Source organism: Micromonospora sp. NBC_01392 (genome assembly GCF_045040125.1).
Lineage (GTDB): Bacteria > Actinomycetota > Actinomycetes > Mycobacteriales > Micromonosporaceae > Micromonospora.
Map to the genome: position 1 here is coordinate 6,276,186 of NZ_CP109549.1, position 229,051 is coordinate 6,505,236.

At 73.6% G+C, this 229,051-nt stretch carries 203 protein-coding genes, 2 tRNA genes, 3 pseudogenes and 1 riboswitch (1 of these 209 running past the window's edge); of the genes and pseudogenes, 88 read left to right on the plus strand and 120 right to left on the minus strand.

Translation table 11 applies throughout. The features are described 5' to 3' along the window. Nucleotides 1-95: 95 nt before the first annotated feature. Nucleotides 96-1,433 (plus strand): ABC transporter substrate-binding protein, encoded by a 1,338-nt coding sequence (locus OG767_RS27285; RefSeq protein ID WP_405091084.1) that lies wholly within the window; start codon nt 96-98, stop codon nt 1,431-1,433. A 61-nt stretch (nt 1,434-1,494) separates the two neighbouring features. On the opposite strand, the gene OG767_RS27290 is transcribed toward OG767_RS27285, so the two are convergent. From OG767_RS27290 to OG767_RS27310, 5 genes are all read right to left on the minus strand, one after another. After that, nucleotides 1,495-1,746 (minus strand): hypothetical protein, encoded by a 252-nt coding sequence (locus OG767_RS27290; protein ID WP_107161041.1) that lies wholly within the window; start codon nt 1,744-1,746, stop codon nt 1,495-1,497. Between the two features lie 105 nt (nt 1,747-1,851). Beyond that, a tRNA-Met gene (locus tag OG767_RS27295) sits at nt 1,852-1,925 on the minus strand. A gap of 164 nt (nt 1,926-2,089) precedes the next feature. After that, nucleotides 2,090-2,163: transfer RNA gene (locus OG767_RS27300), tRNA-Met, on the minus strand. A 126-nt stretch (nt 2,164-2,289) separates the two neighbouring features. Then, entirely contained in the window at nt 2,290-5,271 is a 2,982-nt protein-coding gene (locus OG767_RS27305) for a UPF0182 family protein (protein ID WP_405091085.1), read from the minus strand. Nucleotides 5,272-5,398: 127 nt separating this feature from the next. Next, nucleotides 5,399-6,412, minus strand: a complete 1,014-nt coding sequence (locus tag OG767_RS27310) for a PDZ domain-containing protein (protein WP_405091086.1) — start codon at nt 6,410-6,412, stop codon at nt 5,399-5,401. Nucleotides 6,413-6,596: 184 nt separating this feature from the next. Here OG767_RS27310 and OG767_RS27315 point away from each other — a divergent pair, with 184 nt between their 5' ends. Next, complete coding sequence (locus OG767_RS27315) at nt 6,597-7,799, plus strand: zinc-dependent metalloprotease (protein ID WP_405094327.1); 1,203 nt, start codon at nt 6,597-6,599, stop codon at nt 7,797-7,799. Between the two features lie 659 nt (nt 7,800-8,458). On the opposite strand, the gene OG767_RS27320 is transcribed toward OG767_RS27315, so the two are convergent. Next, nucleotides 8,459-9,061 carry a hypothetical protein gene (locus OG767_RS27320; RefSeq protein WP_405091087.1) on the minus strand — a complete coding sequence of 201 codons (603 nt, stop codon included), beginning with the start codon at nt 9,059-9,061 and terminating at the stop codon, nt 8,459-8,461. A 408-nt stretch (nt 9,062-9,469) separates the two neighbouring features. After that, the gene (locus OG767_RS27325; protein WP_405091088.1) at nt 9,470-9,991 is read right to left on the minus strand and encodes a M48 family metallopeptidase; all 522 of its coding nucleotides are present in this window, start codon (nt 9,989-9,991) and stop codon (nt 9,470-9,472) included. 475 nt (nt 9,992-10,466) lie between these two features. Between OG767_RS27325 and OG767_RS27330 the strand changes: the two genes are divergently transcribed. The 3 genes from OG767_RS27330 to OG767_RS27340 all read left to right on the plus strand — a co-directional run bounded on the left by OG767_RS27330 (nt 10,467) and on the right by OG767_RS27340 (nt 13,281). Then, nucleotides 10,467-10,634 carry a DUF5679 domain-containing protein gene (locus tag OG767_RS27330; RefSeq protein ID WP_396856698.1) on the plus strand — a complete coding sequence of 56 codons (168 nt, stop codon included), beginning with the start codon at nt 10,467-10,469 and terminating at the stop codon, nt 10,632-10,634. A gap of 177 nt (nt 10,635-10,811) precedes the next feature. Beyond that, complete coding sequence (locus OG767_RS27335) at nt 10,812-11,924, plus strand: TOMM precursor leader peptide-binding protein (RefSeq protein WP_405091089.1); 1,113 nt, start codon at nt 10,812-10,814, stop codon at nt 11,922-11,924. A gap of 10 nt (nt 11,925-11,934) precedes the next feature. Then, on the plus strand, nt 11,935-13,281 hold the full coding sequence (locus OG767_RS27340) for an AarF/ABC1/UbiB kinase family protein (protein WP_107162028.1): 1,347 nt from the start codon (nt 11,935-11,937) through the stop codon (nt 13,279-13,281). Nucleotides 13,282-13,588: 307 nt separating this feature from the next. Here the strand turns inward: OG767_RS27340 and OG767_RS27345 are convergent, their stop codons facing one another. From OG767_RS27345 to OG767_RS27355, 3 genes and pseudogenes are all read right to left on the minus strand, one after another. Next, nucleotides 13,589-13,954, minus strand: a complete 366-nt coding sequence (locus OG767_RS27345; protein ID WP_107162030.1) for a WhiB family transcriptional regulator — start codon at nt 13,952-13,954, stop codon at nt 13,589-13,591. A gap of 128 nt (nt 13,955-14,082) precedes the next feature. Beyond that, a complete protein-coding gene (locus OG767_RS27350) occupies nt 14,083-14,337 on the minus strand; it encodes a hypothetical protein (protein ID WP_107162032.1) in 255 nt (84 codons plus the stop codon). A gap of 124 nt (nt 14,338-14,461) precedes the next feature. Then, nucleotides 14,462-16,625 (minus strand): annotated as a pseudogene (locus OG767_RS27355) (ATP-dependent DNA helicase UvrD2). A gap of 91 nt (nt 16,626-16,716) precedes the next feature. Between OG767_RS27355 and OG767_RS27360 the strand changes: the two are divergent. After that, nucleotides 16,717-16,959, plus strand: a complete 243-nt coding sequence (locus tag OG767_RS27360) for a mycoredoxin (protein ID WP_281937819.1) — start codon at nt 16,717-16,719, stop codon at nt 16,957-16,959. 62 nt (nt 16,960-17,021) lie between these two features. Here OG767_RS27360 and OG767_RS27365 read toward each other — a convergent pair whose 3' ends face one another. Continuing rightward, nucleotides 17,022-18,290 (minus strand): MFS transporter, encoded by a 1,269-nt coding sequence (locus OG767_RS27365; protein ID WP_405091090.1) that lies wholly within the window; start codon nt 18,288-18,290, stop codon nt 17,022-17,024. 201 nt (nt 18,291-18,491) lie between these two features. Between OG767_RS27365 and OG767_RS27370 the strand changes: the two genes are divergently transcribed. The 3 genes from OG767_RS27370 (at nt 18,492) to OG767_RS27380 (ending at nt 20,219) form a co-directional block, all read left to right on the plus strand. After that, nucleotides 18,492-19,463 carry a helix-turn-helix domain-containing protein gene (locus tag OG767_RS27370; RefSeq protein WP_405091091.1) on the plus strand — a complete coding sequence of 324 codons (972 nt, stop codon included), beginning with the start codon at nt 18,492-18,494 and terminating at the stop codon, nt 19,461-19,463. A 62-nt stretch (nt 19,464-19,525) separates the two neighbouring features. Beyond that, nucleotides 19,526-19,753, plus strand: a complete 228-nt coding sequence (locus tag OG767_RS27375) for a DUF397 domain-containing protein (RefSeq protein WP_107162043.1) — start codon at nt 19,526-19,528, stop codon at nt 19,751-19,753. A 196-nt stretch (nt 19,754-19,949) separates the two neighbouring features. Continuing rightward, complete coding sequence (locus tag OG767_RS27380; protein WP_405091092.1) at nt 19,950-20,219, plus strand: hypothetical protein; 270 nt, start codon at nt 19,950-19,952, stop codon at nt 20,217-20,219. Between the two features lie 242 nt (nt 20,220-20,461). On the opposite strand, the gene nudC is transcribed toward OG767_RS27380, so the two are convergent. From nudC to OG767_RS27395, 3 genes are read right to left on the minus strand one after another with little or no spacing between them, the layout of a single operon-like run. Continuing rightward, complete coding sequence (gene nudC, locus OG767_RS27385; protein ID WP_405091093.1) at nt 20,462-21,424, minus strand: NAD(+) diphosphatase; 963 nt, start codon at nt 21,422-21,424, stop codon at nt 20,462-20,464. A 13-nt stretch (nt 21,425-21,437) separates the two neighbouring features. Next, nucleotides 21,438-22,763, minus strand: coding sequence for a M16 family metallopeptidase (locus tag OG767_RS27390; RefSeq protein ID WP_405091094.1), 1,326 nt, complete (start codon nt 22,761-22,763; stop codon nt 21,438-21,440). Further along, nucleotides 22,760-24,070: a M16 family metallopeptidase gene (locus OG767_RS27395; RefSeq protein WP_405091095.1), complete on the minus strand. Its 1,311-nt coding sequence runs from the start codon at nt 24,068-24,070 to the stop codon at nt 22,760-22,762. Before OG767_RS27395 ends, OG767_RS27390 begins: the two co-directional genes overlap by 4 nt. A gap of 149 nt (nt 24,071-24,219) precedes the next feature. On the opposite strand from OG767_RS27395, the gene OG767_RS27400 reads away from it, so the two are divergent. From OG767_RS27400 to OG767_RS27415, 4 genes are read left to right on the plus strand one after another with little or no spacing between them, the layout of a single operon-like run. Further along, the gene (locus tag OG767_RS27400) at nt 24,220-25,281 is read left to right on the plus strand and encodes an ABC transporter substrate-binding protein (protein ID WP_405091096.1); all 1,062 of its coding nucleotides are present in this window, start codon (nt 24,220-24,222) and stop codon (nt 25,279-25,281) included. Then, complete coding sequence (locus OG767_RS27405) at nt 25,278-26,057, plus strand: ABC transporter ATP-binding protein (protein ID WP_107162056.1); 780 nt, start codon at nt 25,278-25,280, stop codon at nt 26,055-26,057. The genes OG767_RS27400 and OG767_RS27405 overlap by 4 nt, the downstream gene beginning before the upstream one ends. Next, nucleotides 26,047-26,931 carry an ABC transporter permease gene (locus OG767_RS27410; protein ID WP_281937836.1) on the plus strand — a complete coding sequence of 295 codons (885 nt, stop codon included), beginning with the start codon at nt 26,047-26,049 and terminating at the stop codon, nt 26,929-26,931. Before OG767_RS27405 ends, OG767_RS27410 begins: the two co-directional genes overlap by 11 nt. A gap of 4 nt (nt 26,932-26,935) precedes the next feature. Beyond that, a complete protein-coding gene (locus OG767_RS27415; RefSeq protein ID WP_405091097.1) occupies nt 26,936-27,373 on the plus strand; it encodes an RrF2 family transcriptional regulator in 438 nt (145 codons plus the stop codon). 292 nt (nt 27,374-27,665) lie between these two features. On the opposite strand, the gene OG767_RS27420 is transcribed toward OG767_RS27415, so the two are convergent. The 7 genes from OG767_RS27420 to OG767_RS27450 form a co-directional block, all read right to left on the minus strand. Continuing rightward, nucleotides 27,666-27,833 carry a hypothetical protein gene (locus OG767_RS27420; RefSeq protein ID WP_405091098.1) on the minus strand — a complete coding sequence of 56 codons (168 nt, stop codon included), beginning with the start codon at nt 27,831-27,833 and terminating at the stop codon, nt 27,666-27,668. 165 nt (nt 27,834-27,998) lie between these two features. After that, nucleotides 27,999-29,258, minus strand: a complete 1,260-nt coding sequence (locus OG767_RS27425; RefSeq protein WP_405091099.1) for a DEAD/DEAH box helicase — start codon at nt 29,256-29,258, stop codon at nt 27,999-28,001. 211 nt (nt 29,259-29,469) lie between these two features. Next, on the minus strand, nt 29,470-29,673 hold the full coding sequence (locus OG767_RS27430) for a cold-shock protein (RefSeq protein ID WP_013288421.1): 204 nt from the start codon (nt 29,671-29,673) through the stop codon (nt 29,470-29,472). A 229-nt stretch (nt 29,674-29,902) separates the two neighbouring features. Beyond that, on the minus strand, nt 29,903-33,322 hold the full coding sequence (locus tag OG767_RS27435; protein ID WP_405091100.1) for an ATP-dependent helicase: 3,420 nt from the start codon (nt 33,320-33,322) through the stop codon (nt 29,903-29,905). Between the two features lie 28 nt (nt 33,323-33,350). Beyond that, a complete protein-coding gene (locus tag OG767_RS27440; protein WP_405094328.1) occupies nt 33,351-36,905 on the minus strand; it encodes an ATP-dependent helicase in 3,555 nt (1,184 codons plus the stop codon). A gap of 91 nt (nt 36,906-36,996) precedes the next feature. Beyond that, the gene (locus OG767_RS27445; RefSeq protein WP_405091101.1) at nt 36,997-37,542 is read right to left on the minus strand and encodes a TIGR00730 family Rossman fold protein; all 546 of its coding nucleotides are present in this window, start codon (nt 37,540-37,542) and stop codon (nt 36,997-36,999) included. Between the two features lies 1 nt (nt 37,543). Beyond that, complete coding sequence (locus tag OG767_RS27450) at nt 37,544-38,410, minus strand: TIGR00730 family Rossman fold protein (protein ID WP_405091102.1); 867 nt, start codon at nt 38,408-38,410, stop codon at nt 37,544-37,546. A 156-nt stretch (nt 38,411-38,566) separates the two neighbouring features. Here OG767_RS27450 and OG767_RS27455 point away from each other — a divergent pair, with 156 nt between their 5' ends. After that, on the plus strand, nt 38,567-38,728 hold the full coding sequence (locus tag OG767_RS27455) for a hypothetical protein (RefSeq protein ID WP_405091103.1): 162 nt from the start codon (nt 38,567-38,569) through the stop codon (nt 38,726-38,728). A gap of 50 nt (nt 38,729-38,778) precedes the next feature. On the opposite strand, the gene dapE is transcribed toward OG767_RS27455, so the two are convergent. Then, complete coding sequence (gene dapE / locus OG767_RS27460) at nt 38,779-39,849, minus strand: succinyl-diaminopimelate desuccinylase (protein WP_405091104.1); 1,071 nt, start codon at nt 39,847-39,849, stop codon at nt 38,779-38,781. A gap of 103 nt (nt 39,850-39,952) precedes the next feature. Here dapE and dapD point away from each other — a divergent pair, with 103 nt between their 5' ends. Beyond that, nucleotides 39,953-40,909, plus strand: coding sequence for a 2,3,4,5-tetrahydropyridine-2,6-dicarboxylate N-succinyltransferase (gene dapD / locus OG767_RS27465; RefSeq protein ID WP_405091105.1), 957 nt, complete (start codon nt 39,953-39,955; stop codon nt 40,907-40,909). A gap of 114 nt (nt 40,910-41,023) precedes the next feature. On the opposite strand, the gene OG767_RS27470 is transcribed toward dapD, so the two are convergent. After that, a complete protein-coding gene (locus OG767_RS27470; RefSeq protein WP_405091106.1) occupies nt 41,024-44,389 on the minus strand; it encodes a S8 family serine peptidase in 3,366 nt (1,121 codons plus the stop codon). A gap of 116 nt (nt 44,390-44,505) precedes the next feature. On the opposite strand from OG767_RS27470, the gene OG767_RS27475 reads away from it, so the two are divergent. Together OG767_RS27475 and OG767_RS27480 are read left to right on the plus strand one after the other, a co-directional pair. Beyond that, nucleotides 44,506-45,063 carry a sugar O-acetyltransferase gene (locus OG767_RS27475; protein WP_405091107.1) on the plus strand — a complete coding sequence of 186 codons (558 nt, stop codon included), beginning with the start codon at nt 44,506-44,508 and terminating at the stop codon, nt 45,061-45,063. A 94-nt stretch (nt 45,064-45,157) separates the two neighbouring features. Continuing rightward, nucleotides 45,158-47,716 (plus strand): hypothetical protein, encoded by a 2,559-nt coding sequence (locus OG767_RS27480; RefSeq protein ID WP_405091108.1) that lies wholly within the window; start codon nt 45,158-45,160, stop codon nt 47,714-47,716. Between the two features lie 106 nt (nt 47,717-47,822). Here the strand turns inward: OG767_RS27480 and OG767_RS27485 are convergent, their stop codons facing one another. From OG767_RS27485 to fdxA, 5 genes are all read right to left on the minus strand, one after another. Continuing rightward, nucleotides 47,823-48,470 carry a nucleoside/nucleotide kinase family protein gene (locus tag OG767_RS27485; RefSeq protein ID WP_405091109.1) on the minus strand — a complete coding sequence of 216 codons (648 nt, stop codon included), beginning with the start codon at nt 48,468-48,470 and terminating at the stop codon, nt 47,823-47,825. Next, nucleotides 48,470-49,111: an SIMPL domain-containing protein gene (locus tag OG767_RS27490; protein ID WP_405091110.1), complete on the minus strand. Its 642-nt coding sequence runs from the start codon at nt 49,109-49,111 to the stop codon at nt 48,470-48,472. Before OG767_RS27490 ends, OG767_RS27485 begins: the two co-directional genes overlap by 1 nt. A 5-nt stretch (nt 49,112-49,116) precedes the next feature. Further along, nucleotides 49,117-50,142, minus strand: coding sequence for a prephenate dehydrogenase (locus tag OG767_RS27495; protein ID WP_405091111.1), 1,026 nt, complete (start codon nt 50,140-50,142; stop codon nt 49,117-49,119). A 128-nt stretch (nt 50,143-50,270) separates the two neighbouring features. Further along, nucleotides 50,271-51,389, minus strand: a complete 1,119-nt coding sequence (dapC, locus tag OG767_RS27500; RefSeq protein WP_405094329.1) for a succinyldiaminopimelate transaminase — start codon at nt 51,387-51,389, stop codon at nt 50,271-50,273. Then, entirely contained in the window at nt 51,386-51,712 is a 327-nt protein-coding gene (gene fdxA / locus OG767_RS27505; RefSeq protein WP_107077162.1) for a ferredoxin, read from the minus strand. Before fdxA ends, dapC begins: the two co-directional genes overlap by 4 nt. A 79-nt stretch (nt 51,713-51,791) precedes the next feature. On the opposite strand from fdxA, the gene OG767_RS27510 reads away from it, so the two are divergent. Then, the gene (locus tag OG767_RS27510; RefSeq protein ID WP_405091112.1) at nt 51,792-52,793 is read left to right on the plus strand and encodes a GNAT family N-acetyltransferase; all 1,002 of its coding nucleotides are present in this window, start codon (nt 51,792-51,794) and stop codon (nt 52,791-52,793) included. A gap of 2 nt (nt 52,794-52,795) precedes the next feature. On the opposite strand, the gene OG767_RS27515 is transcribed toward OG767_RS27510, so the two are convergent. From OG767_RS27515 to mshB, 3 genes are all read right to left on the minus strand, one after another. Next, a complete protein-coding gene (locus OG767_RS27515) occupies nt 52,796-53,260 on the minus strand; it encodes a hypothetical protein (protein ID WP_405091113.1) in 465 nt (154 codons plus the stop codon). A gap of 86 nt (nt 53,261-53,346) precedes the next feature. Next, the gene (locus OG767_RS27520) at nt 53,347-53,820 is read right to left on the minus strand and encodes a hypothetical protein (RefSeq protein WP_405091114.1); all 474 of its coding nucleotides are present in this window, start codon (nt 53,818-53,820) and stop codon (nt 53,347-53,349) included. A gap of 17 nt (nt 53,821-53,837) precedes the next feature. After that, nucleotides 53,838-54,758 (minus strand): N-acetyl-1-D-myo-inositol-2-amino-2-deoxy-alpha-D-glucopyranoside deacetylase, encoded by a 921-nt coding sequence (gene mshB, locus OG767_RS27525; RefSeq protein ID WP_405091115.1) that lies wholly within the window; start codon nt 54,756-54,758, stop codon nt 53,838-53,840. A gap of 87 nt (nt 54,759-54,845) precedes the next feature. Here mshB and OG767_RS27530 point away from each other — a divergent pair, with 87 nt between their 5' ends. Beyond that, a complete protein-coding gene (locus OG767_RS27530; RefSeq protein ID WP_405091116.1) occupies nt 54,846-56,993 on the plus strand; it encodes a prolyl oligopeptidase family serine peptidase in 2,148 nt (715 codons plus the stop codon). Nucleotides 56,994-57,087: 94 nt separating this feature from the next. On the opposite strand, the gene OG767_RS27535 is transcribed toward OG767_RS27530, so the two are convergent. Genes OG767_RS27535 through OG767_RS27555 form a run of 5 tightly spaced genes read right to left on the minus strand, consistent with a single transcriptional unit; the run spans nt 57,088 to nt 63,015 of the window. Further along, the gene (locus OG767_RS27535; protein WP_405091117.1) at nt 57,088-58,830 is read right to left on the minus strand and encodes an ABC transporter substrate-binding protein; all 1,743 of its coding nucleotides are present in this window, start codon (nt 58,828-58,830) and stop codon (nt 57,088-57,090) included. A 48-nt stretch (nt 58,831-58,878) separates the two neighbouring features. Then, nucleotides 58,879-59,865 (minus strand): ABC transporter permease, encoded by a 987-nt coding sequence (locus tag OG767_RS27540; protein WP_405091118.1) that lies wholly within the window; start codon nt 59,863-59,865, stop codon nt 58,879-58,881. An 11-nt stretch (nt 59,866-59,876) separates the two neighbouring features. Continuing rightward, nucleotides 59,877-60,884 carry an ABC transporter permease gene (locus OG767_RS27545; RefSeq protein WP_405091119.1) on the minus strand — a complete coding sequence of 336 codons (1,008 nt, stop codon included), beginning with the start codon at nt 60,882-60,884 and terminating at the stop codon, nt 59,877-59,879. After that, nucleotides 60,881-61,912: an ABC transporter ATP-binding protein gene (locus tag OG767_RS27550; RefSeq protein ID WP_405091120.1), complete on the minus strand. Its 1,032-nt coding sequence runs from the start codon at nt 61,910-61,912 to the stop codon at nt 60,881-60,883. The genes OG767_RS27545 and OG767_RS27550 overlap by 4 nt, the downstream gene beginning before the upstream one ends. After that, nucleotides 61,909-63,015, minus strand: coding sequence for an ABC transporter ATP-binding protein (locus OG767_RS27555; RefSeq protein WP_405091121.1), 1,107 nt, complete (start codon nt 63,013-63,015; stop codon nt 61,909-61,911). Before OG767_RS27555 ends, OG767_RS27550 begins: the two co-directional genes overlap by 4 nt. Before the next feature lie 240 nt (nt 63,016-63,255). On the opposite strand from OG767_RS27555, the gene OG767_RS27560 reads away from it, so the two are divergent. The 6 genes from OG767_RS27560 to OG767_RS27585 all read left to right on the plus strand — a co-directional run bounded on the left by OG767_RS27560 (nt 63,256) and on the right by OG767_RS27585 (nt 70,769). Further along, nucleotides 63,256-63,804: a Uma2 family endonuclease gene (locus OG767_RS27560; RefSeq protein WP_405094330.1), complete on the plus strand. Its 549-nt coding sequence runs from the start codon at nt 63,256-63,258 to the stop codon at nt 63,802-63,804. A 32-nt stretch (nt 63,805-63,836) separates the two neighbouring features. Beyond that, the gene (locus OG767_RS27565; protein ID WP_405091122.1) at nt 63,837-65,273 is read left to right on the plus strand and encodes a TldD/PmbA family protein; all 1,437 of its coding nucleotides are present in this window, start codon (nt 63,837-63,839) and stop codon (nt 65,271-65,273) included. Nucleotides 65,274-65,365: 92 nt separating this feature from the next. Then, the gene (locus OG767_RS27570; protein WP_405094331.1) at nt 65,366-66,793 is read left to right on the plus strand and encodes a metallopeptidase TldD-related protein; all 1,428 of its coding nucleotides are present in this window, start codon (nt 65,366-65,368) and stop codon (nt 66,791-66,793) included. A gap of 177 nt (nt 66,794-66,970) precedes the next feature. Further along, nucleotides 66,971-67,777 carry a hypothetical protein gene (locus OG767_RS27575; RefSeq protein WP_405091123.1) on the plus strand — a complete coding sequence of 269 codons (807 nt, stop codon included), beginning with the start codon at nt 66,971-66,973 and terminating at the stop codon, nt 67,775-67,777. Nucleotides 67,778-67,788: 11 nt separating this feature from the next. After that, nucleotides 67,789-69,699, plus strand: a complete 1,911-nt coding sequence (locus OG767_RS27580; RefSeq protein ID WP_281937885.1) for a fumarate reductase/succinate dehydrogenase flavoprotein subunit — start codon at nt 67,789-67,791, stop codon at nt 69,697-69,699. After that, complete coding sequence (locus OG767_RS27585; RefSeq protein ID WP_281937886.1) at nt 69,699-70,769, plus strand: succinate dehydrogenase/fumarate reductase iron-sulfur subunit; 1,071 nt, start codon at nt 69,699-69,701, stop codon at nt 70,767-70,769. Before OG767_RS27580 ends, OG767_RS27585 begins: the two co-directional genes overlap by 1 nt. A 110-nt stretch (nt 70,770-70,879) precedes the next feature. On the opposite strand, the gene OG767_RS27590 is transcribed toward OG767_RS27585, so the two are convergent. Next, complete coding sequence (locus OG767_RS27590) at nt 70,880-71,266, minus strand: (deoxy)nucleoside triphosphate pyrophosphohydrolase (protein ID WP_405091124.1); 387 nt, start codon at nt 71,264-71,266, stop codon at nt 70,880-70,882. 238 nt (nt 71,267-71,504) lie between these two features. Between OG767_RS27590 and OG767_RS27595 the strand changes: the two genes are divergently transcribed. The 5 genes from OG767_RS27595 to OG767_RS27615 are packed head-to-tail and all read left to right on the plus strand — an operon-like array spanning nt 71,505 to nt 74,235. Beyond that, nucleotides 71,505-71,813: a 4a-hydroxytetrahydrobiopterin dehydratase gene (locus OG767_RS27595; protein ID WP_405091125.1), complete on the plus strand. Its 309-nt coding sequence runs from the start codon at nt 71,505-71,507 to the stop codon at nt 71,811-71,813. 31 nt (nt 71,814-71,844) lie between these two features. Then, a complete protein-coding gene (locus OG767_RS27600; protein ID WP_405091126.1) occupies nt 71,845-72,207 on the plus strand; it encodes a PH domain-containing protein in 363 nt (120 codons plus the stop codon). A 22-nt stretch (nt 72,208-72,229) separates the two neighbouring features. Then, nucleotides 72,230-72,946 carry a vancomycin high temperature exclusion protein gene (locus tag OG767_RS27605; protein WP_405091127.1) on the plus strand — a complete coding sequence of 239 codons (717 nt, stop codon included), beginning with the start codon at nt 72,230-72,232 and terminating at the stop codon, nt 72,944-72,946. A gap of 51 nt (nt 72,947-72,997) precedes the next feature. After that, a complete protein-coding gene (locus OG767_RS27610) occupies nt 72,998-73,729 on the plus strand; it encodes a class I SAM-dependent DNA methyltransferase (protein ID WP_405091128.1) in 732 nt (243 codons plus the stop codon). A gap of 11 nt (nt 73,730-73,740) precedes the next feature. Then, nucleotides 73,741-74,235 carry a GNAT family N-acetyltransferase gene (locus OG767_RS27615; RefSeq protein ID WP_107159035.1) on the plus strand — a complete coding sequence of 165 codons (495 nt, stop codon included), beginning with the start codon at nt 73,741-73,743 and terminating at the stop codon, nt 74,233-74,235. A 27-nt stretch (nt 74,236-74,262) separates the two neighbouring features. On the opposite strand, the gene OG767_RS27620 is transcribed toward OG767_RS27615, so the two are convergent. From OG767_RS27620 to OG767_RS27635, 4 genes are all read right to left on the minus strand, one after another. Continuing rightward, the gene (locus OG767_RS27620) at nt 74,263-75,105 is read right to left on the minus strand and encodes an ABC transporter permease (RefSeq protein WP_405091129.1); all 843 of its coding nucleotides are present in this window, start codon (nt 75,103-75,105) and stop codon (nt 74,263-74,265) included. Then, the gene (locus tag OG767_RS27625; protein WP_405091130.1) at nt 75,102-76,097 is read right to left on the minus strand and encodes an ATP-binding cassette domain-containing protein; all 996 of its coding nucleotides are present in this window, start codon (nt 76,095-76,097) and stop codon (nt 75,102-75,104) included. The genes OG767_RS27620 and OG767_RS27625 overlap by 4 nt, the downstream gene beginning before the upstream one ends. Before the next feature lie 12 nt (nt 76,098-76,109). Then, a complete protein-coding gene (locus OG767_RS27630; protein WP_405091131.1) occupies nt 76,110-76,949 on the minus strand; it encodes a DUF4097 family beta strand repeat-containing protein in 840 nt (279 codons plus the stop codon). An 82-nt stretch (nt 76,950-77,031) separates the two neighbouring features. Next, nucleotides 77,032-77,550 carry an Arc family DNA-binding protein gene (locus OG767_RS27635; protein WP_405091132.1) on the minus strand — a complete coding sequence of 173 codons (519 nt, stop codon included), beginning with the start codon at nt 77,548-77,550 and terminating at the stop codon, nt 77,032-77,034. Nucleotides 77,551-77,802: 252 nt separating this feature from the next. Here OG767_RS27635 and OG767_RS27640 point away from each other — a divergent pair, with 252 nt between their 5' ends. Beyond that, nucleotides 77,803-78,384: a Uma2 family endonuclease gene (locus OG767_RS27640; protein ID WP_405091133.1), complete on the plus strand. Its 582-nt coding sequence runs from the start codon at nt 77,803-77,805 to the stop codon at nt 78,382-78,384. Nucleotides 78,385-78,405: 21 nt separating this feature from the next. Here OG767_RS27640 and OG767_RS27645 read toward each other — a convergent pair whose 3' ends face one another. The 6 genes from OG767_RS27645 to OG767_RS27670 all read right to left on the minus strand — a co-directional run bounded on the left by OG767_RS27645 (nt 78,406) and on the right by OG767_RS27670 (nt 82,546). Continuing rightward, nucleotides 78,406-78,891, minus strand: coding sequence for an SRPBCC family protein (locus tag OG767_RS27645; protein ID WP_405091134.1), 486 nt, complete (start codon nt 78,889-78,891; stop codon nt 78,406-78,408). Between the two features lie 101 nt (nt 78,892-78,992). Beyond that, nucleotides 78,993-79,727 (minus strand): cation transporter, encoded by a 735-nt coding sequence (locus OG767_RS27650; protein ID WP_405094332.1) that lies wholly within the window; start codon nt 79,725-79,727, stop codon nt 78,993-78,995. After that, nucleotides 79,727-80,056 (minus strand): helix-turn-helix transcriptional regulator, encoded by a 330-nt coding sequence (locus OG767_RS27655; protein ID WP_281937909.1) that lies wholly within the window; start codon nt 80,054-80,056, stop codon nt 79,727-79,729. Before OG767_RS27655 ends, OG767_RS27650 begins: the two co-directional genes overlap by 1 nt. Nucleotides 80,057-80,126: 70 nt before the next feature. Continuing rightward, nucleotides 80,127-81,212 carry a redox-regulated ATPase YchF gene (gene ychF, locus OG767_RS27660; RefSeq protein ID WP_281937919.1) on the minus strand — a complete coding sequence of 362 codons (1,086 nt, stop codon included), beginning with the start codon at nt 81,210-81,212 and terminating at the stop codon, nt 80,127-80,129. A gap of 20 nt (nt 81,213-81,232) precedes the next feature. After that, nucleotides 81,233-81,985 (minus strand): Type 1 glutamine amidotransferase-like domain-containing protein, encoded by a 753-nt coding sequence (locus tag OG767_RS27665; protein ID WP_405091135.1) that lies wholly within the window; start codon nt 81,983-81,985, stop codon nt 81,233-81,235. A gap of 30 nt (nt 81,986-82,015) precedes the next feature. Then, the gene (locus OG767_RS27670; RefSeq protein ID WP_405091136.1) at nt 82,016-82,546 is read right to left on the minus strand and encodes a MarR family winged helix-turn-helix transcriptional regulator; all 531 of its coding nucleotides are present in this window, start codon (nt 82,544-82,546) and stop codon (nt 82,016-82,018) included. Nucleotides 82,547-82,639: 93 nt separating this feature from the next. Here OG767_RS27670 and OG767_RS27675 point away from each other — a divergent pair. Continuing rightward, nucleotides 82,640-83,410: pseudogene (locus tag OG767_RS27675) on the plus strand (EamA family transporter); the annotation flags it as partial. 101 nt (nt 83,411-83,511) lie between these two features. On the opposite strand, the gene OG767_RS27680 reads toward OG767_RS27675, so the two are convergent. Continuing rightward, on the minus strand, nt 83,512-83,988 hold the full coding sequence (locus OG767_RS27680) for a hypothetical protein (protein ID WP_405091137.1): 477 nt from the start codon (nt 83,986-83,988) through the stop codon (nt 83,512-83,514). Between the two features lie 209 nt (nt 83,989-84,197). Here OG767_RS27680 and OG767_RS27685 point away from each other — a divergent pair, with 209 nt between their 5' ends. From OG767_RS27685 to valS, 5 genes are all read left to right on the plus strand, one after another. Then, the gene (locus tag OG767_RS27685; RefSeq protein ID WP_405091138.1) at nt 84,198-85,634 is read left to right on the plus strand and encodes an AlkA N-terminal domain-containing protein; all 1,437 of its coding nucleotides are present in this window, start codon (nt 84,198-84,200) and stop codon (nt 85,632-85,634) included. Next, nucleotides 85,631-86,143 carry a methylated-DNA--[protein]-cysteine S-methyltransferase gene (locus OG767_RS27690; RefSeq protein ID WP_405091139.1) on the plus strand — a complete coding sequence of 171 codons (513 nt, stop codon included), beginning with the start codon at nt 85,631-85,633 and terminating at the stop codon, nt 86,141-86,143. Before OG767_RS27685 ends, OG767_RS27690 begins: the two co-directional genes overlap by 4 nt. Before the next feature lie 35 nt (nt 86,144-86,178). Beyond that, complete coding sequence (locus tag OG767_RS27695; RefSeq protein WP_405091140.1) at nt 86,179-87,993, plus strand: ABC transporter ATP-binding protein; 1,815 nt, start codon at nt 86,179-86,181, stop codon at nt 87,991-87,993. Beyond that, nucleotides 87,990-89,843, plus strand: coding sequence for an ABC transporter ATP-binding protein (locus OG767_RS27700; RefSeq protein WP_405091141.1), 1,854 nt, complete (start codon nt 87,990-87,992; stop codon nt 89,841-89,843). Before OG767_RS27695 ends, OG767_RS27700 begins: the two co-directional genes overlap by 4 nt. Before the next feature lie 160 nt (nt 89,844-90,003). Next, a complete protein-coding gene (valS, locus tag OG767_RS27705; RefSeq protein WP_405091142.1) occupies nt 90,004-92,568 on the plus strand; it encodes a valine--tRNA ligase in 2,565 nt (854 codons plus the stop codon). Nucleotides 92,569-92,668: 100 nt separating this feature from the next. Here valS and OG767_RS27710 read toward each other — a convergent pair whose 3' ends face one another. From OG767_RS27710 to OG767_RS27725, 4 genes are read right to left on the minus strand one after another with little or no spacing between them, the layout of a single operon-like run. Further along, nucleotides 92,669-93,379 carry an ABC transporter permease gene (locus OG767_RS27710; protein ID WP_405091143.1) on the minus strand — a complete coding sequence of 237 codons (711 nt, stop codon included), beginning with the start codon at nt 93,377-93,379 and terminating at the stop codon, nt 92,669-92,671. Then, on the minus strand, nt 93,379-94,338 hold the full coding sequence (locus tag OG767_RS27715; protein ID WP_405091144.1) for an ABC transporter ATP-binding protein: 960 nt from the start codon (nt 94,336-94,338) through the stop codon (nt 93,379-93,381). The genes OG767_RS27710 and OG767_RS27715 overlap by 1 nt, the downstream gene beginning before the upstream one ends. Then, on the minus strand, nt 94,335-95,216 hold the full coding sequence (locus OG767_RS27720; RefSeq protein WP_107158989.1) for an ABC transporter permease: 882 nt from the start codon (nt 95,214-95,216) through the stop codon (nt 94,335-94,337). The genes OG767_RS27715 and OG767_RS27720 overlap by 4 nt, the downstream gene beginning before the upstream one ends. Next, nucleotides 95,209-96,123, minus strand: coding sequence for an ABC transporter ATP-binding protein (locus tag OG767_RS27725; RefSeq protein ID WP_405091145.1), 915 nt, complete (start codon nt 96,121-96,123; stop codon nt 95,209-95,211). The genes OG767_RS27720 and OG767_RS27725 overlap by 8 nt, the downstream gene beginning before the upstream one ends. 143 nt (nt 96,124-96,266) lie before the next feature. Here OG767_RS27725 and OG767_RS27730 point away from each other — a divergent pair, with 143 nt between their 5' ends. The 4 genes from OG767_RS27730 (at nt 96,267) to galT (ending at nt 100,494) form a co-directional block, all read left to right on the plus strand. Further along, nucleotides 96,267-96,848: a DM13 domain-containing protein gene (locus OG767_RS27730; protein ID WP_405091146.1), complete on the plus strand. Its 582-nt coding sequence runs from the start codon at nt 96,267-96,269 to the stop codon at nt 96,846-96,848. A 113-nt stretch (nt 96,849-96,961) separates the two neighbouring features. Then, entirely contained in the window at nt 96,962-98,491 is a 1,530-nt protein-coding gene (gene cysC, locus OG767_RS27735; protein ID WP_405091147.1) for an adenylyl-sulfate kinase, read from the plus strand. Between the two features lie 144 nt (nt 98,492-98,635). Next, on the plus strand, nt 98,636-99,424 hold the full coding sequence (locus OG767_RS27740) for a DeoR/GlpR family DNA-binding transcription regulator (RefSeq protein ID WP_405091148.1): 789 nt from the start codon (nt 98,636-98,638) through the stop codon (nt 99,422-99,424). Beyond that, nucleotides 99,421-100,494: a galactose-1-phosphate uridylyltransferase gene (galT, locus tag OG767_RS27745; protein ID WP_405091149.1), complete on the plus strand. Its 1,074-nt coding sequence runs from the start codon at nt 99,421-99,423 to the stop codon at nt 100,492-100,494. The genes OG767_RS27740 and galT overlap by 4 nt, the downstream gene beginning before the upstream one ends. Before the next feature lie 332 nt (nt 100,495-100,826). On the opposite strand, the gene OG767_RS27750 is transcribed toward galT, so the two are convergent. Further along, the gene (locus tag OG767_RS27750; RefSeq protein ID WP_405091150.1) at nt 100,827-102,044 is read right to left on the minus strand and encodes an NADP-dependent isocitrate dehydrogenase; all 1,218 of its coding nucleotides are present in this window, start codon (nt 102,042-102,044) and stop codon (nt 100,827-100,829) included. Nucleotides 102,045-102,144: 100 nt separating this feature from the next. Between OG767_RS27750 and OG767_RS27755 the strand changes: the two genes are divergently transcribed. After that, a complete protein-coding gene (locus tag OG767_RS27755) occupies nt 102,145-102,927 on the plus strand; it encodes an MBL fold metallo-hydrolase (protein ID WP_405091151.1) in 783 nt (260 codons plus the stop codon). 187 nt (nt 102,928-103,114) lie between these two features. On the opposite strand, the gene OG767_RS27760 is transcribed toward OG767_RS27755, so the two are convergent. Then, entirely contained in the window at nt 103,115-104,065 is a 951-nt protein-coding gene (locus OG767_RS27760; RefSeq protein ID WP_405091152.1) for a malate dehydrogenase, read from the minus strand. A 99-nt stretch (nt 104,066-104,164) separates the two neighbouring features. Next, on the minus strand, nt 104,165-105,028 hold the full coding sequence (locus OG767_RS27765) for a bifunctional methylenetetrahydrofolate dehydrogenase/methenyltetrahydrofolate cyclohydrolase (protein ID WP_405091153.1): 864 nt from the start codon (nt 105,026-105,028) through the stop codon (nt 104,165-104,167). A gap of 64 nt (nt 105,029-105,092) precedes the next feature. Here OG767_RS27765 and OG767_RS27770 point away from each other — a divergent pair, with 64 nt between their 5' ends. The 6 genes from OG767_RS27770 to OG767_RS27795 all read left to right on the plus strand — a co-directional run bounded on the left by OG767_RS27770 (nt 105,093) and on the right by OG767_RS27795 (nt 110,908). After that, the gene (locus tag OG767_RS27770) at nt 105,093-105,257 is read left to right on the plus strand and encodes a hypothetical protein (protein WP_405091154.1); all 165 of its coding nucleotides are present in this window, start codon (nt 105,093-105,095) and stop codon (nt 105,255-105,257) included. Nucleotides 105,258-105,274: 17 nt separating this feature from the next. Then, nucleotides 105,275-106,873 carry an ABC transporter substrate-binding protein gene (locus OG767_RS27775; RefSeq protein WP_405091155.1) on the plus strand — a complete coding sequence of 533 codons (1,599 nt, stop codon included), beginning with the start codon at nt 105,275-105,277 and terminating at the stop codon, nt 106,871-106,873. A 90-nt stretch (nt 106,874-106,963) separates the two neighbouring features. Continuing rightward, nucleotides 106,964-107,902 (plus strand): ABC transporter permease, encoded by a 939-nt coding sequence (locus OG767_RS27780; RefSeq protein ID WP_405091156.1) that lies wholly within the window; start codon nt 106,964-106,966, stop codon nt 107,900-107,902. Further along, the gene (locus tag OG767_RS27785) at nt 107,895-108,851 is read left to right on the plus strand and encodes an ABC transporter permease (protein ID WP_107158965.1); all 957 of its coding nucleotides are present in this window, start codon (nt 107,895-107,897) and stop codon (nt 108,849-108,851) included. The genes OG767_RS27780 and OG767_RS27785 overlap by 8 nt, the downstream gene beginning before the upstream one ends. Nucleotides 108,852-108,858: 7 nt before the next feature. Continuing rightward, a complete protein-coding gene (locus tag OG767_RS27790) occupies nt 108,859-109,896 on the plus strand; it encodes an ABC transporter ATP-binding protein (RefSeq protein WP_405091157.1) in 1,038 nt (345 codons plus the stop codon). Next, complete coding sequence (locus OG767_RS27795) at nt 109,880-110,908, plus strand: ABC transporter ATP-binding protein (protein WP_281937953.1); 1,029 nt, start codon at nt 109,880-109,882, stop codon at nt 110,906-110,908. Before OG767_RS27790 ends, OG767_RS27795 begins: the two co-directional genes overlap by 17 nt. Nucleotides 110,909-111,054: 146 nt before the next feature. Here the strand turns inward: OG767_RS27795 and OG767_RS27800 are convergent, their stop codons facing one another. The 3 genes from OG767_RS27800 to purN all read right to left on the minus strand — a co-directional run bounded on the left by OG767_RS27800 (nt 111,055) and on the right by purN (nt 113,938). Next, nucleotides 111,055-111,459: a hypothetical protein gene (locus OG767_RS27800; protein ID WP_405091158.1), complete on the minus strand. Its 405-nt coding sequence runs from the start codon at nt 111,457-111,459 to the stop codon at nt 111,055-111,057. 290 nt (nt 111,460-111,749) lie between these two features. Then, nucleotides 111,750-113,321, minus strand: a complete 1,572-nt coding sequence (gene purH / locus OG767_RS27805) for a bifunctional phosphoribosylaminoimidazolecarboxamide formyltransferase/IMP cyclohydrolase (protein WP_405091159.1) — start codon at nt 113,319-113,321, stop codon at nt 111,750-111,752. Beyond that, nucleotides 113,318-113,938: a phosphoribosylglycinamide formyltransferase gene (gene purN, locus OG767_RS27810; protein ID WP_281937957.1), complete on the minus strand. Its 621-nt coding sequence runs from the start codon at nt 113,936-113,938 to the stop codon at nt 113,318-113,320. Before purN ends, purH begins: the two co-directional genes overlap by 4 nt. 179 nt (nt 113,939-114,117) lie before the next feature. On the opposite strand from purN, the gene OG767_RS27815 reads away from it, so the two are divergent. Further along, nucleotides 114,118-114,414, plus strand: a complete 297-nt coding sequence (locus OG767_RS27815) for a CD225/dispanin family protein (protein WP_107158938.1) — start codon at nt 114,118-114,120, stop codon at nt 114,412-114,414. Between the two features lie 32 nt (nt 114,415-114,446). After that, entirely contained in the window at nt 114,447-115,061 is a 615-nt protein-coding gene (locus OG767_RS27820; protein WP_405091161.1) for a DUF4190 domain-containing protein, read from the plus strand. A gap of 87 nt (nt 115,062-115,148) precedes the next feature. Here OG767_RS27820 and OG767_RS27825 read toward each other — a convergent pair whose 3' ends face one another. Beyond that, nucleotides 115,149-116,471: a DUF6350 family protein gene (locus OG767_RS27825; protein WP_405091162.1), complete on the minus strand. Its 1,323-nt coding sequence runs from the start codon at nt 116,469-116,471 to the stop codon at nt 115,149-115,151. Between the two features lie 160 nt (nt 116,472-116,631). Here OG767_RS27825 and OG767_RS27830 point away from each other — a divergent pair, with 160 nt between their 5' ends. Next, nucleotides 116,632-116,901: a DUF4190 domain-containing protein gene (locus tag OG767_RS27830; RefSeq protein ID WP_281937964.1), complete on the plus strand. Its 270-nt coding sequence runs from the start codon at nt 116,632-116,634 to the stop codon at nt 116,899-116,901. Nucleotides 116,902-116,955: 54 nt separating this feature from the next. On the opposite strand, the gene sucD is transcribed toward OG767_RS27830, so the two are convergent. The 3 genes from sucD to OG767_RS27845 all read right to left on the minus strand — a co-directional run bounded on the left by sucD (nt 116,956) and on the right by OG767_RS27845 (nt 119,824). Next, nucleotides 116,956-117,843: a succinate--CoA ligase subunit alpha gene (gene sucD, locus OG767_RS27835; RefSeq protein ID WP_405091163.1), complete on the minus strand. Its 888-nt coding sequence runs from the start codon at nt 117,841-117,843 to the stop codon at nt 116,956-116,958. Between the two features lie 2 nt (nt 117,844-117,845). Continuing rightward, entirely contained in the window at nt 117,846-119,024 is a 1,179-nt protein-coding gene (gene sucC, locus OG767_RS27840; protein WP_405091164.1) for an ADP-forming succinate--CoA ligase subunit beta, read from the minus strand. Between the two features lie 395 nt (nt 119,025-119,419). Further along, nucleotides 119,420-119,824 carry a cobalamin B12-binding domain-containing protein gene (locus OG767_RS27845; protein WP_107158910.1) on the minus strand — a complete coding sequence of 135 codons (405 nt, stop codon included), beginning with the start codon at nt 119,822-119,824 and terminating at the stop codon, nt 119,420-119,422. A gap of 386 nt (nt 119,825-120,210) precedes the next feature. On the opposite strand from OG767_RS27845, the gene OG767_RS27850 reads away from it, so the two are divergent. Continuing rightward, nucleotides 120,211-120,927 (plus strand): M23 family metallopeptidase, encoded by a 717-nt coding sequence (locus tag OG767_RS27850; RefSeq protein ID WP_107158908.1) that lies wholly within the window; start codon nt 120,211-120,213, stop codon nt 120,925-120,927. 262 nt (nt 120,928-121,189) lie between these two features. After that, nucleotides 121,190-121,972 (plus strand): M23 family metallopeptidase, encoded by a 783-nt coding sequence (locus tag OG767_RS27855; RefSeq protein ID WP_405091165.1) that lies wholly within the window; start codon nt 121,190-121,192, stop codon nt 121,970-121,972. Nucleotides 121,973-122,031: 59 nt separating this feature from the next. On the opposite strand, the gene pcrA is transcribed toward OG767_RS27855, so the two are convergent. Beyond that, nucleotides 122,032-124,434, minus strand: coding sequence for a DNA helicase PcrA (pcrA, locus tag OG767_RS27860; RefSeq protein ID WP_405091166.1), 2,403 nt, complete (start codon nt 124,432-124,434; stop codon nt 122,032-122,034). Nucleotides 124,435-124,723: 289 nt separating this feature from the next. Between pcrA and OG767_RS27865 the strand changes: the two genes are divergently transcribed. After that, nucleotides 124,724-125,077 carry a chorismate mutase gene (locus OG767_RS27865; RefSeq protein WP_281937976.1) on the plus strand — a complete coding sequence of 118 codons (354 nt, stop codon included), beginning with the start codon at nt 124,724-124,726 and terminating at the stop codon, nt 125,075-125,077. A gap of 71 nt (nt 125,078-125,148) precedes the next feature. On the opposite strand, the gene OG767_RS27870 is transcribed toward OG767_RS27865, so the two are convergent. The 7 genes from OG767_RS27870 to OG767_RS27900 form a co-directional block, all read right to left on the minus strand. Next, nucleotides 125,149-126,165, minus strand: a complete 1,017-nt coding sequence (locus tag OG767_RS27870; protein WP_405091167.1) for an ABC transporter ATP-binding protein — start codon at nt 126,163-126,165, stop codon at nt 125,149-125,151. Next, nucleotides 126,158-127,186, minus strand: a complete 1,029-nt coding sequence (locus OG767_RS27875) for an ABC transporter ATP-binding protein (RefSeq protein ID WP_405094333.1) — start codon at nt 127,184-127,186, stop codon at nt 126,158-126,160. The genes OG767_RS27870 and OG767_RS27875 overlap by 8 nt, the downstream gene beginning before the upstream one ends. Nucleotides 127,187-127,211: 25 nt before the next feature. After that, a complete protein-coding gene (locus OG767_RS27880) occupies nt 127,212-128,195 on the minus strand; it encodes an ABC transporter permease (RefSeq protein ID WP_405091168.1) in 984 nt (327 codons plus the stop codon). Nucleotides 128,196-128,273: 78 nt separating this feature from the next. Beyond that, nucleotides 128,274-129,200 carry an ABC transporter permease gene (locus OG767_RS27885; RefSeq protein ID WP_396769395.1) on the minus strand — a complete coding sequence of 309 codons (927 nt, stop codon included), beginning with the start codon at nt 129,198-129,200 and terminating at the stop codon, nt 128,274-128,276. Nucleotides 129,201-129,343: 143 nt separating this feature from the next. After that, nucleotides 129,344-130,987 (minus strand): ABC transporter substrate-binding protein, encoded by a 1,644-nt coding sequence (locus OG767_RS27890; RefSeq protein WP_405091169.1) that lies wholly within the window; start codon nt 130,985-130,987, stop codon nt 129,344-129,346. A 558-nt stretch (nt 130,988-131,545) separates the two neighbouring features. Further along, the gene (locus OG767_RS27895) at nt 131,546-132,223 is read right to left on the minus strand and encodes a response regulator transcription factor (protein WP_107158888.1); all 678 of its coding nucleotides are present in this window, start codon (nt 132,221-132,223) and stop codon (nt 131,546-131,548) included. A 2-nt stretch (nt 132,224-132,225) separates the two neighbouring features. Beyond that, nucleotides 132,226-133,488, minus strand: coding sequence for an ATP-binding protein (locus tag OG767_RS27900; protein WP_281938603.1), 1,263 nt, complete (start codon nt 133,486-133,488; stop codon nt 132,226-132,228). A 177-nt stretch (nt 133,489-133,665) separates the two neighbouring features. Between OG767_RS27900 and OG767_RS27905 the strand changes: the two genes are divergently transcribed. From OG767_RS27905 to OG767_RS27915, 3 genes are all read left to right on the plus strand, one after another. Next, entirely contained in the window at nt 133,666-135,633 is a 1,968-nt protein-coding gene (locus tag OG767_RS27905) for a PspC domain-containing protein (protein WP_405091170.1), read from the plus strand. Beyond that, nucleotides 135,630-136,178: a hypothetical protein gene (locus OG767_RS27910; RefSeq protein ID WP_405091171.1), complete on the plus strand. Its 549-nt coding sequence runs from the start codon at nt 135,630-135,632 to the stop codon at nt 136,176-136,178. The genes OG767_RS27905 and OG767_RS27910 overlap by 4 nt, the downstream gene beginning before the upstream one ends. 178 nt (nt 136,179-136,356) lie before the next feature. After that, nucleotides 136,357-137,604, plus strand: a complete 1,248-nt coding sequence (locus OG767_RS27915; RefSeq protein WP_405091172.1) for a phosphatidylserine decarboxylase — start codon at nt 136,357-136,359, stop codon at nt 137,602-137,604. A gap of 71 nt (nt 137,605-137,675) precedes the next feature. Here the strand turns inward: OG767_RS27915 and OG767_RS27920 are convergent, their stop codons facing one another. The 3 genes from OG767_RS27920 to OG767_RS27930 all read right to left on the minus strand — a co-directional run bounded on the left by OG767_RS27920 (nt 137,676) and on the right by OG767_RS27930 (nt 140,905). After that, entirely contained in the window at nt 137,676-138,587 is a 912-nt protein-coding gene (locus OG767_RS27920) for a CDP-alcohol phosphatidyltransferase family protein (RefSeq protein WP_405091173.1), read from the minus strand. 345 nt (nt 138,588-138,932) lie between these two features. Beyond that, entirely contained in the window at nt 138,933-139,835 is a 903-nt protein-coding gene (locus tag OG767_RS27925) for an NUDIX hydrolase (protein WP_405091174.1), read from the minus strand. 122 nt (nt 139,836-139,957) lie between these two features. After that, nucleotides 139,958-140,905, minus strand: a complete 948-nt coding sequence (locus tag OG767_RS27930) for an NUDIX domain-containing protein (RefSeq protein ID WP_405091175.1) — start codon at nt 140,903-140,905, stop codon at nt 139,958-139,960. Nucleotides 140,906-141,049: 144 nt separating this feature from the next. On the opposite strand from OG767_RS27930, the gene OG767_RS27935 reads away from it, so the two are divergent. Beyond that, on the plus strand, nt 141,050-141,379 hold the full coding sequence (locus OG767_RS27935) for a PspC domain-containing protein (RefSeq protein WP_405091176.1): 330 nt from the start codon (nt 141,050-141,052) through the stop codon (nt 141,377-141,379). A gap of 7 nt (nt 141,380-141,386) precedes the next feature. Here OG767_RS27935 and guaA read toward each other — a convergent pair whose 3' ends face one another. Next, entirely contained in the window at nt 141,387-142,943 is a 1,557-nt protein-coding gene (guaA, locus tag OG767_RS27940; protein WP_107158871.1) for a glutamine-hydrolyzing GMP synthase, read from the minus strand. Nucleotides 142,944-143,062: 119 nt separating this feature from the next. Then, nucleotides 143,063-144,745, minus strand: a complete 1,683-nt coding sequence (locus tag OG767_RS27945; RefSeq protein ID WP_405091177.1) for an FAD-dependent oxidoreductase — start codon at nt 144,743-144,745, stop codon at nt 143,063-143,065. 132 nt (nt 144,746-144,877) lie between these two features. Here OG767_RS27945 and OG767_RS27950 point away from each other — a divergent pair, with 132 nt between their 5' ends. Beyond that, nucleotides 144,878-145,978, plus strand: a complete 1,101-nt coding sequence (locus OG767_RS27950; protein ID WP_405091178.1) for an LCP family protein — start codon at nt 144,878-144,880, stop codon at nt 145,976-145,978. A 6-nt stretch (nt 145,979-145,984) separates the two neighbouring features. Here the strand turns inward: OG767_RS27950 and OG767_RS27955 are convergent, their stop codons facing one another. The 3 genes from OG767_RS27955 to guaB are packed head-to-tail and all read right to left on the minus strand — an operon-like array spanning nt 145,985 to nt 150,183. Beyond that, complete coding sequence (locus tag OG767_RS27955; RefSeq protein WP_405091179.1) at nt 145,985-147,439, minus strand: M1 family metallopeptidase; 1,455 nt, start codon at nt 147,437-147,439, stop codon at nt 145,985-145,987. 26 nt (nt 147,440-147,465) lie between these two features. Beyond that, the gene (locus tag OG767_RS27960) at nt 147,466-148,584 is read right to left on the minus strand and encodes a GuaB3 family IMP dehydrogenase-related protein (RefSeq protein WP_281938001.1); all 1,119 of its coding nucleotides are present in this window, start codon (nt 148,582-148,584) and stop codon (nt 147,466-147,468) included. Between the two features lie 36 nt (nt 148,585-148,620). Further along, on the minus strand, nt 148,621-150,183 hold the full coding sequence (gene guaB / locus OG767_RS27965) for an IMP dehydrogenase (RefSeq protein ID WP_405091180.1): 1,563 nt from the start codon (nt 150,181-150,183) through the stop codon (nt 148,621-148,623). A gap of 197 nt (nt 150,184-150,380) precedes the next feature. Between guaB and OG767_RS27970 the strand changes: the two genes are divergently transcribed. Then, nucleotides 150,381-150,785, plus strand: coding sequence for a DUF5319 domain-containing protein (locus OG767_RS27970; RefSeq protein WP_281938005.1), 405 nt, complete (start codon nt 150,381-150,383; stop codon nt 150,783-150,785). Between the two features lie 12 nt (nt 150,786-150,797). Here the strand turns inward: OG767_RS27970 and OG767_RS27975 are convergent, their stop codons facing one another. Continuing rightward, entirely contained in the window at nt 150,798-151,604 is an 807-nt protein-coding gene (locus tag OG767_RS27975; RefSeq protein WP_405091181.1) for a response regulator transcription factor, read from the minus strand. Nucleotides 151,605-151,856: 252 nt separating this feature from the next. On the opposite strand from OG767_RS27975, the gene OG767_RS27980 reads away from it, so the two are divergent. Then, nucleotides 151,857-152,240 carry a WhiB family transcriptional regulator gene (locus OG767_RS27980; RefSeq protein ID WP_107159053.1) on the plus strand — a complete coding sequence of 128 codons (384 nt, stop codon included), beginning with the start codon at nt 151,857-151,859 and terminating at the stop codon, nt 152,238-152,240. Nucleotides 152,241-152,786: 546 nt separating this feature from the next. Here the strand turns inward: OG767_RS27980 and OG767_RS27985 are convergent. From OG767_RS27985 to groES, 3 genes are all read right to left on the minus strand, one after another. Further along, nucleotides 152,787-154,391, minus strand: a complete 1,605-nt coding sequence (locus OG767_RS27985; RefSeq protein WP_405091182.1) for a molybdopterin-dependent oxidoreductase — start codon at nt 154,389-154,391, stop codon at nt 152,787-152,789. A 148-nt stretch (nt 154,392-154,539) separates the two neighbouring features. Next, complete coding sequence (gene groL, locus OG767_RS27990) at nt 154,540-156,183, minus strand: chaperonin GroEL (protein ID WP_405091183.1); 1,644 nt, start codon at nt 156,181-156,183, stop codon at nt 154,540-154,542. A gap of 70 nt (nt 156,184-156,253) precedes the next feature. Continuing rightward, complete coding sequence (gene groES, locus OG767_RS27995) at nt 156,254-156,568, minus strand: co-chaperone GroES (protein ID WP_088998427.1); 315 nt, start codon at nt 156,566-156,568, stop codon at nt 156,254-156,256. A gap of 255 nt (nt 156,569-156,823) precedes the next feature. Here groES and OG767_RS28000 point away from each other — a divergent pair, with 255 nt between their 5' ends. The 7 genes from OG767_RS28000 (at nt 156,824) to OG767_RS28030 (ending at nt 164,094) form a co-directional block, all read left to right on the plus strand. After that, nucleotides 156,824-158,050 (plus strand): THUMP-like domain-containing protein, encoded by a 1,227-nt coding sequence (locus OG767_RS28000; RefSeq protein WP_405091184.1) that lies wholly within the window; start codon nt 156,824-156,826, stop codon nt 158,048-158,050. A 51-nt stretch (nt 158,051-158,101) separates the two neighbouring features. Further along, nucleotides 158,102-158,581 (plus strand): Cys-tRNA(Pro) deacylase, encoded by a 480-nt coding sequence (gene ybaK / locus OG767_RS28005; protein WP_405091185.1) that lies wholly within the window; start codon nt 158,102-158,104, stop codon nt 158,579-158,581. A 185-nt stretch (nt 158,582-158,766) separates the two neighbouring features. Then, nucleotides 158,767-159,870, plus strand: coding sequence for a sugar ABC transporter substrate-binding protein (locus OG767_RS28010; RefSeq protein WP_405091186.1), 1,104 nt, complete (start codon nt 158,767-158,769; stop codon nt 159,868-159,870). A 106-nt stretch (nt 159,871-159,976) separates the two neighbouring features. After that, nucleotides 159,977-160,795, plus strand: a complete 819-nt coding sequence (locus OG767_RS28015) for an ATP-binding cassette domain-containing protein (protein ID WP_405091187.1) — start codon at nt 159,977-159,979, stop codon at nt 160,793-160,795. After that, a complete protein-coding gene (locus OG767_RS28020) occupies nt 160,792-162,051 on the plus strand; it encodes a sugar ABC transporter permease (protein WP_281938019.1) in 1,260 nt (419 codons plus the stop codon). The genes OG767_RS28015 and OG767_RS28020 overlap by 4 nt, the downstream gene beginning before the upstream one ends. A gap of 30 nt (nt 162,052-162,081) precedes the next feature. Continuing rightward, nucleotides 162,082-163,257, plus strand: coding sequence for an ROK family protein (locus tag OG767_RS28025; protein ID WP_405094334.1), 1,176 nt, complete (start codon nt 162,082-162,084; stop codon nt 163,255-163,257). Nucleotides 163,258-163,356: 99 nt separating this feature from the next. Then, nucleotides 163,357-164,094, plus strand: a complete 738-nt coding sequence (locus OG767_RS28030) for a DUF4142 domain-containing protein (protein ID WP_107158835.1) — start codon at nt 163,357-163,359, stop codon at nt 164,092-164,094. 62 nt (nt 164,095-164,156) lie between these two features. Here OG767_RS28030 and OG767_RS28035 read toward each other — a convergent pair whose 3' ends face one another. From OG767_RS28035 to tsaB, 6 genes and pseudogenes are all read right to left on the minus strand, one after another. Next, nucleotides 164,157-165,905, minus strand: coding sequence for an ABC transporter ATP-binding protein (locus tag OG767_RS28035; protein ID WP_405091188.1), 1,749 nt, complete (start codon nt 165,903-165,905; stop codon nt 164,157-164,159). Continuing rightward, nucleotides 165,902-167,608, minus strand: coding sequence for an ABC transporter ATP-binding protein (locus tag OG767_RS28040; protein ID WP_405091189.1), 1,707 nt, complete (start codon nt 167,606-167,608; stop codon nt 165,902-165,904). Before OG767_RS28040 ends, OG767_RS28035 begins: the two co-directional genes overlap by 4 nt. A gap of 70 nt (nt 167,609-167,678) precedes the next feature. Next, entirely contained in the window at nt 167,679-167,933 is a 255-nt protein-coding gene (locus OG767_RS28045; protein WP_405094335.1) for a hypothetical protein, read from the minus strand. Beyond that, nucleotides 167,934-168,997 (minus strand): annotated as a pseudogene (gene tsaD, locus OG767_RS28050) (tRNA (adenosine(37)-N6)-threonylcarbamoyltransferase complex transferase subunit TsaD); the annotation flags it as partial. Between the two features lie 6 nt (nt 168,998-169,003). Beyond that, nucleotides 169,004-169,447 (minus strand): ribosomal protein S18-alanine N-acetyltransferase, encoded by a 444-nt coding sequence (gene rimI / locus OG767_RS28055; RefSeq protein ID WP_405091190.1) that lies wholly within the window; start codon nt 169,445-169,447, stop codon nt 169,004-169,006. Continuing rightward, nucleotides 169,444-170,175 (minus strand): tRNA (adenosine(37)-N6)-threonylcarbamoyltransferase complex dimerization subunit type 1 TsaB, encoded by a 732-nt coding sequence (gene tsaB, locus OG767_RS28060; protein ID WP_405091191.1) that lies wholly within the window; start codon nt 170,173-170,175, stop codon nt 169,444-169,446. Before tsaB ends, rimI begins: the two co-directional genes overlap by 4 nt. Nucleotides 170,176-170,336: 161 nt before the next feature. Between tsaB and OG767_RS28065 the strand changes: the two genes are divergently transcribed. Then, the gene (locus tag OG767_RS28065; RefSeq protein ID WP_405091192.1) at nt 170,337-171,101 is read left to right on the plus strand and encodes a helix-turn-helix domain-containing protein; all 765 of its coding nucleotides are present in this window, start codon (nt 170,337-170,339) and stop codon (nt 171,099-171,101) included. On the opposite strand, the gene ung is transcribed toward OG767_RS28065, so the two are convergent. From ung to OG767_RS28090, 5 genes are all read right to left on the minus strand, one after another. Continuing rightward, nucleotides 171,090-171,791, minus strand: coding sequence for a uracil-DNA glycosylase (gene ung / locus OG767_RS28070; RefSeq protein WP_405091193.1), 702 nt, complete (start codon nt 171,789-171,791; stop codon nt 171,090-171,092). The genes OG767_RS28065 and ung overlap by 12 nt on opposite strands. A 53-nt stretch (nt 171,792-171,844) precedes the next feature. After that, nucleotides 171,845-172,327: a tRNA (adenosine(37)-N6)-threonylcarbamoyltransferase complex ATPase subunit type 1 TsaE gene (tsaE, locus tag OG767_RS28075; protein ID WP_405091194.1), complete on the minus strand. Its 483-nt coding sequence runs from the start codon at nt 172,325-172,327 to the stop codon at nt 171,845-171,847. Beyond that, on the minus strand, nt 172,324-173,415 hold the full coding sequence (locus OG767_RS28080) for an alpha/beta fold hydrolase (RefSeq protein WP_405091195.1): 1,092 nt from the start codon (nt 173,413-173,415) through the stop codon (nt 172,324-172,326). The genes tsaE and OG767_RS28080 overlap by 4 nt, the downstream gene beginning before the upstream one ends. After that, nucleotides 173,412-174,530 carry an alanine racemase gene (gene alr / locus OG767_RS28085; protein WP_405091196.1) on the minus strand — a complete coding sequence of 373 codons (1,119 nt, stop codon included), beginning with the start codon at nt 174,528-174,530 and terminating at the stop codon, nt 173,412-173,414. Before alr ends, OG767_RS28080 begins: the two co-directional genes overlap by 4 nt. A gap of 83 nt (nt 174,531-174,613) precedes the next feature. Continuing rightward, entirely contained in the window at nt 174,614-176,083 is a 1,470-nt protein-coding gene (locus tag OG767_RS28090; RefSeq protein WP_405091197.1) for an NAD(P)H-hydrate dehydratase, read from the minus strand. Nucleotides 176,084-176,283: 200 nt separating this feature from the next. Here OG767_RS28090 and OG767_RS28095 point away from each other — a divergent pair, with 200 nt between their 5' ends. After that, nucleotides 176,284-176,634 carry a hypothetical protein gene (locus OG767_RS28095; RefSeq protein ID WP_405091198.1) on the plus strand — a complete coding sequence of 117 codons (351 nt, stop codon included), beginning with the start codon at nt 176,284-176,286 and terminating at the stop codon, nt 176,632-176,634. Between the two features lie 296 nt (nt 176,635-176,930). Then, nucleotides 176,931-178,436: an alpha/beta hydrolase gene (locus tag OG767_RS28100; RefSeq protein WP_405091199.1), complete on the plus strand. Its 1,506-nt coding sequence runs from the start codon at nt 176,931-176,933 to the stop codon at nt 178,434-178,436. Nucleotides 178,437-178,561: 125 nt separating this feature from the next. Here OG767_RS28100 and glmS read toward each other — a convergent pair whose 3' ends face one another. Continuing rightward, a complete protein-coding gene (glmS, locus tag OG767_RS28105) occupies nt 178,562-180,475 on the minus strand; it encodes a glutamine--fructose-6-phosphate transaminase (isomerizing) (protein ID WP_281938037.1) in 1,914 nt (637 codons plus the stop codon). A gap of 269 nt (nt 180,476-180,744) precedes the next feature. On the opposite strand from glmS, the gene OG767_RS28110 reads away from it, so the two are divergent. The 3 genes from OG767_RS28110 to OG767_RS28120 are packed head-to-tail and all read left to right on the plus strand — an operon-like array spanning nt 180,745 to nt 184,080. Next, the gene (locus tag OG767_RS28110; protein ID WP_405091200.1) at nt 180,745-181,758 is read left to right on the plus strand and encodes an MmpS family transport accessory protein; all 1,014 of its coding nucleotides are present in this window, start codon (nt 180,745-180,747) and stop codon (nt 181,756-181,758) included. 31 nt (nt 181,759-181,789) lie between these two features. After that, on the plus strand, nt 181,790-182,977 hold the full coding sequence (locus OG767_RS28115; RefSeq protein ID WP_405091201.1) for a pyridoxal phosphate-dependent aminotransferase: 1,188 nt from the start codon (nt 181,790-181,792) through the stop codon (nt 182,975-182,977). After that, complete coding sequence (locus OG767_RS28120; protein WP_405091202.1) at nt 182,974-184,080, plus strand: threonine aldolase family protein; 1,107 nt, start codon at nt 182,974-182,976, stop codon at nt 184,078-184,080. Before OG767_RS28115 ends, OG767_RS28120 begins: the two co-directional genes overlap by 4 nt. A gap of 22 nt (nt 184,081-184,102) precedes the next feature. Here OG767_RS28120 and OG767_RS28125 read toward each other — a convergent pair whose 3' ends face one another. Continuing rightward, nucleotides 184,103-184,738 (minus strand): helix-turn-helix transcriptional regulator, encoded by a 636-nt coding sequence (locus OG767_RS28125; RefSeq protein ID WP_405091203.1) that lies wholly within the window; start codon nt 184,736-184,738, stop codon nt 184,103-184,105. 97 nt (nt 184,739-184,835) lie between these two features. On the opposite strand from OG767_RS28125, the gene OG767_RS28130 reads away from it, so the two are divergent. Next, nucleotides 184,836-187,658: an FtsX-like permease family protein gene (locus OG767_RS28130; RefSeq protein ID WP_405091204.1), complete on the plus strand. Its 2,823-nt coding sequence runs from the start codon at nt 184,836-184,838 to the stop codon at nt 187,656-187,658. Between the two features lie 2 nt (nt 187,659-187,660). Continuing rightward, nucleotides 187,661-188,410, plus strand: a complete 750-nt coding sequence (locus OG767_RS28135; RefSeq protein WP_405091205.1) for an ABC transporter ATP-binding protein — start codon at nt 187,661-187,663, stop codon at nt 188,408-188,410. A 66-nt stretch (nt 188,411-188,476) separates the two neighbouring features. Here OG767_RS28135 and glmM read toward each other — a convergent pair whose 3' ends face one another. The 7 genes from glmM to OG767_RS28170 form a co-directional block, all read right to left on the minus strand. Further along, entirely contained in the window at nt 188,477-189,832 is a 1,356-nt protein-coding gene (gene glmM, locus OG767_RS28140; RefSeq protein WP_405091206.1) for a phosphoglucosamine mutase, read from the minus strand. 113 nt (nt 189,833-189,945) lie between these two features. After that, nucleotides 189,946-190,410, minus strand: coding sequence for a 30S ribosomal protein S9 (gene rpsI / locus OG767_RS28145; RefSeq protein ID WP_088998399.1), 465 nt, complete (start codon nt 190,408-190,410; stop codon nt 189,946-189,948). 20 nt (nt 190,411-190,430) lie between these two features. Then, complete coding sequence (rplM, locus tag OG767_RS28150; RefSeq protein ID WP_174528511.1) at nt 190,431-190,874, minus strand: 50S ribosomal protein L13; 444 nt, start codon at nt 190,872-190,874, stop codon at nt 190,431-190,433. Between the two features lie 208 nt (nt 190,875-191,082). After that, entirely contained in the window at nt 191,083-192,468 is a 1,386-nt protein-coding gene (locus OG767_RS28155) for an MFS transporter (RefSeq protein WP_405091207.1), read from the minus strand. 122 nt (nt 192,469-192,590) lie between these two features. Continuing rightward, nucleotides 192,591-192,884 carry a type II toxin-antitoxin system PemK/MazF family toxin gene (locus OG767_RS28160; RefSeq protein ID WP_281938046.1) on the minus strand — a complete coding sequence of 98 codons (294 nt, stop codon included), beginning with the start codon at nt 192,882-192,884 and terminating at the stop codon, nt 192,591-192,593. Then, a complete protein-coding gene (locus OG767_RS28165) occupies nt 192,874-193,134 on the minus strand; it encodes a DUF6364 family protein (protein ID WP_405091208.1) in 261 nt (86 codons plus the stop codon). The genes OG767_RS28160 and OG767_RS28165 overlap by 11 nt, the downstream gene beginning before the upstream one ends. A gap of 73 nt (nt 193,135-193,207) precedes the next feature. Next, the gene (locus tag OG767_RS28170; RefSeq protein ID WP_405091209.1) at nt 193,208-193,900 is read right to left on the minus strand and encodes a class I SAM-dependent methyltransferase; all 693 of its coding nucleotides are present in this window, start codon (nt 193,898-193,900) and stop codon (nt 193,208-193,210) included. Between the two features lie 153 nt (nt 193,901-194,053). Here OG767_RS28170 and OG767_RS28175 point away from each other — a divergent pair, with 153 nt between their 5' ends. Genes OG767_RS28175 through OG767_RS28195 form a run of 5 tightly spaced genes read left to right on the plus strand, consistent with a single transcriptional unit; the run spans nt 194,054 to nt 201,610 of the window. Beyond that, on the plus strand, nt 194,054-196,162 hold the full coding sequence (locus OG767_RS28175) for a molybdopterin oxidoreductase family protein (protein WP_405091210.1): 2,109 nt from the start codon (nt 194,054-194,056) through the stop codon (nt 196,160-196,162). Next, entirely contained in the window at nt 196,159-197,649 is a 1,491-nt protein-coding gene (locus OG767_RS28180) for an FAD-dependent oxidoreductase (RefSeq protein WP_405091211.1), read from the plus strand. The genes OG767_RS28175 and OG767_RS28180 overlap by 4 nt, the downstream gene beginning before the upstream one ends. Further along, a complete protein-coding gene (nirB, locus tag OG767_RS28185) occupies nt 197,646-200,177 on the plus strand; it encodes a nitrite reductase large subunit NirB (RefSeq protein ID WP_405091212.1) in 2,532 nt (843 codons plus the stop codon). Before OG767_RS28180 ends, nirB begins: the two co-directional genes overlap by 4 nt. After that, the gene (gene nirD, locus OG767_RS28190) at nt 200,174-200,521 is read left to right on the plus strand and encodes a nitrite reductase small subunit NirD (RefSeq protein WP_405091213.1); all 348 of its coding nucleotides are present in this window, start codon (nt 200,174-200,176) and stop codon (nt 200,519-200,521) included. The genes nirB and nirD overlap by 4 nt, the downstream gene beginning before the upstream one ends. Next, nucleotides 200,522-201,610, plus strand: coding sequence for a uroporphyrinogen-III synthase (locus OG767_RS28195; protein ID WP_107157472.1), 1,089 nt, complete (start codon nt 200,522-200,524; stop codon nt 201,608-201,610). 6 nt (nt 201,611-201,616) lie between these two features. On the opposite strand, the gene OG767_RS28200 is transcribed toward OG767_RS28195, so the two are convergent. The 5 genes from OG767_RS28200 to OG767_RS28220 all read right to left on the minus strand — a co-directional run bounded on the left by OG767_RS28200 (nt 201,617) and on the right by OG767_RS28220 (nt 207,202). Further along, the gene (locus OG767_RS28200) at nt 201,617-202,582 is read right to left on the minus strand and encodes a ferritin family protein (protein ID WP_405091214.1); all 966 of its coding nucleotides are present in this window, start codon (nt 202,580-202,582) and stop codon (nt 201,617-201,619) included. Between the two features lie 118 nt (nt 202,583-202,700). Beyond that, nucleotides 202,701-203,318 (minus strand): ATP/GTP-binding protein, encoded by a 618-nt coding sequence (locus OG767_RS28205; protein ID WP_281938056.1) that lies wholly within the window; start codon nt 203,316-203,318, stop codon nt 202,701-202,703. Then, nucleotides 203,299-203,661 carry a DUF742 domain-containing protein gene (locus tag OG767_RS28210; protein ID WP_091065900.1) on the minus strand — a complete coding sequence of 121 codons (363 nt, stop codon included), beginning with the start codon at nt 203,659-203,661 and terminating at the stop codon, nt 203,299-203,301. Before OG767_RS28210 ends, OG767_RS28205 begins: the two co-directional genes overlap by 20 nt. A 62-nt stretch (nt 203,662-203,723) precedes the next feature. Further along, the gene (locus OG767_RS28215) at nt 203,724-204,131 is read right to left on the minus strand and encodes a roadblock/LC7 domain-containing protein (protein ID WP_089155226.1); all 408 of its coding nucleotides are present in this window, start codon (nt 204,129-204,131) and stop codon (nt 203,724-203,726) included. Beyond that, on the minus strand, nt 204,128-207,202 hold the full coding sequence (locus OG767_RS28220) for a nitrate- and nitrite sensing domain-containing protein (protein WP_405091215.1): 3,075 nt from the start codon (nt 207,200-207,202) through the stop codon (nt 204,128-204,130). The genes OG767_RS28215 and OG767_RS28220 overlap by 4 nt, the downstream gene beginning before the upstream one ends. Before the next feature lie 448 nt (nt 207,203-207,650). On the opposite strand from OG767_RS28220, the gene OG767_RS28225 reads away from it, so the two are divergent. After that, a complete protein-coding gene (locus OG767_RS28225; protein ID WP_405091216.1) occupies nt 207,651-208,832 on the plus strand; it encodes an ABC transporter substrate-binding protein in 1,182 nt (393 codons plus the stop codon). Nucleotides 208,833-208,997: 165 nt separating this feature from the next. Here the strand turns inward: OG767_RS28225 and OG767_RS28230 are convergent, their stop codons facing one another. Continuing rightward, nucleotides 208,998-209,831 (minus strand): ABC transporter permease, encoded by an 834-nt coding sequence (locus OG767_RS28230; RefSeq protein WP_396769503.1) that lies wholly within the window; start codon nt 209,829-209,831, stop codon nt 208,998-209,000. 101 nt (nt 209,832-209,932) lie between these two features. Continuing rightward, nucleotides 209,933-210,961, minus strand: coding sequence for an ABC transporter substrate-binding protein (locus OG767_RS28235; RefSeq protein ID WP_405091217.1), 1,029 nt, complete (start codon nt 210,959-210,961; stop codon nt 209,933-209,935). Between the two features lie 282 nt (nt 210,962-211,243). Here OG767_RS28235 and OG767_RS28240 point away from each other — a divergent pair, with 282 nt between their 5' ends. From OG767_RS28240 to OG767_RS28255, 4 genes are all read left to right on the plus strand, one after another. After that, on the plus strand, nt 211,244-212,089 hold the full coding sequence (locus OG767_RS28240; protein WP_405091218.1) for an ABC transporter ATP-binding protein: 846 nt from the start codon (nt 211,244-211,246) through the stop codon (nt 212,087-212,089). 2 nt (nt 212,090-212,091) lie between these two features. After that, on the plus strand, nt 212,092-213,042 hold the full coding sequence (locus OG767_RS28245) for an LLM class F420-dependent oxidoreductase (protein ID WP_405091219.1): 951 nt from the start codon (nt 212,092-212,094) through the stop codon (nt 213,040-213,042). Next, complete coding sequence (locus tag OG767_RS28250; RefSeq protein WP_405091220.1) at nt 213,039-213,347, plus strand: cupin; 309 nt, start codon at nt 213,039-213,041, stop codon at nt 213,345-213,347. Before OG767_RS28245 ends, OG767_RS28250 begins: the two co-directional genes overlap by 4 nt. A gap of 76 nt (nt 213,348-213,423) precedes the next feature. Further along, the gene (locus OG767_RS28255) at nt 213,424-216,354 is read left to right on the plus strand and encodes a hypothetical protein (RefSeq protein ID WP_405091221.1); all 2,931 of its coding nucleotides are present in this window, start codon (nt 213,424-213,426) and stop codon (nt 216,352-216,354) included. 45 nt (nt 216,355-216,399) lie between these two features. Here OG767_RS28255 and thiC read toward each other — a convergent pair whose 3' ends face one another. From thiC to thiE, 7 genes are all read right to left on the minus strand, one after another. Next, nucleotides 216,400-217,983, minus strand: a complete 1,584-nt coding sequence (gene thiC, locus OG767_RS28260) for a phosphomethylpyrimidine synthase ThiC (RefSeq protein WP_405091222.1) — start codon at nt 217,981-217,983, stop codon at nt 216,400-216,402. 17 nt (nt 217,984-218,000) lie between these two features. Next, nucleotides 218,001-218,789 carry a bifunctional hydroxymethylpyrimidine kinase/phosphomethylpyrimidine kinase gene (gene thiD, locus OG767_RS28265; RefSeq protein ID WP_405091223.1) on the minus strand — a complete coding sequence of 263 codons (789 nt, stop codon included), beginning with the start codon at nt 218,787-218,789 and terminating at the stop codon, nt 218,001-218,003. Continuing rightward, complete coding sequence (locus OG767_RS28270) at nt 218,786-219,529, minus strand: thiamine phosphate synthase (RefSeq protein ID WP_405094336.1); 744 nt, start codon at nt 219,527-219,529, stop codon at nt 218,786-218,788. Before OG767_RS28270 ends, thiD begins: the two co-directional genes overlap by 4 nt. 65 nt (nt 219,530-219,594) lie before the next feature. After that, nucleotides 219,595-220,365, minus strand: a complete 771-nt coding sequence (locus OG767_RS28275; protein ID WP_405091224.1) for a thiazole synthase — start codon at nt 220,363-220,365, stop codon at nt 219,595-219,597. Nucleotides 220,366-220,370: 5 nt separating this feature from the next. Further along, the gene (thiS, locus tag OG767_RS28280; RefSeq protein ID WP_405091225.1) at nt 220,371-220,571 is read right to left on the minus strand and encodes a sulfur carrier protein ThiS; all 201 of its coding nucleotides are present in this window, start codon (nt 220,569-220,571) and stop codon (nt 220,371-220,373) included. Beyond that, nucleotides 220,562-221,692: a glycine oxidase ThiO gene (gene thiO, locus OG767_RS28285; RefSeq protein WP_405091226.1), complete on the minus strand. Its 1,131-nt coding sequence runs from the start codon at nt 221,690-221,692 to the stop codon at nt 220,562-220,564. Before thiO ends, thiS begins: the two co-directional genes overlap by 10 nt. Further along, entirely contained in the window at nt 221,686-222,312 is a 627-nt protein-coding gene (thiE, locus tag OG767_RS28290; protein ID WP_405091227.1) for a thiamine phosphate synthase, read from the minus strand. The genes thiO and thiE overlap by 7 nt, the downstream gene beginning before the upstream one ends. After that, nucleotides 222,307-222,418: riboswitch (TPP riboswitch) on the minus strand. It overlaps the preceding gene by 6 nt. Before the next feature lie 118 nt (nt 222,419-222,536). Between thiE and OG767_RS28295 the strand changes: the two genes are divergently transcribed. After that, nucleotides 222,537-223,457 carry a DUF559 domain-containing protein gene (locus OG767_RS28295; RefSeq protein WP_405091228.1) on the plus strand — a complete coding sequence of 307 codons (921 nt, stop codon included), beginning with the start codon at nt 222,537-222,539 and terminating at the stop codon, nt 223,455-223,457. 189 nt (nt 223,458-223,646) lie between these two features. Here the strand turns inward: OG767_RS28295 and OG767_RS28300 are convergent, their stop codons facing one another. From OG767_RS28300 to OG767_RS28315, 4 genes are all read right to left on the minus strand, one after another. Continuing rightward, nucleotides 223,647-224,609, minus strand: coding sequence for an aldo/keto reductase (locus tag OG767_RS28300; RefSeq protein WP_405091229.1), 963 nt, complete (start codon nt 224,607-224,609; stop codon nt 223,647-223,649). A 100-nt stretch (nt 224,610-224,709) separates the two neighbouring features. After that, complete coding sequence (locus OG767_RS28305; protein ID WP_405091230.1) at nt 224,710-225,507, minus strand: nucleotidyltransferase domain-containing protein; 798 nt, start codon at nt 225,505-225,507, stop codon at nt 224,710-224,712. Next, a complete protein-coding gene (locus tag OG767_RS28310) occupies nt 225,504-227,183 on the minus strand; it encodes an ABC-F family ATP-binding cassette domain-containing protein (protein ID WP_281938080.1) in 1,680 nt (559 codons plus the stop codon). The genes OG767_RS28305 and OG767_RS28310 overlap by 4 nt, the downstream gene beginning before the upstream one ends. A gap of 41 nt (nt 227,184-227,224) precedes the next feature. Beyond that, nucleotides 227,225-227,830 (minus strand): class I SAM-dependent methyltransferase, encoded by a 606-nt coding sequence (locus OG767_RS28315; protein WP_405091231.1) that lies wholly within the window; start codon nt 227,828-227,830, stop codon nt 227,225-227,227. A gap of 125 nt (nt 227,831-227,955) precedes the next feature. On the opposite strand from OG767_RS28315, the gene OG767_RS28320 reads away from it, so the two are divergent. Then, nucleotides 227,956-229,051: the 5' portion of a hypothetical protein gene (locus OG767_RS28320; RefSeq protein ID WP_405091232.1), read on the plus strand. Its footprint extends 62 nt past the window's final position; the window shows 1,096 of its 1,158 coding nt (coding positions 1-1,096); the start codon lies at nt 227,956-227,958; its stop codon lies beyond the right edge, outside the window.

Here is a 229,051-nt window from a genome sequence, read left to right on the forward strand (position 1 = left end):
GCGTCGACAGGCGCGCCCACCGGCCGTCCCGCCCCACGTTGACACCCCCGGCCGGGGCCGGTGGAATGATCCGTCCACCCACCTTCGGAGAGACCGTGCGCGCTCAGTGGTCCGTACCCCGTCCCGGCCTCGACCGGCGGCGGTTCCTCGGCGCGCTCGCCGGGCTGCCGCTGCTCGCCGGCGGGCTGAGCGGCGGGCTGGCCGGTTGCAGCCCGGCGGAGGACGAGGCGGTGGCCGACGACGGCCCGATCGAGCTGTCGGTGTTCTGGTGGGGCGGCAACCGCCGGGCCCAGGTCACCGAGGAGGCGTTACGCCTCTACACGCAGCAGAATCCCCGGGTCAGCTTCCGGATCACCTGGCAGGGACTGAACGGCTACTACGACCGGCTCGCCACCCAGGCCACCGGCGGCAACGTGCCGGACCTGTTCCAGATCGACGACACGCTGCTCACCGAGTACGACCGCCGCGACATCCTGCTCGACCTCACCCGCCACACCACCGACGATCGACTCGACCTGCGCGGCCTGCCGGAGCAGTTGGCCCGGTACGGCCAGGTCGACGAGCGCACCGTGGCGGTGCCCGCCGCGCAGACCAACGCGGCGCTGGTGTTCAACCGGGACCTGCTGCGCCGGCTGGACGAGCCCGAGCCGCGCACCGGCATGTCCTGGCAGGAGTACGCCCGCTGGGCCGCCCGCGTCACCCGGGCCTCCGGCAACCGGGTCGCCGGCACCATGGATCCCTCCGGCGACTACCGGGCGCTCTGGCTCTGGCTGCGCGGGCAGGGCAGCGAGCTGTACCAGGGCCGGCAGCTCGGCTTCAGCTCGGCCGAACTGCTCGACTGGTTCGAGTTCTGGGAGGTCGCCCGCTTCGACCGGGCCACCCCGAGCGCCGCCCTGGTCGAGCAGGCGGACAGCGGCGAGCTGGCCCGGCAGCTCGTGGTCACCGGCCACGCCGCGGCGTCCTTCGCCTGGTCGCACCAGTTTCCGGAGCTGCAACGGCTGACCGAGGACGAGTTGGGCGCGGTCGCCTTTCCCGGCACGCCGGCCGCGCAGTGGCCCCGCGCGTCGATGTACTGGGCCGGCTTCCGCGGGACCCGCCACCCGGGCGTGGTGGTGGACGTGCTCAACTTCCTGACCACGAACGTGGCGGCCGGCCGGGTCCTCGGCTTCGAACGCGGCCTCAGCCCCGGCACGCAGGTCCGCGCGTACGTCGCCGCCGACCTGACCGACCGGGCCGAGAAGCGGGTGGCCGCCCTGGGCGTGGAGCTGGACGGGCTGGCCGGCCCGGCGCCCGCGCCGCCGCCGAAGGGGCACGCCACGGTGCGGACCCTGCTGATCGACGCGGCGGAGAGCATCCGGGGCAAGCGGGCCGGGGCCCGCACCGCGACCTCACGCTTCATGGCCCGGGCGAACGCCGCCCTCGCCGGAGGGTAAGGCGGGGCCCCCGCTTAACGCATTCGGTAGAGGAGGGGCCCCCGCTTAACACCGAGCGGCGTCAGCGCGGCGGACGGTTCCGCCGGTTCCGCATCAACATCAGCACCAGCAGCACGATCCCGCCGACCACCACCAGGCAGCAGAGCAGGCCGAGGATGCCGAAGCCGCCGCCTCGGGAACGCCGTCGTGCGGCCTCCACCACGACCTCACCGGTCCCGGTCGACGCCCAGGCCGCGACCGGTACGAAGACCGAGAGCACGACCGTGCCGATGACCGCGCTCAGGCGGCCCCACCATCTGTTCCATCCAGCCATGCCCCCATCCTCGCTGAGGTGTGCAACCGGGGCACGCCGGACGGGACGGAAAGATCCGGATACGGCGAAGGCCCCGGAGCGAACTCCGGGGCCTTCACGATCTCGTAGCGGGGACAGGATTTGAACCTGCGACCTCTGGGTTATGAGCCCAGCGAGCTACCGAGCTGCTCCACCCCGCGTCGGTATGTGTACAGCCTATCGCATCCGGATCGTGGAGATCAGCCGGGTCCCCGATCCCGCCGGAGCCCGCGCCGGACCACCGAACCCGGGCGCCGGCACCGGCACCGGCACCGGGGAAACGGCGAAGGGCCCCGGAGCGAACTCCGGGGCCCTTCGTTGCGAGTAGCGGGGACAGGATTTGAACCTGCGACCTCTGGGTTATGAGCCCAGCGAGCTACCGAGCTGCTCCACCCCGCGTCGGCTCGTTAACCCTAGCGCACCGCCCCGACGAGGCGCAAAACGGGTGCCCGACACGACCCGGGCCCGGGTTCCGGTGACCGTCGGGGCCACCGGACCACGGGCCCGGAGTGTCGTCGCGCGACGTCAGCCGCTCGGCGAGGGCGAGGCCGAGGCCGGTGCCGACGGCGAGGCGCTGCCCGAGGGCGCCGGGTTGCCGGACCCGTTCGCCGCCGCCTGGGCCTGCTGGAACGCGGTCATCGCCTCGTCCAGCGCCTTCAACGCCCGCCCGTACCGCTCGAAGTCACCTGACGTCTGCGCGGCCTTGACCTCGGCGATGGCGGTCTGCACCTTGCCGGCCGCGTCGGCCAGCTCGCCGGTGAGCGGCGGCGGGGTGTTGGTGCCGCCGGCCGGTGGCGGGGTGTTGCCGTCGTCGCTCGGCGGCGGGGTGCCCGAGCCGGCCCGCTTACCCTGCTCGACCAACTGTTTGATGCCGTCGCTCAGGTTGTTGGCGAGCACCACGTACGAACCGCCGTCACCGTACGAGAGCAGCACCTTCTGCAACAGCGGGTACGCGTCCTGGCTGCTGCTCTTCACGTAGACCGGCTCGACGTAGAGCATTCCGTCGGCGAACGGCAACGACAGCAGGTTGCCGTACTGCACCTGGGCCTGGTTGGAGGAGAGCAGGTTGAGCTGCTGACGGATGTCGCCGTTGTTGGTCATCTGTTGGTGGACCTGGGTCGGCCCGGAGATCCGGGTCTGGTCCGGCAACTCCAGCACCTCCAGCCGCGGCTGCCCGTCCACGTACGAGCCGGAGACCAGCGCGGCCAGGTTCTGCCGCCCGTTCGGGGTGACCGCGGAGGTCAACTGGAACCGTGGCCTGTCCTGCCCGGGGAACTGCGTGAACAGGTAGTAGGGCGGCTGCTTCTGCCCGCTGTCCGGCGCGTCCGGCACGTTCGGCACCTGCCAGAAGTCCTGGCCGGAGTAGAAGTCGCCCGGGTCGGTCACGTGGAACTTGGTGAGCAGGTTGCGCTGCACTTTGAACAGGTCGGCCGGGTAGCGGAAGTGCTCGGCCAGCTCCGGCGGGATGTCGCCCTTGGGCAGCACGACGTCGCCGCCGAACGCCTTGTTCCACGCCTTCAGCACCGGGTCGGTGTCGTCGTACGAGTAGAGCTTGACCGTGCCGTCGTACGCGTCGACGGTCGCCTTCACCGAGTTGCGGATGTAGTTGACGTTCTCCCGGGCGAGCTGGAACGTGCCCCGGCCGGTCAGCTCGTCGGCGGTCTCCGACTGGAGGTTGACCCGCTCGGCGTACGGGTAGGTCGCCGCCGTGGTGTAGCCGTCGATGATCCACAGCACGCGGCCGTTGACCACGGCCGGGTACGGGTCACCGTCGAGCGTGAGGAACGGCGCGACCTTCTCCACCCGGTCGCGCGGGTTACGCACGTAGAGCAGCTTCGAGTTCTCGTTGACCGCCTCGGAGAGCAGGAAGTTCGACTCCTGCTCCTTGATCGCGTAGAGCAGCCGCCGGGGGAACGAGCCGATCTTGACGCCGCCCTCGCCGCTGTAGGTGTAGTACTGCTCGCCGCCGGTCTGGGTGGGCCGGTCGAACTCGACGTTGCGGTCGCCGTTCTGCCCGACGATCGCGTAGTCGTCGGGCTCCATCCGCTCGCCGTAGTAGATCCGCGGCTGCTGGGCCGGGATCTCCTCGGTCGGCGAGGAACACGCCTCCTGCGCCTTCTCGCCGAGGAAGCCGGAGACGAAGTACGGCTGCCCGCCGCAGACCACCTGGTTCGCCGGCGCGGCCACCAGGCCGTACCCGTGGGTGTAGACGGTGTGCCGGTTGATCCAGTTGCTCTGCTGGTCGGTCAGCTCGCCGTAGTTGATCTCCCGGACGCCGACCACGTAGTCGGAGGTCTTGTCCTTGACCGCGTACCTGTCGATGTCCAGCTTCGAGCCGAAGTCGTAGAAGCCACGCACCTGCTGGAGCTGCGTATAGGTCTCGGAGACGAGCTGCGGGTCGAGCAACCGGATGTTCGACACCACCGAGGTGTCCGTGGACAGGCTGGCGGGTGGCACGAGGTTGCTGGCCGCGTACGGTGTGGCCTTCGTGCCGTCGAGGCTGAACGCGGACCGGGTCGCCTTGATGCTGCGTTCGATGTACGGCGCCTCCTTGTCCCGGGCGCTCGGCTTCACCTCGAACGTCTGCACCGCCCACGGGTAGATGCCGCCGATCGCCACCGCGGAGACGCCGAGCAGGGCCAGCGAGATGCCGGGCCAGACCAGGTTCCGCATCACCGCGTTGGAGAACACGATGATCGCGACGGCCACCAGGACGGAGATCCAGGCGAGGATCTCCTTCGCCGGGAGCAGTGCGTTCACGTCGGCGTAGCCGGCGCCGTAGAGCTTCGCGCCCTCGTTGTACTCCAGCAGCATGGCGCGCCGGTCCAGCACGTACGCGACGGCCTTGAGCAGGACGAAGACGGCGACCAGCGTGCTCAGGTGGGCGCGGGCGGAGTTGGTCATCCGGTCCCCGACGCCCTGGAGGCGGACCCCGCCGAAGACGTAGTGCACGGCCAGCGCGCCGAGCAGGGCCAGCACCACCGCGGTGAAGCCGACGCCGAGCACGTAACGCCAGAACGGGAGCTGGAACACGTAGAAGCCGACGTCGACGCCGAACTCCGGGTCCTTGACACCGAAGTTGCCGCCGTTGCGGAACAGCAGCCACTGGGCCCACCGGGTCTGCGCGGAAAGCCCGGCGAAGAGCCCGACGACGGCGGAGACCAGCGCGATCCAGGTGCCGAGCCGGGGGCTCAGCAGCATCCGGTAGCGCTCCAGCGTGGCCTGCTCGGCCGAGTGCGGACGCATCCGGGGCCGCAGCCGGTACGCCAACCAGAGGTTACCGGCGATGATCACCGCCATCCCCACGCCGACCACCAGGAACAGCAGCAGCCGGGTGGCGAGCACGCCGGTGAAGACCTGGGTGTACCGGACCTCGTCGAACCAGAGCCAGTCGGTCCAGGCGTTGACCCCCCACCCGAGCAGGGTGAACAGCACGAACACCCCGACCAGGACCCCGATGGTGACGCGTCCGCGTCGGCTCATCCTCGGCAGGGGACTGCTACGCATGACCACTATTGGCTCCGCACGTTTGATGTGATCGGCTCCGACCAGGCACCCAAGAGTACGGGGTGTTCCTGAACACGTCGGGTCAAGGTCACGTCACGATCGCCCCGGGGCCGGTGACCGGTCCTGCTCAGCAGCGTGTCGGCTGCCCCCCGGCACGCAGCGTCTCCAGCGCCTTGAGCGCGTCGTCGAGCGTCGCCACCCTGAGCAACGGCAGATCCGGTTGCGGGTTACGGACCGCCTCGGCGCAGTTGTCCGCCGGGACCAGGAAGACCTTCGCGCCGGCGTCCTTGGCGCCGACCAGCTTCTGCGCGATGCCACCGATCGGGCCGACCCGGCCCTCGTCGTCGATCGTCCCGGTGCCGGCGACGATCTTCCCACCGGTCAGGTCGGCCGGCTCCAGCTTGTCGATGATGCCCAGCGTGAACATCAGGCCGGCGCTCGGCCCGCCGATGTCCCCGAGGTCGATCTTCAGGGTGAACGGGTGCGGCTGCTGCTGGTCGATCTCGACTCCGATGCGCGGCCGGCCGTCCTGCTCGCGGCTGGTCACCGTGGCGGTGCCCGGCGTACCGCCCCGGGTGTAGCCGATCTTCAGCGCGGTGCCGGCCGGCTTGGCCCGGATCAGCTCGGTGAGCTTGGCCGCGCTGGTCACCGGCGCGCCGTCGACCGAGGTGAGCACGTCGTCCGCGCGGAGCACGTCCGTCGACGGCCCACCCGGCGTGACGGTCTTGACCAGCACCTTGATCGGGTAGCCCAGCTCGCGCAGGGCCGCCGTCTCGGCGCTGGTCTGCGAGTTCTGGAAGTCCTCCGCGTTGCGCTTCTCGACCTCCTCCTGCGACTCCCCCGGCGGATAGACCAGCTCGCGGGGCACCACCGCCTCGTCGGAGGAGAACCAGCCGGCCAGCGCCGACCGCAGCCGGACCGTGGGCTGCACACCGACCGTGGTGAGCCGGAGCTGCCCGGCGGAGGTGGACGTCGCGCGGCCGGAAACCTGGATGATCTCCTTGCCGTTCTCACTGCCGAGCGTGTTGACGGTCGGGCCGGGGCCGAGCACCACGTACGGCAGGGGCACGCTCAGCACGCCGACGCTGAGCAGGGCGGTGAGCAGGGCACCGAGCAGGACGGTCACGCCGCGACGTCTCATGCGCCAGAGCGTACCGATCCGTCCCCCACCGTCCGGCGCGGTGACCGGCGGACTTCGCCCTCAGCGCAACGCCGACGAGCCCGACCTGCGGCGGGGCCCGCGTACCGTAGACGTCGTGCCTGATATTCCGTTCGGCTTCGCGCTCCCGGGTGGGCAACCACCAGACCCCAACGATCCCGCGCAGATGCAGCAGTTCATGTCGCAGTTGCAGCACCTGCTGTCCGCGCCGGGCAGCGGGCCGGTCAACTGGGACCTCGCCCGACAGGTCGCCGCGAGCCAGCTCGCCGCCACCGGCGACCCGGCGGTCTCGCCGTTCGAACGCAACGCGGTGGAGGATGCGCTCCGCATCGCCGACCTCTGGCTGGAGCCGGCCACCTCGTGGCCCTCCGGCATCCGTTCGTCGGTCGCCTGGAACCGCAACGAGTGGATCTTCAAGACGCTCGACGTGTGGCGCAAGCTCTGCGACCCGGTGGCCAGCCGGATGGTCGGCGCGATGGGCGACCTGGTGCCGCCGGAGGCCCGCGCCCAGCTCGGCCCGATGCAGTCGATGGTCGCCACGCTGGGCGGCGCGCTCTTCGGCGGCCAGCTCGGCCAGGCCCTCGGCTCGCTCGCCGCCGAGGTGCTCTCCGCCGGCGACATCGGCCTGCCGCTGGGCCCCGCCGGCGCCGCCGCGCTCATCCCCGCCAACATCAAGGCGTACGGCGAGGGCCTGGAGCTGCCGGAGGACGAGGTACGCCTCTACGTGGCCCTGCGCGAGGCCGCCCACCAGCGCCTCTTCCAGCACGTGCCGTGGTTGCGCGGGCACGTGCTGACGGCGGTGGAGAACTACGCCGCCGGCATCCGGGTCAACCGGGAGGCGATCGAGGAGGCGATGGGTCGGGTCGACCCGACCGACCCGGAGTCGATGCAGGCGATCGCCCTGGAAGGCATCTTCACCCCCGAGGACACCCCGGCGCAGAAGGCCTCCCTGGCCCGACTGGAGACCGTCCTCGCCCTGGTCGAGGGCTGGGTGTGCCACGTGGTGGACAGCGCGGCCGGTGACCGCCTGCCCAACGTCGTACGCCTCGGCGAGGCGTTCCGCCGCCGGCGCGCCGCCGGTGGCCCCGCCGAGCAGACGTTCGCCGCCCTGGTCGGCCTCGAACTGCGACCGCGCCGGCTGCGCGAGGCGACCGTGCTCTGGGCAGCGCTGACCGAGCAGCGCGGCATCGCCGGCCGGGACGCGATCTGGGGCCACCCCGACCTGCTGCCCTCGGACGACGACTTCGCCGCCCCGGAGGCGTTCGCGGCGACCGGCAGCGACCTCGACGAGGAACTGGCCAACTTCGACTTCTCCGCGCCGGGCGCGCCCGAGGAGCCGACCCCGGGCGAGGACGACGGCAGGTCCTGACGCCACACGTCGACAGGGGTCCGCACGGACATCCGTGCGGACCCCTGCCCGTCCTGTGGGTCACCGCCGCCCGACGCGCCTCACCGCGCACCGCCCGACGCGGCCCACCGTGCGCCGTCCGCCGCGCCTCACCGCGCACGGCCCACCGCCCACCGCGCACCGTCGGAGTGCGCGGCGCAGCCGTCGCGGACGGGTGACCGGGCTCGTCCCGTCAACGACCTCGACCGCTGCCGGTCGAGGAAGGTACCGGGTGCCTACGGACCTGATGGCATAACCGACTCACCGCGGCAGCGGTCGCGGAGGTCGCTGCCGATCCGCGAGCCGGCCGGACTGCGACGCACCCTAGCCACCACGCATGACCCGTCCACGCCCTCAAGGCGGTAGGCGCGGAGAAGGGATGCTCCGGCCGCTCAGGCACGTGCGGACGACGCCGAAGGCCCCGACCCGGCCCAGTCACCAAGCGAGGCCGGCTGGCGAGGTCCAGAGCAGGGCGGGCCGGAACAGACGGGCGAGCGGACGAACCGGAGCAGGCGGGCGAGCCGGAGCAGGCGGGCGAGCCGGAGCAGCCGAGCCGAGCAGGCAGGCGAGCCGAGCAGGCAGGCGAGCCGAGCAGGCGGGCGAGCCGAGGGGCAAGCGGGCAGGCGGGCCGGAGCGGGCGGTCAGCTCGGGTGGCCGGAGAGCAACGCCCGGGTCGCGTCCCATCCCTCGAACGCCGGATCCAGGGCGCCGAGGTCGGCCGGGCCGCGCAGGCGTCGCCAACCGGTGGTCACCGCCACGTCGCCGGGCCGGGGCGCGGCGGCCCGCACCTCGCCCGGCACGGCCGTGTCGAGGTCCAGCACGGGCACCCACTTCGGTACGGGCAGTCGCGCGGCCACCCCGAGCAGGCCCGGCCCGTTCCCCTCCGCCGGGGCGACGGCCACCGGCCGGCTGGACAGCGGCCGGAGCAGCTTGCCGAGGGTGAGACCGGGCACGTCGGGCGCGTCGGCGGCGACCACGGCAGCCTGGTCGTAGCCGGTGAGCGCCGCGAAGACGGCGTTCGGGGTGGGCTCGGGCACCTCGTGCACGGAGGTGCCGGGCCAGACCACCGCGTCGGCCAGCCAGCGGTCCGCCGGAGTGACCGCCACCGCGGTCTCCACCTCGTTCAGCGTGGCCAGCAGGTCCACCACGTCCTCGGCGAGGGCGGTCCGCCACCGGGCCGGCTCGATTCCCGGCGGCACCCAGGTCACCGGGCCGAGCAACGCCACCACCACACGTCGGACCATTCGCCGACCCTAACCCCCACGCCCACCATCCCGCCCCTCGCCACCTCCGCAGGACGGCACATCCCCACCACGCCCCCACACCGCCGCGCGGCGCGCCTGGGGCGCTGGGCGCTGGGCGCTGGGTGTGCTGGGGCGCACTGATTCACGGAAAGTGGGGCTATCCCGGCCTGGATAGCCCCACTTTCCGTGAATCAGTGCGCTGGGCGGGGCCGGCGGGGCGAGGGACGGACGGCGGGCAGGGCGGCGGGGCAGGGCGAGGGGGCAGGGCGGCTGGCGGCGTGCGGCGGGCGACGGGCGGAGCGACGGGCGGCGGGGCGGGGCAGGGCCGGGCGACGGGTCAGGGCGGAGGGGCAGGTTAGGACGGAGGGGCAGGTCAGGGCGGCGGGGCAGGTCAGGGCGGCGGGCGGGTCAGGGGAGGCCGGCGGTGGCGGCGACGCCCTCCAGGTAGCCGCGGGCCCGTTCGGCGCGGGGATAGCGGGCGACCAGGGCCCAGAACTGGGCGTTGTGGCTGGGCACGATCAGGTGCGTCAGCTCGTGCAGCAGGACGTAGTCGATCACCCAGTCGGGCATGTCCTGGATCCGGTGGGAGATCCGGATGGTGCGGTCGGCCGGGGTGCAGGAACCCCAGCGGCCGTTCTGGTTGGTCACCCAGCGGACGCTCGCCGGCTCCGCGGTCGACCCGTGTTCCGGCAGGTAGAGGCCGATCAGGCGGGTGGCCCGGGCGAGCAGTTCGGCGTCCGAGCGGGCGAACCGGCCCTCCCGGGCGGCCAGCCGGGCCAGCATCCGGTCGACCCACTCGCTCTCCTCGGCCCGGGAGAACTGGTCGGGGATGAGCACGACGACGCGCTCCCCGTCCCGGTACGCGGACACCGTGCGTCGCCGGCGCTGGCTGCGCCGCACCTCGACGACGGGCTTCCGCGTCCCGGCCATTACCGGGCCGCGCAGCCTCGGTTGACTGTCACGAGGGAAAGCTAATGCGTACTGACCAGGGCTCCGCAAGAGTAAACAAGACGACACGCGCCCGGAAAATGGCGATTGGTTGTCAGGAGTCCTGAAAAATTTCTTTGCGACGGTAGGTAACCATCACCCGCCCGCCGTCGCTCACGTTAGGTGATCTACGACGGGCCGGTGGCGGCGGGGCCGCCCGAAGGGGATCTGAGCGCATTTACCCGGCGTGTCCCCCCGAAACTCACTTATCAGACGTTACTCGACGTGCACACTCTCGTCGTCGACTTGCTCACAGAGTCGGCGTACAGCTGACATGGAACCACCCAGACCTGGGTAGGGTCCGCCAACCAGTGATCAGGAGACTGATCACGGAGAACCCCCGGCGCCGGTCCACGCGTGGCCCGTCGCAGGGATAACCCGCCGGGACACCTCCGGCGGACGAGACGAGGAGGCTACCGTGGCCGAGCAGGCCCAGACCTACAACGGTTACTGCGTCAAGTGCAAGGAGAAGCGGGACTTCGAGGGGCACGTGGAGGTCTCGAAGACCGGCATGAACATGGCCAAGGGCAAGTGCCCGGTGTGCGGCACAACAGTGAACCGCATCCTGGGCAAGGCGAAGGTCTGACCCGTCCGGGTCGTCCGGGGAGGGGTGGCCACGGCCGCCCCTCCCCGTCGCGTATCCGACATCACTACCGGCGAGTTGTGGAAAACCGGCGCACTCCTGTGGACAACGCTGGCTGCGGCACGGCGAGCCTGTGGACAACGATCGACTGAGCGCACGGACACGGTCACCATTCGTGGCGTGACGCATCCAACTCCACTCCCCCGCCCCACGCTGCTGCCCGGCCTGACCAGGCTGTGGCGCGACCGGCGCACGCTCCAGCTGGGCATGGAGCCCGGCCCGGCGGTGCTGGTCGAGGTGGCCACCCCCGGCACCACCCACCTGCTCGACCTGCTCGACGGCACCCGTAGCGAACGTGCCGTCCTGGCCGCCGCCACCGCCGCCCGGGTGCCGGCGGGCGAGGCGCGAGCCCTGCTCGACGCGCTCCGGGACGCCGGCCTGGTCGTACCCGCGCAGACGCTGCTCCCCCGCGACCTCACCGGGCCGGTCCGGGCCCGGTTGACCGCGGAGGCGGACGCCCTGGCCCTGGCCGCGCGCGACCTGCCCGGCACGCCGGCGCGGCTGCTGCGCCGCCGCCGGGCCGCCCGGGTGCTGGTGACCGGTGCGGGCCGGCTCGGCGCCGCGGTCGCCGTGGCGCTGGCCCAGGCCGGGGTGGGGCACGTCGTACCCGAGCTGTCCGGCCCGGTCCGCGCCGGTGACCTGGTCGGGACCGGCCTGACCGGCGCGGAGCTGGGTCGACCGCTGGCCGCGGCGGTGTGCGCGGCGCTGGGCCGCTGTGCGCCGGGCACGGCCACCGGGCCGCTGCGGTCCGGCCGCCCCGACCTGGTGGTGCAGCTCGGCGTCGGCCGGCCGGCCGAGGCGCTCGCCATCGGGTACGCCCACCGACGACAACCCCACCTCCTGCTCGACCTGCGCGGCGGCGTACCCGTGGTCGGGCCGCTGGTCCGCCCGCCCGCCGGTCCCTGCCTGCGCTGCCTCGACCTGCACCGCGCCGACCGCGATCCGGACTGGCCGGCGCTCGCCGCCCAGCTCGCGACCGACCGGGGTGAGCCGGGCTGCGCGGCCACCACCCGGCTCGCCGCGGTGGCGTTCGCGGCGGCCGAGGCGCTGGCCCAGCTCGACGGCGGCACCCCGGAGACGCTCGGCGCGGCGGTGGAGGTGCACCGGGCCGGCCGTCTCCGGCACCGCCGGTGGCCCCCGCACCCCTCCTGCGGCTGCTGCGGGCGTCGCCCGATCCGGTCGGCCCTACCCGCTCCCGGGCGCACGGCAGCAGCGAGCCCCTCCCGTCGGTAACAATGGCCGGGTGACCGACATCCCGCGCCGCGCCGTGTCCCGCACCGCCAAACTCGCCGCCCTGCCGCTCGGATTCGCCGGTCGAACCGTCCTCGGGATGGGCAAGCGGGTGACCGGCCTCGCGTCCGACGTCATCTCCGCCGAGATCCAGCAGCGCACCGCCGAGCAGTTGTTCAGCGTCCTCGGGCAGCTCAAGGGCGGTGCGATGAAGTTCGGTCAGGCCCTGTCGGTCTTCGAGGCGGCGCTGCCCGAGGAGGTCGCCGCGCCCTACCGGCAGGCGCTCACCAAGCTCCAGGAGGCCGCCCCGCCGCTGCCCGCGGCGACCGTGCACAAGGTGCTGGCCGAGCAGCTCGGGCCGGACTGGCGGGACCGGTTCGTCTCCTTCGACGACACCCCGGCCGCCGCGGCCAGCATCGGCCAGGTGCACCGGGCGGTCTGGCGCGACCCGGGTTACGGGCCGGACGGCGGCCCGCTGCACCGGGACGTGGCCGTGAAGATCCAGTACCCGGGCGCCGGCGAGGCCCTGCTCGCCGACCTCAAGCAGCTCTCCCGGCTGGGCGGCATGTTCCGGGCCATCCAGCCGGGCCTGGACGTCAAACCGCTCCTGGCCGAGCTGCGCGAGCGGATCACCGAGGAGCTGGACTACGAGCTGGAGGCCGAGTCGCAGCGGGCCTTCGCCGCCGCGTACGCGGACGACCCGGACATCTTCATCCCGGAGGTGCTCGACGCCGCGCCCCGGGTGCTGATCACCGAGTGGGTGGAGGGCATCCCGCTGTCCACGATCATCCGGGAGGGCACCGAGGAGCAGCGGAACGAGGCCGGGCGGCTGATGGCCGAGCTGCACCTCTCCGCGCCGGAGCGGGCCGGGCTGCTGCACGCCGACCCGCACCCGGGCAACTTCCGGTTGCTGCCCGACGGCCGGCTCGGTGTGATCGACTTCGGCGCGGTGGCCCGGATGCCGGAGGGCACGCCCGAGCCGATCGGCCGGATCGCCGCGCTGGCGCTGCGCGGGGACGCCGCCGGGGTGGTGGACGGGCTGCGCGACGAGGGCTTCGTCAGCCGGACCGAGCCGATCGACGCCCAGGGGGTGCTCGACTTCCTCCGCCCGATGCTGGAGCCGATCGCCGCCGACGAGTTCCGCTTCACCCGGGCCTGGCTACGGGGAGAGGCGGGCCGGCTGGCCAGCCCTCGCTCCCCCGCGTACCAGCTCAGCCGGCAGCTCAACCTGCCGCCGTCGTACCTGATGATCCATCGGGTGACGCTGGGGTCGATCGGGGTGCTCTGCCAGTTGGAGGCGAAGGCGTCCTACCGGGCCATCCTGGAACGCTGGCTGCCCGGCTTCGCGGCGGTGGCCTGACGACACGGGTACGTCGAAGGGGCGGTGACCATCGGGTCACCGCCCCTTCCTCAGTTGTTCGCTCTAGAGAACGCCCAGGTCGCGAGCCGACTGGCTGCGACTCCGCATGGCGACGGTACGGGCGGAACGGGTTGCCTCAGTGCTCGTGGTGGTGCGACCGGCCTGAGGCCGGCGCATTCGAGCCCTGGACAACGCTTCGTGGAGTAGTTGCATCTCGGTTCCGTTCGGCAGGTGCAGCACTGGTTTCTCTCTCTCGTTCGGCCGGTGGAGGGACACCGGCGTCGGTCGGCTTCGGAACGTAGGTGTGTCAGGCTGCCAGCCGGACGGCGCTACGCGACTCGGACAGCCCGCTGGCCGCCAGTCGCGCCTCCGCCTCGACCCGGAGCTGGGCGTCGCGGGCGAGGTCCTCCTTACGCGGACGGCCACGGGGCCGCTTGCGCGGGACGACCGCGCCACGCTCGAAGATCTCGCCGCCCCAGACGCCCCAGGGCTCGGCCCGCTCCACCGCCCCGGCCAGGCACTCGACACGCAGCGGGCAGTCCCCGCAGAGCGACTTGGCCAGTTCGAGTTCGGCGGGCTGGTCGGAGAACCACAGGTCGGGGTCGAACTTCCGGCAGGGCAGGTTCGCCTCCACCTCGACGCTCACGTCGAGTGGGGCCAACGCCAGACTCATCCTCCGGTCACCTCTCTCTCACTTCGATCTCGTGGATCGCATTCGGTACTTCGGCGGGGCAAAAAACTGAGGCCGCGGATCCCGGTAGCGGGTTCCGCGGCCTCGAGGTGAGCCGGTGGTCTGATGGATCAGACCGGTCTACCTCGAGGTGGAACGCCGCGGACATCGGTGCGCTTCTTGCCGCCATCGATGCCCATGCCCGTGAAGCCACTGGTCCCCTCGACTCCGCGCAGCGGTGCGACGGTCAGGTTCAGCTCGGCCTGAACCTGGGCCTGGTGCACCTGCGGAGCCGACGGTCGAGCGGCAAGGGCCACCCGGACAGCCGACAGCGGAGCGCAGGCAGCTGGCATCGCCGCCGGACGCTCGTAGGTGTAAATCTCCATTGGTGCCACCTCCCTGACTTTCCTCGTGCCGACCATGGACTCATCCCCCGTGAGCAGCCAGAACGGCGCCGCTCGCGTGGTGTGTCCTGAGGCTATTCCTCGCCCTCGGGGGAGGGCAAACGATTTACGGACTGATTTCCAAAGTTTTCTGCGGGCAGAACGTCGTCCACCGTGGCGCCGGCCACCAGGGCCAGCACCGGGTCGCCGTACAGCCCCACCTTCCGGGGCCCGATGCCGGCGATCGCGACCAGGTCCTCGGTGCGTCCCGGCTTCCGCTCCGCCAGCGCGGTGAGCGTGGCGTCGGTGAAGACCACGTAGGCCGGCACCCGCTGCGCGCCGGCCACCCGCTGCCGCCAGTCGCGCAGCCGCTCGTACAGCTTCTCGTCCAGGTCCGACGGGCAGGTGGGGCAGCGGCCCAGCTTGCGGTCCGCGCCGGCGAGCAGCGTGGCGCCGCAGATCCGGCAGGAGACCACCTGCGGTCGTCGCCGCTCGGCCCGTCGGGCCGGGCTGCCGGCGCCGGCCCGCTCACCGCCGCCCGAGCGGTCGAGCTGCGGCAGGAAGCGGGACGGCCGCCGGGCCCGGCCGCCGGGCGAGCGCGCCGCCGCGTACGACAGCCAGAGCCACTCCCGGGCCCGGGTGATGCCCACGTAGAGCAGCCGCCGCTCCTCCTCGACCTGCTCGGGCGTCTTCGCGTACGTGGTGGGCAGCGTGCCCTCGGCCAGCCCGACCAGGAACACGGCGTCCCACTCCAGGCCCTTCGCCGAGTGCAGTGAGGCCAGCGTCACGCCGTCCACGGTGGGCACGTGCTGCTGGGCGGCCCGCCGGGCCAACTCCTCGGTGAAGCCGGCCAGCGTCACCTGACGTTCGACCGTGGCGGCCTCCCCGATCGGCAGCACCTCGGGCGTGGCCGCGTACTCCTCGGCGAGCTGGAGCAGCGCGGCGAGCGCCTCCCAGCGCTCGCGGGCGGCGCCGCCGGCCGGCGGCGCGTCGGGCGCCCAGCCGACCGCGGCGAGCCCTTCCACCACGGCGGCCGGCAGCGGCGTCTCCCCGGGGATGGACCGGGTGGCGGCGCGCAGCGCGATCATCGCCTGGCGCACCTCGGGCCGTTCGAAGAACCGCTCCGCGCCCTGGAGCACGTACGGCACCTCGGCCTCGGAGAGCGCCTTCTCGTACGCCTCGGACTGCGCGTTGGTGCGGAACAGCACCGCGATCTCGCGGGCCGGGGTGCCGCCGGCCACCAGCGCCCGGCAGCGGGCCGCGACGGCGGTGGCCTCGGCCGGCTCGTCGGTGAAGATCCGCAGCTCCGGCTCGGGGCCGGGCCGGCGCTGGCCGTGCAGTTCCAGCCGCAGCCGCGCCTCGGCGCCCCGGGCCTGCGAGATCACCGCGTTGGCCAGGCCCACCACCTGCGGGGTGGAGCGGTAGTCGCGGACCAGCCGCACCACCGTCGCGCCACGGTGGTGGCGGGGGAAGTCGACGAGGTACGACGAGGTCGCGCCGGTGAACGAGTAGATCGTCTGGCTGGCGTCGCCGACCACGGTGAGGTCGTCGCGCCCGCCGAGCCAGACGTCCAGCAGCCGCTGCTGGAGCGGGTTGACGTCCTGGTACTCGTCGACCACGAAGTGGCGGTACTGGCTGCGCACCTGCTCGGCCACGTCCGGGTGCTCCTCGATCCCCCAGACCGCGGCGCGCAGCATGTCCTCGAAGTCGATCACCCCGTTGCCGCGCTTGAGCCGCTCGTACGCGACGAACACCTCCGCCACCCGCGCCGGCTCGTACGGCGTCTCGCGTCGCGCCTTGGCCGCCGCGACCACGTATTCGTCCGGCTCGACCAGGGAGGACTTGGCCCACTCGATCTCGGCGGCGAGGTCCCGCGCGGCGGCCCGGTCGGTGCGCAGGCCCAGCTTGGCGGCGGCCAGCGTGACCACCCGCACCTTGCTGTCCAGCAGCTCCGGCATGGCCCGCCCGGCCAGCAGCCGGGGGGCGAAGTAGCGGACCTGGCGCAGCGCCGCGGCGTGGAACGTGCGCGCCTGGACACCGCCCACCCCGATCACCGTGAGACGGCTGCGCATCTCGGCCGCCGCGCGGGCGGTGAACGTGACCGCCAGCACGTGCCGGGCGGCGATGTCGCCGGACAGCGCGCGGTAGGCGATCCGCGACGTCACCGCCCGGGTCTTGCCGGTGCCGGCGCCGGCCAGGATGCAGACCGGGCCGGCCGGGGCGGTCACCGCCGACCGTTGCTCCGGATCGAGCCCGGCCAGCACCCGTTCCGCCGCTGTGTGAACCCCCACGACAGGGAATCATCCCAGCCCCGTCCGACGTTGCAGCGGTTAGCCTGGCCTGATCGGACCGGGCGCGGGCCCACTCTTGGAGGACCAGACCATGTTGACGATGTATTCCACCACGTGGTGCGGCTACTGCCACCGGCTGAAGTCGCAGCTCGACCGGGAGGGCATCGCGTACGAGGTGGTCGACATCGAGCAGAACCCGACGGCCGCGGAGTTCGTGATGGGCGTCAACGGCGGCAACCAGACCGTGCCGACGCTGCGCTTCGCCGACGGCAGCGCCCTGACCAACCCCTCGATCAACCAGGTCAAGCAGCACCTCGCCGCGCTGCCCGGCTGACCTGCCCGCACCCGCCCCGGTCGGCCGCACCCGGATTCCGGGTGCGGCCGAGCGGCGCCGGGTCACGGTGTCCGGCGCCGACGGGTGGCGGCGAGCAGCTCGTCGTCGAGCGGCCGGCGGGGCGTCGGGACGCGGGCCGGGCCGGTCGTCCCCGGCGGGGTGAGGCGACGACCCCGCCAGAGGTAGAGTCCGCCGCCCGTGGTGACGGTTCCGACCAGCACGAACAGCAGCCGGTAGTCGAAGACGCCGACGAGCAGCGCGCCGGTGCCGATGGAGACCGCCTGCGGCCCGCTGACCAGCGCCCGGGACGCGGCGGTGACCCGGCCTAGCAGCGCCGGCGGGGTCCGTCGTTGGACCAGCGTGTACAACCCCACCATGGTCAGCGGCAGCGAGACGCCGGCCAGCAGCAGCGCTGCCACCCCGAGCCAGAGCCGGGGGTACGCCAGCGCCAGCGCGGCCGGGCCGAAGAACGTCACGCCGGTGGCCAGCGCGCCCAGCTCACCGAGCCGGCGGACCACGGCGGCGGAGAGCAGCCCGCCGACCAGACCACCCACCCCCTGCACCATGAACAGCACACCGACGAACGCGGCGTCGCGGTGCAGGCCCAGGTCGACGTACGCGAAGATCAGCGACTCGGTGAAGCCCATCACCAGCGAGGCGACGCCGTAGCCGACCAGGGCCCGGCGCAGCGCCGCCTCCCCGGCCAGGTGACGCAGCCCGGCGCCCAGTCCGGCCGGCCAACGGCTCCCGGGCCCGGTCGGTGTGCTCTCCTCCGCCCGGAGCAGCCCGACCACGGCGGCGGCGACCAGGAACCCGGCCATGGCCAGGAGCACCAGCAGCCAGCCCCCGACGGCGGCGTAGACGCCGGCCCCGGCGAGCGGCCCGACCAGCCGCAGCCCCTGCCGGACGGTCTGCAGGGCCCCGTTCGCGTCGGCCAGCAGGTCGGCCGGCACCAGGTGCCGGATCAGCCCGTTGAGCACGGCGGTCAGCGTGATCGAGGAGAGGCCGTAGAGCGCCGCGACCAGGTAGATCACCCAGACGTCCCCGCGGTCGCGCACGGTGAGCAGCGGGCTGAGGAGCACGACGGCGAGCAGGTTGGCGGCGATGAAGAAGGGCCGGCGGCGATAGCGGTCGACCACCCAGCCGACCAGCGGGGCGAGCGCCATCGGCGCGATCACGGCGAAGATGGTGGCTCCGGCCATGCTGTCCGAGCCGGTCAGGTCCTTCACCCAGACGGCGAGCGCGAGCAGCAGGATCGACTCCGCCGCCAGGCTCGCCACCATCGCGGCGAAGAGCAGGCGGAAGTCGGGGCGGCGCAGGACGGTGCGCATCGGTTTCCCTCCGGCAGGTGCGCCCGTGGGCGCGTCGGGGCGGGCGCCGGTGAGGCGCTCTCCACAGTCCTCTTTTTGTCTCTCGTGACACGCCCTCGCCGGACCTGCCGACACCGGTCGCGCCGTCCATACTGACCGTGGGGGGCGAATTCCATACAGTTACCGTCGCGTCTCGCGACGGTCGACGGAAAAGAGGACGCCGTGCCTCCTGCCGTACCAGGCCCGTTTCTGCGCCGTCGCCGCCTCGGCATCGAGCTGCGCCGGCTCCGCGAACAGGCCGGTCTCACCGGTGACCAGGTCATCGAGGGGATCGGCTGGGCCTCCGCCTCCAAACTGTCCCGCCTGGAGAACGGCCGCAGCCGGCCCGACCCGGACGACGTGGACGCGCTGCTCACGCTCTACGGCGTCGCCGCCGGGCTGCGCGCGGAGCTGACCGGGATCGCCCACGAGGCCGGCGACATGCGCGGCTGGCTGCGCAACTTCCCGGTGATGACCCAGCAGCAACGCGCCTTCGCCGAGCTGGAGGCGGGCTGCGCGGAGATCTCCGAGTACAACCCGGTGCTGGTGCCGGGGCTGTTGCAGACCCCTGGCTACGCCCGGCACCGGATCCGGTCCGCGGCCCGGGTGGCCGAGGGGGCGGGCGATCCGGAGTCGGAGAATCCGGAGGCCGAGGTGGGCGCCCGGCAGGCCCGCCAGTCGCTGCTGGTCCACGTGCCCCGGTACACCGCCGTGCTGGAGGAGGCCGCGCTGGACCGGCGCGCCGGCCCGCCGGACGTGCTGCGGGACCAGCTCGTCCACCTGTGCGAGCTGGCCGACATGCCGAACGTGGAGCTGCGCCTGCTGCTTCGGGACACCCGGGTCGGCGACTGGTACGTCCCGCCGACCGCGTTCTCGCTCTACCGGTTCGCCGACCCGCTCGATCCGGAGACGCTGGCCATCGAAAGTGGGTTCACCGACGTCATGTCGACCGAGGTGAACACCCTAAATCGCTATAAAGTGGTGTTCGAGTGGCTATGCAAGTCGGCACTCTCCGCATCGGACACCCTCTCCTGGCTGACCGAGGCGACCGGACGGCCGACCGGCACGGCAGTCGAGTCCACGGCGGCGTACGGGCCGGCAACGGCGCCGACCCAGCGCCGCCGTGACTCGGGGCGCCTCACGTCGGAACGGTGATCCCCGCGCCGACGTCGGCGTCGCTCGTCCCCATCGGAGCACCTCACCAGGAGCAGGACACCATGAACCAGATCCACACCAGCACGACCTCCCTCGCCGGCGCCGCCTGGCGCAAGAGCACCCGCAGCCAGACCTCGAACTGCGTGGAGGTCGCGCCGCTCGGCACCGGGCCGGCGACCATGGCGTTGCGGGACAGCAAGGACCCGAGCGGGCCGGTGCTGCTGTTCAACCGGGCTGGCTGGCTCGGCTTCATCGCCGGCGCGAAGAACGGCCAGTTCGACCTGAACTGATCCGGCGAGGGCCCGGGGGCCGTCGGCGTCACGCCGGCGGCCCCTCGCACGTCCACCCCGGACAACCGTCCTGACCTGCCATCCCCCGAACGGTCGAGCCGCCTCGTTTCACTTGCTGGGACGACCTGCCGGCGTACGATGTCGCTTGAGTGACGTGGAAGTTCCACCGCGTATCCGTCCACTTCCGGGGGACACCATGCGGTTCCTGATCGTCCGCACCGAGATCCGCAGCGCCGGCGACGCCGACATCGCCGCCGCCTGGGCCGGCGGGGGACGGCTGCGGGACGAGACCCGTGCGCCGGAACCACGTCGTCAGGTCGTGCACGCCGAGAACCGGGACGCCGCCCTCCTGCTCGCCCGCGCCCTGTCCGCCGTCGGGGCGGTCCGCGCCGGCCGGCACCGGGTCAAGGTGCTGCCCATCGAGGAGCGCACCCCCGGCCGCCCCTACCGGTGGGACGGCGCATGATCCGCCGCTGACGTCCGTCGTGGCCGGACCGGCTCCCCCGCCGTGCTCCACGCCTCACCCGGCCACGACGGCCCGTGTTCCCGGCCCCGGACCGCCGCGGCAACGACGGTCCCGGGCCGGGACCGCGTAAGGAGGGGCCCCCGCTTAACGCCTACGGCATAGGCGGGGCCCCTTCTCCACGCACCGGCTCGGGGTTGGCGGCTCGCCGCGGCGGGGACCGCGGCCGCGGCCGGCCGCCCCGGTCAGCAGTGGCCGTCGAGCCAGCGGTGCACCAGGAACAACGCGATCGACGACGGTGGAGGCAGCAGCAGGCGGTCCCCGCCGTCCACCCGGACCGGCTCGCCGGCAAGCGCGGCGCCGATCTCCCGGCGGCTGAACCACCGCGCGTGCGCGATCTCGGTCGGGTCGACCCGGATCGGCTCGTCGGCGTCGGCCCGGGCCAGGAAGCCGAGCATCAGTGAGCCGGGGAACGGCCAGGCCTGGCTGGACACGTACGCGATCTCCCCGACCGCGACGCCGACCTCCTCGCGGACCTCGCGCAGCACGGCGGCCTCGGCCGACTCGCCGGGCTCGACGTAACCGGCCAGGCAGGAGTAGCGGCGCCGGCCCGGGGTGCTCGGCCACGCCGCGTTGTTGCCCAGCAGACAGCGGCCCTCCGGGCCGTCCACCCCGTCGTGCACCAGCACGATCATGGCCGGGTCGGTACGCGGCCAGGTCCGGTGGCCACCCGGGTCGACCCGGGACCAGCCGGCCTCGTCGACCTGCGTCGGCTGCCCGGTGGACGCCGAGTAGCCGTGCCGCAGGTGCCAGTTGAGCAGCGCCAACGCGGTGGTGAACAGGCCCGCGTCCCGATCGGTCATCAGGTGGCCGACCTCACGCAGGTGCGCCCGGCGGGTGCCGGGCAGCGCGGGCAGCGGGCTGTCCACCGCGAACACCGGCACCCCGTCCGGCTCCACGCCGAGGAACATCGGCACCGAGCGGGGCACCTCGGGCAGCTCACCGGCGCCGACCAGGACCAGCTCCGGCGGGGCCGCCTCGCCCCGGACCAGGGCGCGGCCCTCGTCGGTCGAGTCCAGCACCAGCACCCGGGCCTGCTCCCACGCCTCGGCCAGCCAGGCCGGGTCGGTACGCCGGTGCGCGGCGCGGTCCACCGTGGACCGGGCCAGCGGCGGCGCCGGCTCGCCGCGGGCCGGGCCACCGCTCATCGGGGTCCCGCCATCACGCGGACTCCGTCCGCACCGGGGTGAGCGCGGCGAGCGAGTCGGCCACCCGGGCCGCGTCGCCGAGCACCACGGTGACCGCCTTCGCCGGGGCGAGGTACCGGGCCGCCACCTCGGCGACGTCGTCCACGGTCGCGGCGGCCAGCCGGGCGGCGTGCTCGGCGAGGAAGTCCAACCGCAGCCCGTTGCCGGCGTACGCGCTGGTCAGCGACGCGAGGCCGGCCTGGGTGGACATGCCGAGCTGAAGCGTGCCGAGCGCGTACTGGCGGGCCTGCTCCAGCTCGTCCGGCTTCGGCGGCACGGTGGCCAGCCGGCCCAGCTCGTAGCTGGTCTCCAGCAGCGCGGGCGCGGTCACCTCGGTGGCCACCTCGGCGCCGGCGACCAGCACCGACCCGGCCACCGAGTGCTCGACCACGGAGTGCGGCCCGTACGTGTAGCCCTTGTCCTCCCGGATGTTCTCCACCCAGCGGGACGAGAAGTAGCCGCCGAAGAGCAGGTTGGCCAACTGCAACGCGGCGTGGTCGGGGTGGGTGCGGGGCACCGCCGGCAGCGCGAGGCGCAGCGACGACTGCACCGAGCCGGGCCGGTCGACGAGCAGCAGCGGGCCGGGCTCCAGCGGCGGCGCGGGCGGCAGCTCGGCGACGTGACCGTCGCCCCGCCAGCCGGCGAGCGCCGCCTCGGCCGCGTCCAGCGCCCGCGCCGGCTGCACGTCGCCGACCAGCACCAGCACCGCCCCGGCCGGGTGCACCCGCTCGGCGTGCAGCCGACGCAGCGCGGCCGGGCGGACCGCCCGGACCTGGTCGGGCTCGGGCGTCTGCGTCGCGTACGGGTGGCGGCCGTAGACGCGGGTGAGCAGCGCGGTCCGGGCCAGGTGGGACGGCTGGCTCTGGGCGACCTGGATCCGGTCGACGAGACGGTCCCGCTCGGTGGCCACCCAGTCGGCCGGGTAGCTGGCGCCGGTGAGCACCTCGGCGAGCAGCTCCAGCATCCGGTCCAGCCCGGTCACCAGGCCGGCGCCGGAGAGCATCAGCCGGTCCGGGTCGACGCCGGCGGAGAGGCCGCCGCCGACCTTCTGGAGCTCGGCGGCGATCTCGGTGGCACTGTGCGCCTCGGTGCCGGCCAGCATGGTCTGCGCCAGCATCGCGCCACGGGCCAGGTGGGCCCGCCCGAACGGCATCCAGAGCCGCAGCTCGACCAGGGGTACGGCGGGCCGGCGTACCGCGATCACGGTGAGGCCGTTGCCGAGCGTGCGTTCCGCCTGCTTCGGCACGGTGAGCCGCCGGTTCGGGCCGAGCGCCGGCAGCTGACGGACGGTGGTGGTCATTTGGCACCTCCGGCCACGACCTCGACGGATGCGCGACGCTCGGGCCGCAGCGTGGCGGCGGCGGCGCGGACCTGCTCCTCGGTGACCGCGCCGACCAGTCGGGGCAGTTCGTTGAGCAGCCCCGGTTCGCCGCGTTGCTGCTCCAGCACGGCCATCCGCAGCGCGCGGCCGAGCACCGCGTCGGTTTCGCGCAGCAGGTGGGTGGCCATCCGGGCCTGGGTACGCGCCAGCTCCCCGTCGGTCAGCCCGTCGGTGGCCAGCCGGTCCAGCTCCTCGTCGATCGTGCGCAGCACCTTGTCCACGTCGCCACCGGGCGGCAGGTGGGCCTCGAGCAGCAGCGCGGTGGGGTCGCGCACGTCGAACGGGTCGCCCATGAAGCTGAGGTAGCCGCCCAGGCCGGTGACCGTGCGGTCGCGCTGCACCAGCCGCTCGACCAGCCGGGACGCGTCGCCGTCGGTGAGCACCTCGGCGAGCACCACGAAGGGCAGGTAGCCGGCGAAGTCGGTGATCGGGTCGGGCACCCGCCAGGCGCTCGCCACCGCCGGCAGCGGGGCCAGCGCGTCGGTGTACGTGCTGCGCCGCTCGGTGGTCAGGTCCGGCTCGGCGAAGTCGGGCCGCTCCGGCGCGGGGCGGGCCGGCACGTCGCCGAAGTGCCGCTCGATCAGCGCGGTCGCCTCGGCCACGTCGATGTCGCCGCTGACCGCCAGCACCGCGTTGCCGCTGGCGTAGTAGTGCCGGAAGAAGTCGGCGGCGTCGGCCACCGTCGCGGACTCCAGGTCGTCGAAGGAGCCGTAGCCGTCGTGCGCGTTCGGGAACGTGTCGAACATCACCGGCGGCAGCGTCAGCCAGGGGAACCCGCCGTACGGCCGGTTGAGCACGTTGACCCGGATCTCCTCCTTGACCACGTCGACCTGGTTGCGCAGGTTCTCCTCGGTGAGCCGGGGGCCGCGCATGCGGTCCGCCTCCAGGAAGAGCGCCCGCTCCAGCGCGTTGCTCGGCAGCGTCTCGAAGTAGTCGGTGTAGTCGAAGTGGGTGGAGCCGTTGAAGGTGCCGCCGGCGCCCTGCACGTGCCGGAAGTGCGCGAGTTTCTCCAGGTTCTCCGAGCCTTGGAACATGAGGTGCTCGAAGAGGTGGGCGAAGCCGGTGCGCCCCTGCGGCTCGGAGCGGATGCCGACGTCGTAGACCACCGCCACCCCGATCACCGGGGCGCTGCGGTCCGGGGTGAGCACCACCCGTAGGCCGTTGTCGAGGGCGAACCGCTCGACCGGGTATTTCGTCGCTGGGATCTTCGCTCTCCTGGTCGGCACGAGATCGACACTAGCGCCTCCGTACCGGCCACACCGGCGGTGTGCCGTGGCCGAACGGTGGACAGATGCGGGACGGGTCTTGACGCCGCCCGGCACCCTGCCCCACTCTTCCTACCAACTAAATAGGAATACTGCGGATTGGACTTTCGATGAGACGGCTCCCCCTGCGCCGCCTGGTCACGCTGGCCACCCTGGCCGTGGTCGGCGCGGCCACGCTCGGCACCACCGCCGCCTGCGGCGGCGACAGCGACGCCGCCGGTGACTCCGGCCCGGTCACGCTGCGCCTGGGCTACTTCCCCAACCTCACCCACGCGCCCGCCGTGGTGGGCGTGGAAAAGGGGATCTTCAAGGAGAAGCTCGGCAGCGACGTGACGCTGGAGACGAAGACGTTCAACGCCGGCCCGGCGGCCATCGAGGCGGTCTTCTCCGGCGCGCTGGACGCCACGTACATCGGTCCGAACCCGACCGTGAACGCCTTCTCCAAGTCGAAGGGCGAGGCGGTCCGGGTGGTCTCCGGCGCCGCGTCCGGTGGCGTCGCGCTGGTGGTCAAGCCCGGCATCACCTCGGTGGAGCAGCTCCGCGGCAAGAAGATCGCCACGCCGCAGCTCGGCAACACCCAGGACGTCGCGCTGCGCTACTGGCTCAAGGAGAAGGGCCTGGCGACCACCAAGGAGGGCGGCGGCGACGTCAAGGTCGTCCCCCAGGAGAACGCGCAGACCGTCGAGACGTTCGGCAGCGGTGCCATCGACGGGGCCTGGGTGCCGGAGCCGTTCGTGTCCCGGCTGGTCAACGCCGGCGGCAAGGTGCTCGTCGACGAGCGCGACCTCTGGCCGGACAAGAAGTTCGTCATCACCAACCTGCTGGTCAGCACCAAGTTCCTCAAGGCACACCCGGACGTGGTGAAGAAGCTGGTCGAGGGTCAGGTCGCGGCGAACGAGTTCGTCAACGCCAAGCCGGACGAGGCGCAGCAGGCCGTCTCCGAGCACATCGGCAAGATCACCGGCAAGCCGCTGGACGTCAAGCTGATCAAGCAGGCCTGGTCGACGTTGGAGTTCACCAACGACCCGATCGCGTCCTCGCTGAAGGCCGGCCTGGACCACGCCGTCGCGGTCGGGCTGACCCAGCCGGTCGACCTGAACGGCCTCTACGACCTGAAGTACCTCAACGAGGTGCTGAAGGCCGAGGGCAAGCCCGAGGTCACCCAGCCGTGACGTCGACCACGACGACCCCGCGCAGCGCGACCGGCTCGGTCGCGCTGCGCGGCGTGACCAAGGTGTACGGCCAGGGCGAGCAGGCCGTCCTGGCGCTGGACGGGGTGTCGCTGGACGTCGCCCCGGGCGAGTTCGTCTGCCTGGTCGGCGCGTCCGGTTGCGGCAAGAGCACGCTGCTGAACCTGGTCGCCGGCCTGGACCGGGTCAGCGGCGGCGCGATCGAGCTGGGCGAGGGCGTCAACCCGGGCCTGATGTTCCAGGAGCCGGCGCTGTTCCCGTGGTCGACCGTCGAGGGCAACGTCGAGGTGCCGCTGAAGCTGCGCGGGCTCCCCCGCGACCAGCGTCGGGAGCGGGTGGCCGAGCTGCTGCGCACGGTCCACCTGTCCGACTTCGGCCGTAAGCGCCCGCACCAGCTCTCCGGCGGCATGCGGCAGCGGGTCGCGTTGGCCCGCACGCTCGCGCTGGACACCCCGGTGCTGCTGATGGACGAGCCGTTCGGCGCGCTCGACGCGATGACGCGGGACATCCTGCACGACGAGCTGGAGCGGATCTGGGGCGAGCGCAAGCTCACCGTCCTGTTCGTCACGCACAACGTGCGCGAGGCGGCCCGGCTCGCCGACCGGATCGTGCTGCTCTCCAGCCGGCCCGGCCGGATCATCTACTCCACCCGGGTCGACGTGCCGCGACCCCGGCGGATCGACTCGCCGGAGGTCTCGGCCATCGCCGCCGAGGTCACCGACCGGCTGCGCAAGGAGGTGGGCCGGCATGGCCAGTGACACCCTCACCGGGTCGGCGCGTACCGACGCGGAGATCTCCGGTCTCGACGCGCTGGAGATCGCCGGCCAGGAGAAGGGCCCGTCCCGGCTGCGCCGGCTCTGGTCCGCCACCTGGCCCAAGTTCGCCGCGCTCGCGATGGCCATCGCCCTCTGGCAGGCCGTGGTCTGGAGCGGGTGGAAGGAGCCCTGGGCGCTGCCCGGCCCGATGGTGGTCTTCGGCGATCTCGGCCACTACCTGGTCAGCTCCGCGCTCTGGGAGGGCCTGGCCACCACCGCCCGCCGGGCGGCGGTCGGGTTCGCCGCCGCGGTCGCGGTGGGTCTGCTGCTCGGCCTGGGCGTGGCCCGGGTCAAGGTGCTCCGCGCCGCGCTCGGCTCGATGATCACCGCGTTGCAGACCATGCCGTCGATCGCCTGGTTCCCGCTGGCCATCCTGCTGTTCCAGCTCAGCGAGCAGGCCATCTTCTTCGTGGTGGTGCTCGGCGCCGCGCCGTCGGTCGCGAACGGCGTCATCCACGGCGTGGACTACGTGCCGCCGCTGCTGGTCCGCGCCGGCCGCAACCTCGGCGCCCGCGGGCTCAACCTCTACCGGTACGTGATCGCGCCGGCCGCGCTGCCCGCCATCGTGGCCGGGCTCAAGCAGGGCTGGGCGTTCGCCTGGCGCAGTCTGATGGCCGGTGAGCTGCTGGTGGTCATCGCCACCCGCACCTCGATCGGCGCGCAGCTCACCTACGCCCGCGAGCTGAGCGAGGCGCCCCGGCTGATGGCCATCATGATCGTGATCCTGGTGGTCGGCCTGCTGGTGGACACCGCGTTCGGCGCGGCCGACAAGGCGATCCGCCGCCGCTGGGGCGTGCTGGACCAGGCCGGCAACTGACCTCGTGTACATCTCCGCGCGCGCCGACTACGCGCTCCGGGCCATGCTCGCCGTCGCCGACGCCGGATCCACCGGCGACGGGGACCCCGGCGGCGAGCTGGTCAAGGCCGCGAGCCTGGCCGAACGCCAGGACATCCCGCTCAGCTTCCTCCAGGGCATCCTGCTCGACCTGCGGCGGGCCGGACTGCTGCACAGCCACCGCGGCACCGAGGGCGGGTACGCGCTGAGCAGGCCCCCGGCCGAGATCAGCGTCGGGGACGTGCTGCGTGCGGTCGGCGGCGCGCTCACCAGCGTCCGGGGCATGCCCGCGGACCGGACCGGCTACCACGGGGTGGCCACCGGGCTGCGGGACGTCTGGCTGGCGGTGGACGGCGCGATCGCGCTGGTGGTGGACCGCACCACGCTGGCCGACCTGCTGGCGGACCGCGCCCCGGCGCCCTGAGTCCGCCGGTCGGTGGCCCGTACCCCGGCGCACGAAGGCCGGGGCGGGCGCCCGAGGCCGGGCGGGGCCCGGTGCCGGGGCCCCGCCCGGCTGCTCGCGCCCCGGGCGGTGACGGCGGCTGGTGCTGAGGGCCGACAGAACCGATCGGTGAGGGCCCGGCCAAGAAGGCATCCCCCTGGAGCAATATGACCGAGCGGCATATTTATGCCGCTGAGGTATATCCGTTTCTGCCGCACATCCACCACCGGACGTCACCCTGCGTGACCCCGTCAGGCCCGGCTGACCGTACGGATCAGCCGGGGTTGAAGGTGCGGGCCGCGCCACGGTCCGGCGGACCGCCCGCCGCCGGATGCCAGGGGCCGAACGCGGCCACCACGGCGAGCGCCAGGCCGGCGCCCGCCACCGCGAGCACCAGCAGCACCTCCCGGGTCCCGTCACCCGGGCCGGTGTCACCCGCCATGGTCGCCCCTCCCGTGTCCGGCCGGTCCCCCGACCGGCCCACGGGACCCAGCATCGTCGCCCCGACGACAGCGGACAGTCGGCCACCCGACTGAACATTCGCTGATCCCCGACTCAGCGAGGCGCCGCATGACGGCCGGTCAGCGGCCTCGCACGGAACGTCCGGTCAGCGGCGGCGCGGGCGACGGCGGGGACGGGTCCCCGGGGCGGGGTGCGCGGCGACCGGCGGCGGGACGGCGATGGTCACCGGCGTGCCGGAGGGCTCGCGCGCCCCGGTCAGCCGGCCCAGCTCCGCGTCGCCGGCGCGTACCCGGGTGGTCTGCGCCTTGATCCCGGCGGTGGTCATCAGCCGGGCGACGTCCCGACGCTGCTCCGGCAGGACGAGCGTGACCACGGTGCCGGACTCCCCGGCCCGGGCGGTCCGGCCGCCCCGGTGCAGGTAGTCCTTCGCCTCCGTGGGCGGATCGGCGTTGACCACCAGGTCCAGCCCGTCGACGTGGATGCCGCGGGCCGCCACGTCGGTGGCCACCAGCGCGGTGACCTGGCCGGTGCGGAACTGCTCCAGGATCCGGGTGCGCTGCGGCTGCGACTTGCCGCCGTGCAGCGCGGCGGCGCGAACGCCCTTGGCGAGCAGTTGACGGGCCACCCGGTCGGCGCGGTGCTTGGTGGCGATGAAGACGATGGTGCGGCCCTCCCGCGCGGCGATGTGGGCCAGCGCGGCCGGCTTGTCCTCCGCCTCCAGGTGCAGCACGTGGTGCGTCATCGCGGTGACCGTGGCGGTGCCCGGGTCCACGGAGTGCGTGACCGGCTCGGAGAGGAACCGGCGGACCAGCCGGTCCACGCCGCGGTCCAGGGTGGCCGAGAAGAGCATCCGCTGCCCGCCCGGGGCGACCTGCTCCAGCAGCTTCGTCACCTGCGGCAGGAAGCCCATGTCGGCCATCTGGTCCGCCTCGTCGAGCACGGTGATCTCGACCTGGTCCAGCCGGGCGGACCCGCGGTCGATCAGGTCGTGCAGCCGGCCCGGCGTGGCCACCAGCACCTCGGCCCCGGCCCGCAGCGCGTCCGCCTGGCGGGTGAGGGAGAGCCCACCGACCACGGTGGCGCAACGCAGCCCGAGCACGCCGGCGTACGGGGTGAGCGCGGCGGTCACCTGCGCGGCCAGTTCCCGGGTGGGCACCAGCACCAGCGCGAGCGGGCGGCCGGGACGCGCCCGGCGGCCGGCCGTCCGGTGCAGCAGCGGCAACCCGAACGCGAGCGTCTTACCGGAGCCGGTACGCCCGCGGCCGAGCACGTCCCGGCCGGCGAGCGAGTCGGGCAGGGTCGCCGACTGGATCGGGAACGGCGCGGTGATGCCCTGCGCGGTCAGCTCGGCGACGAGCGCCGGCGCCAGACCGGTGGCGGCGAAAGTGGGCATGGTCGTGATCATGCGGAAAGCCTTCCTCGAGGCGGCACGTGTCGAGGAAGGGCGCCGAGCGACGGCGCGTCACCGGCATGGCCGGTGATCACAAGCACGAACCGAAAGGGACGGGCCGGCCCGCCTCGGCGCGCCAGCTCCCGCGTACGGGAGGGCGGCGCGGCGGGCCGGCCCGTGCACCACGCCCGGCGGGGCGCGGTGGTGGTGCCGGTTGATCCGAAGATCAGAGCGGGCGGATGTTCTCCGCCTGCGGGCCCTTCTGGCCCTGGGTCACCTCGAACTCGACCCGCTGGTTCTCGTCCAGGCTCCGGTAGCCGGAGGTCTGGATCGCCGAGAAGTGGGCGAAGACGTCGGCGCCGCCGTCGTCCGGGGTGATGAAGCCGAAGCCCTTGTCAGCGTTGAACCACTTGACGGTGCCAATTGCCATGTGTTTCGTCTCCTTGACGGAACGGTCGGCCCGCACGTGTTGCGGGCCGGAGAGGAGCCCACCACGCATGGGCTGCGTGGCGTGCCTGTCGCTGCTGGTCGCCCCGCCCGGAGAACTCCGGACACAACAAAGAGCGCCTGGGGCCACAATCCGCCAGGCGCACACAGAGTCTCTGGAAACCAAAACTGCAACGAGACCAACGTACCACGGATCTCGCCCGGCGGGGAGATCACGTCGAAATTTCCGGCACGGCGGCCACCAACGCGGTCAGCCCCTCGACGTCGAGCAGGTCCGCCGGGCGGACGGTCACCGCGTCCCGCACGTAGTGGAACGCCGCGCCGACCCGTTCCACCGGCACGCCGGCCAACTCCGCCCAGGCCAGCCGATAGACCGCGAGCTGCACCGCCGCCGCCTCGGCCTCCGGGCCGGTGGGCTGACGGCCGGTCTTCCAGTCCACCACGTCGTAACGCCCGCCCGGACGGGCGAACACGGCGTCCATCCGGCCCCGGACCACCACGCCGGCGATCACTGTGGCGAACGGCACCTCGACCTCCACCGGCACCCGGTCGGCCCACTCGCTGGCCAGGAACCGCTCCTGCAACTCGGCCAACGCCCCGTCCGGGGCGGCGCCCTCGTCGGCGGCACCGGGCAGCTCGTCGACGTCCAGCAGCCGGTCGGCGCCGAAGCGCTGCTCCAGCCAGGCGTGGAAGGCGGTGCCCCGCCGCGCGTACGGGCTGGGTGCGCTCGGCATCGGACGACGCAGCGCACGGGCCAGTGCCTCCGGGTCCCGGCGCAACGCCACGAGCTGGGTCACCGAGAGCTGGCCGGGCAGCTCGACCTCCACCGCCTCGGCCCGGCGGGCCAGCTCCGCCCGCTCGGCGAGCAGCAGGTCGGCCTCCCGCCGCCAGCGCTCCACCTCCGCGTCGGCGTCCTCCGGCGGGGTCGCGGGTGCCCCGACGGCGGTCGACCCGACGGCGGCCAGCAGCGCGGCCTCGCGACGGGCCGCCTCCGGGTCGGCCAGGTGACGACGGACCAGCGCCGCCGCCTCGGTCAGCGCCGGCCGACGCCCGCCCAGCGGGTCGGCCGGCCACTCCGCCCGCAGCACCGTCTCGGTGGTCGGGTTCACCGCATCCCCGGCCGGCTCCGGCGCCCACGCGTCGACCACGTGCCCGTCCGTCCCGGCCAGGGCGACGTCGTACACCTCGCGCAGGAACAGCGACGGGCCGCGGAACCGCTTCGTCCCCTCCCCCCACCAGTAGCCGGAGCAGAGCAGCAACCGGCGCGGCCGGGTCACCGCCACGTACGCCAGCCGGCGCTCCTCCCGCTCGTCGTGCGCCCGCCAGTCGTCGGTGAACTTGGCCACCGCACGGGCCACCTCACGCTGGTCCGCCGCCTCCGGCAGGGCCAGCTCGGGCAGCCCGTCCGCGTCGCCGCGCAGCGGGAACGGCAGCACGCCGAGCCCGCCCAGCCAGTGGTCGGAGTTGCGCACCGGCCCCGGCCACCCGCCCCGGGTCAGCCCGGCCACCGCCACCACGTCCCACTCCAGGCCCTTCGCGGCGTGCGCGGTGAGCACCTGCACGGCGCCGGCCACCACCTCGACCTCGCCCGGGGCCAGCCCGCGCTCCTCGTCCTCGGCGGCGGCCAGGTAGGCGAGGAAACCGGCAAGCGTGGCGCCGGGCGTCTCGCCGCTGAACCGCGCCGCGACGTCGCCGAGCGCGTCCAGGTGGGCGCGGGCCAGCCCGGCGTCGCCGGCGCCGTCCCGGCCGGCCCGGACCGCCACCTCCACGTCCAGCCCGATGGTCCGTTCGATGTCCGCGATCAGCTCCGGCAGCGACTGGTCCAGCCGGTACCGCAACAGCGCCAGCTCCATCCCGTACGACCGCAGCCGCGCGAACCCCTCCGCCGAGTACGCCTGCGCCGGCCCGAGGTCGGCCAGCGCCTCCACCAGCGTCGCCTCGTCCAGCACGTCCACGGTGATCTCCGGCCCGTCGTCGCCGGTCAGCTCGCGGCGGCTGCGGGCAATGGCCCGGGCGCGCCGGTGCAGGGCGACCAGGTCGCGCGGGCCGATCCGCCAGCGCGCGCCGGTGAGCAGCCGCAGCAGCGCCGCCCCGTCGGTCGGGTCGGCCAGCACGCGCAGCGTGCAGACCACGTCCCGGACCTCCGGGGTGTCCAGCAGCCCGCCCAGCCCGACCACGTCGACCGGCAGGCCCCGGGCCCGCAGCGCGGCCTCGATCGCCGGGATCTGGCTGCGCAGCCGCACCAGCACCGCGGTCGTCGGCCGACGGTCCGCCGGAATGTGCTCGGGCAACGCGCCCGGCATCCCGGCCGCGCCCCGCCACGCCGCCAGCACGCTGTCCGCGATCCAGTCGGCCTCGTCGGCGTACGTCGGCAGCAGCGCGCAGTGCACCGTGCCGGCGGCCCGACCGCCCGGCGTCCGATGCGGGATCGGCTCGCGGACACTGAGCGCGGCGTGCAGCTCGGGCACCCGGGCGCCGGCCGCCCGCAGCGGCACCGAGAGCGCGTTCGCGACGCCGAGGATCTCCGGCCGGTTACGCCAGCTCGTGGTGAGACCGAGCACCTCGGCGGGGGTGCCGTCGGCGCGGGCGAACTCACCGGGGAACCGGTCCAGCGTGCCGGCGCTCGCCCCGCGCCAGCCGTAGATCGACTGGCACGGGTCACCGACCGCGGTGACCGGATGCCCGCCGCCGAACAGCGCGTTGAGCAGCACCACCTGCGCGTGGCTGGTGTCCTGGTACTCGTCGAGCAGCACCACCCGGAACCGGTCCCGCTCGATCACGCCGACGCCCGGGTGGTCCCGGGCCACCCGCGCCGCGCGCGCGAGCTGGTCGGCGAAGTCCATCGCCTCGAAGTCCTCCTTGCGCCGGGCGTACGCCCGGACCAGCGGCAGCAGCTTCAGCCGGGTCCGCTGGAGCTGGAGCGCCTTGCGCACGTCGGCGTAGACCCGGCCGGGGCGGGACTGCACCTCGGCGAAGAACCGGCCGGTCCAGCCGGCCAGCTCGTCCGGGTCGACCAGGTGCTCGTCCAACTCGCCGGCCAGCGCCAGCACCGCGTCGGTGATGGTGGACGGCATCCGGTCCACCTCGGACATGTCGCCGTCGTAGTTGCGCACCAGCAGGTCGACGAGCTGCCAGCGGGACGCCTCGGTGAGCAGCCGGGTGGTCGGCTCGTACCCGGCGCGCAGCCCGTGCTCGGTGACGATGCGCCCGGCGTACGAGTGGTACGTGGAGACGGTCGGCTCGCCCGCGAACGGGTCCTCACGCGGGTCCCGCCGGGGCCGCCCCAGCCGACGGACGAGCTGGTCGAGGCGGGTCCGCACCCGGTGCGCCAGCTCGCCGGCCGCCTTCCGGGTGAAGGTGAGCCCGAGGATGTGCTCGGGGCGCACGTACGCGTTGGCGACCAGCCAGACCACCCGGGCGGCCATCGTCTCGGTCTTGCCCGAGCCGGCGCCGGCGACCACCAGCAGCGGCTCCACCGGCGCCGCGATGATCGCGGCCTGCTCCCGGGTGGGTGCCGGCAGCCGGAGCAGCCGGGCCAGCTCGACGGGCGTGTAGCGGGGCCCGGCGTCGGCGGACCGGGGCGTGGGCGGCGGCGTGCCGGTGGCGCCGAACAGCGCCGGCTGGATCGTCATCGTCCGGTCCTCGTCCGGCTCCGCGCGGTCACGTCTGATCCTCCGGGGGCGGCTCGACCACCTGGCGGCCCTGGCCGGAGACCGGGCAGCTGGTGCGTACCGGGCAGACCCGGCACTTGGAGTTGGCGACGGCGGCGAACGTGGCGGCGGCCATCGTGTCGGCGGTCCGGCGGACCAGCGCGGTGGCCCAGCCGGCCTCCGGGCCCTCCCCGGCCGCGGCCTGGGCCTGCTCCTTGGCGTCCCGGGCGCCGGTGCCGAGCTGCACCAGCGCGGCCCCGCCGGACTCCGCGCCGAACTCCGCGAACCCACCCGCCTCCACGGCCGCCTGGTACGCCCCGAGCTGCGGGTGCTCGGCGACCTCCCGCTCGGTGACCGCGGTGGACTTGCCGGTCTTCAGGTCGATCACCACGAGCCGGCCCTCGGCGTCGACCTCCAGCCGGTCGACGCGGCCGGTCAGCTCGACCGGCCGGGCCGGATCGTCGAGGCGCACCGCGAACTCGTGTTCGATGGCGAGCAGCCGGCGCGGGTTGCCGGCCAGCCAGCGCAGCAGCTTGTCGACCATCGCCTCGGCGCGCTGCCGCTCCGGGCCGACCATCCACCGGGCGGCCAGCTCGATCGCGTCGAACCGGGCGGCAACGTACTCCAGCAGCGTCTCCCGGTCGACGCTCGCGTCCTCGGCCAGCATCGCGGCGGCGTGCACCAGGTTGCCGACGCCCTGCGCGGCGCTGGCCGGCCCGCTGCCGCCGTGCCGTTCCAGCAGCCAGCGCAGGCTGCACCGCAACGCGCTCTCCATGGCCGACGGGGTGACCCGCACCGGCTCGCCGTCGTCGACGAGCGGCCGGTCGTCGGAGAGACCGCGCAGCCCCCACCAGTCGTCCGGGTGCGCGCCGGGCACCCCGGCGGCGGCCAGCCGGGCCAGCTCGCCCGCCGCCGCGCGCCGCCGGCTCACCGGCGCCGCCGGGTCGGTGATCGCGGTACGCAGCTCCGCCACCAACGCGGACAGGGTGAGCCCGCGTGGCGGCAGCGTCACCGGGAGCGCGCCGGACGGCGCGTCCGACGGGTGGTCGTCGCCGTGCGGCACCGGCCCGTCCGGCGCCGGGCCCCCGCCCGACGGTCCGTCCGGTGCCGGTCCCCCATCCGGCGCCGGTCCCCCGCCCGACGGTCCGTCATCGGTCGGCTCGCCGTCGGGCGGGGCGGTGCCGCCGGCGCCGGTGGCGGGCGGATCGTTGGCAGCCAGCTCGTGCAGGAAGCGGCTGGGCTGCTCCTCGTGGTCGTCGCCACCGACCGCCGCCGAGGCGACCGCGGTGACCAGCAGCCGACGCCGGGCCCGGCTGACCGCGACGTGGAACAGTCGCCGCTCCTCGTCCAGCAACGCGGATGTCTGACCGACCAGGCTGGCCCGCAGCCCCGCCCCGTCGGCCCGGCCGGCGAGCACGTCGACCAGCCGCTCGGAGCCGAGCAGGCTGCCGCGCAGCCGCAGGTCGGGCCAGACGCCCTCCTGGACCCCGGCGACGGCGACGAGATCCCACTCCAGCCCTTTGGCGGCGTGCGCGGTGAGCAGGCGGACCGCCTCGCCCCGGTCGGCGGCGGCGGCGAGCGTGTCCGCCGGCAACTCCTGCCCGAGCACGTGGTCGAGGAAGACCTCGGTACGCGCCCCCGGCAGCCGGTCGGTGAACCGGGCGGCGGCGTCGAAGAGCACCAGTACGGCGTCCAGGTCACGGTCGGCGGCCTCGGCGCGCCACCGCCGGGCGGTCTCGTGCTCGCCGGTGGCCTCCCGCCCCTGGGTGATCGCCCCGGCCCAGCGCTCGGCCAGCCCGCACTCCCGCCACACCGCCCAGAGCACGTCCTCGGCGGTGGCGCCCGGGGTGGCGGCGGCCTCCCGGGCGGTCGCCAGCAGATGCGCGACGGCCTGCGCAGGCGCCGCCCAACGACGCTCGACGGCGGCCAGCTCGGCCGGGTCGCGCAACGCCTCCACCAGCAGCTCACCGGAGGGACGGCGGTCGCCGCCGGCCAACGCGAGCGCCCGCATCCCCTGCCGCAGTCGTCGCTCGGCCAGCGGGTCGGCACCGCCCAGCGGCGAGTGCAGCAGCGCCACCGCCGCCTCCTCGTCCAGCCGGTCGGGTTCGAGCGCGCAGCGGAGCAGGAGCAGCAGCGGGGCCACCGCCGGTTGGAGGTGCAGCGGCAGGTCCTCGCCGTGCACGACGGTGGGCACCCCGGCGGTGTGCAGGGCGCGCCGCAGCGACGGGAGCTGCCGCCCGGTGGACCGGACCAGCACCGCCATCCGGGACCAGGGCACGCCGTCGAGCAGGTGTGCCTCGCGCAGCGCGTGGGCCAGCCAGGCCGACTCGCTGGTCGCCGAGCGGAACGTGCGCACCTCGACCGCCCCGGCCGGCGCGTCCGGAAGCGGACGCAGCCGCCGGTGCGCCGCCGGGCCGCGCAGCCGCCGGGCCAGCCGGGCGGTCGCCGCCAGCAGCTCCGGCCCGGCCCGGTAGGAGGTCGTCAGCGTGACCTGGGCGGCCGGCGCGCCGGACGCGGTCCGGAACCGGTGAGCGAACGTGCTGACCACGGCCGGGTCGGCGCCGCGGAACGAGTACGTGGAGGAGTCCGGGTCGGCGAAGGCGACCAGGGACCGGCCGCCACCGGCCACCACCGCGAGCAGGTCCACCTGGGCCGGGTCCGTGTCGGCCAGCTCGTCGACGTAGATGTGGGCCACGCGGCGGCGTTCGGCGGCGAGCAGCTCGGGATCGTCGAGCAGCATGCCGGTGGCGGCCCGCACCAGCTCCGCCGGGTCGTACGCGACCGAGCCCCGGTTGCTCACGTCGCGCAGCGCGAGGACGGCGACGTACTCCCGGAGGAAGCGGGCGGCGGCCGGCCAGTCGGCGCGGCCCAGCTTCTCGCCCAGCCGGGCCAGCTCGACCGGGCCGACGCCCCGCTCCGCGGCCCGCATCAGCAGGTCGCGGAGCTGCTGGGCGAACGCCCGGGTCCGCAGCGCGGGACGCAGGTCCTCCGGCCAGCCGGCCGGGTCGTCCGCCGGCTCCTCGCCGACCACGTCGAGCAGCTCCCGGATGATCAGATCCTGCTCCGGGCCGGTGAGCAGCCGGGGCGACGGCTCGCCACGCTCGGCCGCGGCGCGGCGGAGCAGCCCGAACGCGTACGCCGGGAACGTGCGGACCAGCGGCTCACGCACCGCCCGGTGGCCGTCGCCGGCGATCCGCGCCTCGATGCGCCGACGCAGCTCGGTGGCGCCGCGCCGACTGAACGTGAGCACCAGCACGCGTTCCGGGTCGACGCCTTCGGCCACCCGGGCGGCGACCGCCTCGACCAGGGTGGCGGTCTTCCCGGTGCCGGGACCGCCGACGACGAGCATCGGCCCGTCGGTGTGCGCGACCACCTCGGCCTGCACCGGGTCGGGATGCCTGGCTGCCGTCCGGCGCGGGTGCGTGGCATCGACCGCCGACCCCCCGGATCGCGGCTCCGACACGGCCGGCCCGTCGGACCGGCCCACCCCCTGCCCCGCCCCGGCGTCGTGGGTGACCCCCGCCCCCGCGTCGCCGGGCCGGCGCACCAACCGGTACGCCTGCATCACCGACATCCCACCACGCCGGTACGACACCCGGAAATCGACGCCGCCCCACTGCGTGCACGCATCGGTGCGGGTGTGTGGGCGCGGACGGTCAGGTGAGCCGGGCGTCGATGAGGTCGAGGGCGGCGGGCACGCTGTCGGCGACCATCAGCAGGTCGAGGCCGGCGGGCTTGAGGAAGTTGCGGTCGGCCAGCGTGCCCAGCCAGTCGAGCAGCGGCCGGTAGAACCCGTCCGCGTCGACCAGCACCATCGGCTTGGCGTGCAGGGCGAGCGTGGCGGTGGTCCAGACCTCGAACAGCTCGTCGAGCGTGCCCAGCCCGCCGGGCAGCGTGACGAACGCGTCGGACCGGTCGACCATCAGCGTCTTGCGGCTGGCCATCCCGTCGGTGACCAGCAGCTCGTCGGCGGCCAGGTCGGCGACCTCCAGGTCGACCAGGGTCTGCGGGATGACGCCGAGCGTGCGACCACCGGCCGCCCGCGCGCCGTCCGCCACCGCGCCCATCATGCCGACACAGCCGCCGCCGCTGACCAGCGTGTGCCCGCGCCGGGCCAGCTCCGCGCCGGTCTCGGTGGCCAGCGCCAGCCAGCGGTCGTCGAGGGTACGCGAGGACGCGCAGAACACGCAGACGTCGGCCATCTCAGCGTGACCCGGTCGGGCCCTCGGGTGCGGCCTCGGCGGCGGCCTGCTGGTCGGCGGCCGCCCGGGCGACCGCCTCCTCGCGTACCGCCTCCTGCTCGGCGGAGAGCACCGCCTCGGCCTCCACGATGTGCCGGACCGCCTCGTTGACGTCGTCGGTGACGCGGATCAGGTCGAGGTCGCTCGGGCCGATCTTGCCGTCCGCCGCCATGGTGGCGCGCAGCCAGTCGAGCAGGCCGCCCCAGTAGTCGGCGCCCATCAGCACGACCGGGAACCGGGTCACCTTGCCGGTCTGCACCAGGGTGAGCGCCTCGAACAGCTCGTCCATGGTGCCGAAGCCGCCGGGCAGCACCACGAACGCCTGGGCGTACTTGACGAACATGGTCTTGCGGGCGAAGAAGTAGCGGAAGTCGATGGCCAGGTCGACCCAGTCGTTGAGGCCCTGCTCGAACGGCAGCTCGATGCCGAGCCCGACGGAGAGGCCGCCCGCCTCGCCGGCCCCCCGGTTGGCGGCCTCCATCACGCCCGGACCACCGCCGGTGATCACCGCGTAGCCGGCCCGGGCCAGCGCGCCGCCCAGTTCCTCGGCCAGCCGGCACTCCGGGCTGTCCGGCTTGCTGCGGGCCGAGCCGAAGACGCTGACCGCGGGCGGCAGGTCGGCGAGCGTGTCGAACCCCTCGACGAACTCGGACAGGATCCGCAACGCCCGCCACGCGTCTTTGGTCTTCCAGTCGCTGCGCCCCCGGGAGTCGAGCAGCCGCTGGTCCGCGGTGCTGCTCGGGATCGCCCGGTTGCGCAGCGTGACCGCTCCCCGGTGGCGTTCGACCCGCGGCCCCTGCTCAGCCGGCCTCCCGGTGCTCTCGCTCATGGGGCCACCGTAGTGGAGCGACGGCGACGCGGCGCGCAGGCCGGCGAGCCGGAGAAAATCTTTGCGATCAAGGCAACTAATTCGCTCGCTCGTACGTCTTACTATTCACATACCCGGTATGCCCGGGGGACGCGCCTTCGGGGGAGGAGCCAGCGTTTGATCAGCAACAGCGAGATGATCCGGATCCGCCGGCAGATGCAGCGGCGGATCCACGACGTGGTGGCCGAGCGCCGCCGCGCCCGGATGATGGAGGCCCACCACTCCGAGCCGGCCGCCGACAGCGACGAGGCGGACGCGCCGCTGACCACAAGCGTCTGACCATCCGCAGGCCCGCGACGCCGGGCGCGGGCCTGCGGATCTTCGGTACGTCAGGCCGCGAGCCAGCGGTGCAGGGTGGCCGCGCCGTCCCGGATCTTGGTCAGCTCGACGTGCTCGTCCTTGTGGTGCGCCAGGTTGGGGTCGCCGGGGCCGAAGTTGAGCGCCGGAATGCCCATGGCCGCGAACCGGGCCACGTCGGTCCAGCCCAGCTTGCCGATCGGGGCGGCGCCGACCGCGGCCAGGAACTCCTGCGCGGCCGGGTTGTCCAGCCCCGGGGCCGCGCCGGCCGCCGCGTCGGTGACCGTCAGCTCGAAGCCGTCGAAGACCTCGCGCAGGTGGGCCTCGGCCTGCGCCGGGTCCCGGTCCGGGGCGTACCGGTAGTTGATCTCGATGTCGCAGCGGTCCGGGATGACGTTGCCGGCCACCCCGCCGTGGATGCCGGTGGCGTTGAGCCCCTCGCGGTAGTCGCAGCCCTCGATGGTCACCCGACGCGCCTCGTACGCGCCCAGCCGGCGCAACACCTCACCGGCGCCGTGGATGGCGTTCACCCCGTGCCAGGAGCGGGCGGCGTGGGCCCGCTCGCCGTGCGTGGTGACGACCGCCCGCATCGTGCCCTGGCAGCCCGCCTCGACGATCCCGTACGTGGGCTCCAGCAGCACCGCGAAGTCGGCCGTCAGCCACTCGGGGTGGCTCTGCGACACCAGCGTGAGGCCGTTGTAGCGGGACTCGATCTCCTCGGCCTCGTAGAAGAAGTACGTGACGTCGTAGCGGGGGTCGGGCAGCGTCACGGCCAGGTGCAGCGCGAAGGCCACCCCGGACTTCATGTCGGAGGTGCCGCAGCCGTACATCAGGTCGCCGCGCATGCTCGACGGGAAGTTGCCGTTGAGCGGCACGGTGTCCAGGTGGCCGGCGAGCACCACCCGCTGCGGGCGGCCCAGGTCGGTGCGGGCCATCAGCGTGTTCGAGTGCCGTTGGGTGCTCAGGTGGGGTACGCCGCGCAGCACCTCCTCGACGCAGTCGGTGATCGCCTTCTCGTTGAGGGAGACCGACTCGATGTCGACCAGGGCACGGGTCAGTGCCACCGGATCGGCCAGGACCTCGGGGGTCAACGGGTTCTGCATGTCTCGCACGGTACCGTCATCCTCGGTGGGTGCGAGGGACACGTTCCGCGCCCGCGGCCGCGAGCAGCGGCGGACGCCGCCGCCGGAGGAGAGAGGTGTCACCGTGACGTCCGCACCATCCGCCTGGGGCATCGGCCTGGCCACCGTCACCGCCGACGACCAGGTGCTCGACACCTGGTACCCGACCGGCAAGCTGGGCCTCGGCGAGCTGCCCCTGGTGCCCGGGGAGGACCAGGCCGACGTGCTCGACCTGCCGCCGGGCGCGGTCGGCGAGCGCGCCCTGCCGGGCCTGCGTACCGTCGAGGTGACCACGGTGATCGGCTCGCTCGACGATCCGATCAAGGACGCGGCCGACGCGTACCTCCGGCTGCACCTGCTCTCCCACCGCCTGGTGCGGCCCAACGAGCTGAACCTCGACGGCGTCTTCGGCAAGCTGGCCAACGTGGCCTGGACCTCGGCCGGGCCGTGCCCGCCGGAGCGGGTGGACGAGCTGCGGGTGATCGAGCGGGCCGCCGGCCGCCACCTGGTCGTGCACGGGGTGGACAAGTTCCCCCGGATGACCGACTACGTGGTGCCGGGCGGGGTGCGGATCGCCGACGCGGACCGGGTCCGGCTCGGCGCGCACCTGGCCGCCGGCACCACGGTCATGCACGAGGGCTTCGTCAACTTCAACGCCGGCACGCTGGGCACCTCGATGGTCGAGGGGCGGATCGTGCAGGGTGTGGTGGTCGGTGACGGCTCCGACATCGGCGGCGGCGCCTCGATCATGGGCACGCTGTCCGGCGGCGGCAAGGACCGGGTCCGGATCGGCGAGCGGAGCCTGGTCGGCGCGAACGCGGGCGTCGGCATCTCGCTCGGCGACGACTGCGTGGTGGAGGCCGGCTGCTACATCACCGCGGCCTCCAAGATCACCCTCCCGGACGGCCGGGTGGTCAAGGCCCGCGAGCTGTCCGGCGTGGACGGGCTGCTGTTCTGGCGCAACTCGGTGACCGGCGCGCTGGAGGCGAGGCCGCGCACCGGCCGGGGCATCGAGCTGAACGCCGCCCTGCACGCCAACTGACGTTCGCCGCGAGGAGTGAGCCGGGTCTGCGAGCCCCGCAGTCGCGAAAAGAGTCGGCACTGAGCCACCCCGTCCGGGTCCGTGGCGCGACAGCCACGGACCCGGACGGTCGGCTCACCGCAGGCGGTACGCCTGGATGATCCGCTGGGTGACCGTGTTGCCGGCGTCGTCGCGGGCCGTGGCCCGCAGCGACGCGTAGCCGGGACCGGCCGGGTGCACGACGGTGGCCGTCCACCCGGTGCCCTGCTTCTTCAGGGGCGCCTTCCGCCACGTCTTCCCGCCGTCGTAGGAGACGTCGACGGTGAGCGCCGCGACCGTGCCGGCCGGTGCGCCGGGCTGGCGCTGCACCGCCACCGGGACGGTGAAGGTGCGGCCGGCCGGCGCGGTGCCGTCCGCCGTGAGCGACGGGGTGAACCGGACCGCCATCGCCGGCAACCGGGCCGGCTGCTCGCCCGGCACCCGCTTCGAGCGGAACGTCCAGCTCGCCGAGACCTCGGTGCCGAGGTCGGTGAAGGAACGCTTCGCGACGGTGTCCAGCCGGTAGTTCGCGAGCCCCGGAGGCACCTCGAACACGCCGTAGCCGGGTGCGGCGACCTCGCCGACCAGCTTGCCGTTGCGGTAGAGCGCGGTGCGTTCGGTGTCGTTGAGCGAACCGCCTCCGTGCCCGGCCGCGTCGCTGTGCATCGGCAGGGAGACCACCACGGTGTCACCGGTGCGGGTGATGCCCTGTTCGGGCCAGCGCGGCGGCGGGAAGGACGGCCCGTACGGCGCGGCGTTCCACGTCTCGGCGTAGCTGTGGCCGGCCCGGAAGCGGGTCGGCCCGGACTCCAGCACCGACTGCGTGTTCAGCCAGCCTTGCTCGTCGCGCTTGCCGAAGTCCAGCTCGAAGTTCCAGCGGGTCCGGGCGGTGCTCAGGTGCTCGATCCGCCTGCCGGGCGCCTGGACCGGCACGACGATCGCCGAGCCGCCCATGTTGTAGTCGGGCTCCGGGTACACGATCCGCTCGTTCTCCAGCCCCGCGTACCCGTTCGCGAAGCGGCTGGTGACGTGCGCCAGGTCGGCCGGCTGGTAGTGCCGGACGAAGCCGGTCGGGAACCGGCCGGGGAACACGTCACTCAGCCCGTAGAAGTACGGGCTGCGCTCCGGCGCGGTCGGTTCGGTCCACTGGCTGGCCAGCGAGCCGACGAAGACCTGGTCCGAGACGCCGCGACCGAGCTGGGCCGAGTAGAGGCCGTCGAAGGTGTCCGTCCAGAGCCCGAAGCTGGCGTAGTAGTCGCCGAAGTTCCAGGCGGCGGTGACGTCGATCAACAGCGGGGCCGCGCCGCGCTGCGGCACGGTGGTGCGGACCGGCTTCGCCCGCCGGGCGTCCAGGGTGAGCCGCTGGTTCCCGGTCACCACCAGCTCCGGCTGGGTGAGCATGGAGATCTCCGTCCAGCGCTCCTCGTCGGCCACGAAGAGCAGGCTCTGCACGCCGTACCGGCCCTTGGGCACCCGGATCGTGGCCTCGCCGTCGGCGTCGAACACGTCCCGGGTCGCGCCGTCGTCGAGCCCGATCAGCGTGGTGTAGAAGTCACCGGTGAGCGAGCCGGCCCGGTTGCGGTGGGTGAGCGTCAGGTCGTAGCTCTCCACCTCCCGGTTGACCGCCAGCGGGGTGACCGCGACGGTGTCGCCGGACCGGGCGGTCAGCCGGCCGGTCCAGTACCCGTCGGCGCCGCCGAGCCGGGTGTCCACCACGACGGTGACCTGGGCGGTGCCGCCGGCCGGGACGGTGAGCCGGGAGGCGCTGAGGGTGAGCATCCCGGCCGGCGCGGACCGCCCGCCCGGGCCGGTGAACCCGGCGCTCAGCTCCAGCGTGAGCGGGGTCGTGCCGCCGTTGCGGTAGGTGACGGTCCGGCTGATCGGCTTGTCGTCGGCGTGCGGCCAGACCGCGACGCCGAACGAGACCGAGGACGGTTCGCTCGTCACCTGCTCGGTGATCGCGTGCGCCACGTCGACCCGACCGGCGCCCTGCTGGAACGCGGTCTGCTCGGGGTGCGGCCGGGCCGAGGCCATCAGCGTGGCCTTGTAGCGACCGGCGTTCCAGCCCGGGTGCTGCTGGGCGATCAGCGCCACCGCGCCGGCCACGTGCGGGGTCGCCATCGAGGTGCCGGAGAGGGAGACGTACCGGTCCCCCACCGGGTCGCCGATCTGGCCGTGGGCGGCGCGGGCGGCCACGATGTCCACACCGGGCGCGGTGATGTCCGGCTTGATCGCCCCGTCGCCGACCCGCGGCCCGCGGCTGGAGAAGTCGGCCAGGTCGTCGTTGCGGTCGACGGCGCCGACCGACAGCGCGGCGTCGGCGGTGGACGGCGAGCCGACCGAACCGTCGGCGCCGTCGTTTCCGGCGGCGACCACGAAGAGCGAGCCGGTCTGCGCGGTCAGCGTCTCGACCGCCTGCTCCAGCGGGTCGACCTCCGGGGTGTCGAAGCCACCGAGGCTCATGTTGATCACGGTGGCGTGCTGCTCGGCCGCGGCCCACTGCATGCCGGCCAGGATCGCCGACTCGGTGCAGCCGTACTGCTCGCAGACCTTTCCGGACAGCAGCGTGGCGTCCGGGGCGACGCCCCGGTACTTCCCGCCGGAGGCGGCGGCGCTACCGGCGATGATCGAGGCGACGTGGGTGCCGTGCCCGACGATGTCGTCCGGGTCCGCCTCCTCGCTGAAGTTGCGCGACTCGGCGACCTTGCCGGCCAGGTCCGGGTGGGTGAGGTCGACGCCGGTGTCGAGCACCGCGACCTTCACGCCCTTGCCGGTGTATCCGGCGGCCCACGCGGCCGGCGCACCGATCTGCGGCACGCTGTGGTCCAGCGTCAGCCGCCGCCGCCCGTCCAGCCAGATCCGGTCGACACCCCCCGCCGCGTCGAGCCGGGCGCCGGAGCGGTCCGCGGCGACCGCCCGCCAGAGCGAGCCGGTGTCGGCCTTGGTCGCGGCGAGCGCCGCGCCGCCGATCGCCGGCAGGTCGCGGATCACCCGGGTGCCGGCGAGCGGGGCCGCCGCCCGCCGGGCCACCCCCGGCCGGTACGACACCAGCAGCGGCACGGTGTCGCGGTGCGCGTCGTCGTAGCCGGCCGCGATCAGGCCGGTGACGTCGAACAGTCGCCGGTCGAGCCGGCCGGAGCGGATCAGCGCCAACGCGTCCTGGGGGACCACGCTGAGGCCGGTGCGCTCGCGGCGGACCACGAACTGGAGCTTGGCGCGACCGGCGCCGGGGCGGACCGCGGCGCGACCGCCGGCGGCGACGGTGACCTGGTCACCGGTGATCAGGGTGACGGTGGCCGGCCGGGTCGACGACCCGGTCGGGGCGGGCGTACCGGTCGGGGCCGCCGACGTGGTGGCCTGGGCGGGCACGGGCAGGCCGAGCGCCAGGCCCAGGGTGAGGCCGAGCGCGGCCAGTCTTCTGCGGTTCTGGGGCAACCTTTCCTCCTCGGTGAGGCGTCTCATCGACAGAAGGCACATCGATGCGGGTTATCAGAATTGCATACCGCGTATGCAATCGGAAGTCGCTTATCCGACCGAACCGGTTCCCCCGGGGTGGCCGAACCGGGGATGATCCACCGATGAGCGCCATGAGGGACCGCATGCTGGCCGGCGAGCTGTACCTCGCCGACGACCCCGCGGTCGTCGCCGACCTGGACCGCGCCGCCCGACTCACCGAACGCTTCAACCGCAGCGACGCCGACGACCCGCAGGGCCGCCTCGCCGCGCTACGCGAACTGCTCGGCACGCTCGGCGAGGACGCCTGGATCCGCCCCCCGTTCCACTGCGACTACGGCTTCCAGACCCACCTGGGGCCGCGCACCTTCGTCAACTTCAACGCGGTCTTCCTCGACGTCGCCCGGATCACCATCGGCGCCGACGTCCAGATCGGACCGAACGTGCAGCTCCTCACCGCCACCCACCCGGTGGAGCCGGAGGCGCGCCGGGCCAAGTGGGAGGCGGCGAAGCCGATCACGATCGGCGACAACGTCTGGCTCGGCGGCGGCGTGATCGTGCTCGCCGGCGTGACCATCGGCGAGAACACGGTGGTCGGCGCCGGCGCGGTGGTGACCCGGGACCTGCCGGCGAACGTGGTGGCGGTGGGTAACCCGGCCCGGCCGACCAAGACCCTGATCTGACGCCTGAGCTGCCGAAACAACCCTCCGGGGGGATGCGAATTCCGGAATGTGCGCGCACTCTGGGTAGTGAGATGCTCACTCTGGGGAGGCCCCGATGGAGCGCGTACTCGAACTACGGGTGCACGGGGTGTCGAACACCCCACCGGATCAGCTACTCGGCCTCGACCCCGGACCGGGCGGTGACGGCCCCCAACCGGAGCTGGTCGCCGGCGGACAGGTGACCGGTTTCTACCGTTCCACCCAGGCCGCCCGGGACGACCCGATCAGCGTCGAGGCGTACAGCTGGGGGAAGTTGACCTCCGGCGCGCGGACCCGGCGGGACATCGAACGCGCGCTCTGGACGCTGCTGCTGCCCTTCGCGCTGGCGAACGTCGCGCTGCACGCCCGGGACGGCATCCCGGCGGACCCGGACCGGGAGCGTTGGGCCAGCCGCTCCGGCATCACCGCCTGGCTCATCCGGCTGTTCTGCCTCAGCCTGACCTGCACCCTGGTCATCGCCGTGACCGGGATCGGCGTCGACCTCATCGGCTGGCAGTGCGTGGGCCGCGAGTGCCTGGGCCAGCTCCCCGGCCCGTGGGAGTTCCTCGGCAACGCCTGGTGGGGCCGGGACACCCGGGCGCTGGCCCTCGGGCTGCTGCTGCCGCTGCTCGTGCTGGGCGCGATCGGGCTGGTCGCCTGGCGCACCTACCAGTACGAGGCGGAGATGCCGGCCGAGCCCCGCGCCCGCCCGGACCGGGCCGAACCGCCGGAACCGCTGGAGAACCCCTTGCAGGACCCGACGTTCTGGAACGGGGAGGGGCAACTGCGCCGCGCCGCGGTGCTGCACCTGTGCACCGGGGCGGTGACCGCCGCCGCCGTGCCGGTCGCCGCGGTGCTGCTGATGGACCCGCCGCGCGGACTGCGGGCCGCGGTCGCCTGGCCGACCGTGGTGCTGTTCGTCGCCGTGGTGACGATCGCCGTGGTCGCGGTCGGTCGCCCCTGGCTGACCCGTCGCCAGGGCGCCACCCCACTCGGCCGGTGGAGCATCGCGGTGGCGGTGCTCACCGCGCTCGGGCTGCTCGGCACGTTCGTCCTCCTGCTGCTCCCGGACGGCCCGGCCGGCCGTCCACTGGCGACGTACCGGCCACCTGTCGGCTGCCCGGCGGTCCCGGACCTCGCCGGCTGCCGCGCCGCCCGCCCGTTGCCCGGCTACGAGACCGCGCTCGCCTGGCTCGTCACCTACCAGGTGCTGCTGCTGGTGGCCATCGGCGCGGCGAACCGCTCCGGCCGGCGGGCCCTGGCCGGGCCGGCCGCCGCCGGCGTGCTGCTGCCGCTCGGGGTGGCCTGGATCGAACGCGGCCTGCCCGGCCTGCCGGCCGCGCCGGCCGGGCTGCACACCTGGATGCTCGTCGGCCCGGCCATCGCGCTGGCCATCGCCGGGCTGCTCATGCCGCGCCTGCGGCCCGCCGTGCCGACCCAGCCGCTCGGCGCGTACACCGGGCTCGCCTGGCACGGCTGCGCGCCGGCGGTCATCGCCGGGTTCGGCTGGATGATGGCGGTCGCGTACTGCGCCGGGCTGCTCTACTGGGTCAGTGAGCGGCTCGACGGGCCGGTCGACCCCGCCGGCCCGGGACGCGTGGTGCCGCCGCTCGGCGTCTTCTGGGCCGGGCTGGCCTGCGTCATCGGACTGCTCCTCCTGCTCGGGCTGCTGGTCCGCGCCGCCCACCTGCTGCACCGGCTGCGCCGCGCCGAGTACGCGCGGCTGACCTCCGCCGACGGCCTCTCCGCGCACGACCTGCGCCGCTGCCGCGACGTCAGCACCTACCGGGCGTTGCACCGCCTGGTGGGCGAGCACGCGGTCCGTCTGATCGGCTGGTTCGCGGCCGGGGTCGCGCTCCTGATCATCCTGTGCTGCACCGCCGCGCTCTCCGGCCACCGGCCCAGCCCGCTCTCCCCGGCCGGGTGGCAGACCGCGATCCACTGGGCCGCCGAACTCGGCGACGCGGTGCTCGGCTGGCTGCCGGTGGTGACGAGCGCGCTCGGGCTGATGGTCTACCGCACCGACTCGGTCCGCCGCTCGGTCGGCGTGGTCTGGGACGTGTGCACGTTCTGGCCGCGGGCCGCGCACCCGCTCGCCCCGCCCAGCTACGCCGAACGCGCCGTACCGGAACTCCAGACCCGGGTCGCCGGGCTGCTGGCGCTGCCGCCCCACCACCCGGACCGGATGGACGGCGTGATCCTCTCCGGGCACAGCCAGGGCACCGTCATCTGCGCCGCGGTACTGCTGCACCTGCCCCGCCGGTGGCGGCGGCGGACCTGGTTCTTCTCCTACGGCTGCCAGCTCACCCGGCTCTACGGCCGGGTCTTCCCGTCCTACTTCGGGCCGGAGCGGCTGCGCACGCTGGCCCGGGCGGTCACCTGGCCCGGCGGCCACGTCGCCTGGACGAACTTCTGGCGGGACACCGACCCGCTCGGCTGGCAGGTCAGCGCCGGGCAGCGGGACGTGGCGGTGGCCGACCCGGAGGCGCTGCACCCGACCGGCGGCGAGGTGGCCGACCCGCCGATCCGCAGCCACAGCGGCTACCCGGAGGCGGTCGAGTTCGCCCGTGAACGAGCCGTGGTGGCCCGCCTGCTGCGCCGGAGCGTGCCGTCACCCCGGCCCGGCGTCGGCTGACACCACGGCCCGCCGTCGTCACCCCGGCCGTCGTCGCCGAACCGGCGTCGTCCCGGCCGGCGTCACCGGTCGGTGGCGCCGCGCCGGTCCGCGCCGGGTGGGGCCGTCACGCCGGCGGCGGCTCGGCCAGCCGGACCACCAGGTCGGCGTGCCCGGCCGTGCCGGCGACCAGCCGGGCGTTCTCCTCGTCGCTGCCGAGCGCCCAGGCGCGGGCCTGCTCCGCGGACTTCCCGTACGCCTGGTGCCGGGCGGTCAGGCGGCGCAGCCGCAGCTCGGCGTCCAGGTCGAGGAACCAGGCCTGGTGCAGCAGCGACCGCACCTCCTCCCACGGGTCGTCCCGCAGCAGCAGGTAGTTGCCCTCGGTGACCACCAGCCGCACCTCGGGCGGCACCTCGATCGCCCCGGCGACCGGCTCCTCCAGGTCACGGCGGAACTCCGGTGCCCACACCGAGGTCGGCTCCAGCCGCCGCAACCGGCGCAGCGTGGCGACGAAGCCGTTGACGTCGAACGTGTCCGGCGCGCCCTTGCGTGCCGCCCGGCCCAGCCGGTGCAACGCCGACCCGGCCAGGTGGAAGCCGTCCATCGGCACCAGCCGGGCGGTCGGGCCCACCTCGGCGACGATCCGCTCCGCCAGCGTGGACTTGCCCGCGCCGGGCGCGCCGGCGATGCCGAGCAGTTGCCGCGGGCCGTCCCCGGCGAGTGCCCGCGCCCGGGCGACCAGCTCGGCCAGCGGCAACACCTGGGCCGGCGGCATCAGCCGAGCACCGGGTCGCTGATGGTGAACCGCGCCTCGACCGCCGCGTGCACCGGCTGCGGCGCGGGATCCAGCTCCAGCTCCGGCACGGACTCGCCGGACCGGGCGTACGCCGCCTTGGCCAGCATCGGCGGGGCCGCGGTCAGGCCGGTGTCGGCCAGCTCCCGCAGCGCGGTGACCCGGGCGCCGAGGGCCTCCGCGTACTCTCGGGCCCGGGCCAGCGCGTCCGCGATCGCGGCGTGCCGCACCTCCCGGTACGCCGGGCTGTCCGGCCGCAGCGACCACACCGGACCGGCCACCTCGACCTGCTCGTGGTCGGCCAGGCGGAGCATCAGCTCACCGAGCGCGCTGAAGTCGGTGACGGTGACCGTGGTGCTCACGCTGCCCTGGTAGGCCACCACCCGGTCGCCCGAGCGCCTGGTCACCGGCCAGACGTTGACCTGACCGGTCTCCCGCCGCGCCACCGTCGGCTCGGCGGCGTCGAGCAGCGCCCGCACGGCGGCGGCCCGCTCGGCCAGCCGGGTCAGCGTGGTCTCCCGGTCGCGGTCCCGCACCGCCGCCGTCACCGTGAACCGGGCCAGCTCGGGAGCGACCTCCCGGTACGCCTCGCCGCGTACCGCCACGACCGGTGCGTCCGCCATGCCGCTCAGCCTAACGGCGGGGTGGCCGGCAGGTGCGCGGTGTACCCGACCGCGCCGGCCGTCACCCGGCACCCGGTCAGGTGACCGCCCGCCGCGCCCAACTCCCGCAGGTAGGCCAGCTCGCCGGCGTGGTCCGCGTCGGCCGGGAACTCCCGGCGGTGCGTGCCGAGATCCCGGCCGCGCAGCGCGGCACGCGCCGCCCGCCCCTCGGCCAGCCGGCCGGCCAGCGCCTCGGCGTCCCCGGCCCGCAGCGCGGCGGTCAGCTCGGTCAGGAAGTCACCGACGCCGGCCAGCTCGGCGAGCACCCGGTCCCGGTTGCCGAGCAGCATGTTCGCGGTCCGCTCGGGCGGCCCCCCGGCGACCCGGGTGCCGTCGGAGAAGCTGCCGGCGGCCAGCGCCAGCACCGCGTCCCGCAGCGCCGAGCGTTGCACCGTGCCGGCCAGCGCGCCGGCGAGCACGTGCGGCACGTGTGACGCGAGCGCGGCGGCGGCGTCGTGCTCCGGCGCGGACATCGGCACCACCCGGGCGTGGAAGACGTCGACGAGCAGCGCGGCCAGCCGCCGGAACGCGGTCAGCCCGGTGGGCCCCGGGCAGAGCACCCAGGCCGCGCCGTCGAGCAGTTCCGGGCCGGCCGCGCCGAGCCCGGCCCGGTCCGCGCCGGCCATCGGGTGACCCGGCACGAAGCGGTGCCCGAGCCCCTGCGCGGTCGCGGCGGTGGCCACCTCCGCCTTGACGCTGCCCACGTCCGTGAGCACGCACCGGTCGTCGGTGGCGGCGGCCACCCGGGCCAGCGTGGTGGGCAGCGTGGGCAGCGGGCCGCAGACGAACACCACGTCCCGGCCGGCCACCGCCTCCTCGACGGTCCCGGCGACCGCGACGCCCCGCTCGCGTAGCTGCCCCCGGACGGCCGGATCCGGGTCCCAGCCGGCGACGCCGAGCCCGGCGTCGCGGAGCCGGAGCAGGATCGAGCCGCCGATCAGCCCGGTGCCGACCACCGCCGCGCGTGCCAGCCCGCCCGCCTCGCCCACCATCGGTGCACCTCGGGTCCGCGTCGTCGGCGGAGCCCGGGTGGCCCCGCGGGAAGTCCCGCCGAGGATATCGCCCGGCACGCCAGCGGGGCGCACGGTGTCAAGCGGGGGCCCCGCCTCTACCGGAGACGTTAAGCGGGGGCCCCGCCTTGCAGGCGGGCGGTTACGGCGTTGATGTTCGCGTCGGACTCCGTCAGGGCCACCCGGACGTGTCGGGCGCCGGCCGGGCCGTAGAAGACGCCGGCGGCCACCAGGATGCCCCGCCGGGCCAACCAGTCGACCGTGTCCCAGCAGTCCTCGTCGCGGGTCAGCCAGAGGTAGAGCCCGGCCTCGGAGTGCTCGACCGTGAAGCCGGCGCCGGTGAACGCGGCCCGCAGCTTCTCCCGCCGCACCCGGTAGCGCTCCCGCTGGGCGTCGGCGTGCGCCTGGTCGCCGAGCGCGGCCACCATGGCGGCCTGCACCGGTGCCGGCACGATCATCCCGGCGTGCTTACGCACCTTGAGCAGCTCGGCCACCAGCGCCGGGTCACCGGCCACGAACCCGGCCCGGTAGCCGGCCAGGTTGGAGCGCTTGGAGAGCGAGTGCACCGCCAGCAGGCCCGCGTAGTCCCCGCCGCACACCTGCGGGGACAGCACCGAAGCGGGCTCGGCGTCCCAACCCAGCGGCAGGTAGCACTCGTCGCTGGCGACCACCGCGCCGCGCTCCCGGGCCCACTCGACCACCTTGCGCAGGTGGGCGGCGGGCAGCACCCGCCCGGTCGGGTTGCCCGGCGAGTTCACCCAGACCAGGCGGACCCGGGGGTCCGGGCCGAGCGCGGTCAACGAGTCGCTGCGCACCGTCGTGGCGCCCGCCAGCCGGGCCCCGTCCTCGTACGTCGGGTACGCGACGGTCGGCACCACGACCACGTCACCGGGGCCGAGCCCGAGCAGCGTCGGCAGCCAGGCCACCAGCTCCTTGGAGCCGATGGTCGGCAGCACACCCAACCCGTCGACGCCCGCGCCGCAGGCCCGGGCCACCCAGGCCGCGATCGCGTCCCGCAGGGCGGGCGTGCCCGCGGTCAGCGGGTAGCCGGGCGCGTCCGACGCGTCGGCAAGCGCCTGCCGGATCAGCGGTGGCACCGGGTCGACAGGCGTACCCATGGAGAGGTTGATGAGACCGTCCGGGTGCGCCGCGGCCGTGGCGGCCGCGGCGTCCAGCGTGTCCCAGGTGAACTCGGGCAGCCGTGCCGAAACCGGCGCGGTCCGGCTCAGTGGTCCTCGCCGCGCGGCGGCTGCGCGGCGACGAAGGTGGCGTCCTTCTCCACCTTGCCGATCTTGGAGGCGCCCCCGGGCGAACCCAGGTCCTCGAAGAACTCGTAGTTCGCGCCGGTGTAGTCCTTCCACTGCTCCGGCACGTCGTCCTCATAGAAGATCGCTTCCACCGGGCAGACCGGCTCGCAGGCCCCACAGTCGACGCACTCGTCGGGGTGGATGTAGAGCATCCGATTGCCCTCGTAGATGCAGTCGACCGGGCACTCCTCGATGCATGCCTTGTCGAGCACATCCACGCACGGCTCGGCGATGATGTAGGTCACCGGTCTTCTCCTCCGCAAGACTCGTCGCGATCATCCGCAACGGTAAGAGCCTAGTATCTCGCCGGGGAGGAGGTCGATCGTGCTCCGACAGCAGGATGTGGGACACCGGATCGTGGTCCGCCGAATCGTGGGGATCCGGGAGGGCCGGCCGCTGTTCTCCGACGCGCTCGGCGATCTGGTCGAGCTGAGTGAGACGCACATTACGCTGGTCACGGACGGTGGCCCGCTCCGCGTGCCGGTCGGTGAGGTGCACCGGGCGAAGCGGGTGCCACCGGCTCGCCGGCCGACCGCCGTCGCCGTGGTCGACCTGGAAAGCGCAAGCGATGAGGCGTGGCCGGCCCCGATTCGCGGCCGGCTCGGCGACTGGCGGCTGCGTTCCGCGGCCGGTTGGACCGGCCGGGCGAACAGCGCGCTCCCGATCGGCGACCCCGACCGGCCGCTGCCGGCGGCGCTGGACGCGGTGCAGCGCTGGTACGCCGACCTCGGCCAGCCGGCCCTGGTGAACACGCCGCTGCCGCTGGCCGCCCCGGTCGGCGCGGAACTCGACGCGCGCGGCTGGACGGCCCGCCCGCCGGTGCTGGTCCAGACCGTGCCGCTCACCACCCTGACCGCCCCGCCGCCCAGGTCGACGCCGGACGCGACCGCGCCGGAGCGGACCGATCCGCTGGCCGTCGCCGACCTGCCGCCGGTGGCGCTGGCCGTCGCGCCCACCGACGACTGGCTGGCGATCGCCGCCGACCGCAAGGGCGGGCTCCCGGAGGCCGCGCGGCACGTGCTCACCGCCGTGGACCGGATCCGCTTCGCCGAGCTACGGGTCGACGGCCGACTGCTCGCGGTGGGGCGCGGCACCGTCACCGGCGGGGGGCGGTGGCTCGGCGTGAGCCTGCTCGAAGTGCTGCCGGAGGCCCGCCGGCGCGGGTACGCCGCCGCGGTCGTCCGCGCACTGGCCGGCTGGGCCGCGGCCGAGGGGGCCACCCGGGCGTTCCTCCAGGTCGAGCAGCGCAACGTCGGCGCGGTGGCGCTCTACCACCGGCTCGGCTTCACCACCCACCACACCTACCTGACCCGGGTGGCGCCCTGACGTCAGCGGCGGACGATCCGGCGGGGCCGGGACGTCTTCAGCTCGGCGTACCGCTTGAGCTGGCGGGAGCGGAAGTCACGGCCCAGCGCGGTGAGCGTCAGGTAGCCGACCAGCACCCCGGCCGCGGTGGCCGCGAGGTAGAGCCAGATCTGGGCGAAGAACAGGCCGGCGCCCCCGCCGAACGGGTTCTCGCCGACCAGCAGCGGGCCGACGAAGACGGTCAGCGCCAGCGCCGCCACCACCGCGACGGCCAGGTCACCGGCCCAGTGCCCGACCGGCCGGTCGGCGCCCCAGCGGAACGACACCCCGGCCAGGACCAGACCGATCGCCAGGAACATCACCAGCGAGACCCGGCTGGCGGCGGTGTCGTCGTCCGGGAAGGCGAACTTGATGACCAGCCGCGCCACCACGTTGACCGCGAACAACGCGGCCGTCAGCACCCCGACCGCACGCCACCGCTGACCCATCGCACGCCTCCCGCACGTACCGCCCGCCCCGGCGGCGAGCCTCTGGCAGGAATGTCTACCACCGCCGCCGGTGCGGCGTCAGCACCTCAGCGGTCGACCGCCGGTGGCGTCACCACGTGCCGGAAGCCGAGCACCGCGAAGGTGACCGCGCCGGAGACGATCAACGCCAGGCCGAGCACGTTGTCGCCGGCGAGCGCCAGATCGCCCTCGGTGGTCCGGAACCCGCCCACGACGATCACCAGGAACCACGGCAGCGCGGCCAGCGCCACCCCCCACCGGCTGCCCGTCGACAGGTGCGCGAACCAGCCCAGCAGCACCGTCGACGCCGCCACCGCGGCGATCCCGGCGACCGCCAGGCCGATGCCGACGAGCGCCTGCGCGCCCCCGGACCGGCCCTGCACCGCCGCCCAGGCCCAGGTGGCGAAGATCAGATCGAGCAGCGCGAACAGCGCGCCGGCCCAGACCGACACCACGCCGCCGGCCACCCGCAGCACGCGGTCCAGCACCCGCTCCACCGCGCTGGGCGGTGCGGGCGGCTGCTGCTCCGGAAGGACCGACACGGGCGCGGCGGGCGACGTCACCGGAGACCGGCCGCGACCGGGGCACGGTCCGACCCGGCCAGCGCCAGCCCGGCGAAGAGGTCGTGCTCCCAGCCGTACCGGCCGCCGCCGGGCCCCTTCTCGCCGACCGCGAGCGTGAAGTACTCCACCCCCATGAACTCGGCGCCGAAGTTGCCGGCGATCGCGTAGAGCCAGGAGTCGGCCGGGATCTGCGTGGCGTGGGCGCGCATCGCCGCCTCCTTGGCGGCGTGCTGCTCGGTGGCGTCCACCCGCGCCGCGATCTGCGCGTCCGGCGTGCCGAACGGCAGCTCGTCGGCGCTGGAGATGCCGGCGAAGGGATTGTCCGACGACTCGGTGAACGTCTCCAGGCCGGCGTCGAGCACGCTGCGCGGCATGGCCGTCCAGTAGACCTTCGCCGGGGCGGTCCCCTCGGCCGCCGCCAGCTCCACCGCCCGCATCGTCACCCGGTGCGCCTGGATGTGGTCGGGATGGCCGTAGAAGCCGTTCGGGTCGTACGTGACCACGACCTGGGGGCGGACCTCGCGGATCACCTCCAGCAGGTGCCCGGCGGCGGCGTCCAGGTCGGCCCTCCAGAACGCCCGCGGGTGCTCGTTGGTGGCCATCCCCATCATCCCGGAGTCGCGGTAGCGGCCCGCGCCGCCGAGGAACCGGTGGTCGGTGACGCCGAGCGCGGCACAGGCTGCGGTCAGCTCGCCGATGCGGTAGCCGCCGAGCTGGTCGGCCTCGGCCGCGGCGAGCCCGGCCAGCGCCGGCACGTGGATCTCGCCCTCCTCACCCAGCGTGCAGGTCACCAGCGTGACGTGGGCGCCGGCGGCGGCATAGTGCGCCATCGTCGCGCCGGTGCCGATCGACTCGTCGTCGGGATGCGCGTGGACCAGCAGCAGGCGTCGGTCGGGCAGCGTCGTCACGCCCGTCACTCTAACCGGCGGTCCTGCCCGTCCGACGGTCATGCGTCCGCCCAGGTCGGCCACATCACGCCCGGTGCCCGCCTACGATCTGCAGGCGTGGACTTTCCCGAGCTGGCCGCCCGTACCCGTCGGTTCAGCCTGGGGGCGCCGCGCGCCGTGACCGTCGCCGGTGACGGCTCCCGGGTGCTCTTCCTGCGTTCCGCGGGCCCGGAGGACCCGGCCGACGCGCTCTGGCTGCTCGACGTCGACACCGGCGAGGAACGCCTGGTCGCCGACCCGGCGGTGCTGCTCGGCGCGGACGCGGAACCGGCCCGACCGGCCCCCGGCGAGCGGGCGCTGCGCGAGCGGCTGCGGCTCAGCGCCGGCGGCATCGGCGGGTACGCGCTGGACGCGACCGGCCGGGTGGCCGCGTTCGCGCTGGCCGGGCGGCTGTTCCGGGCCGACCTGCGGCACGGTGACGTGGTCGAGGTGGCCACCGTCGGGCCGGTGATCGATCCGCGTCCGGACCCGACCGGCGAGCGGCTGGCCTACGTCACCGACGCCGCCGACGGCGTCCGCCGGGGTCAGCTCCGGGTGGTCGAGCCGGACGGCACGGACAACCTGCTCGCCGGCGAGGACAGCGGCGTGACCTGGGGGCTGGCCGAGCACATCGCGGCCGAGGAGTTCCACCGGTACCGGGGTTACTGGTGGGCCCCGGACGGGCGCGCGGTGCTGGCCGCCCGGGTCGACGAGTCCCGGCTGCCCCGGTGGTACCTGCACGACCCGGCCGAGCCGGCGACCCCGCCGACGTCGCTGGCGTACCCGGTGGCGGGTGGCCCGAACGCGGAGGTCAGCCTGCACCTGCTCGACCTCGACGGCGGCTGGGTCGACGTGCACTGGGACCGGGAGACCTACCCCTACCTGAGCGCGGTCGAGTGGGCGGACGGCGGGCCGCTGATCACGGTGCTGCGCCGCTCCCAGCAGCACGGGCTGGTGCTCGCGGTGGACCCGCGTACCGGGGAGACGCAGGTGCACGCCGAGCTGGCCGACCCGCGCTGGGTGGAACCGGTCCCGGGCACCCCGGCGCACCTGCCCGACGGGCGGGTGCTGGTCGGCGGCGAGCTGGCCCACGACGGGTACGACGCCCGCTGCCTGTTCGCCGACGGCACGCTGCTCACCCCGCCCTCGCTGTACGTGCGGCGGGTGGTCGGGCGGCTGCCGGCCGGCCCCGACACGGCCGCCGACCTGCTGGTCGAGGCGAGTGAGGGCGAACCGAGCCAACGCCACCTCTACCGGGTGCGGACCACCATCGGCGGCGGGATGGACGCCCGCCGGATGGGCAGCGACCCGGGTTGGCACACCGCCGCCATCGGTGGGGCCACGCTGGCGGTCGGGACCGCCTCGCTGGAGTACGCCGGGGTCCGCTGGCGGGTGTGGCACGGCGACCGCGAGGTGGGCGAGCTGCGCTCGCTGGCCGCCACCTGCTCGTACGCGCCGCGCCCGACGCTGGTGCGGGTGACCGACCGGCGGCTGCCCAGCGCGGTGCTCTACCCGGCCGAGCACGTCAAGGGCACCCGGCTGCCGGTGCTGGTGGACGTCTACGGCGGGCCGGGCCACCAGGAGGTGGTCGCGGCGCGCGACGCCTGGCTGGAGCGGCAGTGGTGGGCCGAGCAGGGCTTCGCGGTGGTGACCGTGGACAACCGGGGCACGCCCGGCATCGCGCCGTCGTTCGAGAAGGCGATCCACCGCCGGGTGGCGGACGTGATCCTGACCGACCAGGTGGACGCGCTGACCGCGCTCGCCGGCAAACACCCGGACCTGGACCTGGACCGGGTGGCGGTGCGGGGCTGGTCGTTCGGCGGCTGGCTCGCCGGTCTGGCGGTGCTGCGCCACCCGGAGCTGTTCAAGTGCGCGATCGTGGGCGCGCCGGTCACCGACTGGGCGCTGTACGACACCGCGTACAGCGAGCGGTACCTGGGCATGCCGGAGGACGGCATGGACGTCTACGCGCATCACTCGCTGGTGGAGCTGGCCGCCGAGCCGCTCGGCGCCCCGGCCGACGCCCGACCCATGCTGCTGGTGCACGGCCTGCTCGACGACAACGTGCTGGCCGCGCACACGCTGCGGCTCTCCGCCGCGCTGCTGGCCACCGGCCGCCCGCACGCGGTGCTCCCGCTCACCGGCGCGACTCACCTGGCCGCCGGCGGCGCATCCGAGCGCCTGCTCCGCCTGGAGCTGGACTTCCTCCGCCGCTACTTGGTGTAAGGAGGGGCCCCCTGTTAACGCCTCAGGTAGAGAAGGGGCCCCCTCTCACACACACGTGTTAAGAGGGGGCCCCTCCTTACCTCAGGGCCGGGGGCTACTGCTTGACGTACGCGTTGACGAAGTTCGGGTAGCCGAAGACGGAGGAGATGAAGACGCCGCCGGCCTTCGAGCCGTGCACGTTGTACGCCACGTCGACGAAGAGCGGCACCACCGGCGCGAACTCCTTCATGATCCGCTCGTCGAGCTTGCCCCACTCCGGGCCCTGCTCGGACGGGGGCATGGCCAGGATCCGGTCCATCTCGGCGTTGATCGCGTCGTCGTTGAAGTACGACGAGTTGCTGTTGCCCTCGGCCTTGATGGTGCGGCCGTCGTAGAGCACCGGCAGGATCGACGCGCCGCTGGGCCAGTCCGCGGCCCAGTTGCCGATGTAGAGGTCCCACGGGTTGTTCTTCTTCTTGACCTCGTCCAGCTTCGCGTCGTCCGGGATGTTCCGGACGGTGATCTTGAAGCCGGCACGCTCCAGGTTGCCCTTGAGCTGGACCGCGATCTGCTGCTCGTTGGTGTTGTCCGCGACGCCGAGGACCAGCTCGGGCGTCTGGCCGCCGAGCAGCTCCTTCGCCTTCTCCGGGTTGCCGTTGGCACCCGCCGGGTACGCGTCGTACGCCTTGTAGCCGATGGTCGACGACGGCATCAGGGTGGTCATCGGCTGGGCGACGGTCTGGCCGCCGAGCGCCTTGACCAGGCCCTCACGGTCGATCGCGTAGTTGAGCGCCTGGCGGATCTTCAGATCCTTGACCCGCTGGGTGTTGATCACGAGCTGGTTGGCGCTCGGGGTCGGGGAGAGCAGCGTCCGGGCCTTCAGCGCCGGGTCACCGGCCACCTTCGCGACCAGCGAGGGCGGCACCGAGTTGAAGGCCAGCGCGCTCTGGTCGGCCCCGTTGTCGGCGATCACCCGGTTGTTCGCGGCGTCCTGCGTCGGGCCGAAGGTCCACACGAACTGGTCCGGGTACTGGTGGCGGACCGGGTCGGTCTTCGCGTCCCAGTTCGGGTTGCGGTCCAGCGTGAGCTGGACGCCCACCTGGTTCTTGGCCACCTTGTAGGGGCCGGACGAGAACGGCTTCTGGTCCAGGTTGACGCCGGTGTCCTGCTCCGGCTTGAGCGGCGCGGTGGTCGGCAGCGAGACCGCGAACGGCAGGTCGCAGCGGGGCTTGGCGAACTCGAAGCGCAGCGTCTTGTCGTCCGGCGTGGTCAGACCCGGCGGCAGCGACGTCTTGTTCTTCTTGAAGTCCCACTTGGTGTCGAACTGCGGGGTGTCGGCCAGCCACTCCTGGAGGTAGGTCGGGCCGCCGGTGAGGTCCGGGTCGAACGAGCGGGCGATGCCGTACGCGATCTCCTTGGCGGTGATCGGGCTGCCGTCCTCGAACTTCACCCCGTCCTTGATGGTGAATTCCCAGACCTTGCAGTCGTTGTTGACGTTCTTGCCCGGGGTCTCGGCCAGGTCGCCGACCAGCACCAGGCCGCCCTTGCCGTCGTCCTTCCAGGTGGTCAGGTAGCGGGCGAAGAGCGGGTTGGCCATCAGGCCGGCGAACGAGTACGTCCGCTGCGGGTCCAGGTGGGAGATGGGGGTCTCCCGGATGATGGTGAACGTGCCGCCCTTGGCCGCGCCGTCCACCTCCGCCGCGGGCCCCTGGGAGTCCTTCGGGTCGGTCGCGATGACGCCGGTCTGCTGCCGGTTGCCGTCCACCTTGGTGCCTTCGCCCGTGTTCTCCGAGCAGGCGCCCAGCCCCACCACCAGTGCGATGGCGCCGCCGACGGCGGCCGCTGCACGTGGTCGCATCTTCTACCTCCAGGAAATAGTTTCGATAAATTTCGTCGGGCCGGACGCTCAGCCCAGCCGCACCCGGGGATCGATCACCGCGTAGAGCAGGTCCACCACCACGTTGGCCAGCACCACGAAGACCGCCGCGATCAGCACGGTCGCCATGATGGTCGGCAGGTCACCGGCGCGGACCGCGTCCACCGCCGTCCGGCCCATCCCGTTGAGCCCGAACGTCGTCTCGGTGATCACGGTGCCGCCCAACGCCCCGCCCACGTCCAGTCCGGCGATGGTCACCACCGGCGTGATCGCGGCGCGCAGCGCGTGCCGCCCGTAGACGGTCCGTTTGGCCAGGCCCTTGGCCCGCGCCGTGCGGACGAAGTCCTCGGACAGCGTCTCCAGCATCTGGGCCCGGGACAGCCGGGCGTAGATGGCGGAGAAGAGGAAGGCCAGCGCCAACCAGGCCAGCACCAGCCCACTGCTCCACTTGAGCGGATCGTCGAACAACGAGGTGTAGCTCGGCACCGGCAGCAGCCGCAGGTTGTAGACGAACACGATGAGCAGCACCGCGCCGACGAAGTAGAGCTGCAACGAGGCGCCGGTCAGCGAGAAGCCGATCGCCGCCCGGTCCAGCCAGCTGCCCCGGCGCAGCGCCGAGAGCATGCCGAGGCCGACGCCGAGCAGCAGCCACAGGACCGCCGCCGGGATGACGATGCTCAGCGTCACCGGCAGCACCCGGGCGATGGTGTCCGAGACCGCCTCGTTGGAGACGTACGACCAGCCGAGACAGGGCGCGTCGCACCGGCCACCCTGGGCGCTGCCCAGGTCCCGCCCGGTGACGATGCCCTTCATGTAGCCGGCGTACTGGCTGATCAGCGGGTCGCGCAGGCCCAACTCCTGGCGGACCCGCTCCAGCCGCTCCGGGTTGCAGTTCTTCGGGCACATGCCGGTCACCGGGTCACGTGGCAGGGCGAAGAACATCAGGAAGCTGAGCACGCTGACCGCGAAGAGCGTGAGCGCGGCGGACAACAGCCGGCGTATGAGGAAACGCGTCATGGGCCGGCCTCCTACCGGGACGACTTCGGGTCGAGCGCATCGCGCAGCGCGTCACCGAAGAGGTTGAAGGCGAACACGAGCGCGAAGATCGTGATGCCGGGAAAGAAGACGTACGCCGGGTCGGTCTGGAGGTAGTCGAGGCTGCGGTAGATCATCCGCCCGAAGCTCGGCGTCTCGTCCGTCAGCCCGACGCCGATGAACGACAGCGCCGCCTCGCTGGTGATGTACTGCGGGACCGCCAGCGAGAAGGCGACCAGGATCGGCGCCCAGACGTTCGGCAGCAACTGGCGGAACAGCATGTGCCCCAACCCGGCGCCGCTGGCGCGCGCCGCCTCCACGAACTCCCGCTCGCGCAGCGCGATGATCTGGCCCCGGACCAGCCGGGCCGTGCTGGTCCAGCCGAACAGCGCGAAGATCGCGATGAGCACCCCGATCTGGAAGTACGCCGGCACGGCCTCCCGCTGGCCGTAGAAGCGCAACGCCACGGTCGGCATCAGCGCCAGCGCGATGATCAGGAACGGCATGGCCAGCGTCAGGTCGGTGATCCAGTTGATCACCGAGTCGAGCCAGCCGCCCAGGTAGCCGGCGAGGGTGCCCAGGGTCACGCCGATCGCGGCGGTCAGCACGGCCGCGGCGAACGCGATGAACAGCGACGTGCGCAGTCCGTGCACCATCCGGATGAAGATGTCGCGGCCGAGGCCGGGCTCCAGCCCGAACCAGTGCTCGCCGGTGACGCCGCCGGCATAGCCCAGCGGCATGCCGTAACCGTCGAGGCGGCTCTGGAACTGTTCCTTCGGCCCCACCCCGTACAGCGCCTCGATCAGCGGCACGGCCAGCGCGACAAGCACGAAGAAGACGAGCAGACCGCCGCTGACCAGGGCGGTGCGGTCGCGGCGCAGCCGCGCCAGGGCGAGCTGGCCCGGCGAGCGGCCGACGAACTCCCCGTCCCGCCGCTCACTGCCGTCGGCGGGCGTCTCGATCTCGGCGAGGGCCACACCCTCGACCGGGGACAGACTCATTCCGTCACCTCCTGCGCGTCTGCGGCGTCGGCGACGCCGACCGCCACCGGACCCGCCTCCGGGTGGTGGCAGGCGGTGAGTTGGGTGCCGCCGTCGCGGGTGGTCAGTGCGGGTGTCTCGGTGGCGCAGCGGTCGGTGGCTTTCCAGCAGCGGGTGCGGAAGCGGCAGCCCGATGGTGGGTTGAGGGGGGTGGGGACATCGCCGGTGAGACGGATCCGGCCGGCGGGGCCGAGCGTGGTGACGTCCGGGATGGCCGACAGCAACGCCCGGGTGTAGGGGTGCTGCGGTCGGGTGTAGATAGCGTTCCGGTCGCCGATCTCGACGATTCTGCCGAGGTACATGACCGCGACGCGGTGGCAGAAGTGACGGATCACGGCGAGGTCGTGGGCGATGAACACGAACGCCAGGTCCAGGTCGCGTTGCAGGCCGCGTAGCAGGTTGATGACCTGCGCCTGGATGGAGACGTCGAGGGCGGAGACCGGCTCGTCGGCGACGATCAGCTTCGGTTTCAGCGCGAGGGCGCGGGCGATGCCGACGCGTTGACGTTGCCCGCCGGAGAACTCGTGCGGATACCTGTTGTAGTGCTCGGGGTTGAGCCCGACCAGCTCCAGCAACTCCTGCACCCGCCGCTTGACCCCGCCGGGTGGGGTGATGTTGTTGACCTGCAACGGCATCGCCACGATCCGCCCGACGGTGTGCCGCGGGTTCAACGACGCGTACGGGTCCTGGAAGATGATCTGCAAGTCCTGCCGCAGGTCACGCAGATCCCGACGACCGGCGTGGGTGATGTCCCGGCCGGCGAACGTGATCGACCCGCTGGTGGGTTCCAGCAGGCGCACCAACATCCGCCCGGTCGTGGTCTTCCCACAGCCGGACTCCCCCACCAGACCGAGCGTCTCGCCCGGCCGCACGTCGAAGTCCAGGCCGTCGACCGCCCGCACCGCCCCCCTGCCACGCAGCCCGTCCCGCACCGGGAAATGCTTGGTCAGCCCCCGCACCGACAACAGCGGCTCGGTCTCGACGCTCATCGGGCCACTCCCACCTGGGCGATGTCCTGCTGATAGAGCCGGGTGCGCTCCTCGGCCGGCAGGTGGCAGGCCACCAGATGCCCCGCCTCCCCGGCCGCCCGGAGCACGGGCACCTCCGTGCGAGAGCGGTCGCCGTTGACGTCGGCGTAGCGGCAGCGGGGATGGAACGCACACCCCGACGGCAGATTGATCAACGACGGCGGATTGCCCGGGATCGGCACCAGGTCCGCGTCCGCGTCGCCGTGCAACGACGGCACGCTCGACAACAACCCCCAGGTGTACGGATGCTGCGGCGTCCGCAACACCTGCGCCACGCTGCCGTGCTCCACGGCCCGGCCGCCGTACATGACGAGGACGTCGTCCGCCACCTGGCTGACCACGCCCAGATCGTGCGTGATCAGGATGATGGCCGACCGGAACTCCTCCTGCAGATCGGCGAGGAGGTCCAGGATCTGCGCCTGCACGGTCACGTCCAACGCCGTGGTCGGCTCGTCGGCGATCAGCAGGTCGGGGTCGTTGACCAGCGCCATCGCGATCATCGCGCGTTGCCGCATCCCACCGGAGAACTCGTGCGGGTACTGCTCGAACCGCTTTGCCGGCTGCGGGATGCCGACCCGGTCCAACATGTCCACGGCTCGGGTGCGGGCCTCCCGCCGGCCGGCCCGGGGATGGTGCACCCGGTACGCCTCCGCGATCTGCTTGCCCACCGAGTAGTACGGGTGCAGCGCCGACAGCGGATCCTGGAAGATCATCGCCATGTCCCGGCCGCGCAGCCGCCGCACCTCCTCATCGGGCAGGCCGACGAGCTGACGCCCGCCGACGGAGATCTCCCCGGTGACGGTCGCCCGCTTGGACGTGCTGTGCAGGCCCAGGATCGCCAACGACGTGACGCTCTTGCCGGAACCGGACTCCCCCACGATCCCGAGCGTGCGACCCCGCTCCACCGCGAAGGACACGCCGTCCACGGCCTTGACCACGCCGTCCTCGGTGTCGAACCGCACCCGCAGGTCTCTGACCTGGAGATAGGGCGCGTCGCCGGCGCGTTGCTCCGGCACCTCCGGGCGGTCCGGCTCCCCGGACGGCACCGCCTCCGACCTGCCCATTGACCGCCTCCCCTTCGGTGATGAAGAGAACCTACAGGAAACCTCTGGAGGCGAAAGTAAGCTACATCGAGCGGTCTGTCAGCGGTCAGAGCGTAACGACTGGGTTTCCGACCTGAACAGCCCTCACCTGGGACATTCACCGACGCGACTGGGCATCATCGTCCCGGCGTCGCACCCGAGGTGCGACCATGGTCGCGGCGACCACGGGAGGATTCCCGCCAAAACGAGGTGGAGGTGACCATGACCGCGGCGGTGTTCGGCCACGACGGCCCATGGACCGAAGAGGAGTACCTCGCCCTCGGCGAGACGCGGCAGCGCGTCGAACTCTTCGACGGGAGCCTCCACGTGACGCCCGCACCCACCCCGCGACACCAGCGGATCCAGCGAAACCTCGGCAACCTGCTCGAAGCTGCGGCTCGGCGCGTGGGCCTGGAACTGCTGGAGACGGTCAACGTCCGCCTTCGGCCGGGCCGGATCCCCATCCCTGACCTGGTTGTCACCGAGCCGATCGACTTCGACGAGCCGATGATCGAGGCGCGGGACGTGCGGCTCGTCTGCGAGGTCATCTCGCCGAGCAACGCGTCGACCGACAAGGTGCTCAAGATGCACTACTACGCCGCCGGCGGCATCGAGTGGTACCTGCTGGTCGAGCAGGAGAACGGCACGCTGCACCTCTACCGGCGGCAGGGCGGGCACTACCGGGAGCAGTCGGTGACCAAACCCGGTGACGTGCTGGAGCTGACCGAGCCCGTCCGGGCCACGATCCGGCCCGAGGATCTCGTCCCCTGACGGATGTCGGTGCGCTCGCCTAAGGTCGGCCCATGAGCGAGTTCGACGCGGCGACCGCCGCCGTGCAGGCCGCCCTCGACGCGGGAGCCCGCTACGCCGACGCCCGGGTGATGCACCGCCGGTACGAGTCGATGTCGGCGCGCAACGGCGACATCGAGGAGCTGGCCCAGCACGAGAGCATCGGCCTGGGGGTGCGCGCGCTCGTCGGCTCCGGCTGGGGCTTCCACGCCGTACCCGAGCTGTCCGACGCCGCGGCCCGCGACGCCGGCCGGCGCGCCGCGGCGATCGCCGCCGCGAGCGCGCGGGTTCCCGGCCCGCCGGTGGACCTGGTGCCGGTGGAGGCAGCGGTGGCGAGCTGGGCCTCGGAGTGCGCGGTCGACCCGCTCGGGGTGCCGCAGTCCGACAAGGGCGACCTGCTGGTCGGCGCCACCGCCACGATGCGCGAGCACGGGGCCGACCTGGCCGAGGGGCTCTACCAGATCTGGGACACCACGAAGTGGTTCGTCTCCAGCGAGGGCCACCGGATCGACCAGCACATCCGCGAGTGCGGCGGCGGCATCTCCGCCACCTCGATCGGCGACGGCGAGACGCAGCGCCGGTCCTACCCGAGCTACCGCGGGCAGTACGGCACGACCGGCTGGGAGCTGGTCACCGCGCTCGACCTGGCCGCGCACGCCGCACGGGTCGCCGAGGAGTCCCGCGAGCTGCTCACCGCGCCGGAGTGCCCATCCGGCGAGACCGACCTGATCCTCGGCGGGGAGCAGCTCGCGTTGCAGATCCACGAGTCGGTCGGGCACGCCATCGAGCTGGACCGCATCCTCGGCTGGGAGGCGGCGTTCGCCGGCACGTCCTGGCTCGACCTGGCCCGGCTCGGCTCGCTGCGCTACGGCTCGGAGCTGATGAACGTGACGATCGACCCGACCATCCCGGGCGCGCTCGGCAGCTTCGGCTTCGACGACGAGGGGTCGCCGGCGGTCCGACGGGACGCGGTGCGCGAGGGGCGGTGGGTCGGGGTGCTCGCCGGCCGGGACTCGGCCGCCGTCGCCGGCCTGGACCACGGCGGCAGCGTACGCGCCGACGGCTGGGCCCGGCTGCCGATGGTGCGGATGACGAACGTGGGCCTGGAGCCAGGCCCGCACACGCTCGACGAGATCATCGCGGCCACCGACGACGGGGTGCTGATGGACATCAACAGGTCCTGGTCGATCGACGACAAGCGGCTCAACTTCCAGTTCGGCTGCGAGGTCGGCTGGGAGGTGAAGAAGGGGCGCCGGGGCCGGATGCTGCGCAACCCGACCTACACCGGCATCGGGCCGGTCTTCTGGCGCTCGATGGACATGCTCTCCTCGGAGACGGTCGCCTGGGGCACGCCCAACTGCGGCAAGGGGCAGCCCGGCCAGATCGGGCACACCGGGCACCCGGCCGCGCCGGCCCGGTTCCGCGGCGTGCGGGTGGGGGTACGCGCATGAGCGAACGCACCGAGCGGAGCGAGGGCCGTGAGCGCATGCCCGGTCGGCACGGCATGATCGAACGCACCGAGCGGAGCGAGGGCCGTGAGCGCATGCCCGGTCGGCACGCCATGAGTGACGAGCGGGACCTCGCCGCCCGGGTGGTGGAGCTGGTCCGGCGCGCGGCCGGGCCGGGCGCCGAGGCCGAGGTGGTGGTGACCCGGTCCGATCTGGCGCTGACCCGGTTCGCCAACTCGTTCATCCACCAGAACGTGGCCGAGACCGGCACCGCCGTGCGGCTGCGGCTGCACGTCGACGGCCGGACCGCCGCGGGCGGCGGCAACCGGGTGGACGCCGACGGGTTGACCGCGCTTGTCGAACGCACCCGGGCGGCGGCCCGCCTCGCGCCGCCCGACCCGGCCTGGCCGGGCCTCACCGCGCCGACGTCGACGCCGACCGGCCCCGCCGTCGACGAGGCCACCGCATTCGCGTCGCCCGACGAGCGGGCCGCCCGGGTCCGCGCGTTCGTGGACGCGGTCGACGGGCTGGAGGCGGCCGGTTACTGCCGCACCCTGTACCTGTCCGCCGCGTTCGCCAACTCGGCCGGGCACTCGGCGGTGGGCCGGGCCGCCGAGGCGGCGATGGACGGCATCGCCCGGGCCGGCGGCGCGGACGGGGTGGCCCGCCACTGCGCGGACCGCTTGGCCGACCTGGACGGCGGTGCGCTCGGCGCCCGCGCGGCGGCCAAGGCGCGGGCCGCGGCCGACCCGGTCGAGCTGCCGCCGGGGCACTACGAGGTGGTGCTCGAACCGGCCGCCGTGGCCGACCTGCTCCAGAATCTCGCCTGGTACGGCTTCAACGGCAAGCGGCACGCCGAACGCCAGTCCTTCGCCGAGCCGGGCACGGCCCAGTTCGACCCGGCGGTGACGCTGGTGGACGACCCGCTGCACGCCTCCACGCTGCCGTTCGACCTGGAGGGCACCCCCCGGCGGGCGCTCACCCTGGTGCGGGCGGGCACCACCGAGGCGGTGGCGCACGACCGGCGCAGCGGCGCCGGGGCGGGCACCGGGTCCACCGGGCACGGCATGGCCGGCGGGTCGACGTTCGGCCCGATCCCCAGCAATCTCCGCCTGCTGCCGGCGGACGCCGCCCCGGTGGCGACCGTCGACGGCCCGGCCGGTTCGGTGGGCGCGGGCGTGACCGGTGCGGTGGGCGACCCGGACACGGCGGCCCTGGTGGCCGGCGTCCGGCGCGGGCTGCTGGTCAGCGACTTCTGGTACACGCGGGTGCTGGATCCGAAGCAGCTCGTGGTCACCGGCCTGACCCGCAACGGCGTCTGGCTGGTCGAGGACGGCGTACCGGTGCGGGCGGTGCGCGACTTCCGGTTCACCGAGTCCTATCCGCGTGCCGTGGGGCCGGGCCGGGTGCTCGGCCTGGGCCGGCGGCCGGTCCGGCAGCCGGCCCGGTCCGACGGGTCGTGGTGGGAGGGTCCGGCGCTGCGACTGTCGTCGTGGCACTTCACCGGCGGCGCGTCCGGCTGAGCGTCGCCGCGCATATTGATCATGAGCCGGGTCTTTCCAACCAGCGGGACACACGGGACACTGCGTTGCGCGGCCGGGCCGTGAAGATCGGCGTAACGTGTGTCACTTAGCCGCGCCGGTTCACCGGCGTGGTTCCACGCGTGCGCAGGACGTGACAGTGACGTCAGGGAGACTCGAATGACATCAACGGCAACGAGGCCGCGGGGAGCGCGGGCACGTGCCGCCATCGCGGCGAAGACGTTGCGGACCGACCGATGGTGGCTCGCCCCACTGATCACCGTGGTCGGGCTCAGCGCCTGGGTCATCTACGCGACCGCCCGGGTCTTCATGCACAAGTGGTACTGGGTGGAGCAGTACCACTACCTGACCCCGTTCTACTCCCCCTGCGTGACCGAGCGGTGCGTCGAGGGCTCCTCGCACTTCGGAAGCTTCCTGCCCGGCTGGTGGATCATCCCGGACGCGGCGCTGACCCTGCCGTTCCTGCTGCTGTTCCGGCTGACCTGCTACTACTACCGCAAGGCGTACTACCGGTCGTTCTGGCTGTCGCCGCCGGCCTGCGCCGTGCCGGACGGGCACCAGACGTACAGCGGCGAGACGCGGTTCCCGCTGCTCGGGCAGAACCTGCACCGCTACTTCTTCTACGCCGCCGCGATCATCTCGCTGATCAACACCTGGGACGCCGTCCTCGCCTTCCACTCCCCCGAGGGCTTCGGCTTCGGTCTGGGCAACATCGTCCTGCTGGTCAACGTGGTGATGCTCTGGGCGTACACGATCTCCTGCCACTCCTGCCGGCACATCATCGGTGGCCGGCTCAAGCACTTCTCCAAGCACCCGGTGCGGTACAAGGCGTGGACCGGCGTGTCCTGGTTGAACGTCCGGCACATGCAGCTCGCCTGGATCACGCTCGGCACCCTGGCGTTCACCGACTTCTACGTGATGGCGATCGCCGCCGGCTGGTTCAACGACCTGCGGTTCATCAACTGAGGGCCCCTGACATGACTGAAACGCGAATCGAACGACACCACTACGACGTCGTCGTGATCGGGGCCGGTGGCGCCGGCCTGCGCGCGGCGATCGAGGCCCGGTTGGCCGGCAAGAAGACCGCGATCATCTCGAAGTCGCTGTTCGGCAAGGCGCACACGGTGATGGCCGAGGGCGGTGCCGCGGCGGCCATGGGCAACGTGAACTCGCGGGACAACTGGCAGGTGCACTTCCGGGACACCATGCGCGGCGGCAAGTTCCTGAACAACTTCCGGATGGCCGAGCTGCACGCCAAGGAGTCGCCGCAGCGGATCTGGGAGCTGGAGACGTACGGCGCGCTCTTCGACCGCACCAAGGACGGCAAGATCTCGCAGCGCAACTTCGGTGGCCACGAGTACCCGCGCCTGGCGCACGTCGGCGACCGGACCGGCCTGGAGCTGATCCGCACGCTCCAGCAGAAGATCGTCTCCCTCCAGCAGGAGGACAAGCGCGAGTTCGGCAGCTACGACGCCCGGATCCGGGTGTTCTCCGAGACCACGATCACCGAGCTGCTGCTGGACGGCGACCGGGTGGCCGGCGCGTTCGGCTACTACCGGGAGTCCGGCGAGTTCATCCTCTTCGAGGCGCCGGCCGTGGTGCTGGCCACCGGCGGCGTCGGCCGGTCCTACAAGGTCACCTCGAACTCCTGGGAGTACACCGGGGACGGCCACGCGCTGGCGCTGCGCGCCGGGGCCACGCTGATCAACATGGAGTTCCTCCAGTTCCACCCGACCGGCATGGTCTGGCCGCCCTCGGTGAAGGGCATCCTGGTCACCGAGTCGGTGCGCGGTGACGGCGGCGTGCTGAAGAACTCCGAGGGCAAGCGGTTCATGTTCGACTACGTCCCGGACGTCTTCCGCAAGCAGTACGCGGAGACGGAGGACGAGGCGGACCGCTGGTACACCGACCCGGACAACAACCGGCGTCCGCCGGAGCTGCTGCCCCGCGACGAGGTCGCCCGCGCGATCAACAGCGAGGTCAAGGCCGGTCGGGGTACGCCGGCCGGCGGCGTCTACCTGGACATCGCCTCCCGCAAGTCGGCGGAGGAGATCCAGCGCCGGCTGCCGTCGATGTACCACCAGTTCAAGGAGCTGGCCGACGTCGACATCACGAAGGAGCCGATGGAGGTCGGCCCGACCTGTCACTACGTGATGGGTGGCGTGGAGGTGGACCCGGATTCCGGCGCGGCGGCCGGCACGGTGCGTGGACTCTTCGCCGCCGGTGAGGTCTCCGGCGGCATGCACGGCTCCAACCGGCTCGGCGGCAACTCCCTGTCCGACCTGCTGGTCTTCGGCAAGCGGGCGGGCGGGCACGCCGCGACGTACGCCGACCAGCTCACCGCCCGCCCGGCGGTGTCGGTGGCGGCGGTGGAGGCCGCGGTGGAGACGGCGCTGGCGCCGTTGCAGCGTGACACCGGGGAGAGCCCCTACCAGCTCCAGCAGGATCTCCAGGTGGTGATGGGCGACCTGGTCGGCATCATCCGGCGGGAGGGTGAGCTGGCCGACGCGCTCGGCCGGCTGGCCGAGCTGCGGGAGCGGGTGGCGAAGGTGAGCGCGGTCGGTGGCCGGCGCTACAACCCGGGCTGGCACCTGGCGCTCGACCTGCGCAACATGCTCGTGGTCTCGGAGTGCACCGCGAAGGCGGCGCTGGAGCGGCAGGAGTCGCGCGGCGGGCACACCCGGGAGGACTATCCGGCGATGGACCCGAAGTGGCGGCGGGTCAACCTGGTCTGCTCGCTCGACGGCGACGCGGTCCGGCTGACCCACAAGCCGCTGCCGACGATGCGGCCGGAGCTGATCGGGCTGTTCGACCGGGCCGAGCTGTCGAAATACCTGACCGACGAGGAGCTCGCCGAGTTCGACGCCCGCACCGAGGAGGAGCGCTGATGGGAAGCAAGCGACAGTTCCGCATCTGGCGGGGTGACGAGACCGGCGGCGACCTCCAGGACTACGCGGTCGAGGTGAACGAGGGCGAGGTCGTCCTCGACGTCATCCACCGGCTCCAGGCCACCGAGGCGCCGGACCTGGCGTGCCGCTGGAACTGCAAGGCCGGCAAGTGCGGCTCCTGCTCGATGGAGATCAACGGCAAGCCGCGGCTGGGCTGCATGACGCGGATGTCGACGTTCGAGGAGACGGAGACCGTCACGGTCACGCCGCTGCGGACCTTCCCGGTGATCCGGGACCTGGTCACCGACGTGTCCTTCAACTACGAGAAGGCGCGGGAGACCCCGGCGTTCGCGCCGCCGGCCGACGTGGCGCCCGGTGACTACCGGATGCAGCAGGTCGACGTCGAGCGCTCGCAGGAGTTCCGCAAGTGCATCGAGTGCTTCCTGTGCCAGAACGTCTGTCACGTGATCCGCGACCACGACGAGAACAAGCCGGCGTTCTCCGGTCCCCGGTTCTTCATCCGGGCCTCCGAGCTGGACATGCACCCGCTCGACACGCGTACCGACCGCAAGGAGTACGCGCAGTCCGAGATGGGGCTCGGGTTCTGCAACATCACGAAGTGCTGCACCGAGGTCTGCCCCGAGCACATCAAGATCACCGACAACGGGATCATCCCCATGAAGGAACGGGTCGTGGACCGCAGGTACGATCCCCTTGTGTGGCTCGGTAACAAGATCTTCCGGAGGGGTCAAGTGCCTCAGACCAGCGCGACCAGCGGGCATTCCAGTGGTGCGGTGACCACCGGCGCGGCTCACCGTGGGGTGCACTCGCACGCCGGCGGTTCGCACGACAGCGGTGCCGAGCGCCAGGCCCAGCAGGGCGTCAACTGGCAGCGCGAGGTGCCGCACCCGACCGCTCCGGCGGTGGACGCCAACGGCAAGCTGCCGCTGACCGAGCTGACCTTCGACCGGGCCGCCGCGCCGTCGCCGTTCGGCGACGACGTGGAGTTCCCGCTGCCGGCGGAGCACCTCAACTTCGCCCACCCGCAGCAGGACGAGCCGAAGCACTGACCAGCGGCGCGACGATGACGGGGGCCAGCGGCACACGCCGCCGGCCCCCGTCCCGTTTCCGCCCGGCTGTCCGGTTCGGCGGGTCTGATCCTGCCGGCGGCGGGCGCGGCTCAGGGCTTGGCGAGCAGCGGACGCAGCGCGGGCACGATCGGCACGTCGGCCGGCAGCCATTCGACGGTGTCCAGCTCGGTCGCGGAGAGCCAGCGCAGCTCGGCGTGTTCCAGCGCGGTCGGCTGGTCGCCGTGCAGCAGGCGGGCCGCGTAGACCCGCAGGACGGACCGGCCGTGCGCCATCCGGACGTCCCGCCCGACCCGGGTGCCGACCGCGACCCGGACGCCCAGCTCCTCGGCGCACTCCCGGGTCAGCGCGTCGACCTCGGTCTCCCCGGGCTCGACCTTGCCGCCGGGGAACTCCCACCGCCCCGCCACCTCGGGCGGCGCGGCGCGCTCGCAGGCGAGGACCCGGCCGGCCACGATGATCGCCGCTCCGACGACCACCCTCGGCTCCCGCCGGTCGGCCTGCCCATTTCCGCTAACCCGTTCGGTCCGCACGGGCCACCAGCGTGCCAGATCAATCGGCGGTTTGGGTAGCTGAGTCGGCCATCAGGCCAGCAGAACACGGAAGTGTGGGCGTGGACACACCATCTGTGCGACGACAGACTAGAGGGCGTCGACTGGGACACGGGATGGCGACGATTTGGCCACAAGCCGGCAACGACGCCTGGGAGGTGCGGTGATGCGCGTGCTGTTCAGCAGCCGGGCGAAGCACGACTACCTCAGCGACGCGCTCGCCCTGCTGCCCGGGTGGACGCGCGAGGGCGAGCAGCTCAGTCGCATGCTCGCCCTGGACGACACCCAGCACGCCGCGCTCACCGAGCGGGTGGCGGTGGTCGCCGACGCGCTGCGACTGCGCCCCGAGATCAGTCGCCAGGCCGGGCGGACCCGGATCAGGCTGGGGCACGACGACGGCGAGCCGCTCACCGAGGGTGAGGTGCTGCTCGCGGCGCGCATCGAGGACGCGGTCCGGGCGGTCACCGCGCCCTGAACACTGGCGCGCCTGCCCTACCGTCGAGGACATGTCTGGTCCGACGTACGACCGCAAGGAACAGTTCCAGCAGATCCAGAGCGGGCTGCTGCCCGGGGAGCAGATCATCGCCGTCTACGACGCGATCGGCACCGGCACCGGCTTCATCGGCCTGACCGACCGGCGCGTGATCGTCCAGGACCGCTCGTTCGTCGGCAAGCGGTACGCCATCACGAGCATCCCGTACTCGAAGATCACCAGCGTGAGCGTGGTGAGCAACAAGTCCTGGGGTGGCTCGTTCTTCTCCACCGGTGCGATCGCCGTGCACGTCGGCACGCACACCTACGAGGTGGAGTTCCGGGGCGCGGACAAGAGCCACCACGTGCACAACGTCATCCTGCACCACATCTCCTGAGCGGCCTGGCACAATCGCCGCCATGCGGGGGCTGACGGCACGCTGGCGCACCTGGCACGACGGGCACCGGCGGGCCGTACGCCTGATCCGCCGGCTGCTGCTGACCGGCGTCGCCGGCGCGGTGCTGCTGGCGGTGGCGACGGCGGCCAGCGTGGCCTGGGTCCGCGGCGACGCCGAGGGGCACGTGTTCACCGTCGCCGACGTGCCGGACGCGCCGGTGGCGCTGGTGCTCGGCGCCAAGGTCGAGCCGGACGGCGCGCCGTCGCCGTTCCTGGCCGCCCGGCTGGAGATCGCCCGGCAGTTGTACGCGGCCGGCAGGGTCAAGGTGGTGCTGGTCTCCGGCGACCACATGGACTGGGACTACGACGAGCCGGACGCGATGCGACGCTGGCTCGTCGACCGGGGGGTGCCGGCGGAGAAGGTGGTGCTCGACCACGCCGGCTTCGACACCTACGACTCGTGCGTCCGGGCCCGGCGGATCTTCGGCGTGCGGCGGGCCATCGTGGTCACCCAGTCGTTCCACCTGCCCCGCGCGGTGGCGCTCTGCCGGCACGTCGGGGTGACGGCCGACGGCGTGGGCGACGACACCGCCCGCCGGTACGCCCGGCAGTGGCGGATCAGCAGCGCCCGGGAGTACGGCGCCAGCGTGAAGGCCGCGGTGGACGTGCTCTCCGGCCGGGACCCGGTGCACCTCGGCCGGCACGAGACCGGCGTGGACGACGCCCTGCGGGCGGGCTGACCGCCGGTAATCCGGTTGTGGTGCCGGGACGACCACTGGTCTGCTGACGCAATGTCCGTCTTCGATGATCCCGGCCTGTTCGGCCGACTCTGGGCCGCGAACTACGACGGCCCCGGCAATCCCGACCCGACGCCGGCCGTCGACTTCCTCGCGCCCGTCGCCGAGGGCGGACCGGTGCTCGAACTCGCCATCGGCACCGGCCGGGTGGCCCTGCCGCTGGCCGCGCGCGGCCTCGCCGTGGAGGGCGTCGAGGCGTCCCCGGAGATGGTCGCGCAACTGCGCGCCAAGCCGGGCGGCGAGCACCTGCCGGTCACCATCGGCGACATGGCGGACGTCCCGGTGTCCGGGCCGTACCGTCTGGTCTTCCTGGTCTTCAACACGCTGTTCAACCTGGTCGACGCGGAGCGTCAGGCGGCGTGCTTCGGCAACGTCGCGCGGGTGCTGGCGCCCGGCGGCGCGTTCGTCATCGAGACGTTCGTGCCCGACCCGGCCGACTTCGACCGCAACGAGCAGGTCCAGGTCCGGGAGGTGACCGAGGACTCGGCCACCATCCGGATGCACCGGTACGACCGGGCGGCGCAGACGTTCGTGCGGCAGACCATCACGTTCGACGCCGACGGCGTCCACCTCAAGCCGTTCGCCATGCGCTACGCCTGGCCGGAGCAGATCGACGAGATGGCGGAGCGGGCCGGGCTCCACCTCGCCGAGCGGTACGCCGACTGGGACCGGACGCCGTTCGACGCGGACAGCCGCACGCACATCTCGGTCTACCGCCTCCGGTAACGTCTTCGCCGATGACCGTCACCGTTGCCGCGATGGACGACACGCACGCCGATGCCGTGCTGGAGATCTACCGCCTCGGCATCGCCGAGGGCGACGCCACGTTCGAGACCGAGCCGCCGGAGTGGCCCCGGTTCACCGCCGGCCGGTTGCCCGGCCACCGGTGGGTGGCGCTCGACGCGGGCGGACGGCTGCTCGGCTGGGTGGCCTGCTCGGCGGTCTCCGACCGCTGCGTCTACGCCGGGGTGGTCGAGCACTCCGTCTACGTGCATCCCGAGGCGCGGGGCCGCGGCGTCGGCCGGCTGCTGCTGGACGCGCTGATCGACTCCACCGAGGCGGCCGGCGTCTGGACCATCCAGTCCGGCGTGTTCCCGGAGAACACCGCCAGCCTGGCGCTGCACGCGGCCCGCGGCTTCCGGGTGGTCGGCACCCGGGAGCGGATCGGCCGGCACCACGGTGTCTGGCGGGACGTCACGCTCATCGAACGCCGCAGCCCCCGGATCCGCTGACTCGCGGACCGGGGGCGGGCGCCGCAGCTAGCGGGACTCGCGGTTGAACAGCCGCCTGGACCAGAGGTACCCGCCGAGCGCGACGACGGCGCACCAGCCGAGCGCGAGCCAGCCGTCGTTGCCGAGCGGCGTGCCCATCAGCAGGCCGCGCAGGCTCTCGATGATCGGGGTGAACGGCTGGTACTCGGCGAACCAGCGCAGGCCGGCCGGCATCGAGTCGGTGGGGACGAACCCGCTGCCGAGGAACGGCAGCAGGATCAGCGGCATCGGCAGGTTGCTCGCGGTCTCCACGCTCTCGCTGACCTGGCCGAGCGCGACCGCCAGCCAGACCAGCGCGAACGTCACCGCCGCGAGCAGGCCGACCGCGCCCAGCCAGCCGACCGGCCCGGCGGTGGGACGGAAGCCGACAAGCAGCGCCACGCCGATCACCACGGCCAGGCTGAACGCCGCCTGGATCATGCTGCCGAGGACGTGTCCGGTCAGCACCGAGACGCGGGCGATGTGCATGGTGCGGAACCGGGCGATGATGCCCTCGGTCAGGTCCATCGCGATCGAGATGGCGGTCCCCTGGACCGTGGCCGCCACCGTCATCAGGATGATCGCCGGCGCCACGTAGTTGGCGTACGCGGCCCGGGTCCCCGCACCGGCCGCGCCGCCACCGGCCGTCGACCCCCCGGCGCCGCTCCCGAGCCCGGCGCCCAGCGTGCCGCCGAACACGTAGACGAAGAGCAGCAGGAAGACCACGGGCATCCCGATGAGCATCACGGTCATCGACGGGTAGCGCAGCATGCGCCGGAGGTTGCGGCGCAGCATCGTCACCGAGTCGCGCAGCGGGTGGAACCGGAGGTCGGCGTGGGTGGAGACGCTCATCGCGTGGTCACCTTCCCGTCGGTGGGCTGGGCGGTGCGGGTGTCGGTGGGTCCGCCGGCCAGGGTGTCGGTGGGTCCGCCGGTCAGGGTGAGGAAGACGTCGTCGAGGTCGGGGGTGTGCACGGACAGCTCGTCGACCTCGACGCCACCGTCGTCGAGCCGGCCGATCAGCGACCGCAGCGACCGCAGGCTGCCGTCGCCGGGCACCCGCAGGGTGAGCGCGTCGGTGTCGCGGGTGGCCCGGTCGAGCACGCGTACCGCCGCGTCGAGGCCCGCCGGGTCGGCGAACCGCAGCCGGACGTGCCCGCCCGGAATGCGGCGCTTCAACTCCTCGGGGGTGCCCTCGGCGACCACCCGGCCGTGGTCGAGCACCGCGATCCGGTCGGCCAACTCGTCCGCCTCCGCCAGGTACTGGGTGGTCAGGAAGATGGTCACACCGCCGGCCACCAGCTCGCGGACGATCTGCCACACGTCCCGGCGGCTGCGCGGGTCGAGCCCGGTGGTCGGCTCGTCCAGGAAGATCACCCGAGGGTCGCCGACCAGCGTCATCGCCAGGTCGAGTCGCCGCAGCATGCCCCCGGAGTAGGTCGACGCCGGCTTCCCGGCCGCCCCGGTCAGGTCGAACCGTTCGAGCAGCCGGGTGGCCCGCCGCCGGCCCTCGGGGCGGGCGAGGTGGTGCAGGTCCGCCATCAACCGCAGGTTCTCCTCGCCGGTGAGCAGCTTGTCCACCGCGGAGAACTGACCGGTGACACCGATCGCGGCGCGTACCGCGTCCGGCTCGCGGGCCAGGTCGTGCCCGGCGACCCGGACCTCACCGCCGTCGGCGGCGAGCAGTGTGGACAGGATCCGCACGGTGGTGGTCTTCCCGGCGCCGTTCGCGCCGAGCAGCGAGAAGACCGTGCCTTCGGGTACGCGCAGGTCGACGCCGTCGAGCACGACGTGCTCGCCGAACGACTTCCGGAGCCCGGTCACGGCGATCTGATGTGTGGTCACGGTGTCCTCCCGTCAGGACCGGTGGATGGTGATGTCGCCGTAGGAGGTCCGGCCGCGTACCTCGACGGTTTCCTCGGTGCCGCCGGGCCGCGCGGTGCTCTCCAGGTGGTTGTGCACCTGGCCGAAGCCGGTGTTGACCTCCAGCCAGGCGGCGGTGCCCGCCGCGACGCCGATGTCCAGGTCGCCCATGGCGGTGCCGAGCACCACCGAGCCGCGCGTCACCTCGGCGACCCGGATGCCGCCGTTGGAGGTCTTCGCGTCGACGCCGGCACCGGCGTGCGCCACCTCGATGGCGCCGTTGGCATTACGTATCCGTACGTCACCGGTGGCCGCGTCGATCGTGGTGTCGCCGTTGGAGTTCTTCACCGCCACGGCGCCCCCGACGTTGCCGACCCGCACCGTGCCGGAGCCGGTGGAGATCTCCGCGTCGCCGGTGACGTCGCCGACGGTGACGTGACCGACGCCGGTGTGCAGGCGCAACGGCCCGGTCCGCTCCAGCCGGACGTTGCCGGTGGTCTTCACCCGGGTCTCGCCGAGCCGGCCGGTGGCGTGCACGTCGCCCAGCAGCAGGTGCGCGGCGAGCCGGGAGTCGCTGGGCAACTCGATGGAGACATCCACCGACCTGCTCTTCTTCGAGAAGTCGAAGGTGCGCTTCGGGCCGGTCACGTGGAGCGTGCCGTTGGCGAACTCGACGCGTACCTGGGCGGCGGCCTGGACGTCGGACTCGTCGTCACCGTTGCTCGGGCGGACCTCCACCACGGTGTCGGCGCGGTCGCCGGCGGCCACCCGCACGGCGGCGACGCCGAGTTCCATCGTGACGGAGATCGATTCGGGTGTGTCGAAAACAGGCATGGTTGTCCCCACATCCTGGGTCGGTGAGTCGTCCCCGCAGGTCAGGGGGACGTGAGGAGAAAAGCCGGGTGGCGCGGTGCGGTCAGTGCACCCAGCCGGTGAAGCGCTGCTGGGACCGTTGCCCGCTGGCGCGGGGCTCGGGACGCGGCTCCCGGTCGCCTCGGGACAGGCCGGCGGCGGCGGCCCGGACCAGCCAGGCGTTGACCGAGCGCCCCTCGGCGGAGGCGGCCTCCTCGACCGCGGCCTTGAGCTGCTCCGGCATGCGTACGTTGATCCGGGCGACCGGGCCGTCCTCGCTGATCGGCAGGTCGATGTCCGGTGCCGCGCCCTGGTCGGACGCCGCCGGGAGCGGCTCGGCCGGCGGTGGGGTCACCACGAAGTCCGGGTCCCGGCCGCGCAGCCGCACCTCCACCGAGCCGGGGGCGAGTTCCCGGGTGATCTCGTCTGCGGCGGCCGACAGCGCGTCCAGCAGCGTCATCCGGATCGCCGACTCCAGCGGCCCGGTCAGGCGCTCGACCAGCGCACGCGACTCTTCACCGCCGGCTTCGGCGAGCGTGGCGAACTCCCGCCCGAGGTTGCTCACATACGAGGTCAAGTCCATGGCACTACTGTGGCACAGTCATGGCATCACCGCAAGCCGCAATGATGCCACGATGGCACCCCTTCCGGGTTGGCTCATGCATCGCCCCTGCTTAAGATCTGCTCTGAGCTTGGCGCCACGGTGATGCCACACCATCCCTTCCCTGTCTCGCCAGCGCCCAAGGCATGCCTTTGATCTCTCGCAGAGCACCGCCGGCAGGGTCGCCCGAAGGATGCGCCGACCAGACCTGTTACTCGGTACTACCGTGAGGCCATGACTGCGGTGCCCGAGTGGATGCGGCCACCTCGCCCCGAGGGCTGGCACGCCGAGGAGCTGGACCAGCTCGCCGACGCCCCGCGTCACACCGAACTCATCGACGGAGCACTCGCCCTGAGGACTTCTCCCCAGCGGGTCTGGCACGCCCGTATGGTCACCGCACTGGTGAACGCCCTCACCGAGCAGGCACCGACAGGCGTCGAGGTCGATCGGGAAATCACGATTCGACTCGACCGATGGAACCGCCCCGAGCCCGATCTTCTTGCCACAACGGCGCCCTACGACCCGTCCCGCACCTTCTACACGCCGGAAGAGACGCTGCTGGTGGTCGAGGTGGTCTCGCCCGAGTCGGCGCACCGGGACCGCAACGTCAAGCTACGCAAGTACGCGGAAGCGGGGATCGCGAACTACTGGCGCATCGAGGACGAGGACGGCTCCCCAGTGGTCTACACGTACGAGATCGACGGCCCCACCCGGTCGTACGCGCCGACCGGAATCCATCGGCGTGAGCTGCGCACCTCGTTGCCGTTCCCGATCAAGATCGACCTGACCGGGTTGGTGCCCGGCCGCAAGAGCTGACCCGATCCCTGCCAGGTGGTTTCACTCCGCCCCCTCAGCTTGGCGTTGAGGCCGGGACAAGGTGTCCGCGAGATAGGCGTTGCGGCGGGCGATGAGGCGTCGCAGGTACGGCCGCAGGATCAAGCGGGCCACCAGGCGACCGAGGGGGCCCATCGGCGCCGTGAAGTCGATGACGTCGCGCATGACGGTCGCCGCGCGGTCAGCCGGGTTCCGGGTGAACCTGTGTTCGTGGCGCCATCGACGGAACGGGCCGCTGACCTGCTCGTCCGTGAATCCGTACGGTCGTCGGTAGTCGGTGATCCGGACCGTCATCCGCCACGGCAAGCCGAAGTGCCGAGCTTCCCATGTCACGGTGTCGCCGGGCGCCAGCCGGCCGGTCGTCACGCCACCGACCGCCCGTTCGGCGCTGTTCCCCATGGAATCGGTGTGCGTGTCAACGTCGAGGCAGGCGTCGAAGACGGCTTCCGGGGCTGCGTGAACATCCGTGGTCAGCTCGATGCGCGGCACACCGCCAACGGTAGGCCCAGCGTCTTGACGCATCGACAGCGCGTTGCTTCTCGCCCCGTCGCACAGTCAGCCGTCGAAGCGGCGCCCGCAGCGCCGGAAGATCACTTCGTCTCGCCTGAACAGCAGGAACAGCCGGGTTCGCACTCGCAGGTGTCGGCGCTGTCACGCTGACCGGCAGGTGAAGCTGAGCCGTTGACCGGCATTGCACAGCAGGCGTCCCCGCGCCACGCCGCTCGCCCCTCCTTGACCGCCACCACGGCGATGACGAGCGCGGCAAGCGGATCGGCCCAGGACCAGCCGAAGAGGCTGTTGAGACCCAAGCCGACGAGCAGCACGGCGGACAGATAGGTGCAGAGCAGGGTCTGCTTGGAGTCGGCCACCGCTGATCGGGAGCCCAACTCGCGCCCGGCCCGCCGCTGCGCGTAGGACAGCACCGGCATGATCAGCAAGGACAGGGCAGCCAGGACCAGGCCGACGGTGGAGTGTTCGGCCTCTCCGCCGCCGGCCAGCGCCCGCACCGACTCCACGGTCACGTACGCGGCCAGCGCGAAGAACGACACCGCGATGATCCGCAGTGCGGCCTTCTCCCGCGCCTCAGGGTCACGGCCGGCGAACTGCCACGCCACCGCCGCTGCCGAGGAAACCTCGATCACCGAGTCCAGACCGAAGCCGATCAGGGCGGTGGAGGAGGCCGCAGCACCGGCCGTGATCGCCACCACCGCCTCGATCACGTTGTAGGTGATCGTTGCCGCCACCAGCAAACGCACCCGTCGCGCGAGCACCGCACGACGGGCCGCGCCGCCACCGGATCGGACCTGCAGCAGAGGGGCGGACATCAACAGCAGCCCTTCTCGTCGGCGTCCGCGCACATCGTCGGATCGACCGTCAGCACCAGGTTCAGCAGGTCACCGAGAGCATGCGCCAGCCGCGCGTCGGTCAGCTCGTAGCGCGTGCGCCGCCCCTCGGGCACCGCCACGACCAGACCACAGCCGCGCAGGCAGGCAAGGTGGTTGGACAGGTTCTGGCGAGTCGTCCCGAGCAGGTCGGCCAGCTCCGCCGGATAGCCCGGAGCGTCCCGCAGCGCCAGGAGCAACCGCGCTCGGATGGGATCGGACAACGCATGGCCGAACCGGGCCAGCACATGCCCGTGCGTCAGGATCTCCACCCGACGACAGTACAGCGATTGCTGAATTCAGTGCCAACCGTACCGATCCTGCCGTCCCGACGGGCCGGAGTCAGACGTTGAAGCGGAACTCCACCACGTCGCCGTCCTGCATGACGTACTCCTTGCCCTCGATCCGGACCTTGCCGGCGGCCTTCGCCGCCGCCATCGATCCGGCCGCGACCAGATCGGCGTAGGAAACCACCTCGGCCTTGATGAAGCCGCGCTGGAAATCGCTGTGGATCACCCCGGCGGCCTCCGGCGCGGTCGCCCCGATCGGGACGGTCCAGGCCCGCGCCTCCTTGGGGCCGGCCGTGAGGTACGTCTGGAGCCCGAGCGTCCGGAAGCCCACCCGGACCAACTGGTCCAGGCCCGGCTCGGACTGCCCGATCGACTCCAGCAGCTCGCGGGCCTCGTCCTCGGGCAGGTCCACCAGCTCGGACTCGATCTTGGCGTCCATGAAGACCGCCTCGGCGGGCGCGACCAGCGCGCGCAGCTCGTCGAGGAACGCGGCGTTGCCCAACTCGGCCTCGTCGACGTTGAAGACGTAGATGAACGGCTTGGTGGTGAGCAGGTGCAGCTCACGCAGGTGCTCCAGCTCGACCTTCGCGGCGGCGGCGCCCGCGTACAGCGTGACGCCGTTGTCGAGGACCTCGACGGCCTTCTTGGCGGCCTCGACGGCGGCGGCCCGGTCCTTGCGGAGCTTGGCCTCCTTCTCCAGCCGCGGCAGCGCCTTCTCCAGCGTCTGGATGTCGGCCAGGATCAGCTCGGTGTTGATCGTCTCGATGTCGTCGGCGGGCGAGACCTTGCCGTCGACGTGCACCACGTTCGGGTCGGAGAACGCGCGCACCACCTGGCAGATCGCCGAGGCGTCGCGGATGTTGGCCAGGAACGCGTTGCCCCGGCCCTGTCCCTTCGAGGCGCCCCGGACCAGGCCGGCGATGTCGACGAACGAGACCGGCGCGGGCAGCACCTTCTGCGAGGAGAAGATCTCGGCCAGCCTGCCCAGGCGCTCGTCGGGCAGCCCGACCACGCCGACGTTCGGCTCGATGGTGGCGAACGGGTAGTTCGCGGCGAGCACGTCGTTCTTGGTCAGCGCGTTGAACAGGGTGCTCTTGCCCACGTTGGGCAGGCCGACGATGCCGATGGTGAGACTCACGACGAGCCAGCTTACGCGGTCTACCGGCCGTCCGGCCCGGCGGGCAGCAGCCGGGGCTCGATCCGGGTCTCCCGCACCGTCCCGTCGTCGGCGCGCACCAGCTCGTACGCGGCCACGTCCGGCCGGTCCGCCACCGCCTCGACCAGCCGGGTCCCCCGGTAGATCAGCCCGACGCCGTCGTCGGTGCAGTGGCTGGTCGGCAGCGTCCCGTCGGCGACCAGCCGGTGCATCAGCGGCCGGCGCTGCTCCTCGCTGTCGTAGTGCACGCCGTTGCCGTACGGGAGCCAGCCCAGCCCGTCGGTGAACGGACGCAGCTCCGGGCCGTAGCTGTCGGTGGCGCCACCGGTGTGCCAGCAGATCGAGCCGGCGGAGACGCCGCCGAGCACCACGCCGGCCTGCCAGCACTCGTGCAGGATCTCCGGCAGGCCGTGCACCCGCCACACCGCGCACAGGTTGGCGACGCTGCCGCCGCCGACCCAGATGACGTCCTGCGCCAGCAGGTGGGCGCGGATGTCGTCGACGTTGGGCATGGGGTACAGCGCCAGGTGGGACGCGCGGAACCGGGTGTCGGCGAACGCGCCGTAGAACACGGTGAGGCCGGTCGGCTGGTCGCCGACGGCCTGGCCGAGGTAGCAGACCCGGGGCGCGTCACCGGCACCGGCCAGCTCGGCCATGTGGTCGAAGAGCTGACTGGGCCGGGCGTCCCAGGGGCCGCGCCGGCGACTGAAGTAGCCCATGCTGGTGGCGACGATGGTCGGTTCGGTGGCGGGCATGGGTGTCCTTCCGGCCGGCGACGGTGGAGATCATTGTGCCTCGTCCGCCGGCCCGCCGGACGGGCCGTCCGCCGTCTGGGCGGCGGTGAGCAGCGCGCGCAGCAGGTCGGCCAGTCGGTCCCGGTCGGCGGGGGGCAGCGCGTCGAGGATCCGCCGCTGCACCTCCAGCCCGGCCTCCGCCGACTCCTCGACGATCTGCCGGCCGGCGTCGGTGAGGCTGACCCGCAGCGCCCGCCGGTCCCCCGGGTCCGGCGCGCGGCGGACCAGCCCGGCGCGTTCCAGCCGGTCGAGCCGGCCGGTCATCCCGCCGGAGGTGAGCATCAGCGCGGCGGTGAGCGCCTTCGGCGCCAGCGTGTACGGCGGGCCGGACCGGCGCAGCGCGGCGAGCACGTCGAACTCGCCGCGTCCGATGCCCCAGCGGGCGTACACCTGTTCCTGCCGGTCGCCGACCAGCCGGGACAGCCGGTAGATGCGGCCGAAGACGGCCATCGGCTCGGGCCGCATGCCGGGCCGTTCCCGACGCCACTGCTCGACGATCAGGTCCACCTCGTCCGCTGCCACGGCTGTCGATTGTGCCGCACGTCGCCCTTCCGCTTTCACTCGACGCCAAGTAGCTTAGCTCTAAGATACTTACCACTGTGAGAAGAGGCAGGGATGACCCGCCGGACCGACGTCGCGCTCACCGCGATCGCGCCCGTCACCTGGGGCAGCACCTACCTGGTGACCGCCGAGCTGCTGCCCGCTGACCGGCCGCTCTGGGCCGGGGCGATCCGCGCCCTCCCCGCCGGCCTGCTGCTGCTCGCCCTGACCCGCCGCCGACCGCACGGCATCTGGTGGGGCCGGGCCGCCCTGCTCGGCACGCTCAACATCGGGGCGTTCTTCCCGCTGCTCTTCGTCGCCGCCTACCGGTTGCCCGGCGGCACCGCGGCCGTGCTCGGCGCGGCCCAGCCCCTGCTGGTCGCGGTGCTCACGGTCGCCCTGCTCCGGGACCGGCCCGGCCGCACGGCGCTGCTCGCCGCCGTCGCCGCCCCGGCCGGCGTCGCCCTGGTGGTGCTGCGGCCGGGCGCCGGCCTCGACGCGCTCGGCGTCGCCGCCGGCCTGGCCGGCACCGCCGCGATGGCCGCCGGCCTGGTGCTCACCCGCCGCTGGGGGCGCCCGCCCGGGGTCGGCACGCTCGCGGCCACGAGCTGGCAGCTCGTCGCCGGCGGCCTGCTGATCACCCCGGTCGCCGCCGTCGTCGAAGGAGCGCCGCCCGCGCCGGACGGGCCGGCCCTGCTCGGGTACGCGTGGCTCGGGCTGGTCGGCACCGCGCTGGCGTACGCGCTCTGGTTCCGGGGCGCGGCCCGGCTGCCGGTGGCCCGGGTGTCAATGCTCGGCGCGCTCAGCCCGCTGACCGCCGCGGCGCTCGGCTGGCTGGCGCTCGGCCAGGCGCTCGGCCCGATCCAGCTCGCCGGCTTCGCGGTGGCGGTCGCCGCCATGGTGCTCGGGCAGCTCCCGGACCGACACGCTCGGGGCGCGACCGCCGCTCAGCCGGCTCGCAACCGGCGCCAGTCGGCGGGCACCGTGTCGACCGGAACGCCCTCGGGCAGCGCGCCGGACGGCAGCTCCGCCGCGGCGGCGAGCGGCAGGGTGAACCGGTGGCCGGCGGCGGGCCCGGCCTCGTGTGACCGGTCGAGCAGCCAGCGCACCTCGTCGGCGGTCCAGCCGAGACCGCGCCGGCCGGCGATCTCCCCGACCAACCGCACGCCGACCCGGGTGTCGTCGTCGTAGAAGCGCATGCACCAGTGGTGCGCCCACATGCCGAGCGCGCGCAGGCCGGCCGCGTCGAGCGAGCCGACCAGCCGGCCGCAGGCGGTCTCGGCGAACGGCCGTGTCGGGTCGTCGGCGCGGTCCCGTTCGATCGCGCCGTAGGCGGCCGGCGCCACCGCCCGCATCCGGTCGTAGAAGCCCTGCACCACCGCGGTGTCGAGTGGTGCTCGCCCCCGCCCGGCCACGCTCGCCATGCCCCGCACCTTTTCTGGAGTTGGTGGCGGGACGGTACCGACCACTTACGACACTTTCCCCGCCGCACCGGCAAGATCCACGCCACTACGCCGGGGTGGCGGTATCCGAGGGCCGGGGATACCGCCACCTCGCCGAGCTGGCGCGACTGCCGCACGTCAGGTCCGAATCCCGCCAGCCGAGCGGCCGGTCCGGGAGGCAGGATCGGGGCATGGAGCTGGACTTCGAGCGGTGCTACCGGGCCGTCGACAGCCGCGACCCGCGGTTCGACGGCTGGTTCTACACCGGCGTCACGTCGACCGGGATCTACTGCCGGCCGTCCTGCCCGGCGACGACACCGAAGCGGCAGAATGTCCGGTTCTTCCCGTCCGCCGCCGCCGCGCAGGGCGCCGGGCTGCGGGCCTGCCGCCGGTGCCGGCCCGACGCCGCGCCGGGCTCCCCGCAGTGGGACGTCCGGGCCGATCTGGTCGGCCGCGCGATGCGGCTGATCGCCGACGGCGTGGTCGACCGGGACGGCGTCCCCGGGCTGGCCACCCGGCTGGGCTACACCGAGCGGCACCTGCACCGCATGCTCCAGGCCGAGCTGGGCGCCGGCCCGCTGGCGCTGGCCCGGGCGCAGCGTGCGCAGACCGCCCGGATTCTGGTCGAGACCACCGGGCTGGGCCTGGCCGAGGTGGCCTTCGCCGCCGGGTTCGGCAGCGTGCGACAGTTCAACGACACGGTCCGCGAGGTGTTCGGCGTCACCCCGTCCGAGCTGCGGGGCGGCCGGAGCGGCTGGCCGACGGCCGGCGGGGCGGGCACCATCACGCTGCGACTGGCCTACCGGCCGCCCCTGCACGCGGACGCGCTGCTGGACTTCCTCGCCCTGCGCGCGCTGCCCGGCATCGAGGAGGTCCGCGACCGGACGTACCATCGCGGGCTGCGCCTGCCGCACGGCCCCGGCACGGTGGCGCTGACCCCGGCCGGCGGGCACGTGGCCGCCACGCTGCGGCTGGCCGACATGCGCGACGTGGCACCCGCGGTGGCCCGCTGCCGCCGCCTGCTCGACCTGGACGCGGACCCGGTCGCGGTGGACGCCGTCCTGGCCGACGATCCGGCGCTGGCCCCGGCGGTCGCGGCGGAGCCCGGCGTCCGGCTCCCGCACGCGGTGGACGGCTTCGAGACCGCGGTCCGCGCCGTCACCACCCAGCAGATCTCGCTCCGCTCGGCCCGGACCACGCTCACCCACCTGATCGCCGCCACCCGGTCCGACGACGGGGCACCGGTTGGCCTGCGGGCGTTCCCGAGCGCGGCGGAGGTGCTCGCCGCGCCGGACCCGGCGTTCCGCATGCCCGGGGCCCGGCGGGAGACGATCCGGGCGTTGGCCCGCGCCGTCGTCGACGGGGAGCTGGACCTGGACGCGGGCGGCGACCGGGAAGAGGCCGCCCGGCGGCTGGTCGCGCTGCCCGGCGTCGGGCCGTGGACCGCCGGTTACCTGGCCATGCGCGCGCTCGGCGATCCCGACGTCATCCTCGCCACCGACCTGGGCGTCCGCCGCGGCGCAGCCGCGCTCGGCCTGCCCGACGACCCGAAGACCCTGACCGCGTACGCGGACCGCTGGCGCCCCTGGCGGTCGTACGCGACGATCCGACTCTGGAGAGCAGCATGACCACTCTGGACAGCACCGTCATCGACACTCCCGCCGGGCCGCTGAGCGTGCTCGCCGGGCCCGGCGGGGCGGTGCGTGCGGCCGGCTTCACCGCCGACCCGACGACCCTGGTGCCGTTGACGCACCCGAGCCTGCGCGGTGACCTGCGGGAGCGGGCCGACCTCGGGCCGGTGACCGCGGCCGTCCGGGCCTACCTCGACGGTGACCTGACCGCGATCGACGCGGTCGAGGTGGAGCAGCACACCAACGGCGTCTTCCTGGCGCACGCCTGGCGGGTGCTGCGCGACGTGAAGCCGGGTGATCCGGTGACGTACACCGGGTTCGCCGCGCTGGCCGGCCGGCCGGCCGCGGTCCGCGCCGCGGCGGCGGCCTGTGCCCGCAATGCCGCCGCGCTCTTCGTGCCCTGCCACCGGGTGTTGCGCACCGACGGCGCGCTCGGTGGCTACCGCTGGGGGCTGGACGTGAAAAAGTGGCTTCTCGGGCATGAGGGACGGGTGACGGCTAGCTGACCCCGCACGGTCCCACCGGCCGTTACCGTCGGTTGGTGCCCGCGCCCAGCGACGGCAATCCCGCGGCGCATCCGGTCGCCCGGTCCCAGCCGCTGCGCAACCTCTGGCGGCTGCGGCCCTACCTGCGCCCGTACGCGACGGAGTTCGCCTGGCTGCTGGTCGCCGCGCTGGCCGCGACCGCGGCGAGCCTGGCCGTCCCGCTGGTGGTGCAGCGGGTGGTGGACGGGCCGGTGGCCCGGCACGACGGCTCCGGCCTGCTCCGGCTCGGCGCGCTCGCGCTGCTGCTCGGGCTCGCCGAAGCCGTGCTGATCTTCATCCGGCGGTGGACGCAGTCGTCCTCGTCGGTGGGCATGGAGGCGGCCATCCGGGCCGACATCTACGCGCACCTGCAACGGCTCCCGGTCGGCTGCCACGACCGTTGGCAGTCCGGTCAACTGCTCTCCCGGATCACCAGCGACCTTTCGGTGATCCGCCGGTTCCTCTCCTTCGGTCTGCTCTTCCTGGCGCTCAACCTGATCACCTACGCCGCCGTGGTGGTGCTGCTGATCCGGCTGCACCCCTGGCTGGGGCTGCTGGTCGCGGCCAGCGCCGTCCCGCTGTTCCTGATCAGCCGGCGGTTCGCCCGGCACTACCACGCGGCTTCCCGTCGCATGCAGGACCAGCAGGGCGACGTGGCCACGCTGGTCGAGGAGACCGCGCAGGGGCTGCGCACCATGCGGGCGTACGGGCGGGGCCCGGAACTGGCCGCCCGGTTCGCCGCCGGCGCCCGCCGGCTGCACGACACCGGGATCGGCAAGGCCCGCCTGCTGGCCCGCACCTCCGCGCTGTTCGACCTGGTGCCCAACCTGACGCTCGGCGCGGTCCTGGTGGCCGGCGCCGCCGCCGTGGCCGGGGGCGCGCTCACCATCGGGCAACTGGTCGCGTTCGTCAGCCTCCAACTGATGCTGATCTGGCCGGTGCAGTCACTCGGCTGGATCATCGCGAACGGGCAGGAGGCCGCCACCGCCGCCGACCGGATCCAGGAGGTGCTCGACACGCCGCCGACCATCGTGGACGCCCCGCACGCCCGGTCGCTGGGTCGGGGTGAGGTCCACGGCCGGCTCCGCTTCGAGCGGGTGAGCTTCCGCTATCCCGGCGCGCCCGCCCCGGTGCTGCACGACCTGGACCTGACCGTCGAGCCGGGCGAGACGCTCGCCCTGGTCGGCGCCACCGGGTGCGGCAAGAGCACGTTGCTCTCGCTGGTCCCCCGGCTGCACGAGGTGACCGGCGGCCGGCTCACGCTCGACGGGCACGACGTACGCGACCTGCGCCTCAGCTCGCTGCGCCGGCTGGTCGGGGTGGCCTTCGAGGAGCCGACGCTGTTCTCCATGTCGGTCCGGGAAAATCTCACCCTGGGCCGGCCCGAGGCCGGCGAGGAGGAGATCCGGGCCGCGCTGACGCTGGCGCAGGCGGACTTCGCGTACGAGCTGCCGTGGGGCTTGGCCACCCGGGTCGGTGAGCAGGGGCTGTCGCTCTCCGGCGGGCAGCGGCAGCGGCTCGCGCTGGCCCGGGCGGTGCTCGGCCGGCCCGCCCTGCTGGTCCTCGACGACCCGCTCTCCGCGCTGGACGTGCACACCGAGGCGCTTGTCGAGGCCGCGCTGCGCCGGGTACTGCGGAACACCACGGCGCTGCTGGTGGTGCACCGGCCCTCGACCGTGGCGCTGGCCGACCGGGTGGCGCTGCTGGAGGCCGGTCGGGTGGTGGCCGTCGGCACCCACTCCGAGATGCTGGCCGGGGTGCCGGCGTACCGGGCGGTGCTCTCCGCCGAGCCGGAGGGTCGGCCGGGCGGCGTCGGCCTGGTGCGGTCGTGACCGCGCCGGACGCCGACCTGACCCGGTGGCGGGGCCGGGCCACCGACCCGGACGCCGACCGCAGCCGCGCGGAGGGCTCGTCACCGGCGGCGGTGACCCGGCTCCGCGTCCGCAGCCGGCTCCTGCTGCGGACGCTGCTCCACCCGCACCGGGCGCCGCTCGGGCTGGCCGTGGCGCTGCTGCTGGCCCAGAACGCGGCGGCGATGACCGGCCCGTACCTGGTCATGCTCGGCATCGACCGGGGCATCGGGCCGCTGCGGGCCGGTGACGCCGGGCCACTGGTCGCGGTCGCCGCCGCGTTCGTCGTGGCGACCGCCGTCGAGTACGCGGCCCGGCGCGCGTTCCTCGCCCTCGCCGCCCGGATCGGCCAGGCCGTCCTGCTCGACCTCCGCCAGCGGGTGTACGCGCACTTCCTCCGCCTCGACGTCGGCTTCCACGAGCGGTACACGTCCGGCCGGATGGTGTCCCGGCTGACCAGCGACCTGGAATCGATCGGTGAGCTGGTCGACGGCGGGATCGACCGGCTGGTCATGGCCGTGCTGTCGGTGCTGTCGGTGGCGGGCATCCTGCTCTGGCTGGACCAGCCGCTGGCCGCGGTCACGCTGTTCGCGTTCCCGTTCCTGTTCGGGCTGTCCCGCTGGTTCGCGCGGGCCTCCGCCGGGGCGTACCGGCGCACCCGGGAGGCGGTGGCGCTGGTCATCGTGCACTTCGTCGAGTCGCTGCGCGGAATCCGGGCCGTGCAGGCGTTCCGCCGCGAGCCCCGCAACCAGCGCATCTTCGCCGCGGTCAACGACGACTACCGGCGGGCCAGCCTGCGCGCGTTCCGGCTGATCGCGATCTACTCGCCGGGCATCCGGCTGATCGGCAACCTGACCGCCGCCACGGTGCTCGCGTACGGCGGCTGGCGGGTGCTCGGCGGCCACACCGAGGTCGGCGTGCTCGCCGCGTTCCTGCTCTACCTGCGGCGGTTCTTCGAGCCGATGGAGGAGCTGAGCCAGTTCTACAACTCGCTCCAGTCGGCGACCGCGGCGTTGGAGAAGCTGGCCGGGGTGCTGGACGAGCGCCCGGCGGTGGCCGAGCCGGCGCGGCCGGTGCCGCTGCCCGCCGGGCCGCCGCGCGGCGCCGTGGTCTTCCGCTCGGTCTCCTTCGGCTACCGGCCGGAGACGCCGATCCTGTCCGGGCTGGAGCTGACCGTCCCGGCCGGACAGACCGTGGCGTTGATCGGCCCGACCGGGGCCGGCAAGTCCACGCTGGCGAAGCTGCTGGCCCGCTTCCACGACCCGGACGCCGGCTCGGTCCACCTGGACGGGGTGGACCTGCGCGACCTGGCCGACGCCGAACTGCGCCAGGCGGTGGTGCTGGTCACCCAGGAGACCCACCTGTTCAGCGGTTCCGTCGCGGAGAACATCAGGTTCGGCCGCCCGGACGCGGACGACGCCGCCGTGGTGGCCGCCGCCCGGGCCATCGGCGCGCACGAGTTCATCGCCGCGCTGCCCGACGGGTACGCCACCGACGTGCACCGACGTGGCGGCCGGCTCTCCGCCGGGCAGCGGCAACTTGTCGCGTTCGCCCGGGCGTTCCTGGCCGACCCCCGGGTGCTGATCCTCGACGAGGCCACCTCGTCGCTGGACGTGCCGACCGAGCGGCTGGTGCAGCGCGCGTTGCGGAACGTGCTGTGCGACCGCACCGCGCTGGTGATCGCCCACCGGCTCTCCACCGTGGAGATCGCCGACCGGGTGCTGGTGCTCGACGCCGGCGGGATCGTCGAGGACGGCCCACCAGCCGAGCTGGCCACGGCAGGTGGCCGGTACGCCGCCCTGCACCGCCAGTGGCGCGACTCGCTGCTCTAGCTGTCCCTTCCTATCCCTTCCCATCCCGTCGATCTTGCGCTTCGGGCCCGGCGAATGTCCCGTTCGCGGCTTATGCCGGGGCAGAGAGTGCAAGATCGACGGGCGGTGGGGCCGGGGGAAAGACGTGGAGCGGGCCGCCGGGGGTGCCTACCATCGGCGGATGACCGACACGACGAGGACGGGGCGCTCCGGCGTCCCCGAGCGTCCGAGCCTGGACGGGCTCGAGGAGACCTGGGCCCGTCGCTGGCAGGCGGACGGCACGTACGCGTTCGACCGCACGAAGGAACGCGCGGACGTGTACTCCATCGACACCCCGCCGCCGACCGTGTCGGGCGAGCTGCACATGGGGCACGTCTTCTCGTACACGCACACCGACGTCGTGGCCCGGTTCCAGCGGATGCGCGGGCGGACCGTCTTCTACCCGATGGGCTGGGACGACAACGGGCTGCCCACCGAGCGGCGGGTGCAGAACGTCTACGGCGTGCGCCCCGACCCGGCGCTGCCGTACGACCGGGACTGGCGACCGCCGGCCACGCCGGTGAGCGCCGACGCCCGGAAGAACCCGACGGCGATCTCCCGACGCAACTTCATCGAGCTGTGCGAGACGTTGACCGTGACCGACGAGCAGGCGTTCGAGGCGCTGTGGCGGCGGCTCGGCCTCTCCGTGGACTGGTCGTTGACGTACACCACGATCGGGTCGGCGGCACGCGCGGCCAGCCAGCGCGCGTTCCTGCGCAACCTGGCCCGCGGTGAGGCGTACCAGGCCGAGGCGCCGACGCTCTGGGACGTCGGGTTCGGCACCGCGGTCGCGCAGGCGGAGCTGGAGGACCGGGTCCGGCCCGGCGCGTACCACCGGCTGCGGTTCACCGGGCCGTACGGGCGTGAGGTGCTGATCGACACCACCCGGCCGGAGTTGCTGCCGGCCTGCGTGGCGCTGGTCTGCCACCCCGACGACGAGCGGTACGCCGACCTGGTCGGCACCGCTGTGCGTACCCCCGTCTTCGGGGTGGCGGTGCCGGTGCGCGCGCACGCGCTGGCGGACCCGGCCAAGGGCACGGGCATCGCGATGGTCTGCACGTTCGGTGACCTGACGGACGTGACCTGGTGGCGTGACCTGCGGCTGGACACCCGGGTGGTGGTCGGCCGGGACGGGCGGCTGCTGCCGGAGCCGCCGGCGGACGTGCCGGCGGGGCCCTACGCGGTGCTGGCCGGGCAGAGCGTCAACGGCGCCCGGCGCGCGGTGGTGGAGCTGCTGGGCGAGGCCGGCGACCTGGTCGGCGAGCCGCGCCCGATCACCCACCCGGTGAAGTTCTACGAGCGCGGCGACCGGCCGCTGGAGATCGTCTCGACCCGGCAGTGGTACCTGCGCAACGGCGGCCGGGACGCCGACCTGCGCGACGAGCTGCTGGCCCGCGGGCGCGAGCTGCGCTGGGTGCCGGCGCACATGCGGCACCGCTACGAGCACTGGGTGGGCGGTCTCACCGGCGACTGGCTGGTCAGCCGGCAGCGGTTCTTCGGCGTGCCGGTGCCGGTGTGGTACCGGCTCGACGACACTGGCGAGCCGGACTGGACCCACCCTCTCACACCGGACGAGGCGACGTTGCCGATCGATCCGACAAGCGAGCCGCCGCCCGGTTTCGCCGAGTCGCAGCGCGATCGGCCCGGTGGCTTCACCGGCGATCCGGACGTGCTGGACACCTGGGCCACCTCGTCGCTGACCCCGCAGCTCGTCGGCGGGTGGGAGACCGACCCGGACCTGTTCGCCCGGGTCTTCCCGATGGACCTGCGCCCGCAGGGACACGACATCATCCGCACCTGGCTGTTCGCCACCGTGGCCCGCTCGCACCTGGAACATGGTGTGCTGCCCTGGCGGACGACGGTGCTCTCCGGCTGGATCCTCGACCCGGACCGGAAGAAGATGTCCAAGTCCAAGGGGAACGTGGTCACCCCGATGGGGTTGCTGGCCGAGCACGGCTCCGACGCGGTCCGCTACTGGGCCGCCAACGGCAAGCCGGGCATGGACCTCGCCTTCGACCCGGCCCAGGTCAAGGTGGGCCGCCGGCTGGCCACCAAGCTGCTCAACGCGTCCCGCTTCGCGTTGGGGCTGGGCGCCGCCGACGCGCTGCGGGCCCCCGCCAGTGAACCGCTCGACACCGCGATGCTCGCCGAACTGTCCGGCGTGGTCGCGGTGGCGACGTCGGCCCTCGACGGGTACGACCACACCGCCGCCCTGATGGCCACCGAGGCGTTCTTCTGGCGGTTCTGCGACGACTACATCGAGTTGGTGAAGGAACGCGCCTACGGCGAGGGGCCGGCGGCCGACTCGGCGCGGGCGGCGCTCGCCACCGCGCTGTCGGTGCAGTTGCGGCTCCTCGCGCCGGTGCTGCCGTTCGTCACCGAGGAGGTCTGGTCCTGGTGGCGGTACGGCTCGGTGCACCGGGCGACGTGGCCGACCACGTACGAGGTGGACCGCGCGCTGGCCGCGCCCGGCAACCCGGAGCTGCTGCGGCTGGCCGCCGACGCGCTGGGGCAGGTGCGCCGCGCCAAGTCGGAGCGGAAGCTGTCGATGAAGGCGGACGTGCCGCTGGCCGAGGCGCTCGGGCCGGCGGCCCTGCTCGACCAGCTCACCACCGTGGCCGACGACGTGCGCGCGGCGGGGCGGATCGCCAAGCTCGATCTGCTGCCCGACCGCACCCCCGAGCTGGTCATCGCCTGCGCGTTCTGACGCCGCTCGGGCCGGGATGCAAGGAGGGGCCCCCTCTTAACACGCGCGTGTTAGAGGGGGCCCCATCTATACCGGAGGCGTTAACAGGGGGCCCGGCCTTTCAGCTCGTCTCGCCGGCGACGCTGAAGGAGCGGAGGCGGTCTACGGCCAGCGCGGTGAAGCCGACCGTCACCAACACGGTCAGCACGGCCGCCACCGGCACCGAGACGGTGGTGCCGAGCAGCGCGGTCGGTGCGATGCGGTCGGCCATCGCGATCACCCACTGCTGGACCGAGAGCACCTTGGTGCCGTCGACGAACCGGCCGAGCAGCCCCTCCCAGATCAGCACGTAGACCAGGCCGAGCAGCACCGGCCGCCGGCTCACCAGGCTGAGCGCCAGGAACAGCGCCGAGTAGGCCAACGCGCCGGCCACCGACGCGGCGACCAGGGCCAGGCCGAGGCGGACCGAGTCGGCCAGCACGCCGGCCACGTAGAGCGGGACGGCGACCGTGACCGCGCTGACGCCGGCCGCCACCGCGAGCTTCGGCAGCACGATCTGCCAGCGGGGCAGCGGCTTGGTGAGGATGTGCACCACGGTGCCGTCGTCGATCTCGGCGCCGAGCACGCCGGTGCCGACGATCAACGCGACCACCGGCAGCACCACGGCCAGGCCGAGGCCGACCAGCACCGGCGGCCCCCACTGGCCCGGGTCCACCCCGAGCGACCGGCAGAGCACCGCCAGGCCGATCAGGACCAGTGGCAACGGCAACAGCATGAGGAACCGGCTCCGGCCGAACAGGCCGCGGGCGGTGATCCAGGTAACGGTCGACATCAGGCCTCCACCAGATACGAGAAGACGCTCTCCAGCGACTCGTCCTCCGGCAGGAGCTGCCGGACCCGGATGCCGTGGCGGAGGGCGATCCGGGGCAGGGCCCGGGTGAACGCGCCGTAGTCGCCGGCCTTGACGGTCAGGCCGGTGCGGCCCAGCTCGACGCCGGAGACCGAGGACTCGGCCATCAGCGCCACCGCCAGCGCCCGGTCGTCGGTGGAGCGCACCGCGAAGACGTGCGGCCGGTTGGTCATCAGACGGCGGATGGTGCGGTAGTCGCCGGAGGCGGCCAGCCGACCGGCCACCATCACCTGGACCGTGCCGGAGACCTGCTCGACCTCCTCCAGGATGTGCGAGCTGAACAGGATGGTCCGGCCGGCGTCGCCGAGGGAGTGCAGCAGCGCCATCATGTGCAGCCGCTGTCGCGGGTCCATCCCGTTGAACGGCTCGTCGAGCAGCAGCACCTGCGGGTCGTGCACCAGCGCGGCGGCCACCCGGGTGCGCTGCCGCATGCCCTTGGAGTAGGTGCCGATCCGGCGGCCCTGCGCGCCCTCCAGCTCGACCAGCTCGATCGCCCGCCGGGCCGCCGCCTCCGGGTCCGGCAGCCGGTGCAGCTTCGCGCTGGCCAGCACGAACTCGTACGCGCTGAGGAACGTGTGCACCGCCTCCCGCTCGCTGACCAGGCCGAGCCGCCGGTAGACGCCCGGGTTGCGCCAGGTCGGCTCCCCGTCCAGCGTCACCGCGCCCCGGGACGGGGCGAGGAACCCGGCCATCATGTGCAGCAGCGTGGTCTTCCCGGCGCCGTTCGGGCCGAGCAGGCCGGTCACCCCGGGGCCGAGCCGCATGGTGACGTCGTTGACCGCCACCACGTTGCCGTACCAGCGGGAGACGCCGGCCAGGTCGAGGGTGCTTGTGGTGACGGCGGGCGCGTCGGCCGCCGGTTGCGTGTGCAGCGCCGTCATCGGGCGGCCACCTTCCGGTATCGCAGGAGCAGCAGGCTGACGCAGGCGGCGACCAGCAGGACGGCGACCACCGCGTAGACCGGCCCGAAGCCGCCGATCGGGATGCCCCCCTCCTGTCCCTGGGTCAGCAGGTCGCCCAGCGCCCAGGTGCCCACGCCACTGACGAGCGACGACGGGGAGGCGAGGAACGCCAGCTCGTTGACCGTCCGGGAGGGCATGATGGACAGCACGCCGACCACCGGCGTGGTCATCAGGAACACCGCGACGATGCCGCCGGCGGCGAAGGCACGCTTGCCGGTCAGCGACGCGACCAGCAGGCCGATCGAGGCGAAGACCACCGCCCACAGCCCGGCGTAGAGCAGGCCGGGCAGCAGGTCGAGCAGCTCGTCCCACACCCCGCGCATGCCCCGCGAGGTGGTGAACGCGGCGCCGAGGAACATCACCAGCTGCGGACCGCCGAGCAGCAGCCAGAGCGCGGTCATCAGGGCCGCCAGCTTGGCCAGCGCGTAGTCGCCGCGGGGCAGCGGACGGGAGAAGTAGAGCGGGAGCACGCCGCTGCGCAGGTCGCGGGAGACCAGCTCGGGCGCGGCCACCGCGACGAAGAAGATGACCAGCCAGCTCATCGCGTCGGCGAACTGGGCGTACGTCAGCACCACCTGGCCGAGCTGGCTGCGGACCGCGGTCAGCCCGGCGGCCACCACGGTGACCACGGCCACCACCAGCCAGGGGAAGATCTTCGCCTTGGCGCTGCGGCCCAACCCGAAGACGGTACGCAGACCGTGGCCGTAGAGCGCGCCGAAGACCTGCCGTCGGCCCAGCCGTGGGCCGGTGTATCGCTGGTATCCGATGTCGTGGATGACGCCTGTCGCGTCAGACATGGCTGGGCTCCCTCGGGGCGAAGAGCTCGGCCACCCGGTGCCGTCGCTGGTCCAGCCGGTGCAGCGGCAGGTCCAGCTCGGCGACCGCGCCGAGGATCAGGTCGTAGGTGTGGTCGTCGGCGAGCGGGACGAGCAGCAGCCGCCCGTCCCGGGACACCGGCAGGTCGAGCGCGGTGAGCCGGGCCGCCAGCTCCTCCGTACCCTCGCTCACCTCGACGGCGAGCACGTCGGTGGCGGTGGTCATGGCGGCGACCCGGTCGGCGCGCAGCAGCCGGCCGCCGTCGATGGCGACAAGCGTGTCGCAGATCCGCTCCACCTCGCCGAGCAGGTGGGAGCAGACCACCACGGAGATGCCGAACTCGGTGCCGATCCGGTGGATGAGCGCCAGCATGGCGTCCCGGCCGGCCGGGTCGAGGCCGTTGGTGGGCTCGTCGAGCAGCAGCAGGTCGGGGTCGTGCACCAGGGCCTGGGCGAGCTTGACCCGCTGCTTCATGCCGGTGGAGTAGCCGCCGACGGCCCGGTGCCGCTCCTCGTGCAGGCCGACGTGGCGCAGCGCCTCGGAGGCGCGTTCCCGGGCCACCGTGCGCGGCAGCCCGCTCATCCGGCCCAGGTGGGTGACCAGCTCGGCGGCGGAGAGATCCGGCGGGAGGGCGTCGTGCTCGGGCATGTAGCCGACCCGGGCGCGGACCTGCGCCGGATCGGTGGTGGGGTCGAGGCCGAGCACCTGCACCCGGCCGCTGGTCGGCGGGAGCAGACCCAGCAGGATCTTGATCAGGGTGGACTTGCCGGCGCCGTTGGCGCCGACCAGCCCGATGATCCCCGGCTCGACCGACACGGTGAGGTCGGCCAACGCGGTGACCCGGCCTCCGTACGTCTTGGTCAGCGACTCGGTCGCGAGCAGTGTCACGCTGCCAGCCTAGGAAGCGCGGGCCCGCCTTTGCACCGGGAAACGCTCGGGGTTGTCCCTGATTCGGCCCGGACACCGCCGGTAAGGCTTCCGTAAGCGGCCGGACCGGTGCCCGCCGCGCCCGGCACCGGGACACTCGACGCATGCCGATGCGTCTGCTGCGTGCGCCGCTGACCTGGATCGCCGTCGCCGTCCTCGTGGTCGGGGCGGCGACCGCGCTGTACTGGTTCCAGCCCTGGAAGCTGGTCACCGACACGGAGGTGCACGAGGAACTGGTGGCGGTGCCGTCCGGGGTGCCCTCCGTGGTGCCGTCCACGGGGTCGGCCGGGCCGTCGCGCCCGGCCACGCAGTCGCCGACGCCCGCCGGCCCGGTGCTGCTCGGCGGCGGCGAGTTCGTCAGCCACGAGCACGACACCCGGGGCGCCGCCCGGATCGTCCGCACCGCCGACGGGCGGCACCGGCTGGAACTGGTCGGGCTGGACACCTCGAACGGTCCGGATCTTCAGGTCTGGCTGACCGACCAGCCGGTTCGGACCGGGCCGTCCGGGTGGCGGGTCTTCGACGACGGGCGGCACGTGGCGCTCGGTCCGCTCAAGGGAAACCGGGGCGACCAGGCGTACGAGATCCCCGCCGGAACCGATCTCACCGGGCTGACCAGCGTCTCCATCTGGTGCGAGCGGTTCGCCGTCTCGTTCGGCGCGGCGGCGCTGACGACCGCCGACTGAACCCGCCCGGCGACACCCGGTCGACCTGCGGGTGACCGGGAGGTGGAGTGGCGCTCTCGACCGATCGCCGGTGGGCTGCGAAACTGTGTGCCGGCCGGCGAGTTGGGGGTTCGATGAGCAACGGGTGGATCCTGCCCGAGGATGTGCTGCGGGATGCGCCGTCGTACGCGCCAAGACCCGCTGAGCTGGCCGATCTGGAGTTGTTGCTGACCGGGGCGTACGCGCCGCTGAGCGGTTTCATGACCCGGGCGGACCTGGCCTCGCTGGGCCGGCGTGGCCGGCTCGCCGACGGCACGTCGTGGCCGGTGCCGGTGACGCTCCAGGTGCCGGCGGCGCTCGCCGACGGGCTGGAGCTGGCCGACCCGGCGCGTCGGGCGCTGGTGCTCACCGACGGCGAGGGCGCCCCGGTGGCGGCCATGGACGTGATCGACGTCTGGCCGACCCGCGACGGCACGGTCGGCGTGGGCGGCGTGGTCCGCCGGCTCGGCGACGGCGGCCACGGGCCGTTCCAGCGGTTGCGACGCGGCCCGGACGAGGTGCGCGGGCTGCTGCCGCCGGGCCGGGTGCTCGGCGTCTTCGCCGACCGTGCGCTGCACCGCCCGCAGCTGGCCCAGATCGCGCACGCGGCCCGGACGCTCGGCGCGCACCTGCTGGTGCTGATCCCGGTGGGCGAGGAGTCCAGCGGTGGCCTGCCGGCCGAGGCGCTGGTGCGCAGCGTGTTCGCGGCCCGCGACCGGATGCCGCCGGCGACGCTGGTGGCGGTGCCGCTGGCGCGGCGCAGCGACGAGATCAGCGACGCGTTGCTGCGGGCGCGGGTCGCCGCCGCGTACGGCGTGACCCATCTGCTCTCCACCGAGGGCATGCTCTCCGGCGCCGGCCTGCGGGTGCTGGTGCCGCGCGAGCTGGCGTACGACAACCGGGACGGGCAGTGGCGCTGGCGGGAGGACATCCCACCGCGCAACCGCCGGTTGGCGCTCAGCCAGCACGAGATCGACGACCTGCTGGACCGGGGTTTCCCGCTGCCCGAGTGGCACACCCCGCCCGCGGTGGCGCGGGAGCTGGCCCGGGCCCGCCCGCCCCGGCGGCACCGCGGTCTGGTGATCTTCCTGACCGGCCTCTCCGGCTCGGGCAAGTCGACGATCGCCCGGAGTCTCGCCGACGTGCTCCGGGAGCAGGGCGACCGGACGATCACGCTGCTCGACGGCGACGTGGTGCGGCGGGAGCTCTCCGCCGGGCTGGGCTTCAGCAAGGCCGACCGGGACCTGAACGTGCGCCGGATCGGCTGGGTGGCGGCCGAGATCGCCCGGCACCGGGGGGTGGGCATCTGCTGCCCGATCGCGCCGTACGCGGCGGCCCGGTCGACCGCCCGGGAGATGGCCCAGGCGGCCGGCGCGGGTTTCCTGCTGGTGCACGTGGCGACGCCGCTGGCGGTCTGTGAGCAGCGCGACCGCAAGGGTCTCTACGCCCGGGCCCGGGCCGGCCTGCTCACCGGCATGACCGGCATCGACGACCCGTACGAGGAGCCCACCGACGCCGACCTGGTGGTGGACACCTCGGACCTGACCGTCGAGGAGGCGGTCCAGCGGGTGCTGGAGCACCTCACCGAGACCGGCTGGGTGGAGCCACGCATGCAGCCGGCCTGACCGGCACGGATCCGCCGACCGCCGCCGTTCCGTCCCGGGACGGCGGCGGTGTCGCGTCCGCCCCCGCCGACCGGTAGTGTTCGTCTTTGTTGGAACACGTTCGACCGCGTTCGCGGTGGGGGAAGGCTCGGGAGGTGACCGGCGATGCTCGCGCGACAGCGGCAGACCGCCATCATGGAGCGGGTCCGCGCCGCCGGCGGCGTCCGGGTCACCGAGCTGGCCGCCGAGTTCGGCGTGTCGGACATGACCATCCGGCGGGACCTGGAAACACTGCACGACCAGGGTCTGCTCGCCAAGGTGCACGGCGGGGCGACGCTGGCCGGGCCCGGCTCGACCGACGAGCCCGGCTTCCGGGCCAAATCGGTCCGCCAGGCCGCGGAGAAGGCCGCCATCGCCGACCACGCCACGCGGCTGGTCCGCCCCGGCGCCGCGATCGCGCTCTCCGCCGGCACCACCACCGCCGCGCTGGCCCGCCGGCTGGTGGACGTGCCCGGCCTGACGGTGGTCACCAACTCGCTGCCGGTGGCCGAGATCCTGCACGTCGGCGGCCGGCCGGACCAGACCGTGGTGCTCACCGGCGGGGTCCGCACCCCGTCGGACGCGCTGGTCGGTCCGCTGGCCGTGGCCGCGATCGCCGCGCTCCACCTGGACCTGCTCTTCCTCGGTGTGCACGGGATCAGCGAGCGGGCCGGGTTCACCACGCCCAACCTGATGGAGGCGGACACGAACCGCGCGCTGGTGGCCGCCGCCGACGGGCTGGTGGTGCTCGCCGACCACACCAAGTGGGGCACGGTCGGCATCTCGTCGATCGTCGGCCTCGACGCGGCGGACGTGCTGGTCACCGACGACCGGTTGACACCCGACGCGCGAGGGGTACTCGAGGACCGGGTGGGTGAGCTGGTGACCGTGCCCGCGACGGAGGGAGCGGAGTGAAGCGTACGCAGATCGAGCTGGCCGACGGCCGGGAGCTGATCTACTTCGACGAGCGGGACGACGCGGTGCGGGACCAACCGGACCGGCGGGACCTGCCCCCGCCGCCGCCCGCCTCGCAACTGCGGTACGACCCGCTGACCGACGAGTGGGTGGCGGTGGCGGTGCACCGGCAGACCCGCACGTTCCTGCCCCCGGCCGACCAGTGCCCGCTGTGCCCGTCGCGCGGCGACCGGCACAGCGAGATCCCGGCGCCGGACTACGACGTGGTGGTCTTCGAGAACCGGTTCCCGTCGCTGAGCCAGCGGGTGGCCGAGGAGCCGGCCGAGATCACGCCGTTCACCCCGGTGCGTCCCGGGCTCGGCCGGTGCGAGGTGGTCTGCTTCACCGACGACCACAACGCCTCGTTCGCCCGCCTCTCCCCCGGCCGGGTGCGGACCGTGCTGGACGCGCTCGCCGACCGCACCACCGCGCTGAGCGCGCTGCCCGGCGTCGAGCAGGTGTTCCCGTTCGAGAACCGGGGCGTGGAGATCGGGGTGACGCTGCACCACCCGCACGGTCAGATCTACGCGTACCCGTTCGTCACGCCGCGGACCCGGAGCCTGCTGGCCGCCGCCCGCCGGCACGCCGAGCGCACCGGCGGCAACCTCTACGCCGACGTGCTGGCCACCGAGCGCGCCGCCGGCGACCGGGTGGTGACCAGCAACGAGCACTGGACCGCGTACGTGCCGGCGGCGGCCCGCTGGCCGTTCGAGGTGCACGTGGCCCCGCACCGGCCGGTGCCGGACATCCCGGCGCTCGACGACGCCGAGCGGGACGCCTTCGGCCCGCTCTACCTGGACCTGCTGCGCCGCTTCGACGGGCTGTTCGACCTGCCGATGCCGTACATCGCGGCGTGGCACCAGGCGCCGGTGCGCGTCGACCGGGAGCTGGGCCACCTGCACCTGCAGCTGTTCACCGTCCGCCGGGCGAAGGACAAGCTGAAGTACCTGGCCGGGTCGGAGTCCGGCATGGGCGTCTTCATCAACGACATCGCCCCAGAGCGGGCCGCCGAACTCCTCCGCGTCGCGTGAAAGGCGGGGCCCCTTCTTAACGCCTCCGGTAGAGGTCGGCTCCCCTGTTGGCACCCCTCCGGGCGTCCGCGCCCCGGAACAGGGCGCGGGGGCCCGGTGACCGGGCCCCCGCTGGGAAGGGACGGGTGGACGGGACTGGCATCGCGTCCACCCGGTGCAACGAGTCCGGCCGGGCCCGGGTGACGCCCCCACCGCGTGCGCACCGCACGGCAACGACGACGCCCGGACGCGACGCCACACGGCAACGACGACGCACGGACATGACGACGCACGGACATGACGGAGCCCGCCGGTGCGTACCGGCGGGCTCCGTCGTGATCGGCGAGAGGGGCTCAGGCCGCGAGCTTGCGGGCCAGGTTCTCGTCGAGCGCGTTCATGAACTCGTCGGTGGTCAGCCACGGGGCGTCCCGCGAGATGAGCAGCGCGAGGTCCTTGGTCATCTGGCCGCCCTCGACGGTCTCCACGATGACCTGCTCCAGCGTGTTGGCGAACTCGGTGACCGCCGGGGTGCCGTCCAGCTTGCCCCGGTGGGCCAGGCCCCGGGTCCAGGCGTAGATCGAGGCGATCGGGTTGGTCGAGGTCTTCTCGCCCTTCTGGTACTGCCGGTAGTGCCGGGTGACCGTGCCGTGGGCGGCCTCGGCCTCGACGGTACGGCCGTCCGGGGAGAGCAGCACCGAGGTCATCAGGCCGAGCGAGCCGAAGCCCTGCGCCACGGTGTCGGACTGCACGTCACCGTCGTAGTTCTTGCAGGCCCAGACGTACCCGCCTTCCCACTTGAGCGCGGCGGCGACCATGTCGTCGATCAGCCGGTGCTCGTAGGTCAGGCCGGCGGCGTCGAAATCGGCCTTGAACTCGGCCTCGAACACCTCGGCGAAGATGTCCTTGAACCGGCCGTCGTACGCCTTGAGGATGGTGTTCTTGGTCGACATGTAGACCGGGTAGTTGCGGTCCAGGCCGTACCGGAACGAGGCGCGGGCGAAGTCCCGGATCGACTCGTCGAAGTTGTACATGCCCATGGCGATGCCGCCGCCGGGGAAGTTGGCGACCTCCATCTCCATCGGCGCGCCGCCGTCGGCCGGGGCGTACGTGATGGTGACCTTGCCGGGGCCGGGGACGACGAAGTCGGTGGCCTTGTACTGGTCGCCGTGCGCGTGCCGGCCGATGATGATCGGCTTGGTCCAGCCCGGGACGAGCCGCGGCACGTTCGACATGATGATCGGCTCGCGGAACACCACGCCGCCGAGGATGTTGCGGATGGTGCCGTTCGGCGACCGCCACATCTTCTTCAGGCCGAACTCCTCCACCCGGGCCTCGTCCGGGGTGATGGTGGCGCACTTGACGCCGACGCCGTGCTCCTTGATGGCGTTGGCGGCGTCGACGGTGACCTGGTCGTCGGTCTCGTCGCGGTACTGGATCGACAGGTCGTAGTAGTGCAGGTCGACGTCGAGGTACGGCAGGATCAGCTGCTCCCGGATCTGCTTCCAGATGATCCGGGTCATCTCGTCGCCGTCGATCTCCACGACCGGGTTGTTTACCTTGATCTTCGCCATCGGCCGGCGCTCCTCTCGGGGGACACGTGCTCAAGCAGTACGAGCGTACTGGAAACCGTCGGAGGTGACCCAGCCGGCCTCGCGGTGACATCCTTCCCGCATGCCGCTGACGCACACGCTCGGGTCCATCACGATCACCTCGCTGCTCGACGGAGCGGGCCCCTTCTTCATGCCGCGCGAGGAGGCGTTCCCCGACGCCACCGAGGCGAACTGGCACGAGGCGGACCGGCGGGACCCGGACGCGATCGGGCCGGACGGCGGCTGGTGGCTGCCGTTCCGCGCGTTCGCGCTGCGTACCGGTGACGGGCCGGTCACCCTGGTCGACGCCGGCATCGGCCCGGCGGACGCCCCGGCGGCGAGCTGGGCGCCGGTGCCCGGCCGGCTGCCGGCCGAGCTGGCCGACGCCGGCATCGACCCGGCGGACGTCCGCACCGTCGTCCTCACCCACCTGCACAGCGACCACGTGGGCTGGGCGGGGTCGTTGTTCCCGAACGCCGACCACCTGGTGCAGCGCGCCGAGCTGGACGCGCTGGAGCTGTTCCACCCGGAACTGCCGGCCCGGCTGCTCGGGCCGTTGCGCGCCGACGGCCGGCTGCGGGTGCTCGACGGCGACACCGACCTCACCCCGGGGGTACGCGTGCTGAGCACACCCGGCCACACCCCCGGGCACCAGTCCGTGCTGGTGGAGTCCGGCGACGAGCGTCTCCTGGTCACCGGCGACCTGCTGGTGCACGCGATCCAGTTGATCGACCCGGCACTGTGCTACGTCCACGAGGAGGACCGGGCCGGGGCCGGCCGGACCCGCGAGCGCGTCCTGTCGACCCTCTCCCCGCTGCTCCTGGCCACCCCCCACCTGGGCGCCCCCTTCACCCCCCACCCCTGACCCCCACCCCTGACCCCCACCCCCACCGCCCACAGATTCACGGAAAGAGTGGCCATTCTCCCCGGGAGAGCCACTCTTTCCGTGAATCTGCGCGCGTGGGGTGGGGTGGGGTGGGGGTGGGGGGTGGGGGGGGACGCGCGAGGGGCGGCCGGCGGAAGCCGGCCGCCCCTCGGCGGTGGTGCTCAGGTCAGAGGGAGGAGATGTCGCTCTGCTTGGCGCGGACGGCCTCGGCGGCCTCCTTCAGCGCGGCCAGCTCGTCGGCGTCCAGCTCGGTCTCCACGACCCGCTTGACGCCCTCGGCGCCGATCTCGGCCTCGACGCCCAGGTAGACGCCGGAGATGCCGTACTCGCCGTCGACCCAGGCGCAGACCGGCATCACGTCGCCGGAGTCCTCGGCCACGGCCTTCGCCATCCGGGCCGCGGCGGCGGACGGCGCGTAGTACGCGGAACCGGTCTTGAGCAGCGCGACCACCTCGGCGCCACCGTTGCGGGTCTTGACGACCAGCTCCTCGATCTGCTCGGCCGGCATGACGTCGCGCAGCGGCTTGCCGTTCACGGTGCTCTTCGACGGCACCGGAACCATGGTGTCGCCGTGCGAGCCGAGCGTCAGGGTCCGGACCGACTTCACCGGCACGCTCAGCGCCTCGGCGACGAAGTTGGTGAACCGGGCGGTGTCGAGCATGCCGGCCTGGCCGAGCACCCGGTTCTTGGGGAACTGGGTGGCGATCTGGGCCAGCGCGGTCATCTCGTCGAGCGGGTTCGACACCACGATGACGACGGCGTTCGGGGCGTACTTGGCGACGTTCTCGGCGACCTGCCGGACGATCTTGGCGTTCGTCTCCAGCAGGTCCATCCGGCTCATGCCCGGCTTACGCGGCAGGCCGGCGGTGATGACGACGACGTCCGAGCCCTCGATGGCCTCGTAGCCCTCGCCGTTCGGGCCGGTGGTGACGCCGACGACAGTGGTCTCGAAGCCTTCGACCGCCCGCGACTGGTTGAGGTCGAGGGCGAGGCCCGCCGGCTTGCCCTCCACGATGTCGGTGATCACGACGGTCTCGAAGATGTCGTACTCGGCCAGGCGCTGTGCGGTGGTGGAGCCGTAGAAGCCGGCCCCGACGACAGTGACCTTCTTACCCATGGTCGTCCCACTCCCTGATACCAGTCGGTTTTCCGGACCGTATCAGCCATCCTGGCACCGATCGGGCGAGGGGCGGACGGTTATGACCTGTCTGGGTGGTCAGGCATCCCGCTCGGCGCGTTCGACCACGTTGGTGAGCAGCATCGCCCGGGTCATCGGGCCGACGCCACCGGGCATCGGCACCATCTTGCCGGCCACCTCGGCCACCTCGGGGTCGATGTCGCCGGTGTAGCGGCCCTTGCCGTCGTCGCCGATCACCCGGGTGATGCCGACGTCCACCACCGTCGCGCCGGGGGTGATCATGTCGGCGGTGAGCAGCCCCGGCACGCCGGCGGCGACGATCACGATGTCGGCGGCACGGGTGTGGCCGGCGAGGTCCAGGGTGCCGGTGTGGCAGAGCGTGACGGTGGCGTTCTCGCTGCGCCGGGTGAGCAGCAGGCCGAGCGGGCGGCCGACCGTGTTGCCCCGACCGACCACCGCGACGTTCGCGCCGCGCAGCGGCACGTCGTGCCGGCGCAGCAGCTCGACGATGCCGCGCGGGGTGCAGGGCAGCGGGGCGTCGTAGCCGAGCACGAGCCGGCCCAGGTTGACCGGGTGCAGGCCGTCGGCGTCCTTGTCCGGGTCGATCGACTCCAGCGCCCGCTGGGTGTCCAGGTGGGCCGGGAGCGGGAGCTGGACGATGTAGCCGTGGCAGGCCGGGTCCGCGTTCAGCTCGGCCAGTGCCGCGTCGAGCTGTTCCTGGGTGGCGTCGGCCGGCAGCGTGACGCGCAGTGAGGCGATGCCGACCTCGGCGCAGTCGCGGTGCTTGCCGTTGACGTACGCCTGGGAACCGGGGTCCTCCCCGACCAGGACCGTGCCGAGCCCGGGGGTGATGCCGCGCTCGGCGAGCGCCTTCACCCGCGCTCGCAGCTCGTCCTTGATCTCCGCCGCGGTGGCCTTGCCGTCCAGGATCGTCGCCGTCACGTCGTGATCGTCTCACGTTCCCCGGCGAGCCGGACGACGACGGGCACCGATCACGCTCCGCAACGTGGTTTCCGTCACCGAGAGTGATCATCGGGGCGACGAAACGGGACTCGGCGGCACGTTCCGTTACCAGCTCGCAACGCATCCGTTGTCGATCCGCCGGAGCGCGACCTACCGTTACGACTCGTTGCGCAGCGTCACCCAGCGTCGGGCCGACCGCGCAGCGTGAGGAGATGAGGAGACTCCATGCGTGTTCGTAGGCTCGCGGCCTGGGCCGCTCTGCCGCTCGCGGTGACCCTGGGTCTGACGGCCTGCGGCTCCGGCGGCGGGAGCGGCGGCGCAAGCGACCCCGACGCGGCCGTGCGGATCGAGATCGCCGAGCCGCAGCACCTGGTGCCGACCAACACCAACGAGACGAGTGGCTCGCAGGTGCTGTCGGCGCTGTTCAGCCCGCTCGTCGACTACGACGAGGCGAACAAGCCGCACGAGGTGGCGGCCGAGTCGGTGACGTCGTCGGACAACAAGGTCTGGACGATCAAGCTGAAGCCCGGCTACACGTTCCACAACGGCGAGAAGGTCACCGCCGACAACTACCTCGACGCCTGGAACTACGGCGCGTACGCGCCGAACGGCCAGAACTCCAGCTACTTCTTCGAGAAGATCGCCGGCTACCAGGACCTCCAGGGCGAGAAGCCGAAGGCGGAGACGCTCAGCGGCCTGACGAAGGTCGACGACCTGACGTTCACCGTGACGCTCACCGAGCCGTACGTGGACTTCAAGACCATGCTCGGCTACACCGCGTTCTACCCGCTGCCGAAGGCCGCGTTCTCCGCGCCGGGCGTGCTGGCCGAGGGGTACGAGCAGACGCCGATCGGTCAGGGCCCGTTCAAGATGAAGGGCTCCTGGCAGCACGACGCCAAGGTCGAGGTGGAGCGCTACGACGCGTTCCCGGGCCAGCAGCCCAAGGTCGGCGGCGTCGAGTTCCGGATCTACCAGCAGCCGACCGCCGCGTACGCGGACGTGCTGTCGGACAACCTCGACGTGATCAAGACGATCCCGACCGAGAACCTGTCGACCGCCGCCACCGACCTCGGCGACCGGTTCCAGCAGAGCCCGGCCTCGTCGCTCCAGGTGCTGGCGTTCCCGACGTTCCAGAAGGAGTTCAGCAAGCCCGAGGTGCGCAAGGCCATCTCGATGGCGATCGACCGGGACGAGATCACCAAGTCGATCTTCAAGGACTCGCAGCAGCCGGCGCGCTCGTTCGTCTCGCCGGTGGTCGCCGGCTACCGGGAGAACACCATCGGCACCGCCGGCGCGTTCGACCCGGCCAAGGCCAAGGCGATGTACGAGGCCGCGGGCGGCCCGAAGAAGATCGAGCTGTCCTACAACGGCGACGGCGGCCACAAGGACTGGATCGACGCCACCTGCAACCAGCTCAAGGCCAACCTGGGCGTGGAGTGCGTGGGCAACGCCGAGCCGAAGTTCGCCGACCTGCTGACCAAGCTCAAGCAGAAGCAGTCGGTGGGCCTGTTCCGGATGGGCTGGGTGATGGACTACCCGTCCATGGAGAACTACCTGGGCCCGCTGTACAGCACCAACGGCTCGTCGAACTACTACGGCTACTCGAACCCGGAGTTCGACAAGCTGCTCGCCGAGGGCGCCCGCGCGGCGAGCGCGGACGAGGCGGTCAAGAAGTACCAGGCGGCGGAGGACCTGCTCGCGCAGGACCTGCCGGTGATCCCGCTGCGGTACGGGCAGAACAACTTCGGCCACTCCACCAAGGTCAAGAACGTCCACGTGGACCTCTTCGACCGGGTGGACCTGCTGAAGATCGAACGCGCCTGACCCACCCCCGACAAGGCCGGGCCACCCCCACCGGGTGGCCCGGCCTTGGCATTGGCCCGCATTTGCCCCATCTTCGGCAGACTCGCAGGCATGTTCCGGTTCATCCTGCGGCGACTGCTCCAGATGGTCCTCGCGTTCTTCGGGACCACGCTGATCGTCTACGCGTTGATGTTCGCCGGGCAGGGCGACCCGATCCAGGCGCTCGCCGGGGAACGGCCGGTCACCGCCGCCCAACGCGCCTACCTGACCGAGAAGTACCACCTGGACGCGACCGGGGTCGGCGGCTTCTTCTACCGCTACCTGAACTATCTCGGCGGCCTGCTCCGCGGTGACCTCGGCCAGTCGCTCACCGGCCGGCAGATCGGCGACATCCTGGCCGCCGCCTGGCCGGTGACCGTGAAACTGGCGCTTATCGCGCTGGCCGTGACCGTGCTCTTCGGGGTCACCGCCGGCGTCATCGCGGCCATCCGCCGCTCCGGCGTGTTCGACCACGCCACGCTGGTGCTCACGCTGCTGGTGCTCGGCATCCCCACCATCGTGCTGGCCCCGCTGGCGCAGTACTTCCTCGGCGTACGCTGGCCGATCTTCCCGCCCACCGCGGGCGCCCAGCCCTCGTTCCGGGCGCTGCTGCTGCCCGGCATCGTGCTCGGCTCGCTGTCGCTGGCCACCGCGCTGCGGCTGACCCGCACCTCGGTGACCGAGAACCTGCGCGCCGACTACGTCCGCACGGCCCGGTCGAAGGGCCTGGTACGCCGCCGGATCGTCGGCGTGCACGTGCTGCGCAACTCGCTCATCCCGGTGGTCACGTTCCTCGGCGTCGAGCTGGGCAACCTGATGAGCGGCGCGATCATCACCGAGGGCGTGTTCAACATCCCCGGCGTCGGCTTCAACCTGTTCCGCGGCATCCGCACCGAGGACGGCCCGCTGGTGGTGGGCATCGTCAGCGTGCTCGTCGTGGTCTACCTGCTGTCCAACCTGGTGGTGGACGTGCTCTACGCCGTACTCGACCCGAGGATCAGATATGAGTGACTTCGAGACGGTGGCGGCGACGGAGGACCAGTCGGCGCGGCGCGGCGTCTCCGGCGAGCCCGGCACCCCGGACCGGGCCGGCCGGCCCGGACGGTCCCGCAGCCTGGCCGGTGACGCCTGGCGGGACCTGCGCCGCAACCCGGTGTTCTGGCTCAGCCTGCTGCTGGTCCTGCTGGTCGCCGCGATGGCCGTCGCCCCCGGGCTGTTCACCGCCAACGACCCGCGCGACTGCGTGCTCTCCCGGCAGCACGCCGGACCGTCCGGCGGGGCCATCTTCGGGTACGACTTCCAGGGCTGCGACACGTTCGCCCGGGCGGTCTACGGGGCCCGGGCCTCACTGCTGGTGGGCGCGTTCTCCGCGGTGATCACCGGGGTGATCGCGCTGGTCGTCGGCATGCTCGCCGGCTTCTTCGGCGGGTGGGTCGACGCGGTGCTCTCCCGGGTGATCGACATCGTGCTCGGCATCCCGCTGCTGTTGGCCGCGATCGTGCTGCTCAAGCGCGTGAGCACCAGCGGCGAGACGGTACGCCTGTTCGCGGTCATCCTGGTGCTGGCGCTGCTCGGCTGGACCACCGCGGCCCGCGTGGTGCGCTCCTCGGTGATCACCGCCCGCGAGCAGGACTACGTGGCCGCGGCCCGGATGCTCGGTGCCGGCGACGGCCGGATCATGTGGCGGCACATCCTGCCGAACGCGCTCGCGCCGGCCATCGTGGTGCTCACCATCGCGCTCGGGTCGTTCATCGCGGCCGAGGCGACGCTGAGCTTCCTCGGCATCGGGCTGAAGGCGCCGACCATCTCCTGGGGCATCGACATCGACGCCGGCCGGGTGCACATGCGCGAGTCGGCCACGCCGCTGATCGTGCCGTCGGTCTTCCTCGCGTTGACCGTGCTCGCGTTCATCATGCTCGGCGACGCGGTCCGCGACGCCTTCGACCCGAAACTGCGGTGAGTTCCCCATGACCGAGTCCGCGGTCCGGCCCACGCCGGCCTCCCCCACCCCGCCCGAGGGGCACCTGCTGGAGGTGCGGGACCTGCACGTCGAGTTCCGCACCCGGGAGGGCGTGGCCCGGGTGATCAACGGGGTGACGTACCACCTGGACGCCGGCGAGACGCTTGCCGTGCTCGGCGAGTCGGGCTCCGGCAAGTCGGTCACCGCCCAGGCGATCATGGGCATCCTGGACACCCCGCCCGCGTACGTGCGGGGCGGTCAGATCCGCTACCGGGGGCGGGACCTGCTCACCCGGTCGGAGGAGGAACGCCGGCAGGTCCGGGGCACGGAGATCGCGATGATCTTCCAGGACGCCCTGTCGGCGCTGAACCCGGTCTTCCCGGTCGGCTGGCAGATCGGCGAGTCGCTGCGGCAGCGGGCCGGACTGTCCCGCGCCGACGCGCGCCGCCGCACGGTCGAGCTGATGGACCTGGTCCGCATCCCGGCCGCGGCGAAGCGCCTCGGCGACTACCCGCACCAGTTCTCCGGCGGGATGCGGCAACGCGTCATGATCGCCATGGCGCTGGCGCTGGACCCGAAGGTGCTGATCGCCGACGAGCCCACCACCGCGCTCGACGTCACCGTGCAGGCGCAGATCATGGACCTCCTGGCCGACCTGCGCCGGGACCTCGGCATGGCGCTCATCCTGATCACCCACGACCTCGGCGTGGTCGCCGGCGTGGCGGACCGGATCGCGGTCATGTACGCCGGCCGGATCGTCGAGCACGCCGACGTCCGTTCGCTGTACCGGGCGCCGGCCCACCCGTACACCAAGGGGTTGCTGGAGTCGATCCCCCGGCTCGACGTGCGCGGGCAGGCGCTGTCGACCATTCCGGGGCTGCCGCCGAACCTGATGCGGATCCCGCCCGGCTGCCCGTTCCACCCCCGCTGCCCGTACGCGCAGCAGGTCTGTGTCGACGAGGTGCCGCACGACCTGGTGCTCGGCGACGGCCGGACCAGCGCGTGCCACTTCGCGCAGGAGGTCCACGATGACCGCGCCCGCTAGCCCGGCCAAGGTCCGCGGCGAGACCGTCCTCGCCGTCGACGAGCTGGTCAAGCACTTCCCGATCACCCAGGGCGTGCTGTTCAAACGGCAGATCGGCGCGGTGCGGGCGGTCGACGGGGTGAGCTTCGAGCTGCGCCGGGGCGAGACGCTCGGCGTGGTCGGCGAGTCCGGCTGCGGCAAGTCCACGCTGGCCCGGCTGCTGATGCGGCTGGAGACGCCGACCGCCGGCCGGGCCACGCTGGAGGGGCGGGACCTGTTCCGGGCGTCCGGCGGGGAGCTGCGGCGGCTGCGGCGGAACATGCAGATGGTGATGCAGGATCCGTACACCTCGTTGAACCCGCGGATGACGGTCGGCGACATCGTCGGCGAGCCGTTCGCGATCCATCCGGACGCCGCGCCGAAGGGCAGCCGGCGGCAGCGGGTGCAGGAGTTGCTGGATGTGGTCGGGCTCAACCCGGAGCACGTGAACCGCTACCCGCACCAGTTCTCCGGCGGCCAGCGGCAGCGCATCGGCATCGCCCGCGCGCTCGCGCTGCGCCCGGAGATCATCGTCTGTGACGAGCCGGTGTCGGCGCTGGACGTCTCCATCCAGGCCCAGGTGATCAACCTGTTGGCGCAGCTCCAGGACGAGTTCGGGTTGTCGTACATCTTCATCGCGCACGACCTGTCCGTGGTCCGGCACATCTGCGACCGGGTGGCGGTGATGTACCTGGGCCGGATCGTGGAGATCGGCACCGAGGAGCAGATCTACCAGCGCGCCACCCACCCGTACACCCAGGCGTTGCTCTCGGCGGTGCCGGTGCCCGACCCGGAGGCCCGCGACCGCCGGACGATCATCCGGCTCAGCGGCGACGTGCCCAGCCCGGCCGACCCGCCGTCGGGCTGCCGGTTCCGCACCCGGTGCTGGAAGGCGGAGGAGGTCTGCGCCGTCCAGGACCCGCAGACCGTGCCCCGCGCCGCCGACCCGCACCCCAGCGCCTGCCACTTCGCCGAGGTGCGCCCGGACGTCTGAGGCCCCGTCCCCCGGAGGAAGGAGGGGCGGGGCCGCAGCGGGACGTGGACGGGGTGCGTGAGGGGCGCCCCCGTGGGCGACGGCAGCGCGCGGTGGAACCGCCGGGTCGACGCGGCAGGCTCCGGCGCGGCAGGCTCCGGCGCGACTCAGGCGGTGGGCGGCGCCCGCGCGGCCAGCGCGCCACGCGGCGGCAGCGGCCGGACCGGTGACCGGTGACCCGGCGCGAGCCGCGCCGACACCACCGGGCCGGCGACGCTCGGGGGCGCGGTCGGGAGCGGTTCGTCCGGCCCGTCGCCGTAGGCGAGGCCGCCGCGCCGGTCACCCCACCACCCGCCGGACAGCTCCGCGCACCGCCGTTGCGGGTACGCGCCGAGCGACGCGACCGGCCCGGCCCGGCACCCCGAGGCGGGTACGACGGCAGCCGGCCCGACGGCGACGGACGGGCCGACGGCGGGCAGGGCGGCGGCGTGCGGGCCGGCGGCGGAGCCGAGCGCGGCCAGGACGAACGCCAGCGTGACGACGACGGCGGTCAACCGGTCGCGCACGCGCATGGCACACCTGCCGGGGCTCACGGACAGTGGAGACGGTCGATCGATCGTCGCCGGCACACGCTAGCAACCGCCCGCGGCGGCCGGCAACGACGCGCGGCGGCGGGCCACCCGGGTCCGGCGCGTCCGCCACCGGCTTCCGGCGTGTCGTGCCAGCGGCACCAATGGTGTGTGAAGCGGTATACCTCAGAGTCATGAATATGCCTCTGAGGTATACCGCGCAGATCCGATTGTCCCTCCACCGCGGCTACACACGGTAACCGGCGGCGAGGTGCAACCCGTGCGGAACAGACCTAGTGGAAGAAGTGGCGGGTGCCGGTGAGGTACATCGTCACGCCGGCCACCTTGCAGGCCGCGATGGTCTCCTCGTCGCGGATCGAGCCCCCGGGCTGCACGATCGCCCGGATGCCGGCGTCGATCAGGATCTGCGGGCCGTCGGCGAACGGGAAGAACGCGTCCGAGGCGCAGACCGAGCCGCGGGCCCGCTCGTCGCCGGCCCGGCTGACCGCCAGCCGCGCCGAGTCGACGCGGTTGACCTGGCCCATCCCGACGCCGACGGTGGCGCCGTCGCGGGCCAGCAGGATCGCGTTGCTCTTCACCGCGCGTACCGCCCGCCAGGCGAACGCGAGGTCGCGCAGCGTCGCCTCGTCGGCCGGGTCGCCGGTGGCCAGCGTCCAGCCGGACGGGTCGTCGCCGGGCGCGTCGACCGCGTCCCGCATCTGCACCAGCACGCCGCCGCTGACCTGCCGCCACTCCGCCGGCCGGCTGGCGAACGCGGGCGCCCGCAGCAGCCGGATGTTCTTCTTGGCCCGCAGCAACTCCAGCGCGCCCTCGTCGAAGCCGGGCGCCACCAGCACCTCGGTGAAGATCTCCGCGACCTGGCCGGCCAACTCCACGCTCACCGGCCGATTGACCGCGATCACGCCGCCGAACGCGGAGACCGGGTCGCAGGCGTGCGCCTTGCGGTGCGCCTCGGCCACGTCCGCGCCGACCGCGATGCCGCACGGATTGGCGTGCTTGATGATCGCCACCGCCGGCTGGTCCGCGAAGTCGTACGCGGCCCGCCACGCGGCATCCGCGTCGACGTAGTTGTTGTAGGACATCTCCTTGCCGTGCAACTGCTCGGCCTGGGCCAGCCCGGCCGGCGCGCCCGGGTCGGTGTAGAGCGCCGCCGCCTGGTGCGGGTTCTCGCCGTACCGCAGCACGGCCTGGCGACGCAGCGCCAGCCCGGCGAACTCCGGCCAGCCGTCCTCGGCCGGAGCCACCGTGGAGGCGAACCAGTCGGCCACCGCCACGTCGTAGTCGGCGATGTCGGCGAACGCCCGGGCCGCCAGCGCGCGCCGCCGGGCCAGGGTGAACCCGCCGTCGGCGAGCGCGGCCACCACCGCCGGGTACGCGGCCGGGTCGGTCACCACCGCGACCGAGGCGTGGTTCTTCGCGGCGGCCCGCACCATCGCCGGACCGCCAATGTCGATCTGCTCCACGCACTCGTCGGCGTCGGCGCCGGAGGCGACCGTGGCCTGGAACGGGTAGAGATTGGAGACCAGCAGGTCGATCCCGGCGATGCCGTGCTCGTCGAGCTGAGTGGCGTGCGAGTCCTTGCGCAGGTCGGCGAGGAGGCCGCCGTGGATCTTCGGGTGCAGCGTCTTCACCCGGCCGTCGAGGATCTCCGGGAAGCCGGTGACCTGCTCGACCGGGGTGACCGGAACCCCGGCGCCGGAGATCGTCGACGCGGTGCTGCCGGTCGACACGATCTCCACGCCGGCCTCGTGCAGGGCGCGGGCCAGCTCGACCAGGCCGGTCTTGTCGTAGACGCTGACCAACGCGCGCCGGATCGGGCGGCGGGCGTCGTCATGGGTGCTCACGGAACGGTGACCTTTCTGCCGGTGATCGTCCAACCTTCACGGACCAGGCGGCCGACCTGCTCGACGAGCTGGCGCCGCTCGGCGGACTTGATGCGCTCGGTGAGCGTCTCCTCGTCGTCGTCGTCGAGCACCGGTACGGCGACCTGGGCGACGATCGGGCCGGTGTCCATCCCGGCGTCGACGAAGAACAGCGTGGCCCCGGTGACCTTCACGCCGTACGCCAGCGCGTCCCGGGGGCCGTGGATGCCGGGGAACGCCGGCAACAACGTGTTGTGCGTGTTCAGGTAACGGTCACCGAACGCGGTGAGGAACTCCGGGCCGACCAGCTTGAGGAAGCCGGCGCTGATCACCAGGTCGGGCCGGTGCTCGGCGACCCGGGCCGTGAGCGCCTTGTCCCAGTCGGCCCGGGTGGGGTGGTCCTTGACCCGCTCGACGAAGGACGGCACGCCGGCCGCGGCGGCCCGGTCCAGGCCGGCTATCCCGTCCCGGTCGGCGCCCACGGCCACCACCCGGGCCCCGTAGCCGGGGTCGGTGGCGGCGTCCAGCAACGCCTGGAGGTTGCTGCCGGAGCCGGAGACGAGGACGACGAGGCGGGCGACGGACGCGGGCTCGGTCACGCGGCAACCCTATCGGGCAGGCCGGGCGGTCCGGCTGTCGGGCGGCGGCTTGTCGGATGATCTCCCCGGTCGTGGGCTCGCGGTACGCTGCCGGTCGCCCGGTGTCCGGCGTACGCCCGACCCGCACCCCCGAACGAGTAACCGGCACGCGCCGTGCCGCCGGCCCGAGGAGCCACCCCATGCAGCCCGGATATCCCCAGCAGCAGCCGTCGCAGATCGACAACAACATGACGATGTCCATCGTCGCGATCTTCCTGTTCTGGCCACTCGCGATCCCGGCGATCATCAACGCTTCCAAGGTCAACCCGCTGATCCAGCAGGGCGACTACGCCGGCGCGCAGGCCGCCGCCGCCGAGTCCAGGAAGTGGTCCAAGTGGGCCCTGATCGTCGGCCTGGTCTGGATCGGCATCATTGTGGTGTGTTGCCTGTTCGGTGGCCTGGCGGGTCTCGTCGGCGGCAGCACCGGCACGAACTGACCGACAGCCGACCAACTGAGGAGTTTCCTGACATGCAGCCCGGATACCCCGGACAGGACCCGTACGGCCAGCAGCCGAACCAGGACCCGACCGCCCAGCCGCACGACCCGTACGGTCAGCCACCGCAGCCCCCGCAGTACGGCCAGCCGCCGCAGTACGGCCAGCAGCCGGACTACGGGCAGCAGCCGCAGTACGGGCAGCAGCCGGACTACGGCCAGCCGACCTCCGGCCAGCCCTACGGCCAGCCCACCTCGGGTCAGCCCTACGGCCAGCCGACCTCCGGCCAGCCCTACGGCCAGGACCCGTACGCGCAGCAGCCGTACGGCGCCGCGCCGCAGTACCCGGCCGCCGGCTACCCGGCCGGTCCCGGCAAGGGCCAGGGCCAGAACAACACCATGGGCCTGATCGGCATGATCGTCGGCATCGCCTCGATCGTGCTCGGCCTCTGCTGCCCGCTGCTCGGCGTCCCCGCCGGCATCGCCGGCGTGGTGCTCGGCGTGCTGGGCCAGAAGAAGGTCCAGGCCGGCGAGGCCAGCAACCCGGGCCAGGCCAAGGTCGCCCTGATCTGCGGTGGCATCGGAGTGGTCCTCGGGATCATCAGCGCCATCGCCGGCGCCGCGATCAACATGAACAACTTCGGTTCCTGACCGGCTCCGAGGAAGGGGCGTCCGGCTGCGGCCGGGCGCCCCTTCCTCACGTCCACCCGTCGATCCGGATGGCGAGGACCCGAGCCGTCAGCGCGGGGTCGGGGCGGGCCGGGGCGTGGGCGGGGCGGACCGGGTGGTGAGGGTGCGGGTGGCGGCGGCGCCGAGCACCGCGCCCACGGCGATCACCAGCGTGGCCACGGCGGTCACCGGCCAGGGCGCCGGGCCGATCTCGGCCAGCCGGCCACCGCCGAGCGGCCCGCCCGAGGCCGCCGCGAGCAGGCCCAGCAACACCCCGGCGACCGGCCCGGCGAGCACGGCCGGGACCAGCAGCTCCGGCCAGCGGACCTCGGCCCGGTCCTCGGCCGCCGCGCGCAGCAGCCGCCGGGCCAGCAGCCAGCCGGCCGCCATCGCGGCCAGCACCGGCACCGCGAGCAGGCCGGTGCCCAGCCCGTCCACCGGGCCACGCGGCAGGCCGGCCAGCAACGGCACGGCCGGCAACGCGCCCACCGACACCTCACTGGTGCGGACCGCGGTGTCCGTGCCGACGGCGAACCCGGGACCGAGCAGGTAGCTGGCCGACCAGGCGGTGGCGTTCGGCGCGTACGCGAGGCTGACCAGCGTGATGCCCGCCTGACCGGCCACCCCGGTCCGGTACGCGCCGATCATGTCGGCCGCGTCGCCACCACCGGTGGCCACCGCCAGCCCGGCCGCGCCGGCGCTCGCGCCGAGCAGCAGCAGCACCGCGACCAGCCCGGCCCGCAACCCGTCGCGCACCACCGGCGGGCACCGTCGGGCCAGCAGCGCCCAGACGCCGGTGGTGCGCAGCGCGCCGACGAGTGCGGCCGGGGCGGCGAACACGGCGAACGTCACGGCGGTCGTGACCGGGGAGACGCGTACGCCACCCGCGCCGACCGCCACCGCGGCGATCGTGCCGAGCAGCGCGTACCCCACGGCGACCGCGACCGCGACGGCGAGCGCCTGCCGGGGCGAGCCGGCGCCGCGCGCGCCCACGGCCCGGCTGACGTGCACCCCGGCCCGGGTGAGCCGCCAGACGACCAGCACGCTCAACGCGAGCGGCGCCAGACCGAGCGACCCGGCGGCGGTCTGCAACGGCACCCCGTGCCCGAGCAGCCAGCCGGCCAGGCCGGCGCGCAGCGCGCCGCCGAGCGACCCGGCGTCCTCGGTGAGCTGGGCGAGGCCGAGCACGACGACGACCGGCAGCAGGGAGGTCAGCGCCGCCCAGAGCGCGGCCACCCCGGCGGCCACGGGCAGCGGGGCCCGGCTGCGCGACGGCTCACCCGCCCGGGGCGGGGGCACGCGCGCGGCGGGGCGGGCACGGGCGCGCGGCCGGGCGCCGGTGGTGGGGCCGGCGGCCGGACGGCGGGGCTGGTCAGGGGTGACACGTGACATCGCGTCTACTCTGGCACGCCACGGGAGAGGACGGCAGTCCGATACCGGGCCGGGACCGTGGCGAGTTCGTCGAACCCGCGGCTCGGCGGCGGTGATCCGGTCTAGCCTCGGCTTGAGACGCGACCGTTCCCGTCGCGGCACCGACCGCTCGGAGGAAGCCGTGAACGCTCCGTATCCGCCGCCCCCGCCGCCACCGGCCGCCGGTCGGGACCGGACCACGCTCTGGGGCGTCCTCGGCATCGTCTTCGGCCTGTTCTGCTGCGGCATCCTGGGAATCGTCTTCGGCTGGCTGTCGATCCGCGACGCGCGCCGCAACGGCAAGTCACAGCTGCTCGGCTGGCTGGCCATCGCGTTCGGTGTGATCAACATCGTGGCCAGCGCCATCGTGCGGGCCCGGGGCAGCTACTACTACCCGTACTGGTACCGCTGAGCGTGAGGGGGCCGACCGGAACCGGTCGACCCCCTCGCCGTGTCAGCTGACCGCTCAGCGGCCGGACATGAGCTCCCGCATCAGCTCGGCGGTCTCGGTCGGGGTCTTGCCGACCTTGACGCCGACCGCCTCCAGCGCCGCCTTCTTCGCGTCGGCGGTGCCGGCCGAGCCGGAGATGATCGCGCCGGCGTGACCCATGGTCTTGCCGGGCGGGGCGGTGAAGCCGGCGATGTAGCCGACCACCGGCTTGGTGACGTTGGCCTTGATGAACTCGGCCGCCCGCTCCTCGGCGTCGCCGCCGATCTCACCGATCATGACGATCGCGTCGGTCTCCGGGTCCGCCTCGAAGGCGGCCAGCGCGTCGATGTGGGTGGTCCCGATGATCGGGTCGCCGCCGATGCCGACGCAGGTGGAGAAGCCGATGTCGCGCAGCTCGTACATCATCTGGTAGGTCAGCGTGCCGCTCTTGCTGACCAGGCCGATCCGGCCGACGCCGGTGATGTCGGCCGGGATGATGCCGGCGTTGGAGGCGCCCGGCGAGGCGATGCCGGGGCAGTTCGGGCCGATGATCCGGGTGCGCTCGCCCTTGGCCACGTTGTACGCCCAGAACGCGGCGGTGTCGTGCACCGGCACGCCCTCGGTGATCACCACGGCCAGGTCGATGCCGGCGTCGATCGCCTCGACCACGGCGGCCTTGGTGAACTGCGGCGGCACGAAGATGACCGTGACGTCGGCCCCGGTCTCCTTCATCGCGTCCGCGACGGAGGCGAAGACCGGCAGCTCGGTGCCGTCGAAGTCGACAGTGGTGCCGGCCTTGCGCGGGTTCACGCCGCCGACCACGGTGGTGCCGGCGGCGAGCATCCGCCGGGTGTGCTTGGAACCCTCGGAACCGGTCATGCCCTGCACGATGACCTTGCAGTCCTTGGTCAGCCAGATAGCCATTGTCAGACCCCCGCCGCTGCCAGCTCGGCGGCCCGCTCGGCCGCGCCGTCCATGGTGTCGACCCGCTGGATGAGCGGGTTCGCCGCGCCGTCGAGGATGGCCCGGCCCTCCTCGGCGTTGTTGCCGTCGAGGCGGACCACGAGCGGCTTGGTGGCCTTCTCGCCGCGCTGCTCCAGCAGCGCCAGCGCCTGCACGATGCCGTTGGCGACCGCGTCGCAGGCGGTGATGCCGCCGAAGACGTTGACGAAGACGCTCTTCACCGACGGGTCGGAGAGGACGATCTCCAGGCCGTTCGCCATCACCTCGGCGCTCGCGCCGCCGCCGATGTCGAGGAAGTTGGCCGGCTTGACGCCGCCGTGCCGCTCCCCGGCGTACGCGACCACGTCGAGCGTGGACATGACCAGGCCCGCGCCGTTGCCGATGATGCCGACCTCGCCGTCGAGCTTGACGTAGTTGAGGTCCTTCTCCTTGGCGGCCTGCTCCAGCGGGTCCACCGACGCCTGGTCGACCAGGGCCTCGTGGTCCGGGTGCCGGAACCCGGCGTTCTCGTCCAGCGTGACCTTGGCGTCCAGGAGCAGCAGCTTGCCGTCCTTCGTGGTGGCCAGCGGGTTCACCTCGACCAGGGTGGCGTCCTCGGCGACGAACGCCTGCCACAGCCCGACCGCGACGTCGACGATCTGGTCGGCGACCTCGGCCGGGAAGCCGGCCGCGGAGACGATCTCCCGCGCCTTGGCCTCGTCCACGCCGGTGTTCGCGTCGATCGGCGCCTTGACGACCTTCTCGGGGGTCTCGGCGGCGACCGCCTCGATGTCCATGCCGCCGGCGACGCTGGCGATGCAGAGGAAGGTGCGGTTCGCCCGGTCGAGCAGGTACGAGAAGTAGTACTCCTCGGCCACGTCCGCGGTCACCGTGATCATGACCTTGTGGACCGTGTGACCCTTGATGTCCATGCCGAGGATGTCGGTGGCGCGGGCCACCGTCTCCTCCGCGCCCTCGGCCAGCTTCACGCCGCCGGCCTTGCCGCGGCCACCGACCTTCACCTGCGCCTTGACGACCACCCGGCCGCCGAGGCGTTCGGCGATCGCGCGGGCCTCCTCCGGGGTAGTGGCGACGCCGCCGGCGAGCACTGGCAAACCGTGCCGCTCGAACAGGTCCCGCCCCTGGTACTCGTACAGGTCCACGATTGCGCGTCCCGTCCCGTCTCCGCGGCGCGCCGTCGCGCCGCCACCAGCGTTGGAAAATCAGTTTGACGCCTGTCATCAGAACAGACAGGCCATTTGCCGCAGCCTAACGAGATGGGAACCGGCGGCAACCGAGCGGGTGCGGGGTGTGCGGTAATGCACAGCCGTCGTCGCGGTAGCGCACGACGAGAGACGCGGTGTCAGCCGTCCGGGGGATGTCCGCCTCGGGGCGTAACCCCCGGTCAGGGGCCTCGTTGAGTCTGATGTCGGAGCGCTGTTCAAGCGCGATGACGGGAGCGGCCGATGCCCTGTCGGTCGAGGGGTGGCGGCGGGGCATCGTGCATAGAGGGGCCGGGCGTGTGAGGGGTGCGTCCGGCCCCTCCCCCTGCCCGGAATCAGCCGACCGGCTGGGCCACGTTCTCCCGTACCCAGTCGACGATCGACCCGGTGGTGGCGCCCGGGGTGAAGATCTTCGCGACGCCGAGCCGCTCCAGCTCCGGGATGTCGGCCTCCGGGATGATGCCGCCGCCGAAGACCACGATGTCGGCCGCCTGGCGATCGGTGAGCAGCTCGACGACGCGCTTGAACAGCGTCATGTGCGCGCCGGAGAGCACCGAGAGGCCGACCGCGTCGGCGTCCTCCTGGATCGCCGTCTCGACGATCTGCTCGGGGGTCTGGTGCAGGCCGGTGTAGATGACCTCCATGCCGGCGTCCCGCAGCGCACGGGCGACGACCTTCGCGCCGCGGTCGTGGCCGTCCAGGCCGGGCTTGGCGACGACGACCCGAATCCGAGAGCTCATCTGCGCACACCTTTCACCGGCACCGGCACTGCTGACCTGAACGAACGGTAACCCGGGCGGACCGGGGGCGGAAAGCCGGGCTGCGCCATACCGTCCACCCGGGCGCGCCGGAAGTCGGACACCTCCGCCGATCGGTCACGGTCCGCGACGAAAGGCCAGTCGATGGGCCATCCGACCGGCGGCACGAGATGACACAAGACAGGATGTAAACGGACATAACGAAACGCCGATTCGGCGCTTCGGCTTGTGACAGGAGTGGCGGTTGGCTAACGTGTCCACGGTTGTCATCAAGTCCACGGACGGGTGACGACGCGGCACCGGACGTTCGGCAGAGCTTCACCGAACGGCCCGAGGTCGCATCGGATCCCCGACAACGGAGGGTGTGCGTGCGCCAGCGCCTGTCGTCTGAGCCCGATAGATATCGCGGTCGTCGCCGCGTACCCACCCCCCCGCGGAGCCGCTACGCGGCGGTCGTCACGACCGCCTTCGTCGGCGCCGGCATCGTCGCCCTCGGCGCGAACGCCCTTCCCGACGCCAAGAGCGTCAGCCCGTCCGTCCTCGACGAGCTCCGGCAGGCCTCGGTCGCCAGCCAGGACGCCGCGGCCCGCGCCGACAGCGCCGACCGTGCCACCCGCGACGACCGGTCGGGTGGCGACACCGCCGCCACCGAGCAGGACCCCTGGCTCCTCCCCCTGCACGGCTACGACTTCAAGTCGCCCTACGGCATGCGCTGGGGCAAGCTGCACACCGGCATCGACCTGGTCGCGCCGGAGGGCACGCCCTACAAGGCGGTCCACGCCGGCACCGTCACCAAGGCCGGCTGGTTCGGCGGCTACGGCTACGCCGTGATCGTCAAGCACTCCGACGGCAGCGAGGCCATCTACGGCCACTCCTCCGCGGTCACCGTCAAGGAGGGCCAGCAGGTGAAGGCCGGCGACCAGCTCGGCCTGGTCGGCAACACCGGCCACTCCTACGGCTCGCACCTGCACCTCGAGGTGCATGTCAACGGCGAGCCGCGCGACCCGGTGACGTTCCTCCAGGAGCGCGGAGTGGACATCAAGCTCGAAACCGAGGCACTCTACGGCGACGTAGCCGCCTCCTGACGCTCCGCACCGCCCGATGACCGCCCGGATCCCGCGATCCGGGCGGTTTCGCATGGGCGCATGTCTGCCCCGTCACACCGCAGGATGTGAGCGGGCCCACACCACCCGGTGATCGACGCTTGTCGTGAATCGCCCAGCCGGGCCCGATCGCGGACACGATCCGGCGACGCACCCGACCGGGCCGCGAACCCGCCACCGGAACGCTCGGAGACCGACACCAGTATTTCCAGGTCCACGTGCCCCTCAACTGGTGAAGGTTCCCGTGCAGCACAGCAGTCCCACCCCGAACGGCACCACCCCGGACCCCGCCCCCGCCCGGCACCGGCGGACCGGCCGGCGGACCGCGTACCTGGTCACCGGCGCGCTGGCCCTGCTCGGTCTCGGCCTCGGCGGCGTCCTGGTCGCCACCGACGACAGTCCGGCGCCGGCGCCGGCCGCGGTCGACTTCGACGCGCGGGCCCGCGCCGAGGCCGCTGCCCGCGCCGACCGGTCGGCCCGCGAGTCGCTCCGCCCGGTCACCCCGTCCGCGACGCCGGCCAGCCCGTCCCCCAGCCCGAGCGCGACCAGCCCGAAGCCGCCGAAGACCGTGCCGCCGAAGCCAAAGCCGAAGCCGAAGCTGACGAAGAAGAAGGCCGCGCCGAAGCCGAGCTGGGTCATCCCGATGCAGGGGGCCGACATCACCTCCTGCTTCGGGCCGCGGTGGGGCACGCTGCACGCCGGCATCGACTTCGCCATGCCCGACGGCACCCCGATCCGGGCCGCCGCGTCCGGCACCGTGGTCAAGGCCGGCGACGTGGGCGACGGCTACGGCAACTCCGTCTTCGTCGACCACCACAACGGCTACCTGACCCACTACGCCCACCAGAGCCGGCTGCTCGTCGACGTCGGCGACCGGGTCAAGGCCGGTCAGGTCATCGGCTACGAGGGCGCCACCGGTGACGCCACCGGCCCGCACCTGCACTTCGAGGTGCACCAGGGTGCGATGTGGAACCAGATCGACCCGGCGCCGTTCCTGCGCGCCCGCGGCGTCGACGTGGCCTGCTGACCGCACCGTACGACGAGGAGGCCCGGCCGGTGTGACACCGGACCGGGCCTCCTCGACGCTCAGAGCTTGTCGATCGGCGCGTGCCGCAGCACCAGCCACATGGTCTGTTCGCCGAAGTCGATCTGCGCCCGGGCACCGGGCCCGGCACCCTCCACCGCCAGCACCCGACCCAGGCCGTAGCGCTGGTGGTTGACCCGGTCGCCCACCGAGACCTTGGGCGCCTGCTTCAGGTCGCTCGCGGTGGCCAACCGGCTGGCGTCCACGCCGAGACGCTTGGCGAGCTGGGTCGCCCGGGGCGTGCCGCCGGTGAAGCCACCCCGGCCGCCGCCGGACATCCGGTCCGCCCGGCCACCGACGCCACCACCGCCGCCACCCCACGAGGTGTACGACCCCTCGGTGCGCTCCCACCGCACCAGCTCCGGCGGCAGCTCCTCCAGGAACCGCGACGGTGGGTTGTAGGCCGGCGCACCCCAGGCCGACCGGGTGACCGCCCGGGACAGGTAGAGGCGCTGCCGGGCCCGGGTGATGCCCACGTACGCCAGCCGGCGCTCCTCCTCCAGCTCGCGGGTGTCGCCGAGCGAACGCAGGTGCGGGAAGACGCCGTCCTCCAGGCCGGTCAGGAAGACCACCGGGAACTCCAGCCCCTTGGCGGTGTGCAGCGTCATCAGGGTGACCACGCCCTGGTGGTCGGGGTCGTCGGAGGGGATCGCGTCGGCGTCGGCGACCAGCGCCACCTGCTCCAGGAAGCCGGCCAGCGTGGCCCGCTCGTCGTCCGCGCCCAGCGACTCGATCCGCTCGGTGTACTCCCGGGCGACGCTCACCAGTTCCTGGAGGTTGTCCACCCGGCCGGCGTCCTGCGGGTCGAGGCTCTCCTCCAGCTCGGCCAGGTAGCCCGAGCGGGTCAGCAGCGCCTCCAGAACCTCCTCCGGGGTGCCGGTGGCGGTCAGCTCACGGGCCGAGTCGAGCAGTGCGACGAACTCGGCGATGCCGTTGGCCGCCCGGGTGGAGATGCCCGGCGCGTCCTTCGCCCGGCGCAGCGCGGCGCCGAACGAGATGCGGTCCCGGGCGGCCAGCGCCTCGACGCAGGCCTCGGCCCGTTCGCCGATGCCCCGCCGGGGGGTGTTGAGGATCCGGCGCAGGCTGACCGTGTCGTCGTCGTTGACCACGGCCCGCAGGTAGGCCAGCGCGTCGCGGACCTCCTTGCGCTCGTAGAAGCGCACCCCACCGACCACCTTGTAGGGCAGGCCGACCCGGATGAACACCTCCTCGAACACCCGGGACATGGCGTTGGTGCGGTAGAAGACCGCCACGTCGCCCGGCCGGGTGTCGCCGGCGTCGACCAGCCGGTCGATCTCCCGGGCCACCCAGTCCGCCTCGGCGTGCTCGGTGTCCGCCACGTAGCCGACGATCTGCTCGCCCGCGCCGGCGTCGCTCCACAGCCGCTTGGGCTTGCGTGAGGTGTTCCGGTCGATGACCGCGTTGGCCGCGTTGAGGATGGTCTGGGTCGAGCGGTAGTTCTGCTCCAGCAGGATGGTGCGGGCGTCGGTGAAGTCCCGCTCGAACTCCAGGATGTTGCGGATGGTCGCGCCCCGGAACGCGTAGATCGACTGGTCGGCGTCGCCCACCACGCACAGCTCGGCCGGCGGGATGCCCTCGGTGCCGGAGACCAGCTCCTTGATCAGGACGTACTGGGCGTGGTTGGTGTCCTGGTACTCGTCGACGAGCACGTGCCGGAACCGGCGCCGGTAGCTCTCCGCCACGTGCGGGTGCGACTGGAGCAGGTGCACGGTGGTCATGATCAGGTCGTCGAAGTCCAGCGCGTGGGCCTCGCGCAGCCGGCGCTGGTAGAGCGCGTACGCCTCGGCCAACGCCCGCTCGTTCGGCCCCTTGGCCCGGCCGGCGAACTCCTCCGGGTCGACCAGCTCGTTCTTCAGGTTGGACACCTGGGCCGCCAGACCCCGCGCCGGGTAGCGCTTCGGGTCCAGGTCCAGCTCGCGGGCCACCAGCTGCATCAGCCGCCGGGAGTCGTCGGCGTCGTAGATGGAGAACGTCGACTTGAGGCCGGCGTGCTCGTGCTCGGCCCGCAGGATCCGGACACAGGCCGAGTGGAACGTCGACACCCACATCATCCGGGCGCGCGGGCCGACCAGCGCGGCCACCCGTTCCTTCATCTCGCCGGCGGCCTTGTTGGTGAACGTGATCGCGATGATCTCGCCGGGGTGCACGTCCCGGGCGGCGAGCAGGTAGGCGATCCGGTTGGTCAGCACGCGCGTCTTGCCCGAGCCGGCGCCGGCCACGATCAGCAACGGGGAGCCGGCGTGGGTCACCGCGTCCCGCTGCGGGCCGTTCAGGCCGTCGAGGAGGGCCTGCGGATCCGACCGGGCGCCCCCGGAACGGCGCGGCGGGGTCGGCCGGGACTCCGGCGCGGGCGGGGACGCGGGAATGTCGAAGAGAGGATGCATCGCAGCCCGAGTCTATGCCGTCGCCCGGACACTTCCCCGTCCGCGCGCCCGGGTCCCCTTACCGCGTCCCGTCCCACCTGTTGGCCGGTTTCCTTGCGCGTCCGCCCCGCCGGTCGGCATACTCGACGACGTGTTCGACAAGCGCTTTTTTTACTACGGCACCGGGAGTCCGGCAGCCGTGGGTCGCGCCTGATCACATCAGACCTACGAAAAGCCCCGGGCTCCCCGAGCCCGGGGCTTTTCCGTCCCGGGATCCGGGTACCGGGTCCGAGCCCCGAGAGGGACGACGATGATGACTGACGTGGTGGAGTCCAGCGGCGGCCTGGCGCGGCACGACCGGAAGGCCGGCGGTGACCCGACCGGCGCCGCGGCGGCGCGGACCGGCACCGACGACTCGGTGGCGGCCGAGCGGATCGGTGAGATCCGGCGCCGGATCGACGAGATCGATCGGACGCTCATCGCGCTCTGGCAGGAACGGGCGGCGCTGTCCCAGGAGGTCGGCGCGACCCGGATGGCGGCCGGGGGCACCCGCCTGGTGCTCTCCCGCGAGCGGGAGATCCTGGAGCGGTTCCGCACCGAACTCGGTGCCGACGGCACTCAGCTCGCGCTTCTGCTGCTGCGCGCCGGCCGCGGCCCGCTGTGACCCGAACTGCCCGGCAGACGACGAACCGCCTGCCGGCGTCGGGCTGACGTCGGCAGGCGGTCCGGTCTGGTTCAGGCCACCTCGTGGGTGACGACGATCTGCCGCTTCTCCGCGAAGTGGCAGGCGCTCGGGTGATCCGAGCCCGGCCGGATCTCCAGCAGCGGCACCTCCTGGGCGCAGACGTCCTGCGCCTTCCAGCACCGGGTGCGGAACCGGCAGCCCGAGGGCGGGCTGACCGGCGAGGGGACGTCACCCTGGAGCCGGATGATCGCCTTGCTCTCCCGCAGGGTCGGGTCCGGCACCGGCACCGCCGACAGCAGCGCCTGGGTGTACGGGTGGGTCGGCCGCTCGTAGATCTCGTCCTCGGTGCCGACCTCCACCATCTTGCCCAGGTACATGACGGCGACCCGGTCCGACAGGTGGCGCACGACCGACAGGTCGTGGGCGATGAAGACGTACGACAGACCGAGCTCGGCCTGGAGCTTCTCCAGCAGGTTCATCACCTGGGCCTGGATGGACACGTCCAGGGCCGACACCGGCTCGTCGCAGACGATCACCTCGGGCCGTAGCGCCAGCGCCCGGGCGATGCCGATGCGCTGCCGCTGACCGCCGGAGAACTGGTGCGGGTAGCGGTTGATGTGCTCAGGGTTGAGGCCGACCAGGTCGAGCAGTTCCTTGACCTTGCCGCGTCGGCTGCCGCGCGGAGCCACCTCGGAGTGGATCTCGAACGGCTCGCCGATCAGGTCACCGACCGTCATCCGGGGGTTCAGCGAGGTGTACGGGTCCTGCATCACCAGCTGGATCTGCCGGCGCAACCGCCGCAGCGCGCCACCGGAGAGCTTGGAGATGTCCTGGCCCTTGTAGAGCACCTGGCCGGCGGTCGGCTTCTCCAGGTTCATCAGCACCCGGGCGAGCGTCGACTTGCCGCAGCCGGACTCGCCGACCACGCCGAGCGTCTCGCCGGCCTTCAGCTCGAAGGAGACGCCGTCGACCGCCTTGACGTGACCGATGGTCTTCTTGAACACCACACCCTGGGTCACGGGGTAGTGCTTGACCAGGTCACGAACCTCGATGATGTTCTCAGTCACGGTTCACGAGCTCCTCGGCGAAGTGGCAGGCGCTGGCCCGGCCGTGGCCCAGTTGCAGCAGCGGCGGGACCTTCTCCCGGCACACCGGCTGCGCCATCGGGCAGCGCGGGTTGAAGGCGCAGCCCGGCGGGATGTTCATCAGGTTCGGCGGAAGCCCCTTGATGGTCCGGAGCTCCTGCCCCTTCTCGTCCATCCGCGGGATCGAGTTGAGCAGGCCGAGCGTGTACGGGTGCGCCGGCTTGGCGTACAGCTCGTAGACGTTGGCCTCCTCGACGATCCGGCCGGCGTACATGACCGCGATCCGGTCCGCGACGTCGGCGACCACGCCGAGGTCGTGGGTGATCAGGATCATGCCCATCTGCCGTTCCCGCTGGAGCTCGCCGAGCAGGTCCATGATCTGGGCCTGCACGGTCACGTCCAGCGCGGTGGTCGGCTCGTCGGCGATCAGCACCTCCGGGTCGAGCGCGATCGACATCGCGATCATGGCGCGCTGCCGCATACCGCCGGAGAACTGGTGCGGGTAGTTGCTGAACCGACCCTTGGCGTTGGGGATCTTCACCTGGTCGAGCATCTCGATCGCGCGCTTCTTGGCGTCCGAGCGGCTGAGGCCGCGCCGGATGCGGAACTGCTCGGCGATCTGGAAGCCGACGGTGAAAACCGGGTTGAGGGCCGAGAGCGAGTCCTGGAAGATCATGGCGATGCCCTCGCCACGGATCCGTCGCCGCTGCTCGGCGGACTGCTTGAGCATGTCCTTGCCGTGGAAGCGGACCTCGCCGCCGGTGACGAACCCGGGCGGGGTGTCCAGGATGCCCATGACCGTCTGCGCGGTGACGCTCTTCCCGGAGCCGGACTCGCCGAGCACGGCGAGGGTCTCCCCCGCGTCGACGTGGTACGTCACACCGTTGATGACCTTGGCGACGCCGTCCCGGGTGCGGAACTCGACCCGCAGGTCGTCGACCTCGAGCAGGCGGCCCGAGGGGCGGCCGGATCCGTCGGCGCCGGCCGCGGACTGCTCGGACACGAGAATGTCGGACAACTCAGTTCCCCTATCGGAGCTTCGGGTCGAGGGCCTCGCGGACCGCCTCGCCGAGCATCACGAAGCTCAGCACGGCGGTGACGAGGAACGCGGAGGGGAAGAACAGCAGGAACGGCGAGACCCGGATGTAGTTCTGCGCCTCGCTGATCATGATGCCCCAGGAGACCACCGGGCTCTTCAGGCCGATGCCCAGGAAGGAGAGCGTGGCCTCCGCGCCGATGAACGAGCCCACCATGATCGTGCCGTAGACCAGCAGCGGCGCCAGGCAGTTCGGCAGCAGGTGCTTCAGGATGATCCGGCCGGTGCCGGCACCCAGCGCGCGGGCCGCGACGATGTAGTCGGCCTCCTTGGTGGCGAGCACCGAGGAGCGCATCAGCCGCATCACCACGGGCCAGCTCAGCACGCTCAGGGACAGGATGACCAGCCCCATGATCGTCCACTCGCCGTTGTCGGTGCCCGAGCCGTTGAACGTGGTCAGGATGACGATCGAGCCGAGCACGAACGGCAGGCCGAAGAAGATGTCCGCGACCCGGGACAGCACCGCGTCCACCCAGCCGCCGCGGTAGCCGGCGATGATGCCCATCGCGCCGCCGAACAGCAGCGTGAGGATGGTGGAGACCAGGGCCACCACGATCGACGCGCGGGCGCCGTAGATGACCCGGGAGTAGACGTCGCGGCCCTGCACGTCGTAGCCGAACCAGGCCGACGACGACGGCTCGACCCGGCTGCGCTCCAACGCGCCGTTGACCGCGTCGCCCGAGGTGAACAGCGACGGGAACGCGGCCATCACGATGAAGAGCAGGATGAACGCGGCGGAGATCCAGAACAGCGGCTTGCGACGGAGGTCGAGCCAGGCGTCGCCGAGCAGGCCACGCGGCTTCTGCTGCTTGGCGCTCTCCGGCAGGCCGGCGTCGGTGGGCGCACCGGACCCGGCCGCGGTGGGCATGGTCGCGGGCGGCGTCGACACGATCGACGCGGTACTCGGGTCACTCATGCCCGCACCTCGCTGCGCTCGGCGCGGGCCTGGTTGCCCGCGCAGACTGCTGGGACGATTCGTTCGCTGCGGCGCTCGTCACTCATAGCGGATCCTCGGGTCGAGGGCGGCGTAGAGCAGGTCCACCAGCAGGTTCATCACGAGGTAGACGACCACCAGCACCACCACGATGCCGACAACGGTAGCGCTCTCCTTGGTGACGATCGAGCGGAGCACCTGCCGGCCGATGCCGTTGATGCCGAAGATGCCCTCGGTCACGATCGCGCCACCCATCAGCGCGCCGAGGTCGGTGCCGAGCAGCGTGACCACCGGGATGAGCGAGTTGCGGAGCAGGTGCACACCGACCACCCGGCGCATCGGGAGACCCTTGGCGATCGCGGTGCGGACGTAGTCGGCCCGCCGGTTCTCGGCGATGCTCGTGCGCGCCACCCGGGCGATGTACGCCATCGAGGCGCTGCCGAGCACGAAGCCGGGCACGATCAGCTCGCTGAACCGCATCTCGTTGGAGACGGTCGGGTTGATGATGCCCCACTTGACGCCGAGCACCCACTGGAGCACGAAGCCGATCACGAAGACCGGCAGGGCGATCAGGAACAGGGTGGAGACCAGGACCAGGTTGTCCAGGAAACCGTTGCGTCGCAGACCGGTCAGGATGCCCGCGCCGAGACCGATCACGGCCTCGATGGCGAGCGCGACCACCGCCAGCTTCAGGGTGTTCGGGTACGACGTGGCGATGATGTCGCTGATCTCGCGACCGCCGAACGTGACCCCGAAGTCCCCCTGGAACAGGTTCTTCATGTAGCTGGCGTACTGCACCCAGATCGAGTCGTCGAGATGGTACTTCTCGGTCATCATGGCCCGGTAGTTCGGCGGGCAGCCACGGTCGCCGCACTTGCCGGCGAAGGGGTCACCGGGCACCGACCAGACGAGCCAGTAGATCAGGAACGTCGTACCGATGAACACCGGCACGAGTTGCAGCAGCCGTCTCAAGAGATAACGGCCCATGGGGTGGTCCTCCAGACAGGGAGCGCCGGGCACCCGACGCGGTGACGACAACGTGCGAGGGGTTTGTTGTACACCCCCTCGCGGAACGGCCCCGGGCCGGGCTCACCGGTAGGCGAGCCCGACCCGGGGTCAGACCGTTCGGATCAGAGTTCGACCGAGGTGATGTCGAGCTCGCCGACGTTGGTCAGCTCCAGCTTCTTGATCTTCTCCGAGTGGCCGGACTGCTCGCCGCTGAAGTAGATCGGAATCGTCGGGACGTCCTCGTCGATCAGCTTGACGGCCTCGGCGAACTTCTTGTGGGCCTCCTCGATGCTGGGGGCCGCGGAGGCCTCCTTGGCGAGGGCGTCCACCTGCGGGTTGCTGTACTTGCCGTCGTTCGAGGAACCGCCGGTCACGTAGAGCGGGTTGATCCAGTTCTCGACGTCCGGGTAGTCCTGCTGCCAGCCGGCGCGGTACATGCCGGTCATCTTGTAGTTGTTGATGTTGGCACGGAACACCGCGAAGGTCGGCACGCCGACGGCGACCGCGTCGATGCCCAGGTTGGTCTTGATCTGCTGGGCGACGGCCTCCATCCACTCCTTGTGGCTGGCGTCCGCGTTGTACGACAGGGTCAGCTTGCCCTGGAAGCCACCGGCCTCCTGGAGGAGCTGCTTGGCCTGGGCCACGTCGAACTTGCAGGCGGTGCAGTTACCCGGCGCGGCGCCCGGGGTCAGCGGGTTGGCCCAGCTGTCGGCCGGCTTGCGGTTACCGAAGAAGATCTTGTCGGTGATCGCCTGGCGGTCGATGGACAGCGAGATCGCCTTGCGCAGCTTCGGGTTGGTGAAGCGCTTGTCGTAGATCGGGAAGGCGATGATGCCGGTCGACGGGATCGTCGTGGAGATCGCCCGCTCGCCCAGGTCGGTCTTCCACTTGTCGCCGGCCAGCGACGAGACCGGAACCTGCTGCTGGAAGTCCAGGTTGTTGGCGAGCAGGTCGTTGTAGGCCGCCGTGTCGTCCTGGTAGATCTTGACGGTGACGTCCTTGATCTTCATCTTGTCGCGCAGGCTGTAGTCGTCGAAGCGGGTGAGCTTGATCTCGACGTCGTCCTGCCAGGAGACGAGCTTGACCGGGCCGTTACCGATCGGCTTCTTGCCGAACTCCGCCGGGGTGGTGGCGAAGAACGCGTCCGGCAGCGGCATGAAGGCGCTGTAGCCGAGCTTGGTCGGGAACACGGCGGTCGGCGCGGAGAGCGTGACCTCGAAGTTCCAGTCGTCGACGACCTTCAGGCCGGACATCTCCTTGGCCTTCGGCTCCGGGGCCTTCTTCGGGCCGTCCGGGCCGTCCGGGTCCTCGGTGTAGACGTCGCCGAAGCCCTGGATGTCGGAGAAGAAGGAGGCGTTCTGCGCGCCGTTCGGCCCGTACGCCGCCCAGTTCCAGGCCTTGACGAAGCTCTCGGCCTTGACCGTGCTGCCGTCGTGGAACTTGGTGTTCTGCTTGATCTTGATCTTGAAGACCTTGGAGTCGCTCGTGTCGATCGACTCGGCGAGCAGGTTCTGCGGCGCCCCACCGTTGTTGGGGTACTCGACCAGACCGCTCCAGACCCAGTCGATGATCTTGCCGCCACCGGTCTCGGTGGTGTTCGACGGAACCAGCGGGTTCTCCGGCTGGGTGCCGTCGATGACGATGGCGCCGTCCTTGCTCGCGCCGGTGTCGCCACCGTCGTTGTTCCCGCTGGAGCAGCCGGACGCGACGAGCGCGAATGCCGCGCCCACCGCGAGCGCGCCGCTCGCCCGCTTCGAGACTCTCATTGCGAGGGGCCTCCTCTTTCTAACCTGGTTCCGTCGTGGGTTTCACGCACGTGTGGGGGGTGACACCGCCGACGACCCGAACCACAGGTCGCCGGTTTACCGCAGAGGAAATCGGGACACCCCTGGGGTACCGATCCGCCGGGCGCCACACCCTTCGACGAGGACATCACGCAGGATCGACGACCACGGGGCGGCGCGGTAGCGGCGTTCCGTGGTCGGCGGGCCCGACGAGATGCCTCACACCGGGGGGTGAGGTGCTGCCACTGTGACACCCACCGGCCCTTTCCGTGAAGGTGCCGTTATCAAGCCGTTAGTTGCTCGCCACGTCGCTGATACCTGAGAAAAGATCACAAACGGCGCGGATCACACGCCTCTGACCAGGCACGACATGCCCACCTCGATCCAGACCACCCCGAACCTCCGGCGCGCGGGCAGGCCGCGGCCCGCTGCGGAACGCGCGAGCGAACGCCGGGTACGCGCAGTTTTTACCCGTACGGCTGAGGTCCTCGTCGACTGTGCGGGCACCCCCGCCGACCAGGTGGACGAGGCTGCCGGCGATCAGACCAGCCGACGGTCGGCGGCCCAGCGGGACAGCTCGTAGCGGTTCGACATCTGGAGCTTGCGCAACACGTTGGAGACGTGCGTCTCCACCGTCTTGATCGAGATGAACAGCTCCTTGGCGATCTCCTTGTACGCGTAACCCCGGGCGAGCAGCCGCAGCACCTCGCGCTCCCGGTTGGTGAGCTGATCCAGCTCGGGATCGGCGACCGGCGCGTCCGGCCGGGACGCGAACGCGTCCAGCACGAACCCGGCCAGCCGCGGACTGAACACCGCGTCGCCGTCGGCCACCCGGCGGATCGCGTCGGTCAGCTCCTCGGGCGAGATGGTCTTCGTCACGTACCCCCGGGCGCCCGCCCGGATCAGCCCGATCACGTCCTCGGCCGCGTCGGAGACGCTCAGCGCCAGGAACCTCACCTGCGGGTGGGTACGCCGCATCGCCTCCAGCACGGCGCGGCCACCCCCGTCCGGCATGTGCACGTCCAGCAGCACCACGTCCGGCTGGGTGACCGCGATCCGGGCCACCGCCTCGGCCACCGAACTGGCCTCGCCCACGACCTCGACGCGGGTGCCCAGCTCGGCGCGGACGCCGGCCCGGAACATGGCGTGGTCGTCGACGAGGAACACCCGCAGCGGCCCTCGCGGCGCCGCGCCCTCGACCGGTTCCTGCTCGGACATGGTCACCTGTCCCTTTCCGCCGTGGAGCCGGCACCGGAGCCGGAGCCGCTGATCGGCAGGATCAGCCGGACCTCCGTCCCCTCCCCCGGCTCGGACCGGATCTCCGCCCGGCCGCCGTGCCGCTGCATCCGGCCGATGATCGAACCCCGGACGCCGTGCCGGTGATTCTCCACCGTATCCGGGTCGAAGCCCTTGCCCCGGTCCCGCACGAACGCGCTTACCTGCTCCGGCTCCACCTCGGCGTAGAGCGACACGGTCTGGACCCCGGCGTGCCGGGCCGCGTTGACGAGCGCCTCCCGGGTGGCCGCGACGAGCGCGCCGACCCGCTCGTCGGTCTCCCGGTCGCCGACCACCACCGCCTCGACCGTGATCGCGAACGTGTCCTCCACCTCGGCGGCGGCCTGCTCCAGCGCGGCCGCGAAGCGCTCGGTCGGCGAGGCGGCCGGCTTGTAGAGCCAGTTGCGCAGCGAGCGTTCCTGCCCCCGGGCCAGCCGCTGCACGGTCTTGACGTCGCCGGCGTTGCGCTGGATCAGGGCGAGCGTGTGCAGCACCTGGTCGTGCACCATGGCGGCGAGTTCGGCGCGCTCCTGCTCGCGGATCCGCCCCTCCCGCTCCGAGCGGAGCTGGTTCCAGGTGCGCCACAGCACCGGGCCGGTCACCACGCCCACGCCGGCCAGCCCGACCAGCGCGAAGATGACGCCGTTGAGCACCGCGTCGAAGTTCTGCGCCGGCGAGTAGACGGCGGCCACGCCGATGATGCCGACCGCGACGAGCACGCCGCCGCCGATGAAGCGGAGCACGAACGCCCGCCGGTCGCTCTCCTCCACCACCGCGCCCAGCCAGGGCACCGCCGAGTCGCCCCACTGCCGGCGACGCTCCGGGCCGGACTGGTGCCAGATGACCCCGGCGCCGACCGCGATGATCGCGACCAGCCAGCCGGCGGTGCCGGCCGCCCCGACGGAGTCGAACGCGACCACCTGGAGCAGCAGCACGCCCAACCCGATCACCACGAACGGCAGCAACTGGGCGAGGTCGCGGCGGGGCGGCACGGCGGTGTCGCCGGGCCGGGGCGGGACCACCGCCCAGAACGCGGCGTAGAGCAGCAGCCCGAGCCCGCTGAGCCCGAGCAGCACCATGAACGCCACGCGGACCCGGAGCACCGGGATGCCCAGGTGCTCGGCGATGCCGGCGGCCACCCCGGCGGCCAACCGGTGCTCGGTGGCCCGGTAGAGGCGCGGGGGATGCGGCGTGACGGTGCTGCTGATCTTCGGACTCCCGGTTCGGCGCGAGGTGCCGGCGGCGGCCGACGACCCGATCGTCACACGATCGGAACGCCCCGGACCACGGGGACGCCCCGGACATTCCCCGCCGGGGGATCTCAGGGTGGGGTCAGGGTCGGTTCCGGAGGTCGTCCGGGCGGCCGGGGCAGCACTATCGGAGGCATGACCGAGGACGCTGCCCGTCCGCCCCGCCCCTGGGCGGCAGCACAGGACGATCCACCGCCGCCCCCGCCGGGGCCGGCCCCCACCGCCGACGACACGCCCCCGCCGCCCGGCGGCGGCGCGCCGTTCGCCGAGCCACCCCCCGGCGGGTACGCCCCACCGCCCGGCGCCGCCGGCTTCACCACCCGGTACGGGCTGGTCCGCCCCCGCGAGGGCCGCTACCTGGCCGGGGTGTGCGCCGCCATCGGCCGGGCCACCAACACCGACCCGGTGCTGTGGCGCGTCCTGCTGGCCGTGCTCGGCTTCTTCGGCGGCATCGGCATCCTGGTCTACGTCGCCGCGTGGTTGATCATCCCCGGGGAGGGCGACACCGCCTCACCCGTGGAGTCGATGCTCGGCCGGGGTCGCTCCAGCATGTCCCCGGTCACCGTCATCGTGCTCGGCATCGTGGTCGCGGTCGGCTTCGCGTACGTCGTCACCGACGGCTTCCGGGCCATCCTGCTCGGCGCCGTGATCCTGATCGGCGGCGCGCTGATGCTCAACCGCGACCAGCGCGGGCCCGTGCCCCGGGCCGGCGCGTACCCCGGTCCGGTGCCGCCGTCCGGCGGGCCGTTCCCCGCGCCACCGGCTGCCTCCTGGGCCGGTCCGCCCGCCGGATCCGGGCCGACGCCGCCCGTCCCGCCGTGGCCGGCCGGACCCGCCGGGTACGCGCCGCCGGCCGGAGCCGGCGCCGCGTCCCGGACCGACGAACCGGTCGAGGTCACGCCGGGTTGGCCGGCCGGCCCGCCCGGGGCCGGCTCCGCACCGGCCGCCCGGTCCGCAGCGGGCGACCCGGTCACCGCGTCCGCCCGGACCGGGCCGGGCCACCCCGCCGCACCGCACGCGGACGCCGAGCCCGGCCACCCGCCCGGCCACGCCGAATCCGGCTATCCGGCTGCCCCGTTCCCCGGCTACCCGGCCACGCCGCCCGGTCATGCCCGACCCGGCTATCCGCCCGCCCCGGCCACCGGTGCCGGGATCGGCTACCCGACCGCGCCGCTGCCCGCCCCGGGTTGGCCCGCCGCGGCCGGCACCCGACCGGCCCGGTCCGAGCCGGTGACCGCCGCGTTGCCCCCGGTGACGTCGCCGGCCGGTGACACCGGCACCGGGCCGGGCCCCGGCGCGGCCCCGAGCTGGCTCGCCGCGCCGACCACCGGCGCACCGCTCGGCGGACCGGCCGCCGTGCCCCCGCCCGCCCCGGTGGGCGCGCCGCTACCGCCGGGCGGCTACCGTCCGCCGTTCGCCCCGCACGGCCCGTACGCCGGGTCGCCCCTCGCCCCGCCGCCGGCCCGACCGCCCCGGCCGCCGAAGCGGCCGAGGGAACGCTCCCCGCTCGGTGCGATCACGTTCTCGCTGATCTTCCTGGCGCTGGGCCTGGTGGCGATGCTCGACCTGCTCGGCGTGTTCCCGGTCGGCGCGGCCGGCTACTTCGCCGCGGCGCTGGCCACCATCGGCCTGGGACTGCTCGTGGGCACCTGGTTCGGCCGCGCCCGCTGGCTGATCGCTCTCGGTCTGGTGACGGCGGCGGCGCTCGGCGTCGCCACCGTCGCCGAGTCCTACGACCGGGTACGCGGCATCGACGGCAACGTCACCTGGGCCCCGACCGACCGCCGCGACCTGGCCGACCGGTACGAGAACAACCTCGGTGACGCGGTGCTCGACCTACGGGCCATCGACTTCGACAAGCAGGACATCCAGGTGACCGTGGACGTGAACCTCGGCAACGCGACGGTGGTCGTGCCGGCGAACGTGGACGTGACCACGGTGGCCGACGTGAACGCCGGTGACGCCACCGTCTTCGGCCGGCACACCGGCGGGCTCAGCGGTCGCCGCTGGGAGAGCACCGACGCCGGCGCGGACGGCCCCGGCGGGGGCAAGCTGCGTCTCTACGTCCACGTGAACGCCGGCAATCTGGAGGTGACCCGGTGAAGGCCCACCGTACGGACATCGTGTCGTTCGCCTTCGGACTTGTCTTCCTCGGGCTCGCCCTCTGGTGGCTGCTGGCCCGGATCCTCGGGCTGGACGTGCCCCCGGTGGGCTGGTTCCTGGCCGGCGGGCTGGTCGTGATCGGGTTGCTCGGCCTGGTCGGCGCGCTGCGCTCGGTCCGCGGCCCGGACCGGCCGACGGCACCGGCTCAGCCCGACCAGCCCGACCAGCACGGGCAGCCGGGCGGCGCGGAGACGACGGTGGCCGCGCCGTACCGGGACGGCACCCCGGCCGGCGTCGGCCCGGCTGCCGAGCGGGCCGACGAGTGGGCCACCGACGCGGTGACCGAGGTGCCGGCGCCGGCCCGGGAGGACCTGCCGGCCGAGCACGGGGCGGGCCGGTCAGCGGCCGGACCGGCGACCGGGGAACCGGCCACCGCCGAACCGGAGGACCGGTCCGGGCCGGCCACCCGCGAGCTGCCCGCGGTCGACCCGGGGGCCGCCGCGCCACCGGCCGGACGGCGTACCCCCGGGGAGCCGCCGGCCTGACCGCGCCGGTGCGGCGGCCCGCGGGCGCGGCCTATGCTGGATCGAGGGAGACCCCGCCTTCCGCCGTCCGGTCCGGGCCGCCCCGACCACGCCCGGCGCTCCCGTTCCGCCCCGGCCGGCCGGTCGCGTCGCCGTAGCGGTCCCCGTCCGTCCCTACCGCGTCAGGAGCTCGTCCGACATGACCCAGTCCCCCGCCGTGCGTGTCACCGGTCCGTCCGGTGCGGTCCGCGTCGGCGAGCGCGCCGCCCGCACGCTCGTCAGCGAGTTCGCCCGGCGTAACGACCCGAAGACCGGCCTGCTGGTCGGCGCGACCCCGGAGTCCGCGGTGCTGGCCGCGGCGATCGAGGCGCTGCTCCCGGGCGACCGGCTGGTCGTGGTGCCGGCGGAGGGCACCGCGGCGGCGGCGCTCCGCGAGCACGTGACGGCCCAGGGCCGCTGGGTCGCCGACCGGGTACGCGTGGTCGACACGCTCACCGAGGCGGACGCCGCCGCTGTGGTGTTCGTCGCCGAGCCGTTCACCGGCACCGCCGAGGAGGCCCGTGCCGCGGTGGACGGCCTGTCCAAGTACCTGGCCGACGGCGCGGTGCTCAGCGTCGCCGCGCCGCTGTTCCGCACCGAGGGCGCCGGCCCCGAGCTGGAGCGGCAGGGCGTGCTGCACGGCGTCCGCACCGACGTGGTGCTGCGCAACTCCCCGCCGGTCCGCGTGCACCACCTGCGCCTCACCCCGGCGCCGGCCGCGCTGGCGGCCTCGCTGTCGCCGGCGTACCGGCCGTCGAGCGTGCCGGTGACCCGGCAGATGCACATCGACTCCAACGGGGTGGCCGCCGCCGGCATCACGCTCGGCCTGGCCGCCCTGGCCCGGGCCGCCCGGCCGAAGTCCAGGCTCTGGCTGGTGCCGGCGTTGGCCGCGGCGCCGGTGGCCGCGTTCTTCCGGGACCCGCAGCGGGACGTCCCGGAGGACCCGTCGGCCGTGGTCGCCTCCGCGGACGGCCAGGTCCTGTCCGTGCAGCGGCTCACCGACGAGCGCTTCGGCGACGGCGAGTGGCTGCGGGTCGCGGTCTTCCTGTCGGTGCTGGACGTGCACGTCAACCGGGCTCCGGTGGCCGGCAAGGTGGTCGACTACTTCGTCGCCGACGGTGGTTTCGTCAACGCCATGAAGCCGGACGCCGAGCACAACGTGGCGGCGTACACGGTGCTGGACACCGACCACGGCACGGTGATCGTGGCGCAGCGCACCGGCCTGATCGCGCGCCGTATCGTGCAGCGGGCACCGGTCGGCTCGCTGCTGGCGAAGGGCGAGCGCTTCGGTCTGATCCGGTTCGGCTCGCGCACCGACGTCTACCTGCCGGTCGACGCCGCGGACCCGTTGGTCGGCCCCGGCGACAAGGTGATCGGCGGGTCGACGGTCATCGCCCGCTGGCGCTGACCCGCCCGCGACGTACGCGAAAGGGGCGCCGCTCTCGCGAGCGGCGCCCCTTTGGCGTTACGTGACGCGTGTCAGGCGTCGCGGCGCTGGTGCAGCCAGAGCAGCGGACCGCTGGCCAGGTAACCCACCACCACGAGGGCGAAGGTGAGCCGGATGTCGACGAGCGCGCCGACCACCGGGGCCACCCAGAGCCACGGCGGCAGCTTCAGCAGCCGGGCGAGCTTGGCGTAGGGGAAGCTGGACACCATCGCGAAGGCGAGCAGCGCCACGCCGGCGACCATGACCAGGCCGGGGACCGGCACGCCGATCGCCACGGTCAGGGCGAGCACCATCGCCGCCATGGTGGTCGGCACGCCGCAGAAGAACCGGCCGTCCTTCGGCGAGACGTTGAACCGGGCGAGCCGGATGGCCGCGCACGCCGCGACCAGGGCACACGCGACCGCGGCGGCGGCCGGCGGCACCGAGCCGGCCAGCGAGGCGTAGACCACCACCGGCGCGGCGAGGCCGAACGAGCACATGTCGGCAAGCGAGTCCATCTGCGCGCCGAACGGGCTGGCCACGCCGAGCTTGCGGGCCAGGGCGCCGTCGAGGCCGTCGAACGCGACGCACGCGATCAGGCAGACCGCGGCGAGCCGCACCTCGCCCTGCATGGCCAGGAAGATGGCCAGCATGCCGAGCATGAGACTGCTCAGGGTGCACGCGTTGACCAGCGCGAACTTGGCGCGCCGGGCGGCGGTGCGCTCGCCGGGCAGCAGCGGGATCGACATGGCCGGGGACTCGTCGACCGGCGCGGCCGGGGCGAGCGCCGGGCTGATCGGGCGTACCGCTTCGACGTCGGCGTCGAACCGGCCGTAGCGGAGACGCTGGCGGTCGGCGTAGCGGCGGTCGGGGGTGACCAGGTCGGTCCCGGGACCGGCCAGGCCGTCCCGGCGGCCCACCCGGACCAACAGCACCTGGCGGGCGAACGTGCTGCTGCGGCGCAACCGGCCCGCCCAGCGACGCCCTGCGGGGCGCGGACTGTCAGTAGTACGACGCCGGCGCCATGGGGCTCTCGGCACGTTTCCTCCATCACCGGATCGGCTGGCCGCCCACGTCGGGGCGGGTGTCCGGCTGTCTCGTGCCGGACCTTTCGGGCCCGGCAGCCCATTTGCGGAGTACACCATTGCACAGGGGACGGGGGCTTGGCGATAGCTGCCGGCGGTACTTATATCTGCCTCAACCGCACTAACCGCTCAGTTATTCCCATCTCGGGCCGCAACGCCCTTTTCTCTCCGTCATCCCTCTTCCCGACTGTACCGGAGGTGGCCCAGGGCGGCTCGGTGAGCGGTTCAGCTCACCCCGCGCCGGGTGGCCCGGACCGCCACCTCGGTCATCGACAGACCGGCCACCTGCGGTCGGGTGAACCAGGCGGCCCGGGCGGTGGAACCGCCGGCCAGCTCGGTCACCACCGCCTCGGTCGGCGCGTCCACCCGGACCCGGTAGATCACCCGGATGCCGTGCCAGTCCAGCGGGCGGCCCTCCGGGCCGAGCGCGGCGGGCGTGTGCAGGTTGTCCACCGCCAGCAACTCGACCACGCGGCCCAGTTGACCGGCCTCCTCGACCAGCTCGCGGAGCAGCCCGGCGGCCGGCTGCTCGCCGTGGTCGGTGCCGCCGCCGGGCAGGTGCCACCTGCCGGCGCCCGGATAGCCGGGGGCGATCATGGTGAGCAGCACCCGGTCGTCCGGGTCGGTGACCAGCCCGTACGCGGCGAAACGCTGCCGGCGGTCGGTGGCCGGCGCAGCCGGCAGCACCCGGGGCAGGTCGGCCGGCAGCGGCGACACGGGCAGGCCGAGCAGTTCGGCGCTGAACGGCATCAGCAGCCGGTCCGCGGCTTCGTCCGGGGTGAACCAGCCCAGCTCGTCGCTGCCGCCGGCCGGCTCGGGCCGCGACCGTCCGCCCCGGGCCTCGACCTCGAAGACCAGCCGGTCGGTGTGCACCGCCACCGCGTCGGCGCGGGAGACGGCCACGTCGGCGACCGCGGCGCGGATCGCGCCGACCGCCACGGTCAGCCCGGTCTCCGCGGCGAACCCGCGCACCACGGCGTCGGCCGGGTGCTCGGCGTGCTCGACCGCACCGCCGGGCAACTGCCACACCCCCGGGTACGGGCCCCCCGCCGCCCCCCGCGCCAACAGCACCCGCCCCGCCCCGTCCCGAAGAACCCCGTACGCCCCCACCCGCCGCCACCGCTCCACCCCGCACCCCTCCCCGGCCCATTCCAGCGTCGATCATGAGGTTAGCGGTCCCGGGACGGACATTTCGTCCCGCCAACCTCATGATCACCGACGCGCGGGCGGTGGGGGTGGGGTGGGGTGGGTCAGATGAGGTGGGCGGCCTGGACGGCCTCGGCCGTCACCTCGGTGAGGCGGTCGGTGGGGAGGGCGCCGAGTTCCTCGCGCCGGAACCAGCGGGCCTCGCACGTGGAGCCGCCGACGTCCGCCACGGTGGGCGGGGCGGGCTTGTCCACGACCACCCGGTAGAAGGCGCGGACGCCGTGCCAGTCGATCGGGTAGCCCTCCGGGCCGAGCGAGGCGGCGTCCCGGTGGCTGGCCACTCCGAGCAACTCGACCAGGCGGCCGGTCTGCCCGGTCTCCTCGACCAGCTCCCGGATCAGCGCCGCGGCGGGCTGCTCGCCGTAGTCGGTGCCGCCGCCGGGCAGGTGCCAGCAGCCGGCGCCCGGATAGCCGTCGGAGACGCGGGTCAGCAGCACCCGCTCCTCCGGGTCGGTCACCACCGCGTACGCGGCGAAGCGCTGCGCGCGGTGCAGCCCGTCCGGGCCGGGGACGGCGTAGAACGAGGGGAACTCGGGGACCTCCTCCGGCACCACGTCGTGCGAGGAGGTGGGCAGCCCCAGGGCACGCGCGGTGAACGACCGCAGCGGCAGCCCGCGGGCCTCGTCGAGGGTGAACCAGCGGGCCAGGTCGGTGGGGCGGTCGACCCGCTCGGTGAGCGTCCCGCCCCGCACCGACACGGTGTAGAGGAGGCGGTCGGTGTGGATCGTGATGTGCCGCTCGGGCAACGCCCGCATGTCGGCCAGCACGTCCTGGAGGCCGGCGACGGCGACGGAGAGCCCGGTCTCGGCCGCGGTCTCCCGGACGACTGTGTGCTTGGGGTCCTCACCGTGGTCGACCGCCCCTCCGGGGAGCGACCAGGTGCCGGGGGTGCCGGAGCGCTCCGATGCGCGGACCAGCAACACTCGGCCGTTCGAATCAGCACAAACTGCGTATGCCGCGATCCTGCGCAGCGGCTCCAGCGAGGTGGTCACGGGAGCAAATTCTCCCCGGCGGCCGTTACCTCCATCGAAAAGAGTCAGATTCCTGACTCTTTGCTGGCGCCTCAGGGACAGGTCAGGGTAGGTGTCCGGGCGGTCACCGAGGTCGCCCGCCGTCCGCCGCGCAACCGTGGACACATGACGTCCACGAACCCCTTCCAGCCCCCGTACAAGCAGCTCCGCCGGCCGGTCAGCGACCGCATGATCGCCGGCGTGGCCAGCGGCCTCGGTCGCTACTTCGCCGTCGACCCCACGCTGGTCCGGGTGGCGTTCGCGGTCACCACCGTGCTCACCGGCGGGCTGGCCGCGCTCGCGTACCCGATCATGTGGTTCCTGATGCCCGAGGAGCCGGCCGGCGCGCCCGCCTGGCCGCACCCGCCGGGCACCGCGCCCGGCTGGCCGCCGGTCCCGCCGGCCGGGCCGGGGTCGCAGGCCGGGCCGCAGGCGGGGCCGCCGCCCGCCGCCTGACCCGGCGTCACTCCCACTCGATGGTGCCCGGCGGCTTGCTTGTCACGTCCAGCACCACGCGGTTGACCTCGGCGACCTCGTTGGTGATCCGGGTGGAGATCCGGGCCACCACCTCGTAGGGCAGCCGGGACCAGTCGGCGGTCATCGCGTCCTCGCTGGAGACCGGGCGCAGCACCACCGGATGCCCGTAGGTGCGTCCGTCGCCCTGCACGCCGACGCTGCGCACGTCGGCCAGCAGCACCACCGGGAACTGCCAGACGCCCCGGTCCAGGCCGGCGGCGGTCAGCTCCTGCCGGGCGATCAGGTCGGCCTTGCGGAGCACGGCGAGGCGCTCCTCGTCGACCGCGCCGATGATCCGGATGGCCAGGCCCGGGCCGGGGAACGGGTGCCGCCAGACCATCGCCTCGGGCAGCCCCAGCTCCAGGCCGATCGTGCGGACCTCGTCCTTGAACAGCGTGCGCAGCGGCTCGACCAGGGAGAACTTCAGGTCCTCGGGCAGGCCGCCGACGTTGTGGTGGCTCTTGATGTTGGCGGTGCCGGTGCCGCCGCCGGACTCCACCACGTCCGGGTAGAGCGTGCCCTGCACGAGGAACTCCACGTCGCCGTGGGCGGCGATCTCCCGGGCGGCGGCCTCGAAGACCCGGATGAACTCGCGGCCGATGATCTTCCGCTTCTGTTCCGGATCGGTCACCCCGGCGAGCGCGCCGAGGAACCGCTCCCGCGCGTCGACCACCTTGAGCCTGATCCCGGTCGCCGCCACGTAGTCCTTCTCCACCTGCTCGGCCTCACCGGCCCGCAGCAGCCCGTGGTCGACGAAGACGCAGGTGAGCTGGTCGCCCACGGCCCGGTGCACGAGCGCCGCCGCGACCGCCGAGTCGACGCCGCCGGACAGGCCGCAGATGACCTCCTTGTCACCGACCTGCTCGCGGATGCGGGCGACCTGCTCGTCGATGATGTTCTCCGGCGTCCAGGTCGGGGCCACGCCGGCGATGTCGTACAGGAAGCGGGTCAGCATCTCCTGCCCGTGCGCGGTGTGCCCCACCTCGGGGTGGAACTGCACGCCGGCCCGGCGACCGGCCAGGTCCTCGAACGCGGCCACCGGGGCGCCCGCCGACTCGGCGGTCACCGTGAAGCCGGCCGGCGCCTCGGTCACGCAGTCGCCGTGGCTCATCCAGACCGGCAGGTCGGCCGGCAGGTCGCGGAGAAGCACACCGGGCTCGGTCAGGCGCGGACGCAGCGGGGTGCCGCCGTACTCCCGGTTGCCGGTGCGCGAGACCGTGCCGCCGAGCGCCTGGGCCATCGCCTGGAAGCCGTAGCAGATGCCGAAGACCGGCACGTCGGTGTCGAACATCCCGGCGTCGATCTGCGGGGCGCCCGGGGCGTAGACGCTGGACGGGCCGCCGGACAGGATGATCGCGGCCGGGTTCTTCGCCAGCATCTCGGACACCGGCATGGAATGCGGGACGATCTCCGAGTAGACCTTCGCCTCGCGGACGCGGCGCGCGATGAGCTGGGCGTACTGGGCTCCGAAGTCCACCACGAGGACGGGGCGAGGCGTGCTCATGTGCGCAAAGCCTACCGACAGTCACCGGGCCGCCGGACGCGCCCCGGCGGTGTCGCGCCTCGAATGTGTCAACAGGGGGCCCTGCCTCTACCGGAGGCGTTAAGAGGGGGCCCCTCCTTTCACCGCAACGCGGCGGGGGCGTGCGGGGGGACCGCCGGCGTGTGCGGCGCCACGGGCGCCACCCGGAGGTACGCCGAGCCCGGCGCGGGGCGGGGGTCCGGGTCGCCCTTGTTGGGCCAGAACGACATCGCCCGCTCCGCCTGCGCGGTGATCGTCAGCGACGGGTTGACGCCCAGGTTCGCCGAGACCGCCGCGCCGTCCACCACGTGCAGCCCCGGATGGCCGTACACCCGGTGCCAGGGGTCCACGACGCCGTCGGCCGGGGTGGCTCCGATCACCGCGCCGCCGAGGATGTGCGCGGTCATCGGGATGTTGAACGGCTCGGTCACCGCGCCGCCCGGGGTGCCGTCGATCTCCTCGGCGAGCAGCCGGACCGCCTCGTTGCCGGCCGGGATCCAGGTCGGGTTGGCCGCGCCGTGACCCGGCCCGCTGACCAGCCGGCGGCCCCGCCAGCGGGTGGTCAGCGAGTTGTCGACCGACTGCATGACCAGCGCGATCACGGTGCGCTCGGACCAGCCGCGGACGGACAGCATCCGGGCCGCCAGCCCCGGCTGCCGGACGATGCTGCCCAGCCACCGCCGGACCCGGTGCGGCCCGCCGTCGACCAGCAGCGACTGGAGCAGGCCCATCGCGTTGGAGCCCTTGCCGTAGCGGACCGGCTCGATGTGGGTCTGCGGATCGGGGTGGAACGAGCTGGTGATCGCCACCCCCGCCGAGAAGTCCAGACCGCGCCGCCGGGCCGCGCCCGAACCCACCGAGGCGCCGAGGATCGCCTCCGAGTTGGTCCGGGTCAGCTCGCCCAGCCGGGGCGAGAGCGCCGGCAGCGCGCCGGTCGCCTTCATCTCGTGCAGCAGCCGCTGGGTGCCGAGCGCGCCGGCCGCGAAGACCACCTGGTCGGCGTGGATCACCGCGCGGCGCTTGCGCAGCCAGGCCCCGGTACGCGCGGTGTGCACCGTGTAGCCGCCGGCCGGGTCGGGGCGTACCGCGGTCACCGTGGTCAGCGGGTGGACCTGCACGCCGAGCCGCTCGGCCAGCCAGAGGTAGTTCTTGACAAGCGTGTTCTTCGCGCCGTGCCGGCAGCCGGTCATGCACGACCCGCAGTGGCTGCACCCGGTGCGCTCCGGCCCCACCCCACCGAAGTACGGGTCGGGCACCCGCTGGCCCGGGCGGCCGATGTGCACGCCGACCGGCGTCGGGTGGAACGTGTGCGCCACGCCCATCCGCTCGGCCACCGCCCGCATGGCCCGGTCCGCGCCGGTGTCGATCGGGTACGTGGTCACGCCGAGCATCCGCTTCGCCTGGTCGTAGTGGCGGGCCAACTCGTCGCGCCAGTCGGTGATGTCCCGCCACTGCGGGTCGGCGTAGAACGCGTCCAGCGGCTCGTAGAGCGTGTTCGCGTAGACCAGTGAGCCGCCGCCCACCCCGGCGCCGGAGAGGACCAGCACGCCGCCGCCGGCCTTCCGGTCGGCGGACCGGAGCAGCGTGATCCGCTGGAGGCCGAAGCAGCCGAGTCGCGGTGCCCACAGGAACCGTCGCGCGTGCCAGGACGTACGCGGGAACTCCTCGTCGGCGAAGCGGCGGCCGGCCTCCAGGACGCCCACCGAGTAGCCCTTCTCGGCCAGCCGCAGCGCGGTGACGCTGCCGCCGAAACCCGAACCGATGACGACCACGTCGTAGCGCATGAAGGCATCATTACCGACGGGTAGCTATGGCGCCAGCACGCGTTTTTCGCAGATCATGCAGAGCGCTCGACCGCCGGTGCAACCTCTGGTACCCCCGGACGCGTCGAATCCGACGGGGAGAGGAAAACAACCGTGACGAGACGACGCCTGTTGGGCCTGGCCGCCCTGGTGGCGGCACTGCTGGTCGCCGGTGGGGCGGTGGCGGCCACCCGACTGACCGGGCACCACACGCCGACCCCTGCCGCCGCGCCGGCCACCTCGCCGCCCGGCACGCCCACGCCGGCGCCGACCACCGCCAGCCCCACCCCGCCGCCCGGCGCCGACCTGACCGGCCCGCTCAACCTGATGCTCGTCGGCGTGGACACCCGGGTCAGCATCCCCGGCTGGGAGCCGCACGCCGACGCCGTGCTGGTGCTGCACGTGCCCGCCGGGCTGGACCGGGCGTACCTGTTCTCACTCCCCCGCGACCTGGTGGTCGACATCCCCGCCTACCCGAAGGCCCGCTACCCGGGCGGGAAGACCAAGCTCACCCACGCGATGAGCTACGGCAGCCGGGTGCCCGGCGACAAGGCCCACCCCAGCACCGCCCAGGGGTACGACCTGCTGCGCGCCACGGTCGCCCGCTACACCGGGCTGCGCATCGACGCCGGCGCGGTGATCACGTTCGGCGGCTTCGACAAGCTGGTGGACACGCTCGGTGGCGTCGACCTCTACGTCGACCAGAAGGTCGCCTCCCGGCACCGCCGGCCGGACGGGACGATGCGCCCGCTGGGCGGCGGCGGGTACACCGGGCCGCAGATGGTCTACCAGAAGGGCCGGCGACACCTGGTCGGCTGGCAGGCGCTCGACTACGCGCGGCAGCGCTACACCGCCGGCGGCGACTACACCCGGCAGCGGCACCAGCAGCAACTGCTCCGCGCGCTCGCCGGCAAGCTCCTCGACCAGGGCACCGCCCGCGACCCGCAGCGGGTCGAGCAGGTCGTCGCCGCGCTCGGCAAAACCCTGGTGTACGTCGGCGGCGGCCGGAAGCTCGTCGACTTCGCGTACGCGCTGGGCGGGATGCCGACGGACCGGATCACGCTGGTCGGGCTCCCCGGCACCGGGGTGGGCAGCGGCGGCGCGTACCGCGGCGAGCAGCTCCAGCCGCTGGGCCGCGACTTCCTCACCGCGTTGCGCGGTGGCCGGGCCGACGCGTTCCTGGCCGCCCACCCGTCGCTGCGCGTCCGGACCTGACGCGCCTCACCTGGATTTCGGCAGCGGCGGGCGCTCGGTGCCGAACAGCCACGCGTCGAAGACCTTGTCGAGCTGCTTCCCGGCCACCCGCTCCGCCAGCGTTACGAAATCCGCGGTGGTGGCGTTGCCGTTCTTCCGCTCGGCCGCCCAGGCCCGCAGGATGCCGAAGAACCTGGTGTCGCCCACCGCGATCCGCAACGCGTGCACGGTCATCGCACCGCGGTCGTAGACCGAGCTGCCGAACAGGTTCTCCACCCCCGGCTTGCCCGGCGGCGTCCGCCACACCTGGGCGGAGGCGCCCGCGTACTTCTGCTCGAACGTGCGCTGCACGGTCGAGGACCCGCTGTGCTCGGCCCAGAGCCACTCGGCGTACGTGGCCAGGCCCTCGTTGAGCCAGATGTCCTGCCAGCGCTGGATGGAGACGCTGTCGCCGTACCACTGGTGGGCCAGTTCGTGCGCCACCACCTCGGTGTTGTCGCCCTGCCGGAAGAAGCCGGCCGAGTAGACCGGCCGGCTCTGCGTCTCCAGCGCGTACCGGATCCGGGAGTCGGCGACCACCACACCCCCGTACGCGTCGAACGGGTACGGCCCGAACAGGCTCTCCAGGTAGTCGGCGACCTCGACGGTACGGGCGATCGAGCGGTCCGGCGCACCCTCGGGCAACTGCGTGGTGACCGCGCTGAAGACCGGCCGGCCCTTGTGCTCGGCGGTGGTGACCCGGAACTTCCCGATCGCCACGGTGGTCAGGTAACTGGCCATCGGCGAGGCCTCCGACCAGCGCCAGGTGGTCCAGTCGCCGGCCGTCGACCTCCCCTTCGGCACGCCGTTGCCGACCGCCGTCAGCCCCTTCGGCACGGTGATCTCGACGTCGTAGGTGGCCTTGTCCGACGGGTGGTCGTTGACCGGGAACCAGGTGCTCGCCGACTCCGGCTGGCCGAGCGCGATCGCCCCGTCGGCGGTGTGCAGCCAACCGCCCTCGCCGAGCGCCTCGGTACGCAGCGGCGTCGGCTTGCCGTCGTACCGGATCTCGGTGACGAAGCCGTTGCCGGTGGTGAGCCCGGTGGCCGGCGTGACGACCAGTTCGTCGTCGGTGCGGGCGTGCCGGGCGGCGGCGCCGTCCACGGTGACCGAGCGGACGGTCAGCCCGGCCAGGTCCAGGTTGAACGCGGACAGGTCGGCGGTCGCGGTGGCCCGCACCGTGGTGGTCCCGGTGAGCTTGTCCGTCTCCGGGTCGTAGCGCACCTTGATGGCGTAGTTCGCGACGTCGTAGCCGCCGTTGCCGTAGCTCGGGAAGTAGCTGTCGCCGACGCCGGCCGCGCCGGGCGCGAAGCTCCGGGCGGCCGTGGGACCGGGCGCGGTCGTCGCGGCGCCCCGGTCCGGTTCGGTCGGTCCGCAGCCGGCCAGCAGCAGCGTCCCGCAGGCCAGCAGCCCGAAACCTCGTCGTCCGCGGCGCCGCGTCATCGTCCCGATCCCTTTCGAATGCCTGCTCAGCGGTCCAGGACCAGGCCGACCTTCTGGAACTCCTTGAGGTCGCGGTAGCCGCACTTCGCCATCGCGCGGCGCAGGCCGCCGAAGAGGTTGAGCTGCCCGTCCGGCTCGTCGGCCGGGCCGAACAGCAGCCGCTCCATCGAGCCGATCGGCTCGCCGGCCACCTCGAACGCGCCCCGGGGCAGCGACGGGTGGCTGGCCGCCGAGTGCCACCAGGCGCCGCCGGCCGGGGCCTCCTCGCAGAGCGAGAGCGGCTCGCCGAGCATCACCGCGTCCGCGCCGCAGCCGAGCGCCTTGGCGATGTCGCCGGAGGTCTGCATGTCGCCGTCGGCGATCAGGTGGACGTACCGGCCACCGGTCTCGTCCAGGTAGTCCCGGCGGGCCGCGGCGGCGTCGGCGATCGCGGTGGCCATCGGCACCCGGATGCCGAGCACCGACTCGGTGGTCGACCAGTCGTCGCCGCCGATGCCCACGATCACGCCGGCCGCGCCGGTACGCATCAGGTGCAGCGCGGTCTTGTAGTCGGTGCAGCCACCGACGATGACCGGCAGGTCGAGGTCGGCGATGAACTCCTTGAGGTTAAGCGGCTCGTCGGTGGTGGAGACGTGCTCGGCGGAGACCAGGGTGCCCTGGATGACCAGGATGTCCACGCCGGCGTCCAGGATCACCGGGGCCAGCGCCAGGGTGTGCTGCGGCGAGACCCGGACGGCCACCGTGCCGCCGCCTTCCCGCAGCTCGCGGACCCGCTCGGCGATCAGGTCGGGGCGGATCGGCTCGGCGTAGACCTCCTGGAGCCGCTTGGTGGCCCGGGCGTCCTCGCCGAGGCCGGCCAGCTCCTCCAGGATCTTGGCCGGGTTCTCGTAGCGGGTCCAGAGGCCCTCGACGTTGAGCACACCGAGGCCGCCCAGCTCGCCGAGGCGCACCGCGGAGGCCGGGCTCATGGTCGCGTCCGAGGGGTGCGCGACGCAGGGGATGCCGAACGGGTAGGCGTCGAGCTGCCACGCGGTGGAGACGTCGTCGACGTCCCGGGTGCGGCGGCTCGGCACGATGGCGATGTCGTCCAGGTGGTAACCGCGCTGCGCGGTCTTGCCCAGCCCGATCTCGACCACGTCACGCATGGGGACTCCAGGTGTGTTCGGGGGTGGAGGGAGAGGTCAGCGGGAGTGGTAGTTGGGTGCCTCGACGGTCATCTGGATGTCGTGCGGGTGGCTCTCCTTCAGCCCCGCCGCGGTGATCCGGATGAGCTGGCCACGCCGGTGCAGCTCCGGGATGCTCTCGGCGCCCACGTAGCCCATGGCGGCGCGCAGGCCGCCGGTGAGCTGGTGGGCGACCTGGGCGAGCGGGCCACGGTAGGGCACCTGACCCTCGACGCCCTCGGGGACCAGCTTGTCCTCGGCCATCACGTCCTGCTGGAAGTAGCGGTCCTTGGAGTACGACTTGCCCTGACCGCGCGACTGCATCGCGCCGAGCGAGCCCATTCCCCGGTACGCCTTGTACTGCTTGCCGTTGATGAAGATCAGCTCACCGGGGCTCTCCTCGCAGCCGGCCAGCAGGCTGCCGAGCATCACCGTGTCGGCGCCGGCCACCAGCGCCTTGGCGATGTCGCCGGAATACTGGATGCCGCCGTCGCCGATCACCGGCACGCCGGCCGGCCGGGCGGCCCGGGCCGCCTCCATGATCGCGGTGACCTGCGGCACGCCCACCCCGGCCACGATCCGGGTGGTGCAGATGGCGCCGGGCCCCACGCCCACCTTGACGCCGTCGGCGCCGGCCTCGACGAGCGCCTTCGCGCCCGCGTACGTGGCGATGTTGCCGCCCACGATGTCGATGGTCACGTCCCGCTTGAGCCGGGCGACCATCTCCAGCACGGCCCGCTGGTGACCGTGCGCGGTGTCCACGATGACCACGTCGACGCCGGCGTCGACGAGCGCGCGGGCCCGCTTGTAGCCGTCCTCGCCCACGCCGACCGCGGCGGCGACCCGGAGCCGGCCCGCCTCGTCCTTGGTGGCGTTCGGGTACTGCTCGCTCTTGGTGAAGTCCTTGACCGTGATCAGGCCACGCAGCGCGCCGGAGCCGTCCACGATCGGCAACTTCTCCACCTTGTGGCGGCGCAGCAGGTCGAGCGCGTCGTCCTTGCTCACGCCGACCGGCGCGGTGATCAGCGGGGTGCGGGTCATGATGTCGCGGACCGGCGTGGCCGGGTCGGAGACGAAGCGCATGTCGCGGTTGGTCACGATGCCGACGAGCTGGCCCTGCCCGTCGACCACCGGCACGCCGGAGATGCGGTAGCGGCCGCAGAGCGCGTCGACGTCGCGGAGCGTGTCGTCCGGGCTGGCGGTCACCGGGTTGGTGATCATGCCGGACTCGGAGCGCTTGACCAGGTCGACCTGGAGCGCCTGGTCCTCGACGGAGAGGTTGCGGTGCAGCACGCCGATGCCGCCCTGCCGGGCCATGGCGATCGCCATCCGGCCCTCGGTGACGGTGTCCATCGCGCTGGAGAGCAGCGGCACGGTCAGCTCGATGTTGCGGGTGAGCCGGGTGCGGGTGTTCACCCGGCTGGGCACGACGTCCGACTCGCCCGGCTGGAGGAGCACGTCGTCGAAGGTCAACCCGAGCGGCACCACCCGGGCGGAACCGGCCGGCAACTCGGGCAGATGGCCGCCCAGCTCGCCGCCGTCGGGGCCGGCCGGGTTCTCGGTGCTGGGCGAATTCTCCACGATTGCTCCCCTGAGCTGGTCGAACGGGCTGCAGCGAGGCGGCGCGCGCGGACGCCGGCGCGCACCGGTGTGACGGCGCGTCGCCTCATCGTACCCACTGGCCCGGTTCGCCCCGGGCAGCGGCGGGCCCGGCGTAGGCCGGGCCACAGCGGGGCGGGGGGCGGGCTTTCCGGCGGCGCGGGGTCTACGGTGAGGGGGTGCACGACGAGCCCATCGACCCGTTCAACGGCGACCCGGCCGATCCGGCTGCCGGCCTGCACGACTCCGGCGAGGAGGACGCGCTCGACCCGCTGACCGAGGTCGAGCGCCAGGACGTGCTGGAGGATCTGGCCGATCTGGAGATCTACCAGGCCCTGCTCCAGCCGATCGGGGTGCGCGGCCTGGTGATCGAGTGCGAGGACTGCCGCGAGCCGCACTACTTCGACTGGGACCTGCTCCGGGGCAACCTGCGCCACCTGCTGAACTCGGGGCGGCCCCGGGTGCACGAGCCGGCCTACGACCCCGACCCCGACCACTACGTGAGCTGGGACTACGCCCGCGGCTACGCGGACGGCGTGCACGACACGCTCACCGAGGGCACGGACGACGCCGCGTCGGAGTGAACCCGGCCGGGCTCAGGCGACCAGGCCGGCCCGGAAACCGGCGGCCACGGCGTGCGCCCGGTCCCGGGCGCCGAGCTTGCGGAACAGCCGCCGGGCGTGCGTCTTGACGGTGTCCTCGGAGACGAACAACTCCCGCCCGATCTCCGCGTTGCTCTTGCCCTCCGCCATGCCGAGCAGCACCTGAAGCTCGCGCTCGGTGAGCCCGATCGCGCTGCGCGGGGTCCGCGCCGGGCGCTGGCCGGGGCCCGGCGGGGGCGTCTCCGCCCCCTCCGCCGCCGGGTCGTTGGCGTCCTCGCCACGCTGGACCGGCACCATCGTGGGCAGGCCCGCAGGGTCCGTCGCCGGCCAGCCCGGCCCACCCGGGGTACGCCCCGGCGCCGTCGGCCGGGTCGGCCCGCCGACCGCCGCCGCGTCCCGGGCGGTGTCGGCCACCCGGTGCCGGTTCGCCCGTCCCGGGGCGGAGAGCAGCAGCAGCGCCTTCGCCACCGCGCTGGTCAGGTCGTGGTCGGCGTTCTGGATCAGACCCCGCGCCCCGGCACTGATGGTGGCCGCCGCCGACTCCGACTCCTCGGCGCCGAGCAGCAGCACCGCGGCCTGGGGGGCGCGGGCGAGCACCCGCCGCACGAACCCGACGCTGTCCGGCCGGGTCAGGGCGGTGTCGGCCAGCACGACGTCGACCGGACGCTCGGCGAGCCGCAACATCACCTCGGGATCGGAGACGGCCGTCCGGACGGCGCCGGACAGCCCGAGCCGCGCCGCCGCGGAGGTCAGATTCTGGGCCGCCAATGGGGTCCGAACGCAGATCAGAACGCTACGCACTGTGGTCTCCTCTCCGACTCAGAGCAGACCACGTGCGGGTGGGGTCGGGAGGGGGTTCCGAGCAATCATCCGAACTTTTCCGACAGATGGGGCATATGCCACCGACTGTCCGAGGTTTTCGATCACAGATGTGTGAGCCGGGGACGGCCCGGGTACCGACTGGTCCATCCGGAACCGGCATCCCGCGCGGACCGCCGCCCGGTAGCTGGCCACGAACATTCTCCGCGGTGCCGCGCGGGAGGAGGGGTGCTGATGTCGAACGTACGTAGGCTGCCTGGACCCATCGTCGACCTCTGGGACTGGCAGCGGCTCGGCGCGTGCCGGGGCCGCGACAGCGCCCAGTTCTTCCACCCCGACGGCGAGCGCGGCTCGTCCCGCCAGCGCCGCGAGACCGGCGCGAAGACGGTCTGCCGCGCCTGCCCGGTGCGCGCCGAGTGCGCCGCGCACGCCCTCGCCGTCCGTGAGCCGTACGGCGTCTGGGGCGGCTTCAGCGAGTCCGAGCGGCTGCGGCTGCTCGCCCTCGGCTGGGAGGACCTGGCCGACCGCCGGCAGGCCCGGGTCGACATCGCCCGTCTCGAGGCCCGCCTCGGCCGGCCGCACAAGACCGCCGTTCCGGACCAGCGCAAGGTCGCCTGACCCGCGCACTTCCCGCCGCCGCGCCCCGCACCTCGGGGCGCGGCGGCGTTTCGTTCGCGCCGACGCGTGCCGTACCGGCACCGCTTCTCGGCACTGCCCATCTCGCGGAACCGCTCGCCTCGCGGAACCGGTCGCCTCGCAAACCAGTCGCCTCGCAAACCGGTCGCCTCGCGGAACGGTCGCCTCGCGGAACGGTCGCCTCGCGGAACGGTCGGTAGCCGCCGATCGTGCCGCGACGGCCGACAGCGCTGTCCGACGCCTGCAAACTTGAGCGCGTCGACGACTCACGCGGGAACGGCCGCCGCCGCACTGGTTCGACGCGCTCGCCGGGCCCTCGTCGCCCTCGCGGTGCGGCGGACGGTAAGGGCTGGCCGGTCGGGGGCAGGACACCGGTCGACCGCCAGCCGTCGACCGCTGAACCGATCGCGCCATCAAGTTGGTAGGCAGCCATGACGACGGCCTTCACCCCGGGTTGTTCCGGCCACCCCGCCGGTCCACCCCGCCGGTGCGCCATGCCGTGGAACCAGATGACCAGCAGCCGGCAGGTCAGGCGACGGTCACCGGGACGGTGTGCCAACCGGTCGCGCCGTCCGGGGCCACCGGGCTGCGCTGCTCCGGCTGCGTCTCGCCGGTCGCGTCGGTGGCGCGCACCTGGAGGCGGTGCTCGCCCGGGGTGGCGTCCCAGCGCCACGACCACTGGACCCAGGTGTCCGACGACACGGCCGGGGCCAGCGTCGCCTCCCGCCAGGGACCGTCATCGACGCGTACCTCGACGCGGCGGACGCCCCGGTGCTGCGCCCACGCCACCCCGGCGACCGTCACCGGGCCGGCGGCCGGACGGCTACGGGCGCGGGGCGTGTCGATCCGGGACTGCGTCTTGACCGGGCCCTGGGCGGACCAGCCGCGCGGCACCCAGTACGCGTCGAAGTCGGCGAAGCTGGTCAGCTCCAGCTCGGTCAGCCACTTGCACGCCGAGACGTACCCGTAGAGGCCGGGCACCACCATCCGGACCGGGAAGCCGTGCTCGATCGGCAGCGGCTCGCCGTTCATCCCGACCGCGAGCAGGGCGTCCCGGCCGTCGCGCAACACCGACGTGGGGGTACCGCAGGTCCAGCCGTCGACCGCGCGACCGACCACCTGGTCCGCGCCCTCCTCCGGGTCCGCCTCGTCCAGCAGATCCTTGAGCGGCACGCCGAGCCAGCGGGCGTTGCCGATCAGGTCGCCGCCCACCTCGTTGGAGACGCAGGCCAGCGTCACGTAGCGCTCCACCATCGGCCGGGCCAGCAGGTCGTCGAAGCTCAACTCGATCGGGTTACGGACCCGGCCGTGGATGCGCAGCTTCCAGGTGACCGGGTCCACCTGCGGCACCACCAGCGCCGTGTCGATCCGGTAGAACTCCCGGTTCGGCGTGACGTAGGGGGCGAGCCGGGGCAGGGACAGGTCCGCGCCGGCCGGCACCGGCGGGGCGGGCGCCGCCGGCGCGGGCAGTGTCACCGCCTGCCGGGCGGCCGAGACGCCCCGCCGCCCGGCGAGCCAGTGCCCACCGAGCCCGGCCACCGCCGCCGCACCGGTCAGCAGGCCGGCGCCGCGCAGGAACCGGCGCCGCGACCCCAGGTCCCCGCGCTCCAGCGGCTCCCAACCGCCCGGGTTGCCCTCCTCACGCGCGAGCGCGGCGGCCACCGGAGACTGCGGCAGAGTGGCCGCCGGGCCGCGGTCCGGTCGCAGCGGGCCGGCCACGAAGGCCCAGAGCGTGAGCCCGCCGAGCGCGCCGCCGAACAGGGCGGGCAGCGCGTCGAACGCGTCCGCGCCGGCCCGGGTCAGCGCGGCGACGACACCGAGCACGGCGAACGCGGCGATGCCGGCCAGGCCGACCACCAGCCGTCGGGCCGCCGCCAGGCCGAGCAGCGCCGCGAAACCCGCCAGCAGCAGCGCCGTCCCGACCAGCAGGGCGATCTTGTCGTACGTGCCGAAGACGTCGATGGCGAACTGCTTGAGCGGCTCGGGCACCAGGTCGACCACGAGGCCGCCGACGGCGATCAGCGGGGCGGACCGGGGACCGGTCAGGACGGCCACCGGCTCGGCGACGCCGAGCGCCACCACGGCGGCGACGACACCGGACACTGCCGCGTGGCGGCGGGAGATCGTGCTCACCCGGCCCAGTCTGGTCGACCGGTCGGGCCGGCCGCCAATTCCGTCAGCGTTCCGTAAGCGAAACGGCCGCGCCGTCAGCGGCCCGAACAGGCGTCAGGGCACACCGCCGAGCCGGCGGTGTGCCCTGACGTCGGGCGTACTCCTCGGGTCAGAAGCCCGGGCCGTGCTGGTGGCCGTGGCCATGGCCGTGGCCGTGCCCACCGGCGGCGGGCTCCGCCTCGGCCGGCTTCTCCACGACCAGACCCTCGGTCGTGAGCAGCAGGCCGGCGATCGACGCGGCGTTGGTGACCGCGTTCCGGGTCACCTTCACCGGGTCGAGGATGCCGGACTTGGCCAGGTCGACGTACTCGCCGGTGGCGGCGTCGAGGCCGTGGCCCCACTCCTGGCCGATGACCTTCTGCACCACCACGTAACCGTCGTGGCCGGCGTTCTGGGCGATCCAGCGCAGCGGCTCGACGAGCGCCTTGCGCACGATCGAGACGCCGACCTTCTCCTCACCGGTGAAGCCCAGGTCGTCGTCGAGCACCGGCAGGATCTGGGCCAGCGCGGCGCCGCCGCCCGGGACCGTACCCTCCTCGACCGCGGCCTTGGTCGCGGCGATGGCGTCCTCGATGCGGTGCTTGCGCTCCTTCATCTCGACCTCGGTGGCCGCGCCGACCTTGATCACCGCGATGCCGCCGGAGAGCTTCGCCAGCCGCTCGGCCAGCTTCTCCCGGTCCCACTCGGAGTCCGAGGCCTCGATCTCCTTGCGGATCTGGGCGACCCGGTCGGCGACCTCGGCGGACTGGCCGCCGCCGTCGACGACTGTGGTGTTCTCCTTGTCGACCACGACGCGGCGGGCGGTGCCGAGCACCTCCAGGCCGACCTGGTCGAGCTTGTAGCCCAGCTCCGGGGCGACCAGCTCGGCGCCGGTCAGGATCGCCATGTCCTGCAGCATCGCCTTGCGCCGGTCACCGAAGCCGGGGGCCTTCACCGCGCAGACCTTGACGGTCTTGCGGATGGCGTTGACCACCAGCGTGGACAGCGCCTGCCCCTCGACGTCCTCGGCGATGATGAGCAGCGGCTTGCTGTTCTGGAGGACCTTCTCCAGCAGCGGCAGCAGCTCCTCGATGGCCGAGATCTTCTGCGTGGTGATCAGGATGTACGGGTCCTCCAGGACCGCCTCCTGCCCCTCCACGTCGGTGACGAAGTTCGGCGAGATGAAGCCCTTGTCGAACTGGAGACCCTCGGTCACCTCCAGCTCGGTGGTGAGCGCGGAGCCCTCCTCGACAGTGATCACACCGTCGCGGCCGACCCGCTCCATCGCCTCGGCGATCAGCTCGCCGATCGTGGCGTCCTGCGCGGAGATGGTCGCGACGTGCGCGATCGACTCCTTGCTGGCGACCTCGACGGCCTTGCCGAGCAGCGCCTCGGAGACCTTGGCGGCCGCCGCGTCGATGCCCCGCTTCAGGCCGGTCGGGTTGGTGCCGGCGGCCACGTTGCGCAGGCCCTCCCGGACCATGGCCTGGGCCAGCACGGTGGCGGTGGTGGTCCCGTCGCCGGCGACGTCGTTGGTCTTGGTCGCCACCTCCTTGACCAGCTGCGCACCGAGGTTCTCGTACGGGTTGGTGAGCTCGATCTCCTTGGCGATGGTCACGCCGTCGTTGGTGATCGTGGGCGCACCGAACTTCTTGTCCAGGACGACGTTGCGCCCGCGCGGGCCGAGGGTGACCTTGACCGCGTTCGCGAGGGCGTTGACACCGTGTTCGAGCAGGTGCCGGGCGTCATCCGAGAAGCTCAGGATCTTTGCCATCAGTATCCCTTCGAAGCGACGTTGCCCCGGCCCGGCGAGCCGGACCGGGGCAACGACACTGATCGGTTGCTTACTTCTCGATGACCGCGAGGACGTCGCGGGCGGAGAGCACCAGGTACTCCTCGCCGGCGTACTTGACCTCGGTGCCGCCGTACTTCGAGTAGAGGACGGTGTCGCCGACCTTCACGTCGACCGGCACGCGGTTGCCCTTGTCGTCGATCCGGCCCGGGCCGACAGCGAGGACGGTGCCCTCCTGCGGCTTCTCCTTGGCGGTGTCGGGGATCACGATGCCCGAGGCGGTGGTGGTCTCGGCCTCGTTCGCCTGCACCACGATGCGGTCCTCGAGCGGCTTGATCGCAACCTTGGTCGCGGTAGTCACGGGCATACCCTCCTGGGGTACTTGGTGTCGTTGCCGGTCGACACGCCGACCGGCGTCAATCTGCCACATGCCACCGGGCGGGGCCGTCGTCGCGGGTGCCGGTCCGCCTGGCGTTCAACGCTCGGGCACCAGGCCCGGGCGTTGGCACCCTCAGGGTGAGAGTGCTAATCGCAGGTTATTCCTCGGCTAGCACTCCGTCAAGGAGAGTGCCAGCGCGTCGCCCGTCGTGTCGCCTCCGGAGCGGGTCGGGAGAATGAGCGGATGGATCTCGACCAGCTCACCGCGCTGCGTACCCCCGAGGGGTCGGCCGCGCTCGCCGCGGCGGAGCGGGTGGCCGGCGGCGACCCGCTGGCGGCGGCCGCCGCGCTGCGCTCGGCCGGGATCCCGGTCGGGCTCGCGGCGGCGGCGCTGACCCAGGCGGAGCTGCGCCGCCGGGCGATCGGCAAGTTCGGCACGGCGGCGGCCCGGATGTTCCTCACCCGCCCCGGGCTGGAGCAGGCCACCCGCCGGGCGGTCGCCGACCGGCGGGCCGCCCGGCTGCGCGCCGCGGGTGTGACCACGCTTGCCGACCTCGGGTGCGGGCTGGGCGCCGACGCGCTCGCCGCGGCCCGCGCCGGCATCCGGGTGTACGCGGTGGAGGCCGACCCGGTCACCGCCGCGATGGCCGCCGCGAACGCCGAGGCCGCCGGGCTGGCCGGACTGGTCACGGTGGAGTGCGGCGACGCCACCGCGTTCGACGTGACCCGGGTCGACGGGGCGTTCTGCGACCCGGCGCGGCGGCGGGCCGGCAGCGGGCGGCGCATCTTCGACCCGAACGCCTACTCGCCGCCGTGGGACTTCGTCACCGGGCTGGCCGCACGCGTGCCGCGCACCGTGGTCAAGGTGGCGCCCGGCCTGGACCACGCGCTGATCCCGGCCGGCGCCGAGGCGGAGTGGGTGAGCGTCGACGGCGACCTGGTGGAGGCCGCCCTCTGGTGCGGCCCGCTAGCCAGCGTCCCCCGTCGCGCCACCCTGCTCCGGGAGAAGGAGGGGCCCCCTCCTAACGCCTCCGGTAGAGACGGGGCCCCCTCTCACCACCTCACCGGCAGCGGCGCCGACGAGGCGGAGGTGGGCGCGGTGCGGCGGTTCCTGTACGACCCCGATTCGGCGGTGGTACGCGCGCACCTGGTCGCGGAACTGGCCGCCGACCTGGACGCCACGCTCGCCGACCCGTCGATCGCCTACCTGTACGCGGACACGGCACACCCCACCCCGTTCGCCCGCTGCCTGGAGATCACCGACGTGCTGCCGTTCTCGCTGAAGCGGCTGCGCGCCCTGCTGCGGGAGCGCCGGGTCGGCCGGGTGGAGATCCTGAAGCGGGGCTCGGCGCTGGAGCCGGAGAAGCTGCGCCGTGACCTGCGCCTGGCCGGCGACGAGGCAGCCAGCCTGGTGCTGACCCGGGTGGCCGGCGCGCCCACCGTGCTGATCGGCCGCCCGGCCTCCGGCTGACCGACCCGTTCCGGCTCGCCGTGCGGCGGCGGTCGGGCTAGCTTGACGGTCATGGCGGGACAGGGCACTCCGGCGATCGTGCTGCTGACCAGGCGGAAGATCGCGCACAGCACCCATTCGTACGCCGTGTCGCCGGACGCGCCGAACTACGGCGCGCTGGTCGCCGACGCCCTCGGGGTGCCACCGGAGCGGGTGTTCAAGTCGCTTGTCACCGACGTCGACGGCGGGCTGACCGTGGCGGTGGTGCCGGTGACCGGGGAGCTGGACCTGAAGGCCCTCGCCGTGGCGGTCGGCGGCAAGCGGGCCGCGCTGGCCGACCGGGCGGTGGCCGAGCGGGCGACCGGTTACGTGCGGGGCGGGATCAGCCCGCTGGGGCAGCGCCGGGCGCTGCCGACCGTGGTCGACGCGTCCGCGCTGGCACACCCGACGGTGTACGTCTCGGCCGGTCGCCGCGGCCTCCAGGTGCAGCTCGCGCCGGGCGATCTGGTGGCGTTGACCGGGGCCGTGACCGCCCCGATCGCGGCCGGCTGAACCGGACGCTGGGAGCGTTTCCGCAGCCGGTGTCCGCCAGGTGACAACCGCGTTGCTGAATTGTTACCGCCGCCAACAAACTTCTGACCTCGGCACTCTTGCGGAGCGCGGGAAGCGCGGAATACGTTGCCGGACACAACAAAACACCGTCACCAACTCCCCCACCCCCGAAAGGACCCGTGCACATGCGCAAGGGCTTCCTCACCTTCGCGGCCGTCAGTCTCCTCGCGACCGGCAGCATGGCCGCCTGTGGAGACAGCGGCGATTCCTCCGACAAGGCCGGCGGTTCGAACGACAAGAAGCCGAAGATCGGCGTGATCCTGCCGGACAGCAAGTCCTCCGCCCGCTGGGAGGGCGCGGACCGCAAGTTCCTCAAGGCGGCGTTCGACGCGGCCGGCGTCGAGTCCGACATCCAGAACGCGCAGAACGACAAGACCGCGTTCCAGACCATCGCCGACCAGATGATCACCAACGGCGTCAACGTGCTGATGATCGTCAACCTGGACTCCGGCACCGGCAAGGCCGTGCTCGACAAGGCCAAGTCGCAGGGCGTCGCCACGATCGACTACGACCGGCTGACCCTGGGCGGCTCCGCCCAGTACTACGTCAGCTTCGACAACGAGGCCGTCGGCAAGCTCCAGGGCGAGGGCCTGAGCAAGTGCCTGACCGACAAGGGCGCCAAGAACCCGTCGATCGCGTACCTCAACGGCTCGCCGACCGACAACAACGCCACCCTGTTCAAGAACGGGTACGACTCGGTGCTCAAGCCGAAGTTCGACTCGAAGGAGTACACCAAGGTCGCCGACGACTCGGTGCCGGCATGGGACAACGCGCAGGCCGCCACGATCTTCGAGCAGCAGCTGACCAAGGCCAGCGGCAAGATCGACGGCGTGCTCGCCGCCAACGACGGTCTCGGCAACGCGGCCATCTCGGTGCTGAAGAAGAACAAGCTCAACGGCAAGGTCCCGGTGACCGGCCAGGACGCCACCAAGGAGGGTCTGCAGAACATCCTCGCCGGTGACCAGTGCATGACCGTCTACAAGGCGGTCAAGAAGGAGGCGGACGCCGCCTCCGAGCTGGCCATCGCGCTCGCCAAGGGCGAGACGAAGGACACCGGCCAGACCGTCAAGGACCCGGAGGGCAACCGGGACGTGCCGGCCGTGCTGCTGGAGCCGAAGGCCATCTACAAGGACAACGTCAAGGACGTCGTGGCCGACGGCTACATCACCAAGGACGAGCTCTGCACCGGTGCGTTCGCCAAGCTCTGCACCGACGCCGGCGTGAGCTGACCCACCCCGCCTCAGGCGGCGCCGCCCGGCACGGGACCACTCCCGCGCCGGGCGGCGTCCACGCCGGACGGGATCCGAGACCTCCCTCCGCCCAAAGGAGACCCCCGTGTCCGCAACCCCCCTGCTGGAGCTACGCGGGATCGACAAGAGCTTCGGTCCCGTCCAGGTGCTGCGTGACGTCGCCTTCGCCGCGCACCCCGGCGAGGTGACCGCGCTGGTCGGCGACAACGGCGCCGGCAAGTCGACCCTGGTCAAGTGCATCAGCGGCATCTACCCCACCGACGCCGGCGAGTTCCTCTTCGACGGCCGACCGGTGAGCATCAGCAGCCCCCGGGACGCCGCCGCGCTCGGGATCGAGGTCGTCTACCAGGACCTGGCGCTCTGCGACAACCTCGACATCGTGCAGAACATGTTCCTCGGCCGGGAGAAGCGCAGCGGCCTCGTGCTCGACGAGCCGACCATGGAGCAGATGGCCGCCGAGACGCTCGCCGGCCTCAGCGTCCGGACCGTGAAGTCGCTGCGCCAGCACGTGTCCAGCCTCTCCGGCGGCCAGCGGCAGACGGTGGCCATCGCCAAGGCGGTGCTCTGGAACAGCAGGCTGGTCATCCTGGACGAGCCGACCGCCGCGCTCGGCGTCGCGCAGACCGCCCAGGTGCTGGAGCTGGTCCGCCGGCTGGCCGACAACGGCCTGGCCGTGGTGCTCATCTCGCACAACATGAACGACGTCTTCGCCGTCTCCGACCGGATCGCGGCGCTCTACCTCGGCCAGATGGTCGCCCAGGTGAAGACCACCGACATCACCCACTCGCAGGTGGTCGAGCTGATCACCGCCGGCCGCTCCGGCGGCCTCGGCCTCGCCGGCGAACCGGGCAGCAACGGCACCGGCGCCGCGCCCGCCGACACCACACCAGGAGCCGTCCGATGACCGCCACCGTCGTGAAGAAGGAAGGCCCGGCCGGCGTCGCCCCGGCGCCGACCGTGGGCAGCCACGTGAACAACTACTGGCGCCGGGTACGCGGCGGCGACATCGGCGCGCTGCCCGCCGTGGTCATGCTGGTCGTGCTCGCGGTGGGCTTCTCGATCGCCCGCCCGTCGTTCTTCACGGCCGGCAACCTCGCCAACCTGTTCACCCAGGGCGCCGCGGTCACGCTGATCGCGATGGGTCTGGTCTTCGTGCTGCTGCTCGGCGAGATCGACCTCTCCGCCGGGTTCGCCAGCGGTGTCTGCGCGGCGATCCTGGCCAACACCGTCACCGTGCTCGGCTACCCCTGGTACGTGGCGGTGCTGGCCGCCGTCGTCACCGGCGTGGTGATCGGCGTCGTGCTCGGCCTGCTGGTCGCGAAGGTCGGCATCCCGTCCTTCGTGGTGACGCTCGCCGGCTTCCTGGCGTTCCAGGGCGTCGTGCTGACGCTGATGGACGAGGGCGCGAACATCGCGGTCCGCGACGACGTGCTGGTGGCGATCGCCAACCGCAACATCTCCCCGGTGCTGGGCTGGGCGCTGGCCGCGCTGGCCATCGCCGGGTACGCGGCCGTGCAGCTCCTGCGGCACCGCAACCGGTCCGCCCGGGGCCTGCTCACCGACCCGATCGCGGTGGTGGCCGCGCGGATCGGCGGGCTCGCCGTGGTGCTCGGCGTCGCGGTCTACGTGCTGAACCTGGAGCGCAGCCGCAACGTGCTGGTGGTCTCGCTCAAGGGCGTGCCGATCGTGGTGCCGATCATCGCGCTGCTGCTGGTCGTCTGGACGTTCGTGCTCCAGCGCACCAGCTACGGCCGGCACATCTACGCGGTCGGCGGCAACGCCGAGGCGGCCCGCCGGGCCGGCATCAACGTGGACAAGATCCGCATCTCGGTCTTCGTCATCTGCTCCGGGATGGCCGCCATCGGCGGCATCGTGGCGGCCAGCCGGGCCAACTCGGTCGACCCCAACACCGGTGGCAGTAACGTGCTGCTGTACGCCGTCGGCGCGGCGGTGATCGGCGGCACCAGCCTCTTCGGCGGCAAGGGCCGGGTCCTCGACGCCGTGCTCGGCGGCGCGGTGGTCGCGGTGATCGACAACGGTATGGGACTGATGGGATACAGCTCGGGCGTCAAGTTCGTGGTCACCGGCGTGGTGCTGCTCGCCGCGGCGACCATCGACGCGCTGTCGAGGCGGCGGGCCGCCGCCACCGGCACGCGCTGACCCGGGTACGGACACACCATGGCAGTGGCAATGCGCGCGGGTCCCAGTCAGGACGAGATTCGACGGCAGAACCTGGGCGCATTGCTCCGCTACGTGCACGTGCACGGGGCCACCACGCGCGCGGAGCTGACCACCGCGCTCGGGCTCAACCGCAGCACCATCGGCGCGCTGACCGCCGACCTGGCCGGCGCCGGTCTGGTCAGCGAGGGGACGCCGAAGGAGACCGGCCGGGCCGGACGACCGTCACTCGTCGTCCGGCCCGAGTCGGGACGGGTCTACGCGTACGCGTACAGCGTCGAGGTGGACCGGCTGCGGGCCGCGCGGGTCGGCCTCGGCGGCGAGGTGCTCGACCGCCGGGAGCTGGACCGGCCACGCAACCTGGTCGCCGGCGAGGCCGCCCCGCTGCTGGCCGGCGCCGTCAAGGAGATGCACCAGGCGGTGCCGGACGGCTCGTTCTGCGTCGGCGCCGGAGTGGCGGTCTGCGGCATGGTGCGCCGCGACGACGGGCTGGTGCGGCTCAGCCCCACCACCGGCTGGGTGGACGAGCCGATCGGCGCGGCGCTCGCCGCCGAGCTGGGCATCGACGTCCCCATCACGGTGGGCAACGTGGCCGACGTGGCCGCGTTCGCCGAGCACGCCCGCGGCGCGGCCACCGGCTGCGACAACGTCATCTACCTGTACGGCGACGTCGGCGTGGGCGCCGGCATCATCGCCGGTGGCCGGCGGCTGACCGGGCACGGCGGCTACGGCGGCGAGGTCGGCCACATGGTGGTGGTCCGCGACGGGGCGCGCTGCGACTGCGGCCGGTACGGCTGCTGGGAGACCGAGATCGGCGAGCACGGGCTGCTGCGGGCCGCCGGCCGGGCCGAGGCGCGCGGCCGGGAGGCGCTGCTGAGCGTCTTCGACGCGGCCGACCGCGGGGACGCCCGCGCGCAGAGCGCGGTACGGCAGGCCGGCGACTGGCTCGGCTTCGGCGTGGCCAACCTGGTCAACATCTTCAACCCGGAGATGGTCCTCTTCGGCGGCACCATGCGTGACCTCTACCTGGCCGCCGCCGCCCAGGTGCGCAGCCGGCTCAACCGCAACGGGCTGCCCGCCTGCCTGGAGCACGTGCGGCTGCGCACCCCGGAACTCGGCGACGACGCGGCCCTGGTCGGCGCCGCCGAGCTGGCCTTCGAACGCCTCCTGGCCGACCCGCTGAACTGATCGGCCCGGTGATCCGTACCAACGTGCGGACGGGCGGCCGGTGGGCTCGACCGTCCCGCGACCCCGCGTACCGGTCCGGACCGAGGAGGCACCGCAACCATGGCATCGCTGGAATCCGCACGTCGCCGACTGGCGCACCGGGTGACCCTGCTGCTCGTCGCGATCGGCGCGGGGATCGGCGTTCTTCCCGGCGCGGCTCTGGCCGCCCCCAATCCCGGGGTGCAGATGAACGCCGCGGACATGACGCTGCTCAACGGCGTCCGGCTGGCCGGGCTCTGGGAGATGCCGGCCGGCACGATGGCCGCCGAGAAGGGCCAGTCCCCCCGGGTACGGGAGGTCGGCGCGGAGATCGCCCGCCAGCACGGTGTCCTGGACCAGCTGGTGGTCGAGGCGGCGAACAAGCTGGGGGCGGTGCTGCCGACGGACCCGACGACCCAGCAGAAGGGTTGGCTGACCGAGATGCAGAACGCCAGCGGCGCGCAGTTCGACCAGATCTTCGTCACCCGGCTCCGGGTCGCCCACGGCAACATCTTCCCGGTGATCGGCGCGGTGCGGGCGAGCACCAAGGACCCGGTCGTGCGCAAGCTCGCCGAGGACGCCAACAAGTTCGTCAACGACCACATGACCATGCTGGAGAGCACCGGGCTGGTCCGCTGGCAGCAGTTGCCGCCGCCCGCGCTGCCGGCCGCGCAGAGCGATTCGCTGGTCGCCGCCGCCCAGGCCAACGCGTCCAGCGGCGGCGGGCTCCAGGTGGGCACCGGGATCGTGTGGGCGGTCTTCCTGCTCGCGCTGGGCACCGGCGGGTACACGACCTGGCGGCTGATGCGTCGCGCCTGACGGGCGTCAAGCGGGGCCCCTTCCTATACGCCAGGCGTTAAGAGGGGGCCCCTCCTTACGCCTCAGCCGTGCCAGGAGCGCCAGAGGGCGGCGTAGGGGCCAGCGGCGGCTACCAGGTCGTCGTGTGGGCCCAGCTCGGTGATCCGGCCGTCGGACACCACTGCCACCCGGTCCGCGTCGTGTGCGGAGAACAGCCGGTGCGCGATGGCGATCACGGTCCGTCCGTGCAGCACCGCGGCCAGCGACCGCTCCAGCGCGCGGGCGGCGCGCGGGTCGATCAGCGAGGTGGCCTCGTCCAGCACCAGCGTGTGCGGGTCGGCGAGCACCAGCCGGGCCAGCGCGAGCTGCTGCGACTGCGCCGGGGTGAGCGGATGCCCGCCGGCCCCCACGGTCGTCTCCAGCCCCGCCGGCAGCGCCTCCGCCCACTCCAGCGCGTCGACCGCGGCCAGCGCGGCGCGTACCGCCGCCCGGTCGGCGGCCGGCCGGACCATCGCCACGTTGTCGGCGAGCGTGCCGATGAACACGTGGTGCTCCTGGCTGACCAGCGCGACGTGGGTACGCAGCTCGTCCAGGGGCAGTTCGGCGAGGGGTCGACCGTCGACGGTCACCGCACCGGCCGACGGGGTGTGCACGCCGGCCAGCAGCCGACCCAGCGTGGACTTGCCCGCCCCGGACGGGCCCACCATGGCCAGCCGCTCCCCCGGTCGGGGCACCAGCGTCACGCCGTGCAGCACGTCGTGGCCGGCGCGGTACGCGTACCGGACGTCGTGCGCGGCGAGCCGACCCTCGGTGGTCGGCCGGCGCGACGCGACGGGCGCCGGGGAACGCTCGTCCGGCTCGGTGGCCACGCCGAGCAGCCGGGCCAGCGAGGCGCCGCCCACCTGGAACTCGTCCAGCCAGCCGAGCAGCCGTTCGATCGGGTCGGTGAGCTGCTGGGCGTAGAGCGTGGCGGCGGTGACCTGGCCCAGGCTGGCCCAGCCCTTCAGGTGGAACCAGCCGCCGATCAGCAGCGTGGCCACCATCGGCACCAGGTAGCCGAACTCGGCCACCGGCCAGAACACGGTCCGCAGGTACAACGTGTAGCGCTCGGCCGCGTACGAGCGGCGGATGTCGGCGTCGCCGCGGGCCCGGCGGCGGGCCGCCTGACGCAGCGCCTCGGTGGTCCGCGCCCCCTCGACCGTCTCGCTGATCCCGTCGGTGATGTCCGAGTAGGCGGCGTTCTCCCGCAGGTAGCCGGCCGGCGCGCGGCGCAGGTACCACCGGGTGCCGGCCCAGAGCACCGGCACCGCGAGCAGGCTGGGCAGCGCCAGCAGCGGCCCGGTCAGCACCAGCGCGCCGAGGATCAGCAGCACGGTCAGGGCCGCGATCAGCGTCTCCGGCCCGGCGAACCGGACCGTCCGCGACAGTGCCGACACGTCGCGGGAGGTGCGGGTGAGCAGGTCACCGGTGCCGGCCCGCTCCACGGTGGACAGCGGCAGCGCCAGCACCCGGTCGACGAACTCCTCCCGCAGCTCGGCGAGGACCCGCTCACCGAGCCGGGCCGAGGCCAGGTGCGCGAACCGGACCAGCACCGACTGCACCACCACGAAAGCGGCGATGGCGACCACCACCCGGTCCACGGTGGTGGCGGCCACACCCCGGGAGATCCCCTCGACCAGGTCGCCGAGCAGGCGCGGGGTGACCAGCCCGGCCGCCGCGGCGAGCGCGTGCAGGCCGAGCACGGTGGCCAGGCCACGCGGGTGCCGGCGGACCAGCTCCCGCACGTACCGGCGGACCTGCGCGGCGTCGGCGACGGGCAGCGCGTTGCTCATCGGTCCTCCTCCCGGCTCACCGTGGCCGCGTAGCGGGGCTCGGCGGCGAGCAGCTCCTCGTGCCGGCCCTCGGCGACGACCTTGCCGTCCTCCACGAAGACCACGTGCTCGGCGCGTCCGAGCACCAGCGGGCTGGTGGTGCAGACCAGCGTGGTGCGGCCGGACCGGGCCGCGGCCAGCCGGTCGGCGACGCGCGCCTCGGTGTGCGCGTCCACCGCGCTGGTGGGCTCGACCAGGATCAGCGTCTCCGGGTCGGCGACCAGCGCGCGGGCCAGCCGCAGGCGCTGCCGCTGCCCGCCGGAGAACTCCCGGCCCCGCTCGGCGACCGCGCCGTCCAGGCCGCCGGGCAGCGCCTCGACGATGTCCGTCGCGCTGGCCGCGGCCAGCGCCGCCTCGACCGTGGCGCGGTCCGCCCGGTCGTGTGGGTCCAGCTCCGTGCGGAGCACGCCGCTGAACAGCTGCGCGTCGTTGTCGGCCACCAGGATCCGCTCCCGCACCGTCGCCAGTGCCACGTCCCGCAGCGGTACGCCGTGCAGCGTCACGTCCCCGTCGGCGTACCGGCCGAGGCGGTCGGCGATCTCGGCCGCGTCCTGCGGTTCGGCGGCGGCCAGCGCGGTGAGCCGGCCCGGCGGCAGCACCAGCCCGGAGCGCGCGTCCACCAGCTCGCCCGGCCCGGGCGGCACCGGCACCGGCTGGGCCGGGTCGGTGAACTCCGGCGCGAGCCGCAGCAGCCGGACCACCCGGCGGGCCGCGACGTGCCCCCGGGTGAGCTTGTCGGCCGCCTCGGTGAGGTTGCGCAGCGGGCTGACCAGGAACGCGGTGTAGCCGTAGAAGGACACCAGCTCACCGGCGCTGATCTCGCCGCGCAACGCGAACCGGGCGCCGAGCCAGGTCACCAACACCACGAACACACCGGGCAGCAGGATCTGGGCGGCCTGGAGCAGCGACTCCACCCGGGCCACCCGCAGGCCGTCGGCGCGCAACGCCTGCGACCGTTCCCGGTAGCGGGCGGCCAGCACCGGCTCCCCGCCCACGCCGCGCAGCACCCGCAGGCCGGAGACGATGTCCGCGGCGCGCGCGGTGAGCCGGCCGGTCGACTCCCGGTACGCCGCCTGCTGCCGGTGCAGCGGCCGGATCAGCAGCGCGACGAGCGCCATCAGCAGCGGCACGCCGAGCACCACCACCAGCCCGAGCGGCAGTGACGCGGTGAGCAGGATGGTGGCGACGGTGACGATGCCGACCACCGCCCCGACGCCCCGGGCGGTGATGTCGATCGCACTGCCGATGTGCTCGATGTCGGACGTGCCGATGCTCACCACCTCGCCGGCGGCGACCCGGCGCGGCAGCGCGGCGCCGAGCCGGTTGGTGGCGTCCACGGTGACCTGCACCGTGCGGTACGCGGCGCCGAGCCAGTTGTGCACCGCGCAGCGGTGCCGCAGGATGCCGGCGCCGGCCTGGACCAGCCCCAGCCCGAGCAGGGCGAGGCTCCAGCGCACCAGCGCGTCCGGGTCGCGCTGGGCGAGCCCGGCCTCCACGGCCCGGCCGATCGCGGCCGGCACCAGCGCCTGGGCCAGCATCCAGATCACGCCGAGCGTCAGGCCGCCGCCGAAGTACACGGGATGTCGCCCGGCGAGCCACACCAGGTAACGGGTGGCGGACCGCGCGTCGGGGGTGCCGGGGTCGCCGGCCGGTGAGAAGCGCATGACCCACCGACGCTAGGTGGCGGCCGGTCCCGGACGCCAACCAGTTTCCGGGCGCCGTGACGACCGTCGTCTAGCGGTCGACCTCGGTGAAGTCCCAGCTGTGCGGTGCACGGGCGACCAGGCGCGTGGGCGGTTCGGGCAGTTCCCGGGGGTTGCTGCGCCACTTCGAGATGACCACCAGCCGGTGGTCGGTGGAGGAGAACACCTCGCTGCCGACGTGCATCGGGTCGTGCTCGAACTCGGGCAGCGCGGTCTCGCACACCCAGGTGATCAGCTCGGCGAAGCCGTACGGCTCGGCCTTCGCCTCCCACATCCGGACGATCATGTCGGTTTCCTCCCCGGTCAGACGCTGACCACGGTCAGCGGCATGGCCGAGTCGGCCGGCAGGTCCAGCCGGCTCGGGGCGACGCCCGCGGCGACCAGGTGCGACCCGAGCGCCGCCACCATCGCGCCGTTGTCCGTGCAGAGCTTCGGCCGGGGCGTACGCACCCGGACGCCGTGCTTCGCGGCCCGCTGCTCGGCCATCGCCCGCAGCCGGGAGTTGGCCGCCACCCCGCCGCCGATCACCAGCGTGTCGATCCCGCTGCTGCGGCAGGCGTCCAGCGCCTTGCCGACCAGCACGTCGCAGACCGCCTCCTGGAAGGACGCCGCCACGTCGGCCACCGGCACCGGCTCGCCGGCCCGCTGCCGCGCCTCGACCCAGCGGGCCACCGCCGTCTTGAGGCCGGAGAAGGAGAAGTCGAACCGGTGTCCGACCAGGTCCTTCGCGGCGGTCAGCCCGCGCGGGAAGGCGATCGACGCCGGGTCGCCGGCCCGCGCCTCCCGGTCGATGTACGGGCCACCGGGGAACGGCAGTCCGAGCAGCCGCGCCACCTTGTCGAACGCCTCCCCGGCCGCGTCGTCGATGGTGGCGCCGAGCGGCACCACGCCCCGGGCCAGGTCGTCGACGCGCAGCAGCGAGGAGTGCCCGCCGGAGACCAGCAACGCGATCGCCGGCTCGGGCAGCGGCCCGTGCTCCAGCGTGTCCACGGCCACGTGCGCGGCGAGGTGGTTCACCCCGTACACCGGCTTCTCCGCGGCCACCGCGTAGCCCTTGGCGGCGGCGACGCCGACGAGCAGCGCGCCGGCCAGACCCGGACCGGAGGTGACCGCGATGGCGTCGATGTCGGCGATGGTGACGCCGGCTTCGCGCAACGCCCGGTCCATGGTGGGCACGATCGCCTCCAGGTGGGCCCGGCTGGCCACCTCGGGCACCACCCCGCCGAACCGGGCGTGCTCCTCGACGCTGGAGGCCAGCGCGTCGGCGAGCAGCGTGTGCCCGCGCACGATGCCCACGCCGGTCTCGTCGCAGGACGTCTCGATGCCGAGGATCAGGGGTTCGTCAGCCATCCGCGTTCAGTCCTCGTGGCGCTGCATGACCAGCGCGTCGGTGTTGCTCGGTTGGTAGTAGCCGCGCCGCACGCCGATCGGCTCGAAGCCGTACGTGGCGTAGAGCCGCTGTGCGGGGGCGTTGTCGGCGGCGACCTCCAGCAGCGTGCTGCGGATGCCGCGCCGGGCCGCCTCGGCGAGCAGCGCCTCCAGCAGCAGCCGGCCCACGCCCCGGCGTTGGGCGTCCCGGCGGACCGCGATGTTCTGCACCCATGCCTCGTCGGGCGGGGCCGCGGCCAACCCGGCGTAGCCGGCCACCGCGCCGTCGTCGTCGATGGCGACCAGGTAGAAGTGCCCGTTGGCGAGTTCGTTCCAGAACATGCCCGGGGACCACTGCTCGGCGCCGAACAGGTCCGCCTCGATGGGCAGCACCTCGTCGACGTGCCACCAGCGGAACCGGCTCAGCCTCATCGCAGGACCGGCTTGTGGCCGGTGGCCGCCACCGCGTCCGGGCGGCGCAGGTAGAGCGGGGTGAGCGCCTCACCCGGGACACCCGCACGGATCCGCTCGGCGGCGAGTCGGGCCAGCGCCAGCGGGTCCGGGTAGCGCGGCTCGGCCCGCACCGGCAGGCCGAGCACGTCCGCGTACCGCTGGGCGCCGTCGCCGACCGCGACGGTGACCGCCAGATCGCGGGCTCGTTCGGCGACGACCGCCGGGGCGGCCACGTCCGGGCCGGCGACGCGCCGCCCGGCGCCGTCGTAGACGGCCCAGTAGACCTCGCGCCGCCGCGCGTCGCTCGCCGCCAGCACCAGCTCGCCCGCGGCGGCGGCGTGGCTTGCGGCGGCGGGGTGGCTTGCGGCGGCGGGGTGGCTTGCGGCGGTCGGCTGGCCGAGGCCGTCCAGCGAGCAGACGCCGTACGTGGGGACGCCGAGCACCTGGGCCATGGTGGCGGCGGTGACCAGCCCCACCCGCAGCCCGGTGAACGGCCCCGGGCCGAGGCCGGCGACGATCGCGCCCAGGTCGGCCGGGCGCGCGCCCACGTCGGCGAGCACCGCGTCGACCTGCGGCGCGAGCAGCTCGCCGTGGGCCCGGGCGTCGACCGTGCACCGGGACGCGCGCAGCACGACGCCGTCCGCCGAGACCTCGGCCAGCGCCGCGGTCACCGCGGGCGTCGAGGAGTCCACCACGAGTACGAGCACGGTAAGCCAGCCTAGCCCGTCCCCCGACCTGGGCCGCCCACCGCATGCCGTCACGGACGGTAGCGTCCGGAGGGAACACTATGCCGTGAAGCGATATACCCAGGTGTCATAAATATGACCCAGTGGTATATCGTTCCGCCGCGACATGCCACCCTGCCGGGATGACGGAGAGTCACCTGGCCCATCAGATCGCCCGCACGCTGCGGCACGAACGCGACCGGGCCGGGCTCACCCAACAGGCGCTGGCCGCCCGCGCCGGGTTGAGCCAGGCCGCCATCGCCCGGATCGAGCGAGGCGACCGGCTACCCGGCCTGACCACCGTGGAGCGTCTCCTCGCCGCACTCGACCGGCAGCTACGGGTCGAGGCCGAGCCGCTCGACAGCCACCTGGACGCGGCGCTCGACGAGCTGGCCGGCACCGACCCGGTCGAGCGGCTCGATCGCCTCGGGCTGGACCGCCTGGTCGACGCGCTCGGCGACCTGCCCCACGTGCTGGCCGGCAGCACGGCGGCCGTGGTGCAGGGCGCGCCGATACCGGTGGAGGCGGTCGAGATCGCCGTGCGGTGGCGGGACTCCCCCTCGTTCACCGCGTTCCTGTCTCGGGCGCTCGCCCAGCGGTGGAACGCCCGCTGGGAGGAGTGGGGCGGCGTACGCCACGAGCCCGAGGAGCCGGGCGAGCACCGCTGGCGGACCCGCCACGGCGAGCTGCGGGCCCGGATGGTCGAGGAACTGCCCGAGCCGATCGAGGTGCGGCTGGGTGGGCGCACCTACCCGGTCGAGCCGCTGGTCCAGGTGGAGGTGGCCGACCGGCGCGCGGCCGAGCTGCTGCGCCGGCACCGGCACCGCCTGACGGCCGGCGCAGCAGGAACGGCCGGCGCAGCAGGAACGGCCGACACGGCCGACCGCACCGGCGGGTCAGCCGGCTGAGCGTTCCCAGTCGACGGTGGGCAGACCGGCGTCGGCGAGCGCCTTGTTGGCCGCGCTGAACGGACGGCTGCCCAGGAAGCCGCGCGGGTTCATCGGGCTCGGGTGGCCGGCCTCCAGCACCACGTGCCGCGCATTCGTGACCAGCGCCGCCTTCTTGCGCGCGTAGCCGCCCCACAGCAGGAAGACCACCCGCTGGTCGAGCGCGTCGAGCGCCCGGATGGTGGCGTCGGTGAACTCCTCCCAGCCCCGGTTGGCGTGCGAGCCGGGGGTGGCCTGGCGGACCGTGAGCACCGAGTTGAGCAGCAGCACACCCTGGGCGGCCCAGCCGTCGAGGTTGCCGCTGCGCGGCTTCGGCACGCCCAGGTCCTCGCCGAGCTCCTTGAAGACGTTGCGCAGCGACGGCGGCACCGCCACGCCCTCCCGCACGCTGAAGCTCAACCCGTGCGCCTGCCCCGCCTTGTGGTAGGGGTCCTGCCCGAGGATGAGCACCCGGGTCTCCGCCGGCCCGCACAACCGGTAGGCGGAGAACAGGTCCGCCAGCGGGGGAAAGACCGTGGCGGTCGCGTACTCCCGGGCGACGAAGTCGGCCAACGCCGCGGTGCGGGCCGAATCGAGGTGCGGGGTGAGCGCCTCCCGCCACGGCTCGGGCAGGAGCGCCAACAGGTCGAGGGCGGGAACGTCGTCGGGCATCGGCAACCTTTCGCAGTCGTCCCCGGGACTCTAGGCAGCGGGTACGACAGCGCTCAGTCGAGGGTCGCCAGCCGGGCCGCCCAGTCGCCGCCCACCGGCTCCAGCGTGACCACCCGCGTGTCGTCGTCCCGCCGGTCGATGCAGACCCGCAGGTGCGCGTCGACCAACTGCTCGACCATCCCCTCGCCCCACTCCACCACGGTCACCGCCTCGTCCACCGAGGCGTCCAGGTCGAGGTCGTCGATCTCGGCGCGCGGATCGGCGGACTCCCCCAACCGGTACGCGTCGGCGTGCACCAGCGGCACCCGGCCGCCCCGCGCCGGGTCCGGCCGGTGCACGCGGGCGATGACGAAGGTGGGCGACGTGATGTCGCCGCGTACGCCCAGGCCGGCGCCGACGCCCTGGGTCAGCGCGGTCTTGCCGGCCCCCAGCGGACCGCTGAGCAGCAGCAGGTCACCGGCGCGCAGCACGCCGGCCAGCCGCCGCCCGAACCCGTGGGTGTCGTCGAGGGTCCGCAGCTCCACCACCACCGTCACAGCGACTCCAGGAACCGCTCCAGCGCCGCGTTGACCTCGTCGGCGTGCTCCAGCATCACCACGTGCCCGCTGTCGTGGATCTTCACGAACTCGGCCTCCGGCAGCCGCCGGACGATCTCCTCCGAGTGCGTCACCGGCGTGATCATGTCCTTGTCCCCCACGATCACCAGCACCGGCGTGCCGGCCAGCGCGGCGAGCGCCGGGAACCGCGAGTGCGTGGCCAGCGTCCGCAGGTAACGGGTGACCGTGTCGGCCGAGGTGCGGGAGTTCATCGTCTCCACGTACGACACCAGGGCGGGGCTGGGCTTCGGGGTGCCGAACCCGTACTTGCGGGTGAGCAGCCAGGCCACGTTCGAGGTCGACTTGCGGGCCTTGTCGATCACCGTGCCGCCGTACCGGGTGGCGTTGCTCATCATGTAGAGCACCGGCGCGCCCACGCGACCGAGCAGCGCGGGCGCCACCAGCTTCGTCTCCGCCGCCAGGCCCCCCGAGGTGGCCATCAGCACGGTGCCGACCACCCGGTCGCCGAACAGCTCCGGGTACAGCTCGGCCAACGCCATGATCGTCATGCCGCCCATCGAGTGCCCGATCAGCACCAGCGGCCCCTCCGGGACCACCTCGTCGAGCACCCGGCGCAACGTGCGGCCCAGCGCGGTCAGGTCGTACTCACCGGTCTCCAGCCGCCCGGACCGGCCGTGCCCCGGCTGGTCGTACGCCACCACCCGGTAGTCGCCCCGCTCGGCGAGCAGCTTGCGCTGGAAGTGGAACGTGCCCATGTCCAGGCAGAAGCCGTGCACCAGCACCACGGTCGGGTGCCCGGCGACCGGCCGGGTCGGCTCGACCACCTCCACGTGGATGTCGGTGCCGTCCGGCATCTCCAGCCGGTACGCCTCGTCGTGGCGCTGCCGCCCGAAAACCTCGTGCGCGTACCGGTCGGCGGGGTCGTTCTTGAGCCGGCGGACCAGCACCCGCTCGCTGACCACGCCCGCCGCGAGCCCGGCGGCGGCCACCCCGACGGCGGCGCCGACCAGCCCGGCGACCTTCCCCGCGGCACCTCGCGGACGCGGCACCCGCAGCCGCTGGCTCACGGCTTCTCGCCGTCGTAGACGCGGGGCACCCGCACACCGCCGAACCGGGTGACGATCTCGTAGTTGATGGTGCCGACCGCCTCGGCCCAGTCGTCGGCGGTGGGCTCGCCGGCCGCGCCGCTGCCGAACAGCGTCACCACGTCGCCGGCGGCCACCTCGTCGTCACCGCAGTCGACCACGAACTGGTCCATGCACACCCGCCCCGAGATGGTCCGCCGCTCGCCGCCGAGCAGCACCGGACCGGTGTTCGAGGCGTGCCGGGGCACCCCGTCGGCGTAGCCGAGCGGCACCACGGCCAGGTTGCTCTCCGCCTCGGTGAGGTAGGTGTGGCCGTAGGAGACGCCGGTGCCGGCCGGCACCCGCTTGGTCAGCATCACCCGGGCCCGGGCGGTCATCGCCGGGCGCAGGCCGAACCGCTCGCCCGCGATCGGTGACAGACCGTAGACCGCGATGCCGGGACGGACCAGGTCGAAGTGGGTGTCCGGCCGGGTGAGCGTGGCCGCCGAGTTGGCCAGGTGCCGGTAACGGGGCCGCAGGCCGGCCCGCGTGACCATCTCCAGCCCTTCCCGGAAGACGGCGAGCTGGCGATCCGTGGTGGGGTGGCCGGGCGAGTCCGCGTACACGAAGTGGCTCCACACGCCGACCACCTCGACCAGGCCGTCGGCCTGGGCCTTCGCGGCGGCCTCCAGCAACGTCGGCCAGTCGGCGACCGTGGCCCCGCCCCGGGACAGCCCGGTGTCGATCTTGAGGTGGAGCCGGGCCGGGCGGTCCGCCCGGCGACTCGCCTCGATCATCTCGTCGAGCTGGCTCAGGCTGGCGCAGCCCAGGTCGACGCCGACGGTGATCCCGTCGTGCAGCGGCAGACCCGGATCGAGCAGCCAGGCCAGCACCGGCGCGGTGATCCCCTCCTGACGCAGCCGGAGCGCCTCGTCCAGGGTGCAGACGCCGAGCTGGTCCGCCCCGGCGTCGAGCGCCGCGCGAGCCGCCGGCGCCATGCCGTGCCCGTACCCGTCGGCCTTGACCACCGCCATCAGCTCGGCGCTGGTGCCGGCCTTGAGCCGGGCCACGTTCTCCCGGATCGCGTCGAGATCGACGCGCACCTCCGACTGCCACATGCCCCCAGCCTACTTCCGCCGGTGATCATCGTGGCCGGGAGCCGCGCGGCCGGTGCCCCCGCCGGCCAGCGCCCGCACCCGGATCAGGCCAGGCGGGCAAGCACCGGACGCAGCGCGGCGGCCACGTCGGGCGCGGTCACCGGGCCACCGCGGGCCGCCTCCCGACCGGCCAGCCCGTGCAGGTACGCCGCGGCGGCGGCCGCCCGTTCCGGGGCCAGACCGGCCGCGAGCAGCGAGCCGAGCAGCCCGGCCAGCACGTCGCCGGTGCCGCCGGTGGCAAGCGCCGGGGTGCCGGTCGGGTTCACGTACGCCCGGCCGTCGGGCGTGCCGACGATCGTCCGGTCCCCCTTGAGCAGCACCACCGCGTTCATCCAGGCGGCCAGCCGCAGCGCCGCGGCGACCCGGTCCGCACCGGGCATCTCGCCACAGAGCCGGGCGTACTCCCGGTCGTGCGGGGTCACCACGATCGGGGCGTCCCGCCCGCGCAGCCGATCGGCGAGCTTGCCGTCGACCAGCAGCGTCAGCGCGTCGGCGTCCAGCACCACCGGCACCGACGTGGCCAGCACCGCGCGCAACTCGGCGGCGGACGCGTCACCGGTGCCGAGCCCGGAGCCGCAGACCCAGGCCTGCACCCGGCCGGCGTCGGCGACCCGGTCGGTGGCGATCACGGACGGGTGCTGGTGCACCACCTCGGCCCGGGCGCCGCCGGCGTAGCGGACCAGGCCGGCGGGACCGGCCAGCGCGCCGCCGACCGAGAGCACCGCCGCACCCGGGTAGGTGGCGGAACCGGTCGCCACCCCGACCACCCCGCGGGAGTACTTCTCCGACGCGGCGCCCAGCGCCGGCCACCAGGCGGCCACGTCGGACCACTCGGTCACCCCCAGCGCCGGGGACCCGCGCAGCCACGGGGTGAGCCCGATGTCGACCAGGTCGACCTGCCCGGCCAGCGCGGCGGCCGGGCCGACCACCAGAGCCGGCTTGAGCGCGCCGAACGCCACCGTCACGTCGGCGTGGACCGCGCGCGGCCGGCCGGCGTCGGTAAGCGGGACGTGGCCGGTGTCGACCGCGACGCCGCTCGGCACGTCCACCGCGACCACGGTGGCCCGCGTGCCGTCCCGACCCCGGTGCTCGGTCAGGCTCGCGGCGAGCTGGTCGGCGGTCTCCCGCAGCCCACCGGTGCCACCGATGCCCACGATGCCGTCGAGCACCAGGTCGACCCCGGCGGGTGGCCGGTCGACCACCTGCCCACCGGCGGCACGCAGCGCGGCCAGGCCGTCGGCGTGGGCGCGCTCCGGGGTGAGCAGCAGGGCGGCGACCGCCGCGCCCCGGCGGGCCAGGCGCGCCCCCGCGTAGAGCGCGTCGCCGCCGTTGTCACCGGAACCGACGAGCAGCAGCACCCGGGCGCCGTAGACGCCGCCCCGGTCCGCCAGCAGCAGCGCGCAACGGCGGGCCAGCCCGGCCGCCGCCCGCTGCATCAGCGCGCCGGACGGGAGGGTCGCCATCAGCCCCGCCTCCGCCGCGCGAACATCCGCGACCCGCCACACCGGTCTCATGCCGTCCCGCCCCGTCCGTTCCCGTCGGCTGCGATCACGGCCTCACCCTACCGGCGGTGCGAGGGCCGGGCGGGGCGCCGGGACGGCCCTGTGGACAACCGGGGACGTTGTCCACAGGGTCGACGCGGTCGACTCTCACCGGCCTAGCGTCCCCGCTGTCCGGGTCCGGCCGATGGGCTCGGCGGGGTGGGGAGGTCGTCGTGGTCGAGGAGCCGTTCAGCGTCGATCCGGAGCTGCTGCGCGCGGTGGCCCGGGAGCTGACCGACGACGCGCACCGGCTGGCGTACGGGCCGGGCGGGGCGCCGGGGCCGGTGCCGCCGCCACCGGACGGCTGGCGGGCCGACGCGGCGCTCGACGAGCTGGACGCCGCGCTGCGCCGCTGGTCCGGCGCGCTCGCGGCCCGGGTGGCCACCACCGCCGAGGCGCTGCGCGGCGGCGCGGACGGCTACGAGGCGGTGGACGACCGGGCCGCCCGCCGCCTCACGCTGAGCGCCGCCGGCCTCCCCGTCCGCCCGGTTCCGGCGGGCGTCGCTCCGGGCGGCGCCCGGTGACCGGCGGCGAGACGCGTCGCCGCCCGCGCCCGGCGGGCGCCACCCGAGGCCCGAGACCGGCGGGCGCCACCCGAGGCCCGAGACCGGCGGGCGCCACCCGGGGCCCGGGGCCGGCCGGCACCCGTCCGCACCCGGCGGGAGCCACCCACGACCGAGGAACTCCCGCACCCCGCCGGGCAGCCACCGCACGAGATCGCCGGTCCGACCCGGGTCCGGTCGGCTACGCGCAGCTCTGGCGCGCCGAGCCGGGCGCCTGGCTCGCCACCGGGGCGGCCTGGCGTGGGCTCGCCGGCCCGGTGCGTCACCGGGCCGCCGGGCTGGCCGCCCGAGCCGACGCGCTCCGGCCCGGCTGGTCCGGCGCGGCCTCGACGGCCGCGCAACGGCGCCTCGGTGAGCTGCGCACCTCGTTGACCGAGGTGCTGCCCGCGCTGGTCGAGGTCGACCAGACGCTCGCCGAGTTCGCCAGCCGGGTGGGCGCGGCGAAGGCCCGCCTCGACGCCGAGGTGGTCCGCGCCGAGAGCGGCGGCCTGCGGGTGGACCGCTCCGGCACGGTCCGGCCGGATCCCGCCCGGCCCGTCACCCGGACCGGCCCCGCCGTGGTGCGGGCACAGGCCGGGATCCGGGACGCGCTCGCGCTGGCCGGCGCGGCGGACCGGGAGGCGGCCGACCGGCTGGCGGAGGTCGCCACCGCGGCGGTGACCGGCTGGGTCAGCGTGCCGCCCGCCTGGCGACCGGGGCCCGGCGCCGGTCCGGCCGAGGTGAGCCGCTGGTGGGCCGGCCTGAGCCCGGCCGAGCGGCGGTGGCTGGTCGGGCACGAGCCGGGTCGGGTCGGCCACCTCGACGGCGTGCCGGTGACCGCCCGCGACCAGGCCAACCGGCTGCTGCTGGCCGACCGGCGGGAGGAGCTGCTCGCGCGCCGCCTCGCGCTGCGGCGACCGCTGCCGGCCGGCCCGGCGGAGGTGGCCCGGCGGGCCCGGCTGGCCGGGGTCGAGGCGGCGTTGCGCGGCCTGGACGGGCTGGCCGAGCGGCTGGCCACGTCGGGGGCCCCGCGGGCGTACCTGCTGGGGCTCGACCCCGCCGGGGACGGTCGGGCGGTGGTGGCGCTCGGCAACCCCGACCGGGCCGGCGCGGTGCTGACCTACGTCCCCGGGATGACCGCCGACCTCGCGGACGCCCCGGCCGAGTTGGGCCGGGCCGCCCGGGTGCTCGAGCGGTGCGCGGCGATCGGGCCGGGCGAGGAGGCGGCGGCGGTCCTCTGGCTGGACTACGATGCGCCGGACTTCCTCCCCGAGGCGTCCGGCACCCGGCCGGCGGAGGCCGCCGGCCCGGCGCTGCACCGGTTCCAGGAAGGGCTGCGGGCCACCCACGACGGGCCGCCGGCCCGGCAGACCGTGCTCGGGCACAGCTACGGCTCGCTGGTCGTCGGCACCGCCGCCCGCGACCACGGGCTGGGCGCCGACGCGCTGGTCTTCGTCGGCTCACCCGGCGTCGGCGTCGACCACGCGGCCGAGCTGCGGATGCCGGCCGGCCAGGTCTGGGCGTCGACCGCGCCCGACGACGTGATCCGGCTGGCCCACCCGCCGGACGAGCTGGCCCGTCGCGCCGTGCTGGCCGGTACGCCGCTCGGCCCGGTGCTGGCCGCACACCACCGGCACCGCGAGCGGCTCTGGTTCGGCGCCGATCCGAGCGCGCCGGGCTTCGGCAGCCGGCGCTTCCCGAGCGGGCGGCACGGCCACACCGGCTACTGGGACGCCGACAATCCGGCCCTGGACGGGATGGCCCGGATCGTGCTGGGCCAATGAGCGGACGAGCGCCACGGGCGGGCCGGTCGGAGCGGCCGACGGCAGGCGGCGGGTGCGGACGCCGGGCGGGAAGACGCCACGGCCCCTCCGGTGTGGGCGGAGGGGCCGTGGCGGAGGCGGGTCGGTTACTCGACCGTGACCGACTTGGCCAGGTTCCGCGGCTGGTCGACGTCGTGCCCACGGGCGGCGGCGATCTCCGCGGCGAGCACCTGGAGCGGCACGGTGGTCACCAGCGGCGCCAGCAGCGTCGGCGTACGCGGCACGTAGATCAGGTGGTCGGCGTAGCGGACCACCGCCTGGTCGCCCTCCTCCGCGATCACGATGGTGCGGGCGCCCCGGGCCCGCACCTCCTGGATGTTGGAGACGACCTTGTCGTGCAGCATGCCCCGGCCGACCGGCGACGGCACGATGCAGATCACCGGCGTGCCCTTGTCGATCAGCGCGATCGGGCCGTGCTTCAGCTCACCGGCGGCGAAGCCCTCGGCGTGCATGTACGCCAACTCCTTGAGCTTCAGCGCGCCCTCCAGCGCCACCGGGTAACCCACGTGCCGGCCGATGAACAGCACGGTCGGCTCGGACTTCAACTCACGGGCCAGCTCGCGCACCGGCTCGATCCGGTCGAGCAGCTCACGCAGCTTGCCCGGCATCTCCTGGAGCTGGGCCACCACCGCGCCCACCTCGTCGGCGAACTTGATGCCCCGCACCTGCGCCAGGTGCAGGCCGATCAGGTAGCAGGCCACGACCTGGGTGAGGAACGCCTTGGTGGAGGCGACCGCGATCTCCGGGCCGCCGTGGGTGTAGAGCACCGCGTCCGACTCGCGCGGGATGGTCGAGCCGTTGGTGTTGCAGACGGCCAGCACCCGGGCCTTCTGCTCCTTGGCGTGACGCAGCGCCATCAGCGTGTCCATGGTCTCGCCGGACTGCGAGATCACCACGATCAGCGTGGACCGGTCCAGCACCGGGTCGCGGTACCGGAACTCGCTGGCCAGCTCCACCTCGCAGGGGATCCGGGTCCAGTGCTCGATGGCGTACTTGGCGACCAGACCGGCGTGGTACGCGGTGCCGCAGGCGACGATGAAGATCTTGTCGACGTCGCGCAGGTCCTGCTCGCTGAGGCGGACCTCGTCGAGGGCGATCTCGCCGCTCTCGGTGAGCCGGCCGAGCAGCGTGTCGGCGATGGCCTGCGGCTGCTCCTCGATCTCCTTGAGCATGAACCAGTCGTAGCCACCCTTCTCGGCGGCCGACGAGTCCCAGTCGATGTGGAAGTCCTTGCCGGCCGCGGGCTGGCCGGCGAAGTCGGTGATCTCGATGCTCTCCGGCGTGATCAGGACGATCTGGTCCTGGCCCAGCTCGACCGCGTCCCGGGTGTGCTCGATGAACGCGGCCACGTCGCTGGCCAGGTAGTTCTCGCCGTCGCCGCGACCCACCACCAGGGGCGAGTTGCGCCGGGCGCCGACCACCGCGCCGGGGATGGCGGCATCCACGGCGAGCAGCGTGAACGCGCCTTCGAGGCGCTCGCAGACCACCCGCATGGCGGCGGCGAGCAGCTGCGGGGTGTCGGTCTCACCGGCCGCGCGCAGGTCGGCCAACGCGCGGGCGATCAGGTGCGCCGCGCACTCGGTGTCGGTGTCGCTGGCGAACTCGACGCCCTCGTCCTCCAGCTCGGTGCGCAGCTTCGCGAAGTTCTCGATGATGCCGTTGTGGATCACCGCGACCCGCCCGTCCGGGGAGACGTGCGGGTGGGCGTTGCGGTCGGTCGGCCCGCCGTGCGTGGCCCACCGGGTGTGGCCGATGCCGGTGGTGCCGTCGCCGATGCCGATCGGGCTGGCGGCGCAGTCCTCGGGGTTGTCGGCGGCCCGCTCGGAGAGCACCTTCTCCAGGTTGGCCAGCTTGCCGGCCTTCTTCTCGGTCAGCAGCTCGTCGTCGCAGACGACGGCGACGCCGGCCGAGTCGTAGCCGCGGTATTCCAGCCGCCGCAGTCCGTCGAGCACGATGCCGAGCGCCGGGCGCGCGCCGGCGTAACCCACGATTCCACACATGGTCCGCAGCCTAGCCGAGTTTCGCTCATCGCGCGTGCGCGGAAGGCGGCTCAACGATCACTGAACTTGAGCGAACCGGTCAGCGGAGGCCGCCAACCGGACAAACCGCCACGGTACGTGAGTGATCCACTCCCCGACGTACCGCGATCTCGGGTGCCGGCCGGGGCGGGCCGCGTGGATGGCCGCCGCGCCCTACATTGAGAGGCCCGGGCGGCAGCCCCGGTCCACCCTCCGCGGTCGTCCGCGCCGTACCCCTGTGAGCTGAGCCGATGTCCGAGACGACCCCCAGTCCCGAGCCGACCCCCGGCCCGGTCGACCCGACCGCGACGCCGGGCGCCGGGGAGCCCGCCTCCTGGACGCCACCGGACGCGCTCGCCGCGCCGCAGCCCTGGGCGCCGCCCTCGCCGTGGTCGCCGCCGGCGTGGGACCCGAACCCGTGGGCGCCGCCCGCCTCCGCCGCGCCGCCCCACCCCGGCAGCGGGCACGGCTCACCGCCCGACGGGCCGGCCGCCGCACCACCGGGCGGTCCCGCTCCGGGCCACCCGGGCGGTCCGCACCACCCGGGCGACCCGAACGGTCCGCACCACCCGCACGGTCCGCACCACCCGGGTGAGCCGGGGGCACCGGACCAGCCGTCGACCGCGTACCCGCCGTCGACCGCGTACCCGCCGGGGCCCTACCCACCGGCCGCCTACCCGCCCGGGTCGTACCCGGCGGCGGGCTACCCGCCGGCCGCGTACCCGCCCGGGCCCTACCCGCCGCCGTACGCGTACCCCGGTGGGGCGCCGCGCCGGTCGAACGCGGGCTGGGCGATCGGACTGGTGATCACCCTGGTCGTCGCGCTGGTGCTGGCCGTCTGCGGCTGCGTCGGCCTGGGCGTGCTCGGCGGTCTCACCGACGGGAGGAGCAACTCCGGCGAGCCCTACGAGCGGCCGTTCATCGACGGGCCGGCCGAGCCCGACGGGTTCACCGACGAGCCGACCCCGGCGCCGGCCGTCCCGGTCACCACGCCCTCCGGCGGGCCCGGCCGGTTCACCGTCGTCTACGAGGTGACCGGGGCCGACCAGGTGTACGTGCAGTTCTACGACGCCGACGCCAACTTCCTCCAGCTCGACGACGTGGACGCGCCGTGGCGGCTGCGGTTCACCGCGAACGACCGCGAGCGGGTGCAGGTGATCGCGACCCCGGCCGAGTCCGGCGAGGTGAGCTGCCGGATCAGCATCAACGGCAAGGTCGTCTCGCGGAACTCGGGAGAATACGGCGCGACCTGCTTCGGGTGGTGAGGGTCCGGCGGCGGGCCGTAGGCTGGCCGCCGTGACCACGACCGATCCGCTGGTGGCCCGGATGCGGCCGTTCGGCACCACCATCTTCGCCGAGATGTCCGCGCTGGCCGTGCGCACCGGCGCGGTCAACCTGGGGCAGGGCTTCCCCGACACGGACGGCCCGCCGGAGATGCTCGCCGCCGCCGCGGAGGCGCTGCGCACCGGCCACAACCAGTATCCGCCGGGACCGGGGATCCCCGCGTTGCGCGCGGCCGTCGCGGCGCACCAGCGCCGGTTCTGGAACCTGGAGTACGACCCGGACGGCGAGGTCGTGGTGACGGCCGGCGCGACCGAGGCGGTCGCGGCGAGCATCCTCGCGCTCTGCGAGGCCGGTGACGAGGTGGTCTGCTTCGAGCCGTACTACGACTCGTACGCCGCCTCGATCGCGCTGGCCGGGGCGGTCCGCCGCCCGGTGACGCTGCGACCCGGCGCCGACGGCCGGTACGCCTTCGACCCGGCCGAGTTGCGTGCCGCGTTCGGGCCGCGGACCCGGTTGGTGCTGCTGAACTCGCCGCACAACCCGACCGGGAAGGTCTTCACCGCCGACGAGCTGGCGCTGGTCGCCGAGCTGTGCCGGGAGCACGGCACGTACGCGGTCACCGACGAGGTCTACGAGCATCTCGTCTTCACCGACGCCGCCGCGGCGCACCTGCCGCTGGCCACGCTGCCGGGCATGCGGGAGCGGACGCTGCGGGTCTCCTCGGCCGGCAAGACGTTCTCCTGCACCGGCTGGAAGGTGGGCTGGGTGAGCGGCCCAGCGTCGCTGGTGGCCGCCGTGCTGCGGGTGAAGCAGTTCCTCACGTTCGTGAACGCCGGCCCGTTGCAGCCGGCCGTGGCGGTGGCGCTCGGCCTGCCGGACGCGTACTTCACCGGCTTCCGGGACGACCTGCAACGCCGCCGGGACCAACTGGTCGCCGGGCTGGCCGACGCCGGGTTCGGCGTGCTCGCGCCGGAGGGGACATACTTCGTCACCGCCGACGTCACCGCGCTCGGCGGCCGGGACGGGGTGGAGTTCTGCCGGTCCCTGCCGGAGCGGTGCGGCGTGGTGGCGGTGCCGACGCAGGTGTTCTACGACGACACGGCCGCGGGTCGCCGGCTGGTCCGGTTCGCGTTCTGCAAGCGGCCGGAGGTGCTGGCCGAGGCGGTGACCCGACTGCGTCGGCTCCGGGACCGCGGATGAGCGACGGGTACGCCGAGCGGCTGCGCCGGCTCGCCGCCCAGCGCGGCTGCGACAGGATGCTCTCCGGCGTACGCCCGGAGTCGGTGCGGGAGCAGGTGGCCGCGCTCGCCGCGACGGCCGGCGACGACCTGCCCGACGTCTACGGTGCGGGCGGCCCGGTCGCGGAGCTGGAGCAGCGGGTCGCGGAGCTGCTCGGCGTGGCGGCGGTGGCGTTCTTCCCCACCGGCACGATGGCCCAGCAGGTGGCCATGCGTCACGGCGCGGAGCTGACCGGCCGGGCCGCTGTCGGCCTGCACCCGCTCAGCCATCCGCTGCTGCACGAGCGCGACGCGTACGCGCTGCTCGCCGGCGTGCGAGCGGTGCACACCACGTCCGCGCCGCGCAACCCGACGGCCGAGGAGGTGGCGGCGCTCGACGAGCCGATCGGCACGCTCTTCCTGGAGTTGCCGCTGCGCGACGCCGGGTTCGTGCTGCCCACCTGGGACGAGCTGGTCGCGGTCGTGGCGGCGGCCCGGGCGCGGGGCGCGCGGGTGCACGTCGACGGCGCCCGGATCTGGGAGTCGACGGTCCACCTGGGCCACTCGGCGGCCGAGATCGCGGCGCTCGCCGACAGCACGTACGTCTCGTTCTACAAGTCCCTCGGCGGTCACTCCGGCGCGGCGCTGGCCGGTGACGCGGAGCTGGTCGGGTACGCGCGCACCTGGCGGCACCGGTACGGCGGCACACTGTTCCAGCAGTGGCCGGCGGCGCTCGCCGCGCTCGTCGGGCTCCAGCGGGAGCTGCCCCGGCTGGGCGGGTACGTGCGGCACGCGACGGTGGTGGCGGAGGCGCTGGCCGCGCTGCCGGGCGCCCGGGTGCATCCGGCGCCGCCGCACACCCACCAGTTCCGGTTCTGGCTGCCGTATCCGGCGGCGGCGCTGGACGCGGCCAACCTGGCGCTGGCCGAGCAGGAGCGCGCGTGGTTCGTCGGCGGCTGGCGGGACAGTGCGGTGCCCGGGATGGCGCTGGCCGAGGTGACGATCGCCGGGCCGGCGCTGGAGCTGGACGCCGACGGCGTACGCGAGCTGGCCGCCCGTTTCCTGCGCCGCCTGCCCACCTGCTGACCCCGCCGCCCCCGGCCCGGAGCTAGCCGGCCGCCCGCGCCGGGCCGGCGTCCTCGCCGGACGGGCCGGAGCCGACGGCCGGGGGCGCGGCGGACCCGGCGGCCGAGGGCGCGGCGGCGAGGCCGGTGAGCGTGGCGCCGCCGTCGGCGAGCAGCGCCGCCTCGGCGTCGTCGACGAAGGCCAGGTCCGCCTCGACGTGCCGGCCGGCGGCCGAGAGCAGCAGCCGGACCACCGGGTCGTCGGCCTGCCGGCGCAGCCCGTCGAGGTTGCGCAGCTCCCGCATGAGGTGGCCGCGCTGGTTGGCCAGCACGGTCCGGACGGTGTCGGCCCGGCCGGACCGGGCGGCGGCGGTCACCTTGAGGAAGAAGTCGTCCCGGAAGCCGCCGCTGCGCGGGCTGGGCGCGGTCAGCCAGCGGTCGAGTTCGGCGCGGCCGTCGGCGGTGATCTCGTAGACCACCCGGTCGGGCTTGACCGGTTGCGGCTGCCGCTCGGCCACCACCAGGCCGTCGCGGGAGAGCCGGTCGAGGATCTGGTAGAGGTGCCCGATGTTGAGCGGGCCCCACTGCGGCCCGACCGCCGCCTCGAACGCGCTCTTCAGCTCGTAGCCGTAGCTGGGGCCGCGGGCGAGCAGGGCCAGGACCGCGTGTTGGATCGCCACCGTCTTCTCCGATCCGGTTCCGGGCGGGTGCCCCGGGCGGGGCCTTGCATTGTCACAATGTATCGCGCAGAGTGTGCTCAGCACACGGGGAGGCGCGATGGTCGGGTTCATCTGGGGTCAACTGCGCGGTCGGGCCGGCCGCTCGGTGGCGCTGCTGGTCGGCGTGCTGGTGGCCACCACCGGTTTCGTGGTGCTGACCGGCGCCACCACCACCTCCCGGCTGGCCGTGACCGGCACCGTGGAACGCAACACCCGGGCCGCCTACGACATCCTGGTCCGGCCCAAAGGGACGCGCACGCCGTTGGAGGCGGAGCGCGGCCTGGTCCGGCCCAACTATCTCTCCGGCAGCTACGGCGGCATCACCACCGCGCAGTACGACCGGGTCCGGGCCGTCGAGGGAGTGGACGTCGCCGCCCCGATCGCCATGCTCGGCTACTCCACCACGTCGATCGAGGTGCCGCTCGACGTCACCGCGGCCGTCGACCCCGCGCTGGACCGGCAGCTCATCCGCATCGACCGCGAGTTCCTCGCCGAGCGCGGCCTGAGCCACGCGCCGGCCCAGCCCACCTACGTGTACGTCACCACGCATCCGCTGCTCTACCCGGTCATCGGCGACGAGTACTACCCGGACGCGGTGCGCTACACCGACGGGCGGACGTACGACACCAACGACTGCGGGCTGCTGCCCCGGGAGGTGCTGCCGGGTGGGCGTACCGCGCCGCTCTGCGACCTGCGCATCGAGCAGTCGAACGGGTTGCAGGACGTCAGCGAACGGCAACTGTGGAAGGTGGAGACGTTCCGGATGCTGCCCGGTGGGCGCTTCGAGCGGCCGGCGACCGAGGGCGTCACCAACCTCGACGCCCCCGCCATCCCGGCTTCCCGCGTGACCGTGACGGTGCGCCTGACCGTGCCGTTCCTGCTCGCCGCCGTCGACCCCGGCGCCGAGCAGAAACTGGTCGGCCTCGACGCCGCGGTGGTCACCGGCCGGCCGCTCACCGCCACCGACACCACAGTGGTGACCCGGGAGCGCGGCCTGTCCAGCCGGACGCTGCCGGTGCTCGCCACCAGCCGCCCGTTCCTCGACGGCGCGATCCGGGCCAGCTACACCCGCCTGCCGCTGGACCGCACCATCGCCGGCGTGCCGCCCCGGGAGCTGGCCGGACGGCTGCGCGGCGTACCGGCCACCCCGGCCGGTGGCACGCAACGGGACGCGCTGAGCGCCTACCGGGCCCAACTCGCCGCCGGGCTCGGTCCGCGTACCTGCTGCCACGGCCAGTTGCAGGTCGTCGTGCAGCCGGGGCAGGCCGGCTACGACCGGCTACCCGACGGCGCGCTGCGGGTCCGCCCGGCGCCCGCCGACCCGGCCGTGTACGGCGACTCGCAGGATCTGGTCACGCTGCCCCGACCGTGGCTCAGCGAGGACACCGGCTACCGGCCGCTGACCCAGCTCCGGTTGGGTCGTGGCGACCGGGACGCCCGGCAGTGGCAGGCCGTGGGGCTCTTCGACCCGGAGAAACTGACCGGCTTCAGCGACCTGGGCAAGGTGCCGCTGGAGACGTACGAGCCGCCGCGCGCCGACGGGGCCGACGACCGCAGCCGCGCGGCGTTGGGCGGGCGACCGCTGGAGCCGAGCGGCAACCCGGCCGGGTACCTGTCCGCGCCGCCGCTGCTGCTCACCAGCCTGTCCAGCGTGCCCGGGCTGCTCTCGGCCGGCAGCAGCCCGCAGCGCACCGCGCCGATCAGCGCGATCCGGGTCCGGGTGGCCGACGTGGACGGTTGGAGCGAGCGGTCCGCCGAGCGGGTCCGGCTGATCGCCGAGAAGATCGCCACCACCACCGGCCTCGACGTGGACATCACGCTCGGCTCCTCCCCCGCCCCGCAGACCGTCGAGCTGCCGGCCGGCGCGTTCGGCCGCCCCGACCTGCGGCTGACCGAGAACTGGTCGGCCCTCGGCGTCGCCTCGGTCATCACCCGCGCGGTCGACCGGAAGAGCGCCGTGCTGTTCGCGCTGGTGCTGGTGGTCTGCGCGCTCTTCCTCGGCAACGCGGTCACCGCCGCCGTCCGGGACCGCCGGTCCGAGCTTGCGGTCCTGGCCTGCCTCGGCTGGCCGGCGCGTCGCATCGGCGCACTCGTGCTCGGCGAGGTCGCCACGCTCGGCCTGGTCGCCGGGCTGCTCGCGGTCGGCCTGGCCGTCCCGCTCGGCCGCGCCCTCGACATCGACGTCGACTGGCGGCGGGCGCTGGTCGCCGTACCGGTGGCCCTGCTGCTGGCGCTGGTCGCGGGCCTGGCGCCCGCGCTGCGGGCCGCACGCGCCCACCCGGCCGCCGCGCTGCGCCCACCGGTGGCCGGCACGTTCCGGGCCCGCCGGTCCCGGAGCATCGCCGGGATGGCAGTGGTCAACCTGGCTCGCGTCCCCGGGCGCACGCTGCTCGGCGCCGCCGCGCTCGCCATCGGCGTGGCCGCGCTCACAGTGGTCGGCGCCGTCGGCTACGCGTTCCGCGGCGCGGTCGTCGGCAGCCTGCTCGGCGACACCGTGTCGTTGAGCGTGCGCGGCGCGGACACGCTCGCCGCGGCGGCCACCGTGCTGCTCGGCGCCGCCGCCGTCGCCGACGTGCTCTACCTGGACGTCCGGGACCGGGCCACCGAGCTGGCCACGCTGCGGGCCACCGGCTGGACCGACGGCGCGCTGGCCCGCCTGATCGGCTACCAGGCGCTGCTCCTCGGCGGGCTGGGCGCGACCGCCGGCGGCGGGCTCGGCCTGGCTGGCGCGGCCTGGCTGGTCGGCGACGTGCCGGCCGCCCTGGTGACCGTCGCGGCCCTGGTCGCCCTGGCCGGGGTGCTGCTCACCTGTCTCGCGGCGCTCGTCCCGGCCGGACTGCTGCGCCGCCTGCCCACCGCGCGACTACTGGCCGAGGAGTGACAATGGAACCGAGCACCGGAAGCACCGTGCGGGCGGAGGGGCTGGTCCGCGCGTTCGGCGCCGGCACCGAGCGGCTCACCGCCGTCGACGACGTCTCCCTGGAGATCGCGGGCGGTTCGGTGGTGGCGCTGACCGGGCCGAGCGGCTCCGGCAAGTCCACCCTGCTGCACCTGATCGGCGCGATCGAGCGGGCCGACCGGGGCCGGCTGACGGTGGACGACGTCGAGGTCACCGCGCTGCGCCGGGCCGCGCTGGCCCGCTACCGGCAGCGGGTCGGCTTCGTCTTCCAGCGCTACCACCTGCTGCCGGCACTGACCGTGCTGGACAACGTGATCGCCCCGGTGCTGCCGCTGCGGGCCGGTCGCGCCGACCACCCGGCCCGGGCCCGGGAGCTGCTGGCGGCCGTCGGGCTGGCCGGCCGGGAGCGGGCACTGCCGGCCCAGCTCTCCGGCGGTCAGCAGCAGCGGGTCGCCATCGCCCGGGCGCTGATGGGCCGGCCCCGGCTGCTGCTGGCCGACGAGCCCACCGGCAACCTGGACTCCACCACCGGCGCGCAGATCCTCGACCTGCTGCTCGACCTGCGGGACCAGCACGCCATGACGATCCTGCTGGCCACGCACGAGCGGGCCGTCGCCGCCCGGTGCGACCGGTTGATCCGGCTCGGCGACGGCCGGATCGTCGAGGACGTCGACCTCACCGACGGCGAGGACCCGGCCGACACGTTCGACCGGGCCACCCGGCTGCGGCTCTGACCGGCCGCCCGACTGGGCGGGCGACCGGGCGGCGGCTCCGATCCCGCGGTACGCGGGCTGGCCCGATCAGGCGACCGGGCTGGCGGTGCGGACCTGCTCGGCGATGCGCTCGGCTACCGCGCGTGCGGTGTCCTCGGTGGCCGCCTCGACCATCACCCGCACCAGCGGCTCGGTGCCGGACGGGCGCAGCAGCACCCGGCCGGTCTCGCCCAGCTCGGCCTCGGCCCGCTCGACCTCGGCGCGGACGGCCGGCGCGGCGGCGCCCACGGTCCGGTCGCCCACCGGCACGTTGATCAGCACCTGGGGCAGCTTGGTGACCACGGCGGCCAGCTCGGCCAGGGAGGCGCCGGTGGCCGCCATCCGGGCCATCAGGTGCAGGCCGGTGAGCACGCCGTCGCCGGTGGTGGCGAACGCGGGCAGCACGATGTGGCCGCTCTGCTCGCCGCCCAGCGCCAGGCCGGAGGCGCGCAACTCCTCCAGCACGTACCGGTCACCGACCTTGGTCTCGACCAGCCGGATGCCGTGCGCGGACATGGCCAGCCGCAGGCCGAGGTTGCTCATCACGGTGGCGACCAGGGTGTCCTGGGTCAGCTCGCCGGCGTCCCGCATGGCCAGCGCGAGGATCGCCATCACCTGGTCGCCGTCGACCTCCGCGCCGTCGGCGCTGACCGCGACGCACCGGTCGGCGTCGCCGTCGTGGGCGAGGCCGAGATGCGCGCCGTGCTCGACCACTGCGGCGCGCACCGCGTCGAGGTGGTTGGAGCCGCACCCGTCGTTGATGTTGAGGCCGTCCGGCTCGGCGTGGATGGCGATGACCTCGGCGCCGGCCTCCTGGTAGGCCACCGGGGCCACATCGGCCGCCGCGCCGTTGGCGCAGTCCACCACGACCTTGATCCCGTCGAGCCGGTGCGGCACGGTGCCGACCAGGTGCTGGACGTAGTGGTCCGCCCCGTCGAGCAGGTCGTTCACCCGGCCCACCCCGGCGCCGACCGGCCGGTCCCAGGCGGTGGTGGCGTTCGCCTCGACGGCCGCCTCGATCCGCATCTCGATCTCGTCGGGCAGCTTGTGCCCCCCGGCGGCGAAGAGCTTGATGCCGTTGTCCGGCATCGGGTTGTGCGAGGCGGAGAGCATCACGCCCAGGTCGGCCTTGATCTCGGCGGTGAGGAACGCCACCGCCGGGGTGGGCAGCACACCCACCCGCACCACGTTGGCGCCGGCGCTGGTCAGGCCGGCGACCACCGCCGCCTCCAGCATCTCGCCGCTGGCCCGGGTGTCCCGACCCACCACCGCGAGCGGCGGATGACTCCGGTCGGTCTCGGCCAGTGTGTGGGCCGCGGCCACCGCGACCGCGAGCGCCAACTCCGGGGTGAGATCCGCGTTCGCCCGCCCGCGTACGCCGTCCGTGCCGAACAACCGGCCCATACCCGCCAACCTCCGTGGAACTGCCGTTGAGGAGAGAAACGCGGAACGGCCGGGCCGCCCCCGCAGAAGGGAGGCGGACCCGGCCGTCCGTCAGAAGTACAAGACGCTGGTGATCAGCGCTTCGAGTACTGGGGAGCCTTACGGGCCTTCTTGAGGCCGTACTTCTTGCTCTCCTTGACCCGGGCGTCACGGGTCAGGAAGCCGGCCTTCTTCAGGGCCGGACGGTCGTCGGGCTCGTTGACGATCAGCGCCCGGGCGATGGCGAGCCGCAGCGCGCCGGCCTGGCCGGTGGTGCCGCCGCCCCGCAGGTTGGCGATCACGTCGAACGCCTCGGGCTTCTCGGCGGTGACCAGCGGGTCCTTGATGAGCTGCTGGTGCACCTTGCTCGGGAAGTAGGCCTCGAGGTCGCGGCCGTTGCAGGTGATCTTGCCGCTGCCCGGGACGATCCGGACCCGGACGATGGCTTCCTTGCGACGGCCCACGGTCTGGATCGGGCGGTCACCGCGGGGCGCGCGCGCGACGGGCGCCGGCGCCTCGGTGGCCTCGGGGGCGACCTCGGTCTCGGTGATGTCGGTCATGCTGCTTCCTTCGCCCGCGCTCACTGCGCGATCTGCTTGATCTCGAACGGCGCCGGCTGCTGCGCGCCGTGCGGGTGCTCGGCACCGGCGTAGACCTTCAGCTTCTTGAGAATCTGACGGCCCAGCTTGTTGTGCGGGAGCATGCCCTTCACGGCCAGCTCGATGGCCCGCTCGGGCCGCTTGGTGAGCAGCTCGTCGTAGCCGACCCGCTTCAGACCACCCGGGTAACCGGAGTGGCGGTAAGCGACCTTGGTCTGGCGCTTGTTGCCGGTCAGCGCGACCTTGCCCGCGTTCACGATGACGACGAAGTCGCCCGTGTCGACGTGCGGCGCGAAAGTCGGCTTGTGCTTGCCACGCAGCAGCGTGGCGGCGTGGGTCGCCAGGCGGCCCAGCACGACATCAGAGGCGTCGATGACGTGCCACTGACGCTCGATCTCACCCGGCTTCGGGCTGTACGTACGCACAGGTCTACCTTGTCTCGTCGTCGGTCTGGGGTCGCGCGCCGAGGTAACCGGGGCTTCCCAGTCGAACCAGCGCGCACGAACGACCAAGCGTACCTGATGCGGCACGCCTAAGAATGTCGTACAACAGCAGGCAACGATACCCGGCCGCCCGGTGGCAGGTCAAAACGGGGTCGCCCCGCGCTCGACCTGCGCCTGCGCGTGGCGCCTGTCACACGCCGGCCAGCCTACCCGGCCCCGGTCGCAGGTACACCGCCCAGGTCACCAGGAAGCACAACGCGTACCAGCCGACGAACGCCAGGTAGGCGGCGTCGGCGGTGCCGGACGTCAGGAACGACTGCCGGAACGCCACGTTCACCAGCACCCCGCCGGACGCGCCCACCGCGCCGGCGATGCCGATCAGCGCGCCGGCCAGGCGCCGCGCCCGCCGCTGCGCCGCCTCCCGGTCCCCGGTCAGCTCGGCCTCGGTGACGGCCCGGGCCCGGAAGATCGCCGGGATCATCTTGTACGTCGAGCCGTTGCCGATCCCGGAGAACACGAACAGCGCCAGGAACCCGGCCAGGTAGAGCGGGAAGGAGCGGTCCCGGGCGGCGTACAGCACCAGCCCGGCGCCGCCGGCCATCGCGACGAAGTTCCAGAACGTGACGCGCGCCCCACCGAGCCGGTCGGCGAGCTGGCCACCGACCGGCCGGACCAGCGAGCCGACCAACGGCCCGAGGAAGGTCAGCCAGGCGGCGTCGACCGGGGTCGGGAACCGGCCGGCGAACTGGAGCTGGAGCACCTGACCGAAGGCGAAGCCGAAGCCGATGAACGAGCCGAACGTCCCGACGTAGAGCAGCGACATCACCCAGGTGTGCGGGTCACGGGCCGCCGCGCGCAGCGCGCCCGGCTCGTTGCGCGCGCCCGGGACGTTGTCCAACCACCGCGCCGCGGCCAGCGCGGCGAGCACGATCAGCGGCAGGTAGACGGCCGGCACGAGCCAGGGGTACGCGGCCCCCGCGGTGGCCAGCACCGCCAGCCCGACGAGCTGCACCGCCGGTACGCCGAGGTTGCCGCCGCCGGCGTTGAGCCCGAGCGCCCGCCCCTTGAGCCGGTCCGGGAAGAACAGGTTGATGTTCGCCATCGAGGAGGCGAAGTTGCCGCCGCCCACGCCGGACAGGCAGGCCAGCACCATCAGCGTGGCGTACGACACGCCGGGCCGGATCAGCACCGCCATCGGCACCGCCGGCACCAGCAGCAGCAACACGCTGACGATGGTCCAGTTCCGGCCGCCGAACCGGGCCACCGCCAGCGTGTACGGCAGCCGCAGCACCGCGCCCAACGCGGCCGGCACGGCGGTGAGCAGGAACTTCCCGGCCGGGTCGATGCCGTAGCCGGGGCCGAGGAAGAGCACGGTCACCGACCAGAGGCTCCACACCGAGAAGCCGACGTGCTCGGCGAAGATCGACACCCACAGGTTGCGTCGGGCGATCCGGGCGCCGCCGGCGGCCCAGAACGCCGGGTCCTCCGGACGCCAGTCGGTGATCGGTCCCGGGCGGCCGGTGGCGGCCGGCGCCGGGGGCGCGGTCGGGGTCGGGGCTGAAGCGAGCGTGCTCACGGCGACTCCTCCTCGTCGGTGACGAGGAGGACGCTAGGAACGGGCGGTTTCCCCGGGGTGCCCCGCGCGCGTCGGGCCGGAAACGGCTACCGCACGTCCGCCGGACCGCAACGGTGAGATCGTCACAGCTCCTGGAGGATCCGCAGCGCCCGGCCGACCCGCTGCATGGTCTCGGCGTCCGCCACGTCCACGCACTCGGTGAACCACTTCTTCATCGGCGAGGAGAGCCGGTCGGGCATCACCACGAAGCCGCCCGTGCGTACCGCGAGCGGCGAGTCGCGCAGCAGCGACTCCTCGACCACCTCGGCCACGATCACGATCGGCACGTCGGTGGCGTTGTAGACGTCGGAGCTGATGACCAGGCCGTACCGTTCCCGGGCGCCGGAGATGCGCCAGACCTCGCCCCTACGCAGCACGCGGACGCCCGCCGCCGAACAGGGCGTCGTCGACCATCGCGGCCTCCTGGGCGTCGGCCAGGGCGGCGGATTCCAGGTCCAGGCCGGCTCGGCTGACCGCGGCGGCGTGCGCGGTGAAGACCTCGCGCAGCGCCTTCTCCCGGGCGGCCCGGTCCATCCAGGCGGAGAGGGAGAGCCCTTCCCGCTTGGCGAACCGGCGCGCCTCCTCGATGGTCTCGTCGGAGAACGACAGTGTCACCTTGGCGGTCATGCCGAGCAGAATACCCACCGGTATGACCGCCAGTCATCCCCGCTCGCGCGGACCGGGGAACCGGACACCGGGGTCACTGCGGACGGCGACCGCCGAAGACGGCGAAGCGCCATTCCTTGAAGAAGCAGTCCACGTCCGCCAGCCCGGCCTCGCCGAGCCAGCGACACTGGTCGGCCACGGCGGCCGGCCGGTCGTAGCGCATCCGTGCCCGGGAGGCGGCGATCTCGTCGGCGTCGGAGCCCAACTCGGTGATCCGCGCCGTCCACACCTCGTCGTAGCGCCGGTCCAGCGCCGGGGTGGGGCCGGCCACCTGCTCGGCGTTGACGAACACACCGCCGGGCACGAGCGCGTCCGCCGCCCGGCGGTAGAGCGCCCGCTTGCCGTCGTCGTCGAGGTGGTGGATGGCCAGCGCGGAGACCACCGCGTCGTAGCGGCCGGCGGGCAGCGGGTCGGCCAGGTCGGCGTGGACCGTGCGGTGCGGCACCCCGCGGGCGGTCAGGTGGCCGGTGGCGACCGCGAGCATGGCGGGCGCGCCGTCCACAAGCGTCAGCCGGACGCCGGGGACCGCCGCGGACAGCAGCAGGGAGAGCAGGCCGGTGCCCGCGCCGAGGTCCAGCACCTCGGGGGTACGCCCGGCGGCCAGCGCGGCCCGCAGCGGCGGCGCGGCCACCTCGATCGCGGTGCCGTAGAACGCGTCGAAGCAGGGCACCAGCCGGCGTCGGGCCTCGTCGTAGCGGCCGGCCACGGCGTCGAAAGCCTCCGTCACGCGCACATCTGCCTCCCATTAAGTGGGACAAATTTCTCACATTCTAGACCAGTCGATCCGTTCCGTCAGCCCCGTGCGGTGTGAGGCGCTCTTGACAGGACCGAAACAGAAGGGACCCGGGCCGGAAACCGCCCGGCGGCACGCTTTTCCGACATGACAGACGGTGCACGCGTGGCGACGCGATCGGGGGTGCTCCCCCGGGAGGCGGCCACGCACTGCCCGTACTGCGCGTTGCAGTGCGGCATGGTGCTGCGCGGCGTCGGTGCCGGCGTCGAGGTCGGCGCACGGGACTTCCCCACCAACCGGGGCGGGCTGTGCCAGAAGGGCTGGACCGCCGCCGAGCTGCTCGACCACCCGGAGCGGCTCACCACGCCGCTGCTGCGCGACCGGCCCGGCGGCGAGCTGCGCCCGGCGGGCTGGGACGAGGCGCTCGACCGGGTCGCCGCCGGCCTGCACACGGTCCGCGACCGGTACGGCCCGGACGCGGTCGCGGTCTTCGGCGGCGGCGGGCTGACCAACGAGAAGGCGTACGCGCTGGGCCGGTTCGCCCGGGTGACGCTGCGCACCCGGCACATCGACTACAACGGACGCTGGTGCATGTCGTCGGCCGCCGCGGCCGGCAACCGCGCCTTCGGCGTCGACCGGGGCCTGCCGTTCCCGCTCGCCGACCTGGGCCGGGCGGACACGCTGCTGCTGGTCGGCGCGAACCCGGCCGAGACCATGCCGCCGCTGATGCGGCACGTCGCCGACCAGCGGCAGCGCGGCGGCCGGCTGATCGTGATCGACCCCCGGGCCACCGCCACCGCCCGCCAGGCCGACCTGCACCTGCAACCGCTGCCCGGCACCGACCTGGCAGTGGCCAACGCGCTGCTGCACATCGCGCTCACCGAGGGACTCGTCGACCGGGCGTACGTCGCGGCGCGTACCACCGGGTTCGACGAGGTCCGGCGTACCGTCGCCGGCTGCTGGCCGGCGGAGGTGGAGCGCCTCTCCGGGGTGCCGGTGGCCGACCTGGAGGCCGCCGCCCGCGCGCTGGCCGGCGCGGACCGCGCGATCATCCTCACCGCCCGGGGGGCCGAGCAGCACGCCAAGGGCGTCGACACGGTCACCGCCTTCATCAACCTGGCGCTCGCGCTCGGCCTGCCCGGCCGCCCCGGCTCCGGCTACGGCTGCCTGACCGGGCAGGGCAACGGGCAGGGCGGACGCGAGCACGGGCAGAAGGCCGACCAGCTCCCCGGCTACCGGCGGATCGACGACCCGGCAGCCCGGGAGCACGTGGCCGGCGTGTGGGGCGTCGACCCGGCGACGCTGCCCGGCCCGGGGGTGCCCGCCTACCAACTGCTCGACTCGCTCGGCACCCCGTCCGGGCCGAGGGCGCTGCTGGTGTTCGGCTCCAACCCGGTCGTCTCCGCGCCGCGCGCGACCCGGATCGAGTCCCGGCTGCGCGACCTCGACCTGCTCGTGGTCGCCGACCTGCTCCGCTCGGAGACGGCCGAGCTGGCCGACGTGGTGCTGCCGGTGACCCAGTGGGCCGAGGAGGACGGCACGATGACCAACCTGGAGGGACGGGTGCTGCGCCGGCGCGCGTTCCGCCCGCCACCCGCCGGCGTCCGGACCGACCTGGAGATTCTCGCCGCGCTGGCCGCCCGCCTGACCGGCGGCGCACCGCTGCCGACCGACCCGCGGACGGTGTTCGAGGAGCTGCGCCGCGCCTCGGCCGGCGGCCCGGCCGACTACGCCGGGATCACCTGGGACCGGATCGACGCCGACAACGGCGTGTTCTGGCCCTGCCCGGACGTCGACGGACCGGACCGGCCCCGCCTCTTCGCCGACCGGTTCCCCACCCCGGACGGCCGGGCCCGGTTCCACCCGGTGACCCACCGCCCGGCCGCCGAGCCGGTCTGCGCCGAATATCCGCTGCACTTCACCACCGGCCGGGTCCTGGCGCAGTACCAGTCCGGCACGCAGACCCGACGGGTCGCCGCGCTGCGCCGGGCCGCGCCGGGCGGCTTCGTCGAGCTGCACCCCGACCTGGCCGCCCGGCTCGGCGTGACCGACGGGACGCCGGTACGGGTGGTCTCCCGCCGGGGCGAACTGCGCGCGCCGGCCCGACTCAGCCCGGCGATCCGGCCGGACACCGTCTTCGCCCCGTTCCACTGGCCCGGCGCGGCCCGCGCCAACTCGGTCACCAACGACGCGCTCGACCCGGTCTCCGGGATGCCCGAGTTCAAGATCTGCGCGGTCCGGGTGGAGCGGGCATGACCGGGCGCGTCGTCGTCGTCGGGTACGGCATGGCCGGGGCCCGGCTCGCCGCCGAGCTGCACGCGCGGGGCGGGGACCGGCGGATCACCGTGCTCGGGGCGGAGCCGCACCGGGCGTACAACCGGATCATGCTCTCCACGCTGCTCGCCGGGAAGATCGGCGAGCCGGACGTGGAGCTGGTCGAGGCGCTCGGTCCACGGGTGGACGTACGGACCGGCTCGTCGGTCTCCGCCGTCGACCGGGCGGCCCGGGAGGTCCACACCGCCGACGGCGGCCGGTACGGCTACGACCATCTGGTGCTGGCCACCGGCAGCCGGGCCGCGGTGCCACCACTGCCCGGGCTCGACCCGCTGCCCGACCGGGTGGTCCCGTTCCGCACGCTCGCCGACTGCCGGCGGATCCTCGCCGTCGCCCGGGACGCGCGTCGCGCCCTGGTGCTCGGCGGCGGGCTGCTCGGGCTGGAGGCGGCTCGGGGCCTCGCCGCCCGGGGCCTCGACGTGACGGTGGTCCACCCGCACGGGCACCTGATGGAACGGCAGCTCGACCCGACCGCCGGGGCGGTCCTCGCGGGCACGCTGACCGGGCTCGGCGTCCGGGCCCGGCTCGGCGTGCCGGCGACCCGGGTGACCGCCGACGCCGACGGCGTCCGGCTCCACCTGGCCGACGGCGAGCCGCTCGCGGCCGACCTGCTGGTGCTCTGCTGCGGCGTACGCCCGGACACCGCGCTGGCCCGGGCGGCCGGGCTCGCCGTCGACCGGGGCGTGGTGGTGGACGACCGGATGCGGACCAGCGACCCACGTATCTCGGCGGTGGGCGACTGCGCCCAGCACGACGGGACGCTGACCGGGCTGGTCGCGCCGGCCTGGACGCAGGCACGGGTGGTGGCCGACGTGCTGACCGGGGACGACGAGGCGGCCCGCTACCGGCCCCGACCGACGGTGACCCGGCTGAAGGCGGCCGGGATCGACCTGGCCGCGATGGGCGACCTGGCCGGGACCGGCGACCCGGACGGGCCCGGCCCGGTCGAGGAGCTGACGTTCGCCGACCCGGCCCGCGGCACGTACGCCCGGCTGCGGATCCGCGACGAGCGGCTGACCGGCGCGATCCTACTCGGCGACAACCCGGCGGTCGGCACCGTGGTGCAGCTCTTCGACCGGGGCGCGCCGGTCCCCGCGGACCGGCGCGCGTTGCTGCTCGGCCGCGCGGTCGGCGCACCGGCCGAGCCGGCCGCGTCCCCGGCGCTGATGCCGGACGCGGCCGTCGTGTGCCGGTGCAACGACGTGACCAGGGGCGCACTGGTGGCGGGGTGGCGGGCCGGCGCCCGGAGCGTCGCGGCGCTGTCCGCGGCGACCCGGGCCGCCACCGGTTGTGGCGGCTGCCGCGACGCGGTGACCGGCATCGCCGCCTGGCTCGCCGAGGCGGACCCGCCGACAACCGACGAGGTACGCGAGACGGATGCGGATCGGGAGGCGGTGCAGGTGTCATGAGCGAGCGGATCAGCAGGCTGGTGGTGGTCGGCAACGGCATGGTCGGGCAGCGCTTCGTGGAGGCGCTGCGGGCCCGCGACCGGGACGGGCGGTGGCGGGTCACCGTGCTGGCCGAGGAACGGCGCCCGGCGTACGACCGGGTGCGGCTCTCGGCCGTCTTCGACGGCGTCGACGCGGACGAGTTGAGCCTGCACACCCCCGACGCCGGCGTGGAGCTGCGGCTGGGCGAGCCGGCCACCGGCGTGGACCGGGCACGGCGGGTGGTGACCACGGCGACCGGCGAGCATCCGTACGACGCCTTGGTGCTGGCCACCGGCTCGTACGCGTTCGTCCCGCCGGTCGACGGCACCGACCTGCCGGGCGTCTTCGTCTACCGGACGCTCGACGACCTGGCCGCGATCCGGGCACACGCCGAGGGCCGGCGGACCGGCGCGGTGATCGGTGGCGGCCTGCTCGGCCTGGAGGCGGCCAACGCGCTGCGCCTGCTGGGGCTCGCCACCAGCGTGGTCGAGTTCGCGCCCCGGCTGATGCCGGTGCAGGTGGACGACGCCGGCGGGGCGATGCTGCGGCGCTACGTGGAGGAGTTGGGCGTCACCCCGTACCTCGGGGTGGCCACCACGGCGTTGCGCCCCGGACCGGACGGCACGGTGGCCGCGCTGGACCTCGCGGACGGCCGCACGGTCGACGCGGAGCTGGTGGTGGTCGCGGCCGGGATCCGGCCCTGCGACGAGCTGGCCCGCGCCGCCGGGCTGCCGCTGGGCCCGCGCGGCGGGGTGCTTGTGGACGCGGCGTGCCGGACCGCCGACGAGCGGATCTGGGCGGTCGGCGAGTGCGCGGCGGTGGAGGGCGTCTGCCACGGCCTGGTCGCGCCCGGGTACGCGACCGCCGAGGTGGTCGCCGACCGGCTGCTCGGTGGCGCGGCAACGTTCCCCGGGGCGGACACCGCGACCAAGCTGAAGCTGCTCGGCGTGGACGTGGCCTCGTTCGGCGACGCGCACGGCGTCACCGCCGGCTGCCTCGACGTGACGTACACCGACCCGGCCACCCGGTCGTACGCGAAGCTGGTCCTCTCCGACGACGCGCGGACGCTGCTCGGTGGCGTGCTGGTCGGCGACGCGAGCGCCTACCCGACGTTGCGGGCGAGCGTCGGCGGCCCGCTGCCCGGTCCCCCGCTGGCGCTGCTGGCCCCGGCCGGCGGCCCGAGGGCCGGGGCCGGCGCGTTGCCGGCCGCCGCGCAGGTCTGCTCCTGCAACGCGGTGACCCGGGCCGACCTGGACGCGGCGATCGCCGGCGGGGCGACCGACGTGCCGGCGCTGAAGGCGTGCACCCGGGCCGGCACGAGCTGCGGCTCCTGCGTGCCGATGCTGAAGCAGTTGCTGGACGCCGCCGGGGTGCGGCAGTCCACCGCGCTCTGCGAGCACTTCGACCTGAGCCGACAGGAGCTGTTCGACCTGGTCCGGGTGCGGGGCATCGGCACGTTCTCCCGGTTGGTCGCCGAGCACGGGCGCGGACGCGGCTGCGACATCTGCAAGCCGGTGGTGGCCTCGATCCTCGCCTCGCTCGGCACCGGGCACGTGCTGGACGGCGAGGCGGCGTCCCTCCAGGACACCAACGACCACTTCCTGGCCAACCTGCAACGCGACGGCAGCTACTCGGTGGTGCCCCGGATCCCCGGCGGGGAGATCACGCCGGAGAAGCTGATCGCGATCGGCGAGGTGGCGCGGGACTTCCAGCTCTACACCAAGATCACCGGCGGGCAGCGGATCGACCTGTTCGGCGCGCGGGTCGACCAGCTCCCGCAGATCTGGCGTCGGCTGGTCGACGCCGGCTTCGAGTCCGGGCACGCGTACGGCAAGGCGCTGCGCACGGTGAAGTCCTGTGTCGGGGACACCTGGTGCCGGTACGGCGTGCAGGACTCGGTCGGGCTGGCCATCGCGTTGGAGCTGCGCTACCGGGGCCTGCGCGCGCCGCACAAGCTGAAGTCGGCGGTCTCCGGCTGCGCCCGGGAGTGCGCCGAGGCGCGCGGCAAGGACTTCGGCGTCATCGCCACCGAGACCGGGTGGAACCTGTACGTCGGCGGCAACGGCGGCTTCCGGCCCCGGCACGCCGACCTGTTCGCCACCGACCTGAGCACCGAGGAGCTGGTCACGCTCATCGACCGGTTCCTCATGTACTACGTGCGCACCGCGGACCGGTTGCAGCGGACGGCCGCCTGGATCGAGGCCATGGACGGCGGCCTCGACCACCTCCGGTCGGTGCTGGTGGACGACGCGCTGGGGCTCTGCGCCGACCTCGACGCGGCGATGGCCCGGCACGTCGACGGGTACTCCGACGAGTGGCGGGACGTGCTGGAGGACCCGGAACGGCTGCGCCGCTTCACCTCGTTCGTCAACGCGCCGGACGTGCCGGACCCGTCCATCACCTTCGCGGTGGAGCGCGGTCAGCCGGTGCCGGCGCGCGGCGCGCCACCGGGCGGGGAGGGCCGGCGGCAGCCCGTCGTGCTGGGCCTGCCGGAGGTACGCCGATGAGCCCGACCGTGACGCTGGGCTGGACGCCGGTCTGCCCGCTGGACCGGCTCGACCTCGACCGGGGCGTGGCGGCGCTCGTGGACGGCGTGCAGGTCGCGCTCTTCCGCACCGTCGGCGGGCTGTTCGCGGTGGACAACCTGGACCCGGTGGGCGGCGCGTACGTGATGTCGCGGGGCCTGGTGGGCAGCCGGGGCGGGGTGCCGACGCTCGCCTCCCCCCTGCACAAGCAGGTGTACGACCTCACCACCGGGCACTGCCTGGACCTGCCCGGGGTGACGCTGCGGCGGCACCGGGTGCGCTGCCGGGACGGCCTGGTCGAGGTGCGGCTGCGGCAGGAGGAGTGAATGCGGGACGAACTGGCGGGCTTCACCATCGGGGTCACCGCGGACCGGCGGCGCGACGAGCTGGCCGCGTTGTTCCAGCGGCGTGGCGCCCGGGTGGTGCTCGCCCCGGCGCTGCGGATCGTGCCGCTGGCCGACGACACCGACCTGCGCGAGGCGACCCGGGCCTGCCTGGCACACCCGCCGGACGTGCTGATGGCCAACACCGGCATCGGGATGCGGGGCTGGCTGGAGGCGGCCGAGGGCTGGGGGCTGGCCGAGCCGCTGCGGGACACGCTCACCCGGGCGTACGTGGTGTCCCGCGGGCCGAAGGCGACCGGGGCGATCCGCGCGGCCGGGCTGCGTGAGCACTGGTCGCCCGCCTCGGAGTCCTGCGACGAGGTGGTCGAGCACCTGGTCCGGCGCGGCGTGGCCGGCCAGGTGGTGGCGCTGCAACTGCACGGCGACCGGCAGCCGGAGTGCACCGAGGCGCTGGTCGCGGCCGGGGCCACGGTGATCGAGGTGCCGGTCTACCGGTGGGCGCCACCGGCCGACCCGGCGCCGCTGCACCGGCTCATCGACCTGGTCGCCGGCCGGCTGGTCGACGCGGTCACGTTCACCTCCGCCCCGGCGGCCGAGGCGCTGCTGCGGGCCGCCGGGGACCGGACCGAGACGGTGCTGGCGGCGTTGCGCGGCGACGTGCTGGCCGGGTGCGTGGGCACGGTCACCGCCGAACCGCTGGTGCGGCGCGGGGTGCCGGTCAGCGCGCCGAGCCGGGCCCGGCTCGGCGCGCTGGTCCGGACCATCGTCGAGGAGCTGCCCCGCCGCACGGTCTCGGTGAAGGCGGCGGGGCACGTGCTCACGTTGCGCGGTCACGCCGCGGTGGTGGACGGGGAGCTGCGCCAGTTGGCGCCGGCCCCGATGGCCGTGCTGCGGGCGCTGGCCGCGTCGCCCGGGAAGGTGCTCTCCCGCACCGCGCTGCTGCGCACGCTGCCCCGGGGCGCTGACGAACACGCCGTCGAGATGGCGGTGGCCCGGCTGCGGGTGGGGCTGCGGGCGCCCCGGGTGGTGCAGACCGTGGTGAAGCGCGGCTACCGCCTCCGGGTGGACTGAGCCGGCTCAGCTCCGGCGGGCGTCGCGTGCCCCGCCCGCGCCGCCGACCTCCAGGTCGACCAGGGCGAGCAGGAACGCCGAGGCGTGCCCGGCCTCGTCGTGGGCGATCTCGGCGAACAGGTCGGCCGCCTCGTCCTCGCCGACCGAGGCCGCCTGACGGGAGAAGGACGGGTACATGGTGGTCGCCTCGTAGATCTCGCCGTCGATGGCCGTGCGGAGGTTCACCGCGTCGCCGCGGACCAGGCCGGCGAGCGTGGCCGCCTCGCTGAAGTGCTCGCCGAGTTCCTGACCGGCGGTGTTCTCCCAGAGCTGGGCCAGGCGCAGCCGACCGCCGTCGCGGGCGTGCCGGGCGTAGAGCGTGTACTTCGCGTACGCGAACGCCTCGCCGTGGATGGTCGCCTCCAGGTTGGCCTGCGTCGCACCGGAGCAGACTGGCCCACCGGCGGTGATCGGCACCGGCGAGACGGCCTCGCCGACCGGGACCCGCGCCCCGGATCCCGGATGGGTGATGGCGAACAGGGCGAGGCGGAACTGCGAGGCGTGTCTCGCCTCGTCGGCCGCCAGTTCGTCGAAGAGTCGGGCAGCCCGGGGGCACCGGTCGCGGCGGGCCTGCCGCGCGAACCCCGGGTAGACCACTGTCGCCTCGTGCCACTCGCCGGCGATCGACTCGCGCAGGTTCGCCACGTCCGAGCCGACGAAGTCGATCAGCGCCGCTTCCTCGGTGAAGTGCTCGTTCAGCTCGGTGGCGGCGGTGGCCGTGAACAGCTTGGCGATGCCGCCGTGGCCGTTACGCGCCGCCTCCGCCCCGTACGCCAGGTAGCTGGCGTACGCGAACGCCTCCCCCTGCATCGCCGTCAACGTGTTGGCCCGGGTGGTGTCGTTCGTCACCGCCGCCTGGGCGGGCGCCCCCACCAGGCCGACGCCGAGCACGGCACCGGCGGCCAGTGCGGTGATGCCTCTGACTGTGCGCATCGGATCCCCTCTCATCTGCGCACACTGTGAAAACTTCGTCACACAGCGTTATAGCGCTCGAGAGGATCCTAGGTTTCCCCAGCTCAGAGGCGCAGTAGCTGAGGGTCGACGCGCCGGGTCAGCCCACCGAAGCCGGGTAGCCGTGCTCGGCCTGGAGCCGGAGCATGGCGTGCTCGACCACGGTCACCAGCACCTGCTTGACCGAGTCCCGGTGCCGGGCGTCGCACATCACCAGCGGGACGTCCGGCGAGATGGCGAGCGCCTCCCGGATCTCCTCCAGTTCGTAGTGCGGCGCGTCGTCGAACCGGTTCAGCGCCACCACGTACGGCAGCTTGCGGTTCTCGAAGTAGTCCAGCGGCGCGAACGCGTCGGTGATCCGGCGCGTGTCCACCAGCACCGCCGCGCCCACCGCGCCCCGGATGATCTCGTCCCACATGAACCAGAAGCGGGTCTGGCCCGGCGTCCCGAAGAGATAGAGGATCAGGTCCTCGGCCATGGTGATGCGGCCGAAGTCCATGGCGACCGTGGTGGTCTCCTTGCCCGGCACCTTCGACGAGTCGTCGATGCCCACGCCGGCCGCTGTCATCAACGCCTCGGTGGTCAGCGGCTGGATCTCGGAGATCGCCCCGACCAGGGTGGTCTTACCCACCCCGAAGCCACCCGCGATCACGATCTTCGCGGAGATGATCTCCCGGCCGCGGCTCGCCCCGTCGGGGTCATAGTTCGCGAAGTCCACTTAGCACCCTTCCAAGCAGGTTCATCCGCGCCGCGAAGCCCGTCGCGGGAGCGGCACTGTGTAGCGTCAGCAGGCCCTCGGCCACCATGTCGGCGACCAGCACCCGGGTGACGCCCAGCGGCATCCGGGTGTAAGCGGCGATTTCCGCCAGCGACTGTGCCCGGCCTTCACAGACCGAGGAGATGCGGTATTTGTCGTGCCCGGCGAACCGCGCCTCGGCGGACTGGGTGGCCGTGCTCGACAGGACCGCCTCGAGCGCGATGTTCTGCAACGGCTCGGTGCGGCCGCGGGTGACCGCGTACGGTCGCACCAACGCGCCACGCGGATCACGTCGCGGTTCCATCTCGCGATCACCTCCCCTCGTACGGAGCCGGACCGGCTCCGGATCACCAGGTCAACAGAGCGTCACGAACGGACGGCGTCCCGCGGCAGCGGCACCAGCGCCTGACCGACCCGCTCCACCAGCAACGCCATCTCGTAGCCGACCTGCCCGACATCACAGCTACGGGCCGCGAGCACGGCCATCGACGAGCCGTCGCTGATGGACATCAGGAAGAGATAGCCACTGTCCATCTCGATCACGGTCTGCAACACCCCGCCGGCGCTGAACATCCGCGCCGCGCCCTCGGTGAGGCTGACCACGCCGGAGGTGATCGCGGCGAGCTGGTCGGCCCGGTCCTGGGGCAGATCCCGGGAGGAGGCGAGGAGCAACCCGTCCGCGGACACCGCCACCACGTGCGCGATACCCGCCACACTGTCGGCGAAGTTGGTGAGCAACCAACCCATGTCCTGCATGGCCGCCGGCCTGTTCATCGGTTCGTCTCCTTGGTCGAGGTGCTGTTCAGATCGGTGCCGGCCGTGCGGCCCCGCTGGACGCCACGGTGGTAGGCGGAGAGCAGACCCCGTACCTCGTCCGGCGTGCGTCGGCTGCGGTCCCGGCCGCTCTTCGGTTCGATCCCGCCCGGCACGAGCTGCGCCTGCGGCACCCGCTTGGGCAGGCCGGACCGGGTCGTGCCGCCGGTCGTGGGTTCCGCGGCCTGGCTGGCCCGGGACCAACCGTCGTCGGCCGCCGTCCGCCACGCCTCCGGGTCGATCGGCGGAGCCGGCGCGGGCTCCGGCGCGGGCGGGTTCACCGCCGGCGGCGCCGCGGCGGGCGGTGTGGACGGGGCGGGCGGTGTGGACGGGGCCGCCGGCGGGCTGTACGCGGGCGGTGTGCTCAGCCCCGAAGCCTGGGCCCCCGGGGTCCGGGTGGGCAGCGGCGGCCGGGCCGCCGCGGCGGGCTGCGCCGGGGCAGGCGGCGCCGGGGCGGGCTGCACCGCGGCGGGTGGCGGCTCGTCGAACCGGGGACGGGTGAAGATGGTGGTCTCGTCCTCTCCGTGCGAGCGGAACCAGACCGCCTCCATCTCCCGGAATATCGGCGCCTCGGCCGGCCGGTCCGGTCGGGCCACCACCGGCGCGGCCGGGGTGGCCTCCACCGCCGGCGTGGCGGCGAACGGCTGGAAGGCCGACGGCGCGGGGTCGGTCGTCGTCGCCGTGTCGCCGTTCGGCGTCCGCTTGGGCAGCGGTTCGAGAGCCGGGTACGCGACCGTCGGGCCCCCCGCCGACCAGCCCGTCTCCGGGGCCGGCGCGGCTGCGGGCGCGGCGGCGACCGGGGCTGCGGCGGGCACCGGCGGCAGCGAGCCGGGCATGCCGCCGAACTGCACGGCCGGCGCGGTGTCCCGCGCCTCGGCGGGCGCCTGCCACCGCGCGGGCGGCGGGGTGACCGTGCTGCGCCACTGGTCGGCCAGGGTGGCGGTGCCGCCCCGACCGGCGCCGGCCAGCGCGTCGGCGGCACCGACCTGGCTGAGCGGCGACTGCTCGACGGCGAGCGGCTGGCGCGGCCGGGTCAGCGGGGCCTGGCCCCGGTTGGCCGGCAGCACCACCGTCGAGTTCGGCAGCGTGACCTGGGCGACCGTGCCACCCTCGACGTTGCGGCGCAGCTCGACCCGGATCCCGTGGCGGGAGGCGAGCCGGCTGACCACGGCCAGACCCATCAGCCGGAACGCGGCCACGTCGACGGTCGGCGGCGCGGCCAACCGCCGGTTGAGCGAGTCGAGCTGGTCGTCGGTGAGGCCGAGGCCCCGGTCCTCCACCTGGATCAGCACGTAGTCACGGATCCGCCGGCCGTCGGCCACCACCACGGTGTTCGGCGGCGAGAACCGGGTGGCGTTGTCGAGCAGCTCCGCGACCAGACGGACCACGTCGTTGACGGCTTGCGCGGCCACCGAGATGTCGATGTCCACGGTGCCGAACTCGATCCGGTTGTAGAGCTCCACCTCGGACTGGGCGGCGCGCAGCACGTCGACCAGGAGCGCGTCGTCGCGGCGCGGCACGGCCGAGTCGGCGCCGGCCAGGACCAGCAGGTTCTCGTCGTTGCGGCGCATCCGGGTGGCCAGGTGGTCCAGCTCGAAGAGCTGGGCGAGCCGCTTCGGGTCCTCCTCGCCGCGCTCGATCGCGTCCAGCTCGCCGATCATCCGGTCGACCAGGCTCTGCGAGCGGCGGGCCAGGTTGAGGAACATCGCCGAGACACTGGTCCGCAGCGCGGCCTGCTCGGCCGCCACCCGGACCGCCTCCCGGTGGACCACGTTGAAGGCCACCGCCACCTGACCGACCTCGTCGCGGTTGGTCAGCTTGATCGGGTCCCGCACCTGCTGGACGATCTCGTCCACGCCACCGTCACCGATGGCGTTGATGTTCTGCAGCCGGCTCACCGCGTCCGGCAGGTCGTGGTTGGCCACGGAGAGCGCGCCCTCACGGAGCCGACGCAGCGAGTCGTTGAGCGAGCGGGCGAGCACCACGGCGAGCGTCACGGCGACGGCCAGCGTCAGCAGCACGAGCAGGCTCTCCACGAACGCCTGCCGGATCACGTCGGTGCGGACCGCGTCGGCGTCGGCGAGCAGCTCGTCGAGGAGCTGGATCTCCGCCCACCGCATCAGGTCGTCGACCGCGCCGATGGCGGCGGACGCCTCGTCGCGGGTGACCAGCGCGGGCTTGCCGATGGACCGGGACAGGTCGGCCGCGACCCGGTCGGCGAGCTGGACGGCGTCACCGGAGACGGTGCGGTCCACCAGGCCCCGCTGCTCCGGAGCGGCGGCCCGGGAGAACGAGAGCAGGGCCTCCTGCTGGCCGGTCAGCGTGGCCACGAACGAGGAGAACTGCTCCTCGTCGATCCGGTTGCCGACCGCGAGCGCGGTGAACACGACCGCCTGTTCCTCCGCCACCTCGGCCTTGGCGTGGGCGAACGCGGCCACCGCGCGGCGGGCGTCGGCGAGGCTCTCCGCGCCGGGCTGCTGGGCCAGCGTGTCGCCGTACGCGACGAGGTCGTCGAGGACGATGCCGTAGCGCAGGCTCGCCTCGGCCACCGGCATCTGGAGGCGGTCGAGCACCTCCTGGCGGGTGCCGTTCAGCGTCTCCAGGTGGTCGTCGATCACCTTCAGCCGGTCCCGGACCGCGGCCGGCACGTCGCCGAGCGCGCCGCGCTCCTCCCGGTAGGCCGCGATGCGCTCGTCGGTGCGACGGACCCGCAGGTTGTAGTCGTCCGGCTTCTGGTTCGTGTCGGCCAGGAAGGCGGCTGCCGCCATCCGTTCCTTGTGCAGGTCCTGGGTGAGCGCCGAGACGTCGACCGAGACCGCGGTCAGCGCCCGGACCTGGTCCGCCTCGTACGCGCCCTGACCCACCGAGATAAGTCGGATAGTTGCCAGTGCGATGACAGCCGCCACCGGAACGACCAGGATGAGGGCGAGCTTGGAGCGGATCCGCGCGTCACGCAGCCGAGGTAGACGCCGCCGCCGATTCCGCTGTTCGGCGCTGGGGCTCCCGGGCAGGGTCGTAGGTCCGGTGCTCACGACATCGCCTCCGTCGTTTCTTCCACGCGTGACCCGCTGACCCGTGCCTGGTGCAGCGGCCAGCGCCACGCGCGGCACGGCCGAGATTTCATCAGACGAGATCCTTTTTGGGAAGCCGCGGTGAGGTAGGAAACGGTCGGTGTCGACTCAACCCGTGATCCGGTCACCTAATACCTTCTTTTCTCCAACCCCCTGAACAGGGGATGTCACTCCAGAGTGGCCAAGCGCATCTGAGCAGTAATTGTCAGTTAACGTTTCGTGTCCCCAGCATGTGGGATGACCGTCCCGAAACGGCATCCGGCATCCCCGCTTGACCACAGGGCCCGGCATTGGCAAGGTTTTGCAAGCTTCGCGCACACCGTACGGCACCCCAATCCCGTTCCTCCACTGAGGACGGACAAGCGGCGGTGATCGGGCGCCGGCCCGCGCCGCACCCTGGAGGACTGAGTTGAGCCCCATCCGCTCCGCGAGCATCGCGGTGCTCGCATCGGCCGTGCTGGCCACCACGCTCACCGGCTGCGGGATCGGCGGGGAACCGCAGGACACCAGCCCCATCGTGATCGCCGCCGACCTCGAACTCTCCGGCGCTTCCGCGCCGATCGGCAAGGTGTACCAGCGGGCGCTGGAACTGAAGGTCGACCAGATGAACGCCTCCGGCGTGCTGGGCGGCCGGAAGATCGAACTGAGAGTCAAGGACAACCGCTCGGACGCGGCCGAATCCTTGCGGAACATCAATGATTTCAGCGGCGACGCACAGGTGAGCGCCGTCATCATGGGCGGCTGCAACGAATGCGCCGTCGGCGCGGCACGCACGATCAGCGACAAGCGCATTCCGACCATCGCGCTCGCTTCCGCCGGCGCGGTCACCGAGCCGGTCGACCAGCGCCGGTACGTCTTCAAGCTGGCCCCGAACGCGGTGGACAGCGCGGCGGCCCTCACCACCGAGCTGACCCGGCGCAACATCCGCAAGGTGGCGGTGCTGCACAGCGCCGACGGGTACGGCCAGGAAGGGGTCGCCGCGCTGCGCCGCGAGTTCGGCAAGGCGTCGGTGAAGCTGGTCGCCGCCGAGGCGGTGCGGACCACCGACACCGAGGTGAGCACGCAGATCGACGACCTGGTCGAGAAGAGGCCGCAGGCCCTGATCCTCTGGACGCCCCCGGAGCAGGCGACGCTGGCCGCCACCACCGCCCGGCAGCGCAACTACCGCGGGTCGCTCTTCTTCGACGCCTCGGCCGCCGGCGAGCTGTTCCTCGGCCCGTCGGCCCGCTCCACCGAGCTGGCCACGCTGATCTTCACCCAGACGATGGTGATCGACGACGTCATCGCCACCACCCCGGCCAAGGCCGCCCGGCGGCAGTGGTTCCAGGACTACACCGCCCGGTTCGGCGGCTACAACGGGTTCTCCTCGTTCGCCGCCGACGCGGTCCAGCTCATCGCGGACGCCGAGCAGCGCGCCGGCGGCGACCGGGGGAAGGTGGACCGGGACGCGCTGCGCGACGTGCTGGAGACCTCGCAGCTCGACGGCCTGTCCGGCCCGATCCGGATGACGCCGGACAACCACTCCGGGTTGATGCCGCAGGCGCTGACGACGCTGGTGGCGCGTGGGGGTCGGTGGCGGCTCGCCGGGTAGTGGTCACCGTGGGGGTGTGGGCCCCGGCGCAACCGGCTCCGGGCGGTCAGGCTTGATCCCTGCGCCGGTTGCGCCGGGGCCCACACCTGTCGTGGTCGGCCGCCGACCGTGGGTTGAGGTCTCTCTGTCGGAGTCCTCGGTCGAGGGTCGGTGCTCGGTCGACTGTCAGCGGGCGGAGGTGGTGGCGCGCACCCACGGGAGGGCGAACCGCTCGATCGCGCTCAGGGCCGCGTAGAGCACGATGCTCATCAGCGCCACCAGCATGATGGCCGCCCACGCGGTCGCCGTGTCACCCACGCCGTTGTACTGGAGGATCTGGTAGCCGAGGCCGGGACGGTCCGAGTAGAACTCCCCGATCACGGCGCCGATCGCGGCCAGCGGCATGGCCACCTTGAGACCGACGAAGATCTGCGGCAGCGCGGCCGGCAGGCGCACCTTGCGGAACGACTGCCACCAGGAGGCGTTCAGCGACCGGCCCAGCTCCGCCAGGTCCGCCGGGGTGGTGGTCAACCCGGTGGCGGTGGAGAGCACGATCGGGAAGAAGCAGAGCAGGAACACCATGGTCAGGATGGGTTTCTGACCGAAGCCCACGGCCACCACGAGCAGCGGGCCGAAGGCGATCTTCGGGACCGCGTTCACCGCCACCAGCAGCGGCGCGAACATCCGCTCCACCCGGCGGGACGCGGCCAGCGCCATCCCGATCAGCACGCCGACGACCGACGAGAGCAGGAAGCCCGAGAGCGTCATCCAGGTGGTGATCCCCAGGGCGGGCAGCAGCACGTCGGTGGTGGCGGCGAGCGAACGGGCCACCGCCTGCGGCGGCGGCAGCGCGACCGGGTGCACCAGGTGCAGCACGGACGTGACCAGCCACCAGGCGGCCACCGCGATGACCAGCCCGAGCACCGGCAGGCCGACCGCCGCCGGGGGTACGCCCCGACCGCGCCGGGCGCGCGCCGGCTCCGCCGGCGCTCCCGGCCGGGCCTCGGTCAACTGCGTCAACGTGTCCTCCTTGTCCGGCCGGTCGGCACGACCGGCACGCGAAGGGGGTGCGCCCACCGGGTGTCCCGGCGGGTCGCACCCCCGTTGGTCCGAGCGACCGGTCAGGCCTTCGGCGCGAGGTCGAAGTTGATGATCTGGTCGGGGGTGAGGTTCTGCTTCAGCGCGCCCGCGCCCTGGAGCAGCGCGATGCTCTTGGCCACCCGGCCGCTGTCCAGCGTGCCGATCGCGGTGCCGGAGTTGCTCGACCGGACGTACGCGGCCATCAGCCGAAGCTCGGCGGCGGACGCGGCCGGGTTGGCGGCCGGCACGTTCTTCTTCAGGATCTCGCCCGCCTCGTCCGGGTGCTCCAGCGAGTACTCCAGGCCCTTGAGCAGCGCGGCGGTGAACTTCTTCACCATCTCCGGCTTCTCCTTGGCGATCTTGGTGGAGGTGATCAGCGCGTTGCCGTAGAGGTCCTGCATCACGTTGCTGTACGGCAGCACGACCGGCTTCTTCTTGGCCACCGCCTCGACGGTGGGCTGGCCGACGACGAACTGGCCGATGCCGTCCACCGAGCCGGAGCCGAGCATGCCGATCAGGCCCTGCGCCTCACCGTTGACCCAGGTCACCTTGCTGTTGTCGATGCCGGCCAGCCGCGCGTACGTCGGGAAGAGGTTGCGCACGACGGACGTCGGGGTGTCGGCGAGCTTCTTGCCCTCCAGGTCCTTCGGCGTGGCGATGTTCTTGCCCTCGACCGTGACGATGGCGGCCATCGTGCGCTGCTGGATCGCGGCCACCGCCACGAAGTCCTTCGCCTGGCCGTTGCCGAGCTGGAGGATGCCACCGGTCAGGTCGATCGGGCCGAAGTCGGCCTGACCGCCGGTGATGGTCTGGATGACCGAGCCGGTGCCCTGGCCCGGCTTGATGTCGACGTCGAAGCCGGCCTCCTTGAAGAAGCCCTTGTCCTTCGCCACCCAGGCGTAGGAGTCACGGCCGAAGTTGCCGAACGAGGTGAGGTAGGTCACCTTCTCCAGCGTCCCGCCGGCACCGCCGCTGCTCTCGGACTTGTCCGAGTCGCTGCTGCAGCCGCCGACGAGGGCGAGGGCGGTCGCCAGCGCCGCCGCGGCGACTGTGCGGGTCAACCTTCTCATCAGTGCACCATGTCCTTTCCGACCTGGGCATCTTCGCCGGTCGGGTCGTGGGTCCGACGGGGTCGGCAGGGGGGATGGGCCGACTGGACCGTCGCGAGGGGACTCTTCGCGCGCAACAGCGTACGAGAAGCCAGATGACGCGCAGCAACCGTCCGGGTTGCGGAACGGAAACGAACGTGCATAAGGGGGGTGAGTTGACGTCCACCCCCGACAGAACCATCGGACGAACCCCGCTACGCTAGCCCGATTCGCATTCGGACGATGTGGGAAGGGAGCCGGCAGATGATCCGACTGTCCGGGGTGTCCCGCACCTTCGACGGCCGCTCAGGGCGGGTGGAGGCGCTGCGCGGCATCGACCTCGACGTCGCCGAGGGTGAATTCGTCGCCGTCCTCGGCCGGTCCGGCTGCGGAAAGTCCACTCTGCTGCGGATGATCGCCGGCCTGCTGCCGGCCACCGCCGGGGAGATCACCGTCGCCGGCACGCCGATCACGAAGCCACGCCAGGACGTCGCCATGCTGTTCCAACGGCCGGCGCTGCTGCCGTGGCGCACGGTGCTCGACAACGTGCTGCTGCCGGTGGAGATCTTCGGCTGGAGCCGGGCGAAGCACCGCGACCGGGCCCGGGCGCTGCTGGAGATGGCCGGGCTGGGCGGCTTCGAGAAGCGCCTCCCGCACGAGCTGTCCGGCGGCATGCAGCAGCGGGTCTCACTCTGCCGGTCGCTGATCGGCTCACCCCGCGTGATGCTGATGGACGAGCCGTTCTCCGCGCTCGACGCGCTCACCCGGGAGGAACTCTCCGGCGAGCTGCAACGGGTCCACATGGACACGAAGGCGACGATCGTCTTCGTCACCCACTCGATCGACGAGGCGGTGCTGCTGGCCGACCGCGTGGTCGTGCTCAGCCCGCGTCCCGGCCGGATCCGCGAGGTGGTCGAGGTGGCCGTGCCCCGGCCCCGCACCCTGGGCCGGCACGCGCACCTGGCCGACGTCGCCCGGATCAGCGCCGAGCTGCACGAACTGCTGATGGAACGGGACGCACCCGGCGTACCCGCGCCGGCCGGTCCGGTGGGACCGCCGGCCACGCCGGTCGAGACGCCGCCGCGGGCCGCGGCGGCGGGAGGACGGTGAGCATGCGGGTCACGGTCTTCACCGAACCCCACCGCGGCGCGGACTACGACGACCAGCTCCGGTTCGCCCGGCTGGTCGAGGAGACCGGCTTCGAGGGCTTCTTCCGGGCCGACCACTACCGGTCGATGGGGGACGAGCCGGCGCTGCCCGGCCCCACCGACGCCTGGCTGACGCTCGCCGCGCTGGCCCGGGAGACGTCCCGGATCCGGCTCGGCACGCTCGTCACCTCCGCCACCTTCCGGCTCCCCGGGCCGCTGGCCGTGATGGTCGCCCAGGTCGACCGGATGAGCGGCGGCCGGGTCGAGCTGGGCATCGGCGCCGGCTGGTACGAGCGCGAACACACCGCGTGCGGCATTCCGTTCCCGCCGGTCAACGAGCGGTTCGATCGGCTGGCCGAGCAGTTGGAGATCGTCACCGGGCTGTGGCGCACCCCGTCCGACGAGACGTACAGCTTCACCGGCGAGCACTACCGGCTGGTCGACGCGCCCGCGCTGCCCAAGCCGGTGCAGCAGCCCGGCCCGCCGGTGATCGTCGGCGGCAAGGGCCCCAAGCGCACCCCCGAGCTGGCCGCCCGGTACGCCGACGAGTTCAACATGCCGTTCAAGAGCGTCGCCGAGACGGCCGCCGCCTACGAGCGGGTCCGGGAGGCGTGCGACCGCACCGGGCGCGACGCGTCCGGGCGTGCGCCGCTGACGCTCTCCGCCGGGATCGTGGTGGCGATCGGGCGCACCGACGCCGAGGCGCAGCGACGGGCCGCGCCACTGCACGTCGCCAGCGCGCTCCCGCCGGAGGACCCGGTGGTCGGCTCCCCCGCCCAGCTCGTCGACCGGCTCGGCGAGTTCGCCGCGGTCGGGACCACCCGGGTGCACCTGCGGCTGATCGACTTCGACGACCTCGACCACGTGGAGCTGATCGCCGCCGAGGTGCTCCCCCAACTGGACGGAACACGATGACCCACCAGCACGCCGACCTCGAACTCGGCCCGGTGGGCCAGGAGATCGTCTACGAGAACGACCGGGTCCGGGTCTGGCACATCCGGCTGGAGCCGGGCGAGCGCCAGCCGCTGCACCGCCACGACCACCCGTACCTGGTGGTGGCGATCGAGGGCGCGAAGAACGTGGTGCAGACGATCGACGGCACCACGATCGACGCCGACGAGCCCACCGGCGGGGTGGTCTACCGCGACCCCGGGGCGGTGCACATGCTGACCAATGTCGGCGACACCACCTACCTCGCCCGGCTGGTCGAGCTGAAGTAGCCACGCCGGCGGCGGTTCGCCGCGCCGCGCGGTGGCAAGGTGGCGAACCACCCCACCGGGCCGTAACGTGCCCGACATGGCCTTTCGGACGTGGGGCAGGCTGCTGCTCACGGCACTCGGGGTGAGTGTGCTGGCCGCTGCCGGCCAGCTCGGCGTCGCGTACGGCTTCGGCGTCGTCCGCCTGGACGGCGCGTTCGTCGACGTCTCGGTCAACCGCTGGCCCGCCCAGCTCGTCTGGGTCGCCTGGTTCGCCGCCGTCGCCACCGTCGCCGGGGCCGTCCTCACCGGGCGCCTCGCCCGCCGCGACGACCTCCCCGGTGGCACCACCGAGCTGCTCTCGATCGCCGGCGTCAGCGCGCTCGGCGCGATCGTGGTCGCCCCGCTCTGCATGCAACCGGCCCGCGCCGCCGAGCTGGGCGGCTCCGTCGACCCGGTCTGGGCGGCCGGCATCTGCGCCGTCCTCGGTGCGGTGGTGGGCGCCGGCGCGGCGATCGCCGTGCTGCTCAAGCCGCCGCTCGGCTGGGGCGTCACGATCACCACCGGAATCGTCTGGCTGCTGGCCCTGCTCTCCGTCGCACCCACGATCGTCGCCAACCGGCCGCTGGCCACCGTACGCCTCGGGGTGCTCGAACCGTCCTGGCTGGGCGCCCCGGCGGCGCAACGCCTGGCCATGCTGCTGCTGCCCACGCTGGCCCTGCTCGCGGGCGGCGCGATCGGTGTGCTGGCCCGCCGGGCCGGGCATCCGCCACTGGTCGGCGGCGCGGCCGGCGCGGCCGGGCCGGTGCTGGTGGCGTTCGCCTACCTGACCGCCGGTCCCGGCACGGCGGCCGACCGCTACCAGCTCGCGCCCTACTACGGCGCGCTGATCGCGGTGGCGGCCGGGGCGCTCGGTGCGACCGCGACCTCGGTGCTGCCCCGGCCGGGCAACGCCGACGCCGTCGACCCGACCGACATCCTCGCGCCGCTGCCGGCCAGCGCGCCCGTTCCGACGACGCCGGCCGGCACCGCGCCGGTGCCGGCCACGGCCGGCGCGCCGGCTCCCGCGCACTGGGACTGGCCGGAGGCCGGCGGGTCCGTCACGCCGCCGTCGTCGGCGCCCCGACACGCCGGTCCGGCGTCGTCCGCCGACGTCGAGCGACCGGCCCGGTCGGTCACGCCCGCCGGCGTCCGGTACGACGAGGATCCGGCCCGCACCTCCCCGATGCCCGGTCTGCTGCCGCCGGGCCGGCGCACCTCGGCCATCGACGTCCTCGCCGCCGGCCGCCCGGAGCCGCAGCCGTCGACCGGGCCGCTTCCGGCCGACTCCGACACGCCCGGAACGGGCACCACCGGGCCGGGAGCCATCGGGCCGGGAGCCATCGGGCCGGGAGCCATCGGGCCGGGAGCCATCGGGCCGGGAGCCATCGGGCCGGGAGCCATCGGGCCGGGAGCCATCGGGCCGGGCACCAGCGAGTCGGACACCGATGGGGCCGGGGCCGACGAGCCGTGGGCCGACGGGCGGGGGGCCATGCGGCCGGTTTCCGCACCGGAGGCAACCGGCACCGACCCGACGGCCGGCACGCCATCCGTCGCGGTCACGCCGACGACCACCATCCTGGCGCGCACGAGGGCCACGATCCCGACCACCGGTGAGCCCACCGGCTCGGCGCAGCAGAAGTCCGACGGCACCGCGGAGCAGACGGCCGACGCCGCGGCGGAGCAGAGGTCCGACGGCACCGCGCGGCAGAAGTCCCACGTCACGGCGAAGCAGAGGTCCGACGGCACCGCGCGGCAGAAGTCCGACGGCGCCGCGGAAAAGAAGTCCGACGGCACGGCGGAGCACACGACCGACGGCACCGCGGAGCAGAAGTCCGACGGCGCGGCGGAGCAGACGGCGGACGTCACGGCGGGGCGGGCGGAGGCCGCGCCACGCGCCGCCCGGGCACGCCGGAGCCGCGCCGCCACCCGGCCCACACCGCTCGCGGACGATGCGACAGGCGACCCGGCCGAAGCCCCCCGGACCGGGCGCTCGGGCCGCACCCGACCGACGCGTCCCACCGGTGAGGACACCGGCCCGTCCGCAGCCACGCCGTCCTCAGCCACGCCGGTCACGGCGGTCGGTGCCCCCGACGCCGCCGACGTGGCCGGCCCTGTCCGGGCTGCGGGCGCGGTGAGAGCCACCCGACCCGCCAGGGCTGCCGATGCGATCGGAGCAACCGGCGGAGCCGGAGCCACCGACGCGGCCACCACGGCAGCCGACCCGGTCCCGGATGGCACCGACGCGCGTGGCACCGACGTGCCGGGCGGAACGCAAACCGGGGAGCCGACGGCCCCGCCGCAACCGGCCCGGCGGCCACGCAGCTTCTTCTTCGACCCCGAGCCGGCCGACCAACCCGCGCCCGCGTCACCCCGGCCACGGTTCCCGATCTTCGAGGACGCCACCGACCGAGCGGGAGACGTGCGCCCGGCCTGGCCGATCACCCGGCCGGCCGGCCGTCCGCCCGCCACGCCGGCCACCGGCCGGGACGGCGACGACGCGACCAACCGGGCCGAACCGGCGCCCCGTCCCCACCATCAGGGCCTGCCCGAGCCGGGTCGGAGCACCGGGTGGGACGCGCTCGCCACCAATGCCCGCCCGGCCGGCCGGACCGCTGCGGAGGAAGCCGTGCCGGCGCGGACCGACGGCGCGAGGACCGGCACGACCGTGCCGGAGCAGGCCACCGGCTCGGGCTCCGGCTCGGGCTCCGGCTCGGGCTCCGATTCCGGCGCCGGGGACGACGACCGGGAGGCGTCCCGGGGACGGCACGCCGGGGCGGACGACGCCGAGGCTGCCGGCGGGAAGTCGAAGACCCGGCGCGGACTGTTCCGGCGCAACCGGGACAAGGGCGGCCCGGAGCCAGCCGACGAGACCGCCGAGTCGGGCGCCACGACCGACGACGAGTACGTCGACTGGGTCGCCGGGCTCGCCTCGGACGACAACGCCGACGACGCCCGCTCCCTGCGTACCGGCCGGCACCACCGCGACTGAGCCGACCCGGGGGCGGGCCGGACCGCGCCCGGCCCCCGGTCACGCTCAGGCCAGCGGCAGGTAGACCTGCGAGCCGGCGGCGACGAACTCCTCGGACTTGCCGCGCATGCCCCGCGCCGCGTAGTCCTTCAGCTCCTGGGTGATCTTCATGGAGCAGAACTTCGGCCCGCACATCGAGCAGAAGTGCGCGGTCTTGGCCGGCTCGGCCGGCAGCGTCGCGTCGTGGTACGCCCGGGCCGTCTCCGGGTCGAGCGCCAGGTTGAACTGGTCCTCCCAGCGGAACTCGAACCGCGCCTTGGAGAGCGCGTCGTCCCACGCCTGCGCACCGGCGTGCCCCTTGGCCAGGTCGGCCGCGTGCGCCGCGATCTTGTACGCGATCACGCCGGCCTTCACGTCGTCCCGGTCCGGCAGCCCGAGGTGCTCCTTCGGCGTCACGTAGCAGAGCATCGCGGTGCCGAACATGCCGATCATGGCGGCGCCGATCGCGGACGTGATGTGGTCGTACGCGGGCGCGATGTCGGTGGTCAGCGGGCCCAGCGTGTAGAACGGCGCCTCGTGGCACCACTCCTGCTGGAGGTCCACATTCTCCTTGATCTTGTGCATGGGCACGTGCCCCGGGCCCTCGATCATCACCTGGACGTCGTGCTCCCAGGCCACCGTGGTCAGCTCGCCGAGCGTGCGCAGCTCGGCGAACTGCGCCTCGTCGTTGGCGTCCGCGATCGACCCGGGACGCAGCCCGTCGCCGAGCGAGAACGTCACGTCGTACTTCGCCAGCAGCTCGCACAGCTCGCGGAAGTTGGTGTAGAGGAAGTTCTCCTCGTGGTGCGCCAGGCACCAGGCCGCCATGATCGAACCGCCCCGGGAGACGATGCCGGTGACCCGGTCCACGGCCAGCGGCACGTACGGCAGCAGCACGCCGGCGTGCACGGTCATGTAGTCGACGCCCTGCTCGGCCTGCTCGATCACGGTCTCCCGGAACACCTCCCAGCTCAGCTTCACCGGGTCCCCGCCGACCTTCTCCAACGCCTGGTAGATCGGCACGGTGCCGATCGGCACCGGCGCGTTGCGCACGATCGCCTCGCGGGTCTGGTGGATCCGCTTGCCGGTGGAGAGGTCCATCACGGTGTCCGCGCCCCACCGGGTGGCCCAGGTGAGCTTCTCCACCTCCTCGGCCACCGACGAGGTGACCGCCGAGGTGCCGATGTTGGCGTTCACCTTCACCAGGAACGCCTTGCCGATGATCGCCGGCTCGCACTCCGGGTGGTTGACGTTGAGCGGCAGCACGGCCCGCCCGGCGGCGATCTCGTCCCGGACGAACTCCGGGCTGACGCCCTCCCGGATCGCCACGAACTCCATCTCCGGCGTGACGGTCCCGGCCCGGGCGTACGCGAGCTGGGTCGGCCTTGTTCCCGCCAGCGGGCTGCCGGCGCCCCGCACCGGCGCGACGTCGCCCCGCTCGGCGATCCACGGCCCGCGCAGCGCGGGCAGCCCCACCTCCGGGTCCGATCCCGGGCCCGAGGTGTCGTAGAGCCGCACCGGCGGGTTGTCCCCGGTCAGCGTCACCTCCGCGAACGGCACCCGGATGTCCGGCCGCGACCCTTCCACGTACACCTTGCGACGTGCCTGCATGACAGCCTCCCTGTCGCTCAAGCGGACCAGCCGAAGTGGTCCAGCGGGCCGCGTCCCGCGCCCAACTCCCAGCCCCGCGCGCCGGTCAGCGCGCGGGTCACGTACTCCTTGGCGGCGGCCACCGCGACCGGCACCGCGTCGCCGGCCGCCAGCCGGACCGCGACGGCGGCGGCGAACGAACAGCCGGTGCCGTGGTTGTGCCGGGTGTCCACCCGGGGCGCGCGCAGCAGCCGCGTGGTGCCGCCGCCGGCCAGCACGTCGACCGACTCGCCGGCCGCGTCGACGTCGCCGCCGGTCACCACCACGAACGTCGGCCCGCGCGCGGCCAGCGACTCGGCCGCAGCGACCATCTCCTCGACCGTGCCGACCGGGCGTCCGGTGAGGGCCGCGGCCTCCGCGCAGTTCGGCGTCGCCACCTCGGCGTACGGCAGCAGCCGCTCGACCGCCTCCGTCACGCCGAGCTGGTGCCCGCTGGTGGCGACCAGCACCGGGTCGACGACGAGCCGGGGCAGCCGCCCGTCCCGGGCCGCCCCGGCCACCGCCTCGGCGACCGCCGGCGTGCCGAGCATGCCGGTCTTCACGGCCCGGACGTCGAAGTCGCCGAGCACGCTGTCGAGCTGGTCGCGGACGGTCTGCGGGGGCAGCGGCAGGACGGCGTCCACGCCGCGCGTGTTCTGCGCGGTGACGGCCGTGAGCACGCTCGTGCCGTACGCGCCGAGCGCGGCGAACGTCTTCAGGTCCGCCTGGATGCCGGCGCCGCCGCCGGAGTCGGAGCCGGCGATGGTGAGGACTGTCTGCGGCGTCACTGTCTTTCCTCTGTGGTTGCGCTTGGGGGCTGCGGCCGACCGTGCCCACTCCGGGCGGTCAGGCTTGATCCCTGCGTGGGCACGGTCGGCCGCAGCCCTCTCGTGGGGATCTCCGCCGTCGGGTGAGGGGTGCGCGACACCGGGGTGGCCGCCTCCTCGAAGGCGCTGCCCAGCGTGGCGGCAGTCGCCGCCGGGTCGGGTGCGCGCATGAGCGCGCCGAGCACGGCGACGCCGGCCGCGCCCGCGTCGACGCAGGCTCGCACCTGGTCCGGGGTCTCTATGCCGCCGAGGGCGAGCACCGGCACCGGGCTGACCGCGACCAGCTCGCGCAGCCCGTCCGGGCCCAGCGGTGGGCCGTAGCCGGGTTTGGTGCGGGTGGGGAAGATCGGGGACAGCGTCGCGTAGTCCTCGGTGGTCAGGCGCGCCAGCTCGGCGGCGTCGTGGCAGGAGCGGCCGACCAGCCCGAGGCGCGGCGGCGGGTACGGGCCGGCGGCGGGCAGGTGCACGGCGTCCCCGTCGAGCGGGTCCGGGCCGGCGACGATCAACGTGCCGCCGACGTCGGCCAGGACCGCGCGCAGCGCGACGGCGAGCGCCAGGCGCTCGGCGCGCGGCAGATCCTTCTCCCGGAGCACCACCCACCGCACTCCCCCGTCGACGGCTGCCGCCACGACGTCGACGAGCGCTCCCCGCGTGACCCGCCGATCGGTGAGCAGCACCACACCTCCCGGATCGCGTCCGATCTTGGTACTGATCCGCCCCCGGAAGGGCGTGCGCGTACCAAGATCGCCGACAGCGGGACGGGGGGTCACAGGTCGGGCCGGCCGTCGTCGGGGGTGGACGGGAGCGCGTGGGAGCGGCGGGGGATGCGGCCGGCGCTGTACGCCAGGCGACCGGCCTCGACCGCGTGGCGCATGGCGGTGGCCATGGCCACCGGGTCGGCGGCGCGGGTGACGGCGCTGGCCAGCAGCACCCCGTCGCAACCCAGCTCCATGGCGAGCGCGGCGTCGGAGGCGGTGCCGATACCGGCGTCGAGGATCACCGGCACGTCGACGGCCTGCCGGATCAGCCGGATGTGATGCGGGTTGCCGATGCCCAGACCGGAGCCGATCGGCGACCCGGCCGGCATCACCGCGGCGCAGCCGACGTCGGCCAGCCGCCGGGCCAGCACCGGATCGTCCGAGGTGTACGGCAGCACGGTGAACCCGTCGGCGACCAGCTCCTCGGCGGCGCGCAGCAGCTCCACCCCGTCGGGCAGGAGCGTGCGCTCGTCGCCGATCACCTCCAGTTTCACCCAGTCGGTGTCGAACGCCTCCCGGGCCAGGTGCGCCGTCTTCACCGCCTCCACCGCGGTCCGGCAGCCGGCCGTGTTCGGCAGCAGCCGTACCCCGCACTGCTCCAGCAGGTCGAGCAGCCCGCCCGCGCCACCCGGCGTGGTGTCGACCCGACGCAGCGCCAGCGTCACCACGTCCGTGCCGGACGCCCGGACCGCCGCCTCCAGCACGTCCAGGCTGGCCGCGCCGCCGGTGCCGAGCACCAGCCGGGAGCCGACCGGCACGCCGCCGATCTCCAGGGACATCCCGGTCACCCGCCCTGCGCGGCGCTGAGCACCTCGACGCGGTCGCCGTCGCGCAGCACGCTCGCCGGCCAGCCGCCGCGCGGCACCACCTCGCCGTTGACCGCGACCGCGAGGCCGCGCTGCTGACCGGTGACCGCGCGGACCACCTCGACGAGCGTGACGCCGTCGGGCAGCGTCCGCCCGGTGCCGTTGACGATCAGTTCCACGGGCGCTCCTTCGAAAACCGTGCCGGGCTGAAGGGGGCGAGCGCCGGATCCGGCTCGCCGCTGACGATCAGTTCGGTGACCAGGTCGGCGGTGACCGGGGTGAGCACGATGCCGTGCCGGTGGTGCCCGGTGGCGGCGAGCACGCCGGGCCGGCCGGGCAGCGCCCCGATCACCGGCGCGTTGTCCGGCGTGCCCGGGCGCAGCCCGGCGACGGCCTCCACCAACGCGTACTCGGTCAGCTCGGGGACCAGCTCGGCGGCGGCGTGGAGCAGCCGCAGCACACCGCCGACGGTCACCTCGACGTCCGCGCGTTCCTCCACGGTGGCGCCGACCACCACCTCACCGTCGGCCCGGGGCACCAGGTAGACCGGCTCGCCGTCGGCGTACCCCCGGATCACGTGCCGGAAGCCCGGCGGACCGCCGGCGGGCGCGCGGAGCCGCAGCACCTGGCCCTTCACCGGCCGGACCGGCAGCCCGGTCAGCGCCGCCGCGCCGCAGCCGGCCGCGACCACGGTGACCCGCGCGTCCACCTCGGACAGCGTGCCGACCCGCGTCGGCCGGAACGTCACGCCGGCCCGCTCCGCCGCGACCCGCAGCGCGGCGACCAGGCGACGCGGGTCGACCTGGTGGTCGCCGGGCGCGACCGCGCCGCCGCGCACCCGGGTGGCCAGCGCCGGCTCGCGGTCGCGCAGCGCCGACGGGCGCAGCGGCGTGATCGGCAACCCCAACCCTTGCTGGTACGACCACAGCCGCCCCGCCTCGGCCAGGTCGTCGGCGGTGAGCCCGACCACCAGCGTGCCCTCGGTGCGGTGGCCCAGGTCGACGCCGCTCGCCTCGGCCAGCTCGGCGGCGAACGCCGGCCACCGGGCCGCGGACTCGACAAGCAACCCGGTCAGCTCCCGCTCGCCGAAGTACGCCTCGGCGACCGGGGCGAGCATGCCGGCGGCCACCCGCGACGCGCCCGACCCGGGCCGGTCGTCGTACACGCTCACCCGCAGCCCGCGCTGCGCGCACCGCCACGCGATCGCCAGCCCCACCGGCCCCGCCCCCACCACCCCCACCTCGGAAAGGACGGGCCCCCTGTTAACGCATTCGGTAGAGGAATGTGCCCCGCTCAACACGTCAGCGCCCGGAGCAGCTCGGCGGTGGCGCGCGCCGGGTCGGCCGCCGAGCTGAGCGCCCCGACCACCGCCACCCCGTACGCCCCGGCCGCCCGCAGCGCCGGCACCGCCGCGGCGGTCACCCCGCCGATGGCGATCACCGGCACGGTCACCGCGTCGGAGACCGCGCGTACCCCGTCCGGGCCGATCGGCGCGGGCAGCCCCGGCTTCGTGGTGGTGGCGTGGCAGGGGCCCACGCCCAGGTAGCTCGCTCCGGCGGCGACCGCGGCCCGGGCGGTGCCCGGCTCCCGGGCGGTCGCGCCGAGCATCGCGTCGACGCCGAGCACCCGGCGGGCGGCGGCCACCGGCAGGTCGTCCGCCCCGACGTGGCCACCGGCCGCGCCCACCGCGAGCGCCACGTGCAACCGGTCGTTGACCAGGCAGCACGTGCCGTACGGCCGGCACGCCTCGACCACCCGGCGGGCCAGCTCGTACGCCTCCCGGTCGGTGGCGTCGTCCGTCACGCGTACCTGCACGACGAGTTCGGCGCGGCCCACCGGCAGGGCGGCACGCAGCACGCCGAGCGGATCCCGCCCCGGTCGGGTGTCGGTGATGAGATGTAGTCGTCCCAGGGACGGCACGGCAACGCTCCTCCCTGCGCCGGCATTACCCGGATCAGGTTCAACGGTCGGGGGCTGTCAGCCCCCCTCTCAGCCCGGTCCACACCGGGCTCCCGTGGGTCACTTGCGGCCTACCGTACGACGCCTCCCCGCCGTACGGAAGACCGGGTGAGTTTTTTCCCAGGACCGCACCACCCGGCGGACCGGGACGGCGGGTGACCGGCGAGTGACGACACGCTGCCTGGATGTCCGTTCCCGCGCGTGTCCCGCCCTGCCTGGCGAGCCTGCCGTTCCGGGGCAGCCGTGCCGTCTCCGAAGGGCTACTCACCTGGACGATGCTCCGCGGGCCGACGTGGGTCCGCCTGCTGCCGGACGTGTACGTGCACCGGCACGGATACCGTGTCGACGACCACCGGATGTGGTGCGAGGCGGTGGCGTTGCGCCTGCCGCCAGGTGCCGTGCTGGCGGGACGGAGCGCCGCCTGGTTGTTCGGCGCGGAGGTGCTCAGCCGTGACGCGCCGGTGACCGTGCTACTGCCGACAGCCGTCCGGCTGCGCCCGCACCCGCGGTTGACGGTCGTGAGGTCGCCACTACCCGACGAGGACCGCACCCGGTTCGCCGGGTTGCCGGTCACCACCGCGCTGCGTACCGCGTTCGACCTCGGTCGGCTGGGTCCCCGGGCGGAGGCGCTGGTCGCCGTGGACGCGTTACTGCGTCGCCGGGTGGTGAAGCTGTCCGCGCTGCGTGACTACGCCGAAGCCCGGTCCGGCTGGCCGGGTGCGCCACTGCTGCGTGAGGTCTTGACGCTGGCTGAACCGTTGAGCGAGTCCCCGATGGAGACCCGCCTGCGGTTGCTCCTCCTCGACGCCGGCATCGGCCCGCTCACCGCGCAGCACGAGATACGCGCGGCCGGGCGCTTCGTGGCCCGGGTGGATCTGGCCTGTCCGGTGCTCCGCCTCGCGATCGAGTACGACGGCGACCACCACCGCGAGCGGGCGCACTTCCGGCGTGATGTGGCACGTCTCAACGCGCTCCGTGCGGCTGGCTGGGTCGTGCTCCGGTTCACCGCCGACGACGTGCTGCGCCGTCCCGACGCCACCGTCGCCCTGGTCCGCCAGGCCCTCGCGGAGCGCCGCGCCCCCACACCACCCCACGGACACCCATAGCCCGGTACTGGCGGCGAGTGGAACGTCATAGGTGTCAAAAAGGCCGTGAGACACCCATGACGTTCCACTCCTGGGGAACGCTGGCTTCGGGTGGAACACCACGGGTGTCTGGCGGGGTGGTCGGTGGGGGCAGGCGGGAGGGGCGAGGGCGAGGGGCGAGGGCAGGGGCGGGGTGAGGGGCGGGGCGCGTCAGAGGAGGGCGTCGAGGGCGTCCAGGTCCTCGTCAGTGGGCTGCCAGGTGCCCGCGTCGGCGTTGGCGCGTACCTGGTCCGGAGTGGTCGCGCCGGCGATCACCGAGGTCACCGCCGGCCGGGCGGCCAGCCCGCCGATGGCCACCTGGAGCATGCTGATCCCACGCTCGGCGGCGTACGCCTCGATGGCCTCGATGGTGTCCCAGCGCGCCGCCGCCAGCCGCTCGGCGTACCGGCCGCCGCCGGCCAGCCGGCTGCCCGTCGGGGGCGCCTCGCCCCGCTTGTACTTGCCGGTGAGCAGCCCGTTGGCGAGCGGGAAGAACGGCAGCATGCCGAGGCCGAACCGCTCGCAGGCCGGGATGACCTCGTCCTCCACCCCCCGCTCCAGCAGCGAGTAGTGGTTCTGCGCGGAGATGAACCGGGTGCGTCCCGCCGACGACGCGGTCCAGTCGGCGTCGGCGATCTGCCAGCCGGCGAAGTTGGAGTTGCCGAGGTAACGCACCTTGCCGGCGGTCACCAGGTCGTCCAGCGCGGCGAGCGTCTCGTCGATCGGCGTGCCCGGGTCGGGCTCGTGCATCTGGTAGAGGTCGATGTGGTCGGTGCCGAGCCGGCGCAGCGACGCCTCGACCGCGCGGGCGATGTAGCGACGGGCGCCCCGGGCGCCGTGGTCCGGCCCGTTCGCGCCGTGCATGTCCATGCCGAACTTGGTGGCGACCACCACGTCGTCGCGGCGCCCCTTGAGCGCCTGACCGAGCAGTTCCTCGGAGCCGCCCTGCGGTTCGCCGTAGATGTCGGCGGTGTCGAAGAAATTGATCCCGGCGTCGAGCGCGGCGTCGACCACCGCCCGGGTGCCGTCGCTGTCGAGTTTGCGGCCGAAGTTGTTGCAGCCGATGCCGACCACGGACACCACGAGCCCGGAGTCGCCCAACCGGCGGTAGGTCATCTCACTCACGAGTCCCACCCTATGCCCGCCGCCGCCCGAGCACCGGGACGAGCCCCGCTGGCTGCCACCGGGCCGGGCCCTGACGCTGCCACCGGAAGAGGCCCGCCGGCCGGGCGTCTCAGCCCAGCGCGTCGGCGACGAGTGCCCGGGCGGCACCGACCGTCGCCGCCAGCTCGGCGGGGGTACGCCCCAGCGCGCCGAGCAGCGCCTGCGCCCGGGCGGTGAAGTCCGGTGGCGCGCCCGGCAGCCGCCCGGCCGAGGCGAGCATGCCCTTCTCGTTGACCAGCCATCGCCCGGCCCGGCCGTGCAGCGCCTGCGCGAGCACGCCGACCACCCGGAACAGGCACCCGGCCACGTACCCGGCGTCGCCGCCGGCCGCGCCCTTGGCCGCGCCGTCGAGCAGCAGGCCGGTCTCCCAGCCGCCGGCCACGAGTGCCGCGCCGAGCGCGGGCGGGTAGTGGACGGTCTCGGCCCGCAGCGCGGTCAGCTCGCCGGTCGGGTCGCCCAGCACCCGGCCGAGCGCGACCTCCCCGGCGTACGCGGGCGAGTAGAACCCGAGCGGGTGCCCGGCCTGCACCTCGACCGTGTAGCGGCCGGCGCGGCAGTCCGCCCAGACCCGGTGCACCCGGTCCAGGTCCCGGTAGATCCAGTCCACCGCCACCCCGCCGACGCGCAGCCAGCCGCCGCCGTCGACCCAGGGGCCCCAGCCGCCGGGTGCGGTGAGCTCCACCGGGCTGTCGGCGACCGAGTCGGCGACCGCGCGCAGCCCGGCCACGTCCGGCGTACCCCGGTAGTAGAGGCCGACGTCCCAGTCGGAGTCGGGCCGGTGTTCGCCGCGGGCCCGGCTGCCGCCGAGCGCCACCGCGGCCACGCCGTCGACCGCGCAGAGCCGGTCGACCAGCTCCTGGTCGATCATCCGACGTCCCAGACAGGCTCCGGCGTCTCCACCACGTCCCCGTCGCCGCGGAACAGCACGAACCGGTCGAAGGTCCGGGTGAACCACCTGTCGTGCGTCACCGCGACCACCGTGCCGTCGAACGCGGTCAGCCCGGCCTCCAGCGCCTCGGCGGAGGCCAGGTCGAGGTTGTCGGTCGGCTCGTCGAGCAGCAGCAGCGTGGCCCCGGACAGCTCCAGCAGCAGCACCAGGAAGCGGGCCTGCTGGCCGCCGGAGAGCGTGCCGAAGCGCTGGTCGCCCTGGCCGGCCAGCTCGTAGCGGGACAGCGCCGCCATGGCCGCGTGCCGGTCCATGCCGGCCCGGTGCTCGTCGCCGCGCCACAGCACCTCGACAAGCGTCTTCGCCATCAGCTCCGGGCGGTCGTGGGTCTGTGAGAAGTGCCCCGGCCGGACCCGGGCGCCGAGCCGCACCACACCGCCGTGCGCGACCGGCGCGAGCGCGGCGGCGCCGTCGACAGGCGTGTTGCCCGGCTCGGGGTCGGTGCCGCCGCGGGCCAGCAGGCGCAGGAAGTGGGACTTGCCGGTCCCGTTCGCGCCGAGCACCGCGACCCGGTCGCCGTACCAGAGTTCCAGGTCGAACGGGTAGGTCAGGCCGTCCAGCTCCAGCTGCTCGGCGATCACCGCGCGCTTGCCGGTCCGCCCGCCGGTCAGCCGCATCCGGATGTCCTGGTCCTTCGGGGGTACGGGCGGCGGCCCGGCCTCCTCGAACTTGCGCAGCCGGGTCTGCGCGGCCTGGTAGCGGGAGGCCAGCCCGTCGTTGTACGCGGCCTTCTGCTTGTACATCAGCATCAGCTCGCGCAGCTTCTGGTGTTCCTCGTCCCAGCGCCGGCGCAGCTCGTCGAGGCGGGCGTGCCGGGCCACCCGCGCGTCGTGCCAGCTCGCGAAGCCGCCCGGGTGCACCCAGGCGCTGCCGCCCTCCACGGCGACCACCCGGTCGGCGGTCTGCGCCAGCAGCTCCCGATCGTGCGAGACGTAGAGCACGGACTTGGCGGACTCCCGCAGCCGTGCCTCCAGCCACCGCTTACCGGGCACGTCGAGGAAGTTGTCCGGCTCGTCGAGCAGCAGCACCTCGTCCGGGCCGCGCAGCAGCAGCTCCAGCGCGAAGCGTTTCTGCTGGCCGCCGGAGAGCGTCCGGACCGGTCGGTCCCGGGCGGCGTCCCACGGCAGGTCCAGCACGATGGTGGTGACGGTGTCGAAGAGCACCTCGGCGTCGTATCCGCCGGCCTCGCCCCAGGCGGCCAGCGCGTCGGCGTACGCGAGCTGGGCCTTGCCGGCGGCGGAGCTGAACTTGCCCCGGACCTCGGCCGTCCGCATGGCCGCCTCGGTCTCGACCAGCCGGCGCCCGGCGTCGCGCAGCGCCGGCGGCGCGAGTGACAGGGCCAGGTCGGCGAGCGTCGACTCGTCACCGATCATGCCGATGAACTGCCGCATCACGCCGAGCCCGCCGGCGCGGGCGATCGCGCCGGTGGGGACCGGCAGGTCACCGGCGACCATCCGGAGCAGCGTCGTCTTGCCGGCGCCGTTGGGGCCGACGAGCGCAACCTTGGCGCCCTCACCGACCCGGAACGACACGTCGCGGAACAGCTCCCGCCCGTCCGGGAGGATGTGCCCGACCCCTGCCACGTCCACGTATCCCACGCGGGCATCCTGCCCGAGCCGGCGGCCCGGCCGACACCGGATTACCGGGTGACGCGGAGCACCCGGTAGCCCTTCTGGCTGGCGTGCCGCTGCACCTGCCACCCCTGCTCGACCAGCCAGCGGTGCAGCGAGTCGCCGCCGAGGTGCCGGGCGACGACCAGCCAGGCCACGCCGTCCGGGGTGAGCCGGGGCAGCCAGCGCAGCAGCAGGTCGTGCAGTTCGGCCTTGCCGATGTGGATCGGCGGGTTCGACCAGATCTGCGCGAACGTGACGTCCGACGGCAGGTCGTCCGGGGCGACGGCGTGGACCCGGTCGGCCGCGTCGACGCGGGCGGCGTTGGCGGTGGTGAGCGCGCGGGCCCGTTCGTTGACGTCCACCGCCCAGACCGTGGCGGCCGGCGCGACCGCGGCCAGGACGCAGGTGATCGGGCCGAATCCGCAGCCGATGTCGAGCAGCGGGCCGGCGGCGTCGGCGGCCGGCAGGTCGGCCTTGCGCAGCAGCACGGCGGTGCCGGGGTCGAGCCGGTCGGCGGAGAAGACCCCGCCGGCCGAGGTGAGCGTGTAGTCGCGCCCGGCGACGGAGAACTCGACCTCGCGCGGGCGGGCCGGGGTCGTGGGCTCAGCGGTGAAGTAGTGGTCGCCGGTCACGCGGGCATTCTCGCACCGGCGGGTGGCGGGCCGGTCGACGGTACGGCGGGCAGGGGGCGACGCCACCCCGTCAGAATTTCCCGATATTCCCCCCGAAAGGGATAATCGGCCCTACTCTATCCCACATGGTGTACCGGTACGAGTCCGATGAGGACGCCTTCCTCGAATACCCGGAGCCCGGGCCGGCCCCGGTCGGGCCCGTGGTCGCGACGCCGCCACCGGCCGGCCCGTCGCCGTCCCGCTTCCCCACGCCGTCGCTGCCCCCGGCCCGGGCCACCCGCCCGGCCCTCGACGACGCCCGGGCGCCCGCCCCCGCACCACCCGCACCGCCCGCACCGGTGCCCACACCGCCCCGGGAGCCCGCGCCGGTGCCCCAGCCCGCCCCGCCGGCACCACAGCCGGTGCCGGCCGCGACGGCACGCCCGACCGTGCCGGTCCCGGCCAGCCCGACGTTCCGCACCACGAGCCTGCCCGACCAGGCACGGAACCGGCGGACCGGCCGCCGTGGCGGTGGCCGGTTCTGGCAGGCGCTGGTCGGCGGCGCCGCCGTGCTGCTCCTGCTCTCCCTCACCGGCCTGGCCGTCGCGGCGCTGCTCGACGAGCGGGCCGACACGCCGCCGACGAGCGAGCAGACCCCACCGCCGGCGGTGACCGAGTCGAGCGCGCCCGGCCGGTCCGACCTGGACTCCCGGGACACCGACCAGGCGACACTCACCGCCAAGGAACTGTTCCCGGGCAAACAACTCGTGGTCGCCGACGGCAAGCCGGCGTACCGGGTGCTCAAGACGCAGGCCAGCACCGACTGCGCGATCTCGGCCACCGGCGAGATCGCCGACCTGCTGGTCCGGCTCGGGTGCAACCAGGTCGTCCGGGGCACGCTCCGCTCCCCCGACGGCGACCACCTGCTCACCGCCGGCCTGTTCAACCTGACCGACCTGGCCAGCGCCCAGCGGGTACGGGACCGGATCCGGCCGCTGCTGGACGACCGCCAGGGACGGTTCCGGGGCCTGCCGGCGGGTGAGGGCACCGAGGCGGTGGAGAAGGCCGCCGCCCGGGTCGGCTGGCAGGTACGCGGCCACTACATCGCCTTCTGCCTGGTCACCCGCGCGGACGGGGATAGGATCCCGACCGACGACGCGGTCGCCCGCGAGATCATGTTCGACCTGATCGAGCTGCACCTGAACCGGAACGTGCTGGACCACCGGGCCGCCGGCGGCACGG

Bases quoted from the DNA above. Each gene is read 5' to 3' on its own strand.
- OG767_RS27290 (WP_107161041.1), bottom strand. From the start codon at position 1,746: ATGGCTGGATGGAACAGATGGTGGGGCCGCCTGAGCGCGGTCATCGGC.
- OG767_RS27305 (WP_405091085.1), bottom strand. From the start codon at position 5,271: ATGCGTAGCAGTCCCCTGCCGAGGATGAGCCGACGCGGACGCGTCACC.
- OG767_RS27310 (WP_405091086.1), bottom strand. From the start codon at position 6,412: ATGAGACGTCGCGGCGTGACCGTCCTGCTCGGTGCCCTGCTCACCGCC.
- OG767_RS27315 (WP_405094327.1), top strand. From the start codon at position 6,597: ATGCAGCAGTTCATGTCGCAGTTGCAGCACCTGCTGTCCGCGCCGGGC.
- OG767_RS27320 (WP_405091087.1), bottom strand. From the start codon at position 9,061: ATGGTCCGACGTGTGGTGGTGGCGTTGCTCGGCCCGGTGACCTGGGTG.
- OG767_RS27325 (WP_405091088.1), bottom strand. From the start codon at position 9,991: ATGGCCGGGACGCGGAAGCCCGTCGTCGAGGTGCGGCGCAGCCAGCGC.
- OG767_RS27345 (WP_107162030.1), bottom strand. From the start codon at position 13,954: ATGAGTCTGGCGTTGGCCCCACTCGACGTGAGCGTCGAGGTGGAGGCG.
- OG767_RS27350 (WP_107162032.1), bottom strand. From the start codon at position 14,337: ATGGAGATTTACACCTACGAGCGTCCGGCGGCGATGCCAGCTGCCTGC.
- OG767_RS27360 (WP_281937819.1), top strand. From the start codon at position 16,717: ATGTTGACGATGTATTCCACCACGTGGTGCGGCTACTGCCACCGGCTG.
- OG767_RS27365 (WP_405091090.1), bottom strand. From the start codon at position 18,290: ATGCGCACCGTCCTGCGCCGCCCCGACTTCCGCCTGCTCTTCGCCGCG.
- OG767_RS27375 (WP_107162043.1), top strand. From the start codon at position 19,526: ATGAACCAGATCCACACCAGCACGACCTCCCTCGCCGGCGCCGCCTGG.
- OG767_RS27380 (WP_405091092.1), top strand. From the start codon at position 19,950: ATGCGGTTCCTGATCGTCCGCACCGAGATCCGCAGCGCCGGCGACGCC.
- nudC (WP_405091093.1), bottom strand. From the start codon at position 21,424: ATGAGCGGTGGCCCGGCCCGCGGCGAGCCGGCGCCGCCGCTGGCCCGG.
- OG767_RS27390 (WP_405091094.1), bottom strand. From the start codon at position 22,763: ATGACCACCACCGTCCGTCAGCTGCCGGCGCTCGGCCCGAACCGGCGG.
- OG767_RS27400 (WP_405091096.1), top strand. From the start codon at position 24,220: ATGAGACGGCTCCCCCTGCGCCGCCTGGTCACGCTGGCCACCCTGGCC.
- OG767_RS27410 (WP_281937836.1), top strand. From the start codon at position 26,047: ATGGCCAGTGACACCCTCACCGGGTCGGCGCGTACCGACGCGGAGATC.
- OG767_RS27420 (WP_405091098.1), bottom strand. From the start codon at position 27,833: ATGGCGGGTGACACCGGCCCGGGTGACGGGACCCGGGAGGTGCTGCTG.
- OG767_RS27425 (WP_405091099.1), bottom strand. From the start codon at position 29,258: ATGATCACGACCATGCCCACTTTCGCCGCCACCGGTCTGGCGCCGGCG.
- OG767_RS27430 (WP_013288421.1), bottom strand. From the start codon at position 29,673: ATGGCAATTGGCACCGTCAAGTGGTTCAACGCTGACAAGGGCTTCGGC.
- OG767_RS27435 (WP_405091100.1), bottom strand. From the start codon at position 33,322: ATGACGATCCAGCCGGCGCTGTTCGGCGCCACCGGCACGCCGCCGCCC.
- OG767_RS27440 (WP_405094328.1), bottom strand. From the start codon at position 36,905: ATGCAGGCGTACCGGTTGGTGCGCCGGCCCGGCGACGCGGGGGCGGGG.
- OG767_RS27445 (WP_405091101.1), bottom strand. From the start codon at position 37,542: ATGGCCGACGTCTGCGTGTTCTGCGCGTCCTCGCGTACCCTCGACGAC.
- OG767_RS27450 (WP_405091102.1), bottom strand. From the start codon at position 38,410: ATGAGCGAGAGCACCGGGAGGCCGGCTGAGCAGGGGCCGCGGGTCGAA.
- dapE (WP_405091104.1), bottom strand. From the start codon at position 39,849: ATGCAGAACCCGTTGACCCCCGAGGTCCTGGCCGATCCGGTGGCACTG.
- OG767_RS27470 (WP_405091106.1), bottom strand. From the start codon at position 44,389: ATGAGACGCCTCACCGAGGAGGAAAGGTTGCCCCAGAACCGCAGAAGA.
- OG767_RS27475 (WP_405091107.1), top strand. From the start codon at position 44,506: ATGAGCGCCATGAGGGACCGCATGCTGGCCGGCGAGCTGTACCTCGCC.
- OG767_RS27480 (WP_405091108.1), top strand. From the start codon at position 45,158: ATGGAGCGCGTACTCGAACTACGGGTGCACGGGGTGTCGAACACCCCA.
- OG767_RS27485 (WP_405091109.1), bottom strand. From the start codon at position 48,470: ATGCCGCCGGCCCAGGTGTTGCCGCTGGCCGAGCTGGTCGCCCGGGCG.
- OG767_RS27490 (WP_405091110.1), bottom strand. From the start codon at position 49,111: ATGGCGGACGCACCGGTCGTGGCGGTACGCGGCGAGGCGTACCGGGAG.
- OG767_RS27495 (WP_405091111.1), bottom strand. From the start codon at position 50,142: ATGGTGGGCGAGGCGGGCGGGCTGGCACGCGCGGCGGTGGTCGGCACC.
- OG767_RS27515 (WP_405091113.1), bottom strand. From the start codon at position 53,260: ATGGGTCAGCGGTGGCGTGCGGTCGGGGTGCTGACGGCCGCGTTGTTC.
- OG767_RS27535 (WP_405091117.1), bottom strand. From the start codon at position 58,830: ATGCGACCACGTGCAGCGGCCGCCGTCGGCGGCGCCATCGCACTGGTG.
- OG767_RS27540 (WP_405091118.1), bottom strand. From the start codon at position 59,865: ATGACGCGTTTCCTCATACGCCGGCTGTTGTCCGCCGCGCTCACGCTC.
- OG767_RS27545 (WP_405091119.1), bottom strand. From the start codon at position 60,884: ATGAGTCTGTCCCCGGTCGAGGGTGTGGCCCTCGCCGAGATCGAGACG.
- OG767_RS27550 (WP_405091120.1), bottom strand. From the start codon at position 61,912: ATGAGCGTCGAGACCGAGCCGCTGTTGTCGGTGCGGGGGCTGACCAAG.
- OG767_RS27555 (WP_405091121.1), bottom strand. From the start codon at position 63,015: ATGGGCAGGTCGGAGGCGGTGCCGTCCGGGGAGCCGGACCGCCCGGAG.
- OG767_RS27560 (WP_405094330.1), top strand. From the start codon at position 63,256: ATGACCGCGGCGGTGTTCGGCCACGACGGCCCATGGACCGAAGAGGAG.
- OG767_RS27565 (WP_405091122.1), top strand. From the start codon at position 63,837: ATGAGCGAGTTCGACGCGGCGACCGCCGCCGTGCAGGCCGCCCTCGAC.
- OG767_RS27570 (WP_405094331.1), top strand. From the start codon at position 65,366: ATGCCCGGTCGGCACGCCATGAGTGACGAGCGGGACCTCGCCGCCCGG.
- OG767_RS27575 (WP_405091123.1), top strand. From the start codon at position 66,971: ATGACATCAACGGCAACGAGGCCGCGGGGAGCGCGGGCACGTGCCGCC.
- OG767_RS27580 (WP_281937885.1), top strand. From the start codon at position 67,789: ATGACTGAAACGCGAATCGAACGACACCACTACGACGTCGTCGTGATC.
- OG767_RS27585 (WP_281937886.1), top strand. From the start codon at position 69,699: ATGGGAAGCAAGCGACAGTTCCGCATCTGGCGGGGTGACGAGACCGGC.
- OG767_RS27595 (WP_405091125.1), top strand. From the start codon at position 71,505: ATGCGCGTGCTGTTCAGCAGCCGGGCGAAGCACGACTACCTCAGCGAC.
- OG767_RS27600 (WP_405091126.1), top strand. From the start codon at position 71,845: ATGTCTGGTCCGACGTACGACCGCAAGGAACAGTTCCAGCAGATCCAG.
- OG767_RS27605 (WP_405091127.1), top strand. From the start codon at position 72,230: ATGCGGGGGCTGACGGCACGCTGGCGCACCTGGCACGACGGGCACCGG.
- OG767_RS27610 (WP_405091128.1), top strand. From the start codon at position 72,998: ATGTCCGTCTTCGATGATCCCGGCCTGTTCGGCCGACTCTGGGCCGCG.
- OG767_RS27615 (WP_107159035.1), top strand. From the start codon at position 73,741: ATGACCGTCACCGTTGCCGCGATGGACGACACGCACGCCGATGCCGTG.
- OG767_RS27620 (WP_405091129.1), bottom strand. From the start codon at position 75,105: ATGAGCGTCTCCACCCACGCCGACCTCCGGTTCCACCCGCTGCGCGAC.
- OG767_RS27630 (WP_405091131.1), bottom strand. From the start codon at position 76,949: ATGCCTGTTTTCGACACACCCGAATCGATCTCCGTCACGATGGAACTC.
- OG767_RS27635 (WP_405091132.1), bottom strand. From the start codon at position 77,550: ATGGACTTGACCTCGTATGTGAGCAACCTCGGGCGGGAGTTCGCCACG.
- OG767_RS27640 (WP_405091133.1), top strand. From the start codon at position 77,803: ATGACTGCGGTGCCCGAGTGGATGCGGCCACCTCGCCCCGAGGGCTGG.
- OG767_RS27650 (WP_405094332.1), bottom strand. From the start codon at position 79,727: ATGTCCGCCCCTCTGCTGCAGGTCCGATCCGGTGGCGGCGCGGCCCGT.
- OG767_RS27665 (WP_405091135.1), bottom strand. From the start codon at position 81,985: ATGCCCGCCACCGAACCGACCATCGTCGCCACCAGCATGGGCTACTTC.
- OG767_RS27680 (WP_405091137.1), bottom strand. From the start codon at position 83,988: ATGGCGAGCGTGGCCGGGCGGGGGCGAGCACCACTCGACACCGCGGTG.
- OG767_RS27685 (WP_405091138.1), top strand. From the start codon at position 84,198: ATGGAGCTGGACTTCGAGCGGTGCTACCGGGCCGTCGACAGCCGCGAC.
- OG767_RS27690 (WP_405091139.1), top strand. From the start codon at position 85,631: ATGACCACTCTGGACAGCACCGTCATCGACACTCCCGCCGGGCCGCTG.
- valS (WP_405091142.1), top strand. From the start codon at position 90,004: ATGACCGACACGACGAGGACGGGGCGCTCCGGCGTCCCCGAGCGTCCG.
- OG767_RS27710 (WP_405091143.1), bottom strand. From the start codon at position 93,379: ATGTCGACCGTTACCTGGATCACCGCCCGCGGCCTGTTCGGCCGGAGC.
- OG767_RS27715 (WP_405091144.1), bottom strand. From the start codon at position 94,338: ATGACGGCGCTGCACACGCAACCGGCGGCCGACGCGCCCGCCGTCACC.
- OG767_RS27720 (WP_107158989.1), bottom strand. From the start codon at position 95,216: ATGTCTGACGCGACAGGCGTCATCCACGACATCGGATACCAGCGATAC.
- OG767_RS27730 (WP_405091146.1), top strand. From the start codon at position 96,267: ATGCCGATGCGTCTGCTGCGTGCGCCGCTGACCTGGATCGCCGTCGCC.
- cysC (WP_405091147.1), top strand. From the start codon at position 96,962: ATGAGCAACGGGTGGATCCTGCCCGAGGATGTGCTGCGGGATGCGCCG.
- OG767_RS27740 (WP_405091148.1), top strand. From the start codon at position 98,636: ATGCTCGCGCGACAGCGGCAGACCGCCATCATGGAGCGGGTCCGCGCC.
- OG767_RS27750 (WP_405091150.1), bottom strand. From the start codon at position 102,044: ATGGCGAAGATCAAGGTAAACAACCCGGTCGTGGAGATCGACGGCGAC.
- OG767_RS27755 (WP_405091151.1), top strand. From the start codon at position 102,145: ATGCCGCTGACGCACACGCTCGGGTCCATCACGATCACCTCGCTGCTC.
- OG767_RS27760 (WP_405091152.1), bottom strand. From the start codon at position 104,065: ATGGGTAAGAAGGTCACTGTCGTCGGGGCCGGCTTCTACGGCTCCACC.
- OG767_RS27775 (WP_405091155.1), top strand. From the start codon at position 105,275: ATGCGTGTTCGTAGGCTCGCGGCCTGGGCCGCTCTGCCGCTCGCGGTG.
- OG767_RS27780 (WP_405091156.1), top strand. From the start codon at position 106,964: ATGTTCCGGTTCATCCTGCGGCGACTGCTCCAGATGGTCCTCGCGTTC.
- OG767_RS27785 (WP_107158965.1), top strand. From the start codon at position 107,895: ATGAGTGACTTCGAGACGGTGGCGGCGACGGAGGACCAGTCGGCGCGG.
- OG767_RS27790 (WP_405091157.1), top strand. From the start codon at position 108,859: ATGACCGAGTCCGCGGTCCGGCCCACGCCGGCCTCCCCCACCCCGCCC.
- OG767_RS27795 (WP_281937953.1), top strand. From the start codon at position 109,880: ATGACCGCGCCCGCTAGCCCGGCCAAGGTCCGCGGCGAGACCGTCCTC.
- OG767_RS27800 (WP_405091158.1), bottom strand. From the start codon at position 111,459: ATGCGCGTGCGCGACCGGTTGACCGCCGTCGTCGTCACGCTGGCGTTC.
- OG767_RS27815 (WP_107158938.1), top strand. From the start codon at position 114,118: ATGCAGCCCGGATATCCCCAGCAGCAGCCGTCGCAGATCGACAACAAC.
- OG767_RS27820 (WP_405091161.1), top strand. From the start codon at position 114,447: ATGCAGCCCGGATACCCCGGACAGGACCCGTACGGCCAGCAGCCGAAC.
- OG767_RS27825 (WP_405091162.1), bottom strand. From the start codon at position 116,471: ATGTCACGTGTCACCCCTGACCAGCCCCGCCGTCCGGCCGCCGGCCCC.
- sucD (WP_405091163.1), bottom strand. From the start codon at position 117,843: ATGGCTATCTGGCTGACCAAGGACTGCAAGGTCATCGTGCAGGGCATG.
- OG767_RS27845 (WP_107158910.1), bottom strand. From the start codon at position 119,824: ATGAGCTCTCGGATTCGGGTCGTCGTCGCCAAGCCCGGCCTGGACGGC.
- pcrA (WP_405091166.1), bottom strand. From the start codon at position 124,434: ATGCATCCTCTCTTCGACATTCCCGCGTCCCCGCCCGCGCCGGAGTCC.
- OG767_RS27865 (WP_281937976.1), top strand. From the start codon at position 124,724: ATGATGACTGACGTGGTGGAGTCCAGCGGCGGCCTGGCGCGGCACGAC.
- OG767_RS27880 (WP_405091168.1), bottom strand. From the start codon at position 128,195: ATGAGTGACCCGAGTACCGCGTCGATCGTGTCGACGCCGCCCGCGACC.
- OG767_RS27885 (WP_396769395.1), bottom strand. From the start codon at position 129,200: ATGGGCCGTTATCTCTTGAGACGGCTGCTGCAACTCGTGCCGGTGTTC.
- OG767_RS27890 (WP_405091169.1), bottom strand. From the start codon at position 130,987: ATGAGAGTCTCGAAGCGGGCGAGCGGCGCGCTCGCGGTGGGCGCGGCA.
- OG767_RS27895 (WP_107158888.1), bottom strand. From the start codon at position 132,223: ATGTCCGAGCAGGAACCGGTCGAGGGCGCGGCGCCGCGAGGGCCGCTG.
- OG767_RS27905 (WP_405091170.1), top strand. From the start codon at position 133,666: ATGACCGAGGACGCTGCCCGTCCGCCCCGCCCCTGGGCGGCAGCACAG.
- OG767_RS27915 (WP_405091172.1), top strand. From the start codon at position 136,357: ATGACCCAGTCCCCCGCCGTGCGTGTCACCGGTCCGTCCGGTGCGGTC.
- OG767_RS27935 (WP_405091176.1), top strand. From the start codon at position 141,050: ATGACGTCCACGAACCCCTTCCAGCCCCCGTACAAGCAGCTCCGCCGG.
- guaA (WP_107158871.1), bottom strand. From the start codon at position 142,943: ATGAGCACGCCTCGCCCCGTCCTCGTGGTGGACTTCGGAGCCCAGTAC.
- OG767_RS27945 (WP_405091177.1), bottom strand. From the start codon at position 144,745: ATGCGCTACGACGTGGTCGTCATCGGTTCGGGTTTCGGCGGCAGCGTC.
- OG767_RS27955 (WP_405091179.1), bottom strand. From the start codon at position 147,439: ATGACGCGGCGCCGCGGACGACGAGGTTTCGGGCTGCTGGCCTGCGGG.
- OG767_RS27960 (WP_281938001.1), bottom strand. From the start codon at position 148,584: ATGCGTGACGTGGTCGAGATCGGGCTGGGCAAGACCGCGCAGCGCGGT.
- OG767_RS27980 (WP_107159053.1), top strand. From the start codon at position 151,857: ATGTCGAACGTACGTAGGCTGCCTGGACCCATCGTCGACCTCTGGGAC.
- groL (WP_405091183.1), bottom strand. From the start codon at position 156,183: ATGGCAAAGATCCTGAGCTTCTCGGATGACGCCCGGCACCTGCTCGAA.
- groES (WP_088998427.1), bottom strand. From the start codon at position 156,568: ATGCCCGTGACTACCGCGACCAAGGTTGCGATCAAGCCGCTCGAGGAC.
- OG767_RS28000 (WP_405091184.1), top strand. From the start codon at position 156,824: ATGGATCTCGACCAGCTCACCGCGCTGCGTACCCCCGAGGGGTCGGCC.
- ybaK (WP_405091185.1), top strand. From the start codon at position 158,102: ATGGCGGGACAGGGCACTCCGGCGATCGTGCTGCTGACCAGGCGGAAG.
- OG767_RS28010 (WP_405091186.1), top strand. From the start codon at position 158,767: ATGCGCAAGGGCTTCCTCACCTTCGCGGCCGTCAGTCTCCTCGCGACC.
- OG767_RS28020 (WP_281938019.1), top strand. From the start codon at position 160,792: ATGACCGCCACCGTCGTGAAGAAGGAAGGCCCGGCCGGCGTCGCCCCG.
- OG767_RS28025 (WP_405094334.1), top strand. From the start codon at position 162,082: ATGCGCGCGGGTCCCAGTCAGGACGAGATTCGACGGCAGAACCTGGGC.
- OG767_RS28030 (WP_107158835.1), top strand. From the start codon at position 163,357: ATGGCATCGCTGGAATCCGCACGTCGCCGACTGGCGCACCGGGTGACC.
- OG767_RS28035 (WP_405091188.1), bottom strand. From the start codon at position 165,905: ATGAGCAACGCGCTGCCCGTCGCCGACGCCGCGCAGGTCCGCCGGTAC.
- OG767_RS28040 (WP_405091189.1), bottom strand. From the start codon at position 167,608: ATGCGCTTCTCACCGGCCGGCGACCCCGGCACCCCCGACGCGCGGTCC.
- OG767_RS28045 (WP_405094335.1), bottom strand. From the start codon at position 167,933: ATGATCGTCCGGATGTGGGAGGCGAAGGCCGAGCCGTACGGCTTCGCC.
- rimI (WP_405091190.1), bottom strand. From the start codon at position 169,447: ATGAGGCTGAGCCGGTTCCGCTGGTGGCACGTCGACGAGGTGCTGCCC.
- OG767_RS28065 (WP_405091192.1), top strand. From the start codon at position 170,337: ATGACGGAGAGTCACCTGGCCCATCAGATCGCCCGCACGCTGCGGCAC.
- ung (WP_405091193.1), bottom strand. From the start codon at position 171,791: ATGCCCGACGACGTTCCCGCCCTCGACCTGTTGGCGCTCCTGCCCGAG.
- alr (WP_405091196.1), bottom strand. From the start codon at position 174,530: ATGTGGCAGTCGGAGGTGCGCGTCGATCTCGACGCGATCCGGGAGAAC.
- OG767_RS28090 (WP_405091197.1), bottom strand. From the start codon at position 176,083: ATGAGACCGGTGTGGCGGGTCGCGGATGTTCGCGCGGCGGAGGCGGGG.
- glmS (WP_281938037.1), bottom strand. From the start codon at position 180,475: ATGTGTGGAATCGTGGGTTACGCCGGCGCGCGCCCGGCGCTCGGCATC.
- OG767_RS28110 (WP_405091200.1), top strand. From the start codon at position 180,745: ATGTCCGAGACGACCCCCAGTCCCGAGCCGACCCCCGGCCCGGTCGAC.
- OG767_RS28120 (WP_405091202.1), top strand. From the start codon at position 182,974: ATGAGCGACGGGTACGCCGAGCGGCTGCGCCGGCTCGCCGCCCAGCGC.
- OG767_RS28130 (WP_405091204.1), top strand. From the start codon at position 184,836: ATGGTCGGGTTCATCTGGGGTCAACTGCGCGGTCGGGCCGGCCGCTCG.
- OG767_RS28135 (WP_405091205.1), top strand. From the start codon at position 187,661: ATGGAACCGAGCACCGGAAGCACCGTGCGGGCGGAGGGGCTGGTCCGC.
- glmM (WP_405091206.1), bottom strand. From the start codon at position 189,832: ATGGGCCGGTTGTTCGGCACGGACGGCGTACGCGGGCGGGCGAACGCG.
- rpsI (WP_088998399.1), bottom strand. From the start codon at position 190,410: ATGACCGACATCACCGAGACCGAGGTCGCCCCCGAGGCCACCGAGGCG.
- OG767_RS28165 (WP_405091208.1), bottom strand. From the start codon at position 193,134: ATGACCGCCAAGGTGACACTGTCGTTCTCCGACGAGACCATCGAGGAG.
- OG767_RS28175 (WP_405091210.1), top strand. From the start codon at position 194,054: ATGACAGACGGTGCACGCGTGGCGACGCGATCGGGGGTGCTCCCCCGG.
- OG767_RS28180 (WP_405091211.1), top strand. From the start codon at position 196,159: ATGACCGGGCGCGTCGTCGTCGTCGGGTACGGCATGGCCGGGGCCCGG.
- nirB (WP_405091212.1), top strand. From the start codon at position 197,646: ATGAGCGAGCGGATCAGCAGGCTGGTGGTGGTCGGCAACGGCATGGTC.
- nirD (WP_405091213.1), top strand. From the start codon at position 200,174: ATGAGCCCGACCGTGACGCTGGGCTGGACGCCGGTCTGCCCGCTGGAC.
- OG767_RS28195 (WP_107157472.1), top strand. From the start codon at position 200,522: ATGCGGGACGAACTGGCGGGCTTCACCATCGGGGTCACCGCGGACCGG.
- OG767_RS28200 (WP_405091214.1), bottom strand. From the start codon at position 202,582: ATGCGCACAGTCAGAGGCATCACCGCACTGGCCGCCGGTGCCGTGCTC.
- OG767_RS28210 (WP_091065900.1), bottom strand. From the start codon at position 203,661: ATGGAACCGCGACGTGATCCGCGTGGCGCGTTGGTGCGACCGTACGCG.
- OG767_RS28215 (WP_089155226.1), bottom strand. From the start codon at position 204,131: ATGAACAGGCCGGCGGCCATGCAGGACATGGGTTGGTTGCTCACCAAC.
- OG767_RS28235 (WP_405091217.1), bottom strand. From the start codon at position 210,961: ATGAGAAGGTTGACCCGCACAGTCGCCGCGGCGGCGCTGGCGACCGCC.
- OG767_RS28240 (WP_405091218.1), top strand. From the start codon at position 211,244: ATGATCCGACTGTCCGGGGTGTCCCGCACCTTCGACGGCCGCTCAGGG.
- OG767_RS28245 (WP_405091219.1), top strand. From the start codon at position 212,092: ATGCGGGTCACGGTCTTCACCGAACCCCACCGCGGCGCGGACTACGAC.
- OG767_RS28250 (WP_405091220.1), top strand. From the start codon at position 213,039: ATGACCCACCAGCACGCCGACCTCGAACTCGGCCCGGTGGGCCAGGAG.
- OG767_RS28255 (WP_405091221.1), top strand. From the start codon at position 213,424: ATGGCCTTTCGGACGTGGGGCAGGCTGCTGCTCACGGCACTCGGGGTG.
- thiC (WP_405091222.1), bottom strand. From the start codon at position 217,983: ATGCAGGCACGTCGCAAGGTGTACGTGGAAGGGTCGCGGCCGGACATC.
- OG767_RS28275 (WP_405091224.1), bottom strand. From the start codon at position 220,365: ATGTCCCTGGAGATCGGCGGCGTGCCGGTCGGCTCCCGGCTGGTGCTC.
- OG767_RS28295 (WP_405091228.1), top strand. From the start codon at position 222,537: ATGTCCGTTCCCGCGCGTGTCCCGCCCTGCCTGGCGAGCCTGCCGTTC.
- OG767_RS28305 (WP_405091230.1), bottom strand. From the start codon at position 225,507: ATGATCGACCAGGAGCTGGTCGACCGGCTCTGCGCGGTCGACGGCGTG.